179 protein-coding genes, 1 tRNA gene and 3 riboswitches are annotated in these 207321 nt (G+C 49.8%); of the genes, 78 read left to right on the top strand and 102 right to left on the bottom strand.

The features are described 5' to 3' along the window. Positions 1-123: 123 nt before the first annotated feature. Positions 124-200 (top strand) — tRNA-Arg (locus tag JNC77_RS02595). A 152-nt stretch (positions 201-352) separates the two neighbouring features. On the opposite strand, the gene JNC77_RS02590 is transcribed toward JNC77_RS02595, so the two are convergent. The 5 genes from JNC77_RS02590 to JNC77_RS02570 form a co-directional block, all read right to left on the bottom strand. Beyond that, positions 353-1606, bottom strand: a complete 1254-nt coding sequence (locus JNC77_RS02590) for an FAD-dependent oxidoreductase (protein WP_374829143.1) — start codon at positions 1604-1606, stop codon at positions 353-355. A 158-nt stretch (positions 1607-1764) separates the two neighbouring features. Then, positions 1765-3033, bottom strand: coding sequence for an ABC transporter permease (locus JNC77_RS02585; RefSeq protein WP_374829141.1), 1269 nt, complete (start codon positions 3031-3033; stop codon positions 1765-1767). Continuing rightward, positions 3026-3691 carry an ABC transporter ATP-binding protein gene (locus JNC77_RS02580; RefSeq protein WP_374829139.1) on the bottom strand — a complete coding sequence of 222 codons (666 nt, stop codon included), beginning with the start codon at positions 3689-3691 and terminating at the stop codon, positions 3026-3028. Before JNC77_RS02580 ends, JNC77_RS02585 begins: the two co-directional genes overlap by 8 nt. Position 3692: 1 nt before the next feature. Continuing rightward, a complete protein-coding gene (locus JNC77_RS02575; protein ID WP_374829137.1) occupies positions 3693-4166 on the bottom strand; it encodes a hypothetical protein in 474 nt (157 codons plus the stop codon). Positions 4167-4234: 68 nt separating this feature from the next. Further along, positions 4235-6004, bottom strand: coding sequence for an alkaline phosphatase (locus JNC77_RS02570; RefSeq protein ID WP_374829135.1), 1770 nt, complete (start codon positions 6002-6004; stop codon positions 4235-4237). A 385-nt stretch (positions 6005-6389) separates the two neighbouring features. On the opposite strand from JNC77_RS02570, the gene JNC77_RS02565 reads away from it, so the two are divergent. Further along, complete coding sequence (locus JNC77_RS02565) at positions 6390-7655, top strand: Glu/Leu/Phe/Val family dehydrogenase (RefSeq protein WP_374829134.1); 1266 nt, start codon at positions 6390-6392, stop codon at positions 7653-7655. Between the two features lie 93 nt (positions 7656-7748). Here the strand turns inward: JNC77_RS02565 and JNC77_RS02560 are convergent, their stop codons facing one another. Next, positions 7749-8843 (bottom strand): ribonucleotide-diphosphate reductase subunit beta, encoded by a 1095-nt coding sequence (locus tag JNC77_RS02560; protein ID WP_374830453.1) that lies wholly within the window; start codon positions 8841-8843, stop codon positions 7749-7751. Between the two features lie 87 nt (positions 8844-8930). Further along, complete coding sequence (locus JNC77_RS02555; protein WP_374829133.1) at positions 8931-11801, bottom strand: ribonucleoside-diphosphate reductase subunit alpha; 2871 nt, start codon at positions 11799-11801, stop codon at positions 8931-8933. Between the two features lie 113 nt (positions 11802-11914). Beyond that, a riboswitch (cobalamin riboswitch) is annotated at positions 11915-12129 on the bottom strand. 109 nt (positions 12130-12238) lie between these two features. Between JNC77_RS02555 and cueR the strand changes: the two genes are divergently transcribed. After that, on the top strand, positions 12239-12640 hold the full coding sequence (cueR, locus tag JNC77_RS02550; protein WP_374830451.1) for a Cu(I)-responsive transcriptional regulator: 402 nt from the start codon (positions 12239-12241) through the stop codon (positions 12638-12640). A gap of 9 nt (positions 12641-12649) precedes the next feature. Here cueR and JNC77_RS02545 read toward each other — a convergent pair whose 3' ends face one another. Beyond that, on the bottom strand, positions 12650-15289 hold the full coding sequence (locus JNC77_RS02545; RefSeq protein ID WP_445482838.1) for a heavy metal translocating P-type ATPase: 2640 nt from the start codon (positions 15287-15289) through the stop codon (positions 12650-12652). Positions 15290-15477: 188 nt separating this feature from the next. Further along, positions 15478-15578: riboswitch (TPP riboswitch) on the top strand. Between the two features lie 129 nt (positions 15579-15707). Here JNC77_RS02545 and thiD point away from each other — a divergent pair. From thiD to JNC77_RS02490, 11 genes are all read left to right on the top strand, one after another. Further along, positions 15708-16565 (top strand): bifunctional hydroxymethylpyrimidine kinase/phosphomethylpyrimidine kinase, encoded by an 858-nt coding sequence (gene thiD / locus JNC77_RS02540; RefSeq protein WP_374829132.1) that lies wholly within the window; start codon positions 15708-15710, stop codon positions 16563-16565. Further along, positions 16562-17545 carry an FAD-dependent oxidoreductase gene (locus tag JNC77_RS02535; RefSeq protein WP_374829131.1) on the top strand — a complete coding sequence of 328 codons (984 nt, stop codon included), beginning with the start codon at positions 16562-16564 and terminating at the stop codon, positions 17543-17545. Before thiD ends, JNC77_RS02535 begins: the two co-directional genes overlap by 4 nt. A 5-nt stretch (positions 17546-17550) precedes the next feature. Further along, positions 17551-17748, top strand: coding sequence for a sulfur carrier protein ThiS (gene thiS, locus JNC77_RS02530; protein WP_374829130.1), 198 nt, complete (start codon positions 17551-17553; stop codon positions 17746-17748). 1 nt (position 17749) lies between these two features. Next, the gene (locus JNC77_RS02525) at positions 17750-18520 is read left to right on the top strand and encodes a thiazole synthase (protein ID WP_374829129.1); all 771 of its coding nucleotides are present in this window, start codon (positions 17750-17752) and stop codon (positions 18518-18520) included. A gap of 1 nt (position 18521) precedes the next feature. Continuing rightward, complete coding sequence (locus JNC77_RS02520; protein ID WP_374829128.1) at positions 18522-19130, top strand: thiamine phosphate synthase; 609 nt, start codon at positions 18522-18524, stop codon at positions 19128-19130. Beyond that, positions 19127-20137 (top strand): ThiF family adenylyltransferase, encoded by a 1011-nt coding sequence (locus JNC77_RS02515; protein WP_374829127.1) that lies wholly within the window; start codon positions 19127-19129, stop codon positions 20135-20137. Before JNC77_RS02520 ends, JNC77_RS02515 begins: the two co-directional genes overlap by 4 nt. Positions 20138-20149: 12 nt before the next feature. Next, entirely contained in the window at positions 20150-21121 is a 972-nt protein-coding gene (locus JNC77_RS02510; protein WP_374829126.1) for an ABC transporter substrate-binding protein, read from the top strand. After that, positions 21118-21813: a thiaminase II gene (gene tenA, locus JNC77_RS02505; RefSeq protein ID WP_374830447.1), complete on the top strand. Its 696-nt coding sequence runs from the start codon at positions 21118-21120 to the stop codon at positions 21811-21813. The genes JNC77_RS02510 and tenA overlap by 4 nt, the downstream gene beginning before the upstream one ends. A gap of 3 nt (positions 21814-21816) precedes the next feature. Next, positions 21817-22593, top strand: coding sequence for an ABC transporter permease (locus tag JNC77_RS02500; protein WP_374829125.1), 777 nt, complete (start codon positions 21817-21819; stop codon positions 22591-22593). 458 nt (positions 22594-23051) lie between these two features. After that, positions 23052-24863, top strand: coding sequence for an ABC transporter ATP-binding protein (locus tag JNC77_RS02495; RefSeq protein WP_374829124.1), 1812 nt, complete (start codon positions 23052-23054; stop codon positions 24861-24863). 210 nt (positions 24864-25073) lie between these two features. Further along, positions 25074-26990 (top strand): LTA synthase family protein, encoded by a 1917-nt coding sequence (locus JNC77_RS02490; protein WP_374829123.1) that lies wholly within the window; start codon positions 25074-25076, stop codon positions 26988-26990. 46 nt (positions 26991-27036) lie between these two features. Here JNC77_RS02490 and glpD read toward each other — a convergent pair whose 3' ends face one another. From glpD to cysD, 6 genes are all read right to left on the bottom strand, one after another. Then, positions 27037-28536 (bottom strand): glycerol-3-phosphate dehydrogenase, encoded by a 1500-nt coding sequence (gene glpD / locus JNC77_RS02485; protein ID WP_374829122.1) that lies wholly within the window; start codon positions 28534-28536, stop codon positions 27037-27039. Positions 28537-28618: 82 nt separating this feature from the next. Then, on the bottom strand, positions 28619-29398 hold the full coding sequence (locus tag JNC77_RS02480) for a DeoR/GlpR family DNA-binding transcription regulator (RefSeq protein WP_374829121.1): 780 nt from the start codon (positions 29396-29398) through the stop codon (positions 28619-28621). Between the two features lie 82 nt (positions 29399-29480). Further along, positions 29481-30146: an adenosylcobinamide amidohydrolase gene (locus tag JNC77_RS02475; protein WP_374829120.1), complete on the bottom strand. Its 666-nt coding sequence runs from the start codon at positions 30144-30146 to the stop codon at positions 29481-29483. After that, positions 30139-30984, bottom strand: a complete 846-nt coding sequence (gene cysQ, locus JNC77_RS02470) for a 3'(2'),5'-bisphosphate nucleotidase CysQ (protein ID WP_374829119.1) — start codon at positions 30982-30984, stop codon at positions 30139-30141. The genes JNC77_RS02475 and cysQ overlap by 8 nt, the downstream gene beginning before the upstream one ends. A 3-nt stretch (positions 30985-30987) precedes the next feature. Then, positions 30988-32934, bottom strand: coding sequence for a sulfate adenylyltransferase subunit CysN (cysN, locus tag JNC77_RS02465; protein WP_374829118.1), 1947 nt, complete (start codon positions 32932-32934; stop codon positions 30988-30990). After that, positions 32934-33854, bottom strand: a complete 921-nt coding sequence (gene cysD / locus JNC77_RS02460) for a sulfate adenylyltransferase subunit CysD (RefSeq protein ID WP_374829117.1) — start codon at positions 33852-33854, stop codon at positions 32934-32936. The genes cysN and cysD overlap by 1 nt, the downstream gene beginning before the upstream one ends. A 259-nt stretch (positions 33855-34113) precedes the next feature. Here cysD and JNC77_RS02455 point away from each other — a divergent pair, with 259 nt between their 5' ends. Beyond that, a complete protein-coding gene (locus JNC77_RS02455) occupies positions 34114-35043 on the top strand; it encodes an NAD-dependent epimerase/dehydratase family protein (protein ID WP_374829116.1) in 930 nt (309 codons plus the stop codon). Between the two features lie 160 nt (positions 35044-35203). Here JNC77_RS02455 and JNC77_RS02450 read toward each other — a convergent pair whose 3' ends face one another. The 14 genes from JNC77_RS02450 to rph all read right to left on the bottom strand — a co-directional run bounded on the left by JNC77_RS02450 (position 35204) and on the right by rph (position 49750). After that, a complete protein-coding gene (locus tag JNC77_RS02450) occupies positions 35204-35911 on the bottom strand; it encodes an autoinducer binding domain-containing protein (RefSeq protein ID WP_374829115.1) in 708 nt (235 codons plus the stop codon). A 260-nt stretch (positions 35912-36171) separates the two neighbouring features. Beyond that, a complete protein-coding gene (gene metH, locus JNC77_RS02445; protein ID WP_374829114.1) occupies positions 36172-39957 on the bottom strand; it encodes a methionine synthase in 3786 nt (1261 codons plus the stop codon). A gap of 167 nt (positions 39958-40124) precedes the next feature. Beyond that, positions 40125-40370: a hypothetical protein gene (locus JNC77_RS02440; RefSeq protein ID WP_184223333.1), complete on the bottom strand. Its 246-nt coding sequence runs from the start codon at positions 40368-40370 to the stop codon at positions 40125-40127. A gap of 205 nt (positions 40371-40575) precedes the next feature. Further along, positions 40576-40866, bottom strand: coding sequence for a Dabb family protein (locus JNC77_RS02435; protein WP_374829113.1), 291 nt, complete (start codon positions 40864-40866; stop codon positions 40576-40578). An 81-nt stretch (positions 40867-40947) separates the two neighbouring features. Next, positions 40948-41460, bottom strand: a complete 513-nt coding sequence (locus JNC77_RS02430) for a DUF934 domain-containing protein (protein WP_374829112.1) — start codon at positions 41458-41460, stop codon at positions 40948-40950. Beyond that, positions 41457-42212 (bottom strand): phosphoadenylyl-sulfate reductase, encoded by a 756-nt coding sequence (locus JNC77_RS02425; RefSeq protein ID WP_374829111.1) that lies wholly within the window; start codon positions 42210-42212, stop codon positions 41457-41459. The genes JNC77_RS02430 and JNC77_RS02425 overlap by 4 nt, the downstream gene beginning before the upstream one ends. Further along, positions 42202-43872 (bottom strand): nitrite/sulfite reductase, encoded by a 1671-nt coding sequence (locus JNC77_RS02420; RefSeq protein ID WP_374829110.1) that lies wholly within the window; start codon positions 43870-43872, stop codon positions 42202-42204. The genes JNC77_RS02425 and JNC77_RS02420 overlap by 11 nt, the downstream gene beginning before the upstream one ends. A gap of 17 nt (positions 43873-43889) precedes the next feature. Continuing rightward, complete coding sequence (locus tag JNC77_RS02415) at positions 43890-44192, bottom strand: DUF2849 domain-containing protein (RefSeq protein WP_374829109.1); 303 nt, start codon at positions 44190-44192, stop codon at positions 43890-43892. Between the two features lie 23 nt (positions 44193-44215). After that, entirely contained in the window at positions 44216-45658 is a 1443-nt protein-coding gene (gene cysG, locus JNC77_RS02410) for a siroheme synthase CysG (protein ID WP_374829108.1), read from the bottom strand. A 136-nt stretch (positions 45659-45794) separates the two neighbouring features. Further along, positions 45795-46166: a YraN family protein gene (locus JNC77_RS02405; protein ID WP_374829107.1), complete on the bottom strand. Its 372-nt coding sequence runs from the start codon at positions 46164-46166 to the stop codon at positions 45795-45797. Next, on the bottom strand, positions 46163-47065 hold the full coding sequence (gene rsmI / locus JNC77_RS02400; protein ID WP_374829106.1) for a 16S rRNA (cytidine(1402)-2'-O)-methyltransferase: 903 nt from the start codon (positions 47063-47065) through the stop codon (positions 46163-46165). The genes JNC77_RS02405 and rsmI overlap by 4 nt, the downstream gene beginning before the upstream one ends. 41 nt (positions 47066-47106) lie before the next feature. After that, positions 47107-48210, bottom strand: coding sequence for a radical SAM family heme chaperone HemW (gene hemW / locus JNC77_RS02395; protein WP_374830445.1), 1104 nt, complete (start codon positions 48208-48210; stop codon positions 47107-47109). Between the two features lie 139 nt (positions 48211-48349). After that, the gene (rdgB, locus tag JNC77_RS02390; RefSeq protein ID WP_374829105.1) at positions 48350-48994 is read right to left on the bottom strand and encodes an RdgB/HAM1 family non-canonical purine NTP pyrophosphatase; all 645 of its coding nucleotides are present in this window, start codon (positions 48992-48994) and stop codon (positions 48350-48352) included. A gap of 39 nt (positions 48995-49033) precedes the next feature. After that, on the bottom strand, positions 49034-49750 hold the full coding sequence (gene rph, locus JNC77_RS02385; RefSeq protein ID WP_374829104.1) for a ribonuclease PH: 717 nt from the start codon (positions 49748-49750) through the stop codon (positions 49034-49036). A gap of 201 nt (positions 49751-49951) precedes the next feature. On the opposite strand from rph, the gene hrcA reads away from it, so the two are divergent. From hrcA to JNC77_RS02370, 3 genes are all read left to right on the top strand, one after another. After that, positions 49952-51022 (top strand): heat-inducible transcriptional repressor HrcA, encoded by a 1071-nt coding sequence (hrcA, locus tag JNC77_RS02380; RefSeq protein ID WP_374829103.1) that lies wholly within the window; start codon positions 49952-49954, stop codon positions 51020-51022. 131 nt (positions 51023-51153) lie between these two features. Continuing rightward, positions 51154-51819, top strand: coding sequence for a nucleotide exchange factor GrpE (gene grpE, locus JNC77_RS02375; RefSeq protein WP_374829102.1), 666 nt, complete (start codon positions 51154-51156; stop codon positions 51817-51819). 120 nt (positions 51820-51939) lie between these two features. Next, positions 51940-52599: a trimeric intracellular cation channel family protein gene (locus JNC77_RS02370; protein ID WP_374829101.1), complete on the top strand. Its 660-nt coding sequence runs from the start codon at positions 51940-51942 to the stop codon at positions 52597-52599. 73 nt (positions 52600-52672) lie between these two features. Here JNC77_RS02370 and JNC77_RS02365 read toward each other — a convergent pair whose 3' ends face one another. Then, the gene (locus tag JNC77_RS02365) at positions 52673-53665 is read right to left on the bottom strand and encodes an adenosine kinase (RefSeq protein ID WP_374829100.1); all 993 of its coding nucleotides are present in this window, start codon (positions 53663-53665) and stop codon (positions 52673-52675) included. A gap of 211 nt (positions 53666-53876) precedes the next feature. On the opposite strand from JNC77_RS02365, the gene JNC77_RS02360 reads away from it, so the two are divergent. Next, entirely contained in the window at positions 53877-54602 is a 726-nt protein-coding gene (locus tag JNC77_RS02360) for a sulfate transporter family protein (protein ID WP_374829099.1), read from the top strand. Here JNC77_RS02360 and nth read toward each other — a convergent pair. Further along, positions 54580-55338 (bottom strand): endonuclease III, encoded by a 759-nt coding sequence (gene nth, locus JNC77_RS02355; protein WP_374829098.1) that lies wholly within the window; start codon positions 55336-55338, stop codon positions 54580-54582. The two genes, JNC77_RS02360 and nth, sit on opposite strands and share 23 nt — an antisense overlap. A gap of 69 nt (positions 55339-55407) precedes the next feature. Between nth and JNC77_RS02350 the strand changes: the two genes are divergently transcribed. The 3 genes from JNC77_RS02350 (at position 55408) to JNC77_RS02340 (ending at position 56897) form a co-directional block, all read left to right on the top strand. Continuing rightward, complete coding sequence (locus JNC77_RS02350) at positions 55408-55914, top strand: DUF2244 domain-containing protein (protein ID WP_374829097.1); 507 nt, start codon at positions 55408-55410, stop codon at positions 55912-55914. A 147-nt stretch (positions 55915-56061) separates the two neighbouring features. After that, on the top strand, positions 56062-56484 hold the full coding sequence (locus tag JNC77_RS02345) for an Hsp20 family protein (RefSeq protein ID WP_374829096.1): 423 nt from the start codon (positions 56062-56064) through the stop codon (positions 56482-56484). Positions 56485-56645: 161 nt separating this feature from the next. Further along, entirely contained in the window at positions 56646-56897 is a 252-nt protein-coding gene (locus JNC77_RS02340; RefSeq protein ID WP_374829095.1) for a BQ00720 family protein, read from the top strand. Positions 56898-56972: 75 nt separating this feature from the next. Here JNC77_RS02340 and ptsN read toward each other — a convergent pair whose 3' ends face one another. The 5 genes from ptsN to lptC all read right to left on the bottom strand — a co-directional run bounded on the left by ptsN (position 56973) and on the right by lptC (position 61133). After that, positions 56973-57437: a PTS IIA-like nitrogen regulatory protein PtsN gene (gene ptsN, locus JNC77_RS02335; protein WP_343801690.1), complete on the bottom strand. Its 465-nt coding sequence runs from the start codon at positions 57435-57437 to the stop codon at positions 56973-56975. An 89-nt stretch (positions 57438-57526) separates the two neighbouring features. After that, complete coding sequence (gene hpf, locus JNC77_RS02330; protein WP_374829094.1) at positions 57527-58117, bottom strand: ribosome hibernation-promoting factor, HPF/YfiA family; 591 nt, start codon at positions 58115-58117, stop codon at positions 57527-57529. A gap of 534 nt (positions 58118-58651) precedes the next feature. Next, positions 58652-59419, bottom strand: coding sequence for an LPS export ABC transporter ATP-binding protein (lptB, locus tag JNC77_RS02325; RefSeq protein WP_374830443.1), 768 nt, complete (start codon positions 59417-59419; stop codon positions 58652-58654). 81 nt (positions 59420-59500) lie between these two features. Continuing rightward, the gene (locus tag JNC77_RS02320) at positions 59501-60124 is read right to left on the bottom strand and encodes an LptA/OstA family protein (RefSeq protein ID WP_374830441.1); all 624 of its coding nucleotides are present in this window, start codon (positions 60122-60124) and stop codon (positions 59501-59503) included. Between the two features lie 256 nt (positions 60125-60380). Continuing rightward, positions 60381-61133 carry an LPS export ABC transporter periplasmic protein LptC gene (lptC, locus tag JNC77_RS02315; RefSeq protein WP_374829093.1) on the bottom strand — a complete coding sequence of 251 codons (753 nt, stop codon included), beginning with the start codon at positions 61131-61133 and terminating at the stop codon, positions 60381-60383. A gap of 197 nt (positions 61134-61330) precedes the next feature. On the opposite strand from lptC, the gene sppA reads away from it, so the two are divergent. The 7 genes from sppA (at position 61331) to olsB (ending at position 66694) form a co-directional block, all read left to right on the top strand. Then, on the top strand, positions 61331-62305 hold the full coding sequence (gene sppA / locus JNC77_RS02310; protein ID WP_374829092.1) for a signal peptide peptidase SppA: 975 nt from the start codon (positions 61331-61333) through the stop codon (positions 62303-62305). A gap of 62 nt (positions 62306-62367) precedes the next feature. Continuing rightward, complete coding sequence (locus tag JNC77_RS02305; RefSeq protein WP_184223395.1) at positions 62368-62652, top strand: integration host factor subunit beta; 285 nt, start codon at positions 62368-62370, stop codon at positions 62650-62652. Positions 62653-62668: 16 nt separating this feature from the next. After that, entirely contained in the window at positions 62669-62986 is a 318-nt protein-coding gene (locus JNC77_RS02300; RefSeq protein WP_374830439.1) for a lipopolysaccharide assembly protein LapA domain-containing protein, read from the top strand. 119 nt (positions 62987-63105) lie between these two features. After that, entirely contained in the window at positions 63106-64272 is a 1167-nt protein-coding gene (locus JNC77_RS02295) for a class I SAM-dependent methyltransferase (RefSeq protein WP_374829091.1), read from the top strand. Then, complete coding sequence (locus JNC77_RS02290) at positions 64269-65147, top strand: TrmH family RNA methyltransferase (protein ID WP_374829090.1); 879 nt, start codon at positions 64269-64271, stop codon at positions 65145-65147. The genes JNC77_RS02295 and JNC77_RS02290 overlap by 4 nt, the downstream gene beginning before the upstream one ends. Then, a complete protein-coding gene (gene lspA, locus JNC77_RS02285; RefSeq protein ID WP_374829089.1) occupies positions 65147-65635 on the top strand; it encodes a signal peptidase II in 489 nt (162 codons plus the stop codon). Before JNC77_RS02290 ends, lspA begins: the two co-directional genes overlap by 1 nt. A gap of 141 nt (positions 65636-65776) precedes the next feature. After that, positions 65777-66694 carry a l-ornithine N(alpha)-acyltransferase gene (gene olsB, locus JNC77_RS02280; RefSeq protein WP_510186614.1) on the top strand — a complete coding sequence of 306 codons (918 nt, stop codon included), beginning with the start codon at positions 65777-65779 and terminating at the stop codon, positions 66692-66694. Positions 66695-66821: 127 nt separating this feature from the next. Here the strand turns inward: olsB and mutS are convergent, their stop codons facing one another. Then, positions 66822-69479: a DNA mismatch repair protein MutS gene (gene mutS / locus JNC77_RS02275; protein ID WP_374830435.1), complete on the bottom strand. Its 2658-nt coding sequence runs from the start codon at positions 69477-69479 to the stop codon at positions 66822-66824. 274 nt (positions 69480-69753) lie between these two features. Between mutS and JNC77_RS02270 the strand changes: the two genes are divergently transcribed. The 6 genes from JNC77_RS02270 to JNC77_RS02245 all read left to right on the top strand — a co-directional run bounded on the left by JNC77_RS02270 (position 69754) and on the right by JNC77_RS02245 (position 79104). After that, entirely contained in the window at positions 69754-72051 is a 2298-nt protein-coding gene (locus tag JNC77_RS02270) for an NADP-dependent malic enzyme (RefSeq protein ID WP_374829088.1), read from the top strand. Between the two features lie 88 nt (positions 72052-72139). Further along, positions 72140-74911 carry a [protein-PII] uridylyltransferase gene (locus tag JNC77_RS02265; RefSeq protein WP_374829087.1) on the top strand — a complete coding sequence of 924 codons (2772 nt, stop codon included), beginning with the start codon at positions 72140-72142 and terminating at the stop codon, positions 74909-74911. A gap of 14 nt (positions 74912-74925) precedes the next feature. Next, positions 74926-76497: a murein biosynthesis integral membrane protein MurJ gene (gene murJ / locus JNC77_RS02260; RefSeq protein WP_374829086.1), complete on the top strand. Its 1572-nt coding sequence runs from the start codon at positions 74926-74928 to the stop codon at positions 76495-76497. Positions 76498-76678: 181 nt separating this feature from the next. Continuing rightward, positions 76679-77746: a tryptophan--tRNA ligase gene (trpS, locus tag JNC77_RS02255; protein WP_374829085.1), complete on the top strand. Its 1068-nt coding sequence runs from the start codon at positions 76679-76681 to the stop codon at positions 77744-77746. A gap of 83 nt (positions 77747-77829) precedes the next feature. Next, the gene (locus JNC77_RS02250) at positions 77830-78321 is read left to right on the top strand and encodes a universal stress protein (RefSeq protein ID WP_374830433.1); all 492 of its coding nucleotides are present in this window, start codon (positions 77830-77832) and stop codon (positions 78319-78321) included. A 213-nt stretch (positions 78322-78534) separates the two neighbouring features. After that, positions 78535-79104 (top strand): NifU family protein, encoded by a 570-nt coding sequence (locus JNC77_RS02245; protein ID WP_374829084.1) that lies wholly within the window; start codon positions 78535-78537, stop codon positions 79102-79104. Between the two features lie 84 nt (positions 79105-79188). On the opposite strand, the gene JNC77_RS02240 is transcribed toward JNC77_RS02245, so the two are convergent. The 4 genes from JNC77_RS02240 to hrpB all read right to left on the bottom strand — a co-directional run bounded on the left by JNC77_RS02240 (position 79189) and on the right by hrpB (position 84537). Further along, the gene (locus JNC77_RS02240) at positions 79189-79809 is read right to left on the bottom strand and encodes a L,D-transpeptidase (protein ID WP_374829083.1); all 621 of its coding nucleotides are present in this window, start codon (positions 79807-79809) and stop codon (positions 79189-79191) included. Between the two features lie 239 nt (positions 79810-80048). Beyond that, a complete protein-coding gene (locus tag JNC77_RS02235; RefSeq protein WP_374829082.1) occupies positions 80049-80612 on the bottom strand; it encodes an ActR/PrrA/RegA family redox response regulator transcription factor in 564 nt (187 codons plus the stop codon). Between the two features lie 92 nt (positions 80613-80704). After that, positions 80705-82003 (bottom strand): ActS/PrrB/RegB family redox-sensitive histidine kinase, encoded by a 1299-nt coding sequence (locus tag JNC77_RS02230; protein WP_374829081.1) that lies wholly within the window; start codon positions 82001-82003, stop codon positions 80705-80707. A gap of 86 nt (positions 82004-82089) precedes the next feature. Next, positions 82090-84537, bottom strand: coding sequence for an ATP-dependent helicase HrpB (gene hrpB / locus JNC77_RS02225; RefSeq protein WP_374829080.1), 2448 nt, complete (start codon positions 84535-84537; stop codon positions 82090-82092). Positions 84538-84704: 167 nt separating this feature from the next. Here hrpB and JNC77_RS02220 point away from each other — a divergent pair, with 167 nt between their 5' ends. The 5 genes from JNC77_RS02220 (at position 84705) to gyrB (ending at position 90262) form a co-directional block, all read left to right on the top strand. Beyond that, positions 84705-84998, top strand: a complete 294-nt coding sequence (locus tag JNC77_RS02220) for a metal/formaldehyde-sensitive transcriptional repressor (protein WP_374829079.1) — start codon at positions 84705-84707, stop codon at positions 84996-84998. A 29-nt stretch (positions 84999-85027) separates the two neighbouring features. Further along, complete coding sequence (locus JNC77_RS02215) at positions 85028-86140, top strand: S-(hydroxymethyl)glutathione dehydrogenase/class III alcohol dehydrogenase (RefSeq protein ID WP_374829078.1); 1113 nt, start codon at positions 85028-85030, stop codon at positions 86138-86140. After that, complete coding sequence (locus JNC77_RS02210) at positions 86140-86604, top strand: GNAT family N-acetyltransferase (protein ID WP_374829077.1); 465 nt, start codon at positions 86140-86142, stop codon at positions 86602-86604. Before JNC77_RS02215 ends, JNC77_RS02210 begins: the two co-directional genes overlap by 1 nt. 75 nt (positions 86605-86679) lie before the next feature. Continuing rightward, complete coding sequence (gene fghA, locus JNC77_RS02205; RefSeq protein WP_374829076.1) at positions 86680-87516, top strand: S-formylglutathione hydrolase; 837 nt, start codon at positions 86680-86682, stop codon at positions 87514-87516. A gap of 310 nt (positions 87517-87826) precedes the next feature. Continuing rightward, positions 87827-90262, top strand: coding sequence for a DNA topoisomerase (ATP-hydrolyzing) subunit B (gene gyrB, locus JNC77_RS02200; protein ID WP_374829075.1), 2436 nt, complete (start codon positions 87827-87829; stop codon positions 90260-90262). A 265-nt stretch (positions 90263-90527) separates the two neighbouring features. On the opposite strand, the gene JNC77_RS02195 is transcribed toward gyrB, so the two are convergent. Next, positions 90528-92396 carry a DEAD/DEAH box helicase gene (locus JNC77_RS02195; protein WP_374829074.1) on the bottom strand — a complete coding sequence of 623 codons (1869 nt, stop codon included), beginning with the start codon at positions 92394-92396 and terminating at the stop codon, positions 90528-90530. A 127-nt stretch (positions 92397-92523) separates the two neighbouring features. Beyond that, positions 92524-95451 (bottom strand): DNA polymerase I, encoded by a 2928-nt coding sequence (polA, locus tag JNC77_RS02190; protein ID WP_374829073.1) that lies wholly within the window; start codon positions 95449-95451, stop codon positions 92524-92526. A 450-nt stretch (positions 95452-95901) separates the two neighbouring features. Here polA and JNC77_RS02185 point away from each other — a divergent pair, with 450 nt between their 5' ends. From JNC77_RS02185 to JNC77_RS02170, 4 genes are all read left to right on the top strand, one after another. Continuing rightward, positions 95902-97299, top strand: a complete 1398-nt coding sequence (locus JNC77_RS02185) for a M20/M25/M40 family metallo-hydrolase (RefSeq protein WP_374829072.1) — start codon at positions 95902-95904, stop codon at positions 97297-97299. A gap of 23 nt (positions 97300-97322) precedes the next feature. Further along, positions 97323-97940 carry a ribonuclease D gene (locus JNC77_RS02180; RefSeq protein ID WP_374829071.1) on the top strand — a complete coding sequence of 206 codons (618 nt, stop codon included), beginning with the start codon at positions 97323-97325 and terminating at the stop codon, positions 97938-97940. A gap of 279 nt (positions 97941-98219) precedes the next feature. Further along, positions 98220-98912 (top strand): outer membrane protein, encoded by a 693-nt coding sequence (locus JNC77_RS02175; RefSeq protein WP_374829070.1) that lies wholly within the window; start codon positions 98220-98222, stop codon positions 98910-98912. A gap of 189 nt (positions 98913-99101) precedes the next feature. Continuing rightward, positions 99102-101270, top strand: coding sequence for a transglycosylase domain-containing protein (locus JNC77_RS02170; RefSeq protein WP_374829069.1), 2169 nt, complete (start codon positions 99102-99104; stop codon positions 101268-101270). 68 nt (positions 101271-101338) lie between these two features. Here JNC77_RS02170 and glpK read toward each other — a convergent pair whose 3' ends face one another. After that, a complete protein-coding gene (gene glpK / locus JNC77_RS02165) occupies positions 101339-102826 on the bottom strand; it encodes a glycerol kinase GlpK (protein ID WP_374829068.1) in 1488 nt (495 codons plus the stop codon). 109 nt (positions 102827-102935) lie between these two features. Between glpK and JNC77_RS02160 the strand changes: the two genes are divergently transcribed. After that, positions 102936-103682, top strand: coding sequence for an SDR family NAD(P)-dependent oxidoreductase (locus JNC77_RS02160; protein ID WP_374829067.1), 747 nt, complete (start codon positions 102936-102938; stop codon positions 103680-103682). Positions 103683-103706: 24 nt separating this feature from the next. Then, positions 103707-104627 carry a carbohydrate kinase family protein gene (locus JNC77_RS02155; RefSeq protein ID WP_374829066.1) on the top strand — a complete coding sequence of 307 codons (921 nt, stop codon included), beginning with the start codon at positions 103707-103709 and terminating at the stop codon, positions 104625-104627. Between the two features lie 20 nt (positions 104628-104647). Here JNC77_RS02155 and pncB read toward each other — a convergent pair whose 3' ends face one another. The 7 genes from pncB to JNC77_RS02120 form a co-directional block, all read right to left on the bottom strand. After that, positions 104648-105952, bottom strand: a complete 1305-nt coding sequence (pncB, locus tag JNC77_RS02150; RefSeq protein WP_374829065.1) for a nicotinate phosphoribosyltransferase — start codon at positions 105950-105952, stop codon at positions 104648-104650. Positions 105953-106065: 113 nt separating this feature from the next. After that, positions 106066-114663, bottom strand: a complete 8598-nt coding sequence (locus JNC77_RS02145) for a glycoside hydrolase family 94 protein (protein ID WP_374829064.1) — start codon at positions 114661-114663, stop codon at positions 106066-106068. A 388-nt stretch (positions 114664-115051) separates the two neighbouring features. Further along, positions 115052-116089: a sulfate/molybdate ABC transporter ATP-binding protein gene (locus JNC77_RS02140; RefSeq protein ID WP_374829063.1), complete on the bottom strand. Its 1038-nt coding sequence runs from the start codon at positions 116087-116089 to the stop codon at positions 115052-115054. Positions 116090-116102: 13 nt separating this feature from the next. Next, complete coding sequence (cysW, locus tag JNC77_RS02135; protein ID WP_374829062.1) at positions 116103-116981, bottom strand: sulfate ABC transporter permease subunit CysW; 879 nt, start codon at positions 116979-116981, stop codon at positions 116103-116105. Further along, a complete protein-coding gene (gene cysT, locus JNC77_RS02130) occupies positions 116965-117828 on the bottom strand; it encodes a sulfate ABC transporter permease subunit CysT (RefSeq protein WP_374829061.1) in 864 nt (287 codons plus the stop codon). Before cysT ends, cysW begins: the two co-directional genes overlap by 17 nt. A gap of 52 nt (positions 117829-117880) precedes the next feature. Beyond that, entirely contained in the window at positions 117881-118909 is a 1029-nt protein-coding gene (locus JNC77_RS02125) for a sulfate ABC transporter substrate-binding protein (RefSeq protein WP_374829060.1), read from the bottom strand. Positions 118910-119125: 216 nt separating this feature from the next. Then, positions 119126-119521, bottom strand: a complete 396-nt coding sequence (locus JNC77_RS02120; protein ID WP_374829059.1) for a hypothetical protein — start codon at positions 119519-119521, stop codon at positions 119126-119128. 244 nt (positions 119522-119765) lie between these two features. On the opposite strand from JNC77_RS02120, the gene JNC77_RS02115 reads away from it, so the two are divergent. After that, positions 119766-120152, top strand: a complete 387-nt coding sequence (locus JNC77_RS02115) for an MliC family protein (protein WP_374829058.1) — start codon at positions 119766-119768, stop codon at positions 120150-120152. A gap of 61 nt (positions 120153-120213) precedes the next feature. On the opposite strand, the gene JNC77_RS02110 is transcribed toward JNC77_RS02115, so the two are convergent. The 3 genes from JNC77_RS02110 to JNC77_RS02100 all read right to left on the bottom strand — a co-directional run bounded on the left by JNC77_RS02110 (position 120214) and on the right by JNC77_RS02100 (position 123442). Further along, entirely contained in the window at positions 120214-120603 is a 390-nt protein-coding gene (locus JNC77_RS02110; protein ID WP_374829057.1) for a DUF930 domain-containing protein, read from the bottom strand. Between the two features lie 165 nt (positions 120604-120768). Further along, a complete protein-coding gene (locus JNC77_RS02105; RefSeq protein ID WP_374829056.1) occupies positions 120769-121563 on the bottom strand; it encodes a GGDEF domain-containing protein in 795 nt (264 codons plus the stop codon). 616 nt (positions 121564-122179) lie between these two features. Next, entirely contained in the window at positions 122180-123442 is a 1263-nt protein-coding gene (locus JNC77_RS02100; RefSeq protein WP_374829055.1) for a D-amino acid dehydrogenase, read from the bottom strand. A gap of 233 nt (positions 123443-123675) precedes the next feature. Beyond that, positions 123676-123762, bottom strand: a riboswitch (glycine riboswitch). A gap of 137 nt (positions 123763-123899) precedes the next feature. Between JNC77_RS02100 and JNC77_RS02095 the strand changes: the two genes are divergently transcribed. The 3 genes from JNC77_RS02095 (at position 123900) to ilvD (ending at position 127078) form a co-directional block, all read left to right on the top strand. Beyond that, positions 123900-124136 (top strand): Lrp/AsnC ligand binding domain-containing protein, encoded by a 237-nt coding sequence (locus JNC77_RS02095; RefSeq protein ID WP_184222405.1) that lies wholly within the window; start codon positions 123900-123902, stop codon positions 124134-124136. Positions 124137-124305: 169 nt separating this feature from the next. Next, entirely contained in the window at positions 124306-124668 is a 363-nt protein-coding gene (locus tag JNC77_RS02090) for a response regulator (protein WP_374830431.1), read from the top strand. Between the two features lie 574 nt (positions 124669-125242). Further along, positions 125243-127078 (top strand): dihydroxy-acid dehydratase, encoded by a 1836-nt coding sequence (ilvD, locus tag JNC77_RS02085; protein WP_374829054.1) that lies wholly within the window; start codon positions 125243-125245, stop codon positions 127076-127078. A gap of 76 nt (positions 127079-127154) precedes the next feature. On the opposite strand, the gene JNC77_RS02080 is transcribed toward ilvD, so the two are convergent. From JNC77_RS02080 to ccmA, 5 genes are all read right to left on the bottom strand, one after another. Continuing rightward, positions 127155-127760, bottom strand: coding sequence for a DsbE family thiol:disulfide interchange protein (locus JNC77_RS02080; RefSeq protein WP_374829053.1), 606 nt, complete (start codon positions 127758-127760; stop codon positions 127155-127157). Further along, the gene (gene ccmD, locus JNC77_RS02075; protein WP_374829052.1) at positions 127753-127938 is read right to left on the bottom strand and encodes a heme exporter protein CcmD; all 186 of its coding nucleotides are present in this window, start codon (positions 127936-127938) and stop codon (positions 127753-127755) included. Before ccmD ends, JNC77_RS02080 begins: the two co-directional genes overlap by 8 nt. 17 nt (positions 127939-127955) lie before the next feature. Next, positions 127956-128750: a heme ABC transporter permease gene (locus JNC77_RS02070; protein WP_374829051.1), complete on the bottom strand. Its 795-nt coding sequence runs from the start codon at positions 128748-128750 to the stop codon at positions 127956-127958. Between the two features lie 197 nt (positions 128751-128947). Beyond that, on the bottom strand, positions 128948-129613 hold the full coding sequence (gene ccmB / locus JNC77_RS02065; protein WP_374829050.1) for a heme exporter protein CcmB: 666 nt from the start codon (positions 129611-129613) through the stop codon (positions 128948-128950). Then, on the bottom strand, positions 129613-130233 hold the full coding sequence (gene ccmA, locus JNC77_RS02060; protein ID WP_374829049.1) for a heme ABC exporter ATP-binding protein CcmA: 621 nt from the start codon (positions 130231-130233) through the stop codon (positions 129613-129615). Before ccmA ends, ccmB begins: the two co-directional genes overlap by 1 nt. A 312-nt stretch (positions 130234-130545) precedes the next feature. Between ccmA and acnA the strand changes: the two genes are divergently transcribed. Continuing rightward, on the top strand, positions 130546-133233 hold the full coding sequence (gene acnA, locus JNC77_RS02055; protein ID WP_374829048.1) for an aconitate hydratase AcnA: 2688 nt from the start codon (positions 130546-130548) through the stop codon (positions 133231-133233). Between the two features lie 854 nt (positions 133234-134087). On the opposite strand, the gene JNC77_RS02050 is transcribed toward acnA, so the two are convergent. The 4 genes from JNC77_RS02050 to JNC77_RS02035 all read right to left on the bottom strand — a co-directional run bounded on the left by JNC77_RS02050 (position 134088) and on the right by JNC77_RS02035 (position 139116). Continuing rightward, on the bottom strand, positions 134088-134627 hold the full coding sequence (locus JNC77_RS02050; RefSeq protein ID WP_374829047.1) for a GNAT family N-acetyltransferase: 540 nt from the start codon (positions 134625-134627) through the stop codon (positions 134088-134090). A gap of 201 nt (positions 134628-134828) precedes the next feature. Next, a complete protein-coding gene (locus JNC77_RS02045) occupies positions 134829-135605 on the bottom strand; it encodes a Bax inhibitor-1/YccA family protein (protein ID WP_374829046.1) in 777 nt (258 codons plus the stop codon). 245 nt (positions 135606-135850) lie between these two features. Next, positions 135851-138400 carry an ABC transporter permease gene (locus JNC77_RS02040; RefSeq protein WP_374829045.1) on the bottom strand — a complete coding sequence of 850 codons (2550 nt, stop codon included), beginning with the start codon at positions 138398-138400 and terminating at the stop codon, positions 135851-135853. Beyond that, positions 138397-139116, bottom strand: a complete 720-nt coding sequence (locus JNC77_RS02035; protein WP_374829044.1) for an ABC transporter ATP-binding protein — start codon at positions 139114-139116, stop codon at positions 138397-138399. Before JNC77_RS02035 ends, JNC77_RS02040 begins: the two co-directional genes overlap by 4 nt. Positions 139117-139360: 244 nt before the next feature. On the opposite strand from JNC77_RS02035, the gene JNC77_RS02030 reads away from it, so the two are divergent. Further along, the gene (locus JNC77_RS02030; RefSeq protein WP_374829043.1) at positions 139361-140098 is read left to right on the top strand and encodes an arylesterase; all 738 of its coding nucleotides are present in this window, start codon (positions 139361-139363) and stop codon (positions 140096-140098) included. Between the two features lie 214 nt (positions 140099-140312). Then, the gene (thpR, locus tag JNC77_RS02025) at positions 140313-140906 is read left to right on the top strand and encodes an RNA 2',3'-cyclic phosphodiesterase (RefSeq protein ID WP_374829042.1); all 594 of its coding nucleotides are present in this window, start codon (positions 140313-140315) and stop codon (positions 140904-140906) included. Here the strand turns inward: thpR and JNC77_RS02020 are convergent. Beyond that, on the bottom strand, positions 140858-141328 hold the full coding sequence (locus JNC77_RS02020) for a low molecular weight protein-tyrosine-phosphatase (RefSeq protein WP_374829041.1): 471 nt from the start codon (positions 141326-141328) through the stop codon (positions 140858-140860). The two genes, thpR and JNC77_RS02020, sit on opposite strands and share 49 nt — an antisense overlap. A gap of 61 nt (positions 141329-141389) precedes the next feature. On the opposite strand from JNC77_RS02020, the gene JNC77_RS02015 reads away from it, so the two are divergent. The 5 genes from JNC77_RS02015 (at position 141390) to JNC77_RS01995 (ending at position 145007) form a co-directional block, all read left to right on the top strand. Then, entirely contained in the window at positions 141390-141686 is a 297-nt protein-coding gene (locus JNC77_RS02015) for a 4a-hydroxytetrahydrobiopterin dehydratase (RefSeq protein WP_374829040.1), read from the top strand. 128 nt (positions 141687-141814) lie between these two features. Next, a complete protein-coding gene (locus JNC77_RS02010) occupies positions 141815-142207 on the top strand; it encodes a YkvA family protein (RefSeq protein ID WP_374829039.1) in 393 nt (130 codons plus the stop codon). A 297-nt stretch (positions 142208-142504) separates the two neighbouring features. Next, positions 142505-143008, top strand: coding sequence for an invasion associated locus B family protein (locus tag JNC77_RS02005; RefSeq protein ID WP_374829038.1), 504 nt, complete (start codon positions 142505-142507; stop codon positions 143006-143008). A 287-nt stretch (positions 143009-143295) separates the two neighbouring features. After that, a complete protein-coding gene (gene rlmN / locus JNC77_RS02000) occupies positions 143296-144531 on the top strand; it encodes a dual-specificity RNA methyltransferase RlmN (RefSeq protein WP_374829037.1) in 1236 nt (411 codons plus the stop codon). After that, the gene (locus tag JNC77_RS01995) at positions 144528-145007 is read left to right on the top strand and encodes a hypothetical protein (protein WP_374829036.1); all 480 of its coding nucleotides are present in this window, start codon (positions 144528-144530) and stop codon (positions 145005-145007) included. The genes rlmN and JNC77_RS01995 overlap by 4 nt, the downstream gene beginning before the upstream one ends. A 22-nt stretch (positions 145008-145029) precedes the next feature. Here the strand turns inward: JNC77_RS01995 and JNC77_RS01990 are convergent, their stop codons facing one another. Further along, on the bottom strand, positions 145030-145689 hold the full coding sequence (locus tag JNC77_RS01990) for a LysE family translocator (RefSeq protein WP_374829035.1): 660 nt from the start codon (positions 145687-145689) through the stop codon (positions 145030-145032). Between the two features lie 203 nt (positions 145690-145892). On the opposite strand from JNC77_RS01990, the gene JNC77_RS01985 reads away from it, so the two are divergent. Further along, entirely contained in the window at positions 145893-147113 is a 1221-nt protein-coding gene (locus JNC77_RS01985) for an argininosuccinate synthase (RefSeq protein WP_374829034.1), read from the top strand. A gap of 71 nt (positions 147114-147184) precedes the next feature. Here the strand turns inward: JNC77_RS01985 and map are convergent, their stop codons facing one another. The 6 genes from map to JNC77_RS01955 form a co-directional block, all read right to left on the bottom strand. After that, positions 147185-147964, bottom strand: a complete 780-nt coding sequence (gene map, locus JNC77_RS01980) for a type I methionyl aminopeptidase (RefSeq protein ID WP_374829033.1) — start codon at positions 147962-147964, stop codon at positions 147185-147187. Continuing rightward, entirely contained in the window at positions 147961-148173 is a 213-nt protein-coding gene (locus JNC77_RS01975) for a ParD-like family protein (RefSeq protein WP_374829032.1), read from the bottom strand. The genes map and JNC77_RS01975 overlap by 4 nt, the downstream gene beginning before the upstream one ends. A 68-nt stretch (positions 148174-148241) precedes the next feature. After that, positions 148242-148892 (bottom strand): PAQR family membrane homeostasis protein TrhA, encoded by a 651-nt coding sequence (trhA, locus tag JNC77_RS01970; RefSeq protein ID WP_374829031.1) that lies wholly within the window; start codon positions 148890-148892, stop codon positions 148242-148244. Positions 148893-149016: 124 nt separating this feature from the next. Beyond that, positions 149017-149712, bottom strand: coding sequence for a transglycosylase SLT domain-containing protein (locus JNC77_RS01965; RefSeq protein ID WP_374830429.1), 696 nt, complete (start codon positions 149710-149712; stop codon positions 149017-149019). Between the two features lie 82 nt (positions 149713-149794). Further along, a complete protein-coding gene (locus tag JNC77_RS01960; RefSeq protein WP_374829030.1) occupies positions 149795-149983 on the bottom strand; it encodes a hypothetical protein in 189 nt (62 codons plus the stop codon). A gap of 164 nt (positions 149984-150147) precedes the next feature. Next, entirely contained in the window at positions 150148-150840 is a 693-nt protein-coding gene (locus JNC77_RS01955) for a fumarylacetoacetate hydrolase family protein (protein WP_374829029.1), read from the bottom strand. Between the two features lie 288 nt (positions 150841-151128). On the opposite strand from JNC77_RS01955, the gene JNC77_RS01950 reads away from it, so the two are divergent. Further along, positions 151129-152760 carry an alpha-D-glucose phosphate-specific phosphoglucomutase gene (locus JNC77_RS01950; RefSeq protein WP_374830427.1) on the top strand — a complete coding sequence of 544 codons (1632 nt, stop codon included), beginning with the start codon at positions 151129-151131 and terminating at the stop codon, positions 152758-152760. A 38-nt stretch (positions 152761-152798) separates the two neighbouring features. Here the strand turns inward: JNC77_RS01950 and JNC77_RS01945 are convergent, their stop codons facing one another. Next, positions 152799-153971: an Mrp/NBP35 family ATP-binding protein gene (locus tag JNC77_RS01945; protein WP_374829028.1), complete on the bottom strand. Its 1173-nt coding sequence runs from the start codon at positions 153969-153971 to the stop codon at positions 152799-152801. A gap of 177 nt (positions 153972-154148) precedes the next feature. Between JNC77_RS01945 and JNC77_RS01940 the strand changes: the two genes are divergently transcribed. From JNC77_RS01940 to JNC77_RS01915, 6 genes are all read left to right on the top strand, one after another. Next, the gene (locus JNC77_RS01940; protein ID WP_374829027.1) at positions 154149-154544 is read left to right on the top strand and encodes a VOC family protein; all 396 of its coding nucleotides are present in this window, start codon (positions 154149-154151) and stop codon (positions 154542-154544) included. A gap of 73 nt (positions 154545-154617) precedes the next feature. Further along, entirely contained in the window at positions 154618-155019 is a 402-nt protein-coding gene (locus tag JNC77_RS01935) for a hypothetical protein (RefSeq protein ID WP_374829026.1), read from the top strand. An 82-nt stretch (positions 155020-155101) separates the two neighbouring features. Continuing rightward, positions 155102-155635 (top strand): copper chaperone PCu(A)C, encoded by a 534-nt coding sequence (locus JNC77_RS01930; RefSeq protein WP_374829025.1) that lies wholly within the window; start codon positions 155102-155104, stop codon positions 155633-155635. Positions 155636-156061: 426 nt separating this feature from the next. Next, positions 156062-156247 carry a hypothetical protein gene (locus JNC77_RS01925; protein ID WP_374829024.1) on the top strand — a complete coding sequence of 62 codons (186 nt, stop codon included), beginning with the start codon at positions 156062-156064 and terminating at the stop codon, positions 156245-156247. Then, on the top strand, positions 156244-156750 hold the full coding sequence (locus JNC77_RS01920) for a hypothetical protein (RefSeq protein ID WP_374829023.1): 507 nt from the start codon (positions 156244-156246) through the stop codon (positions 156748-156750). Before JNC77_RS01925 ends, JNC77_RS01920 begins: the two co-directional genes overlap by 4 nt. Before the next feature lie 147 nt (positions 156751-156897). Beyond that, the gene (locus JNC77_RS01915; RefSeq protein WP_374829022.1) at positions 156898-157131 is read left to right on the top strand and encodes a hypothetical protein; all 234 of its coding nucleotides are present in this window, start codon (positions 156898-156900) and stop codon (positions 157129-157131) included. Positions 157132-157221: 90 nt separating this feature from the next. Here JNC77_RS01915 and JNC77_RS01910 read toward each other — a convergent pair whose 3' ends face one another. The 9 genes from JNC77_RS01910 to JNC77_RS01870 form a co-directional block, all read right to left on the bottom strand. Further along, positions 157222-157947 carry a L,D-transpeptidase gene (locus JNC77_RS01910; RefSeq protein ID WP_374829021.1) on the bottom strand — a complete coding sequence of 242 codons (726 nt, stop codon included), beginning with the start codon at positions 157945-157947 and terminating at the stop codon, positions 157222-157224. Between the two features lie 129 nt (positions 157948-158076). Then, on the bottom strand, positions 158077-162747 hold the full coding sequence (locus tag JNC77_RS01905; RefSeq protein WP_374829020.1) for a translocation/assembly module TamB domain-containing protein: 4671 nt from the start codon (positions 162745-162747) through the stop codon (positions 158077-158079). After that, positions 162744-164717, bottom strand: coding sequence for an autotransporter assembly complex protein TamA (locus JNC77_RS01900; RefSeq protein ID WP_374829019.1), 1974 nt, complete (start codon positions 164715-164717; stop codon positions 162744-162746). Before JNC77_RS01900 ends, JNC77_RS01905 begins: the two co-directional genes overlap by 4 nt. Positions 164718-165117: 400 nt before the next feature. Next, a complete protein-coding gene (locus JNC77_RS01895) occupies positions 165118-165759 on the bottom strand; it encodes an SH3 domain-containing protein (RefSeq protein WP_374829018.1) in 642 nt (213 codons plus the stop codon). 230 nt (positions 165760-165989) lie between these two features. Next, positions 165990-166367, bottom strand: coding sequence for a cytochrome o ubiquinol oxidase subunit IV (gene cyoD / locus JNC77_RS01890; protein WP_374829017.1), 378 nt, complete (start codon positions 166365-166367; stop codon positions 165990-165992). Continuing rightward, entirely contained in the window at positions 166367-166996 is a 630-nt protein-coding gene (gene cyoC, locus JNC77_RS01885) for a cytochrome o ubiquinol oxidase subunit III (protein WP_374829016.1), read from the bottom strand. Before cyoC ends, cyoD begins: the two co-directional genes overlap by 1 nt. Positions 166997-166998: 2 nt before the next feature. Next, positions 166999-168978 (bottom strand): cytochrome o ubiquinol oxidase subunit I, encoded by a 1980-nt coding sequence (cyoB, locus tag JNC77_RS01880; protein WP_374829015.1) that lies wholly within the window; start codon positions 168976-168978, stop codon positions 166999-167001. Between the two features lie 24 nt (positions 168979-169002). Further along, a complete protein-coding gene (gene cyoA, locus JNC77_RS01875; RefSeq protein WP_374829014.1) occupies positions 169003-170034 on the bottom strand; it encodes a ubiquinol oxidase subunit II in 1032 nt (343 codons plus the stop codon). A 370-nt stretch (positions 170035-170404) separates the two neighbouring features. After that, on the bottom strand, positions 170405-171409 hold the full coding sequence (locus JNC77_RS01870; protein WP_374829013.1) for a 2-hydroxyacid dehydrogenase: 1005 nt from the start codon (positions 171407-171409) through the stop codon (positions 170405-170407). A gap of 259 nt (positions 171410-171668) precedes the next feature. Here JNC77_RS01870 and JNC77_RS01865 point away from each other — a divergent pair, with 259 nt between their 5' ends. Continuing rightward, entirely contained in the window at positions 171669-172229 is a 561-nt protein-coding gene (locus JNC77_RS01865; protein ID WP_374829012.1) for an SH3 domain-containing protein, read from the top strand. Between the two features lie 97 nt (positions 172230-172326). Here JNC77_RS01865 and irrA read toward each other — a convergent pair whose 3' ends face one another. After that, positions 172327-172734: an iron response transcriptional regulator IrrA gene (gene irrA / locus JNC77_RS01860; protein ID WP_374830425.1), complete on the bottom strand. Its 408-nt coding sequence runs from the start codon at positions 172732-172734 to the stop codon at positions 172327-172329. Positions 172735-173013: 279 nt separating this feature from the next. Between irrA and fabA the strand changes: the two genes are divergently transcribed. The 3 genes from fabA to fabI all read left to right on the top strand — a co-directional run bounded on the left by fabA (position 173014) and on the right by fabI (position 175756). Beyond that, entirely contained in the window at positions 173014-173532 is a 519-nt protein-coding gene (gene fabA / locus JNC77_RS01855) for a 3-hydroxyacyl-[acyl-carrier-protein] dehydratase FabA (RefSeq protein ID WP_374829011.1), read from the top strand. Positions 173533-173705: 173 nt separating this feature from the next. Beyond that, positions 173706-174929, top strand: a complete 1224-nt coding sequence (gene fabB, locus JNC77_RS01850) for a beta-ketoacyl-ACP synthase I (protein WP_374829010.1) — start codon at positions 173706-173708, stop codon at positions 174927-174929. 11 nt (positions 174930-174940) lie between these two features. Beyond that, the gene (gene fabI, locus JNC77_RS01845; RefSeq protein WP_374829009.1) at positions 174941-175756 is read left to right on the top strand and encodes an enoyl-ACP reductase FabI; all 816 of its coding nucleotides are present in this window, start codon (positions 174941-174943) and stop codon (positions 175754-175756) included. Positions 175757-175834: 78 nt separating this feature from the next. Here fabI and JNC77_RS01840 read toward each other — a convergent pair whose 3' ends face one another. The 20 genes from JNC77_RS01840 to tsaB form a co-directional block, all read right to left on the bottom strand. Then, a complete protein-coding gene (locus tag JNC77_RS01840) occupies positions 175835-176851 on the bottom strand; it encodes a methyltransferase (protein ID WP_374829008.1) in 1017 nt (338 codons plus the stop codon). A gap of 85 nt (positions 176852-176936) precedes the next feature. Beyond that, positions 176937-179078 (bottom strand): polyribonucleotide nucleotidyltransferase, encoded by a 2142-nt coding sequence (gene pnp, locus JNC77_RS01835; RefSeq protein ID WP_374829007.1) that lies wholly within the window; start codon positions 179076-179078, stop codon positions 176937-176939. A 294-nt stretch (positions 179079-179372) separates the two neighbouring features. Further along, the gene (rpsO, locus tag JNC77_RS01830) at positions 179373-179642 is read right to left on the bottom strand and encodes a 30S ribosomal protein S15 (RefSeq protein WP_184222244.1); all 270 of its coding nucleotides are present in this window, start codon (positions 179640-179642) and stop codon (positions 179373-179375) included. Positions 179643-179913: 271 nt separating this feature from the next. Further along, entirely contained in the window at positions 179914-180894 is a 981-nt protein-coding gene (gene truB, locus JNC77_RS01825; protein WP_374829006.1) for a tRNA pseudouridine(55) synthase TruB, read from the bottom strand. A 2-nt stretch (positions 180895-180896) separates the two neighbouring features. Continuing rightward, the gene (gene rbfA, locus JNC77_RS01820) at positions 180897-181340 is read right to left on the bottom strand and encodes a 30S ribosome-binding factor RbfA (RefSeq protein ID WP_374829005.1); all 444 of its coding nucleotides are present in this window, start codon (positions 181338-181340) and stop codon (positions 180897-180899) included. Positions 181341-181569: 229 nt separating this feature from the next. Then, positions 181570-184497, bottom strand: coding sequence for a translation initiation factor IF-2 (gene infB / locus JNC77_RS01815; RefSeq protein ID WP_374829004.1), 2928 nt, complete (start codon positions 184495-184497; stop codon positions 181570-181572). Beyond that, positions 184494-185135 carry an RNA-binding protein gene (locus JNC77_RS01810; RefSeq protein ID WP_374829003.1) on the bottom strand — a complete coding sequence of 214 codons (642 nt, stop codon included), beginning with the start codon at positions 185133-185135 and terminating at the stop codon, positions 184494-184496. The genes infB and JNC77_RS01810 overlap by 4 nt, the downstream gene beginning before the upstream one ends. Positions 185136-185251: 116 nt before the next feature. Continuing rightward, complete coding sequence (gene nusA / locus JNC77_RS01805; RefSeq protein ID WP_374829002.1) at positions 185252-186856, bottom strand: transcription termination factor NusA; 1605 nt, start codon at positions 186854-186856, stop codon at positions 185252-185254. Positions 186857-186909: 53 nt separating this feature from the next. Further along, positions 186910-187593: a ribosome maturation factor RimP gene (gene rimP, locus JNC77_RS01800; RefSeq protein WP_374829001.1), complete on the bottom strand. Its 684-nt coding sequence runs from the start codon at positions 187591-187593 to the stop codon at positions 186910-186912. Between the two features lie 164 nt (positions 187594-187757). Next, the gene (gene trmB, locus JNC77_RS01795) at positions 187758-188459 is read right to left on the bottom strand and encodes a tRNA (guanosine(46)-N7)-methyltransferase TrmB (RefSeq protein ID WP_374829000.1); all 702 of its coding nucleotides are present in this window, start codon (positions 188457-188459) and stop codon (positions 187758-187760) included. Positions 188460-188489: 30 nt separating this feature from the next. After that, positions 188490-189755, bottom strand: coding sequence for a methionine adenosyltransferase (gene metK, locus JNC77_RS01790; protein WP_374828999.1), 1266 nt, complete (start codon positions 189753-189755; stop codon positions 188490-188492). Between the two features lie 209 nt (positions 189756-189964). Further along, positions 189965-190375 carry a helix-turn-helix domain-containing protein gene (locus tag JNC77_RS01785; RefSeq protein WP_374828998.1) on the bottom strand — a complete coding sequence of 137 codons (411 nt, stop codon included), beginning with the start codon at positions 190373-190375 and terminating at the stop codon, positions 189965-189967. Positions 190376-190535: 160 nt separating this feature from the next. Further along, on the bottom strand, positions 190536-192122 hold the full coding sequence (lnt, locus tag JNC77_RS01780) for an apolipoprotein N-acyltransferase (protein ID WP_374828997.1): 1587 nt from the start codon (positions 192120-192122) through the stop codon (positions 190536-190538). Between the two features lie 79 nt (positions 192123-192201). After that, positions 192202-193284 carry a hemolysin family protein gene (locus tag JNC77_RS01775; RefSeq protein WP_374828996.1) on the bottom strand — a complete coding sequence of 361 codons (1083 nt, stop codon included), beginning with the start codon at positions 193282-193284 and terminating at the stop codon, positions 192202-192204. 2 nt (positions 193285-193286) lie between these two features. Further along, complete coding sequence (ybeY, locus tag JNC77_RS01770) at positions 193287-193805, bottom strand: rRNA maturation RNase YbeY (RefSeq protein ID WP_374830423.1); 519 nt, start codon at positions 193803-193805, stop codon at positions 193287-193289. A 128-nt stretch (positions 193806-193933) separates the two neighbouring features. Continuing rightward, the gene (locus JNC77_RS01765) at positions 193934-194998 is read right to left on the bottom strand and encodes a PhoH family protein (RefSeq protein WP_374828995.1); all 1065 of its coding nucleotides are present in this window, start codon (positions 194996-194998) and stop codon (positions 193934-193936) included. A gap of 60 nt (positions 194999-195058) precedes the next feature. Beyond that, positions 195059-196468 (bottom strand): tRNA (N6-isopentenyl adenosine(37)-C2)-methylthiotransferase MiaB, encoded by a 1410-nt coding sequence (miaB, locus tag JNC77_RS01760; protein ID WP_374828994.1) that lies wholly within the window; start codon positions 196466-196468, stop codon positions 195059-195061. A gap of 59 nt (positions 196469-196527) precedes the next feature. After that, positions 196528-197331, bottom strand: coding sequence for a lyso-ornithine lipid O-acyltransferase (gene olsA, locus JNC77_RS01755; RefSeq protein WP_374828993.1), 804 nt, complete (start codon positions 197329-197331; stop codon positions 196528-196530). After that, entirely contained in the window at positions 197328-197831 is a 504-nt protein-coding gene (locus JNC77_RS01750) for a GNAT family N-acetyltransferase (protein ID WP_374830418.1), read from the bottom strand. Before JNC77_RS01750 ends, olsA begins: the two co-directional genes overlap by 4 nt. Positions 197832-197888: 57 nt before the next feature. Beyond that, positions 197889-198593, bottom strand: a complete 705-nt coding sequence (tsaB, locus tag JNC77_RS01745; RefSeq protein ID WP_374828992.1) for a tRNA (adenosine(37)-N6)-threonylcarbamoyltransferase complex dimerization subunit type 1 TsaB — start codon at positions 198591-198593, stop codon at positions 197889-197891. Positions 198594-198798: 205 nt separating this feature from the next. Between tsaB and dps the strand changes: the two genes are divergently transcribed. Then, positions 198799-199290 (top strand): DNA starvation/stationary phase protection protein Dps, encoded by a 492-nt coding sequence (dps, locus tag JNC77_RS01740; protein WP_374828991.1) that lies wholly within the window; start codon positions 198799-198801, stop codon positions 199288-199290. A gap of 15 nt (positions 199291-199305) precedes the next feature. On the opposite strand, the gene JNC77_RS01735 is transcribed toward dps, so the two are convergent. Next, positions 199306-199671: a septal ring lytic transglycosylase RlpA family protein gene (locus JNC77_RS01735; protein ID WP_374828990.1), complete on the bottom strand. Its 366-nt coding sequence runs from the start codon at positions 199669-199671 to the stop codon at positions 199306-199308. 702 nt (positions 199672-200373) lie between these two features. Between JNC77_RS01735 and JNC77_RS01730 the strand changes: the two genes are divergently transcribed. From JNC77_RS01730 to phoB, 7 genes are all read left to right on the top strand, one after another. After that, on the top strand, positions 200374-200742 hold the full coding sequence (locus JNC77_RS01730) for a YbaN family protein (RefSeq protein WP_374830416.1): 369 nt from the start codon (positions 200374-200376) through the stop codon (positions 200740-200742). Between the two features lie 148 nt (positions 200743-200890). Further along, a complete protein-coding gene (locus JNC77_RS01725; protein WP_374828989.1) occupies positions 200891-201937 on the top strand; it encodes a PstS family phosphate ABC transporter substrate-binding protein in 1047 nt (348 codons plus the stop codon). 136 nt (positions 201938-202073) lie between these two features. Then, positions 202074-203537 (top strand): phosphate ABC transporter permease subunit PstC, encoded by a 1464-nt coding sequence (gene pstC / locus JNC77_RS01720; protein ID WP_374828988.1) that lies wholly within the window; start codon positions 202074-202076, stop codon positions 203535-203537. Continuing rightward, entirely contained in the window at positions 203537-204865 is a 1329-nt protein-coding gene (gene pstA, locus JNC77_RS01715) for a phosphate ABC transporter permease PstA (RefSeq protein WP_374828987.1), read from the top strand. The genes pstC and pstA overlap by 1 nt, the downstream gene beginning before the upstream one ends. 62 nt (positions 204866-204927) lie before the next feature. Continuing rightward, the gene (gene pstB / locus JNC77_RS01710; RefSeq protein ID WP_374830414.1) at positions 204928-205701 is read left to right on the top strand and encodes a phosphate ABC transporter ATP-binding protein PstB; all 774 of its coding nucleotides are present in this window, start codon (positions 204928-204930) and stop codon (positions 205699-205701) included. A 34-nt stretch (positions 205702-205735) separates the two neighbouring features. Continuing rightward, a complete protein-coding gene (gene phoU, locus JNC77_RS01705; protein ID WP_374828986.1) occupies positions 205736-206458 on the top strand; it encodes a phosphate signaling complex protein PhoU in 723 nt (240 codons plus the stop codon). 180 nt (positions 206459-206638) lie between these two features. Continuing rightward, positions 206639-207321 (top strand): phosphate regulon transcriptional regulator PhoB (gene phoB / locus JNC77_RS01700; protein WP_374828985.1); only part of this gene is annotated, 683 nt, incomplete at its 3' end.

Below are 207321 nucleotides of genomic sequence, written 5' to 3'. Positions count from 1 at the left end.
CGCCCGTAGCTCAGCTGGATAGAGCACCAGACTACGAATCTGGGGGTCAGAGGTTCGAATCCTTTCGGGCGCGCCATTCACTTAGAATTATGAAGGTAAGATCATCTTTCCTTTTTAAATGTTGCGCCCGTAGCTCAGCTGGATAGAGCACCAGACTACGAATCTGGGGGTCAGAGGTTCGAATCCTTTCGGGCGCGCCATTTAGCTATCAAAATAACTCCCCCTCATAACTTATTTTTCTTAAGCCATTAGGTTTCACGCATGTGAGAATGAATTGTGTTTGATTAGCAGAATCAATTTAGCATCTGCCCAAATTTCTTCAGACAGATGCACAATCATTCACGTCTTGATTTCAGCGCAGCTTGAAAAGAGAACTACGCAGTTTTTCGCGGCGCACACCCATGCCCACTAACCGACCGGCCAAATGTGCAAGAATCGGCCAGCGGGCTATGCCCTTAACAAAGGCTGGCGGGCCACTGCGTTTGACTTCGCTATTTTGACGTTTCTTGCTGCTTGATTGCATCATCAGCTGGATTTTCTGAATGGCTTTGGTTGGAAATGCACGGCGTTTTTCCACGCGCGCCAGATGCTGATCGGTCAATTTATTATCTCGCAGCGGAACCACCAAAATATTGGCGGCAGCCACCGCATCCTGTATCGCCAGGTTAACTCCGAAACCACCAATCGGCGACATTGCATGGGCCGCATCACCGATGCACAACAGACCGGAGCGCCACCAGCGGTTCAGCCGGTCAATGCGGATGGACAAAAGATGCACATCATCCCATGAGGTGATTTCTTGCACCCGATCAGGCGATAATGGTGAAACCTCAGCCACTGCATGCCGGAACGCTTCCAGCCCTTTTTCTTTCACTTGCGCAAAACTGCCCTTGCGCACCACATAACCGCATTGCCAATAATCGCCACGGTCGACCATGACAAAGCCCTGACGAGGCCCGCCATGCCCCATTGTATAGGGAGGGTCTTCAGGTTTATGCGAAAGTTTGATCCACAACACATCACTTGGCGCACCAAAACTGGTGCTCTCCAATCCGGCTTTTGCCCGCACCAGCGAATTGCGCCCGTCGGCTCCCACCACGAGAGAGGCTTTAATCTCGATGCTGCCTTCATGGTTTTGGGCAAAAAGGCCTTCGATACGGCCGTTATTTTCAATCAGATCAGTCACTTTGGTCGACATCATCAAATGAAAATTGGGCAATTTACGTGCTTCACGCGCCAGAAAACCTAAAAAATCCCATTGCGGCATGAAGGCAATGAAGCGGCATTTAACCGGCAGGCGTGAAAAATCAGCAATAGTGACATTCTGCCCGCCAATTTCGGCATGAAGTTTTGGCGCCTGTGTATGCGGCACTTTCAAAAACTCATCCAAAAGCCCTAGCTTATCGATAATATCAAGCGTTGCAGGATGCACTGTGTCACCACGAAAATCACGCAGAAAATCGGCGTGTTTTTCCAATACAGTCACATCAACACCAGCGCGCGCCAGCAATAGGCCGAGCATCAGACCACCCGGCCCCGAGCCCGCAATCACACATTGGGTGCTGATCGTTTGGGCGGTCTGTTTGGGGGACACTGGTTGCTGCATTTTGCTCTCCTGCCCTGCCGGCGAAAATGCCGGAGTATGAATTAAAGAGTGCCACGCAAGTGACACCCTTTAATACTATACTTTTAATATCAAGTTTTCGATTGTTAAATACAAGAAAACTTTATCAGGTCAGTTAGACATCAATATTCAAGCATCCGTCAACCACGCAAGGCGCTGACCGGTGACTGGCGATAAGCCATCATGGCCGGCAACAATCCAATGACAGACGCACCGACAAGCATGACAATCATACTATTGAGATCCTGCATTTCAAAAGCAACCGGCATGGCGAAGCCGCTGGATTGCGTGACGATGCGGGACAGAATTTTTGACGCGACAAAACCAAGTGCAAAACCACTGAAAATTCCAGCACCCAATAAAATAGCCACTTCAGACCAAACCAGCGTGAAGATTTTGCCTCGCGATGCTCCAAGTGCTCGTAAAGCACCGATTTGACGACGACGTTCGCCGATATGCAAAAGAGCAACAAAAACCAAAGCACAACCAATCAGAATCTGTGTGCCCAGTGCCACGAACATCAGGATTGATTTGGCATTGCCGAGCATGCCGTAAAGATTGGTCAGGACCTCGGCCGGAAAGACTGCCGTTGTACCATTGCCGCGATATTCTTGCCTGAGCTTGTAAGCATCGGCAATCGTTTTAGGCTTCACGATGATAGCCGGAACACCGGCCGCACCATGTTCAAAACTTGTTTGCAGCGCTTCTTCACCGTGTTGATGTTCATGCTCATGTTCATGGTCATGATCGCCGTGAGCTGCATGTTCTTCCGCAGTTTCATCGGCATGGCTATGTTCATGATCATGCTCCATGCCATGCACCGCCCAGACAGCTTCAATCGGCACCAAAATCGCATTGTCCCATGCGCCACCAGTCGGTGCCATACGGCCAACCATTTTATAAGTAATTTCAGTATGATGATGGCCGCCCTCGCCTGCATTGCCGTGCAAAGGCACCATAGAGGTTTCAGCACTCACATCCACATTGGCACCAACGACGGCCTCATGATGTGCGGTAAACATTTTGCCGGATGCCAGTTTCGGGCTTAAAGTTTCAACCAGCTTTGAAGTGGTGCCGATAATCGGATAATTCTTGTAACTATCGCCAAAACCAACAGGCGCAGCCCATGCGACGCGCGGGTCATGGCTTAGTTTTTCCAGTTCATTACCTTCCATCAACGGCAGCAATGACGTTTGTAAAAATACCGATGAAAGTACCAATTGCGTTTCACTGGCAGCAGCACCAATCACCAGATCAAAATGATCGGCAGCGCGCGCACTGCCAAGACGCAATGCACGCTCCTGCAATGTCACGGCAACACTTAAAGCGGTTGCGAAAGCAACCAGTAGCACCAGTGCCAAAGCACCAAGCCAATGGCGTTTTAAATCTGCGGCGATAAATCTAAACATCTGAGGTAATTCTCCCCGCAGCAAGGTTGATAGTGCGCGCCAATCTGGAAATCAGCCGGTCATCATGGGAGGCAATAATCGTCGTGCATTTTTCTTGGGTCGCCAGTTCCAGAATAAGATTGCCAACGGATGCCCCGTTTTCCTTGTCCAGACTGGCGGTTGGTTCATCGGCAATAATAATGGCGGGTTTGCGTTGCAGGGCACGAGCAATCGCCACGCGCTGCATTTCCCCTCGTGACATCAATTGCACTGCCTGGTCAGGCCGTTTCAGCCCGACCCGTTCCAGTAATTCATGCGCACGCGATAAAGCTTCTTTATCCACACCACCAGCCAGACGCAGCGGCAGCAAGATATTTTCCAGCGCCGACAAGCCGTCAAAAAGGTAGAAATCCTGCATAATGAGGCCGATATGTTCGCCCCGCCAACGATCTGCCGCAGTTTCCGACAGCTGATTGATCGGTTGACCGCCCCAGAGAACCAAACCTTTTTGCGGACGGGCAAGACCGCTGATAATATTGATAAATGTACTTTTGCCGGAACCTGATGCGCCGGTGAGACCCACCACTGCACCATCGGGCACTTCCAAATGATCGATTTGCAAGGCGGGTTCTGAAAGTCCGGCAAAGCTGACGCTGATATGATCTAAAACAAGTTGCATATCAGGCAACCTTATAGCGTGCATCACGCAGGCGCAGCAAACTGACAAAGCCGGTTTCGGGATCTGTCCACGATCCGACTTCCAGTTTTCCGGTCACTTCAATCAAGGTTGAGGGTTGCACGAAAGTTTGTTTTTTATCGAGATAGACCACCAGAATATTATCCGGCCAATCAGCATCGGACGAACAAAAAGGGCAGATCGACATCGGGATTTCGGTCAGTACAAAAAAATCGGCTTCCGCTTTCAAAGGTGGTGCCATGAAACCACCCATCACTACCTTCTCGCCATTCAGCGATTTGACTTTTTCTGAAAACTCAAGCCCCAAGACGCTGATCTTACTGTAGAGCTCGGCAAAGCTTAAATTGCCCGTTGCGGCTTTTGCCTGTGGCAATGTTCCGGCTACCGCATAGGCCAAAGGTGCGACACTCATGAGTTTGAGAAAATGACGACGCGGCATTGATGATAGAAATGACATGGTTCCATCCTTAAAAAGTGAAATGCCGGAAATTTCTTTCCGGCATTTTTTATCATCCAAACTCCGGCTTATTTCTTCTCCGCACCGAGCGCGAAAACTTCAGCCAAAATCTTGTAAACGTCGCTCTGTTCCATGTAGCCGCGGAAAAGTTCCGCACCCGCACCGCTCGCCTGCAAGACTACATCATCTACAGAGTGGACGCCGGTATCATCAGAGCGCGGGATATTACCCTCGCGGAATACGGCACCCGGAATATCCTTATAGGCTTCGTTGGCAACATATTCGTTCTTCTCGTTCTGGATCGCCGGAACAAAAGGATTATCCAGCTTCGGACGGAAGGTTTCATAATAGTCAGGGAAATTGTTGGAGAAGATCGCCAGACGCGGGTTTACATCCACGCTGTCCGGATAGCCGTCACCATTGCTGTCAACGTAATTGGTAAAGCCAGCTTTTTCATAAGTGCCGACTTTTTCACGCATTTCATTGCCCGGCTTGTTATCATCGATGGTGCCGATGATGGATACGCCGTGGGTATGGTCACCGGTGACTACAATCATGGTGTCCGGATTGTTTTTAGCAAATTCCTGCGCCAGACCGATCACTTTATCAAATTCGATCGTATCATAAACCGCACGTTCCCAATCCAGTGGATGGGACATCTTGTCGACATTTGCCGCTTCAACCATCAGGAAGAAGCCTTCTTCGTTCTGAGAGAGCTTTTTCAAAGCAATGTCGGCCATTTCAACCAGACCCGGCTGATCAGGGAATTTATCGATTGTACCCTTCTTCAGCATATTGCGGTCCATCGCGGTATCCATGTTACCGGTATGGAACAGGCCGAGCAGTTTGTCGCCTTCAGTGCTTGCTGCTTTTTCAAGTTCTTCCTTGCTGGTTGCCAAAGCATAACCGGCTTGCTGAAACTCTTTGATATAGTCTTTGTCATCTTTACGCTTGGAGCCCGGTACTTCCTTGTTGAGGAAGTAAGCAGAGCCACCGCCCAACAGCACATCAGGCTTTACATCAAACAACATGCCGGTGATTTCGGCTTTATCAGCACGGCGGCGTGTGTGTGAGGCAACTGCAGCAGGCGTTGCATCCTGCAATTCGGATGTGGTGACAATACCAATAGATTTGCCGGTCTGGCGGCGCAATGCTTCACTGATGTTTTCCACGCGCGGATCATCAAGGCTGTCCGGTGTGCGATCAGCATAAACACCCAGTGCATTGATGGCAGTCTTATGACCGGTCATATAGGCCGACATGGTGTTGGCGCTATCGGTTGCAATCGAGTTGGTGGCTGATGTACCGATGAAAGCCATATATTGCAGATCGTCCATATTGAGGCGGCCATTGGCCTTCCCTTCGCTCATGCCTTTCGACATGATGCGCGCACCGGTACGATGAGCAACCGACAGACCATCAGCAACGAGGAAGATCACGTTTTTGGCTTTTGGCGCATCGGATGTGCCGTAAACATCCCAGGTAACGCTTTTCTTGTCGTTACCGGCCTGCACTTCAATCGTGTAAGCACCAGCCTTTGGCAAAGCCAATGAACGCAGAATAACCGCCGAGCCCAGATCTTTGTCGGATGCGTCTTTTTCAGCAGCGATAAATTCAACATCTTTGCCGAAAACAGCTTTGTAATCTTCGCCGTTGACTGTGATTTTGACATCATCCGCTTTAACAACATTGTCAAACTCGACCTTAAAATCAAAAGGCGAACCGGCTAGAATCGTTGCACGGTCAAGCGGGTAAACGGTTGCAGCTTGCGATGCTGTTGCAAAAAGTGCAGCCGACAGAACTGTAGTGGCAGAGAGTAACTTAACAAGTTGACGCATGGTTTTATCAAACCCCTTTAGCGGTAATTCTTCCTGCAACCGATCAGAACCTCTTCCGGTTCTGCCCCTTTCGTGCTGGAAAAATGCCGGTTGTAATCTTCGGAAAGACCGTGAGCGGACAATGAGTACGGGGGAAGTGTTAGCCAGCCATTGTGACAGTGCTTTATATGAAACATGACAGATTGATTAAATCTGAGTGTGATGCACCGTCTTTTCCACTGATGCGAAAATCACACAATATTTCAGGAAAATGTAAAAAATGACGATTGCAAATAAATATAGGACAACAGTACTGTCCTTTTTTCTTTTCTTTTGTTGCGCGAAAGTGCATACATGAATTCTAAAAATATCTTTTCATAACGCCATACGCAAGAAAGGTGATTTCGTGTCACAGGACAATCTTCTTGAGAATGCATTAGTGCGGCTGGATGAGGCTGCAAGCCATATTAATATCGACGCTGATGTGATCGAAAAATTGAAATTCGCACGCGAGACAATGAAAGTGCGCCTGATGATCCGTATGGACGACGGTTCACGAAAATCTTTTCTTGCATGGCGCTGCCGTTATGATGATACCCGCGGACCAACCAAGGGCGGCATCCGTTACCATCCGGATGCAACCGCAGAAGAAGTTGAGACGCTTGCTTTCTGGATGACCTTTAAATGTGCGGTCATGAACCTGCCTTATGGTGGCGGTAAAGGTGCCATTCAGGTTGATCCGCGCAAATTGTCGAAAGCCGAGTTGGAGCGATTGTCCCGCGCCTATATTCAGGCTTTTGCCGGCATTTTGGGTCCAGACCGCGATATTCCCGCACCCGATGTTTACACCAACTCGATGATCATGGGCTGGATGGCAGACGAATATTCACAAATCGTCGATCAACATTCACCAGCTGTCATCACCGGCAAGCCTTTGGCATTGGGCGGCTCGCTTGGTCGTGATGATGCAACGGCACGCGGTGGTTATTATCTCGTTCGTCATCTGTCTGATGATTTGGGTCTTGCCGGTAGTTTGCGCGTTGCCATTCAAGGCTTTGGTAATGCCGGCCAGCATATGGCACGGTTGTTTTGTGCCGACGGCCATAAAATCACTGCTGTTTCCGATTCGGAAGGCGCAGTACAATGTGATGAAGGCTTGAATTTGGCGAGCCTTTTTGCAGCCAAAGCGGACGGCAAATCAGTGGTCTCAACCATCGGTCAAAATGGTCACAAAGCCATGACACCAGATGAACTGGTGGCAGCCAATTGTGATATTCTGGTGCCGTCAGCCATGGAAAACATGATCCACGAGGGCAATGCCGACAGTATCAATGCCAAGCTGATTGTGGAACTCGCCAATGGCCCGCTGACTGCTGAAGCTGACGAAATTCTGGCGAAAAAAGGCGTGATCGTTCTGCCTGACATTCTGGCCAATGCCGGTGGTGTTACAGTTTCATATTTTGAATGGGTACAGAACAAGCAAGGCTATTACTGGACTTTGGAAGAAATCCATCAGCGCCTCCAGAGCATCATGGAACGCGAAGGCCGTGCGATTTGGGAACTCTCAAAGGAAAAGAAATTCTCGCTTCGCACCGGTGCTTATGTCCACGCACTCTTACGCTTGGCACAGGCCATTGAAGCACATGGCACCCAGAGCGACTTCATTGCTTAAATTTCCTCCCCAAGACTAAAATGACTGACCAAAAAGCCCCGCCGATCATCTGACCGGCGGGGCTTTTCTTTATTCAAATCAGAACGATAAATATCAATCCCAGCTCAAGGCGCCGCCATTTTGATATTCGATCACGCGGGTCTCAAAGAAGTTTTTCTCTTTCTTCAAATCCATCGTTTCCGACATCCAAGGAAACGGGTTATCCGTTTCCGGGAATACGGATTCCAATCCAAGCTGTGCACAGCGACGATTGGCGATGAAATGCATATATTGTTCACACAGGGCAGCATTCAGACCCAGCAAACCGTTCGGCATGGTATCGCGGCCATAGGCTGCTTCCAGTTCTGCCGCATCACGCAACATGTTGCGCACTTCTTCCTGAAACTCTTTTGTCCAAAGATGCGGGTTCTCATGCTTGATCTGATTGATGACGTCGATACCAAAATTCATATGGATCGATTCATCACGCAGGATGTACTGATATTGTTCGGCAATACCCACCATCTTGTTACGACGACCAAGGGAAAGAAGCTGGGCAAAACCGGTATAGAACCACATGCCTTCAAACACGACATAGAACGCAATCAGATCACGCAGGAAGTCGCGGTCAGCTTCCGGTGTCCCGGTTTTAAACTCGGCATTATCCAGATTACGGGTGTAATTGAGCGCCCATGCAGCCTTATCGGTGATGGATGGTACCTCACGGTACATGTTGAACAATTCACCCTCATCAAGACCCAGACTTTCCACGATATATTGGAATGTATGGGTATGAACGGCTTCTTCAAACGCCTGACGCAGCAAATATTGACGGCATTCAGGATTGGTCAGATGACGATAAATCGCCAGCACGATATTGTTGGCAACCAGACTTTCCGAGGCTGCGAAGAAGCCTAAATTACGCTTGAGCATCAAGCGTTCATCATCGGTCAAACCGTCTTTGGATTTCCACAGTGCGATATCTGCCTGCATGGAAACTTCGGTCGGCATCCAGTGATTGTTACAACCAGCCAGATATTTTTCCCATGCCCATTTATATTTTAACGGCAACAGCTGATTAACGTCGGCGCGCGCATTGATCATGCGCTTTTCATCAACAGTCACACGGGCAGCATTACGCTCAATCGAGCCCAGACCCGTGGCATCGGCAGTCTCATCAGCACCTAAAGGCGCAGATGCACTGTTCATTTCGGTCTCTGACCAATCGAGATTAGACATTATAAAACCCTTTCAAATAGGCATGAAACAAAAGGAAGCGTCCATAATCGGCCAATTTTACTGACAGGCTTCACAAGTTGGATCATCAATAGAACAGGCACGCACATCAGAGGCCGGAAGACTCTGCACCGGTGCGACAGACACTGCATTGAGCTTGCCGTCTGTGCCCTTCAATGTGGATTTTTCCACATGGCTGGCGGAGCGGGATCGCAGGTAATATGTGGTTTTCAAACCACGATACCAGCTCAGGCGATACAATTCGTCAAGCTTCTTACCGCTTGGATTGGCGATATAGAGATTGAGCGACTGACCCTGATCAATCCACTTTTGACGGCGGCTTGCAGCTTCGATCAGCCACGCGGTGTCGATTTCAAAAGCCGTTGCATAAAGCGCTTTCAGATCATCGGGAATACGGTCGATCTGCCCGATGCTGCCGTCGAAATATTTCAGATCAGAAATCATCACTTCGTCCCAAAGACCACGTGCTTTCAGATCGTGAATAAGACCGGCATTAACTACGGTAAAGTCGCCCGACATGTTCGATTTAACGAACAGGTTTTGATAGGCTGGTTCGATTGACTGCGATACACCGCAAATATTGGAAATAGTGGCCGTTGGAGCAATCGCCATGCAGTTGGAATTGCGCATACCGACGGTCTTGACGCGTTCACGCAAGGTTTTCCAGTCAAGTGTCTCATCATAGTTCAAATCCATGCTCGCCAAATTATTGTGAGCACGCGCATCCGAAAGCATACGCAGTGAATCAATCGGCAAAATGCCTTTTGACCAGAGCGAGCCTTCGTAGCTTTGATAGCTGCCGCGTTCAGCTGCCAGATCTACAGAGGCAGAAATAGCATGATAGGAAATGGCTTCCATGCTCTGATCTGCAAATTTAATCGCTTCGTCGGAGGCATATGGCAGGCGCAAAATCTGCAACGCATCCTGAAAGCCCATCAGACCCAGACCAACCGGACGGTGGCGCAGGTTCGAGCGGCGCGCTTCCGGAATGGTGTAGAAATTGATGTCCACCACATTGTCGAGCATACGCATAGCGGTTGCTACAGTGCGCGCCAAACGTTCCTGATCAATGCCTTCCGCTGTTGTGTGTGCTGCCAGATTGACTGAACCCAGATTACAAACAGCCACTTCATCATTCGATGTATTGAGCGTAATTTCCGTGCAGAGGTTGGATGAATGCACCACACCGGCATGCTGCTGTGGCGAACGGATATTGCACGGATCTTTGAAGGTGATCCAAGGATGGCCGGTTTCAAACAGCATCGTCAACATACGACGCCACAAGTCTTTTGCCTTTACAGTGCGGTAGACTTTGATGCCGCCTTTAGCAGCTTTTTGCTCATAGGCTTCATAAGCATATTTAAAGGCCGCCCCATAAAGATCGTGCAAATCAGGAGTTTCATCCGGCGAAAACAATGTCCAGTCACCGTCTTTTTCCACACGTTCCATAAACAGATCCGGCACCCAGTTGGCCGTGTTCATGTCATGGGTACGGCGACGGTCATCACCGGTGTTTTTACGAAGATCCAAAAACTCTTCGATGTCGATATGCCATGTTTCTAAGTAAGCACACACCGCACCCTTGCGCTTACCGCCCTGATTAACCGCAATCGCAGTATCATTGGCAACTTTTAAGAAAGGTACAACACCCTGACTTTCGCCATTGGTGCCTTTAATACGCGCTCCAAGACCACGGACACGGCTCCAGTCATTACCCAGACCGCCGGAATATTTAGCAAGCAAAGCATTGTCTTTAACGCTTTTGAAAATACCGTCGAGATCATCCGGAACAGTGGTCAGGAAACAGGAAGAAAGCTGCGGGCGGCGCGTTCCGGCATTAAACAAAGTTGGCGTTGAAGCCATGAAATCAAAGCTTGAAAGCAGATTATAGAACTCAATTGCTTTGGTTTCGCGCTCTTCTTCACGTAAGGACAGCCCCATGGCAACGCGCATGAAGAAAGCTTGCGGCAATTCAAAACGCTTGTTTTGAACGTGCAGGAAATAGCGGTCATAAAGGGTTTGCAAGCCCAAATAATCAAATTGCAGATCGCGCTCTGGTTTGATGGCAGCGGCCATACGGTCGAGATCGAACAATGCCAATTCCGGATCAAGCTGATCGGCATCAATACCCACACGGATATAGGATTTCAAATAGTTCGGATAAAGCTCGCACATCTGCTTGTGTGTTGCTTCACGCGGAGAACCTTCAACAAAGGTCAGTACTTCACGGCGCAATTTATCCAGCAATAAACGAGCGCTAACTTTGGAATAATCCGGCTCGGTTTCAATCAAGGTGCGCGCAGCCAAGATAGGCGCCAGCGCTAATTCATCCTGTGTGATGCCGCTATAAAGATTGCGTTTGGTTTCGGTCAAAATGGCTTCTGCTGAGACAGAGGCCAAACCAGAACAAGCTTCTTCAACCACATGTTTCAAACGTGCTTCATCAAGCGGCACCAATTGACCGCTCGCGCTTTTCATCTGCAATTGCGGCTTTGCTTGCGGATTATTGGCGGCCTGTTCAGCACGTTCACGGGCACGCTCTTCACGGTACAGCACATAAGCACGTGCCACTTTGTGATGGCCGCCACGCATCAATGCCAGCTCGACCTGATCCTGAACATCTTCAATATGGAAGGTACGACCTTCTGTTGCATGGCGGGTAAGACCTCCAATGATAACTTCAGACAGTTCTGCAACAACATCATGAACGCGGCGCGACGAGGCAGCACTTGTGCCTTCAACAGCCAGAAATGCTTTTTGCAACGCAACAGCAATTTTATCACCATCAAATGGTGTGACTGATCCATTACGACGGATGACCTGAAACCCAAGCTCGGAATTATTTGCAGCTGTGTTTGCGGCAGAAAAAGCGTCGCCGTCGGCAGGCTCACGCACAAGAGAAATCGACATTGGCTTACCCCAATTTTTGTTGGGGGCAAGGTCAGACGGATGCATGCATGAAAAAGAGCGACGCCATACGTCTGCTCTGTTGCCAGCACACCACCGGGACACCCCGCCCAGGGAGAACATTTCGTGTCGCGGCAGGTCTCCTGGCTGGCGGGTCTGGGCTTTTGTCCGTCTTCCCAAGAATAACCTCAGTGACGTAAATAGACAAAAGCTCGCCGCTTTACAGTTGCGGGGGCAGCTCCGGTTTAAACGGTGAAAAGCACCAGCCTTTCCGGATTCCCTATTATCTCTCTATCTTGCGATTCGAGAGACCGTGACCACTAGATATAGACAATTAATGCGAGCAGACGTCAACATATAGTTTGGCGCTGTCCAATGAATTATTTTGTAAGCTGTCAGGAGATGGCCTATATATAGCACAACCACGGAGCTTTAACATGATGAATATTGGCGAAGCAGCAACTGCGTCGGGTATAAGTGCCAAAATGATACGCCATTATGAGACGGTCGGGCTGATTGAAAAAGCAGGGCGCACCGAGGCTGGATACCGCGTTTATTCCAAACGCGATGTAGAAACATTGCGCTTCATACGGCGCGGGCGCGATTTAGGTTTTTCACTGGATCAAATCAAAGATTTACTGACCCTTTGGCAGGACCACAGCCGTGCTTCATCTGATGTGAAGCAAATAGCCCTCACCCATGTGGCGGAGCTGGAAGCCAAGATGGAACAATTGCGCGAAATGGCGGATACATTGCGCCATCTGGCACAGAACTGTCAGGGCAATAACCGCCCTGACTGTCCGATTTTGCATGATCTGGCCAGCAATGCAGCCAGATCTTAATCTTATCAGTTAAACCTGCAATGCAGGTTTAACCTTACGCAGACGCAGCGCATTGGAAAGCACGAAGATGCTGGAAAGCGCCATCGCACCTGCCGCCAGCATTGGCGACAATAATGTGCCCCACAATGGATAAAGCACACCAGCAGCCACCGGAATAAGCGCAATATTATAAGCAAATGCCCAGAACAGGTTTTCACGAATATTGCGGATGGTAGCACGAGATACCGCCAACGCATTGATAACACCACGCAAATCACCCGACATCAGCACAATATCGGCGCTTTCCATCGCCACATCGGTGCCGGTGCCCAAAGCAATACCCACATCAGCCGCAGCTAGTGCCGGTGCATCATTGATGCCATCGCCGACAAATACCAGCACCTCACCTTTCGTCGACATACGCTTTAAAGCATCCACTTTGCCGCCCGGCAGCACTTCGGCTTCCACATGGTCAATCGACAGCGAACGGGCAATGGCTTCTGCCGTTGCACGACCGTCACCGGTGATCATCGCTACTTTCAAGCCCATCTGATGTAGCGCATCAATCGCTTCTTTCGTTGATGGTTTGAGCGGATCGGCAATCGACAGGATTGCAGCCAATTGACCATCAACGGCCACGTAAATGGACGAGCGTCCTTGCGCGGCCAGTTGATCGGCCACTTTTTCCAAAGCTGTAATATCAATATTGAATGCTGCCATATGACGGCCAGCACCCACGGCCACTTGTTGACCATCAACATCTGCAACCAGCCCCATGCCAGCAATAGCGTTGAAGTTCTGCACATCCTTTAAGGTCAAGCCTTTTTCTTCTGCCGCCTGCACAACGGCGGCGGCAATCGGATGTTCGGAGCGTGCCTCAACACTCGCAGCAAGGGTCAGAATTTTCGCCTCATCCTGTCCGGCAACAGTTTCAAAATGTGCCAGAACCGGCTTGCCCAAGGTCAGTGTTCCGGTTTTGTCAAAAGCAATGACAGATGCTTCACGTAAACGTTGCAATGCATCGCCACGACGGAACAACACGCCCATTTCTGCCGCACGTCCGGTGCCAACCATAATTGACGTTGGCGTGGCAAGCCCCATCGCACAAGGGCAAGCGATAATCAGCACCGCAATGGCATTCACAAGCGCAAAGCCTAATGACGGCGACTGACCGAATATCAACCAGATGACAAAGGTGACAACTGCGGCTGCCATCACTGCGGGCACAAACCAGCGCGTTACTTTATCCACCATCGCCTGAATGGGCAGCTTGTCGGCCTGCGCATCTTCCACCATACGGATGATCTGGGCGATCACCATATCACTGCCAACCTTGGTCGCCTGATAGGTGAAAAAACCGGATTTATTGATGGTGCCGCCGACCACTTCGGCGCCAATTTCCTTGGCAACGGGCACTGGTTCACCGGTAATCATCGATTCATCAATATAAGAAGAGCCCTCGATGAGCACGCCATCGACCGGTACTTTTTCACCTGGTCTGACCTGCACATGGTCGCCCACGCGCACATCTTCCAACGGCACATCAACCGCCTTGCCATCGCGCAAAACGCGTGCAGTTTTCGCCTGCAAATCAACCAAACGGCTGATGGCAGCACTGGTTCTGCCCTTGGCGCGCGCTTCCAGATAACGGCCAAGCAGGATCAGCGCCACGATAACGGCTGCGGCTTCAAAATAAACATTCACCGTGCCTTCAGGCAAAACGGACGGCATGAAAGTGGCGATCGTTGAAAAGCCCCAAGCGGCCAATGTACCGACCGCTACCAGCGAATTCATATCCGGTGCGGCTTTTAAAAGTGCCGGAATGCCCAGCTTGAAAAAGCGCAATCCCGGCCCGAAAAGCACCAGCGTTGTCAGCACAAATTGCAAATACCAACTATTTTGCATACCAATTGTGCGGTCAATCAGCATATGCATGCCAGGGATTAAGTGCGACCCCATTTCAAGTACAAAAACCGGCAAGGTCAGCACGACTGCCAGCAAAGTTTGACGCTGTAAGGTTTGTGCTTCTTTTTCACGTTTTTGCGCGCGCATTTCACCGGTAGATTGCTTGGCGGCGACATCAATTTTACGCGCCTGATAGCCAGCTTTTGCCACCGCACCAATCAGCTTATCTATATTGACCCGCGTACCATCCACCACGATCTGCGCCCGTTCAGTGGCCAGATTAACGCTGGCTGATGTAACGCCGTCAACCGCGAGTAAAGCACGCTCGACAGTGCCGACACAAGATGCACAGGTCATGCCTTCAATGTTCAAATCAAATTTTTGCGGCGCGGATGATGATGGCACAACAGCAGCCAGTTTGGCTTCCGATTGACATGTTTCTACGCTTTCAGCTTTTTTTGAACCGCAACCGCAACCAGAGCTTTTAAGTGCTTCCACCGGCTTTTGCTCATCAATCAGCTCAGCTTTATAACCTGCTCCGCCGATGATTTTCACCAAATCATCAGCCGTGATATTGCTGTCACTCACTTCCACATGGGCGCGCTCTGTCATCAGGTTGACACTGGCTTTAACCACACCATCAGTACCTGTCAGTGCGCGCTCCACCCGCCCCACACAAGAGGCACAACTCATGCCTTCCACATTGAAATTATACTTAGTTAACAAGATGTTGCTTGTTAACTCGCTGTCATTTTTCTGGCTCATAGGTTATCCCCTGCCACATCGCTGCTCTTAAACAGACACTTCATCATGGCGCTTAAACTAAGGCTTCCCATCATGGGAAGGTCAAGAGCTTTTTTAAAGAAAAATCCCGACTGTAATTCCAATCGATTTCAGATGCTTTTGACGCGGGCTTGACCAATCTGATTTTAAATTCTACTCATAGAGGCAGCAAATATTCGTTGGGGTGTCGAAAGACTGAGAGGCGCAAAAGCGCTAACCCATTGAACCTGATCCGGGTAATACCTGCGTAGGGAACGGAATTTGGCGCGTCACGAACGGGCGTAATGGGAATTGGTCTTGCTTGGTAATTTGGGCAACAGGCGAATTTTCCAACCAGAAGCAAAACAAAAGCTTCAGCCAGTCATGATGTTTCACTTTCTGTTCAGAGAAGAGAAACGACATGACGAGACGGTTAGACACATCTTCCACCCTCAGTTCAGTTCCGATCTGCGTAACCATTGCTGGCTCTGACAGCAGCGGCGGTGCCGGTATTCAGGCCGATTTAAAAGCTTTTTCTGCGCTTAAAACCTATGGTGCGAGCGTCATCACCGCCATCACCGCACAAAACACCCGCGGCGTCACTGACGTAATGGATATGACACCGGCGATCATTCGCGGGCAGATGGAGGCGGTGTTCAGCGATCTTAATGTTGCTGCCGTTAAAATCGGCATGCTCTCACAACCTGAAACCATCGAAACGGTGATGGACGGTTTGAGCCACTTCCAAGGGCCGATCGTGCTTGATCCGGTGATGGTAGCTAAATCCGGCAATCGCCTGCTTAGCGAAACCGCGATTGATGTATTGCGCCAAAAACTGATCCCTTTAGCAACCTTGATCACCCCGAACCGTCCCGAAGCTGCCTGTCTGCTGGATATGGATGAAGCAAAAAGCGATGAGGAAGCCGAAGCACAAGGCCGCGCCTTGCTTCGCTTAGGTGCCAAAGCCGTTTTGATGAAGGGCGGCCATGCGGAAGGTGAAATTTGCACTGATCTCTTGATCACCGCAGACGCCCCGACATTTGCCATTTCTGCGCCCCGCATCCACACCAAAAACACCCACGGCACCGGCTGCACTCTGTCGGCAGCTCTGGCGACAAAGCTTGGACATGGGTTAGATTTAAAACAAGCTTTTGAAGAAGCCCACGACTATCTGCATCAGGCAATTTTGGCCGCCGATCAACTAACCATCGGCAGCGGTCACGGTCCCGTCCACCATTTTTATGAACTATGGACCAATCCTTCACAGGTAGCCCCATGAAAATTACCATTATCGGTGCCGGTGTCGCTGGCTTAACCTGTGCCACGGAACTGAATGCCCAAGGCCATAATGTTGAAGTGATCGCGCTCAGTGAGCGCATTGGCGAAGATGCTTGTTCATGGTTTGCCGGAGGTATGCTTGCACCTTGGTGCGAGGGCGAAAGCGCACCGGAGCAAGTCGTGCGCCTTGGCCAGCAAGCGCTCGATTGGTGGGAAAACCATGTCAGCGGTGTGGAGCGACGCGGCACATTGGTGCTTTCCCACACCCGCGATGCCAGTGAATTGCGCCGCTTTTCACGCCGCACCAGCCAGCACGAGTTGATTGATGCAACCCGCATTGAAGAACTGGAGCCTGATCTTGGCAATCGCTTCAATCAAGGCTTGTTCTTTGAGCATGAAGGCCATCTCAACCCGCGCCGTGCCTTGCCGGAACTGGCTGAAAATCTGCGCCGGAAGGCTGTGCGCTTTCAGCTTGGCACCAATGCCGATAAGGCCACAATCAACAGTGATCTGACCATTGATTGCCGTGGACTTCGGGCGCGGGACGATTTAAGCGATCTGCGCGGTGTCAAAGGTGAAATGCTGATGATCCGCTCACGCGACATCAACCTCACCCGCCCTGTGCGCCTGCTGCATCCGCGTATTCCGCTTTATATCGTGCCACGCGGGGATGGTGTGCATATGGTGGGCGCAACAATGCTGGAAGCCGAAGCCAGCCCGCATATCAGTGTGCGTTCCACCTTGGAGCTTTTGGGCGCGGCCTATGCGCTGCATCCCGCATTCGCCGAAAGTGAAGTGCTGGAAACCGGCGTCGATGCCCGCCCTGCATTTAACGACAATCTGCCCAAAATACGCCGCCAAGGCACGAAACTTTATGTCAACGGCTTTTACCGGCACGGATTTTTGATGTCTCCCGCACTTGCTAAAATGGTGCGTGAAGCGGTGGAAAATCCGCAAAACATACCAGAGCTTATGGAGTGAATTTGATGAATATTTCTCTCAACGGCCAAATCCACCAAACCACAGCCCACAATATGAGCGAATTGCTTGCCGAGATTGATTTGAGCGATGCGGTGGTGGCAACAGCTCTCAATGGCGAATTTGTCAGTGCGGATATGCGTGAAGAAACAACACTTTCCGCTGGAGACCAGATTGAAGTTCTGGCACCCATGCAAGGGGGCTGACATGCTAAAACTCTATGACAAAACAGTCACCAGCCGTTTGCTGTTGGGCACAGCCCTTTACCCCTCACCGGCAATTTTGGAAGAAGCGGTGAAAGCATCAGGCACCGAAATCGTCACCGTTTCACTTCGCCGTGAAAGCGGATTTGAGCGTGCGGGGCAAAGTTTCTGGTCACTGATCAAAGAGCTGGGTGTCCATGTTTTGCCCAACACAGCCGGATGCCACACAGCGCGTGAAGCGGTGACCACCGCAAAAATGGCGCGCGAGATTTTTGGCACATCATGGATCAAGCTGGAAGTGATCGGCGAGCAGGACACATTCCAGCCCGACCCTTTCGGACTGGTGGAAGCGGCACGCATTCTGGTCAATGAGGGTTTTGAAGTTTTCCCTTATATGAATGACGATCTGGTGGTCGCCGAAAAGCTGGTGCAAGCCGGATGCAAAGTGCTGATGCCGTGGGGCGCGCCAATTGGTTCGGGGCGCGGCCTTAACAACCCCTATGCACTCAAAACCTTGCGCGCGCATTTCCCAGATATTTCGCTGATTGTTGATGCGGGGATTGGCGTTCCCTCCCATGCCGCACAGGCAATGGAACTAGGCTATGACGCAGTGCTTCTCAACACCGCCGTGGCCAAGGCCGGTGATCCGGTTCGCATGGCCAAAAGCTTTGCTCTTGCCGTGGAAGCCGGACATCTGGCGGTTGAGGCCGATCCGATTGAACCGCGCGACATGGCAGCTCCTTCCACACCTTTGATGGGAAAGGCATTTTTCTAAAATGGCACTTCATCCTTTTTATCCGATTTTCGACAGCGCTGAATGGCTGGAGCGCTTAGTTCCGCTTGGCATCAAACTGGTGCAACTGCGCGTTAAAGATAAAACTACAACTGAATTGCGTGCTGAAATCCGTGCTGCCAAAACAATTTGTGACGCACATCAATGTCAGTTGATCGTTAATGATTATTGGCAACTCGCCATTGATGAAGGTTGCGATTACATCCATCTCGGTCAGGAAGATCTGGATGAGGCGGACATTACCGTTATTCGTAAGGCTCAACTCAAACTTGGCGTCAGCACCCATAATGAAGAAGAGCTGGAACGCGCATTAGCGCTTAAGCCTGATTATGTCGCGCTTGGCCCCGTCTATCCAACCATTTTGAAAAAGATGATCTGGGAGCCACAAGGGCTGGAACGTGTGCGTATCTGGAAAGATAAGTTAAGCGACATGCCGCTTGTCGGCATTGGCGGCATCAGCCTTGATCGCGCAACTGGTGTTTTTGAACATGGCGCAGATATTGTGGCCGCGGTGACCGACATCACCCTTCATGCAAGCCCTGAACAGCGCGTGCAGGAATGGCTGAAGCTGACGGAAGCTTATGTAAAATGAGCCGTTACGCCAGACAGATCATTGTGGAAGAGATGGGCATCGAGCGCCAAAAGCGCTTGGAGAATGCACATATTCTCATCATCGGTGCGGGTGGCCTTGGCTGTCCGGCGCTCAATTATCTGGTGGGTGCAGGTGTAGGACATATCACACTTGTTGATGATGATAGTATCGAGCGCAGCAATCTGCATCGCCAGCCGCTTTATGGTGAAAAGGACCTAGGCCGCAAGAAAGCCGAAGCCGCACGCGACCGTCTGAATGATCTTAATCCGGATGTTATAGTCACGCCTCTGACGGTACGCCTGACACCTGCCAACGTGGATGCGCTGTTGAAAGACGCCGATATCGCTCTCGATTGTGCCGATAGTTATGCCGTGACTTATATTCTGTCTGATGCCTGTAAAGCACTTGGAAAGCCGCTGATTTCGGCTTCGGCCTTGGGATTAAACGGTTATGTCGGTGGCTATTGCGGCAATGCTGAAAATGGGGCGCCATCGGTGCGGGCACTCTTTCCTGATCTGCCCAAAAACCTTGCCACTTGCGCCAGTGCCGGTGTGCTGGGGCCATTGGTCGGAACACTCGGCACTATTCAGGCGCAAATGGCCATTGCAGCCCTGACCGATATGTCGCCATCACCTTTAGGGCAGATGGTGACGGTCAATTTGAGCCAATATGGTTTCCGCAGTTTCCGCTTTGATAAAGCACCGGAGCCAAAAACCGTTCCCTTTGCATTTATCGCACCGGAACAGCTTTTGATCGATGATGTATTGATTGAATTGCGCGACACAACCGAAGCACCGCAAAGTCTGCGTGAAGATGCTTTGCGCTATTCAACACAGGATTTCTTAGAAAACCGCGTTGATCTTGCCACTGATAAACGTGTTGCTTTGTGCTGCCGCTCCGGCCTTCGGGCATGGCGTGCAGCCAGTGCCTTACGACAAGTCTTTTCCGGCCACATCGTTCTTGTTGCTGCCGGAGATAGTTCACCTCCATCCCCTTCAGTTTACTAACGGAGAGATAGAATGTTCCGCAAATTTAGCTTTGCTGCGCTTTTGAGCGCCACGGTTTTGCACGCCCCTATGATGGTTTCAACAGCTTTGGCAAATGATAGATTATCCCTCATCCTAGACTGGTATGTGAACCCCGATCACGGCCCAATTATTGTCGCTGACAAGCTTGGTTTCTTCAAAGAAAACGGTCTTGATGTGGAAATCATTGCGCCAGCTGATGCTTCTACGCCATCCAAACAAGTAGCTGCCGGACAAGCTGATCTCGCTGTCTCTTATCAGCAGCAATTGCATTTGGATGTGCATGAAGGCTTGCCACTCATTCGTGTTGGCACACTGGTTGACACACCACTTAATTGCCTGGCTGTTCGCGATGATGGTTCGGTCAATGAAATGACTGACCTCAAAGGCAAGAAGATCGGATTCTCGGTAGCAGGCGTCGAAGAAGCGGTGATGACGACCATTTTAAGCCATCATGGCATGACCAAAGATGATGTGGAAATGATCAATGTCAATTTCTCGCTCTCACCTGCTTTGATGTCCGGCCAAGTCGATGCGGTGATTGGCGCCTATCGCAATGTCGAGCTGAACCAGATGGATATTGAAGGCGTGAAAGGCAAATGTTTCTTCGTCGAAGAACAGGGCGTACCTGCCTATGACGAGCTGATTTATGTCGCCAATGCTAAAGGCTATGATGCCGATAAAATCAGCCGCTTTTTGGCTGCCACAGAAAAAGCTGCCAATTACATCATCAATCATCCCGAGCAAGCTTATGAGACATATGTTTCTTATAGCCCAGAGCTCAAAGACGAATTGAATAAGCGCGCCTGGAAAGACACTTACCCGCGCTTTGCCCGCACTCCTGCGGCCTTTGATTATGGCCGTTATCAGCGTCAGGAAGCTTTTCTTTTTGAACATAAACTCGTGCCGGAAATCTTTAGCGTCGAGAAATTTGCTGTCGATGTGAATGTGGAAAGGAACAAATAATGTTACCAAAACCGGATTATTCATCCAAAACCTTCAGCGCTTTGCGTGAGGCGGCAAGCCAAGAGTGGAATGACTATATCGACCATGCTTTTGTGCGCGGTATGGCGGATGGCACTTTGCCAAAAGCCTCTTTTCTGCATTATCTCGTGCAGGATTATGTTTTCCTGCGCCATTTTTCCCGCGCATGGGCGCTGGGTGTGGTGAAGTCCACCAGTTTGCAGGAAATGAAACACGCGGCCGCCACCGTCAATGGCCTCATCCATGTGGAAATGCCGCTGCATATCAAGATTTGTGCCCGCGAAGGGATCAGCGAAGAAGAGCTTTTCAACGCGGAAGAAGAAGCGGCTAATCTTGCCTATACCCGCTTTGTGCTGGATGCCGGACAATCAGGTGATTTTCTTGATCTGTTGGTGGCACTGCTGCCATGCGTGTTAGGCTATGGCGAAATTGGCCTGAGATTGGCTGCCACGCAGGCTGACAACACGCCTTATCAGGAATGGATCGACACTTATGCAGGCGAAGAGTTTCAAGCCCTTTGCCAGCTTGGTGGTGAATTACTCGAACATGCGGTTGCCAACCGTATTGGCGACAATTTTGAAGCCAGCCCGCGCTGGCCGCAGCTTTGCCGCATCTTTGCGACTGCCACCAAGCTGGAAGCAGGATTTTGGCTGATGGGTCTGCAAGGTAAATAACAAATGAGCAATCGGCCTGTGCACGTCAAAACGTCACGCAAATTTCTGCCCGATGGTGTTATTTCTGCCCTCACAGCGCTGATGCTGTGGCAGGGGGTGATCTGGTTTTTTGCAATACCGCGTTTTATTTTGCCCGGGCCGGTTGATGTTATAGTTGCCTTTTATGACAATATTGAACTGCTGATACCGAACGCTCTCATCACATTTGGCGAGATTTTATCCGGCCTGTTTTTAGGAAGTCTCATCGGCGTTGTTGCAGCGATCGGCCTGATGATGTCACCACTTGCACAACGCATAGTTTTGCCGATGCTGATTTTCAGTCAGGCAATTCCAATCTTTGCGCTGGCACCAATTATGACCCTTTGGCTTGGCTATGGTGCAGGCTCAAAAGTCGCCGTCTCGGTGCTGATGATTTTCTTTCCCGTTGTTTCCACTTTTTTAGATGGTTTACGGCGCACTGATCAAAGCTTACTGGATGCGGCGGCAATTTTAGGTTCAAGCCAGTTCTCAACATTATTTAGGGTGCGTATTCCGGCCGCATTCCCGTCCCTTGCCTCCGGTTTAAGTCTGGCTGCCGTTTATGCGCCCATTGGTGCTGTTATCGGCGAATGGGTGGGCGCATCGAAAGGACTGGGCTATCTCATGCTGCTTGCTAATGGCCGTGCCAAAACTGATCTGATGTTTGCAGCTTTGTTTATTTTGGCAATTTTTACTTTGATTTTGCATAAAGTAATCTCGCATTTTGCCAAAAAGCTTACCGTCTGGCCGCAGAAACCATAAAAACAAATGTGATATATTTAGCACATTTGTATAGTTGAAGTGCCATTTTTAAAACTAGCCTCTTGGCGAGCATTACGAATTCTATTACGGTTCAAAGATTATTCACGCGCACAGGAGGTATAAAAAATGTTTATTGCACGTTTTTCTTCGCTACCTCGTGAACCTCGCGGCGCGCGTTCAGTGGTTTCCGCTTTTAATTATTAACACATTAAAAGCCTTTACACCGCGCCGGAAGTCTCGAGTTGCAGAGCACTCTTCCGGCTCATTTTCCTAAAATACGCTCAAACTTATAAAAACAGACGCCCGAAATACGGCCCGACCCGTTTGCCGCTATTGCCACTCAAGTCGTTTGTTTCGCTTAAAACCTAAATCACCTCGTGCAAGGCAGTCCGTCAGGCTGTCATTGCATCTCATTCATAAGGTTCGCGCATGAGGATAAGTCATGTGCGAAAAGTCTCATGTCACGATTACGTCTTGATTTTCGAGGGCCGGCCTTCCGCAATGTCCTCAAATACACCTTCCGGCAATGGAAAAACCAACCGGTCAGAATTGCACTGATGCTTGTCGGAATGATGCTGGCAACAGTGGCTGACGTTTTGACACCGCTTTATTCAGGCAAGCTCGTTGATGCACTCGCCAACGATGTTTTGACGAAAAATGATGCGTGGAGCGCTGCCATTTCCGCGCTCATCATCCTGCTTTGCCTTGGCGGTGTAGCCTTGGTTATGCGTCAGCTCACTTTTTATGTCATCACTGATTTTACCTTGAAAATCATGAGCGACATGGCGCAGAGCGCTTTCTATCGTTTGCAGCGTTTTTCCACTGACTGGCACGCCAATTCTTTTGCCGGTTCCACCGTGCGTAAAGTAACGCGCGCGATGTGGGCAGTGGATTTGCTCAATGACACCTTGCTGGTGGCATTGTTTCCGTCCTTTGTGATGCTGGTTGGTTCTACCGCATTGCTGGCTTGGTATTGGCCGATGATGGGTGTGATCGTTGCCATTGGTTCGATCCTGTTCATCATCTGCACCGTGGTTATTTCATTGGGTATTGTGGCACCCGCTGCAACGCTTGCCAATGCCTGGGACACCCGCATGGGTGGTGCTTTGGCCGATGCGATTTCCTGCAATTCGGTGGTAAAAGCCTTTGGTGCAGAAGCACGTGAAGATGCACTTTTGACCAAAGTGGTTACCAAGTGGCGCGGGCGTACGCGCCGCACATGGTTGCGCGGTACGCTCAACGGATTCATCCAAGGCTTGAACTTGCTTGTCATGCGTGGTCTGGTGATTTTCTTTGCGCTTTACTTATGGAGCCAAGGAAAAGCCACCGCCGGTGATATCACTTTCGTGCTGACCGCCTTCTTCATTCTGCAAGGTTACTTGCGCGATGTGGGTATGCATATCCGCAACCTGCAACGCTCGGTCAATGATATGGAAGAGCTGGTTGATATTGAAGCGCGCCCCTTTGGCATTGCTGATAAAGCGGGTGCGCCAGCTATTGATATTTCTAAAGGCCAGATTGATTTTGACCATGTCACCTTCCATTACGGCGATCATAAAAACCCGCTTTACAAAGACTTCAGCGTCAATATCAAAGCCGGTGAACGTGTCGGTCTGGTGGGGCATTCGGGCTCCGGTAAAACCACTTTCGTGAAGCTGATCCAGCGGCTTTATGATGTCAGTGGCGGCGCCATCCTGATTGACGGGCAGAATATTGCCGATGTCACGCAATCATCGCTGCGTTCGCAGATTGCCATCGTGCAACAGGAACCGATCTTGTTCCACCGCACATTGGCTGAAAACATTGCCTATGCAAGACCAAGTGCAAGTCTGGCCGAAATCGAGCAAGCGGCAAAACTCGCCAGCGCCCATGATTTCATCATGCGCCTGCCGAAAGGCTACGCCACATTGGTTGGTGAGCGCGGTATCAAGCTTTCCGGTGGCGAGCGCCAGCGTGTGGCCATTGCCCGTGCCTTTTTGGCGGATGCGCCCGTGCTAATTTTGGACGAGGCAACATCAAGCCTTGATTCAGAATCCGAAGTGCTCATCCAGCAGGCAATGGAACGCTTAATGGTGGGGCGCACAACTTTGGTGATTGCGCATCGCCTTTCAACCGTGCGTTCGCTTGATCGCTTATTGGTTTTCGACCGCGGCGAAATCATCGAAGAAGGTGATCATGACGAACTGATCCGTTTGAACGGTGGTATTTACCGCCGTCTGTTTGAGCGTCAGGCACTGGAACTGACCAAAGGATTGGAAGACGTTTTCTAAAGAAACGCCAGTTCTTATCCAATTAATAAAGCGGCGGAGATCATCCGCTGCTTTATTTATTTCAAAGCCTTCACCATCTGTGACTGCTTATCAACACTTGCAACGCAGTTTTGATTTGCAAAAACCCAGCCGATCACGCACAGAGCTCACCGACTTGACATTTCCATGACAGAAATGTGACAGGTGAAGCTTCGCAATAAGGGATCGTCTGTGAGCCAGCTTTTTGACAATGTGAAGGCGGAACATCCGGCTGCGCAAAACAGTCTAATTTATCCGTCGCAATTATCAGCCAATATCAAACATATTGCAGGCGTTGCACTATTCTCGCTGGTGATTTCTACTCTGTTGGTATTTTGCATTGAATGGCTGGCACGCGGTTCTTTGTCCAATACAATCCAGTTTTTTACAAACCGGCAGAAGCCATCATGGACAACTGTACTGTTGTTTGCCTTCACCATCACGGCTTGTGATGCCTTGCTGGGGCGCCGTTTTTTCAGTGCTGTTTTTATCGGCATCGCCGGTTTGATCAGCGGAGCTGTTGCCTATCAAAAGAGCCTTTATTTGGGTGATCCACTTTATCCGAGCGACTTTCTCTATGCCCGACAGATTGTGGATTTGTTGCCGCTCTTGGTGCGTGATCGCCCGTTCAGCGCCATTTTGATTGCCATTTGTCTTGTGGTGCTCGCAATCGCCTTGGTCGTAGCGGTTTTTTATGGCCGCACCAAGTTCAAACCTTTAAGCATGAATGCCCGCGTTTGGCGGCTTGTCATTGCGTTGCCTGCACTGTGCTGGTTTGGTTATATATCAGATTTTGCCACCTATTCATGGTCGCGCGACAGACTAAAAATCGCGCCGATGATGTGGGATCAAACCGCCAATTATCAGCATAACGGCTTTGCGATTGCCTTCATTTTAAACATTCCGATGGCAAAGGTTTTTGCGCCTGAAAGCTATTCAGCCGGTGCAATTGAAAATATTGAAGTCAACCGCATCAGTGGTGCGGCACTCAACAATCGCCAGCAGCCTGATATTATCGTGGTGATGAGCGAATCCTTCTGGGATCCGACCCGTCTGCCAGGGGTAAATTTCAATACAGACCCAATCCCGACCGTGCGCCAATTCCAATCCGGCCATATATTTTCACCGGAATTTGGCGGCATGACTGCCAATGTGGAATTTGAAGCACTGACCGGTTTCTCGAAGGCTTTTTTGCCAACCGGCAGCATTCCTTACCAGCAATATATCCGTGGCTCGGTGCCCTCCCTTGCGTCATTCTTCAAAGAGCAAGGCTATGCCACCCGCGCTGTGCATCCGTTCCGCGCATTTTTCTGGAACCGCGGCAATGTCTATCAGCATTTAGGCTTTGATGGCTTCATGTCCGAAGAAACGCTACCAGAACTTGAAAAAAGCGGCACGCTTGCCTCCGATGATGCCATGGTCAGTGAAATGATCAAAGAAGCAGAAAACATCGATCAGCCGTTTTTCTTCTTTGCTGTTTCCTTGCAAGGTCATGGCCCTTATGCCGCCAGCCGCTATCCGGACAGCAAGCTGGAAGTAACAGGCCACGCCCCTGAACATGCACGCGAAGCCATTAAAGCTTTTGCGCAAGGGGCCAGCGAAGCCGATGCCAGTCTGTTGCGTTTGATGGAATGGGCAAAAAGTCGTGAGCGTGAAACCATACTGGTATTCTTTGGCGATCATCTGCCACCATTAGGCCCTGCTTATGTCGATACAGGCTTCATGACCGCACGTGTTGCAAGCCGCACGGCACCAGCTGCACAAATGGCGCGTGAACATGAAACGCCACTGGTTTTATGGTCGAGCAAAAGCGGCATTCAACGCGAGACCGGCACGATCAGCCCTGCTTTCCTACCGTTGCATATACTCAATATGGCCGGTGTCAGCCATCCGTTTTACACCGATTTTCTCGGCGCCCTGCATGATAAATATGCGGTGATTGATAATCACGTGCTTTTTGCCAGTGACAGAACCACACAGGAAAACTGGCAGCGAGAGGCGGAATGGCCAAAGCTGGTGCGCGATTATCAGCTTATCCAATATGACCAGATGTTTGGTCAGGATTATGCAGGCGAACGGTTCTTCCGCAAATCCACACCGCAATCCTGATCTCCAAATCATAAGAAAAAAGCCCCGTTTAAACGGGGCTTTTTAATTATTTCGCCAGATATGCTTGCAACTTGGCAAACTCATCGGCCGTGAAACGCAGCCCAAGTTTGGTGCGCCGCCAAAGAATATCTTCTGCCGTTTGCGCCCATTCATGGTTCAGCAAATATTTGACCTCAGCCTCATAAAGATCTGCCCCAAAATGCTCGCCCAGATCACGCAATGATTTGGCCTCGCCTAACAGAACATGCGCTTTCAAACCGTAAAGGCGAAATAGTCTTGCGGCATGTTGTGGCGTTAAAAAACCATAGGATTTTTGTAGCTTTGCCAATTCCGCATCATAATCAGCAATGGCAAATTCACCGCCCGTAAGAGCCGCTTTATCTGTCCAAGCCAAGCCTTTTTTACCAATCAGGCTTTCGATCTTTTCCAGCATATGTTCGGCCAGACGGCGCGATGTGGTGAGCTTGCCGCCAAAAACATTGACGAGTGGCGCCAAGCCGCCGCTAACGTCTTCTTTCAAAACATAATCGCGGGTTGCTTCCTGTGCTTGGGAAGCGCCATCATCATAAAGCGGGCGCACACCGGAATAAGCCCAGACCATATCAGCCTCTGTCACTGGCTCACGGAAATATTCGCTCGCCGCTGCACAAAGATAATTCGTTTCACTTTGGGTGATTGCCACTTTGGCCGGATCACCCTGATAATCCTGATCGGTCGTACCAATCAGGGTGAAATCCTGCTCATAAGGAATGGCAAAAATGATGCGGCCATCATTATTCTGGAAGAAATAAGCGCGGCTGTCGTTAAACTTCTTACGGATAACAATATGGCTGCCCTGCACAAGGCGCACATTATGCGCGTTTTTTTCACCCTCGACACCTTCCAGCACTTTATCTGCCCAAGGGCCTGCCGCATTGACCAGCAAACGGGCGCGGATTTGTCGGGTTTCACCTGCGTGGACATCCTGCAAAGTGATGAGCCAGCCGGTCTTATCACGCGAAGCTTTGACCACTTTGGAACGGGTGTAAATTTGTGCGCCACGATCGGCAGCATCACGCGCATTGAGCACCACAAAACGCGCATCATCCACCCAGCAATCAGAATATTCAAAAGCTTTGGTAAAAAGCGGCTTCAAAGGTTTTGCTGCCGGATCGCGCTTCATATCAAGCGTGCGGGTGGCGGCCAATTTTTTGCGCCCGCCCAGATGGTCGTAAAGAAAAAGACCTAGGCGCAGCAGCCATGCAGGGCGCGTGCCACCTTTATGATAGGGTAAAATAAAACGCATCGGTGCGATAATATGCGGCGCATTCGCCCATAAAATCTCACGCTCCATCAGTGCTTCGCGCACCAGACGAAACTCGTAATATTCCAGATAACGCAAACCGCCATGGATGAGCTTGGTGGCACGCGAAGAGGTGCCGCTTGCCAGATCATTCATCTCTGCCAGCGCCACCGAATAGCCGCGCCCGATCGCATCACGCGCAATCGAACAGCCATTAATGCCGCCACCGATGACAAAAATATCGAATGCAGGAATTTCAGCCATAATATGGCTCCATTTGCTTTCAGAAAACTATAAACAGAATATAAATCAGTTTCATGTGAAAGCAATATGAAAATAAATGAAACTATTCGACTATTTTTTCGCTTTCCGTTTCAATCAGCTTCACATCATGGGCAACGCACAGGTCGCGCAGTTTCGGCTCGCTGCAAAAATCGGTAATAAAAGTGCCGATTTGCGACAAATGACCGATGCGAACCGGTGCGGTTCGTTCCATTTTTGAGGAATCAGCCACCAGAATAACATGGCGTGCATTGGCCATAATCGCCTGTGCCACTTTCACTTCACGGTAATCGAAATCCAATAAAGCGCCATCCTGATCGATGGCAGACGCGCCGATAATCGCGAAATCCACCTTGAACTGGCGGATGAAATCGACAGCCGCCTCTCCGACAATACCGCCATCGGAGCCGCGCACAACGCCGCCTGCAATGACCACTTCAATGGATGGAAAAATGCGTAAACTATTTGCGACATTGATATTATTGGTTATCACCATCAAGCGGCTATGCTCGCTCAATGCCTGACTGACTGCCTCAGTGGTGGTGCCAATATTGATGAAAAGCGAGGCACCATCAGGAATAATCGAGGCGGCAGCATTACCGATGATACCTTTTTCACGCGCACAAAGCTGACGACGTGCCTCATATTCCATATTTTCAATGCCGGATGGATAAAGTGCGCCACCATGAATGCGTCGCAGCAAACGCGCTTTGCAAAGATCATTCAGGTCTTTGCGCACAGTTTGCGGTGTCACATCAAATTCCAATGCCAGATCATCTACCATGACCTGACCATGTAATTTGGCGCGTTCCAGAATGGCACTATGACGTGGCGTTAATTGCATGCTGCTTTCCCATTTTTCCAGAATGGCACAATAGTGAAAAAAAGCGAAAAGTGAAATGCGCATAGAAGCGCAGGCCGGATGCCTATTTCAAGTGGTTTTTCTTCCAGACATCAAGCGCCTCATACATAGCGCTCAACACAGCAGCACCCGCAGCTTCTGCAATAGCTGTATGAAGACCAGCATGGAAGCAATGCGACGATAAATTTCCCAACGGGCTGGCAATGGCCACGCAATCCGTGCCTGTTCCGGTAGCTTTTAATTGTTGATTGCCGATTTTAATATCAGTTTCCAACACCGCTAATGTCCGCGCCTGCACCACCACCGACATTAGCTCGATCATCGCCGCTTCTGATAATGTGCTGGAGGTTTTAACTAAAATATTGATAGTGCCAAAACGGCTTTGTGGCCCGTGCCGCGTACCGACGCGCTCGGCATTGGACAAGCCTGCCGTCACCAAACACGACACTATTTCACTCTCTACACACGCTTCCGCATAATGATGAAAATCGATATTGCGCGATGTGAGAAAGGCCACAGCATTCTTGTTGCCGGTTCGCTGCAATTCCTGCAACAACCATTGATGGGCATCAAGCTCCGGCGTTAAATCGCTATTACGCACCTCACGCCAGACAATCCGATCTGTTTCAACAAAGCCCGGTGCATTCAGCGTCCAGCTCAAAACTTGATGCGAGTGGCCTAAATCAACTGTAAGCCAAGGGCGCTCGCAATTGATTTTCATATCAATCATTTGGCTGTTGCGTTTTATCAAGGCTGGAACAACCACGCGCAATGAAGAAACCATTGGCAAAGTCGCAATCATACACCTGCCCGCGTTTGCCATATAACATCGGCTTGCCATCCAATGTGGTGCTTAAACCACCGGCAGCGCGCAAAACAGCATCACCTGCGGCGGTGTCCCATTCCATCGTGCGGCTATAGCGCGGGTATAAATCCGCCTGGCCTTCCGCCACCAAACAAAACTTCAATGAAGAGCCAACCGACACACATGTTTCAATACCATAATTTTGCAGGCAAATATCGGTTTCTGGTGTGTTATGCGAGCGGCTGGCAACAGCTGTGATCTGCTCAGGCGCTTGGCGCACATGGATTGCTGTGCGCGAAAGCTCTTGGCCCGCATCATCAACCAGTACCTTCACCGCACCATTAGAGCCACCAATATATAATTGGCCGCCCACAGGCGCATAAACGACACCTAAAACCGGCACACCATTTTCAATCAATGCAATATTGACGGTAAAGTCGCCATTGCGCTTGACAAATTCTTTGGTACCATCAAGCGGATCGACCAGAAAAAAGCGTGCGCCCAACTCTTGTGGCGAAAGACCTGCCGCCATTTCTTCTTCGGCCACAATCGGAATATCCGGTGCAAACACGCGTAATCTTTTTAAGATCAGTTTTTCAGCCAGTTGATCAGCTTCTGTCACCGGCGACTGGTCAGCTTTTTCCGAAACATCACAACCCGCCGCATAAATCCGCATAATCTCACGCCCTGCCTCAAGAGCTGCAAGCTCCAGCTCTTGCAGCAGCAAAACTTCATTTAATAGAGCGGATGTCATTTCATTCATTGTTTAAATCGACCAAGAATCAGTACCATAGCTGCCGATTATACCGCGCTTCGTCAGATAATGCTCAATCTCGCCCAATAATTCTTCCACACTGCGCCCTTTGGTTTTCAGGTGCAAATCTGGTGCAACGGGGCGCTGATAAGGTGCATCAATACCGGTGAAATCCTTTATCTCTCCGGCCAAAGCTTTAGCATAAAGCCCTTTTGGATCACGCTCGATACAGATTTCCAGTGATGTATCAACAAAAATTTCAATCAATTCATCATCGTTAAAACGGGTGCGCAAACGGTCTCTGTCCGCCTGTAATGGTGTAATCAGTGCTGCCAGCACGATCAATCCTGCATCCAGCATCAAATGCGACACTTCACCAATGCGGCGGATATTTTCGCTGCGATCTTTTTCGCTAAAGCCTAAATCGTGGTTCAAACCATGACGCAGATTATCGCCATCAAGCAGATAAGTATGCTTGCCCAAACTATGCAGGCGTTTTTCCAGCAAGCCCGCCAAAGTCGATTTTCCAGAGCCGGAAAGGCCGGTAAACCACAAAACAACCGGCTTTTGAAATTTTTGCTCGGCACGCGCTTTGGCATCAAGCACCAATGCTTGCCAATGGATATTGCTGGTTTTATGACCGTTTTCGCGAATCATACCGGCGGCAATGGTTTTGTTGGTGACGCGGTCAATCAGCACAAAAGCGCCGGTGGAGCGCTGCTTTTGATAAAGATCAAAAACCAGCGGTAAATTTAGCTGTAAATGACAAAGGCCGATTTCATTAAGCGCCAATTCGTGAGCATCGGAAGGGATAAAGGTTTCGATATCAATACGATGTTGAAGTTTTGTGATGGTCGCGCTGACCTGATCCGTTTCGGTGCGCAACCAATAGCTTTGTCCAGCACGCAATGGCGCATCGTCAAAATTGATCATTTGCGCCACCAGCTGATCGCTTAAAATTGGCCGGTCGTTCAAACCACTCAGCATTGAGCCGCGCGATAATTCCAGCTCATCTTCCAACAGCAATGTGACCGCCTGCCCCTCGAAAGCTTCCTGCAAATCACCTTGCGGGCTGATGATGCGACGTAATTTTGTTTGTTTGCCGGTATTAGCCACCACGACCGTTTCACCCACCCGCACATGGCCGGAACTAAGTGTACCGGAAAATCCGCGAAAATCAGCATTGGGGCGGCTGACATATTGCACCGGAAAACGAAACACATCCGCGTCCGCCGTTTTTCCCAATGGCACCGTTTCTAAGTGTTCCAGCAATGTCGGCCCCTGATACCAAGGTGTATGGGCTGAACGCACACTGACATTATCGCCAAAACGGGCAGAAATCGGGATAGTTTCAATGCTGGCAAAGCCGAAATCCTTGGTCATCTCCAGATAATCTGCTGCAATTGCCTCAAAAATCTCTTTAGAAAAATCGATCAGATCAATTTTGTTTACCGCCAGAATGATATGGCGCACACCCAACAAGCTCGCGATAAAACTATGGCGCCGCGTTTGCGTAATCAACCCTTCGCGTGCATCGACCAGCACAATCGCCAGATCAGCGGTTGACGCACCAGTTGCCATATTGCGGGTATATTCGGCATGGCCTGGTGTATCGGCCACAATGAATTTTCGTCTTTTTGTCGAGAAAAACCGATAAGCCACATCAATGGTAATGCCTTGCTCGCGCTCGGCTTCCAATCCATCCATGAGAAGCGCAAAATCAATATCATCACCGGTGGTGCCAAACTTCCGGCTGTCATTTTTCAAATGCGCCAGCTGGTCTTCAAAAATGCCTTTCGCATCATAAAGCAAACGTCCGATCAAAGTGGATTTGCCATCATCGACAGAACCGCAGGCTAAAAAGCGCAACAGGGTTTTGTTTTCCTGCTCCTGCAAATAATCGGCAATGCGGCTTTCCACATCAGCAGAACCAGCCTGAGGCTCGTGCAACAAGACCATCAAAAATATCCCTCACGCTTTTTCTTTTCCATTGAACCGCTTTCATCGCGGTCAATCATCCGGCCTTCACGCTCGGAGGTTTTAGAAATCAACATTTCTTCAATAATACCTGCAAGACTATCAGCTTCCGACGGAATAGCGCCCGTCAACGGATAGCAACCAAGGGTGCGAAACCGCACTTTGCGGGTGAGAATTTTTTCACCCTCGCGCAACACCAACCGATCATCATCTGCCATAATCAGCATGCCGTCACGCTCGACAACCGGGCGCGGTTTTGCGAAATAAAGCGGCACCAGCGGAATATTTTCCCGCATAATATATTGCCAGATATCAAGTTCTGTCCAATTGGAAAGTGGAAACACCCTGATCGATTCACCGGTTGAGATACGGGTATTATAAATCTTCCACATTTCGGGGCGCTGATGTTTCGGATCCCAACCATGCTGGCGGTTGCGGAAAGAAAAGATCCGCTCTTTCGCGCGCGATTTTTCTTCATCGCGGCGCGCACCCCCAAAGGCTGCATCAAAACCGTATTTTTCCAAAGCCTGCCGCAACGCCACTGTTTTGAATAAATGGGTGTGCACATTGGAACCATGTGAAAACGGGCCAATATTTTGCTCGACCGCATCTTGATTGATATGCACCAACATTTCGAAACCATCCTCGCGCGCCCGCTGATCACGAAAGGCAATCATTTCCTTAAATTTCCATGTCGTATCGACATGTAAAAGCGGAAAAGGCAGTTTAGCCGGATAAAAAGCTTTACGCGCCAGATGTAATAAAACGGATGAATCTTTACCCACCGAATAAAGCATCACCGGCTTGGAAAAGCTTGCCGCCACCTCGCGGAAAATATGGATGGCTTCAGCCTCTAACCTATCCAGATGGGTTAATGTTTTTACCGAAGCCACCAGCTGCATATTATTCCCCGCGATTGACGTGATAGCAGACGCAAGGTTTAAATGCCCATATCGTCACTGCCGTGGCGTTTATTATCGGGCGGAGAAGCGCGGATTTAAAAGGATGGTTTAACGAAGATTCAAAAGTGCAGATAAATTCTTACTCGCATTCCCGTGCTAGCCAGTAATATAATACCCGAAGCACTTCGAGCGGGATTATAACACATTGATAATTCTACTAATTTAGTAGTATTTAAGAGTTCTCTTCAGGATTTAAGTCTTGCGTGATCAAAAACAAAAATCGCCGCTCGTTCTTGTCACCGGTGCAACGGGTTTTATCGGCCGTGCACTGGTGCCTTTTTTGCAAAACGAAGGCTATCAGGTCAGGTCAGCATCACGCACCCCACAGCCGGATATGGCACTGCTGCCCGAACCTGATGCAGGTATCCAAGCCTTTGAACAATTGGTTGAAGGGTGCGACCATGTCATTCATCTGGCTGCCATTGCGCATGTGATGCATGAATTGCCAGCTGAAACCTATGACAAAGCCAATCGCTTACTCTCTGAAAAACTTGCACAAGCGGCAAAGACCAAAATAACCGGCAAATTTGTCTTTATCTCGTCTGTCGGCGTTCAGACCGGATCGGTACGCGAAGGCATTTTAACGGAAACTGATCCAACCCTGCCGGAGCGTGCCTATGGCCGCGCCAAGTTACTGGCCGAGGAAGCCATCCATGCCGTTTACGGGCAGAATAAACGCTTTACAATTTTACGCCCCGTTTTGGTTTATGGCAAAGGTGCCGGCGGCAATCTTGCACGATTAATAAAACTTGCTCGTCTCCCCATTCCCCTACCCTTTGCCAATCAAACGCAAAAGCGCAGCCTGCTTGACAGAGATGCACTTTACGATGCGATTATCCATGTTTTAAAAACTCCGGTGACAGATGGAGAAACCTATCTGGTTGCCGATCAGTCAGCGGTGACCATTGCCGATATTCTAGCAGCTCTTCGTCAAGGCATGGGACGCAAGCCTAAGCTCGTTCCGTTCCCGCATAAAATACTGGAATTAGCGGCATGTTTGGCTGGCCAGCAAAAAGCGTTTCAAGCTTTGACAGGGCCCTTGATGGTGAGTTCGCAAAAGCTTGCACAAACAGGTTGGCATGCACCAACAGATACAAAAACCCGCTTGCAAAAAATGACAAGTGGCTGAGCAGAGTTTGCAGATTGTAAAAGGTGATTTTAAAAATTGCGGTCTTCGATGACACTTTGGTCAGAGACTTGAGGGACGAAAATCTGTCCTGCGCATAATCATGTGAGATAGAGAAATTCAAAAATACCTACAGACCAAACCGCTATAGGCAATCATGCAATTAGAGTAGTCCGAGAGTGCGGGCTTTCATCACCGCCTGCACTTTATTGACCGCCATTAGTTTAGCCAAAACATTGCTGATATGGAAATTAACCGTGCGGGTGGAAATACTGAGGATCGCGCCAATAATTTCAGCGGTCTTGCCCTCGCTCGTCCAGAGCAAAATTTCCCGTTCGCGCGCGGTTAGCGTCACATCCTGCATACCGGTGTTTTTTTCCACCTCCAATAGCTGATACATCGACAAATGAATAAGACTGCCGATCACCTGCATTTTGGTGGAAAGCACCTGCAATTCTTCATCACTGATGGCTTTTTCACGCCGGATGAAGCTCAGCATGCCAAACACACCATGCGCTGACCAGCACGGCACTGAAATGCCGATATTGAGCCCTGATTGTCGCGCTTTTTGCCAAAGCGGCGCGGCATCTGCAAAAACCGCCTCCGACCAGATGATAGGTTGATTGCTTTTCATACCCTTACGGATGACCGGATCATTTTCATGAGCATTAGTGGCGCGATATTCCTCCCCCCATGATGGCGGACAATTATCAAAAAGAAAAAACTTCGATTTCGAGTTCAATGCAGGAATACTGATACTATAGGTGCAATAATCAAAACCGCATTGAACAGCAAAATCCGCAATCACCTTCAAAAGGCATGCAGCATCATCCACCGACTTTACGTCGTTGTAAATTCTTTCCCATAACATATTTTAAACCCCGTGTTATTTTCAACTTCCGAATTTATACCGGAATATCAATATTTATATTCAATCAAGCTTAATTAATTTAAATAAATATAGGTAATGCTATACAGTTTGACAGTAACACAAGTTAAATAAACAGGCTATCATTCGTAGTTGTATAGTTTTTATCTTATTTCAAAAAACAAAGATAATTATGGTCAAAAACAAACAAGACCTGAGAATAATGACAATTCTCAGGCCTTGTTTTTAATAAAAATGGCAAATTAAGCAGCTGATTCCTTAGATTGTCCGGCCTGCTTCGGCATATAATTGAGGATAGGTCCAAGCCAGCGCTCGACCTCCTCAATGCTCATGCCTTTACGTTTTGCATAATCTTCCACCTGATCACGCTCCACTTTGGCTACACCAAAATAATAACTATCCGGATGGCCGATATAGAGACCGGACACAGAAGAACCCGGCCACATGGCATAGCTTTCGGTCAGTTCCACACCGGTCGTGTTGGTGGCTTCCAGCAGACGGAACAAGGTCGTTTTTTCGGTGTGATCAGGCTGTGCCGGATAACCGGGTGCCGGACGAATGCCCTGATAGGCTTCCGACACCAATTCTTCATTGCTTAAGCTTTCTTCCGGTGAATAACCCCAATATTCTTTGCGCACACGCTCATGCATCATTTCGGCAAAAGCTTCTGCAAAACGGTCGGCCAGAGCTTTGACCAAAATTGCCGAATAATCATCATTGGAGCGCTCGAAACGCTCGGAAATCGCCACTTCTTCAATACCGGCAGTGACGACGAAACCACCGATATAATCGGCTTTGCCGCTGTCTTTCGGTGCGACAAAATCTGATAGCGCGACATTCGGGCGATCACCACGTTTCGACAATTGCTGACGAAGTGTGAAGAACGTATCGGAATGTTCCTTGCGGCTTTCATCCGTATAAAGCTCGATATCATCGCCAACCGCATTGGCTGGCCAGAAACCGATCACTGCACGTGGCACAAACCATTTTTCATCAATGATTTTTTTCAGCATGCTTTGCGCGTCATCATAGAGCTGACGTGCGGCTTCGCCTTGTTTTTCATCTTCCAAAATCGCCGGAAAACGTCCCTTTAGTTCCCATGTCTGGAAAAAAGGTGTCCAGTCAATATAGCTCGACAAGGTTTCCAGATCGATATCATCAATCACCTTGGTGCCAAGGAAACTTGGACGCGGCGGCTGATAGTTGCTCCAATCAATTTTAAACGGATTGGCGCGCGCACTTGCCAATGGCAGGCGCTGCTTTTCGGCTTCATTGCGCGCATGGGCTGCGGCTACTTTGGCATATTCATCTCTGATCGATTGAACATAACCAGCCTTGGCATCCGGCGACAAAAGTTGCGAAACCACACCAACCGCACGGCTGGCATCCACCACATAAACGGTTTGTCCACGCTCATATTTCGGGTGGATTTTCACCGCTGTATGCACGCGACTGGTGGTGGCACCACCAATCAGCAATGGCAGATCAAGCCCTTCACGCTCCATTTCGGATGCCACATGCACCATCTCATCCAGCGACGGCGTAATCAGGCCGGAAAGGCCGATAATGTCGACATTTTCCTCACGCGCGACCTGCAGGATTTTAGCGGCCGGAACCATCACGCCAAGGTCAATGATTTCATAATTGTTACAGGCCAACACCACGCCGACGATATTTTTACCAATATCGTGCACATCACCCTTAACGGTTGCCATCAACACCTTACCGGCAGTTTGGCGCTCGCCGTCACCACCATTCAAGCGTTTTTCTTCTTCCATAAAGGGTAAAAGAACAGCCACAGCCTGTTTCATCACACGGGCAGATTTAACCACCTGCGGCAGGAACATTTTACCCGAACCGAAAAGATCGCCTACCACATTCATGCCGGCCATCAACGGGCCTTCAATCACATGCAGCGGACGCTCAGCCTGTTGGCGGGCTTCTTCAGTGTCGGCCTCAATGAATTCAGTGATACCATTGACCAGCGCATGGGAAATACGCTCCGCAACGCTTAATTCGCGCCAGCTCAAATCCTTAGCTTTGGCTTCTTTGCCAGCCGTGCCGCGATAACGCTCGGCCAATTCAAGCAAACGTTCGGTCGCATCAGAGCGACGGTTCAACACCACATCTTCGCAAGCCTCACGCAATTCCGGATCAATGGATTCGTAAACTGCCAGCTGACCCGCATTCACAATCCCCATATCCATACCAACCTGAATGGCATGATAGAGGAAAACCGCATGCATGGCTTCACGCACAGGCTCATTACCGCGGAAGGAGAAAGACAGGTTGGAAATACCACCCGACACATGCACATGCGGCAGGGTATCAATAATGATCTTGGTCGCATCAATAAAATCATTACCGTAATTATTATGTTCTTCAATACCGGTCGCCACCGCAAAGACATTCGGATCAAAGACAATATCTTCCGGTGGCAGGCCAACTGTTTCGGTCAAAATTTTATAAGCACGGGTACAAATCTCGACCTTACGCTCAAGCGTATCCGCCTGACCGGTTTCGTCAAAAGCCATCACCACCACAGCCGCACCATAAGCGCGAACCAGCTTGGCATGATGGATGAAAGCTTCCTCACCTTCTTTCAACGAAATGGAGTTAACCAGCGGCTTGCCCTGCACACATTTAAGACCGGCTTCAATGACTTCCCATTTGGAACTGTCGATCATCACCGGCACGCGGGCAATATCAGGTTCTGATGCCACTAAATTCAGATATTCAACCATGACCTTCTGGCTGTCGATCAGCCCTTCGTCCATGTTGATGTCAATAATCTGCGCACCATTATTCACCTGATCGCGCGCGACATCCAAAGCGGTGGCAAAATCACCTTCTTTGATGAGTTTGCGGAAACGGGCAGAACCGGTGATATTGGTACGTTCGCCGACATTGACGAAAGGAATATCTTTGGTGAGTGTAAATGGCTCAAGGCCGGACAAACGCATCAGTGGCTCAAGCTTGACCGGTTTACGTGGGCTGTATTTTTTAGCCACTTCTGCAAGCGCCGCAATATGTTCCGGCGTCGAACCACAGCAGCCGCCCATAATATTGACGAGACCATCGCGGGCAAAATTTTCCATTTGCGCCGCCATCACTTCCGGCGTTTCGTCATAGCGGCCAAATTCATTTGGCAGACCGGCATTTGGATAAGCACAAACAAACGTGTCAGCAACGCTTGAAATTTCGGCCAGATGCGCGCGCATGGCATTAGCACCAAGCGCACAGTTAAGCCCGATGGAAAACGGCTTGGCATGACGTAAAGAATACCAGAAGGCAGTTGGGGTCTGGCCGGAAAGTGTACGGCCAGATAAGTCGGTGATCGTGCCGGAAATCATCAAAGGCAGACGGATCTGCTTTTCTTCAAACACCTGTTCACAGGCAAAAATTGCAGCCTTGGCATTCAGCGTATCAAAGATGGTTTCAATCAGAATAATATCTGCACCACCATCAATCAGGCCGTGGATTTGCTCGGCATAGGCAATGCGCAGATCATCAAAGGTCACGGCGCGATAGCCCGGATTGTTCACATCCGGCGAAAGCGAGGCGGTGCGGTTTGTCGGGCCCAAGGCACCAGCGACAAAACGGCGGCGGCCATCTTGGCTCTCTGCTCGTAAAGCGGCGCGACGCGCCAGACGTGCGCCATCGCGGTTCAGCTCATAAACCACATGCTCCATGCCATAATCGGCCTGTGCGATGGAGGTGGAGGAGAATGTATTAGTTTCCAGAATATCGGCACCAGCCATGGCATAAGCATAATGAATATCTTCAATCGCCTTTGGCTGGGTTAGCGTCAACAGATCGTTATTGCCCTGCAAATGGCATTCACAGCCCACGAACCGTGACCCACGGAAATGTTCTTCGTGAAAGCCCAAGCCCTGAATCTGGGTTCCCATCGCACCGTCAAGGATCATGATACGTTCACTGGCAGCTTTTTTTAAGCCTGTGAAAATTTCAGAACCATCGGTACGCGGTGCAACAGCACCAAAAAGATCGTCAAGAGAAGACGTCATAAGAATCACCAGACCTTATCAAGGGTATCATTTTTTGATTTAATGACATAAACATATCTTTATGTCAAATTCATCACTGTTGTTTTTATACGGCGGCCTTAAACGCAATAACCCCGGCTGAACCAGGGTTATTGCTGATAAACCAAATGAAAACCGTCCCTATAGGCTCAAGTGACATAAGCGGTGATCGAAGCTCCAACTAATGCGATGGCCGCTGCAATCATCACGCCATAAAGGCGCGGTTTATCAAAAATAACTGCAAAAGCTGAGAACCAAGCCACAACGGCAGCACCTAACGCGAACAAAAAGCCCGGCTTGTCATGCGCGACGATATTAACAGCCATCAAACCACCAATGATCAGAGCGCCGAATACGATCATCAGACCTGTGGCATATTTTTCATAATCGTCCATTTGAATTTCCTGATTGATTGACCTGACAAGAGGCCGGAAGATTTATTGTTCATACGCCGAATGCGAAAAGTTTAATCAACCCAGCGCTTACACAATCACTATTCTTGTCATTCTTCAACATTTCTGTTGGCAGTCAGCACAGAAACAGTGTGGTTTTCGCGATAAAATCAGCAAATCCACAGTAAATTAAGCACCAGCATTGTGTTTAAAGCTTGGTTTCCACATCCGCAGAAAAGCGCATTTCGCGCATCGGGCGAACATATTCTGTTGTCGAAGTGTAGATCGGATCAGATTTAAATGCAAACAAAGCGGCTTCGTCTTTAAACTCGCCGTAGACAACCAGATCAATCCGGTCGCACATCGGGTCAACTTTGCTATTGGGTAAAATCTCGAATAAATCCGAATGCGGAATGGCTTTCAAACGTTCCAGCCCTTCACGCACGACATCAATGTCCTGTCCCTCTTTGACGCTAAAAAACACGATATGACGGATCATTTTCACCACTTCCCTTAAATGATATAAAGGCTTCTTAGCCCATATAAGCAAAAACGAAAATGCTTTAATGTCCGAATATGTTTATTCCCTGAAACGGCGCCAGCTAAATTCACCTTTTATAGGTACAGAACCCGAGCCCGGTTGATAATAATGCGGCGTATCGACCAGTGCGCCTTCCTGCAAACGTTTAACTGTTACAAGATGGTGCACTTCCAGCGTGTCAAAACCTGCACGCAGCATCAATGCGGCCTGATCGATCAGCACATCACCTACAGCACGCAGTTCGCCTTTAAAACCTTGTGCCCGCAAAAGCTCTGCTTTGGAATAAGAGCGACCGTCATTAAAAGCCGGAAAATCCAGTGCAATCAGCGACAACCGATGGAGAGATTGAAACAGAAGAGTAACATCTTCACCTGAGCCGACACGCACACCCAGTTTACGGTTGGTTTGAGCAAGCAATATTTCGCTCTTTTCCACCCAGACATGAAACGGCAATAGCACAGCTTCGGCATCTGTTACGTCTGATAAATCATCTAAGGCTTGATAAGCATCCGGCTTGAAACCATCTGCCGTCCACAAATAAGCCGCGCTCATTTTGACACTCCTTTTTGCTCCAGCTGCTCGCTCAAATCGCTCAAATGAATGCCGCATTCAACCTTATCCGAGCCAGCCCAACGCCCTGCGCGCTGATCTTCGCCCTCCTCAACAGGGCGCGTGCAAGGCATACAGCCGATGGAACGATAATTTTGCAGAGTCAGCGGATGCACGGTCAAATCATGATGCCGCATATAGGCTAACAAATCATCGCTGTTCCAATGTGCCAGAGGGTTGATACGAATACGCACCCCCACCGCTTCAAAAACCGGTAGTTGCTGACGGGTTGCTGCCTGAAACTGTTTGCGCCCTGTCATCCATGCTTGATAAGGCGCAACAGCGCGCGTCATCGGTTCAACTTTGCGCAAAAAACAGCAGCGATCTTTGTCGGTCATCGATAAAGCGCCATAGGGATCATCACGCTTCAAATTTTCTTGAAGCGGCGTGATATCCTGCACATTCTGCAAGCCCAGATTTGTCGTCAATTGTTTACGGTATTCCAGCGTCGCGGTAAAATGTTTGCCGGTATCCAGAAACAGAACCGGAATGCTCTGATCAACTGACGCCACCATATGCAAAAGCACGGCCGATTCCGCCCCGAAAGACGAAACCAGCGCCAAGCCATTATTTGCAAAAGTCTGATAACTCTGCTCGATAATTGCCTGCGGCTCACGCGCACCATGACTTAGCTCCAGCAGCCTCGCTTGTGCTGCCACCCGCGTCTCATGGTTCAGGTACAGTTCAACCGGCATAAGCAGGCTCGCCATAAAGTGCTTGTTTGAAAGGTTCTGCCCCCAAACGGCGATAAGTGGTCAGGAAGTTTTCACTCCGGTCTAGCCGCACGTCGAGATAAGCATCCACCAGCTTTTCAATCGCATCGACAATATCTTCAGAGGAAAAACCACGCCCGACAATATCGCCGATACTGGTATGAGCATCAGCCGAACCGCCCAAAGTGATTTGGTAAAGTTCCTCGCCTTTTTTCTCAACGCCCAAAATGCCGATATGGCCGACATGATGATGGCCGCAAGCATTGATGCAGCCCGAAATTTTAATTTTAAGAGCGCCGATATCAAGCTGGCGCTGATGGTCGCCAAAACGTTTGCTGATACGCTGAGCCACCGGAATAGCGCGGGCATTGGCGAGCGAGCAATAATCAAGACCGGGGCAAGCGATGATATCGGTAATCAGCCCTGCATTGGCTGTCACCAATTGCTGATCTTTAAAAGCATCATAAACTGCCTTCAAATCTGCCAAAGCCACATGCGGCAGTACCAGATTTTGCTCATGGCTGACACGAATTTCATCAACCGAATATTTCTCGGCAATATCGGCAATCAGTTCCATTTGTTCGGCACTGGCATCCCCTGGAATACCGCCAATGGGTTTTAGCGAAATTGTCACGACGCCATAATCGGGATGTTTATGGGGCGTTACATTTTGCGCTACCCACGCACTGAAATTTTCATCCAGCTTTTGTGCTTGCGCCAATAACGCCCAGCCTTCTGCCCGTTCCGGCAAATCCGGCATTTGGAAATAATGCTGAATGGCATCAATATCACCTTGCGGCAGCTTCAAATTCGTGTGGCGAATGTCTTGCCATTGCGCTTCAATTTCGCGCGTCAATTCTTCAATGCCGGTTTCGTGCACCAGAATTTTAATACGCGCTTTATATTTATTATCGCGCCGCCCATGCAGATTATAAACCCGCACAATTGCCGTGATATAAGTCAGCATATCTTCAACGGGCAAAAATTCGCGGATTTTACGCGCCACCATCGGCGTGCGTCCTTGTCCGCCACCAATATAGACACTCAAGCCCAATGCGCCTTTTTCGTCTCTCTTCAGTTGCAAGCCGATATCATGCACCTGAATGGCAGCACGATCATTGTCAGCACCAACAATCGCAATTTTAAATTTGCGCGGCAGATAGGAAAATTCCGGATGAAGCGACGACCATTGCCGCAAAATTTCGGCAAATGGTCGAGGATCTGCTACCTCATCGGCAGCTGCACCGGCAAAATGGTCGGCCGTCACATTGCGGATGCAGTTACCCGAGGTTTGGATCGCATGCATCTCCACTTCTGCCAATTCATCCAATATGGCAGGCACATCTTTCAAGGCTGGCCAGTTGAACTGGATATTTTGTCTGGTGGTGAAATGGCCGTAGCCACGATCATAGCGCCGCGCAATCGAACCAAGCTTGCGCATTTGGCGTGATGACAAAGTGCCATAAGGAATAGCCACCCGCAGCATATAGGCATGCAATTGCAGATAGAGACCATTCATCAACCGCAATGGTTTAAACTGGTCTTCGCTCATTTCACCTGAGAGGCGACGCTCCACCTGATCTTTAAACTGGGCAACACGCGCTTTAACAAAATCGCGGTCAAACTCGTCATAACGATACATAGTCTGGCCTTTTAAATTTAATAGGAAGCGGCAACTTTAGCCGTGCCAAAATGGATAATGGTCGGGCCGCTCAATCTGATGCGTTCACGCAGACGTAAAGGGCTTAAGCCTTCGTCATTGTCTTCAACATCGATCAGGTTGACATCCACCACTTCATCAAAAAGCGAGGCGGCGCGACCTGCCGCTTCCAATGCTTCCACGGCCTGCGCATGGCGGGCGACTAATGCGCCTTTGAGAGAATTTTGCCATTTGCCGTCTGCGCCAAGCCATACAACCACACCATCCAGCAAACGATTGGCAGTCAGAACTTTTACAACCATGTTTTTCGCTCCTGTTGAATGTTTCAAGCCGCAGCAAATTGCTGACGCAGGCTTAGAGGTTCTGTATTTTGCAAGGATGCACCGGCTACCGCCTCGCCGATAATCACCATCACCGGCCCGCTCAAATCATCACGTAAACTCAAGCCGGATAAATCCTTCAATGTGCCATGAAACAAGCGTTTGTCCTGACGGCTGGCATTTTCGATGGCCGCAACACTCGTATCAGCAGGCAAACCAGCACTCATCAAACGAGAAGCCACATCACCGGCAACACTGCGCCCCATATAAATGGCGATAGTAGCGCCTGAAACGGCAAGTCGCGCCCAATCCGGCAAGGTCTCACCATGCATATCGTGACCGGTGGTGAAAATCAGTGATGAGGCAACGCCGCGCAATGTCAGCGGCAATTCCATATCGGCAGCAGCCGCAAAAGCAGAGGTGATGCCGGGCACAACTTCAAACGGAATGTTTGCGGCTCTCAGCGCTGCCATTTCTTCGCCCGCACGACCATAAATCAATGGATCGCCAGATTTCAACCGCACCACCTGTTTACCAAGACGCGCCTGTTCAATCAGTAACTGATTGATCTGATCCTGACTTTTAGAATGGCAGCCTTTGCGCTTGCCCACCAAAACCCGCTCGGCATCACGCCTGCCCATCGCAACAATAGCTTCCGGCACCAGCGCATCATAAATAATAATATCGGCATCCATCAGTGCACGTTGAGCGCGTAAAGTCAGCAAATCTTCGGCACCAGCGCCTGCCCCCACCAAGCGCACAAAGCCAGTTTGTTTTTGTGCCCCTGCTTCATGCAACAAAGCGCTGGCTGCACGATGCGCGGCCTTCTCATCGCCTTGTTCAATGGCTTTTGCGACCGTACCTTCAAAAAACCCGCGCCAAAACCCGCGTCTTGCCGCGCCTTTTTCAATGAGCCGTTCGGCTTGATCACGAAATCCAACCGCCAGTCTCGCCAATGCACCCAATTGCGGCGCTAACATCGCCTCAATCCGCGCACGGATTATTTGCGTCAAAACAGGCCCTGCCCCTTCCGATCCAATCGCAATGGTCACAGGTGCACGATTAACAATAGCGGGAGTGAGAAAATCGCAAAGATGCGGGCGATCAACGACATTGACCGGAATACGATGCGCTTTAACGCGCATTGCTAGTGCGCGATCTGTTGCTTCATCTTCGGTTGCAATAAAAACCAGTTTGGCATCCAGAAAATCCGTGTCTTTCAAATCGCGCGATAAATGCTCAAGGGCGGCATCACGTAAAAAATCAGCCAGAACAGGTTCAGGCTTATCAGCAACCACACGGATATGTGCCTTCGTCTGATGCAATAGTCTGATTTTATTCAGCGCTTCTTCACCATTGCCAATCACCAGCACCGGCTTGTCAGCCACGCGGAAAAAAACCGGAAAATCAGCCAGAAGAAAAACAGATCGAGACCCAGACCGAGACATTGCACCGCCCTTTCAAAAGATAGCAATAGTATCTCTTGAAGGCACTCACTTGATAAGAAATGCGCTTGCGCGACGGGCTGGCAAATAGCAATTGCTTTTCTGCGCTTGCACAAGCTTGAGGTTTTTAATTCCCGAATTATCGACTGATGAAAAAGGCTGGATAATGCCGTGGCACACGCCATGGGCGCACGATGATCAAATCAAACCGCAAGGAAAGCTGCGCATAATCAGGCTGTCGTGCCAGCCATAAATCGGCCGCGGCTTCTATGCGGCGCATGGATTGCATATCCACCGCATCCATCGCCGATGCAGTTTCTGCCCGCGCCTTCACCTCAACAATCAGCACCAGATTGCCGCGGCGTGCAATCAGGTCAATCTCGCCAAGTTTGGTGCGATAACGACGCTCGACAATGGCATAGCCTTTGAGCATCAGGATAAGACTTGCCAGAAATTCGGCACGGTGACCTAAGGAAAATGCTTTTCTGCGCTTTTCCTTGAGTTTATTCATTCGCCGCTCTTAAGCGCAATCAGCCGCTGATAAAGATCAGATTTTTTCGCCCCCGTCATACGGGCAGCTTCCGCAGCAGCTTTGGAGGCAGGCATTTCTTGCGCCAAAGACAACAGCAATTTGTCCATATCTTCGGCACTGGTCACCACAGCCTGTTCTTCGGGTGGCGCCACCAGTAAAACCACCTCGCCGCGAATACGGTCTTCACCGTCATAGGTTTCAGACAATTCACGCAAAGGAGCCGTGACAACCGTTTCATAGGCTTTGGTCAGCTCACGGCACAAAGCGCCTTCGCGGGTTTCACCAAACACATGCACCATATCGCTCAAAGCGGCTGCGGCACGGTTAGGTGATTCAAAGAAAATCAGCGTGGTATCAATGGCTTTCAGTGCCTCTAACCGCGCACGTCGCTGGCCTTGTTTCGGCGGTAAAAACCCGCAAAACATGAATGTGTCGGTCGGCAGGCCTGTGGCGGTCAAAGCTGCCAGAACAGCGGAAGCACCCGGCACTGGAACCACTTTAATACCTGCGCTACGCGCTTCACCCACCAAGCGAAAGCCTGGATCAGAGACCAGCGGTGTACCGGCATCAGAGACAAGTGCAACACTTTTGCCCTCTAAAAGAGCCGCAATCAGCTTTGGCCCAGCTTCACTAGCATTATGTTCATGATAAGGTATGGGGCGGCGGGTAACACCAAAACGATCAAGCAGCACGCGTGTAACACGGGTATCTTCGCAAGCCAGAATATCGGCACCGGCAATGGTTTCCACCCCACGCAGGGTCATGTCACCTAAATTGCCGATGGGGGTCGAGACAATATAAAGCGCAGGCTCCAATGGGCGTGCCCGTTGCGGAACACCACCAATGACATAATCGCGCGATTTAACTTCGTCTTGCACCAGAAAAAACCTTAAAAAATCCACCAATTATGTGGATAGCATTATAAAGACAGATCAGCCACCACTGCATCCAGCAATAATGATCCGGCAGGCGTGGCACGAATGAAATCATCATTCATGCGTTCAAGTGCTCCCTGCTCGATCAAGCGGTTCAAGCGATCTGCATTAATGGCATGTCCGCTCAAACGCTGATAGCGGCGCAAATCAATGCCTTCACGCAGACGCAAGCCCATCATCAGAAACTCGTCGCCTTGCTGATTACCGTTGAGATGTTCCTGCTCGACAATACCGTGGCCGGTCTTCTCAACGCGCTCCAGCCAAGTTTCCGGATGTTTTTCCGTGATCGTCACCGTACGCGTACCATTTTCAATGAAGCGACCATGCGCCCCCGGTCCCACACCGACATATTGGCCATAGCGCCAATAAACCAGATTATGCTGCGACTCACGCCCCGGCACTGCATGGTTGGAAACTTCATAAGCAGGCAAACCATGCTCCGCAGTCACCCGTTGCGTTTCTTCATAAAGGGCTGCGGCATGATCCGGCTCCGGTGTCACCAGTTTGCCAGCCTTCCAAAGATTATAAAACTGCGTGCCTTCTTCAATTGTCAGCTGATAAAGCGACAAATGATCGGCAGCGAGCGCAATCGCTTGCTTCAATTCTTCGCGCCACTCTTCAATGGTCTGGTCAGGGCGGGCATAGATCAGATCGAATGAGAGACGCGGGAAAATCTCGCGCGCCAGACCGATGGCCACTTTTGCTTCATCGACCGAGTGCAAACGACCAAGACGGCGCAGATCACGATCATTGAGTGCCTGCACACCGAGCGACACACGATTGACACCGGCCGCACGATAGCCGCGAAAACGATCGGCTTCCACACTGGTCGGATTGGCTTCCAAGCTCACTTCAATATTATCGGCAACCGACCAGCGCTTGGCGATACCATCCAATAGCGAGGCAACTGTTGCTGGCTGCATCAAAGACGGTGTGCCGCCGCCCAAAAAGATGCTGGTAACCCTGCGCGGCCCTGTGCGCTCACGCAGAGTTTCCATTTCACGATTAAAGGCAGCTGCAAAACGTTCCTGATCCACCGGCTGATGCCGCACATGACTGTTAAAGTCACAATATGGGCATTTGGCCATGCAAAACGGCCAATGCAGATAAATGCCGAAAGCATTTTCCCCATCAATGGTTGCAATCGGGTGCTGTGAAGCCAGCGCGGTGTTCAGTTCCAAATTCTTAAACGCCTATTCTTAATTATCTCAATCAATGCCCGGCAAGTCAAATATCTAACACATCTTTGGCAAAGAGCTGGAAGGCACGGGCGCGATGTGAAAGCGCATGTTTATCACCCGGTTTCCAGCCATGTTTTTCCTGTGCGGTCATTTCGCCAAAGGTCTTGTCATAACCATCCGGCAAAAAGACAGGATCAAAACCGAAGCCCAGTTCACCACGCGGCGGCCAAACCAGCTGACCTTCCACTTCGCCGCGATAATATTCAGCCGAGCCATCAGGCTTTGCCAGACAAATCACCGACACGAAACGACCTTTACGCTCATGCGGTTCGGTAGCGCCCTTGGCCTGTAAAGCATCTTCAACCTTGCCCATCGCCATGGCAAAATCACGGCTGCCATCCGGCAATTCTGCCCAATTGGCGGTGTAAACGCCCGGGTTTCCATCAAGTGCATCAACAACAAGGCCTGAATCATCAGATAAAGCCGGCAATCCTGTGACGCTGGCCGCAGCATAGGCTTTGATATAGGCGTTTTCTTCAAATGTGGTGCCGGTTTCATCAGGCTCCGGCAAGCCAAGCTGACCGGCAGACTGTGTTTCAAAACCGAACGGCCCCAACAGGTCATCAAATTCGCGCAGCTTTCCTGCATTATGCGAGGCGACAATCAGTTTGGTTTCTTCAAGTTTCTTCATAATTTCAGCACCACATTCAAATTTTTATGGATCAGAAGATCAGGCAACGGCCATTTTCTGTAAGCTAACCAGACGGTTTACACCGGTTTTGGCCAAAGCCATCAGCTTGGCAAACTCTTCTTCAGAGAATGGCACACCTTCGGCGGTGCCCTGAATTTCAACAATGCCGCCAGTGCCGGTCATAACAAAATTGGCATCGGTCTGAGCGGCTGAATCTTCCGGATAATCCAGATCGAGAACCGGAGTACCTTCGTAAATGCCGCAGGAAATAGCTGCAACATGGTCTTTCAGCACCTTGTCGAGCTTGACCATCTGACGGCTTTCCATCCAGCGCAGGCAATCATGCAGCGCAACCCAACCACCGGTAATGGCAGCGGTACGGGTGCCGCCATCAGCCTGAATGACATCGCAGTCAACAGTGATCTGAAACTCGCCCAAAGCCTGCATATCGACAACCGCACGCAATGAGCGGCCGATCAAACGCTGGATTTCTTGCGTACGGCCACCCTGCTTGCCGGCTGCTGCCTCGCGGCGCATACGGTCGCCGGTGGAGCGCGGCAGCATGCCATATTCGGCAGTGACCCAACCTTTACCGGTATTGCGCATCCAGCCCGGCACTTTTTCTTCCAAGCTTGCCGTGCACAGCACATGCGTATCGCCAAATTTGACGAGGCAAGAGCCTTCAGCATGTTTGGAAATAGCACGCTCGAAAGAAACAGCCCGCATTTCATCGGCTGCACGTTTGGATGGACGCATAAGATTTAACCCCGATTCATATAAGAAGGTTTTGCTTTTAAGCCGCAATCACACAAATAGAAAGGTATTTCGCTGTTGCTTTGATATGATAGCACTTTACACAACTGTTTTAACAGTTTCACTCAAAGTCTTTGACCTTGGCACTTGCCACCTTATATTTAAGGGGCAACATCATATGAAACACAAGGTTTAGGCGGGGCGATGATCCAGTCACCAGCACATGACGTTCTCAGTTCGCTTGACCAGCGTTCGCGCGATATTTTTCGCCGGATTGTTGAAAGCTATCTGAATGATGGTGATCCGGTGGGTTCCCGCAATCTGGCGCGCATTCTGCCGCAGGCCTTATCGCCCGCCACCATCCGCAATGTGATGAGCGATCTGGAACATCTGGGGCTGATTTATTCGCCCCATATTTCGGCAGGCCGTATGCCCACACAAATCGGCTTGCGTTTCTTTGTCGATGCGTTTTTGGAAATCGGCGACCTGCCCCCTGATGAACGCTCCAGCATTGAAGCGCAGGTGCGTGCTGCCGGACAAACCCATTCGGTAGAAAATATTCTGACAGAGGCCAGCCAAGTGCTTTCCGGCCTTTCAAGAGGTGCCGGATTGGTGCTTGCCACCAAGGCCGAAGGTGCGCTCAAACATATTGAATTTGTGCGCCTTGAACCAACACGCGCTTTGGCCGTGCTTGTCATGAAAAATGGTGATGTGGAAAATCGCGTGCTGGAACTGCCACCCGGTGTCAGCACGTCTCAACTCATTGAAGCCTCTAATTTTCTCAACGCGCATATTCATGGCCGCACACTTTCTGAAGCGCGCACGGAATTGGAAAAGCTTAAAAACGAAACCCGCGAAGCGCTCGACAGCCTGTCGCAAAGTCTTGTCGCGCAAGGTCTTGCCATCTGGGGCGGCAGCGGCTCAGATCAGCCAGCCCGTCTCATTGTGCGCGGGCGCTCCAACCTGCTCGAAAATATCAGCGCACAGGAAGACATCGAACGGCTGCGCCATCTCTTTGACGACCTTGAAACCAAAGACGGCATGATCCAATTGCTTGATCTGGCCGAAGCCGGATCAGGGGTACGGATTTTCATCGGTTCGGAAAATAAACTTTTTTCGCTCTCCGGTTCATCACTGGTTGTCGCGCCTTATCGTGACGCAGAACAGCGCGTGGTCGGCGCGCTTGGCGTCATTGGCCCGACACGGCTTAATTATGCCCGTATCGTGCCAATGGTGGATTATACCGCGCAAATTGTCTCAAGATTGCTGCGATAACCATAGCGATAACCATCTGGGCATTGCAATTATAACTGTCAGAATGCACAAGGTATGCACATTAAGCCTTGATTTTCCTGCGCTGACACTCGATATCCGCCACAAACACTTATTCAAGACGGAAGAACATCATGACTGAAGAAAAGAAAAACCCTGAAACAGCCGATCTTGACAAGCGCGACCTGAATAATCCCCGTGACCGGGATGCGCTGAAAAAAGCGGCTGATGATTTTTTGAAGTCCCGCAAGGCGGAAGCAATGGAAGAAGTTGCCGAAGAAGAGGAAAGCAATCCTTTCGCGCATCTGGTTGACGAAAATGCCGCGCTGAAAGATCAGTTGCTGCGTCTGGCAGCCGATATGGAAAATCTGCGCAAGCGCACTTTACGTGATGTGGCCGATGCCAAAACCTATGCGGTTACCAATTTTGCCCGCGATATGCTAAGCGTATCCGACAATCTTCGCCGTGCGCTTGATGCCATTCCGGCAGAATCGCTGGTTGAAGACAGCGGCCTGAAGGGCTTGGCCGACGGCGTTGACCTCACCGAACGCTCCATGTTGCAGGCGCTTGAACGCCATGGTGTCACCAAGCTTGATCCGGAAGGCCAGAAATTCGATCCGAATTTCCATCAGGCAATGTTTGAAGTGCCAAACCCGGATGTGCCAAACAACACCGTGGTGCAGGTGGTTCAGACCGGTTACGCCATTGGCGACCGTGTGCTGCGTCCGGCTCTCGTTGGCGTTTCCAAAGGTGGCGCAGCACGCGCACCGGAAGCAGACGACCAAACCAAAGACGCTTAAATCTTATAAAATTCCACATTTTAATCACAATATTACAAGTAAGGGCGCAAAAATCATTTGCGCCCTTACGCAGTCTCAATAACACTCCCTGATAAGAGGGGCGTTGCGGGGAGCGTCGTTGTGACGATACTGACTTTCTTAAATTATGCCGGCGTTTTCGTATTTGCGGCGACCGGCGCTTTAGCTGCATCCAGACGTCAATTGGATATTGTCGGCTTTATTTTTCTTGCCAATGTCACCGGTATCGGTGGGGGTACCATCCGCGATCTTATCCTTGGCGATGATCCGGTTTTCTGGGTAAGAGAGCCGCTTTATCTGGTCACCGGCACAGCCGCAGCAATTCTCGTTTATTTTACCGCGCATTTGGTGGAATCGCGTTATCGCGTGTTGTTATGGCTCGATGCTTTGGGGCTGGCTTTTTATAGTGCCATGGGTGCTGCTAAAGGGCTTGATCTCGGCTCCGATCCGTTGGTGGCAATTGTAACCGGTATTTTTACCGCAACCCTTGGCGGTGTTTTGCGTGATATTATCGCCGGTGAACCATCGGTTCTGCTCAAACGCGAGATTTATGTGACAGCTGCTCTGGCAGGCGCATGTGTTTATGTGGCAATGCATCTGGCACAGATCGATACAATGATTGCTGTTATATGCGGCAGTCTTGCAGCTTTTATTGTGCGTGGCGGCGCTTTGATATGGGGCTGGAAATTGCCGGTCTACAAGCCGCAACCAGGGCGCACCGAAGCCGAGCTCAAACGTGATGGCTTTATCCGCAAAGATTAAGTAACATAAGATACATAAAAAAACGGCTGATGTTACTAAATAAACATCAGCCGTTTTTTGCATTCAAGAAATGTTAAAGCAATCCGGCATTTTTGGCAGCGCCCGAAAGGCTCCCCTGTGCACGTGGCCCAACCTGCTGCACAATAATACCGGCAGCAAGAGCGCCAAGCCGCGCACTTTCTTCCAGTGAACGGCCATTGGTGTAACCAAAAAGGAATCCGGCTGCAAACAGATCACCGGCACCGGTTGAATCCACCAATTCGGAAATCTCGATTGCCGGAACGACAATCCGCTCGTCCTTTTTGACCACGACCGCACCTTTTTCGGAGCGTGTGACAATGCCAAGTTTGCAATCATTGGAAAGCGCCAGCAAAGCTGTGTCGAAACTATCGGTCTGATAAAGTGATTTTGCCTCTTCTTCATTGGCAAAAACAATATCCACCGTGCCTGTGCGCATCAGTTCCAGAAACTCATCACGATAGCGGTCAACGCAGAACGGATCAGACAAAGTCATCGCCATTTCGTGGCCGTGATCATGCGCCACTTTTGCAGCCAGTCGAATGGCTTCTTTGGCACGTGGAGGATCCCACAAATAACCTTCAAAATAAGTGACTTTTGCATCAGCCACTTTGGAGGCCTCAATATCTTCAGGCCCCAATTCCACGCAGGCGCCCAGATAAGTGTTCATCGAACGCTCGCCATCCGGTGTCACAAAAATCATGCAACGCGCGGTCGGGATTTTGTTTTCTAACGGACGTGTGTCAAAGGCCACGCCTTGGGAACGGATATCATGAGCAAAGACGCTGCCCAGACTATCATTGGCCACTTTGCCGAAATAAGCGGCCCTACCGCCCAGATTGGCGATACCGGCGGCGGTATTGCCGGCGCTACCGCCGGACATTTCCACAGCTGGCCCCATACGGTCATATAAAAGTTCCGCACGTGAACCATCAATGAGGTTCATCGCGCCTTTGATAATGCCATTGGTAACCAGAAACTCATCATCAGAACGCGCAATAATATCAACGATTGCGTTACCGATACAAAGAACGTCATATGTAGCCATGAGATAAACCAAGAGGCTCCCGTTGTTATGTATCAAGCAGTTTCCTGCGGTGATTTTATGCGATGATTTAGCCTTTTGGCTCGATAATAGCTACCCTGCAAAGATCAATCACCTGAATTATCTGTGAGCAGTGCCCTATAAATCGTCTCTTGTAGGACTAAAGTAGCGCACCTATCTAAAAGCCGCACCATACCGCGATTCAGGAGTTTACATGGTTCTGCAAGCTGCATACACCGCATTACAAAGGCTGTTCAGTGCAGAATATCGCTCTGTTTTCTGGAAAGTTTTAGGCCTGACAATTTTACTATTGATGGGCGCGTGGGCAGCAATCAGGCAGATATTTTTCTCATTAGCATGGCCATGGCTTGAAACTCTGCTGCCTGGCCTGCCTGAATGGACAGGTTGGCTGGGGCTGGTAACAGCAATCATTGCAGGCATGGGGCTGGCACTGGTGCTGGCACTTCTTATTGCTCCGGTCACAGCCTTGATTGCCGGTCTTTTTCTCGATGACGTGGCCGAAATCGTTGAACGTGAAGATTATCCCGATGAACCTGTCGGCACCGAACTGCCGATCAGGCGCGCCATCATCGTGTCGCTCAAATTTCTGTGCATCGTCATTGCGGGCAACATTCTGGCATTGCTGTTATTACTGGTGCCGGGCGTCAATATCATTGCCTTTTTCATCATCAACGGCTATTTGCTCGGGCGTGAATTTTTCGAATTTGCCGCCATGCGCTATCATCCAGAGCAAGAAGCCAAAGCTTTGCGTGCTCGTTATGGCGGCACCATATTTTTAGCCGGCCTCATCATTGCAGGCTTTCTGGCCATACCGCTTTTAAGCCTGCTGACACCGCTTTTTGCCGCCACCATGATGGTGCATCTGCACAAAACGATCATGAAACAGGAAAAAAAACTTATCCCAGCTTTTCAGGGATAGTTGTCAATGGTGCGGGTATCGAATTGGTTTTCGAAGCCGATTTGCAGATATCCGCAATCACACATAACCCGCATTCGGGTTTACGTGCCTTGCAGGTATAGCGCCCGAACAAGATCAGCCAATGATGGGCATGCTGCATAAATTCCGCCGGAATGATGCGTACCAAAATTGCTTCCACCGCATCCGGTGTTTTAGCCGGTGCCAGTCCGATACGATTGCCGATGCGCAAAATATGCGTATCCACCGCCATGGTCGGCTGGCCAAAAGACATATTCAGCACCACATTGGCAGTTTTACGCCCCACCCCCGGAAGCTTCACCAAATCATCACGATTATCCGGCACTTCGCCGCCATAATCGCGGATCAAAGCTTCACAAAGCAAAATGACATTCTTGGCCTTGTTGCGCCACAGACCGATGGTTTTGATATATTCACCCACCGTTTCTTCACCAAGTGCCAGCATTTTTTGTGGGCTATCGGCAATGGCAAACAAAGCACGCGTTGCTTTATTGACGCCAGCATCGGTTGCCTGCGCCGATAAAACCACCGCCACCAGCAATGTAAACACATTCACATGTTCCAATTCACCCTTTGGTTCGGGGCGCTGAATGCTGAAACGACGAAAAATTTCGTATATTTCATCACGCGTATAGAGCGACCCCGCCAAACGGCGCGGTTTGTGCTTTGGCGCAGTTGTGACATCTGTAGCGGATAATTTTACTTTAGTCTGTTCCATATCCACTCTATAATCTTTAACATGGTGACATAACAGTCGTAAGCTTGCCGCAGCCCGAAACAGGTTATCATGGTTGATTATCATCCCGACGGTGCCCAGCCTGACCATTATGACAGGCCGATTTTCCAAGCGCTTCTCCAGCCTTATCGCTCGCTTGGGCGCAAAGGGTTTATCATTTTGATGTCTGCACTGATTGCCTGCTGGCTTTTAGTGAGCTTTATCTTTTTCTCGCTTGGCGCGTGGCCGATCTTTGGTTTTTTCGGCCTTGATATTGCGCTGATTTACTGGGCATTTCGCGTCAATTATCGCGCGGCACAAGCACGTGAGGAAATTTCCGTTTCTAAATCGGAACTCCATATCCGCCAGATAGCTGCATCAGGCCACATTCAAAACCACAGTTTCAATCCGTTCTGGACAAAATTTCATGTCGACCGCCGCCCCGATATCGGCATCACTGCCATGAATATTGAGAGCCGTGGCCGGATTTTAAAAATCGGCAGTTTTCTGAATGCCGATGACCGGGAAAGTTTTGCCAATGCTTTTTCATCGGCGTTGCGTGAAGCAAAAAGCAACTGATTATTAGTTTAATTATAATTTCAAACAAACAGCTGTTTGCCCGCCTCTTGAAGTCAGCACAAGCAAAAGCCATATTATAAAACATGATGAAGATGCCGGATTCGGGTCTTTACAATACACTACGGTCGCTTTGATAAGGACTGACACATGACACGGTTAACACCATTTTCGAGCCCTTTGCTGCTCGGTTTCGACACGATGGAAAAAACGCTAGAACGTTTGACCAAATCCGGTGAAGGCTATCCGCCTTATAATATCGAGCGTTTACGCCATGAAAGCGGCTCCGAGCGTTTGCGTATTTCATTAGCGGTTGCCGGTTTCTCTTGCGAAGATCTGGAAGTCACCACAGAGGACAACCAATTGGTTATTCGTGGCCGCCAGACGGATGATACAGAGCGTGAATTTTTACATCGCGGCATCGCAGCCCGCCAGTTCCAGCGCATGTTTGTGCTGGCAGACGGAATGCGGGTGATCGGCTGCGAATTGAAAAATGGCTTATTGTCTATTGATCTCGACAGACCCGAGCCTGAGCGCCTGATCAAACGCATCAGTATTGACGTCAAGGAATAAGAGACTAGAGCGTGTAGCGTTTAATTGTAGCCACTGCGCTTGCTCTCAATTCTTTTAATTATCGCATGTTCGCGGAAGCTCAAATGAATCCATTTGAACGCGACATGCTCTAGGTTCAATGGCGGGGCTTATAAAAAGTCCGCTAGCTGGAGGTAATGAGTATGAACCATCCAAAACCAATTTTAACCGAGACAGAATTTGCTAATCTTGGCGCCGGTGAAATCGGCTATGTGCGTAAAATGCGCTCGGATGATCTGAGCCGCAATTTCCCGTCTCTGCCCCCGCTTGCACCCAATATGGAGTTTTGGGCTTTGTTTGGCGCCAGCGGTGAGCCGATCATTCTGTCCGATATACGCGCCAATGCACTCGCAGGCGCATGGGATCACGAACTGCGCACAGTTATGTTGCAATAGTCAGACGATACAAAGATAGCCAATTTAAAAAGGCTGCGTCGCCAAACACGACGCAGCCTTTGTTATTTCAATAATTTAAGCAGCATTCGACGCCGGATGCGTCGTTAAAAATGAATATAAAATCTGCACATCATGGGTGCCACGCAGTTTTGCAACCACATCGGCATCACGCAGCAATCTTGCAATACGCGAGAGTGCTTTGAGATGATCTGCACCGGCATTTTCCGGTGCGAGCAGCAAAAAGACGAGATCAACGGGCTGATCGTCCAATGCTTCAAAATCAACCGGTGTTTCGAGACGGGCAAATACGCCGGCAATTTTTGAAATACCTGTCAGCTTTCCATGTGGAATGGCAATACCATTACCCACACCGGTAGAGCCAAGGCGCTCACGCTGCAGAATCGTTTCAAAAATTTCTCTCTCGGGGAGACCGGTCAGTTCAGCAGCCTTTTCAGACAAAATCTGCAAAAGCTGTTTTTTGGAGCTGGCCTTCAACGCAGGGATAATTGCCCCCGGCTGAATCAGATCGCTGAGATCCATTCTCTCCATTCCTTCTTCAAGCGGGCTTCCTGGCCCAGAAGAGATACGTACAGCCTTTAAAACAGGCTGCACGCAACTCCACGATTGAATCAGGCTTCCGGCATAGTCTGGCGGGTAACCGTTGACGGATCAACCCAGCCGATATTGCCGTCAGCCCGACGGTAAACAATGTTAACTTCGTCATTGCCCGCATTGCGGAAAACCAGCACCGGATGTTCGGTGAGATCCAGCTCCACAACTGCAGAGGCAACACTCATAGTCCTCAAGGTAACCGAAGATTCCGCGACAATTGTCGGTGCGTAATCTTCGGGCAGCTCTTCTTCTTCCTCAAGAAGCGGAGCCATAACACGATAAGCGATATCAGCATAGCCTGTGTTTGTAGCAGTCTGCCGTGATTTAAGACGTCGCTTATAGCGTCTTAAACGTGTTTCTATTTTTTCCGCCGCAATATCAAAAGCCAGTTGCGGATCTTGCGCTTCCCCCGTGCTTTGCAAAGTTGCACCACTATCCAGATGCAGCATGCAATCAGCAGCATAACGCGAGCCGGACTTCGTTACAGTAACTTGCCCTGCAAAACCATGTTCAAAATATTTACTGACGGTTTCTGTTACCCGATCATTAATGCGGGTCCGGAACGCATCGCCTACGTCCATGTGTTTACCCGATACACGCAGAGTCATATAGCAATACCTCATATGTGTTCATCTTACGACTCAATCTAATCACATGGAATGCAAAGCGCCAAGCGATCAGATGTTAAACTTTACACAAATATGAACTATTTGATCCTGTTCGTTGATTTGAGCTCACAAAAACAAAAACGCGACTTAAATACTCTGACCGGACAAAGCAATTATTTCATAATAAAACTGCTTACAAAATCCGTCTTTTACAAAACAATCAACAATGTTTCACTAAAGCAGAACTATTGGATGATTGTTTTTACTTAACCATGAATCAATATCCTATGATGCCGTTAACGACTTTATTTTTCAACTGGTTTATTCTTGCGACATTCCAGTTGCAGCCAAGCGGGTTATTTATGAATGCTGGGCGCACATGTCAACCTGCATCATTTCATCTCAGACTACAATGTAATAATTATTGAACGAAAATAATTGCCGAACGTCTCTGAAAAGGGATGCGAAGGGTCTGATTTTACAACAAAAACGGGCCGGACATAGCCGACCCGATCAAAATTCGAACAAATCACTTTAAAGAGTAAACTGGTCACCCAGATAAAGACGGCGCACATCGGGATTAGACACAATCTCATCCGGCTTGCCATGGGTCAGCACCTGACCGGCATGGATAATATAAGCCCGATCAATCAGCCCGAGCGTTTCCCGCACATTATGATCCGTGATCAGCACACCAATGCCGCGGCTGGTCAAATGACGTACCAATTGCTGAATGTCGGCAACAGCAATCGGGTCAACTCCGGCAAAAGGCTCGTCGAGCAGCATGAAGTTGGGTCGTGATGCAAGTGCGCGTGCAATTTCAAGGCGTCTGCGCTCACCACCCGACAATGCAATAGCCGGCGCTTTGCGCAAATGCGAAATATGAAACTCTTCCAGCAAAGCATCCAGCTCAAAGGCTCGTTTTTTACGGTCTTTTTCAACCACTTCCAAAACGGCTTTGATGTTGTTTTCCACAGAAAGTCCACGGAAAATCGAGGCCTCCTGCGGCAGATAACCAATGCCAAGGCGCGAACGACGGTACATCGGCATGGATGTCACATCAAAACCATTGATCTCGATCGTGCCATTATCCACCGGCACCAGCCCTGTCACCATATAAAAACAGGTGGTTTTACCGGCGCCATTCGGGCCTAAAATACCAACTGCCTCACCGGCACGTACACCAAAAGAAACGCCGTTTACAACCTGACGGCCATTATAGCTTTTGGTCAGCCCACGCGCGACAAGCGTATTGTTCAGATCACCGCGCCGTTCATTCAACGAAAAATCGTCGTGCTCCATATGGTCACGCGCGCTATCGTCGGTTGATGCAGATTTCTGTTTTTGCTCAGGTGAAAAAAATGCCACGTAAACCCCTGTAGCTTAGCGTCTGTTAGCGGGCGCACCGCCATCTTCGGATTTAGGCGACATAATAATGGAAACACGTCCCTTTTTTGCGCCCTGACATGCTTCCAAAAACGCTTTGCCGGTATCCATATGGGCAATCATCTTGCAGCCGGTAGCGACATTGTCACCGTCAGTCAGCACAACTTTTTTGCCTTCCAAAACCATCTGCTGGGTTTTGGCATTATAAACACCGCTATCGCCGGTCGCGACCTGCGGGCCGGATTTCAGATAAACTTTCTCGCTCACTTCCAGACGATCAATACCGGAAGAAGAAAGACCGGCGGCACCTTGCTGGGCACCAGCCTCGGACTTATCACCATCTTTATTATAATGAACGGTCATTTTGCCGGCGCGCAATGTAGTTTCACCCTGAACAACAGAAACATTGCCAATAAAAATGGCGATGCCTTCTTTATCACGCATTTCAAGGCGGTCGGCATCAATTTTAACCGGCTCTTTGCCATTGGAAAGATTAAGACTGCCGAAAGGCACCTGCTCGGTTTGTGCAGAAACACTCAACGGTGACATACTCAAAGCCAAGCCCAGGCCTAAGGCGGCAAATGTCTTGCTGCGCGCGAAGCGAACTGCGCTTTGTTTCATTTCAACGCATTTTGCGCGCATAATCTGATCCCCTGAATCGTACAACCGTAAAGCGTATAATGAATAAATTCATAACAAACATTAAAGTTTTAATATAGACTAAAGCTACACACATCAATGCGAAGCATAAAATCGCAGCCATAATGCAAGCGGTATGAGAACACACTGTGGCTTGATGCCACTTTCTTTGAGGATTTGATACAGTCCGTTGAGAAAACGCGCTCTGAAAGAGCAGAGAATCAACCGTCAAAAAATCTTAATCGACACTTTCAGGCGCAACGATGGTCAGATGCACCTCATCTTCAAAAACCACCACATCACCGCTGGACTGCACCTGCATTTTATTGGCCTGAATATGGGTTGTACCACTTTGAATATCGACCGGATTGTCGGTCATGATCTGCCCCGTGGCAATGTTCACATCCGCTGAACGCATTTTAGCAGTCAGGCCATCGGTAGTGGTCACCACAAAGTCGCCAATCAGTTTCATACGACCATTCACGTTATCGTAAACGCCGTTTTTAGCATTGATCGTGGCTTGACTTTGCGCACCTACAGGTAATTTGGCACTAATACCTTCCAAAGTGATGATGCCTTCATTTTTAACATCCTGTATCGCTTTGGTTGCCGTTAAATTATAGGGACGGTTTTCTTTGGTAAACCCATTGAGATTGGGATTGGCCATCACCAGTTTTCCGTCTTCCAGACCATCACCCAAATTGACTTTAACGGTAGATGCGGGCGTTGCCAAAAATGTAAACCAGCTAAAAACAGCGCCAACAAGCACAGCTGCAATCGGCAAGCCGATTTTCAAAATTTTAACACGGGTGGAGTGACGCTGTGCTGCCTGAAACACCGAAACAGCTTTCTCGCTCGCGCCAAAACGCATGCCGCGCCGCGCATTCGCGTCAGCAACATGATCAGCATATAGAACACCGCTATTTTCGTTTACAGACAAAAGACTATTCCAACACTCATAAATCCGGCCAAAGTCAACCGTCCGACGCATATACTTGCCGGACTGCTTGCCGAATTCTCATAATATTCATTTCAATGTGGTTTATTTGGGGTACAAACCGGCCTATCACAAGGTCACATACAACTATAAAGATAAATTCCCGTAAAAAAGATAGATTAAAACGCAACGACGCGATAATCTGCCGCAAGATTTTAAAGCAGGAATGTTGAAAACATAAAAAGGTTCACATGACTCAGACCGCCGATGCCATGATCGACAGACGTCGTATCAGACGCAAACTCACCTTCTGGCGTGGTGCATTTTTAATTGTTCTTGCACTGGCTTTGATTGCAATTGCAACCACACAATCCAGTAATTTTATCGGCCTCAACACGCCGCATATTGCCAAAGTGCGCATTGAAGGTACGATCACCCAAAATGAAGAACTGCTGAAGCGGCTGGAGCTGATCGCAAAAAATGACGCGGTCAAAGGTCTGATCGTCATTGTTGATTCACCAGGCGGCACCACGGTCGGCGGCGAAACTATTTTCAATGCCATCCGCAAAATTGCCGAGAAAAAACCCGTCGTTACCAGTGTCGGCAATCTGGCCGCCTCTGCCGGCTATATGATTGCAGTGGCATCGGATCATATTGTCGCGCACCAATCTTCCATCGTCGGCTCCATAGGCGTGCTGTTCCAATATCCTGACATTTCCGAGCTGATGAACAAGATCGGCGTAAAAATGGAAGCGGTTAAATCTTCCCCGATGAAAGCAGAGCCGAATTTCTTCAATCCTGCCAGCGAAGAAACTAAAGCCATGATCCGCAATATGATTATGGATTCTTATGATTGGTTTGTCGGTCTTGTTGAAACACGCCGCTCCTTTACCCGCGAAGAAACGCTGGCTCTGGCTGACGGTTCTATTTTCACCGGTCGTCAGGCTTTAGAGAAAAAATTGATCGACGGTTTGGGCGGCGAAGAAGCCGCACGTGAATGGTTATTGAAAAAAGGCCTGTCACCTGATCTGTCGGTGATTGAGTGGAAACCGGAAAAGGATGAAACGCTCTTATCGATGAAAGACCTGCTGGTGCGCGGTGCTGTTCGCATGTTTGGCCTGCCCGATGACAGCCATCATTTCATTCGTGATACGATCAGTGAACGTATCTTCCTTGACGGCCTGCTTTCTGTCATGCAAGTTACTGATACTGTTGGACATAAATAAAGTGAAACCATAATCGGTTTTTTAACAAAATCCGATGCGCAGCAAAAAGAGGGATGAATAGCTTGATCAAATCCGAACTCGTTCAGATCATTGCCAGCCGAAACCCGCATCTTTTCCAGCGCGACGTTGAAAACATCGTCGGTGCGGTTTTTGATGAAATCACGAATGCCCTTGCAGAAGGCAATCGTGTGGAGCTGCGCGGCTTTGGTGCTTTTTCCGTCAAAAACAGACCAGCCAGAAGCGGTCGAAACCCACGCACCGGTGAATCTGTCAGTGTTGAAGAAAAATGGGTGCCATTTTTTAAAACCGGCAAAGAACTGCGTGACCGGTTAAACGACATCGACTGAGATTTTTATGAAAAAAATTCCGACACGCCGCTTGGTAACCCTCATTATTCTGGTGCCGCTGGCTGTTATTCTGATCGCTTTATCTGTTGCCAATCGTATGAGCGTAACAGTGACATTCGATCCGTTTAATCCTGGCAATCCGGCATTATCTTACACTGCTCCGCTTTTCATCTGGTTGTTCGCAACTTTGCTGGTGGGACTGGTGATCGGTGGTGCGGTTACCTGGCTGGCGCAAGGAAAACACCGTAAACAAGTGAGAATCCAAAAACTGGAACTCGCCAATCTAAAGCAACATAATCAAAAAAACCTGTTGGGAAATGATGGATATTTGTAAAATATCCTCCTCATTTCTCACATTTATGGTGCGAACCGAGCCTTGATTGGAGTTTTTCTCTTTCACCTGCCGGCACTTTATCCTACGAGACAATAAAAGAGCTTTATGGAGTTAGTCCGGTGAAGGCAGCCAAACCAAAAAACAAACGTCCGGCCGGACAGAAACCGCGCGGCAAAAATGAACGGGCAGATCATTTTGCCCCGAATGCTGAACGCGGCCCCAAAACAGGTGGCTTTAAAAAGCCGCGCCCGCAATTTGCCAAGACGACTGACAAAGCTTCTAACCGGCCTGCTGAGGCACCGGAAAACATCCGCGCTAAAGAACGTCCCCAAGACAAGCTTGATCAGCCAACCCGCATTTTAAGCCCGCAGACAGGCAAAAAGCCCATTGAGCGCAGCGCTGTTATCTTAGAAACATTGCCAACGGATGATTATGCCCTGCTCGACAGCGGCAATGGTTTGAAGCTTGAGCAATATGGCTCTTACCGCATCATCCGCCCTGAAGGTCAGGCGATCTGGTTACCGGCATGGGATAAGGCCGAATGGGACAAAGCGGATGCCGTTTTCACCGGCAATACCGATGAAGAAGGCATGGGGCGCTGGGCTTTTCCTAAAAAGCCGCTTGGCGAAACATGGCCGATGAAACATGACGGCATCAAATTTCATGGCCGTTTCACCTCTTTTCGCCATGTCGGCGTGTTTCCTGAACAGGCAGCGCACTGGTCTTATATGGCCGAGCTTATTCGCCGCGAAGTCGCTAAAGGCAAAACTGTTCGCGTGCTCAACCTCTTTGGTTATACCGGCGTTGCATCACTGATTGCAGCACAAGCAGGTGCGGAAGTCACCCATGTGGACGCTTCCAAGAAAGCAATCAACTGGGCAAAAGAAAATCAGGAAATAGCCGGTCTTGAGACCAAACCTATTCGCTGGATTTGCGATGATGCAATGAAATTTGTCGCGCGTGAAGAACGTCGCGGCAGCCATTACGATATCATCCTGCTTGACCCGCCAGCCTATGGTCGCGGCCCCAATGGCGAGGTTTGGCAGCTATTTGATCATTTGCCTGCCATGGTTGATCTGTGCCGCTCGATCACCACCAAAGATGCGCTGGCAGTTATTTTGACCGCCTATTCAATCCGCGCCTCATTCTTTGCTATTCACGCGCTCATGTGTGACCGCTTTACCGGCCTTGGCGGTGTGGTGGAATCAGGCGAATTAATTTTGCGTGAGCGCTCAGCCAATCGTGCGCTTTCCACTTCTCTCTTCAGCAGATGGGTTCAACAATGAGCCAAAATCACGACTTTTCCGCTTCCAACCGTTCTTCGACACCACGCAATGGACAGGTGAAAGAAGTCACCAGTCTGGCCAATCCGATTGTGAAGGATCTGCGCGCGCTGGCGATGAAAAAATTCCGCGACCAGCAAGGCGTGTTTATGGCCGAGGGCTTGAAGCTCGTCATTGATGCGCTGGATCTCAACTGGAAAATCAAAGTGCTGGTTTTCGCCAAATCCGGCAAAGGCAACAAGCTGGCCGAACAGACAGCAGCGCGCACCGTTGCCTCCGGCGGCTTGGTTTTGGAAGTCAGCGAAAAAGTAATGGCCGGCATTACACGCCGCGATAATCCGCAAATGGTTGTCGGCGTTTTCGAGCAGCAATATCAATCGCTCAAAAATTTAAAACCATCCGGCAATGATACTTATATCGCGCTTGATCGTGTGCGCGATCCGGGCAATCTGGGCACTGTTATCCGGACTGCCGATGCAGTGGGCGCCAAGGGTGTGATCCTGATTGGCGACACCACCGATCCTTATTCACTTGAAACCGTGCGCGCCACCATGGGGTCGGTTTTTGCATTGCCGCTTTACCGTGCAACCGAAGCTGATTTCTTACAATGGCGCAAGGGCTTTTCCGGCATGATCGTCGGTACGCATTTAAAAGGGTCGGTTGATTACCGAACTATTGATTATGCCAAAAAACCGGTCATCTTGATGATGGGTAACGAGCAGCAAGGCTTGCCCGATCCATTGGCGGAAACTTGCGACAAGCTTGCCCGTATTCCGCAAGCCGGCCGCGCCGATTCGCTTAATCTCGCCATTGCCACCGCTGTGATGCTTTATGAAGTTCGCCGCGAAGCGCTCATTTTAGACGAAAGACCTGCCTGATGAGCAAACTCAGAGCTTCTTTACCGACTATTTTAGTGATTGTTGCTGCGATTTTTATCGATCAGATGGTGAAGTTGCGCGTTGAAGATACGATGGCATATGGCGAGCAAATCGACATTCTGCCGTTTCTGGCGCTTTATCGCACCCATAATACCGGCATTGCTTTTTCGCTTTTATCCGGCCTTCATGACAAAGCGCTTGTGGCTTTCACCTTGGTAATTGTCGGTTTTGTGATTTATTTATGGTGGACAACAGCCCAGACCCGCGTCTTTGCCCGTGTTGGCTTTGCCCTCATTATCGGTGGTGCACTCGGCAATCTGATTGACCGCTCGATGCTTGGCTATGTGGTTGATTATGTTCTATTTCATCTGCCTAACTGGTCATTTGCCATTTTCAATCTGGCAGATGTTTTCATCACGATCGGTGCAGGATTAATCCTGCTGCAAGAGTATCTGAACTGGAAACAAGAAAAAACCGCAAAGAAATGACATTCAATTGTCACCATTATCGCCTAATAAAATGATCGTTACCTTGCCCATAAATGTGGTAATGCTGGATGAGTTTTGAAACAGCCGAACCGCTTTGAAATACTCGGAAAAAGTGAACAAACACATCGGGAGCAAAGCAGGATGGCTCTACAGCTTGGAAAGACTACGCAAATAGTCGATAATGATGCCATGATAAAACAAAATACATCAGGTGTGACAAACGACGCCACGGAAAACTCCAATGGGAACGCCACTGGCAATTCCGCGTTGCTCGGACGTATGGGTGCATTGGAAGTTCGGCTGGCCACGACAACAGAAGAGATCGAAGCCGCACAAGAGCTGCGCTTCCGTGTTTTCTATGATGAAATGGGCGCGAAAAAAGACGCGCTGCAAGCTATTGAACAACGTGATGCGGATCGTTTTGATCCGGTTTGCGATCATTTGCTGGTTTATGACACAGCGCTTCCGGGCCCGCAGCATAAACAAATTGTCGGCACCTATCGCCTGATGCGTACCGATCAGGCCAATAAAACCCATGGGTTTTATTCTGCCAGTGAATATGATGTGCAGCGCCTGACACTCTCGAAACCGGAATTGAATTTTCTCGAACTTGGCCGATCTTGCGTCAAGCCGGAATACCGCTCCAAGCGCACTGTCGAGCTTTTGTGGCAAGGCATTTGGGCTTATTGCCGTCGTCATTCCATTGATGTGATGATGGGCTGTGCGTCTTTCCAGGGTGCTGTACCTATGGCACATGCCTTGTGCCTGTCCTTCCTGCATCAAAATGCCCGTGCCGACAGTGAATGGGATGTGCGCGCCTTGCCGGAACATTATCATGCCATGGATTTGATGCCTGCCGAAGGTGTCAACATGAAGCTTGCGCTGTTCTCCATGCCGCCACTGATTAAAGGTTACTTACGCCTTGGCGGTATGATTGGTGATGGTGCGGTGGCGGATGAATCTTTCGGCACCACAGATGTATTTATCATCCTGCCGGTTTCCCGCATTTCCAGCCGTTATATTAGTTATTATGGTGCTGAAGCTGACCGCTTTATTTGAATGATAAAAGCGTAAAGCAGGGCTGCAAAAGGCGATTTTCGCCTCAGTTCGACGCTTTTAAACGTCCCATCAAACAAAAAAAGGCTGCCTGATTACTCAGGCAGCCTTTTTTCTGTGCTTTGGAAATTCAAGCTTTAGCCAGTGAGATTTCCTTCAAGCGATAAAGCGCTTCCAGTGCTTCACGCGGGCTCAAATCATCCGGACGAATGGCATCCAATGCGTGTTGCAATTCATTGGCCTGAACTTGTGTTTTTGGTGTTTCTTGTTTCAACACTACTGAAAAGAGCGGCAGATCATCAATCAGCTTATTGGCTTTGCCTGAAGTTTCACCTTCTTCCAGCTGCTTCAGCACATCGCGCGCACGATTAACCACCGCTTCCGGCAAGCCCGCCAGACGTGCCACCTGCACACCATAAGAGCGATCCGCTGCACCCTGTGCCACCTCATGCAGGAACACGACATCATTGTCCCATTCCTTCACCCGCATAGTGACATTAGACAAGCGGTTAAGCTTTTCCGACAATGCCGTCATTTCATGGAAGTGGGTCGCAAAAAGCGAACGGCAACGGTTTTTCTCATGCAGATATTCAACCGCAGCCCATGCAATCGAAAGCCCGTCAAAAGTCGCGGTACCGCGACCGATTTCGTCCAAGATCACCAGCGCGCGTTCGCCCGCCTGATTGAGAATGGCGGCAGTTTCCACCATTTCCACCATGAAAGTGGAACGCCCGCGCGCCAGATCATCAGATGCACCAACGCGTGAGAACAAGCGGTCAACAATACCGATATGTGCCGAACCGGCCGGCACAAACGACCCCATCTGCGCCATCATCGCAATCAAGGCATTTTGGCGTAAGAAGGTCGATTTACCGCCCATATTAGGGCCGGTCAGCAGCCAGATCGCACCGTGTTTGTCATTGTTTTGCGGTGACAAATTACAATCATTGGCAACAAAAGGGTTGGCGGCTTGGCGTCGCAATGCCTGCTCCACCACCGGATGACGCCCGCCGACAATGTTGAAAGCCAAGCTGTCATCAACAATCGGGCGACAATAGCCCTGCTCATCAGCCAGCACCGCCAAAGCCACCGACACATCATATACAGAAAGAGCTGCTGCTGCTGCGCGGATCAAATCGGCAAAAAGCACGATCTCGGCGGTCAAATTATCAAAAATTGCGCTTTCGATGGACAATGCACGATCCGCGGCATTGGCAATTTTCGTTTCCAGTTCCGCCAATTCGGTGGTGGTAAAGCGCATGGCATTGGCCATGGTCTGGCGATGGATAAAACGTGCCTTTGCCTCGTCGCTGTCGGTCATCACACCGGCATTGTTGGCAGTGACTTCGATGAAATAACCCAGCACATTATTATGTTTGATTTTGAGCGTTTTAATGCCGGTTTCATCAATATAATTCTGCTGCAATCCGGCAATCACGCGGCGCGACTGATCACGCAGCGCCCGCATTTCATCCAGTTCAGCATGATATCCCTGCCGGACAAAGCCACCATCGCGCTTTAAAAGCGGTAGTTCATCCGCCAAAGCCTTGTCGAGATGATCACACAGCGTTTCAGGTATGCTTTCAAGTGCATGCAATGCAGCTTTAAGTTCTGACGGCAGATCTTTGTTGCTTAGCAAACCAACAATACTGCGTGCTGCTTCAAAGCCTTGCTGCAAAGCGCCCATATCACGCGGACCACCACGACCAACGGCCAGCCTTGAAAGACCGCGTGGCATATCAGGCACACCCTTCAACTCTAGGCGCAAAGCATCGCTTAAAACCGGTTCATTAAGAAAATAAGACACCGCATCAAGCCGCGCATGAATGGCCTGTGGCGAGGTCAAAGGTGCCGTCAAACGCTCAGCCAGCAAGCGGCTGCCGCCGCCTGTTACAGTGCGGTCAATCGCTTTGAGTAAACTGCCGTCACGATGACCTGCAAGGGTGCGTACCATTTCAAGATTGGCGCGCGTTGCCGGATCAATGAAAAGCGTCGAGCCTTCCTGCTCACGCTCTGGACGCATCAATGGCGGACGCTCGGAAATCTGCGTTTTCTCGATATAGGCAATCGCACCGGAAATGGCCGACAATTCGGAGCGCGAAAACTGACCGAAACCATCCAAGGTCGCCACATCATAATAACGCTGGATGCGCGATTGCGCGGCCGCACTATCAAACAAAATGGCTGGCTGCGGAATGACCGAGCGGCCAATCAGATCAAAGACAGGGCGTAGCTCCGCATCATGAAATACCGGCTCCGCCACGATCAACTCGCGCGGATCAACCCGCATAACATCGGCAAACAACCGCTCCGGCGAGCTTTCGGTTACACGGAATGTGCCGGTAGAAATATCAATCCACGCCAGTGCCAATACATTTTCGGCCTCACCTTTGACGCGGCCTAAAGTCATCAGAAAATTAGCTTCTGACGGATCAAGCAGTTTTTCTTCGGTTAGAGTGCCCGGTGTTACGAGGCGCACCACATCGCGTTTGACTACCGATTTAGAGCCGCGCTTTTTCGCCTCTGCCGGATCTTCTACCTGCTCGCACACGGCAACGCGGTAACCTTTGGCAATCAGCTTTTGCAGATAATCATCAGCGGCATGAAACGGCACACCACACATCGGAATTTCATCGCCCAGATGCTTGCCACGTTTGGTGAGTGTTATGCCAAGCGCTTTGGAGGCTTCAACCGCATCTTGGAAAAACAGTTCGTAAAAATCGCCCATCCGATAAAAAAGCAGCGAATCAACATTCGCCGCTTTAATCTCGATATATTGCTCCATCATCGGAGTGAGTCGGGTTGGCGCATCATTAAGAGCTGCTGATCGAGCTTCAGTTTCGGTGGAAGACGCGGAAATATCGTTGATAATCTCTGGTTGGTTCGTCAATCTTCAGCTCCGCCTTCCATAAAACACAATTTTGTTACGCATAAACCACTCAAAACCATTGAATCTTGCGTAAAGTGTAAAATTCATCACAATATCTATTCCCGAAATGATATTTACGCACCACCCAACAGAGATTACCTAGAATTCTCCACAGATGATAACCGGAGTTGACATGTCAGCCTCAGAAAAAAACAATAACAAAACCCCCACTGCCGCACAGGCTGCCAGTGATAAAGAAGCGCTCGATTTCCATTCGATGGGGCGCCCCGGTAAGTTAGAGATCGTTCCGACCAAGCCTATGACAACCCAACGTGATTTGTCACTGGCCTATTCTCCGGGCGTTGCTGTTCCGGTGAGAGCAATCGCTGAAAATCCGGCCAGTGCTTATGATTACACTGCCAAAGGCAATCTTGTTGCCGTTATTTCCAATGGTACCGCTATTTTAGGACTTGGCAACCTTGGCGCGCTGGCTTCCAAGCCAGTGATGGAAGGTAAATCCGTCCTGTTCAAACGTTTTGCCGATGTGGATTCCATCGATCTGGAAGTTGATACCACCGATATTGACGCTTTCATCAATTCAGTGCGCTATTTGGGCCCGTCTTTCGGCGGCATCAATCTGGAAGATATCAAAGCTCCCGACTGCTTCATTATTGAACAGCGCTTGCGCGAAATGATGGACATTCCGGTGTTCCACGATGACCAGCACGGCACCGCAATTATTTCTGCCGCCGGTCTCATCAATGCGCTGCATCTGACCGGCCGCGATATGAAGACAACCAAGCTGGTCTGTAATGGTGCAGGCTCTGCCGGTATTGCTTGTATCGAACTGATCAAAGCGATGGGCTTTGCCTCTGAAAACGTCATTCTTTGCGACACCAAGGGTGTTGTTTATCAAGGACGTGAAGAGGGCATGAACCAGTGGAAATCCGCGCATGCTGTCAAAACCAACAAGCGCACACTGGCACAGGCAATAGAAGGCGCCGATGTCTTCTTCGGTCTTTCCGCCAAGGGTGCCTTGACCGATGAAATGGTCGCCTCAATGGCACCTAATCCGATCATTTTTGCGATGGCAAATCCTGATCCGGAAGTAACACCTGAAGATGTCGCGAAAATTCGTGATGATGCGATTGTTGCAACCGGCCGTTCCGACTATCCCAATCAGGTCAACAATGTTCTGGGCTTCCCTTATATCTTCCGTGGTGCGCTCGATGTGCGTGCAACCACCATCAATGAAGAGATGAAAATTGCCGCAGCCAATGCACTGGCACTGCTGGCGCGTGAAGATGTGCCTGATGATGTTGTGGCAGCCTATCAGGGCAACCGCCCGCGCTTTGGTCGCAATTACATCATTCCGGTGCCGTTTGACCCGCGTCTGCTCGCCTCTGTTTCAGTAGCGGTTGCCAAAGCTGCAATGGAGACAGGTGTTGCCGGTCGTGCCATCACCGATCTTGATGCTTATTCCCGCGAATTGTCGGCGCGTCGTGATCCGATAGCTTCAACGCTTCGCGGTATTTATGAGCGCGTACGCAGCAAGCCAAAACGCATCGTCTTTGCCGAAGGTGAAGAAGAGCAAGTGATGCGTGCCGCAGTTTCCTTCGTTAATCAGGAACTTGGAACCGCCATTCTGGTTGGTCGTGAAGACCGTATTCGTTCCACCGCAGAAGCCGCCGGTGTTGATCTGACCAAGCCGAATATTGAAATCATCAATGCACGTCTTTCCAGCCGCAACACGGCTTATGCTGATTATCTTTATCAAAAATTGCAGCGTCAGGGCTTTTTGTTCCGTGATTGCCACCGCCTGATCAACAATGACCGCAACCATTTTGCGGCCTGCATGGTTGCCCTTGGCGATGCGGATGGCATGGTCACCGGTATCACCCGCAATTACGCCACCGGCCTTGAAGATGTGCGCCGCGTCATCGACAGCAAGCCGGGTCACCGCGTTGTCGGCGTTTCAATTGCCATCTGCCGTGACCGCACTGTCTTTATTGCCGACACTGCCGTACATGAATCACCATCTGCTGAAGAGCTGGCTGATATTGCTGTGGAAGCTGCGGGCATGGCACGCCGCATGGGCTACACACCACGTGTTGCCCTCACCGCTTATTCCACCTTCGGCCATATGGGCGGCGAACGTTCGGCAACCATTCAGGAAGCTGTCCGCATACTGACAAAGCGTCATGTGGACTTCGAATTTGATGGTGAAATGAGTGCGGAAGTAGCGCTCAACGGCAAGCTGATGACACAATATCCGTTCATCCGGCTTTCCGGCCCTGCCAATGTGCTGATCACACCGGATCACCACTCGGCCACCATTGCAGCCGATATGCTGCAAGAACTGGGTGGTGCTACAGTGATTGGCCCACTCTTGGTTGGCCTTGATAAGCCTGCCCAGATTGTAAGCCTCGGTGCCAAAGATACCGACATCGTCAACATGGCGGCAATCACTGCCTATAATGCTTCCAACTAAGCATAGCTTCGATTAGATTAAACGCCGGCCTCACACTGTGGAGCCGACGTTTAAGATACTTTATTGGTAAGCAATATGAGGCAGTCTCTTGAAAATACTCCAGACGATTGATGAAGAAGCCTTTATTGCCAAGCTCAACCTGTTAGCGGACACCTATTGCGACCATCAGGAGCTACGCCGTCATATCCTCAGTCTTCTGAAGGAAACCCATCAACAAGGTTTGGCAAAATCAGAAGAATTGCTGAACAAAGATGGTGGCGGCACTTTATGCGCCAGACGCATCTCGCATCTGATGGATGTGATAATCTGCGCCCTCTATCATATAATCACCACCCGTATTTATCCGGTCAATAATCCATCCATGGCAGAAACTATGGCGATTGTTGCCGTTGGCGGCTATGGCCGCGGTGGTTTGGCACCCGGTTCCGACATCGATCTGTTGTTTTTACTGCCATATAAACAAACACCGTGGGGCGAGCAGGTGGTGGAATATATCCTCTATATGCTTTGGGATATGAAGCTGAAAGTGGGACACGCCACCCGTACGATTGATGATACTATCCGGCTTTCGCGGGAAGATATGACAATCCGCACAGCGGTGCTGGAAAAGCGCTTGCTGATTGGCAATCATGCGCTGTTTGAAGAACTGGAAACCCGCTTTGAAAGCGAAGTTGTTTCCGGAACAGGGTCTGAATTTATTGCCGCCAAACTGCATGAACGCGATCTGCGCCATCAAAAATCCGGTGTCACGCGCTATCTCGTCGAACCGAATGTCAAAGAGAGCAAAGGCGGCCAGCGCGACCTGCAAACCCTCTTCTGGATCGCCCGTTATTTCTATGGCATCCGCAGCAGTGAAGGTCTGGTGAAGCTAGGCGTTTTATCACGTGCCGAGCATCGGCTGTTCAACAAGGCCAAAGATTTTCTCTGGGCAGTGCGCTGCCATATGCATTTTTTGACCAATCGCGCCACCGAGCGTTTATCTTTCGAGTTGCAGCCCGACATTGCCGATCGGCTTGGCTATACCGCACATCCGGGTCAAAATGCGGTCGAACGCTTCATGAAACACTATTTTCTGGTGGCCAAAGATGTCGGTGATTTAACCCGTATCATCTGTGCGGCTTTGGAAGAGCAGCAAGTCAAGCATGTGCCCGGCTATAACCAGATTTTCATCAGCAGCGAGCCTCATAAACGTAAACTGAGCCGCGGCAATGATTTCGTCGATGAAAACCACCGCATCAATATTGCCCGCGACACGGTTTTCCAAGAAAATCCGGTCAATATCATTCGCCTGTTTCATCTGGCAGATAAACATGGGCTTGCGCTGCATCCAGCCGCCATGCAGCAGGTTTCACGCTCGTTAAAGCTCATCAAAGCAGAATTACGTGAAAATCCGGAAGCCAACAAAATGTTTCTGGAAATTGTCACCTCACCACGTGATCCGGCACTGATCTTGCGCCGCATGAATGAAACTGGCGTGCTTGGCAAATTCATCCCCGATTTTGGCCGCATCGTTGCGATGATGCAATTCAACATGTATCATCATTACACGGTAGATGAGCATTTATTGCGCTCAATCAAAGTGTTGTCGGAGATTGAACATGGCACTCTGGAGGAAGAACACCCGCTTTCCAACGAGCTGATGGCATCGCTTAAAACAGCGCGCAATATTCTTTATGTCGCGCTTTTTCTGCATGATATTGCCAAAGGCCGCCCTGAAGCCCACTCGGTGGCGGGCGCACGTATTGCCCGCAAACTCTGTCCGCGTTTTGGCCTCACAGCATCTGAAACAGACACGGTTGCATGGCTGATCGAACAGCACCTGACCATGAGCAAAATTGCCCAATCGCGAGATCTCAATGATCGCAAAACCATTCAGGATTTTGCAGATATTGTGCAAACCAAGGACCGGCTGAAACTGCTGCTCATTCTTACTGTTTGCGACATCAAAGCTGTTGGCCCCGGTGTATGGAATGGCTGGAAAGGCCAGTTGTTACGCACACTTTATTATGAAACCGAACTGGTTTTAACCGGTGGTTTTTCTGAACAATCACGCACCGAACGCAGCGAAGAAGCCCGAAAAATACTGGCAGAGAATTTAAGCCATTGGCCGCAAGAAGCGGTAAGCGCTTATATACCATTGCTTTATACCAATTATCTTTTGAGTGTTTCTTTAGAAGACCAGATCAGGCATGCAGAATTTATTCACAAAAGTGATCTGCAACAGCGCAGTGTCGCCACTTTAGCGCAGCCGCATCGTTTTGAAGCGGTCACCGAAATCACGGTTCTGGCACCCGATTCACCACGCCTTCTCACCATCATCACCGGTGCCTGCGCGGCAGCAGGCGCCAATATTGTCGACGCGCAAATTTTCACCACCCGGGACGGACGCGCTTTAGACACGATTTTGATCAGCCGCGCTTTTGAACTCGATGAAGATGAGCGTCGCCGCGCCGAACGTGTCGGCCAGTTGATTGAAGACGCACTGGCCGGCATCGCCCATTTGCCGGATGTGATGGCTAAAAAAGCCAAGCCAAAACGTGCTCCTAAAACCTTCCGTATTGAACCACGCGTGGTGATCAATAACAGTCTTTCCAATAAATTTACTGTTTTGGAAGTAAAAGGACTCGACCGCCCCGGCCTGTTGTGGGAACTAACCGGGGTGATTTCCGATCTTTCGCTCAATATTGCTTCCGCCCACATTACCACCTTTGGTGAAAAGGCTGTTGATACATTTTATGTGACAGATTTAAGCGGCGAAAAAATCGCTTCGACCACAAAACAAAATAATATTAAACGCAAACTTCTCAGCCTTTTTAATGATGAGATAGTGGCCAAAGCAGCCGCGCAAACGAGCAACTGACAGGCATTAATCCTATGAGCTTGGTTAAAAAATTCGCAACCGTTGCATCAGGCACATTGATGAGCCGCATTTTCGGCTTCACCCGTGAAATGATGATGGCGGCAGCGCTCGGTACCGGCCCTGTTGCGGATGCATTTAATGCGGCCTTTCGTTTTCCTAACACTTTCCGTCGTCTTTTTGCCGAAGGTGCGCTCAACACCGCTTTTGTGCCGCTCTTTTCCAAAGAGATCGAGAAAAACGGCATGGAAGGCGCCGCCAAGTTTTCTGAAGAAGTTTTCGGTGTGCTGTTCACCATTTTGCTGGTGCTGACTATCGTCATGGAGCTTTCCATGCCGTTTTTGGTACGCACCATTATCGCACCGGGCTTTGTTGATGATCCGGTCAAATATGATCACACCGTGCGCTTGGCCGTCATCATGTTTCCGTATCTTGCCTGTATGTCGCTGGCGGCAATGATGGGCGGGATGCTCAACACCTTGCATCGCTTTTTTGCAGCCGCCATTGCTCCGGTTTTCCTCAACATCATCCTCATCGCCGTGCTGGTCTGGGCATGGTGGCAAGGTTATGATGCCCTTGATATCGGCCTTAGCCTTTCATGGGGCGTAATGGCGGCAGGTTTGGTGCAGCTTGCAATCGTTTGGGGAGCAGTACGTCATGCAGGTATTAAAATCGGTTTCCGATTTCCCAAACTCACCCCCAATGTGCGCCGATTACTGGTGCTGGCATTGCCTGCCGCCATTACCGGCGGCATCACCCAGATCAATCTGCTGATCAATACCAATATCGCCTCATCACAAGATGGCGCGGTTTCGTCCTTGGTTTATGCCGATCGTATTTCGCAATTGCCGCTTGGCGTAGTCGGTATTGCCGTTGCCACCGTTTTGCTGCCCGAATTATCGCGCGCCCTTCAAAGCGGAAATGAAAAGGAAGCCGGTAATTTACAAAACCGCTCGGTTGAATTCACATTGTTTTTAACCCTGCCTGCGGCTGCGGCTTTGCTGGTTTTTTCCGAGCCAATCGTGCGTCTATTGTTCGAACGCGGCAAATTTGGCACAGAGTCGACAGCAATTGTTTCTCATATTCTGGCCATTTACGGTATTGGCTTGCCAGCTTTTGTCTTAATCAAAGCCTTTTTGCCTGGCTTTTTTGCCCGTGAAGACACGCGCACGCCAATGATTTTTGCCGGTATTGCAGTGGTCATTAATGTATGCCTCGCCCTTACATTATTCCCGATCTGGGGTGTTCGGGGCATTGCCACCGCAGAAGTGGTTGCTGGCTGGGCAAATGCAATTCTGCTTTTGAGCCTGCTGATTTATCGCGGCCATTGGGGTTATGATGCGCAGCTTATCAGCCGCATTCCGCGTCTGATTTTGTCAGCAGCCATCATGGCCGCCATGCTTTATTTTGGCGCACATTATCTGTCTGATTATTTACAGAAAAGTGCGGGCTTTGTAATACAGGCTTTAACCGTTGGTCTGCTGGTTATCTGTGCAATGATTGTCTATTTTGGCGCAGCTTTTGCCAGTGGTGGTGCAAGTTTTGCCATGTTGCGCAACAGTATACGCAGAAAATCAAAAGCCGCCTGAATCTAAAAAGAGCTTGCTTGCACACTTGCACTCTGGCACGAGTGCTCCTGTTAAAGAGCGTCCGCATGCGTCCAAACCACATACGTCGCTCTTGATATAACCAAGTCAGAGTATGTCAGATCATTAAAGACATGAAAACGATACTCGCCCGGCTTTCCAACAGCTTGAGGAAATACCCATTATGAGTGGCTTTAAAGAACGAATTTTTTCCGGTGCCCAGCCAACCGGTAATCTCCATCTTGGTAACTATCTTGGCGCCATCAAACGCTGGGTTGAATTGCAGGATGACCATGAGTGCATCTATTGCGTTGTGGACATGCACGCACTCACCATTTCGCCGGATCCGGCAGAACTGGCACAGGCCACCCGCGAATTGACCGCAGCCTATCTGGCCGCCGGAATTGATCCGAAAAAGAACATGGTTTTCAACCAGAGCCGCGTCATCCAACACGCTGAACTGGCATGGGTATTTAACTGTATTGCACGTATCGGCTGGATGAGCCGCATGACGCAATTTAAAGATAAAGCCGGTAAAGACCGCGAAAATGCGTCGCTCGGTCTCTTCGCTTATCCAAGCCTGATGGCTGCTGACATTCTGCTTTACCGCGCCACTCATGTGCCGGTTGGCGACGATCAAAAACAGCATCTGGAACTGACCCGCGACATCGCACAGAAATTCAACAATGACTATTGTGCCCGTATTGCCGATCTCGGCATTGGTGTAGAAATGCCCGTTGGCGATGAAATTGTCACCGGTTATTTTCCGCTCACCGAGCCGATGATTTCAGGCCCTGCCATGCGCATCATGTCGCTGCGTGACGGCACCAAGAAAATGTCGAAATCTGATCCGTCTGATTTGTCGCGCATCAATCTGATTGATGATGCAGAAACCATCACCAGGAAGATCCGCAAAGCCAAAACCGATGCGGATGCGATCCCTTCAGAACTGACAGGTCTGACAGGTCGCCCTGAGGCTGACAATCTGATCGGCATTTATGCAGCTCTTTCAGGTGTTTCCAAAGAAGACGTTTTGCGTGATTTCGGTGGCAAACAATTCTCCGAATTCAAGGCATCGCTTGCCGATCTGGCAGTTGCGCAAATGTCGCCGATTACACAGGAAATGCGTAAACTGATCGCAGACCCTGCTTATATCGACAGTGTGCTGAAAGATGGTGGCGAACGCGCCGGTGTGATTGCAGAGCAGACCATGAAAGATGTCCGCAATATTATCGGCTGGTTGCAGAACTAAGCTTATTCAATAATCGACAAGCGCCATGCTGATTTCTCATTATGGCGCTTGCAGCAAGCGTAATGAAATGGCAAATTGCGCAAATGGTTTCAAAACGACTGAGCCGGGAAGCCGGACACCGCCGCAAATTTCTGGTTATTATTGATGATACGCCTGAATGCGGGCGTGCTGTCGCTTATGCATCAAAGCGCGCTAAAAACACCGGCGGCGCGCTCGTCTTACTGTTTGTCATTGATACATCCGATTTCCAGCATTTTTTAGGCGTCGGTGAGATCATGCGCTCCGAAGCTGAAGAACGCGCCCGATTGGCACTGGAAAAACTTTCGGCACAGGTGCGTGAAAAGCAAGGACTTGAGCCTGAGCTGATCGTGCGAGCCGGTGAAACCACGGAAGAGTTGCAAAGCCTTGTCGAAGAAGATCAGGATATTGCCATTCTGGTGCTGGCCGCTGCGTCGGGCAAAGATGGCCCCGGCCCCCTTATCCAGATGCTGGCCGGAAAAAGTGCATCTTTCCCTATTCCCGTCACGGTAATCCCTGCCAATTTAAGTGACGAAGATATTGATGCCGTCGCCTGAACACACTATATTGATAAGAATTCTCATGTTTAATCCGCTATTCTGATATTGATGATGACATGATCAGGCTTGCCTCCTAGCTCATCTGGGTATATTAGAATAGTTCCAAGGTGTGATATATCCGACAGCGGTTGGAATATTCCGATCATCTCTATCGGCAGACATTAGCAGCGTGAAAAACCGCTTCAGAGCTGCCCAACGCGGGAGAACGACGTGTTCATCCAGACTGAAACAACGCCAAATCCGGCGACATTGAAATTTCTCCCCGGCAAAGTTGTTTTGCCTGAGGGCACAGCTGATTTCCGCAGTGCGGAAACTGCGGCAGACGCTTCTCCGCTTGCGGCTAAATTGTTCTCCGTACCCGGCATTACCGGCGTCTTTTTCGGCTATGATTTTATCACAGTCACCAAAGAAGACGCTGAATGGCAGCATTTGAAGCCTGCGGTTCTCGGTACCATTATGGAGCATTTCATGTCCGGCGCGCCTGTGATGGCTGGTGCCCGCGCACCGGCTGCGACCGATCATACGGCTGATGAATTTTTTGATTCGGGCGACCGCGAAATTGTCGACACCATCAAAGAATTGCTGGAAACCCGTGTGCGCCCTGCCGTTGCACAAGACGGCGGCGATATTACCTTCCGCGGTTTTGAAAACGGCGTTGTTTACTTGCATATGAAGGGCGCTTGCGCCGGTTGCCCATCTTCAACGGCAACTCTGAAACACGGCATCCAGAACCTTCTCAAGCACTTTGTGCCGGAAGTTTTGCAGGTCGAAGCGATCTGATCTGATTACCTCACATCATATTAAAAAAGCCGTATGAAACTCTGTCTCATGCGGCTTTTTTGATTTTAAATTGCAATAATGAATTTAAAGCACGGTAACCTGCGCATCTTTATCGACACGGTCGTAAAGATCCATAATGTCTTGGTTCATCAGGCGGATACAACCCGAAGACATCGACTTGCCGATTGTCCACCATTCCGGTGTGCCATGCAGACGATAGCCGGTATCGCCGTTTTTATTGTGCAGATAAAGTGCACGGGCACCCAGCGGATTTTTCAAACCCGGCCCCATGCCATTACGATATTTTGCCAATTCAGGCTGACGCTTGATCATCGGTGCTGGTGGTGTCCATGTCGGCCACTCACGCTTGGCAGCAACGCGTGCCGTGCCTGACCAGCCAAAGCCTTCACGCCCGACACCAATGCCATAACGCACGGCTTTATTATCTGGCAGCACATAATAGAGATGCTTGTCCTTGGTATCGACCACAATCGAACCAGGCTTTTGCGTGGTTTTATAAGTGACAGTCTGACGACGATATTGCTCAGGTATCTTCTCTTTGGGAATCGCTGGCAATGTATAGCCTGCATCTGTGACTGCCGGATAAGACGCCGTTGCCTGAAACGGCGAACCGGTTGTTGAGCAAGCAGCCAAAAGGCCGGTCAGAGTAATCGCGACGGGTATTTGCAATGATTTGAATTTCATAAATTCCCCCGAATATACAAGCCGCTTCCGCACTCGAACCGACTGATCTCTGCCCAATGTGCAATAGATATAGTTAAACTTCTATTAACTATACTTATTAACTTTTAAATGGGGGATTCTTTTAAATATAACAACGCTTTTTACTGCTGATTATCAAATCCATAAAACTACACTAGATAAGCAAGGGCAGAATCAGTCTTACAGATTGATTCTGCCCAATCGTATAGAGCCTTTAGAAATCAGCGCGGAGCGCGTTTGGCAAGAATACGCTGCAAGGTGCGGCGATGCATGTTCAAACGACGTGCCGTTTCTGAAACATTGCGTTCGCACATTTCATAAACACGCTGAATATGCTCCCAGCGGACACGATCAGCCGACATTGGATTTTCCGGTGGAATCACTTTTTCACCCGGTCTGCGGGTAAGTGCCGCAAAAACCTCGTCTGCATCGGCCGGCTTGGACAGATAATCAACCGCACCCAGTTTGACCGCATTGACTGCGGTGGCAATATTACCGTAGCCGGTGAGAATAATGGCACGTGTATCGGCACGTTTGGCACGGATTGCCTCAATGATATCGAGACCATTTCCGTCACCCAAACGCATATCCACAACGGCATAAGCCGGTGCGCCAGCCTTTACGGCGGCAAGACCCTCTTCAACCGATTCTGCTGCGATCACGTTAAAACCACGGCTTTCCATAGCACGTGCCAGACGTTGCAAAAACGGCTTGTCGTCATCGACCAGAAGAAGAGAAGGATCGGTGCCGATTGCTTCACTGTCGTCCTGAATCAAGTCGTCCATCAGGTTTTCCTACTCGGTTTTTTTATTTCCTTATTGTAGCCCTGCGGCAAAAAGTCAAATGAGCAATTTGAAAAAATGCTTGCGAACCGTATTTATTTCACATTTCCGGCTAAAATATCACGGGACCAGACCACTCGGATTTCCGCGCCCTGCCCCGGATTGCTTCTATTATGGAAGCTTATATGGGCGCCCGAACGTTCCAGTAACGTTTTCGCGATGAAGAGGCCCAATCCCAAGCCGCCGCCATTATGGCCGTTCTCACGACTGGTTGTGTAAGGCTCACCGATTCGCTCCAGAATTTCCGGTTTGAAGCCCTGCCCGTCATCCTGAATGATGACGCGCACTTCCGTTTCGCTCCAGCTCCATGAAACTGTTGCTTTTTCACGGGCAAAATCCACCGCATTTTCAATCAGATTTCCAAGCCCGTATAATAGCCCCGGATTGCGCCGCACCACCGGCTCAGGTTTTGAGCCTTCCTGGCGTACCACTTCCAGATCAATGCCGAAATTACGGTGCGGTGCGACCACCTCCTCGATCAATGAAGAAAGCGGCATACGTGACATATGTTCTTCATTTTCGGATGAAAGGCTAGTGAGACGCTGCAAAATCTCGCGGCAACGCTGCGTTTGTGATTGCAACAGGCTGATATCGTCGGCTAGCCCCTCGTCTTTGGCGTGGGAACGCTGCATCTCCTTAACCACCAAAGCGATAGTGGCCAAAGGTGTGCCAAGCTCATGCGCAGCAGCAGCCGCCAATCCGTCCAAAGCCGTCAAATGATGTTCGCGCTGCAAAATCAGTTCGGTTGCCGTCAACGCGTCACCGAGCTGGCGCGCTTCTTCAGCAATCCGGTAAGCATAAACACCGGTAAAGCCAAGCGTTGAAATGACCGCGCTCCATATGCCCGCCACCAGCAAAAACGGCAGTTCCAGCACCGTATCCGGATACCACGGCAGATTGAGATGATAAAAAGTGAGATATGTGGTGCAGATTGTCACCAACAACCCAAGTACAATCGTATGGCGTTTGGGCAATGAGGTTGCTGAAATAATCACCGGCACAATCATCAAGATCGTAAACGGATTTTGCAAACCACCGGTCAGATATAACAGCCCTGCCAATTGCAACACATCAAAGCCCAGCACAAAGCTGGCGGCCGTCGGATTTAAGCGATGGCTGACCGGATAACGAAAGCTCAAAAGCAGATTAAGCCATGCGGAGAGTGCAATCAGTGCAAAACAAATACCGACAGGAAACGGAAAGCGCAGATAAAGCGCCACAAACATCACCGCGGCCGTTTGTCCGGCAATCGCCAGCCAGCGAATACGCACCAGCGTAGTCAGGCGCGGACGCCGCGACTGGCTTGAAGCGCGGCTGTGAAAATCTGTCTGCATGACCACTCCGTACCATTTTTTTGTTGACCATATAAGGCAAGTTTTAAATCAAGGTAAGTCCTGCCAGTTCGTTTTCCGCGTCCGCCTCATTGCCCGCGTGGCTTGGCGCGGCCTGTCGGTGGCGCATTGGCCGGGTCTTCCGGCCAGACATGTTTGGGATAACGACCGCGCATATCGGCGCGCACATCCGCCCATGAGCCCGCCCAAAAACGCGGCAAATCCCGCGTGATCTGGATCGGCTTATGTGCCGGCGACAATAGTTCCAGCACCAGCGGCACTTTGCCATCGGCGATGGAAGGATGAGTAGTCAGGCCAAACAATTCCTGCACCCTTACAGCAATGACGGGCTGATCGGCATCATAACGGATGGTGATATTGGAGCCTGTCGGCACTTCAAAACTCACCGGCGCCAGTGCATCAATTTTGCGCTGCAAATCATAAGGCACCAGCAAACGCAGACCATTGCTGATCGTTGCAAACGGAATTTTATCGAGCCGCGCTTCACCTGTTAAAAACGGTAACAACCAATCTTCAAGCCTGTCGATCAGCGTTTTATCATCCATTGCAGGCCACGGCTCGCCTAATCCCTGGTAAAGCCAGCTTAAGCGGCAACGCAGGGTTTCAGCCTCTTTGCCCCAAGGCAAAATCTGCAATCCATATTGGCGCACTGTATCAATGACGCCTAAATCCGCTTCTTCACCCGAAGGAGCAGCCATTTGTTTTTCCTGCAAAGCAAACTGACCAATACGCGTTGCTTCACGGGCACGCAGACTGTTTTTCTCTGCGTCATAGAGAACTTGACGACCGGTTTTGATCTTGTGTCCCAAAACAAACCTGATCTCTGCTTCACTCACCTCGGCTGCGGCCAGAATGCGGCTGCGATCAGCGCGCCCTGTCAGTTCCGCCACCACCAACCACGACGCTTTGGATAAAGATGATGCAGCGTCTATCTCGCCGCCGCGACCATTGGCCAGTACAAATTGCCCCGCGGCACCGCGCGGCTTGGCCAGACGATCAGGATAGGCATCGAGCAACAAGCGCCCGATGCTAGAGGTCTCACCATCGGAATTGCCGCCTATACGCTTGGCTAATTGCTTGGCACGTTGCGCTCGGTCGGAGCGATCTTGTTTAAATTTGCGGAAACGCTCTTCCAGATCGATATCGGAGCCGCCTAGACCACGCTCGGTTAATAAAAGCGCCAGTTCAGCAGCATAGAGCCCTTCACCACGCGGCTTGGCTTTTGCCACCATATGGGCAAGGCGCGCAGGCAAAGCCAGTTCACGCATTGCTTGGCCGTCAGGGGTCAATCGACCATCGCCGTCCAATGCACCCAGTTCCATCAGCAAATTGCGTGCTTCATTCAATGCTGGCCGTGGTGGCTCATCTAAAAACTGCAATTCTGACGGATCATTTACCCCCCAAGCCGCACAATCCAACAATAAGCCGGATAAATCCGCTTCCAGAATTTCCGGTGTACTGAACGGCGGCAACGAAGCCGTCTGCCCCTGATGCCAAAGCCGGATGGCAATGCCTGCTTCAGTTCGCCCTGCGCGCCCTGCCCGCTGATCGACCGCCGCACGTGAGGCACGAACCGTTTCAAGGCGTGTCAGACCGGTTGCCGGTTCATAATGCGGCACACGGCTCAAACCGCTATCAATCACCACCCGCACACCATCAATGGTCAGCGAGGTTTCGGCAATCGATGTAGCAAGCACGACTTTGCGCTTACCCTCAGGTGAAGGTTTGATTGCTGCATCCTGATCGCGCCCTTCCATCGCCCCATAAAGAGGGCAAAGCATGATATTTGCGCCCAAAGACGGCTCCAGCAAACGGGCAACCCGATCGATCTCGCCTTGGCCGGGTAAAAACGCCAGAATACTACCCGTTTCATCAAAAAGCGCATCGCGAATGGCCTGCGCCATTGCATCCTCAACCCGCTCCTGTGGTTTGCGCTCGCGGTAGCGGATATCGATAGGGTAACTGCGGCCTTCGCTTTTGATCACCTGTGCATCATCGCCCAAAAGTGCTGCCACCCGCGCACCGTCAAGCGTTGCCGACATCACCAAAATTTTTAAATCAGGACGTAATGCGGCCTGCACATCCAGCACTAAAGCAAGGCCGAAATCCGCGTCTAAACTGCGCTCATGAAATTCATCGAACAGAACAGCCTTGACGTCTTTAAGCTCAGGGTCCTCCAAGATCATACGGGCGAAAACACCTTCAGTCACCACCAGCACGCGAGTGGAGGCACTTGTCTTGTTTTCAAGCCGCATCCGGTAGCCGACCGTTTGCCCGACCTCCTCCCCCAGCAATTGCGCCATGCGCTTGGCGCTCGCACGCGCCGCAATACGGCGCGGCTCAAGCACAATGATCTTATCCGCACCTGACCAGTCCTGATGCAAAAAATGCAATGGCACCAGCGTTGTTTTACCGGCACCGGGAGGTGCTACCAGTACATGTTTATTGCCATGCTCCATAGCTTGATCCAGCTGCGGCAATATATAGGTGACAGGTAGATCAGGTAAGCTTCGCAATAAAAATGCCCATCTCAATTTGCACTTGCCAGTGAAGACGTCAAATAAAAGCTCTGCACCAGTTTGACGGAGTTTGTCCAGTATAAACGCGTGCCAAAATCCACCATTGACATACTCCCCCATAGTATATAGTTTTTTAGTATCAAGCTTTAAAGGGCTTTCACATCATGCCGCACACACCGGAAGAGAAAAAACGCGTCATCACCCGCCTGCGCCGCATCAAAGGTCAGGCGGAAGCGCTGGAACGTGCGGTTGATACAGGCACGGAATGCGGTGCATTATTGCAGCAGCTTGCAGCCTTGCGCGGTGCAGCCACCGGATTAATGGCGGAAGTGCTGGAAAGCCACTTACGTGAAACTTTTGGCGCAGCCAGTGCTGATGCAGGCAAAGCAGTGCCGCTTGAAAAAGCCGAAGCCGAAATTGACCAGATCATGCGGATCATCCGCAGCTATTTAAAATAAAAATCAATAATCCGCGAGGAGAAACAAAAATGAAATCACGCGCAGCTGTGGCATGGGAAGCAAATAAGCCGCTAACCATCGAAACTATTGAAATCGGCGGCCCGAAGCCGGGTGAAGTGCTGGTGGAAATTATGGCAACCGGTGTTTGTCATACCGATGCCTACACCCTTTCCGGCCTTGACTCGGAAGGTAAATTTCCGGCCATTCTCGGCCATGAAGGTGCGGGTATTGTCCGCGAAGTTGGTGCAGGTGTGACCACTTTGAGACCGGGCGACCATGTCATTCCGCTTTACACACCGGAATGCCGCTCTTGCAAAACCTGCCTGTCGCAGCGTTCCAATCTTTGCACCTCCATCCGAGCCACCCAAGGCCAAGGGCTGATGCCGGATCGCACCAGCCGTTTTTCCTGCGACGGTGGCGAGATCTTCCATTATATGGGTTGCTCGACCTTCTCCAACTTCACTGTTTTGCCGGAAATCGCATTGGCAAAAGTGCGTGAAGACGCACCTTTCGACAAAATCTGCTATATCGGCTGTGGTGTTACCACCGGTATCGGCGCTGTGATTTACACCGCAAAAGTACGTCCGGGCTCCAATGTGGTGGTGTTCGGCCTTGGTGGCATTGGCCTTAATGTTATTCAAGGTGCGCGCATGGTAGGTGCCGACAAGATTATTGGTGTCGACATCAATCCGGCAAAAGTGGAAATGGCGAAGAAATTCGGCATGACCGACTTCATCAACCCGCGCGAAATCGGTAATGACAAAGTGGTACAGGCCATTCAGGATTTAACCGACGGCGGCGCGGATTATTCATTTGATGCCACAGGTAATACCGATGTGATGCGTCAGGCGCTCGAGTGCTGCCATCGTGGCTGGGGTGAATCAATCATCATCGGCGTGGCGGAAGCCGGCAAAGAAATTTCTACCCGTCCGTTCCAGCTTGTCACCGGCCGCGTCTGGAAAGGCACAGCATTTGGTGGCGCGCGTGGCCGCACCGATGTGCCGAAAATCGTTGACTGGTACATGGAAGGAAAGATCAATATTGATGATCTCATCACCCATAAAATGCCTTTGGAAGAGATCAACACCGCTTTTGATCTGATGCATGAAGGCAAGTCCATTCGTTCGGTGATTACATTCTGATGACGCAAAAGCACTTCACCTCTCATTGGGGCGAGCTCGACGATCTGACCCCGCGCGCAGTTTATACCATGCTGAAGCTGCGCGTGGATGTTTTCGTGGTCGAACAGAATTGCCCCTATCCGGAAATTGACGGCAAAGACTATGATGCCTTCCATTTGCGCCTGTTGGATGGTGACGAACTTGCAGCCTATTTGCGGGTTCTACCACCGGAAAGCGAAGGCAAACCGGTCAAAATCGGGCGCGTTGTGGTGGCAGAAGGTTATCGCGGTCACAAACTCGGGCACCGCCTGATGCAAGAAGCAATAGAATTTATACAAAAGCGCTTCCCTCATCAAATGACAGAACTTGGCGCACAAAGTCATTTGCAGAATTTTTACGGCTCATTTGGCTTTATTCCGATATCGGATGAATATCTCGAGGATAATATTCCGCATATCGACATGCGCCTAGCCCCACATATCTGATGACAATCAAGCAGCGCCATTTTTTAACTTGAATGGCGCTCTTGTTCATACAGTTTTTGCTTTGGAGGAATATCTATGGAAACCATTTCAACAGCCAAAGCCTTTGGCGGCAAACAAGGCGTCTATCGTCATAAAAGCGAAGCCTGCCAATGCGATATGACATTTGCAATTTTTTTGCCACCACAGGCCGAACAAGGACCTGTACCGGTTTTATGGTATCTTTCCGGCCTCACCTGTACCCATCAAAATGTGATGGATAAAGGCGAATATCGCCGCATGGCTGCAGAACTGGGCATCGCTATTATCTGCCCCGATACCTCACCACGGGGCGAGAATGTTCCGGATGAAAAAGACAACTGGCAGTTTGGCCAGGGTGCCGGTTTTTATCTTAATGCCACCCAAGCCCCATATGATAAAAACTATCAGATGGAGCGCTATATTAGCCAAGAACTACCCGCACTGATCGCGCAGAACTTTCCGGTTGATTTCACACGTCAAAGCATTTTCGGCCATTCGATGGGTGGGCATGGCGCCATTATCATCGCGCTTAAAAATGATGGATTGTTCAAATCGGTTTCAGCTTTTGCGCCAATTGCCCAGCCCTCCACCGCCGGATGGTCAAAGCCTGCCTTTGAGAAATATTTAGGCTCCGACCAATCACAATGGCGCTCTTACGACAGCACACTTCTGATTGAAGATGGCCACCGTGTACCGGAACTGCTGATTGATCAAGGAACGGCTGATGGTTTTCTTGATGATGGTTTGCGCCCTTGGATATTGGAAGAAGTTTGTAGAAAAGCCAACATTCCGCTGACGCTCAATATGCGCGAAGGTTATGATCATTCTTATTATTTTATTTCCACATTCATGGATGATCATTTGCGCTGGCATGCGGCAAGACTATTTGCGTAAACTACAATTTCAAAATTCTCAAAGCCCCTCAACATGGTTGTTCAGGGGCTTTTTTCATGCGTAAAAATTATCCGGCTCTGACGTTTTTACCGGTACAACAGTGCTTTTGTTGAAAAGAAGCATAAATCCTCAAAAAACACGCTAAAAGTGATGAGAAATCCACTTAAATCGTGGCTATAAATTTGGAGAAAACGGCGCGAGAGCCTATATTGAATTCATATATGTCGTATGATTCGACAAGGTAATTTGGTGCGGCTTTTTCAAAGATGTACCGGAAACCATTATCGTAACAGATAATCGAAAGTTTTTCATGACCGAGACACCAGAGATGACCCCTGAAGCAACTCCGGATTATGGCGCTGACTCTATCCGGGTGCTCAAAGGCCTCGATGCCGTGCGTAAACGTCCTGGCATGTACATTGGCGACACAGATGACGGCTCCGGCCTGCACCATATGGTGTACGAAGTCGTTGATAATGCTATCGACGAAACACTTGCCGGCCATGCAACACTGGTCACAGTAACACTCAACGCCGACGGTTCCTGCACCGTCACCGATAATGGTCGTGGCATCCCGACCGACATCCACAAAGAAGAAGGCGTTTCTGCTGCCGAAGTTATCATGACCCAGCTTCACGCGGGCGGTAAGTTCGACCAGAACTCCTATAAAGTTTCCGGCGGTCTGCATGGTGTGGGTGTTTCTGTTGTGAACGCCTTGTCGGAGTGGCTGCGCCTGAAAATCCGCCGTGGCGGCAAAATCCATGAAATGAGCTTTACACACGGCGTAGCCGATGCACCGCTTATCGTGACCGGCGATGCAGGCGATGAAAAAGGCACCGAAGTATCCTTCATGCCATCGACCGACACATTTACCATGGTCGAGTTTGACTATGAAACTTTAGAGCGGCGCCTGCGTGAATTGGCGTTTTTAAACTCCGGTGTGCGCATTCTTCTCACCGACAAACGCCCTGCCGATCATCGCATGGAAGAGCTCCATTATGACGGCGGTTTGCAGGCTTTTGTGCGCTATCTGGATCAGAGCAAAAAACCGATCATTGAAGAGCCGATTTATATCCACAGCGAGAAAGACGGCATGACCGTTGAAGTTGCAATGTGGTGGAATGATACCTATCACGAGCGGGTTTTGTGTTTTACAAACAATATTCCGCAACGTGACGGCGGTACACATTTGGCTGGCTTCCGCGGTGCGCTGACCCGTCAGCTGACCGGCTATGCGGAAAGCTCCGGTATTGCCAAAAAAGAAAAAGTCACGATGACCGCCGATGATTGTCGTGAAGGTTTGACCGCGGTTCTTTCCGTCAAAGTGCCTGATCCGAAATTCTCGTCACAGACCAAGGACAAGCTGGTTTCGTCAGAAGTGCGCCCTGTTGTGGAAAGCCTCGTCAATGAAGCGCTTTCAATCTGGCTGGAAGAACATCCGACCGAAGCCAAATTGTTGATGAGCAAAATTGTCGAAGCAGCAGCAGCGCGTGAAGCAGCACGCAAAGCGCGTGATCTGACCCGCCGTAAAGGCGCGCTGGACATCACCTCGCTGCCAGGCAAACTTGCCGACTGTCAGGAACGTGATCCGGCTAAATCAGAAATCTTCATCGTTGAGGGTGATTCTGCCGGTGGTTCCGCCAAGGGTGGCCGTTCGCGTCAAAATCAGGCGATTTTGCCGCTACGCGGTAAAATCCTCAATGTGGAACGTGCCCGTTTTGACCGTATGCTTGGCTCCGATCAGGTCGGAACGTTGATTACAGCGCTCGGCACCTCGATTGGTAAGGACGAGTTCAATCCGGACAAATTGCGCTATCACAAAATCATCATCATGACTGACGCGGACGTCGATGGTGCACATATCCGAACCCTGCTTTTGACCTTCTTCTTCCGTCAGATGCCGGAACTGATCGAACGTGGTCATATTTATATCGCCCAGCCTCCGCTTTACAAAGTAACGCGCGGCAAGAGCTCGCAATATATCAAGAACGAAGCAGCCTTTGAGGATTTCCTCATTGAAACCGGCCTTGAAGAAGCATCCCTTGAATTGAAGGGCGGCGAAGTGCGTGCAGGTCACGATCTTAAAAATGTGATCGAAGATGCGCGCATGTTGCGCCAGCTTTTGCAAGGTTTGCACACACGTTATGATAAGCGCGTTGTGGAACAGGCAGCCATTGCCGGTGTTCTCAACCCTGAATCGGTTGCCAATGACGAGAGGACGCAGGCCTCTGCCGATGCAGTGGCCAAGCGTTTGGATTTGATTGCAGAAGAAACCGAACTTGGCTGGACTGGCCATATCCATGAAGATGGCGGTTATCGTTTTGAACGCACATTGCGTGGCGTAAAAGATATTCTCGTGCTTGATATGAGCCTGATTGGCTCTGCTGATGCGCGCCAGATCGACCGCCTCACCGAGCGTTTGAAGGAAGTTTATGCCGAACCACCGATCTTGCGTCGCAAAGACAAGAGTGAGGAAGTTTCCGGCCCGATGTCACTTCTGGATGCAGTTTTTGCCACCGGCCGCAAGGGCTTGAGTTTGCAGCGCTATAAAGGTCTTGGCGAAATGAACGCCGAGCAGCTGTGGGAAACAACTCTTGATCCAAATGCACGTTCGCTGTTGCAGGTGAAAGTCACAGATGCCACCGACGCGGACAGCCTCTTCAGCCGTCTGATGGGTGACGAAGTGGAACCACGCCGCGAATTCATTCAGACCAATGCGCTGAATGTGGCCAATCTGGACGTTTAAGCTTGGCTGAAATACCTATTAAAATAAAACCGGAGCCAACATAGCTCCGGTTTTTTTTATGCTCTTAAGTGCCAATTTTAATGACAATAAAAAAGCCCACCCGAAATGTTTCGGGCGGGCTTTTCATTATTCTAAATGTCGAAGTTAAGCCTCAGAGATTTTTAGAGCGTTTCGCACTTAATCGCACTCAATGTGTTCGCTCTAAAACTTTCTTTTAAGCATGTCTTCATCCCAAAACCGGCGCCCACTTTTGGGAGACATGCTCTTAATCCTCGCGGCGCGGTTTCTTTTTGAAAGAACCTTCACCGTCTCTTTTGCCACCCTTTGGCTTGTCCCAGCCACCGCGCTTAGGACCATCAAAAGATGGTTTGCCACCGAAACGGTCGCCCTTAGGCTTAAAACCGCGTGGTTTGAAATCGCCGTCATCACGACGTGGTGCAGCAACGCCACCATCATTGGCCTGACGAATGACCAGACCTTTTTCACCGGTTCCGTGCTCTTGCACATTTTGGAAAAACTCACCGGATTTTTCGGTCAGAATTTCAAAACGGGTTTCATTATCCAGAATGCGGATAGAGCCAACTTCACGCTTGGTAATACCGCCCGCTTTACAAATCAAAGGCAGCAACCAACGCGGATCAGCGCGGTGTTTACGACCAGCTGAAAGCGAGTACCAAACACCATCAAAACGTGGACCACGTTCCTGACGCTCGCCACCAAAGCGGTCGCCACGTTCGCCACGGCCACCACGATCGCCGCGATCATTACGGTCATTACGTTCGAAACGGTCATTACCGCGGCGGTTTTCCAATGGACGGATCTGTGCATCGGACAATTCTTCCGGCACAGGACGCAGAGACAATTCGCGAGCCAGATATGCACTGGCGATCTGTTCCGGCGTGTAACGTTCCTGCAAGGTTTTCAGAAGATCGTGATGCTCTTCATCCAAAGCCTCGACCTGCTCAACTTCGTTAAGGATACGCTCGTTGTTCTTGGCCTGAACCGCGGCAATACCTGGTGCCGGCATTGTTTCGGCGCTCAGTTTTGCCATTTGCAACAAACGCTCAGCCGAACGGCGGCGAGAGAAAGGCACAACAAGAACACAAGTTCCTTTACGACCCGCACGACCGGTACGGCCGGAGCGGTGCAGCAAAGTTTCAGGGTTGGTCGGCAATTCAGCGTGGATCACCAAATCCAGATTTGGCAAATCAATACCGCGAGCAGCAACGTCAGTTGCAACGCAAACGCGGGCACGGCCATCACGCATGGATTGCAGCGCATTGTTACGCTCGGCCTGACTCAACTCACCGGAAAGGGCTACAACCGCAAAACCACGGTTAGACAAACGGCTTGCCAAATGCTTGACTGCTTCACGGGTGGCGCAGAAAATAATTGTATTTTGTGCATCATAATAAAGCAGCGTATTGACGATGGCGAGGTCGCGCTCATGTGGCGGCACAACCATGGCTTTATATTCAATATCCACATGCTGGCCAGCTTCACCGGCAGCAGTGATGCGCAATGCATCACGCTGAAAGCGCTTGGCAAGCAATGCGATTTGTTTTGGTACTGTGGCCGAGAACATCAATGTGCGGCGGTCTTCCGGCGCTTCACCCAGAATGAATTCCAGATCATCACGGAAACCAAGATCAAGCATTTCGTCGGCTTCGTCAAGCACAACAGCTTGCAGCGTCGACATATCAAGTGCATTGCGGGTGATATGGTCGCGAAGACGACCGGGTGTGCCGACCACAATATGGGCACCCTGTTCCAGCGCGCGGCGCTCAGAACGGATATCCATACCGCCAACACAAGAGGCAATACGTGCACCGGTCTGGGCATAGAGCCATTCCAGTTCACGACGCACCTGCAAAGCAAGCTCACGGGTTGGTGCAATAATCATTGCCAAAGGGGTGCGCGCCGCACCAAAACGTTCTTTACCGTCCAAAAGCTTGGCAGCAATAGCAATACCAAATGCAACGGTTTTACCGGAGCCCGTCTGGGCAGAGACTAAAAGGTCAGTATCGGCCGCTTCGGGTGCCAATACTGCCGTTTGAACGGCAGTAAGCGAGGCATAACCACGAGCGGCAAGAGCGCCGGACAGAGCCGGAGCGATTGTTTCAGGCAGGGACATGAATGACTTTCGAAAAAAGAATTCCACATCCGGGACGCAAAGATCGCCTTGGCACGACGGATACAGAAAACAAATTGGTTACGTTCTCCCTAAAGGGTACAGCGCCCGTGGTCAACCTTGCTCATGCTTAGTGTGCCTCATCCCAGTTATGCGCTGCACGCGCATCTACCTGTAACGGAACCGAAAGAGACACTGCCGGCATGGCAGCATTTTCCATAATATCGCGGATCACCGGTATGGTTTTTTCTACCTCTTCTTCAGGGGTTTCAAAGATTAATTCGTCGTGCACCTGCAAAAGCATCCGTGCCGACAGACCCACCGCATCAAGAGCATCTTCCATGCGCACCATCGCACGGCGGATAATATCAGCAGCAGAGCCCTGAATTGGCGCATTAATGGCAGCGCGCTCGTTAAAAGCACGGATTTGCGCATTAGACGCTTTAATTTCAGGGTAATGCGCGCGTCGGCCGAAAATGGTTTCGACATAGCCATGTTCACGCGCAAATTCCTTGGTCGCATCCATATAATCACGAATTCCAGGAAAACGCACGAAATAAGTTTTAATATATTGGCTCGCCTCTTCACGCGAAATCGACAATTGATTGGCAAGGCCAAAAGCCGAGATACCATAAATGATGCCGAAATTGATCGCTTTGGCGCGGCGGCGCACTTCAGACGGCATGCCTTCCACCGGCACACCAAACATTTCAGAAGCCGTCATGGCATGAATATCAATACCATCGGCAAAGGCCTGTTTGAGTTGTGCAATATCCGCCACATGGGCAAGCACGCGCAATTCAATCTGGCTATAGTCGGCAGAAATCAGCTTATTGCCTTGCTCAGCCACAAAAGCGGTTCTGATTTTGCGGCCTTCACTGGTGCGCACCGGAATATTCTGCAAATTCGGATCCGATGACGACAAGCGCCCTGTGGTGGTTGCAGCCATCGAATAAGATGTATGCACGCGCTTGGTTTGCGGATTAATAAAGCCCGGCAGCGCATCCGTATAGGTAGATTTTAATTTGGTAAGCTGACGCCAATCAACGATTTTGCGCGGCAACTCATGGCCTTCTGCGGCCAAATCTTCCAATACTTGCGCCGAGGTTGACCATTGGCCGGTTTTGGTTTTTGCGCCACCCGGCAGGTTGAGCTTACCAAACAGTATATCACCAAGCTGTTTTGGTGATGCAATATTGAGCTTTTCACCGGCCAGTTCGTAAATTTCTTCCTCATATCCGGCGGCTGCTTGTGCCAATTCACCTGAAAGACGCGACAATATCTGGCGATCAACGGAAATGCCGCGCTCTTCCATCCGCGCCAGAACAGCAACCAGCGGACGTTCCAGACGTTCATAAACGGAAGTCAGTCCATCAGCAATGAGGCGTGGCTTCAACACCTGCCACAGACGTAAAGTAACATCAGCATCTTCGCCGGCATAGGCGGTGGCTTTTTCCAGATTGACCATATCAAAGGTGACGGCATTTTTGCCAGTGCCGGCAACATCTTTATAGACAATGGTTTTATGACCCAACCAGCGCTCGGCCAGTGCATCCATGCCATGCGCATTGGCACCCGCATCAAGCACATAAGACAGCAACATCGTATCATCAAAAGACACGATATTGACGCCGTAGCGGCGCATGATCAGCCAGTCATATTTCATGTTCTGCGCAATTTTCAGCACAGATTTATCTTCCAAAACCACCTTCAGCGCTTGAATGGCAGCATCGAACGGGATTTGGTTTTCAACCAATCCGCCGCCCAGCAAATCATCCTGACCGGACTTATGTTGCAACGGCACATAACCTACTTTGCCGCTTTCAAGAGCGATAGAAAAACCAATCAGATCAGCCTGCATCGGATCAAGCGAATTGGTTTCGGTGTCAAAGGACATCACGCCTTTTTCAAGCGCTTCATCGAGCCAGCTTTCCAACAATTTTAGATCACGGATACAGGTATAGGATGATGTATCAATCTTTTTCGTCAGTGCTTGACCTATGCGCGACGCCACCAGATCGGACGGCATACCGCCTGCGACCGCTGCGGCAGACCCGGCATTATCTGCATCAGCTGCTGTCACTGCCGTGCCCAAATCCAGATCAGGTCCACGGGCATCCGCGCCCCATTCGGTTTCCACATGACATGGTTCGACCACAGACGCATCCGTATCAGTTGCATCCGCCACACGGCGAACCAATGAGGTAAATTCCATCGCCTTCAGGAAGCTGATCAATTTGGGCCCGTTTTGCGGCTCAAGTACAAAAGCATCCAGATCAACATCCACCGGCACATCGGTGCGTAATGTCACCAGTTCACGCGCAATTTTGGTCTGCTCGGCATAAGCGATAATATTCTCACGGCGCTTATTTTGCTTGATCTCGCCAGCACGCGCCAGCAATGTATCAAGATCGCCATATTCTTCCAAAAGAAGAGCGGCGGTTTTGGGTCCGATTCCCGGAATGCCCGGAATATTATCGGTGCTGTCACCGGTCAATGATTGCAGATCAATCATTTTTTCCGGCGGAACGCCCCATTTTTCAATCACTTCCGGAATAGCAATCTGCTTGTCTTTCATCCCGTCATACATCCACACTTGTGGCGAAACGAGCTGCATCAAATCTTTATCCGACGAAACAATCGTTACATCACCGCCAGCTTGCGTTGCATGGCGGGCATAAGTGGCAATCAGATCATCCGCCTCAAAGCCTTCTTTTTCGATGCAGGGCAGATCGAAAGCGCGCGTTGCCTGACGGATAAGCCCGAATTGCGGGATCAAATCTTCCGGCGGCGCGGTACGATTAGCTTTATATTCCGGATAAATTTCATTGCGGAAGGTTTTCGACGAATAGTCAAAAATCACTGCAAAATGCGTCGGCACCACGCCCAAATCCGTGTCGCGGGCATCTTTTAAAAGCTTCCACAACATGTTGCAGAAACCCGACACCGCGCCAACCGGCAAACCATCAGATTTGCGCGTCAGCGGTGGTAATGCATGGTAAGCCCGGAAAATATAACCCGAACCGTCGATGAGAAATAAATGATCGCCTTTTTTCATGGCTCAAAGTCTTAAAGCAATCTGCCGCGAAAAGAAATAAAACCTTGATAATCTCCATGCCCCATCCACGCATATGATTATTATTTTCAAAAAACACGCAAAAACGACGCTGAAATTTCGTAATTTTGCCCTTGAAAGGACATGATTCCATGGTCAATTCATTTTCATCAACGCACTGTTGATCGTCAGCTTTTCCCCCAACTAAAGCTGACCAAAGCCGTTTCCCCCACCCCTTTCGGGAAATGTGCAACTTGAGAGTATGACCGTTGTGGCCTTCCCCCTCGCCACGACGGTCAGTACATTTACCCATTCCCTTAAAGTCTTAAGACCCGACACGCGCTTTCATCCTTGCAGCACAATGATACGATGCTGTAGTGTGCCTTTACTTCATTTCGCGTCCAAATCTGGTTTAATGTCCAAACCGGATTTTACACCAAGTCAGGCTTAGCAATGTCCACAATCGCTCTCGATCCCGTTTTGTCGCATATTGATACCAGTTTTGACGCCAGCGTCGAACATTTGTTCGATTTGTTGCGCATCAAATCCATTTCCACCGATCCGGCTTTCAAAGCCGATTGCCGCCAAGCCGCCGAGTGGCTGGTCAAAGACCTGCAATCCATCGGCTTTGAGGCAAGTGTTCGTGATACACCGGGGCATCCGATGGTTGTTGCCCATCATGAAGGCCCCTCAAGCGATGCACCACATGTGCTTTTCTACGGCCATTATGATGTGCAGCCTGTTGATCCGCTCAATCTTTGGGAAAATGATCCGTTTGCACCTGCCGTCAAAGATTTGGGCAATGGCCGCAAAATCATGACCGGTCGCGGCACCTCGGACGATAAAGGCCAATTGATGACCTTTGTTGAAGCTTGCCGCGCTTATAAAGCCGTCCATGGCAAATTGCCTGTTAAAGTCACCCTTCTGTTTGAAGGCGAAGAAGAATCCGGTTCACCATCATTGAAGCCGTTTTTGGAGCAAAACAAACAAGAACTGAAAGCCGATTGCGCGCTCGTTTGCGACACCTCGATGTGGGATATCAACACACCGGCTATTTCGGTAGGCTTACGCGGTCTTGTAGGCACGGAAGTTACCATTTTTGCAGCTGACCGCGACCTTCATTCCGGCTTTTTCGGTGGCGCTGCGGCCAACCCTATCCATATTTTGAGCAAGATCATTGCCGATATTCATGATGAAAACGGCCATATCACTATTCCTGGCTTTTATGACGGCGTTGAAGAAACTCCATCACAAATCCTGCAATCATGGGACAATCTCGGTCGCACAGCTGAAAATTTCTTAGGTCCTATTGGTCTTTCCCAGCCAAGTGGCGAAAAAGGCCGCAGTATTCTGGAGCTGACATGGGCGCGCCCGACTGCCGAAGTCAACGGCATCACCGGCGGCTACACAGGCGACGGCTTCAAAACCGTTATTGCTGCTCAAGCTTCTGCCAAAATCTCATTCCGCCTTGTACATAAACAAGATCCGGAAAAAATCCGCGCCGCTTTCCATCAGTTTGTTCTCGACAGATTGCCAACCGATTGCCGCGCAGAATTTTCCGATCACGGCGGCTCACCTGCCATTCAACTGCCTTACGATTCCTCCCTCGTCAACAAAGCTAAAGACGCATTGTCCGACGAATGGCCAAATCCGGCAGCTCTCATCGCTATGGGCGGCTCCATTCCAATCGTTGGCGATTTCAACACTTATCTGGGCATGGAATCGCTGCTCGTCGGCTTCGGCCTTGAAGACGACCGTATCCACTCACCAAACGAAAAATACGAAATCACTTCCTTCCATAAGGGGCAGCGCTCATGGGCTCGCATTCTAAACGCCCTGGCACAAAAATAATCCCCGCAAAGAAACGGCATGCAATGACTATTCGCTTTCACAAAAACGATCTGCCTGATTTAAGCAATTATCAGGTGGATTCCGTTGCCATCGACACCGAAACACTGGGACTTAATCCACTGCGCGACCGCCTATGCGTGGTGCAGATTTCGCCCGGTGACGGTACTGCCGACATCATCCAGATTGAAAAGGGGCAAAAACAGGCACCGAACCTGATGAAACTTTTGAGCGATGACAACATCACCAAAATTTTCCACTTCGGCCGTTTTGATATTGCTGTTCTTTATCACACATTCGGCGTGATGCCGCTGCCGGTTTTCTGCACCAAAATTGCTTCAAAACTGACCCGCACCTATACAGACCGCCACGGCCTGAAGGAAATTTGCGGCGAGCTGCTGGATGTTTCGATTTCCAAGCAACAGCAGTCATCGGATTGGGCGGCAGAAACCCTGTCGCAAGCTCAGTTGGAATATGCAGCCTCGGATGTGCTTTATCTGCACCGCCTCAAAACCATTCTTGAGCAGAGACTGGAACGCGATGGCCGTAAAAACCAAGCCGCAGAATGCTTCAAATTTCTGCCGACCCGCGCAGAACTTGATCTGATGGGCTGGGATGAGCAGGATATTTTCTCGCACGCCTGATTTATCTGCATCTCAATTCAAATAGAATCAGCAAAAGGTGACAGTGCGAAAGCTTTGTCGCCTTTTTCATTTTAATATTTTATTCCATCAAACCTATATTTCCAATAATACTTATTTTATTAAAAATAAACAAATATTCATTCATATAAATCAAATATAATAATATATTAAAAGCAACAATCCATGATGTGTTACTTTAATACTACATACATATACAGGTTATCATGAGACGATGTCTTCATTATCTACCCTATACATTATTTCACAATTGAGGTTTTCATGAAAAAATTACTTATAGCATCTACACTTGCATTAACCACTGCCAATTATGCTCAGGCAGCCGATGCCATTATGCATCACGAAATCGTGCCCGTTATTGACTACGGACACTCTTGGACAGGCGCTTATTTAGGCTTCCAGACTGGTTATCAGAATGGCAGCTTCAAAGAACGCTTTGACGGTCAGCATCACACGCGCAACAGTTCCGACGGAGTGTTAGGTGGAATTTATGGCGGTTATAACTTTGAATTCTGGAATAATATGATTCTCGGTATTGATGCAGATTTAACCTACAATAGCGCGCGCCAAAACCTGATCTATACTGCGGTTATCGATTCCACTACATCACAAGATTTCAATCATGAAAGCAAGCTGGAATGGTCAGGTGCTGTACGCGCACGTCTTGGCTTTGCGATGGATCGCTGGATGCCCTACCTCGCCGGTGGTATTGCCTTCGCTCAAGTAAAAAATTCGCTTTATGACACAAACTTCAATTATCAAGACGCTAACTCCACCATGACCGGTTGGACAGCTGGTGTAGGTGTTGATTACGCACTTGCCAGCAATACAGCACTGCGCCTTGAATATCGCCACACAGATTATGGCCGCAAAACCTTTGCCATTGATAATTTTGAATACAAAACCAAGCTTAAAACCGACGAGGTTCGCATCGGGGTTGCCTATCGCTTCTAAGGCGTGATCATATTCACGTTCCTTGAAGTCTGCTCTGACCAATGCCTCCATGGTCAGGGCAGGTTTCACTCATTACCAATCAAGCGGGGCAAACAATAAATCCGGTTACAATCTTTACCCCCCTTTAAACCGCCGCATTTATCATACAGAGCAGACAAAAATTATTAGCCGGACAGAATCTGATCACGTATGTCGTCACGCAAAAATAACAACAATCGCATTGAGCCGAGCTTTGGTGGTTCAAAACAAAAAAATGGCCATGATGATTTTCGTGCTGACGAAAGTGATCGCACATCTGGCAGACGCACGCCGCAACCGAAACAAAAAGGCAAACGCTCAAAGAAAAAGCCTGCCGGCTTTTGGGGCAGATTGCGCCGGTTGATTTACTGGTTAATGGTTCTTGGCCTTTGGGGCGCCATCGGTTTTGCCGGTGTACTGGTTTATTTTGCCGCTAAAATGCCACCGACAACTGATTGGGAAATTCCTGACCGTCCACCAAATGTCAAAATTCTCGATGCCAACGGCAATCTGATCGCCAATCGCGGTACAACGGGTGGTGAATCTGTAGGCTTACATGAAATGTCGCCTTATATTCCGCAAGCCGTTGTCGCCATTGAGGACAGACGTTTTTACTCCCATTTCGGTATTGATCCGATTGGCCTTGCTCGTGCAGTGGTAACCAACATCACCAAGGGGCGCGCAGCACAGGGCGGCTCCACCCTGACCCAGCAGTTGGCTAAAAACCTGTTTCTTTCACCTGAGCGCACCATCGAGCGTAAGGTGCAGGAAGTCATGCTCGCTTTATGGCTTGAGCATAAATATACCAAAGACCAGATTTTGGAGATGTATCTCAACCGCGTTTATCTGGGTTCCGGTGCTTTTGGTGTCGATGCCGCTTCAAGGCGTTATTTCGACAAATCCGCCCGTGATGTCACGCTTATTGAAGCAGCTACTCTGGCTGGCCTTTTAAAAGCCCCTTCCCGTCTCTCGCCTGCACGTGACCCGCAAGCTGCCTCCGACCGTGCCAAACTGGTGCTGGCCGCCATGCGTGAACAAGGCATGATCAACGATACCGATAAAGCCATTGCTGAAAGCGAGCCGCCAACACGCGCCGCCAGCTATTGGCAAGGTTCGGAAAACTATGCCGCAGACCGTATTGTCGGTTCATTGAAAAGTCTGATCGGCGATGTGCATGACGACATCACGGTTCAAACCACCATCGACATGAACCTGCAACATACGGGCGAGGAAATCATTCGTGATCTGATTTCGCAAAACAAAGACAAAATGCAGGTTTCACAAGGCGCACTTGTCTCCATTGATGCAACAGGCGCTGTGCGCGCCTGGATTGGTGGCTATGATTACGCTGCCAGCCAGTTTGACCGCGCAAGTGACGCCCGTCGTCAGCCCGCTTCTGCATTTAAACCTTTTGTCTATCTGACCGCTCTTGAACAAGGACGCACACCGGATTCCGTTCGCAATGATGCACCGATCCGCATCGGTAAATGGACACCGGGCAATGACAGCGGTAAATATATGGGTGAAGTGACACTTGCCACCGCCCTTTCCCATTCGCTCAACTCCGTTTCGGCGCAATTGGTGATGGAAGTCGGCCCGCAAGCGGTCATTGATACAGCCCATCGTCTCGGCATCCAATCGAAGCTTGCCGACAATGCTTCGCTGGCACTTGGCACCTCCGAAGTATCCTTGGTGGAACTCACCGATGCTTATGTGCCATTTGCCAATGGCGGCTATAGTGCGCCTCCCTTTATGATTGAAAAAGTTACAACCAATGACGGCACCGTGCTTTATCAACGTGACAATATTTTAGGCCCACGCGTTATTGATGAACGCAATATCGGCATGATGAACGCGATGCTCAGCCGTACCGTTGAAGACGGTACCGCCAAGCGCGCGCAATTCGGTTGGCCTGCTGCGGGTAAAACCGGTACCGGACAAAACTTCCGCGATGCATGGTTTGTCGGCTATACTTCAAACCTTACCACCGGTGTTTGGTTTGGCAATGATGACGGTAAATCGATGAAGCGTGTTTTCGGCTCCACTTTGCCGGTGACCGCATGGAAAAGCTTCATGACCGCCGCGCATAAAGGCGTGCCGATTACACCGCTTCCCGGCTCCTATCATATCGAAAATATCGTACCGGGCGGAAGCGATAATATGCCCGATATTGATGCGCCATTCGGCAGTTATGACGGCCAGAATGTGCCACAGGATGATGATGGCTATTGGCCACCAGCACCTGAAACCACACAGCCAAATGCCGCTATTGATGACAACGCACCGGCACAACCGGCAAATAAACCAACCACATTGCTCGATATCATTATGGGCAATTAAAATAGCAACCTATAAAAAAAACAAAGACTGCGCCCATCAGGACGCAGCCTTTTTTATGCGCTGAACAATTAGCGGGACAAAGTGCGCGACAACGCATCTTTCCAGCCCGAAATCTTACGCGTCCGCTCCATCTGATCCATTTTAGGCTCAAAACGACGCTCAAGCGCCCATGTTTGGGAAAACTCATCAGCACCGGCCCAAAGACCAGCCTTGGAACCGGCAAGCCATGCCGCACCCAATGCTGTTGTTTCCAGAATTTCAGGGCGATCCACCTCGACATTGAGAATATCGGCCAGACGCTGCATGGTCCAATTCGAAGCCACCATGCCGCCATCGACACGAAGCACGGTTTGCGAAGCATTTTGCCAGTCTTTTTGCATCGCCTGCAATAAATCAGCGGTTTGATAGGCAACCGATTCCAGTGCAGCGCGGCAAAATTCGGCGGGGCCTGTATTGCGTGTCAAACCATATATCGCACCACGCGCATCCGCATCCCAATGCGGCGCACCAAGGCCAACAAAAGCCGGAACCAGATAAACATCCTGATGCGGATCAGCATCATCTGCAAGCTTGCCCGACTGATCGGCGCTTTCAATAATTCTCAAACCATCGCGTAACCATTGCACTGCCGCACCGGCAATAAAAATTGACCCTTCCAGTGCATAAGCGACTTTGCCGTTCAAACGATAAGCAATCGTGGTCAAAAGCCGGTTCTTTGAGCGCACAATATCTTCGCCGGTATTAATCAGTGCAAAACAACCAGTGCCATAGGTTGATTTAACCATACCTGGTTGAAAACAAGCTTGCCCCATCAAAGCGGCATGCTGATCGCCCGCAACACCAAGGATTGGGATTTCCGCTCCTAAAATTTCGGCGCTTGTGACGCCAAAATTATCAGCGCAATCTTTTACCTCCGGCAGCATTGCCTGCGGAATATCAAATAGCTTTAACAGCTCGTCATCCCAAGTCTGCTCAGCAATATTGAACAGCTGCGTGCGCGAGGCATTGGTGGCGTCGGTCGCATGAACTTGCCCCCCCGTCAGTCGCCAGATTAAAAAACAATCAATAGTGCCAAATAGTAATTCGCCTTTTTCGGCGCGCACTCTGGCATTGCGGACATTATCTAAAATCCAGCGGATTTTGCTTGCCGAAAAATATGGATCAAGCAACAAACCCGTTTTGGAAACCACCATCTCCTCGTGGTCGCTATCGCGCAATTGCGAGCAAAACAAAGCAGTTCGCCTGTCTTGCCAGACAATCGCATTATAAAGTGGGCGACCGGTATGTTTGTCCCAAACAACCACAGTTTCGCGCTGATTGGTTATGCCGATGGCAGCAACTTGACCGGCCTCTATATGCGCGTTGCGGATGGCTTGACGGCTTGTTTCCACAACGGTGCGCCAGATATCCTCCGGATCGTGCTCGACCCAGCCGGATTGTGGAAAATGCTGTTCAAATTCTTCCTGTCCCACACCAACAACGCGCCGCCTTTGATTGAACACAATACTGCGTGTTGATGTTGTTCCCTGATCAATTGCCAATATAAATTTTTGCATATGGCCTCCATAAAGAATGCCAAACTACGGATTAACGGTGAGATGATCAATAAGTCTACTCGAATTCCTTTAATCAATAGGTTATTCAAGGTTGAACAGTGAGGCAATTATGAGTGAATCAGAGCGTAAAACTCTTGTATTGACCGGCGCCAGCCGAGGTATCGGCCATGCTACCGTCAAACGTTTTTCCAAAGCCGGATGGCGGGTTATCACCTGCTCGCGGCAGGATTTTTCCGAAAATTGCCCGTGGCCTGCGGGGCCTGAAGACCATATCAAAATTGATCTGGCCGATGCAGAAGATATCGGGCGCGGAATTGGCGAAATTCGTCGACGCCTTGAGGCGCAAGGAAGCCGGTTGCATGCACTCGTCAACAATGCCGGTATATCGCCCAAAGCCGAAGGCGGGCGCCGTCTCAACTCGCTGGAAACCCCGATGCAGATTTGGCGTGATGTCTTTCAGGTCAATTTCATGGCTCCGATCATGTTGGGACGCGGCCTTTTTAAAGAATTGGAAGCGGCACAAGGTTCCATCGTCAACGTAACCTCTATTGCCGGAAGCCGTGTGCATCCTTTTGCCGGCACCGCCTATTCCACCTCCAAAGCAGCGCTTGCAGCCCTCACCCGCGAGATGGCTTCGGATTTCGGTCCGCACGGCATTCGTGTTAATGCAATTGCACCGGGTGAAATTGAAACATCCATTCTCTCGCCCGGTACCGAAAAGCTGGTAGACCAGCTGCCATTACGCCGTTTGGGCCAGACCTCGGAAGTTGCCGAAACAATTTATTATTTGTGCTCCGAAGCCTCGTCTTATGTCACCGGCTCTGAAATCCACATTAACGGCGGACAACACGTCTGATTATTTATAAAACAGGGGGACAACATGATCCTGTGCTGCGGCGAAGCTTTGATTGACATGATTGTGGAGATTAATGAAGCTGGCGAACCCGTTTTCAAGCCTCATGCGGGTGGTGCAATTTTCAATAGCGCCGTTGCCATTGGCCGCCTTGGTGCGCCTTCCGGCTTGCTCACCGGCCTCTCATCCGATTTTTTCGGTGACGTGTTGCGTGGCACCATGGCCGCATCCAATGTCAGTGACAAATACGCTATTCCATCCGACCGCCCGACAACACTTGCCTTCGTCCGCCTTGTCAATGGTCAGGCATCCTATGCTTTTTATGATGAAAATACCGCAACCCGCCTGCTGCATATCGATGATATTCCAGCTTTGGATGACGCTGTGTCGGCCTTGCTTTTTGGCGGCATCAGCCTGATTTCCGAACCATGCGGCAGCACTTTTGAAGCGCTGATGATGCGGGAAAAAACCAAACGGGTCATTATGCTTGACCCCAATATCCGCGCCAATTTCGTTCAAGACCGCGACGCCTACCTGTCGCGTCTCAACCGTATGATCAAACATGCCGACATCATCAAATTATCGGATGAAGATTTAGGCTGGTTTGCCAGCGAAGACAATCAAGATGCCAAGATTGATGAATGGCTTGCCCAAGGCGTGAGACTTATTATCATTACCCGCGGCGCCAATGGTGCGGATGCTTATACACCGCATGGCAAATTATGCGTGGCTGCGCAAAAAGTGAATGTCGTTGATACAGTCGGTGCCGGTGACACCGTCAATGCCGGTATTTTAGCAAGCCTCCACAGCCAGCAGCTTTTAAACAAGCAAGCTGTTGCGAAACTCTCCGACATGGCCATTTTGCAAGCTCTGCGCCTTGGTATTAATGCGGCATCAGTGACGATTTCCCGTGCAGGAGCCAATCCACCTTGGGCGCATGAGCTTTAACAATCAGCTGTGCGGGATCATTAAACCCGCACCAGATGGTCGCTGCGCTCTTCGTTGCCGAAGAATTTAATATAGCGCTCCACTTCTGCCGGATCGCCGGTGGCCTTCTGGATATTGTCCGACAATTTTACTGCCGGACGGCCATTGGCATCAATCACTTTGCAAACCAGCGAAATGGCTTTCAAACCATCAATGCTGTTTGGCGCGCATCCGGCAAAATCATTGGTTAGGTTCGTGCCCCAACCAAAGCTCATCCGCACGCGATCTTTAAAATGGTGGTAGGTTTCTTCAATCGTATCCACATCCAAAGCATCGGAAAAAATCAACATTTTCTCACGCGGGTCTTTGCCGTGTTCTTTCCACCATTGAATAATACGCTCACCACCTTCAATCGGCGGAGCGCTGTCAGGACGGAAACCTGTCCAATCCGCCACCCAATCAGGTGCATCGTGCAAAAATGCAGCCGTACCGAATGCATCCGGCAGCACAATTAAAAGATTGCCGCCATAATAGCGGTTCCAGTCCTGTAAGACGCGGTAAGGAGCGGTACGTAGTTCTTCATCCGTATTAGCAAGGGCTGCAAGCACCATCGGCAATTCATGCGCGTTGGTGCCAAGCGCTTCCAGATCGGTATCCATCGCCAGCAACACATTGCTGGTGCCGGTGAAAGAATCGCCGATACCTTCTTTCAAAGCTTCCACACACCAGCGCTGCCACAGGAAAGAATGGCGGCGGCGGGTACCGAAATCCGATACTTTCAGGTCCGGCAATTCACGTAACCGCTCGACCTTGCTCCACATTTTAGCTTTCGCACGGGCATAAAGCACATCAAGTGCGAAAGGCCCTAAATTCTTCATCGCGGCGCGCGAGCGCATTTCATTGATGATGGCAAGGGCCGGAATTTCCCACATGGTGGTGTGTGACCAAGGCCCGTGGAAATTGAGCTCATACTGACCATCACGGCGGATCAGCTCATATTCCGGCAGTTGGAAATCCTGCAGCCAATGCAGAAATTCCGGCTGGAAAATCTGCTTGCGGCCATAAAATGTATTACCGGCCAGCCAGATCATTTCCTTCTTTGAAATGCGCAACGTGCGGGCATGGTCTAGCTGAGCGCGTAATTCGCCTTCATCAATCTCGTCAGCCAAACGCACGGTTTTGGTACGGTTGATCAGCGAAAAAGTTGCATCAACTTTCGGATAGAGCCCCCAGATCATTTGCAGCATAAGCAGTTTATAAAAATCCGTATCCAGCAGACTGCGGACGATCGGATCCAGCTTCCATGCATGGTTATAAACACGCCGGGCAATATCTGTTCTGGCCATAACGGCTCCCATTCCACTTAACAATTTGGCTAAGCATTACGCTTAGCCAATAAACGAAAACCTGCAATAAAAAAGGCGGGATACTACCCGCCTTTTCAATCATTTCAGCTTAATTACAGAAGCTCAAGCAAAATTTCATGGTTGCCATCTTCAGCAATCGTGATGCTTTCCATGGATTGGGCTAGTTTTTTACCGTCAACCATTACTGTTCGCGCCTTGGCACCGCGTTTCACCACCACATGATAATGCGCTTTGCCAAAGTGCAGATCGGCTTCAAAACCATCCCATTCCGGTGGCAAACAAGGCTCGATAAAGAGCTGATCACCACGGCGTTTAAGCCCCAAAATGCCTTCTGTAGCAACACGGAAGAACCAACCGGCGGAGCCTGTATACCATGTCCAGCCGCCCTGTCCGCGTCGCGGCTCCACCGAGTAAATATCAGCGGCAATCACATAAGGCTCGACGCGGTAGATCTCAGGTTCTGCCCCGTGATTGACCGGATTGATCATCGAGAACAGCTGATAGGCTTCTTTAGCCTTACCCATTTTGGTCAGTGCCAGAATGGCCCATGTCGCACCATGGGTATATTGGCCGCCATTTTCACGCACACCCGGCGGATAGCCTTTAATATAACCCGGCTGTTGCTCGGTCTTGTTAAATGGCGGCGTAAAGAGACGTAGCAACCCGCCCTCATCATCCAACAGGTGCTCATGCAGCGATTGCATTGCCTGTTCTGCACGTTCATCAGAAGCCGTGCCCGACAAAACGCCCCATGATTGCGCGATCGCATCAATTGAGCATTCGTCACTCTCTTTCGAGCCAAGCAAAGCGCCATTGTCGTAGAAGCCACGGCGATACCATGCACCGTCCCAGCCATCACGCTCCAAGGCTTGTGAGAGGCTTTCCAGATGTGCACCCCACTCTTTCACACGAATTTGGTCGTTACGGCTTTGGGCAATCGGCAGCATTTGTTTGAGTGTATAGCTCAAGAACCAGCCAAGCCAGACGCTTTCGCCACGCCCTTCAACGCCAACAAGGTTCATGCCGTCATTCCAGTCGCCCCCCAACATCAATGGCAAACCATGCTGGCCGGTGCGTTTGATGGCAAGATCAAGCGCCAAGGCACAATGCTCATAGACACTCACCGTGTGCTCGGTGATTTCCGGCTGATAGAAGGCATCATGCTGGCCTTCTTCAAGCACCGCCCCTTTTAAGAAAGGTATCTGTTCATCCAACACAGCCGTATCGCCGGTGGTTTCCACATAAAGCGACGCTGCATAACCTAGCCAGACGACATCATCGGAAATCAATGTTCTGACGCCTGCACCCGTTTCCGGTAGCCACCAATGCTGCACGTCACCTTCTTCAAATTGACGCGATGCAACATTGATCAACTGCGTACGTGCCAAGCTTGGGTCAAGCAGCAACAGCGACAGGCTATCTTGCAACTGATCACGGAAACCATAGGCACCACTGGCCTGATAGAAAGCAGCACGTGCCCAGATACGGCAGGCTAGGCTTTGATATGGCAGCCAACCATTGACCATCACGTCAAAGGACTGATCAGGCGTTTTGACCTGTACCGGTTTAAAGAATTCTTTCCATTGGTTGCGGCAAGCTTGCAATGCGGCGTCAAAATCAACGCCTCTGATATCTTCAAGCAATGCGCTTGCCGATGCCTCATCTTTCTCGTCACCAAGATAGAAGATGATTTCTTTGGTCTCGCCGGCTTTCAATTCAAAATTAAAAGCTAAAGCGGCACAAGGATCGCGCCCGGCTTCAACAATATTGGAAAGTGCCTGCGCTTTCATCACGGCATCCGGCATTTCCACCGAACCGGTATGGCCGATAAATTCGGAACGGTCGGAGGTGACGGATTGCGGCTTTTGCGACATGGCGAAAAACGCAACCTGCTTTGAGCGGTCAGTGTGATAAGGATTGCGTGCCAGAAGAGCATGCAAATCTGGCCGGTAAGACGGCACAATAAATGGCGCATTTTTGGCGCGTTTATTGCCAAGAACCCATTCGGCATAGGCATAATTGCGTAAACGACGCGTGGTTTTGCCCTTATTCGTAACAGTCAGACGTGATAAGCGCACCGGTCTTTCCGGATCAACAATATGGGTCAGTTCCAGCGCCACATCGCCGTGGTTTGCCGAGAATGTGCTGAAACCATGCCCGTGACGCGCCTGATAAGTGACTGCCGCATCACGCACCACACCAGCCGTTGGCGCAAAGCTTTTGCCGCTCTCCAGATCAACCAGATAGATTGCCTCTCCACTGCGGTTAGTAACGGGATCATTCGCCCAAGGGGTCAGCTGATAATCGCGGCTGTTGCCAGCCCAAGTAAAGCCTGCCCCTTCCACTGAGACATGGAAACCAAAATCCGGATTGGCGATGACGTTAATCCACGGATGCGGTGTCACCATATGACCGTTGAGACGCACGACATAAGCGCCCTCACTGTCAAAGCCGCCATAGCCGTTCCAGAAGGATAGATCACTTCCATCCGGTGCCGGATAGGTCTGGCGCGGTGCAGGAATTGGCAGTGCGGGAGCTTTTTTGCTGCTATCTTTATCGGCGGCCGCTTCTTCTTTTTCACCATAACCGATGACTGCCAGTCCGGCTGTCTCGGACACTTTTAACGGCTTAGCGTCACGTAAAGCAGCCAAATCGCCCGACAATTCATCACTACGGCGCAATTGCTCCGCCAGCGAACCATTTTGCGCGTGCATCACAATGCGAGCCGATGCCAGCAAAGTATTGTATGTTTCCGCACTCATCTGATCGCGGCGAACCGAGAAAATATGTGCCCGCATTTCATGGCTGCGCGCGCGGAAACCTTCCAAAATCCAGTCAATCGCGCGCTGGGTATCCTGAGCGTAAGAGAAGGCACGCTCATTGACTACCACCACATCAACAATCAAGCCTTTGCTTAGCCAATATTCGTGCGCTTTCAATAGACCACGCAGCACATCGAGATCAGCTTCATTGTCAATTCTGAGCGCAAAAATCGGGTAGTCACCAGAAATCGATGCCGGCCACAAGTCTGATTGTTTGCCAAGGCCCGAAGCGATAGTTTCCGGCGGCTGACGTAAAGTACGATCCGGATAGGTCAGATAAGATGCAATCTTTTGGCACTCGACGGCTTCTGCAGATTTCATGCCGATATGATAGAGCTGTACCTGCGAACGTGTCCATGAGAGCGAATATTCACGCACAAAGCTTTCGGAGAAATTGTGCTGTGCGACAGCTTCTTCCAGAGAGGCACGTGTTTCGGCAGCCAATGTCCAGAAGACAAGGCTGACTTTTTTATGCGCCGGTACACGCACCCTCGTGCGCACCGATGCGATCGGATCAAGCACACAGCCCTGCGAACCTGTCAGATGCGAGCCCACATCAAAAGCTGCCGGATTGCGTAAATTACGGCCACGGCCAATAAAGGCGCGACGGTCGGTTTCAGCTTCCACTTCACGCGCCGCACCCGACATATCGGTGACGAAATGCGCCACATGCATATCCGGATCGGATGGTGCACGTTTGCGACGGCTCGCATAAATGGTCGTGCCGTTACCGGCGATTTCCGTCTCCACGAACATTTTTGCAAAAGCCGGATGCGCCGTATCATTATCTTCATTGTTCAGCACCAATTCCGCATAAGATGTCACATCCAGCACACGGTCTCGCGAGCTGGTATTGATGATATCAATGCGGCGGCCTTCACCGTCAGTTTCAGAGGTGACAATCACTTCCACAACGGTTTTGATATCACCGGCCGTTTTATAAAACTCGGCCTTGTCCTCGGTAAAGACCGTCTTGGCGAGCTCATGGGTCGAGCGTGTCGGCTCACCGGTGGCAGACCACCATGCACCACTTTCCACATCTTTAAGGAAAATGAATGTGCCCTGCATATCTTCCGATGCATCCGGCTGGAAACGCGTCACCATCAGATTATGCCAACGGCTATAGCCCGAACCATTGGCGGTGAGCATCAGCGAATATTGACCATTGGACATCAGGTGTGTGCTGCGCGGAGCTTTGAGTGGTTTTTCAATAATCCGCATCGGCGCATCATCAAAACCACCGGCATCCACACGCATCGGGTTTTCTGTCTTGGCATAAACCATCGGAATTTCGCGCGGGGCTTTTTCCTGCAACAGCAATTCGGCCGCTTCAATCACCGGATCACTATGAAAACGCTCGCGCATACGACCTTCAAAAATCACATTATTGACCGCGATAATCGCCATGCCGTGATGGTGGGCATAGTAGTTCTGCACTACAGCATATTCCTGCCCCTCACGTACCCGTGACGGGGTAAAGTCAACGGAATCATAGAAACCATAGCGGCCAAGCGCACCAAGTTTGTCCAAACGCTTGAGATTTTGCACCGCAGCTGCAGGCTGATATTGCGAAGCCAATAAGCTAGCATAAGGGGCAATCACCGCATTGCGCGACAGGCCGCGTTGTAAGCCCAGTGTCGGCACACCAAAGTTTGAATATTGATAATTCATATGCGCATCACGGGCATTGAAGGCTGCCTCCGAGATACCCCAAGGAAGTCCGCGCGAGGTGGCATATTCAATCTGGCGCTGCACTACCAGCTTGTTGGTTTGATCAAGCATCGAGCCGAGCGGTTCTGACATCACCAAAGGCGGCATCAGATATTCAAACATCGAGCCCGACCAGGAAAGCAAGGCGCCTTTCCAGCCGACTGGCACCAGCAGACGGCCTAAGCGGAACCAATGCTCCACCGGAACATCGCCCTTGGCAATGGCAAAGAGACTGGCAAGACGCGCTTCGGATGCAAGCAGATCGTAGCAGCTTTCATCCAGCTCGTTTTCCTGCACGCGGAAACCAATCGACAGCAAGCGGCGTTCTTTACGCTCAAGGAAACCGAACTGCATATCAAAGGCAAGCTGGCGCGAACGGGTGGAAAGATCACTCAATATTTGACGTAAACTATCGGTATTATGTTCACCGATCGCATCATCAGTGTGCGCCTTACAGGTTTTGATTAAAACCTGTGCCCAATATTTGGCCTCAGCGCTCTGCAGTGTTTCCACCTCCGTATCAAGCTCTGTCATCAGACGATGAATATCATTGGCAAAAAGCGACAGATTGATGGTACGGAAAGAAGCGGTTTCCGGTTCTTTCTTGATCGTCTGCACTGCACGGCGGAAATTGGCAATGCGCTCTTCCAAACGTCGGCGCAATGGGCGCAATATACGTCTGTCATCAGGAATTTTGACAATTTCCTGCTCCAGCACGTCGTTGACGTCCAGAAGACCATTAAGATCGGCCTGCAAATAGACCGAAGGTGCTTCTGACCATTCTTCCAAAGCGGATGAAAGGGTGACCAGATGACCGGCGAGATTGCCGCTATCCACTGCCGACACATAAAGTGGCTGCAATGGATTAAGCGTATCGGTCTCATACCAGTTATAAAGATGGCCTTGATATTTCTCCATTTTTTCCAAAGTATCGACGGTTGCAGACAAACGTCTGATCGTCTCGTCAAAGCCGATCCAGCCGAAATCACGCGCCGCCACGACGGACAACACATAAACACCGATATTGGTTGGCGATGTACGTTGTGCCACCAAAGGCGCCGGATCTTCCTGAAAATTATCCGGTGGCAGATGATTGTTATCTGCATTGGCAAATTCATCAAAGAAGCGCCAAGTCCGACGGGCAAAGCGGCGTAAATCCCCTTTATCCGAGGAACGCACTTCCAATGTATCTTGCGGTTTGGCCGAACGGCTGACCAGCCATGCAATCAGCGGCGAAGCAAACCAAACCACAAAAAATGGCAACGCAATAAGCACGGATTTCGTGCCCACCGATAAAGGAGCGAGCAGAGCCACAACAGCAATCGCCATAGCCGGCCACATCAGCCATGCATAATAAGACAATGTATCAGGTGAAGATTTCGCCTGAGCGGCGGTGTGCCATTCCAGCAAATCACGTTTTGACACAAACAAACGATAAAGCGTGCGGATAATCGCATCAGCCATCAAGAATGCCGAATGAGCAAGGAAGGATGTGCGCAATGCTACATCCGCAGTACCTAGGCCGATGTCGGTCAGAATGGATTGCGCATGGCCTTTCAAAGAATAATCCATACTGACCGGAATGAGATTGGTAACGATGGAAAAAGTCGGTGCGATAAAAATCGACAACAGCAGAAAGAACTGCCAAACAGCAGCAGCGCCGACCGGCAGAACGACCCAACCCGAGACGGAAGCCAGAAGCCACAAGACCGGATTGAGCGAACGACGTAAATTATCCACCATCTTCCAGCGGGTGATCGCATTGATACCGCTTTTCATTGAGAAGAGATAAGGCAGCAACTGCCAGTCACCACGCGCCCAGCGATGGTGGCGCGACACGTCAACATTATAGCCGGTCGGGTAATCTTCCACCACTTCCACATCGCTGACCAGCGCTGCACGGGCATAACCGCCTTCGAGTAGATCATGGCTGAGAATAGTGTTTTCTTTTATCCGGTCTTTCATCACCGCTTCAAAAGCGTCGATGTCATAAAGGCCTTTACCGGTAAAGGTGCCCTCACCCAGCAAATCCTGATAAGTGTCGGAGACCGCAAACACATAAGGATCAATACCACGATTGGCAGAGAAAACGCGCTGCAGGAAAGAGGCATCGTCACCGGTGGTCAGGGATGGTGTCACGCGCGGTTGCATAATGCCGTAACCGCGCACCACACGACGTGTTTCCGGATCAATGACCGGACAATTGAGCGGATGGCTCATTTTACCGGCAAGATAGGTCACCGCTTCCGGTGTCAGACGCGTATCAGCATCCAATGTCATTACAAAGCGAATACCGGCCGGCAGTTTTTCATCCGGCGGGAAGAAGCTCGTATCGCGATCACCGCGCAAGAGCAGATTGAGCTCATGCAGTTTGCCGCGCTTGCGCTCCCATCCCATCCAGCAACCTTGCTTGTTATTATATAAACGACGGCGATGTAAAACAAAGAAGCGCGGTGCATCAATTGCACCATATTGCACGTTCAAACGGGCAATTTCTTGCTGCGCATAGTCATAAATTTCCATATCCGCAGGTGTAACTTCAACCTCTGCATCCAGCCAATCACTGACCAGTGCAAAATATACCTCACCGCGCGGATTGGTCAGATAATGCACTTCCAAATTACGGATCTGCTCATCAACAGTATCGCGTGAATTGATCAGCGTCGGAACAGCCACCAAAGTGCGCGCTTCTTCCGGCAAGCCATCTTTATATTCATAACCGATCAAGCGTGTTGGCTGTAAAAACCACGGAACCAAAGAGTTAACCAGCGAATAACTCGCTTCCATCGCCGGAAACAATGCCAATATGACAAACAAAAACTGCAACTCGCCCGGCAACCCCAGACGGCTCATGCAATATTCCACCAGCCATAAAAGCAACCCGGTGAGAATTGCTGTCGGCAGGAACAAGCCCCAAAGACCGAGACCACGATAAAACCGTTCAAAACGCACAGAAAAAGGAATATTATAGCTGCAGATTTCCTCCAGCTTTTTTCGTCCGTCACCAGCTAAATAATAGGCGATCGCACCTGTACCTTTGGCAGCATCATGACCGGCAGCCTCTGCCGCTTCACCATCTTCCGCCAATCTCAATGCAGCATGGGTGATTTCCACCTCGCTCATTTTAGAGCGACGTGCCAACTTTTCAATGGTCACACGATAAGCATTGCGTGAGCGGAAATCCAATCGCTCGAAATCGCATTTCTCACGCAAAATCGCATCAACAACACTGACTGTTTCAAACCATGACGGCCAATCAATATCGTCAATCGCTTTGAGGCTGCGAATAAGATTACCCATCGTTACGCCACCGCTGGACTGACGGGCATGTTCTTCGACAATGGCATCTTCGCTATCGGTACCAACACGCTTCAATTCGGCTTCAAGCCATGACGTGGAGGGCCCCGTATCGGTTGGTGCACTGCGCAAGCGATACAGCAAATGAGTGGTGAAGGTGCTGTCGGCTACCACCGGCTGAATATGTGCCAATACAGCGTTCAGTTCATCATCATTTTTAACGACAATGATTTCATCAGCTGCACGGTTGGCAAGATTGCGCATATTGCGTGCGCGCTCGACACGCAGCGCAAGCCGGCGTGCATTTTCAATCAGCACATAACGGATGGCGGAAGGAAGCGCCCAAAGCTCCCCGATACGCAACGGCTCTACAGTTTGAAAACCCTGCACCAGCGCAGTCAGTGTTTTCAGTGAAAAGTTACTGTCGATATGGCCGACATAAAGCCAGGCAAGTGCAAAAATACGCGGCATCGTCTGCACAGACGGATAGACCGGCAACTGCCGCATAAAGCGCGGCGGTAAATCACGGCGCACCTGCTGGATATTTTTATCGATCAAATAATGGTTATCAAGTAGCCACTGTGCGGCAGGTGTAATGGTTTCACCCGCACGTGCTGCCGCATCTGACGAGCGATAGGCATGCAGAATAAATTTTGCGTTTTCTGATAATCTTTTGTCAAAAGCGAACTGCTCATAACCCGATAAAGCCAGCGCTTCGCCGCGTGCCACAGAGGCTGCGATCTGCTGCAATTCTTCCGGTGTTTTATAATTTAACCGCACCGGTGCGGGCTGTTCAGGGGGCAGGATCATCTGATCGTTGGAAGAAAACATCGAAGACAGCGAAGAAGACAATTTGGGCATATGCCTTGGCAGCCTTTCAGGTAGAAATCATCAGATGCATATTGAGAAAAGCTTGGAAGGATTTTTCAAAATCAATATGCGGTGGATCTAAAAGTTGAGAGAGTTACACGTCACAAGCGGTACCGATGCAGCTGCATGTCCGAAAACCAAAAGCATCCTTAATCAATACCAGACAGAGAATTGAAACCCCTCTTAATTGGAAGATAACGAAGTAAAACACGAATAGTTCCGTGTCTGCGAACAAGATTAGGCCAAATTGCGTCAGAGCTTATTGCTGTGACGCAATTTGGCCAATTCTCAATGCACTTTTCGTTCCGGTTTTTAATCTTGTGTTATAAAAAGCGCTTAAAATACAAATAATTCGAGCAAAGCTGCCCAAGAGCACGACTTAGCCTAAAAACAACGACCAATGATGCGGGCGGAATTTCAAACTTGCCCCTTCAGGCTCAGGCAAATTGGCCGGCACTTCAATTTCTACCGGTGCATTGCCTTCATCAATATTCAGCTCCACACGACGCCTGCTACCAGAACGGCGACTGCTTAAAATCACACCGTCAATGCCATCTTCATCAGCACCTACCAACACAACATCATGCGGTCGGAAATAAAGCAACCCTTGGCGCTCAGGAAAGCCGTCCGCCTTCAAACCGCTTGGAGCATTTTGAATAAAAATTTCACCATCCCTGACTTCGACAGTCAGATGATTGGATTCACCGACAAAACCATAAGTGAAAGGTGAATTCGGGTGATCATAAACCTCATCAGGTGTACCAACCTGTTCAATCTTGCCTTGGCTCATCACCACCACGCGATCGGCCAGTTCCAGCGCTTCATCCTGATCATGGGTGACAAAAACTGTCGTATGGCCGGTCTTTTCGTGAATTTCGCGCAGCCATTTGCGCAATTCTTTACGCACCTGCGCATCCAATGCACCGAATGGCTCATCCAGCAACAAGAGTTTTGGTTCAATCGCCATAGCGCGGGCAAGCGCTACCCGCTGACGCTGACCACCGGAAAGCTGCGACGGATAGCGATCTTCAAGCCCTTTCAGCTGGACAAAATCCAAAAGCTGCAAAGCACGGCGGCGAATTTCCGCATTTGTTTCACGCGACCCCCGCGGGCGCACTTTAAGACCAAAACCAATATTATCAGCCACAGTCATATGCCGGAACAGTGCATAATGCTGAAACACAAAGCCGACATTACGCTCCTGCACGGTTTTGGCAGAGGCATCTTCATCGCCAAAGAAAATGGCGCCTTCAGAGGGAGTTTCAAGCCCTGCAATCAGCCGCAACAAAGTGGTTTTCCCCGAGCCTGAAGGCCCAAGCAAAGCGATTAACTCGCCTGAATTGATATCCAATGAAACATTATGCAAAGCCGGAAACTGGCCAAACTGCTTCTTCACATCAACAACGCGAACATCCATTAAATACGACCCCTCAATGCCTGCCGCCATTGCTTGCAAGTTCTGCGCTATAGCGCATTTCCAAAAGCGCTTTCAGCGCCAGCGTTAAAAGCGCCAGCAAGGTCAGCAGCGATGCCACCGCAAAAGCGCCGACAAAATTATATTCATTATAGAGAATTTCCACATGCAGCGGCATGGTGTTGGTCAACCCGCGAATATGGCCGGAGACAACAGAAACTGCCCCGAACTCGCCCATTGCACGCGCATTGCACAGCAAAACACCGTAGAGCAGCCCCCATTTGATATTCGGTAAAGTCACATACCAGAAGGTCTGCCAGCCGCTGGCACCAAGCGACAAGGCCGCTTCTTCATCACCTGTGCCCTGTTCTTGCATCAAAGGTATCAACTCACGTGCAACAAAGGGGAAAGTGACAAACAAAGTTGCCAGTACGATACCGGGAACCGCAAAAAGAATGTCGATATTATAGGATTTCAGCCACGGCCCCAACAGACTTTGGCTGGAAAACAACAACACAAAAACCAGACCTGAAATCACCGGAGACACCGAAAAAGGCAGATCGATCAAAGTGGTCAAAAAAGCTTTGCCCTTGAACTCGAATTTAGCAATCGCCCATGCGCCAGCCACACCAAAAAACAGATTAACCGGCACGGAAATAGCCGCCACAAGCAAAGTCAGGCGGATGGCCGCAATTGCATCGGGCTCTATAAAAGCATCAAAATAATGCGTTACACCTTTGCGGAATGCTTCGATGAAGACCGTCAGTACCGGTAAAATCAGCACCAAGCTCAAGAACAACATTGCAATCGCAATCAGACTAAAGCGTACCCAGCCTTGTTCGCTCACCGCATGATCATCGGCAGGCAGAGTGCGCTGATCAATTTTGATAGCCATATTTCCTCCTGCTCCAGCTTTGCAAAAGATTGATGATAAACAACATCAAAAATGACAAGAACAGCATGATGGTGCCGATAGCTGCTGCGCCGCGATAATCAAACTCTTCCAGCTTGATAACGATCAGCAAAGGTGCAATTTCCGACACATAAGGCGTATTGCCGGCAATAAAAATCACCGATCCATATTCACCGACACCACGGGCGAAAGCGAGCGCGAAACCGGTCAGAATTGCTGGTTGCAACCCCGGCAGCAACACCCGCCAAATGGTTTGGAAACGACTGGCACCAAGAGTTGCCGCCGCTTCCTCAACCTCGCGGCTGATCTCTTCCATAATCGGCTGAACGGTGCGCACAATAAAAGGCAGACCGATGAAAACCAGCGCAATCACAATACCGGCTTTGGTGAAAGCCACCCGCGTGTTGAATTGCATCAAGATACTGCCGATCCAGCCATTGGGCGCATAAATAGCAGTCAATGCTATCCCTGCCACTGCTGTCGGCAATGCAAAGGGCAAATCAACAATTGCATCCACGAGACGTCGTCCCGGAAAGCGGTAACGCACCAAAACCCATGCCACCAACACGCCGAACACCACATTGATGAGCGCGGCCACAAAAGCCGTGCCAAAGCTTGTTTGCAGCGCATAAAGAGTGCGCTGATCCATAGCGATACGCCAAAACCCGGCCCACCCCAAGCCACTGGCATAAAGAACCAATACAGCCAGCGGAATGAGAATCAACAGGGTCAGATAGGTAACACTCAAACCAAATGTGAGCCTGAAACCAGGCAACACACTCGGTTGACGAAAGTTAAAACCACCCGGTCGCGTGAGCCCTGATGACATCAATCACACCCTTTGGTTTTGAGAGCAGTTATGTTCACGAAACCAAACAAGATCATCTGCCCGGCTTGTAAATCTGGTCAAAAGTACCGCCATCACCAAAATGATAAGGCTGTGCTTTTTTCCAACCACCGAAAATCGGATCGTCAATTGTCAGCAATTTCACATCCGGTAACGGCTTCAACTGACCTTCAGGTACCAGCTCCGGCAAAGACGGACGATAATAATGCTTGGAAGCTATCGCTTGACCCTCAGGTGAATACAGATACTGCAAGTAGCTTTCCGCTAATTTACGAGTACCCTTGCTATCCACATTTTTATCCACCACAGCAACTGGCGGTTCTGCCAGAATGGAAACCTCCGGCACAACAATATCAAAGGCATCGTCGCCAAATTCGGCCACCGACAAATAGGCTTCATTTTCCCATGCCAGCAGCACATCACCTAATTGGCGCTGCACGAAAGTGGTGGTCGAGCCGCGCGCTCCCGTATCCAATACCGGTACATGGCGGAAAAGTTCAGAGAGATAGCCTTTGATCTTCTCTTCATCGCCATTAAATTGCTGATGTGCCCATCCCCATGCAGCCAGATAATTCCAGCGCGCACCACCCGATGTTTTCGGGTTGGGCGTAATCACCTCGACACCGTCTTTGGTCAGATCTGCCCAGCTTGTAATATTTTTAGGATTGCCCTTACGGGTCAAAAACACGATTGTAGATGTATAGGGGGCTGAATTTTTCGGCAATTTTGTCCGCCAATCTTCAGCAATTTTGCCCGTTCGTTCAACAATAGCATCAATATCGCTTTGTAACGCCAGCGTTACCACATCGGCATCAATACCATCAATGACAGAACGCGCCTGTGCGCCCGATCCGCCATGCGATGTGCGGATTGTGATCGTTTCACCGGTTTCTGCTTTCCAATGTTTTGCAAATGCTGCGTTATAATCCTTATACAGCTCGCGCGTCGGATCATAAGACACATTCAGCAGCACTTGCTGTGCGGCCACTACCCCTGTTGCTGCTCCCATCGCAGCACTCGCCAGAAAAGCACCCGCCAACACTCTCACAAAAGTCTTGTTCATGCATGCCTCCATCTGGTTAACAATGTTCAGCCTAGCAAAATGTGAAGCAAAGAAAACTTATGAACACCACCTGAAATAGCGTGATCGCAGAAAATATAACCTCTACCCGCACTTCACGGAAAATAGATTTCCAAGACGCTTGCTCAACCTGCTTAATGTAGCAGGCCTGCTGCCCTGCATCTATACAAAAAAAACACCCCCCGTTTTTACACTGGCTTAAAAACCACGATTGCGCCGTGTCACAGCGAAGCCGCAAATATAGCGCACTTCATAATAAGGATCGACGATCATTGTAACGTCACGGCTCTCGCAACGCCGGTTGGATGAATTCAAATAAGCTTCGGCTGCATCACGCACCACCACCGGTGAAACCGGATCTATGCCACTTCCCAGCGCCAAACCTTTCACAAACCCACGGGATGCAGAAGGATCGATCGAAGGGCCAATCAGAATTTTCTTCTGTTCGCGATTTTCAACAATGCGATAGTTGCGGCCATCATCGGTTTTATAGTCGATGGCTGGTAAACCGGCATAGTTTTTCTGCGTATAATCAACGCCTGCACAACCGGAAACCAGAACTAACACAAGGCTAAAACCTGCTAATTTCGACATTTTTTCTCTGTATTTAAAAATGATACCAGACAGAATAATCGTTTATGACCTTACCCACGTTACTGCCATTCAACAGCTATGCATCATAAAAGATCACTTTTTCGTGTGCTCTTTTAACGCTTATTCGCGGCATAAAAAAGTCAGAGCCTGCAGTCGCTCATGCAGATTATTATTTATGTTTTCATCTTTCCTAATTCATGCCATCAATCTATCATAAAATAAGATGGTTATGAACGGAGTTTAGATGATGAAATCAATTGCCTTGTTGACGATGGGCGCCGGCCTGATCTTACAAGCTGGTGTCACAATGGCACAACCTGCCGGCGGCGATACGATCCAAAAAGTTGACTATTATTGTGAACGCAACATCGTCATTCCCGTCACCTATATCAACACAGCCGCAGGAACATCTTTTGCAGTTCTCAATGTTGACGGCAAGCAAGTTTCCATGACCAATGCACCAAGCGGAAGCGGCGCGCTTTATATAGCAATCGACGAACAGGACAGCTATCGCTGGCATGAAAAAGCCGGCGAAGCCGTGCTATCATTCCTTGAAGCAGACCATACCGCTGAAGAACAAATTCTGCTGAAAGAATGCCGTGCCGATGATATGAGCGAAGACGAAAATTAATCCATCACCTCCAAATGAAAAAGCCGCCTGAAATATGCATTCCAGGCGGCTTTTTTAATTTTCATGGCACCAGATAATGGGCGTCCCATTGATCATGAGGGACGATGTCACCCAATTTATATTTGAACGACAAAATCGTCATCCGATCAGTATCGGTTTCACAAGTGTAAGAGAGACGGTACCATTGATTACGACTGCGCAAAGCAGCCCCTTTCGCCACAATGGATTGCGGCTTAATGCTGGGTTCAGCAAAAGCATAGGCCAGCACTTTATCAGGGCTGAAGCCGGGTTCTGAACGACCAACCGCCTCCATTGCTTCCACATCACAGCGTTGCTCAAGGCGTGTCGCAGGATCCAGTTTTTTTAACTGGGCAATTTCCAGCGCTGTCATGGCATTTGCCGGCATTGCAAAAAACACAGTGCCAACAATTATAAATTCATGCAGTTTCATCAGGCTCTTTTCAGTCAAAATCCGTAAAATATATTAATGATCCGGCCTGTCAGAAGAACGGAAAAGGAGCGAATAGGCATTAAAAGCAATTTAATGCCCATAGTGCAAGACATTGCAAAATGAATTTAATGCTTGCAAACAGGAAAGCGCAAATTAAGGCTTTTTTTAAGCAGAATAGTTAAAAGGAACTTTCGCATCTTCAGCATAAGTTCTATTGCGACCGCCATTTTTGGCCTTATATAAATTCTTGTCGGCACGTTCGATCACCGCCCAGATATCTTCATGATGATACAATTTAGCAATACCGAAACTACAGGTCAGAATATGCGTATCCTCAAGCCCATCGAAGAAAGTCTCTTCGATTTCATTGCGTAATCTTTCAATCAAAATATAAGCTTGCTCGACGCTTTTTTGATGCAAAATCAGCACAAATTCCTCACCACCCAGACGAATAGCCAAATCGCGCGTACCTATGGAGCCTGACAGAATAGATGCGAATTGCTTGAGTACTTTGTCACCGGTTGCATGACCGTAAGTGTCATTAATATTTTTAAAATGATCAATATCGCACATAATGATGCTATCGGCGCGGATACGTTTTTCTTCCGAAATTGCGCTCAAACGATTCATCAAGCCACGACGGTTCAAAAGACCCGTCAACACATCCGTATCGCGGTCACGGGTCAAAAGCGCGATAACCTCCATCCCGACCGAGAGAATGATAATTACACCGAATACCAGCCCCAGAATGGCCGACCAAAAGGAGGTCATATCCCAATAAGAACTATCTAAATATGCATCCACCTGCATAACCTTATGAACGGTATCATCCGTCATTAATACTTTCGGGAAGAAATGCAGCCCCACCAAAAGCAAGCAACCAAGCAAGATACGGTCTGCGTTGGTGCCCCACACCAGTTTGCGCAACCGGAAAACCGAAATCAAAAAGAATGCAGCCATACCAAAATTAACCAAGTAAATTCTCGCAAATAAATTGTTATCAAAATAATAAAAATAGATAATTCCGCAGATTATTATCATAAGTATCAAAACATAAACGAAAAGATTAATCGTTTTTCCAGAGCGGTAAAGCACGCCGCCCGTCATAAGCTGACTTCCCAAAATATAACAGAAAGCGCTTGTGACAGAAGTCCCGCCTTTAAACGGGATAATTTCAACCGTTTGAATGCAGGCAGCAAGAGAAATTAAAAGGAAACCTGCGGCACAAATCAGAAGATATTTACGCTCACGCGAATAGAACCAGACGCTGCATAAAAAGAGTGAAACAAGCAATAAAACTGCAGGCAATGCAAATTTCATAACGTAGTTCGCCCTCCCCATTAGCGGCTCTGCCTTTCAAACAGCTGCGAGCTTATTATTGAAATCGGCAGAGATGAAACAGGCCGGAAAAACTGTTATATTTAAATATTCCCTGCGCTTTCTCTCTTCTAAAGTCATAAGAGAAAGCACAGAAATTATATCTCAACGCGTCTGGTTTGTAACCAGTTTATTTCTTATCTTAAAAGATAATCCTTATCTCAAGATAATACCGTAATATTATGAAATATTGCTGGCGTTATGCGGCTTGCTTTTCTTTTTCGCCTGCCGGAAATGCTCCACAAATTTGCTGTGTAATCATTTCAGCAGTAACGGCCGACAAAGTCCAACCCAGATGTCCGTGACCGGTATTATAGAAAACACGCGGCTTGCTGCCCGCACCGACGCGGGGCATCATATCCGGCATCATCGGACGCAATCCCGCCCACGGCACCACGCTGGATGTGCTCATTTCAGGGAAGAAGCTGCGGCTCCATTCCACCAATGGCCGAATGCGATCATGACGGATATCGCGATTATCACCGTTATATTCGGCCGTACCTGCCACGCGCAAGCGTGTCAGCCCCAAACGGCTGGTGACGATTTTTGCATCATCATCAAGCAGGCTCACCCAAGGTGCCGCCTGCTGGCAATGTTCAGTATCGAGATTAATGGTGATTGAATAACCTTTAACCGGATAAATATTGACCCGATCACCCAGCATCGAGGCAAAACGACGGCTGCCAATGCCCGCACAGATTACAACCGCATCAAATTGGGCTTTTTGCAGATCAGATTTTTCAGGGCAGGAATTGCTGCGCCAGCTGATTTCAATACCATTGCCGGTATGAGACAGGTTCTCAACATCGGCATCACCAATAAATTTCAGACCTTTGCGCATTGCCGCATCTGCAAGGCCGCGCGTAAATTTATGAATATCACCGGTCGCATCGGACGGGGTGAAAAAGCCGCCATATAAAGAGCCAGTCAGTGCCGGTTCGATTTGCTTTGCTTCTTCCGGAGAGACCGCTCTGCGATCAAGGCCGGCCTGAGTCAGCAATTGATTGACCTTTTCCGCATGGCGATAACCTGCTTCGTTCCGGTAAACATGGAGGATACCGCGTTTTTCCAGATCAAAATTGATGTTTTCTTCTTCGGCGATACGGTAAAGATGCTGACGCGCTTCAATTGCAAGCTTCGCCGTTGCAACGGTATTGCTCTGATATTTCGGAATATTGAGCATAAATTCCGTCAACCATGAATATTTATGCCATGAAGGTTTAGGGCTCATCAATAAAGGCGCATCTTTGCGCAAAATCCATTTGATACCTTTAAGAACTGTGCCCCAATTGTTCCAAACTTCCGCATTGGATGCAGAAAGCTGACCGCCATTGGCAAAAGATGTTTCCATGGCGGCATAACGGTTACGATCAAAAACCGTCACCTCATGCCCTTGTTTCAAAAGTGCATAAGCCGTCGTAATACCGGTAATACCGGCGCCAATAATTGCGATATGTGACATGTTAATCCCACAAACAGATGTTCCACCCGATCCTCTGAACCTGTAAAAGCCAGAAGACATGAAACCCCATCTGTCATGGAACCTGAGAGTTTGGCCTTTCCACGTGGCCGGATGTTAATTCATCCGTGCTCAGCGTTTCTGCCCTGATTTGACAACAAGGCGAAAAGACTTTCTCCTTCGGTGGGCTTAGCGGTTTTCAACCCTCGAAACCTTCAGCCGCTCTCCAGATGCTCTTTAACTAATTGGTCCTTTTGCCTGAGAGTTTCCGGGGTGGTTGCTCCGTCGGCGTCGGGTTTCCCGATCTCTTCCAGATAGTCATAATCGAGCGGGCTATGTATAAACTAATCTTTTAACGATAACAAGCAACATCAATAAAGGCTGAAATAACATTGTAATCCGATGACTTTACAGTAAAAGATGGGATTACCTCTCAACCGCCAACGAACGGAGCCCCAATATGAAACCCGTTTTTTTACAACTGCAATGCACCCCAGGCAAGACCTATCAGGTTGCAGAAGAACTGTTTCGCCGTGAAATAGCTTCCGAGCTTTATTCTACCAGCGGCGAGTTCGACCTGCTGATCAAAATCTACATCAAAGAAGAAGATGATATCGGTAAGTTTATCAATGATAATGTGCTCAATATTCCGGATATTGTCAGATCTTTGACAACACTGACATTTACCGCTTTTTAAATAACTTGTTCATAATATTATTATATTGTAATATTATTGCATCTTAATAAAAAATACACCTAAACTGCCTTTAAATGCACAAATTGACAGTCGTTAAATGCTTTTAAAGGCATATTATACAGCCTACGTCGGAAAAGGATTAACCGGTTTTCAATCAGGCAGGCTAAATATGCCAGTTACGCTTCAGGACTTGAACATTCTTATTGTTGAAGATGAGTTGATAACCGCCATGGATGTTGCGGCAACTGTGGAAGAAGCGCATGGCACAGTCTTGGGGCCTTGCAGTTCGGTGCAACATGCGCTGGATATTATTGAACACCACACTATCCATGCGGCGATATTAGACATGAATTTAAGTGACGGCAATGTTACGCCGGTACTGGAAAGACTTCTTGGCCACGGTATCTTTGTCATCATTTATAGCAGTGCCAGCCTGCCAAAAGAAATGACCAAGCGGCATCCAAGCCTTTCTTTCTTTCAAAAACCAATGCCACATGCCGTTTTGACTCGCGCTTTGATGAATGCTTTTTAAATTCCTGTCGCCAAAAGGCCAGTTGAACATACTACACAAAGCTTTAAAGTGAGTGTCGCTGCTGAGATGTGTCAGACCACTTTAAATTTTAAATTTTATATGGTAACAATATTTAGTCAGCGCATATTTGAAGCGCGACATCTTTCTCTTCCGATGACCGCATAAGCCCGCATCCTTCCTATGCATTGACTTATCCTTGGTCACACCACCGGATCAGAAAGTTGCATGCACAGCATGACCACTTCTGGAATGACTGCAATTTTAGTTTAAACATCTGGTCACACCAGAGCCTTTTTCGGACATGTCCGTTTTAAGGCCAAATGAAGCACCCCATACTAAACTTGCTTCATTTAGTCATGATTGTGAACATTAACGAACCTCTCGCTGGGGCAATTTGTCCTTTGCCCCTTGCGGGCGGTTCTGTAATAAAAATAACAAGATTATTGCACTCTTTTTACCCCGTGCTCTTGCAGTCGGGGGTGAAGAATTGCAATAAGCACCTTATATTATAACCAATGTCGCATTATTTTTGAAATAATATGACAATTTAACTTGAATTCGTGAAGGACTTAGAATGCCTCCTTATCGTTCGCGCACTACCACCCACGGCCGTAATATGGCTGGTGCTCGCGGCCTTTGGCGCGCCACCGGCATGAAAGATGAGGATTTCGGCAAGCCAATTATCGCAGTGGTCAACTCCTTTACCCAGTTCGTGCCCGGTCACGTCCATTTGAAAGATATGGGACAGCTCGTGGCACGCGAGATTGAACGCGCCGGTGGTGTGGCTAAAGAATTCAACACCATTGCGGTTGATGACGGTATCGCCATGGGGCACGACGGCATGCTTTATTCGCTGCCATCACGTGAAATCATCGCGGACTCGGTTGAATATATGGTCAATGCCCATTGCGCCGATGCAATGGTGTGCATTTCCAATTGTGACAAGATCACCCCCGGCATGCTGATGGCCTCCTTGCGCCTCAATATCCCTGTTGTTTTCGTTTCCGGCGGCCCGATGGAAGCGGGTAAAGTTGTCTGGGATGACGTCGAAAAAAGCCTCGATCTGGTTGACGCCATGGTGGCCGCGGCTGACGACAGTTACACCGACGAACAAGTTGCCACTATCGAGCGTTCCGCTTGCCCGACCTGCGGCTCCTGCTCCGGTATGTTTACCGCCAATTCGATGAACTGCCTGACTGAAGCACTTGGCCTCTCGCTGCCGGGCAATGGCTCCACGCTTGCAACACACGCTGACCGTGAACGTCTGTTTCTTGAAGCTGGCCGTCTCGTGGTTGATCTGGCACGCCGCTATTATGAACAGGATGACCATTCCGTTCTGCCGCGCCAGATTGCCAATTTTGAAGCCTTCAAAAACGCCATGACCCTTGATGTGGCGATGGGTGGCTCGACCAACACCGTCCTGCACTTGCTGGCAGCCGCGCACGAAGCAGAGCTTGATTTCAATATGAGCCATATTGACCAGCTTTCGCGCCATGTGCCGGTCTTGTGTAAAGTTGCGCCTGCTGTGCCTGATGTCCACATGGAAGACGTGCATCGCGCCGGTGGCATCATGGGCATTTTGGGCGAATTGGATCGCGCTGGCCTTCTCAACACCTCGGTTGGTTCCGTCCATGCCAAATCTTTGAAAGATGCGCTTGATAAATGGGACATCAAACGCACCAATGACGAACGCGTGCATGATTTCTTCCGTGCAGCACCAGGCGGCGTACCGACACAGGTGGCCTTCAGCCAGTCGCGCCGCTTTGACAGCGTTGACAGCGACCGCGACAAGGGCGTGATCCGCAACAAAGCCCACGCCTTCTCACAAGATGGTGGCTTGGCTGTGCTTTACGGTAACTTGGCAGAAGACGGTTGCATTGTTAAAACTGCCGGTGTTGACGACAGCATTTTGACTTTCTCCGGCCCTGCCCGCATTTTTGAAAGTCAGGACAGTGCAGTTCTTGGCATTCTCAATGGCAAGATCAAAGAAGGCGACATCGTCCTCATCCGTTATGAAGGCCCGCGTGGTGGTCCGGGTATGCAGGAAATGCTCTATCCAACCAGCTATCTGAAGTCGAAAGGTCTGGGCAAGGCTTGTGCGCTCGTTACTGACGGTCGCTTCTCAGGTGGCTCTTCCGGTCTTTCTATCGGTCACGTTTCACCGGAAGCGGCTGAAGGCGGCACCATTGGTCTGGTGGAAGAAGGCGATATCATCAATATCGACATTCCAAACCGTATCATCCATCTGGATGTGGCCGATGCCATTTTGGCAGAACGTCGCGCAGCGATGGAAGCAAAAGGCTGGAAACCGGTTGAGCAACGCAAACGTAAAGTCAGTGCGGCGCTGCGTGCCTATGCTGCCATGACCACAAGTGCCGCTAAAGGTGCTGTGCGTGTTGTTCCTGAATAACAACAAGCCGATATAATCAAAAAAAGCGCAGTCCGTTTTGGCACTGCGCTTTTTTTATAAGTAAAAATAAAAAATTTTAAGAGGCTGCGTATTTATCAACCAATGGCAGGATTTCTTCCACCACTGCTTTTGGCGTCACCGGCCCGACATGCTTATAGAGAATAGCGCCATCAGGACCGATCAGAAATGTTTCCGGAACGCCATAAACGCCCCAGTTAATGGTTGAACGTCCGGCCTGATCTGTTCCGACAGCCACATAAGGGTTGCCCAGATCACCCAAAAAGCGGCGGGCATTTTCCGGCTGGTCTTTATAGTTCAATCCGACGATCTTGATGCGCTTGTCTTTAGCCAGCTCCATGAACACCGGATGCTCCTGACGGCATGGTGCACACCATGATGCCCAAACATTGAGTAATGTCAGCTGACCTTTGAAATCGGCACTGGTTATGCCTGCCAGTTGCACACCATCGCGTGTCAGACCTTCCAAAGGCGGCAGTTCGGTGTCCGGTGCCTGTTTCCCGATCAAAGCAGACGGAATGGTGGACGCATCTTTGCCGGACAATAATTGATAGGCAAACACGCCCGCCAGACTTGCAAAGATGATCAGTGGCAACAAAGCCATAATGACGCGCTTGGAGCTGACAGACTGCGCTTGCGTTTCAGGCTGTTTCTGCTCAGTCATTGCTATTTCCTGCGCCATTTTCTTGCGTGCGACGCGAACGGCGGCGCACACCTTGCGCTTCCAGACGCTGCAATTCACTGCGCTGTGCGCGCTGATCCAACAAAATCCATGTAATCATGCCGGTCAGAACCAAAGCGGAGATCACATAAGATGCAACAACATAAGTGATATGAGTCATTGTTTTATGTCTCCTTTTCACACATCTGCGACTTGTGGCGCAGCTGGCGATCTTGCAGGTCTTGCATCGGCATGACGTGCCGCCATTTTGCGCATGGCAGCCACACGGCGGCGCCAGATTTCATTACGCATCGCCATCAAATGCAGCGTGAAAAACAACATGGTAAAACCGGCAGCCATCACCAGCAAAGGATAAAGCATCGACGGATCAATGGTCGAGCCGCCCATGCGGATGACTGATGCCGGCTGATGGAGCGTATTCCACCAATCAACCGAGAATTTGATAATCGGAATATTGATAAAGCCGATCAGAATGAGCACAGCCGCAGCACGCGCTGATTTTGACGGATCATCAATGGCGCGGCTTAAAGCAATCACGCCGAGATACATCAAAAACAGCACAAATACAGAGGTCAGGCGTGCATCCCACACCCACCAAGTGCCCCACATCGGCTTGCCCCATAAGGAGCCGGTCAAAAGCGCAAGCGCTGTGAATGCCGCACCAATCGGAGCGGCTGCACGGGCAGATACATCAGCCAGCGGATGACGCCACACAAGTGTGCCCAGCGCCGACATCGCCATCACAGTATAACACATCATCGAGAGCCATGCGAAAGGCACGTGGATATACATAATCCAAACGGTAATACCCTGCTGATAATCTTCAGGTGAAAAGTAGACCATGTAAAGGCCGACAATCAGCAACACAGCAGAAATGACAGCCATCCAAGGCAGCAATAAGCCCGCCAGCCACAAAAACCGTGTCGGATTAGCCAGATCAATCCAGCGGGAAAGAAAGAATTTATTGCTCATTAAACCTACATAGCCTCGCCGGTCAAACTTTCAACACCTGCATGCAAATGCGCCATACTGACCGCCTTAGGTGTTTGTTACATGCTCCGTTGCTCATATACGTGCAGTATACTGCTGTCGGGCACACGAAAATCACCATTTTCGCCGCAGCCTGTCGCTTTTTAGTCAGACACCTTCAATTTATCCGGTATATTTCATTAATCAGTTGCATTTTTGAGCGCGGACGCTGCCGCTATAGGGCCGATGACAGCAAAAAATAGCGTAATTGCGATCAGGATCAGGAAAGGTGCCAGAAATGGTGAGCCTTCAACCGTTGCGCCATAAGAAGCTGAAACTCCGAAAATAAGCACAGGGATAGTTAAAGGCAACACAATCACCGATACAAGTAGCCCCCCGCGCGGAAGTGCCACTGCCAAGGCCGCACCAACTGCGCCGACAAAGGTGATCGCCGGCGTACCGACCAGCAAGGTCAAAGCCGTTGCACCGATTGATATTTCATCCATATTCATAAAAAGCCCAAGCAGTGGACTTGCCACCACCAGCGGCAACACACTGCCTGTCCAATGTGCCAGACTTTTGGTAAACACAATCAGCGGCAGCATATGGGTATTGGATGCCATGATCATCAGATCAATCGAGCCATCCTCCCGATCCACCTGAAACAAACGGTCAAGTCCGAGCAAAACCGCAAGCAATGCACCGATCCACAACATGGCAGGGCCGATGCGCGCCAGCAGATTAAGATCAGGACCGACGCCAAAAGGCATCACCGCAATGACAGCCAGAAAAAATAGAATTCCGATCAAAGCCCCGCCGCCTGCGCGCAGGCTCAAGCGAATATCACGGATAAAGAGTGCGAGCATTAATCCGCGCTTTCCGTTTGATAAGCACCAAGATCAATTCTTTGTGCACCTTCAAGGCCAAGCGGAATATGGGTTGCGGCAATAATCATGCCGCCCTCGGCCAAATGTGTTTTCATCAAATTGGCAAAGCGTTTTTCCGAAGCCTCGTCAAGGCCGGCGGTCGGCTCATCCACCACCCAGATCGGGCGGTAGCTGACCAAAAGCTTGGCAATGGAAACACGGCGCTTTTGCCCTGTCGACAAATATCCAAACGGCAAATGATCAATGCCGATCAGACCAACCTGCTCCAGTGCATCGTCAATTCCAATATGTGGATTACCATTGAATGTGCGCCAATATTGCAAATTCTCACGCACTGTCAGGCTAGGCTTCATCGCATTTTGATGGCCGAGATAATGCAATGAGGATTGTAGATCCAACAACCCGTCGCTGCTTTCCAAGCGGATAAAGCCACGTACCGGCTCCAACAGACCACAAATGATTCGCAGCAATGTGGATTTGCCGGAACCGTTTTCGCCGGTAATCACCAAAGCGTTACCTTGCTCCAGACTGAAAAATAGGCCGCTAAAAACATGCTGACCGCCGCGTTCCGCGGCTAAATCCGTCACAACAACCCGCATTTCACCTCCGAAAACCCTGCATCTGCGATTACAAACCGATTAAATATAGTGCATCGCAACATTTCGCCGCAACCAGCCAATATTCTCAATATCTATCTAGAATCGTTTTAAAAAACTCTCTATATAGCAGCTACCATGCCAGCGGTCGGTGTGGAAACGAATTTTGGCCGATCTCAAAAGCTTGATGCTAAAACAGCACAGGTCGGGACGGACAGCGGAAATGACTGCACCCGCACCTTGAGCAGCGTCCTTGAAACGCAAGCCTTGGCGTTCGTCCTGGTTTTCCGGCCAGTAGCATGAAGGACGAACATCGTGTCGCAAATCGACAGTTTTAAATGCCGCAAAACCTTGCAAGCAGGGGGCAAGGACTATGTCTATTACAGCCTGACCGAAGCTGAAAAGAACGGACTGACTGGAATTTCCAAGCTGCCTTTCTCCATGAAAGTCTTGCTTGAAAACCTCCTTCGTTTTGAAGACGGCCGCTCTGTCAAAAAAACAGACATTGAAAATGTTGCCAAATGGCTGACCGACCGCGGTACCGCAGGTGCCGAAATTGCATATCGTCCAGCCCGCGTTTTGATGCAGGATTTTACCGGCGTTCCGGCCGTTGTTGATCTGGCTGCAATGCGCGATGCAATGGTTTCGCTCGGCGGCGACCCTGAAAAAATCAACCCGCTCGTGCCGGTTGACCTCGTAATTGACCACTCCGTCATCGTTGACGAATTCGGCAATGCAAACGCTTTCAAACGCAACGTTGATCTGGAATATGAACGCAACGGCGAACGCTACCGCTTCCTCAAATGGGGTCAGCAGGCATTCCAGAACTTCCGCGTTGTGCCTCCTGGCACCGGTATCTGCCATCAGGTCAACCTTGAATATCTGGCGCAGACCGTATGGACCAAAGAAGAAGACGGCGTCACCGTTGCTTATCCTGATACATGCGTTGGTACCGACAGTCACACCACCATGGTCAATGGCCTCGGCGTGCTGGGCTGGGGTGTTGGCGGTATTGAAGCTGAAGCTGCCATGCTCGGCCAGCCTGTTTCCATGCTGTTGCCGGAAGTTATCGGCTTCAAGCTGACCGGTAAGGTTAAAGAAGGCGTCACCGCAACTGACTTGGTGCTGACCGTTACGCAGATGCTGCGTAAAAAAGGCGTTGTCGGTAAGTTCGTTGAATTCTTCGGCCCTGGTCTCGACAATATGACCCTCGCCGATCGCGCCACCATTGCCAATATGGGCCCTGAATATGGTGCGACCTGTGGTTTCTTCCCTGTGGACAAAGAAACCCTCAACTATATGAACACCACCGGCCGTACAGAAGAACGTATGGCACTGGTTGAAGCTTATTCGCGCGCACAAGGCATGTGGCGTGAAGCAGGTTCGGAAGATCCTGTATTCACCGACATTCTCGAGCTGGACATGAGCGATGTTGTGCCTTCTATGGCTGGACCAAAACGCCCTGAAGGCCGTATTCCGCTTGAAGGTATTGCCTCCGGCTTTGCCACGGCATTGGAAACAGAATACAAAAAAACAACCGGTCAGGATGCACGCTACGCTGTAGAAGGTGAAGATTATGATCTCGGTCATGGTGATGTTGCTATTGCTGCAATTACCTCCTGCACCAACACATCCAACCCAAGTGTTCTTATTGCTGCCGGTCTTCTCGCACGCAATGCAGTCGCCAAAGGCTTGAAAACCAAGCCTTGGGTTAAAACCTCGCTGGCTCCGGGTTCTCAGGTTGTTGCAGCCTATCTCGAAAGCGCCGGCCTGCAAAAAGACCTCGACGCATTGGGCTTCAACCTTGTCGGCTTTGGTTGCACCACCTGTATCGGTAACTCCGGTCCACTGCCTGCTGCCATTTCCAAGACCATCAATGAAAAGGGTCTGATTGCGGCGGCTGTTCTCTCCGGTAACCGTAACTTTGAAGGTCGCGTATCACCGGACGTACAGGCAAACTATCTGGCTTCCCCGCCATTGGTTGTGGCCCACGCGCTGGCCGGTACTGTCACCAAAGACCTCACATCTGAGCCTTTGGGCGAAGACCAGAACGGCAATCCGGTTTATCTTCGTGATATCTGGCCTTCATCGGCCGAGATTCAGGAATTCATCGCCAAGAACGTAACCCGCAAAATCTTCTCTGAAAAATATGCGGACGTATTTAAAGGCGACGAAAACTGGCAGGCCGTTCAGGTGCCGGATGGCCAGACCTATGCCTGGGATGACAAGTCCACTTATGTGCAGAACCCGCCATATTTTGTCGGCATGGGCAAATCTGCCGGCAAGATCAATGATGTTAAGGGCGCACGTGTTCTCGGTCTCTTCGGCGACAAGATCACCACCGACCACATCTCCCCTGCCGGTTCGATCAAGGCACAGTCGCCTGCCGGTAAATATCTGCTCGATAACGGCGTGGCTGTTGCAGACTTCAACCAGTACGGTACACGTCGTGGTAATCACGAAGTGATGATGCGCGGTACATTTGCCAATATCCGTATCCGCAACCACATGCTGGGTGAAAACGGCCGTGAAGGCGGTTACACCATCCACTACCCATCCAAGGAAGAAACTTCAATTTATGATGCAGCAATGCAGTATAAAGATGAAGGCGTTCCATTGGTTGTGTTTGCCGGTGTGGAATATGGTAACGGATCATCGCGTGACTGGGCTGCAAAGGGCACCAATCTGCTCGGCGTCAAAGCCGTGATTGCGCAGTCTTTTGAACGTATTCACCGCTCCAACCTCGTTGGTATGGGTATCGTACCATTCGTGTTTGAAGACGGCACCAGCTGGCAGTCCCTCGGCATCAAAGGTGACGAAATGGTCACCATTGAAGGTCTGGAAAATGTACGTCCGCGTCAGGTTATCAACTCCACCATCACCTTTGCTGATGGCAGCGTGAAGCAAGTTCCACTGATCTGCCGCATCGATACACTTGATGAAATCGACTACATGAAGAACGGCGGCATTTTGCAGACGGTCTTACGTGATCTGGCTTCTTAATCTGTAAGCCGGATATAAAATCACAAATGCCGCCGGAGCGATCCGGCGGCATTTTTTATGCCGCGCAAAAGCGAATCAGAGAGCCTCTCACCACGCACAGATCACGTTATTAAGCACTTCCTGAACTAAGCTTAATTTCATTGAAAATTATGTCAGCGCTTTCTGATGCAATCAGCAGATCAAGTAAAGCAACGGGATTCCAAACAGCGCCAAATAAAGCTATATATAGAGGCACATAATCATTCAGACCGAAGTCCAATTAAGCGTAAAAATTTGTCTTTTATTAAAAAGTTTTTTCAAATGACGGAGCTATATAATGTCAATCTCAAGAGCAGGCATGCTTATTTATTACATCATACTCGCAAAACTGGCGGGTTAGAGCACCACAGCAGCAATGCACTTTATGAGCAGAGATATATGTGCGCTTTCAATGAGAACGCATTGCGGCCGTCTCTGCACACGAAAAAATAATCGCTCGTAAATGCATGCTGCGTTTTGCGTGAAGCGCTTTTGCAATACCCTTATCTTAAACCGAAGGAGGTGAAGCGACATCTTTGCACTATGCTGTGCTTGACGATGAGCGGCTCTAACCGGCGCAGAAACGCTGTGTTAGTAAGCATAAATAAACGCGTGGAGCTCACTCCGCGCGTGTGGCAGCACCATGTACTGCCACCACTTATCACGACGCTGTCGGCTTTTTATCAAAAGCGACAGGTCGCTATTGGTGTTGCATCTAAAGCATGTCTCCCAAAAGTGGGCACCGGTTTTAGGATAAAGACATGCGTAAAAACAAAACGCTAGAGCGAGCACGGTGGATACGATTAAGTGCGATACGCTCTAGAATACTTAAAAAATCAGGCAAAAGGCGGCTTGTTTGCTGGCACTTTATCACCTTCATTCAGTTCAAACTGCATCAACAAAGTATCAAGCCAACGTTCATGTTTGAAGCCGGAACCTTTAATGCGGCCACACTCGATAAAGCCCAAACTTTCATGCAAACGTACCGAGCCGAAATTGCCCTCGGCATCACCAATCACCGACACCATCTGGCGGAAACCCAAAGCAGTGCATTGCTTGATCAACTCGCTTAAAAGCAATTTGCCAATGCCCTGCCCGCGCGCCTCTTCAGCAATGTAAATTGAATCTTCCACCATCCAGCGATAAGCAGGCCGCGTGCGGAAATAGCTGCCATAGGCATAGCCCAGCACCTGATCGCCTTCCACCGCCACAATCAGCGGAAAGCCTTGTGCAATCAGCATGGTCAGTCGGCCGCGCATATCCGTCATCGTCGGCGGCTCGGTTTCATAGCTACCAGTGCCTTTTTCTACTGCATCTGAATAAATAGCATAGACATCGGCGAAATCCGAAAACTGAAACTTGCGAAGACTAACCATGATTTATTCCTGTATCCTCCCGGCATCACATGTCGGGAACGCGTAGCTGCATAAAAGCAGGCGGAGACATAATCATGAGTGCTATTGCATAGTTTAAATGAAAGGCACAAGACCTAATTAAAAAAGAGGGGGTTTTTAAAAAAAAACCAATAAAAAAGGCGGCCATTCAGCCGCCTTTTTCAATTCATTCACATTCAGTGATTAGTCCCGGTTGCCCATGAACTGAAGCAGGAACATGAACATATTGATGAAGTCGAGATACAGACGCAGCGCGCCCATAACAACTTTACGACCCTGCGTTTCGGAACCATCACCTTCGTAATACATTTCCTTGATCGACTGGGTGTCATAAGCGGTCAAACCAGCAAAGATCAATACGCCGATAACCGAGATTGCAAACTGCAACGCGGTAGAGCCGAGGAAAATATTAACAACAGATGCAATGATCAGGCCGAAGAGACCCATCATCAGGAACGAGCCCATCGCCGACAGGTCACGCTTGGTGGTGTAACCATAAAGCGACAGCGCGCCGAATGAAGCAGCCGTTACGAAGAATGTACGAACGATGCTTTCGCCGGTGAAGACCAGGAAAACCGATGAAAGCGAAATACCTACCAGCGCCGCATAGCCCCAGAACACAGCATTTGCTGTTGCAACTGAAAGACGTTCAATGCGGAAGCTCAGGAAGAAGACTGCAGCCAATGGTGCAAGCATTACAACCCAGCGCAATGGCGAGGTGTAAAGAGTTGCGCCAAATGAGGTGAGCATTTTACCGTTGCTCATCTGCGCGACGGCCAATGATGCATCTGTGGTGGTTGCCAATGCAGCCATTGCGAAAGCCGCAATACCTGTGACAGCCAAACCAATAGCCATCATATTATAGACGCCGAGCATGTAACTGCGCAGGCCCTGATCGATGCCTGCTTCTGCGCGGGCTCCAACCGGACCACGCGCCTGAATGTTGCGATAGTCAGCCATGACTTAAAATCCTTTTGCGTTGTCCCGTCCGGTGTCGGTGCGCTCAGCATTCACGAAACATACGTGACCACCAAAACACTCCAGGCGCCGCTGGCGGGACCCCAGCATGCCTGAACATATTATGGGGATTATCAAGCCCCGACACAAGACAATGTTTAAAAAAACCAGCGATTCCGCCACGATTCGGGTCGTTTTTTTATATATCGACCAGTACCTTAACATAAAATCCGATAAAATTGCTCCTGTTATAACTCCCGCAATATACTGGCCGGCTTTTGTCCAAGCACCCGCCATGTTCCGGCAAGCCCGAATCCTATCGTCAAAATCAATGCGATGAAAACGGTCATACCTGCTACATCGGGTAAGAATTCTGCTTTCAGCCGCATGATTTGCGCAATCACATACCAGCCAGCCAAACCGCCGGCCAAAAGCGCAAAAACAGCTGTTGCCAGTCCCAGCAGCATATATTCGAGCACATAGGCTTTAATCAGCGTGCCACGCGTAGCGCCCAAAGTTTTTAACACCACAGCATCATAAATCCGCGCCCGATTGCCCGCAGCCAATGCCCCGCCCAACACCAGAACAGATGCCGCCAACGCAATCGAAGCGGCTGCACGAATGGCTGTGGAAAGCTGTGATATCAATGTGTTGGCTACTTCCACCGCATCTTTGACACCAACGGATGTAATGGTCGGATAGGTTTGAGTCACCTGTCGCAACACATCGGCGGTCAGATTTTTATCGCCATTATCCAAAGTGAGGGTCGAAAGCCACGTCACCGGCGCACCGGCAAAGGTATTAGGCGAAAACACCATGACAAAATTCATCGCCAATGTTTCCCATTGCACCTGCCGGACATTGGCAATTTTAGCGGTAATATTGCGCCCCAGCACATTAACCGTAATCGTATCGCCGATTTTCAAGCCCAAATCTTGCGCTTCTTGAGCGGCGAAAGAGACGAGCGGTTCGCCGCTATAGTCGGTTGGCCACCACTCCCCTTCATTGAGCGTCGCATTATCAGGCATATTTGCAGAAAAAGTGATGCCGCGATCGCCGCGCAGCACCCATCCGCCTGCTGCCGGAATATCCATTTTTCGCACATTGGTGCCATTGAGCTCAATCACACGACCGCGCAACATGGGTGCGGCAGTGAGTTTACCGTTAGGAGCAATGCCGCCGACCAATTTCTGGAAGCCATCGATTTCCGCATTTTGTATATCAACGAAGAAAAAATCAGGTGCTTGCGCTGGAATATTGGAGGCCACTTGCTGACGCAAATTGCCATCCACCAGCGCCAAAGCCACCATTAATGTCAGCCCCAAACCAAGCGATAAAACGACCGAAGAGGTCAGTGCATTCGGCCGGTAAATATTGCCGATAGCCAAACGTAATGCTGTGGAGCGGGTGCGAGGTGCTTTTCTAGCGATATATTGAATGAGGTGTGCCACCAGCCGCAAAATGATAAAGGCTGCAATCGTTGCTGTGATAAACACCACTGCAATGCGCCGGTCATAAGCCACGTAAAGCGCCAATCCGGCCAACAGTGCCATCAAAGCAAAAGCAAGGATAAAATAAATCCAAGGCGCGCGGCCATGATGTGCCACACCGTTTTCGCGCAGCAATTCTGTTGGTGCGACAGAGCGTGCCCGCCCCAGCGGGATGCTGGCAAAAGCCCAAACTGTGATGAGGCCAAAAACAGCGGCCAAAAACAGCGACCAAGGATAAACACCGCTCATACCTGTCACCGGCAGATAGCCATCCAATGCCGCCATTGCGGCAAAAGGAATAAGCATTGCAAGTCCTAAGCCAATCACAATACCGATCAAAGCAATCAGTGTGATCTGGATGAGATAGACAAGAACTGCAAAACGCGCAGGCGCCCCCAGTGATTTAAACATCGCAATCACGGCACGTTTGCTGTCAAGATAAGCACGCACCGCATTGGCCACGCCAACACCACCAACGATCAGTGCTGTTAAACCAACAAGAGTTAAAAACTGCGAGAAACGTTCAATATTCGCCGTTAAAGATGGTGCCGCATTGTTGCGGCTGCGGATATTCCAGCCTGCATCGGGAAAGTCTTTAGCGGCGTCGGCGCGAATTTGCGTCAACGCACTATCGCCTGCATCATCAGGCAATGCGATCTTATAAATATGAGTGACCAAACTTCCGGGTTGAATAAGACCGGCACCGGATAAAGCATCGAGCGATATCATAAAACGGGGCGCAAAACTAAAGCCGTCCGATAATAAATCCGGCTCTTCGTCGATCACAGCCCGCAATTGAAAACGTGCAGTGCCGAGTAGAATATCGTCGCCGATATTCATGCCCATCCGGTCAAGAAAAAGCTGCGAAACCAACGCTCCATAGATACCATCTTGTGGCGCAAAACGCGCATCTTGCGCGAGATCAGGCGTGGTTTTTAAATCACCATAAAGCGGATAGCTCTGATCGACAGCCTTAACTTCAACCAAGGACTGGTCACTGCCATCGGCTTTTCTGGCCATCGAGCGCATGGTGGCGCTTTCGGATAATTGACCTTGCTTGTCTAAAAAATGTTTTTCTGCTTGCGTGACCTGGCGCTGCTGCAACGCAAAGCTCATGTCGCCCGCCAGGATGCTGCGCCCTTGTGCAGCAATGCCATCGCCCACCGATTGCGCCACCGAATTAACGCCGCCGATTGCAGCCACGCCTAAGGCAATACAGGCAATGAACACATAAAAACCGCTCAAACCACCGCGCATTTCACGCAGAGCATAGCGTAGCGCCAGCGCCACAGATTTAATCACGCTCATGCAGATACCGCCTGCCTTGAGGCGTTCATCTTTTCGCTTTCGATCAAGCCGGACCGTACCGGAATTTCCAGATCACAACGCGCCGCCAGTGAAGGATCATGGGTGACAAGCACCATCGTCAAGCCAGTTTCACGCTGCTTGGTAAAAAGGAGATCAGTAATTTGCTGGCCTGTGACCGTGTCCAGATTACCGGTTGGCTCATCGGCGATCAGAATTTTCGGCGATGGCGCAAGTGCGCGGGCAATGGCCACACGCTGCTGTTCGCCACCCGATAATTGGGAAGGGTAATGATTAAGGCGTTCTCCAAGGCCAACAGCGCGCAATTCTTTTTCAGCCACCTCAAAAGCATCTTTGCGCCCAGCCAGTTCCAGCGGCACCGCCACATTTTCGAGTGCTGTCATGTTGGGAATCAGATGAAAAGATTGAAAAACAATACCGATATTCTGACCGCGGAATGCAGCTGCCTGATCTTCATTCATCAAATCAAGGCGCTCGCCATGAATGGTGACACTGCCGCTATCAACTTTTTCCAAACCAGCCAGCACCATCAAAAGCGTTGATTTACCGGAGCCCGAAGGCCCGACGATGCCGAAAGAATGCCCTTGTTGCAATGACAGGCTAATGCCTTTCAATACATGAACGGAAGAAACTCCGTGTCCTAAAGTTAGCTCAATATTGTCGAGCACGATTGCCTGTTCAACAGTTTGATGTGACACGTATTTTTCTTCCCTTATCCATGATCTTGCCTCATATTTCACGCAATCTTGGTCTAGTTGTGGCTTGGTCTAGTTATGAGCAATAACAAAATATTTACGATGAAACCGAGTATTATCATTGGTGATGCAGATTGTTTTACCCAAGTATGATCTAACTTAAACAAGCAAAGCGGTTCTCGCCGCTTTAAAATTGCAAATGCTGGCCTCCCACATTTGCATACTCCGGCAATATGGGTTTTTCTGAATGCGTTTCAAACCTCTTGCAGCTTTTCTTCACATTATCCTCATCATCGCCATTATGGGGCTGTTTGCACTTGCCGCCCGTGCGCAAGGAACGGTGCAAAATCCGGAGCCGGATATGGAAGAATCATCAGGACTGGAAGAGGTTTTGCCCGAAGACCAACTATCATCATTTAAAATTATCGGCTTCGGCGACAGCCTGATGGCTGGCTATCTGCTGCCGGCAGGTGATGCTTTTCCCCAGCAGCTGGAAGATGCACTTCTTAAAAACGGGTTTGATGTTTCAGTCGAAAATGCCGGTGTTTCAGGAGACACCACCACCGGCGGCTTGGAACGCCTCAATTGGTCGGTGCCTGATGATGCCGATCTGGTGATTTTAGAACTTGGCGCCAATGATGCTTTACGCGGCATTGCGCCGGAAATTACCGCGCAAAACCTCGATCAAATGCTGGAGCGTTTGCAGGCACGCAAAATTCCGGCTGTTTTGGCTGGTATGATAGCACCACCGAATATGGGCGCGGATTACGCGGCGCAGTTCAATCCGATTTATCAAAAGCTTGCCGATAAATATCAAGTGCCGCTTTATCCGTTCTTTCTTGAAGGCGTGATGACCAATCAATCTTTGCAGCTCGAAGACGGTATGCATCCGAATGCAGAAGGCGTGGCTGTGATGGTTGCAAACTTCTCCCCCTTTATTCAAAAAACCATCACAGAGCTGCAAAATCAGGGGAAAGCCCAATAAAACATTGGTTCAAACAGTTAAATTGACTTGCCCCAAAGCACTTTCAATGTTTGGCTGACATATCGCCTTGCATTGAGCAGGCGATGAAAAGCAGAAATTAAGCACTCAAATGCCTGAAACTGCTGAAAAATTACAGCAGCTTCACGCAAGTGCCCCAAGCACAGCCGTTTAAGGCTTTTACAGTTTAGGGCACGACAGTTCGGGGAGTTGCCAGATGCCACGTCTTTTCACCGCTCTCGAAATCCCACGCGATGCTACACTTTCCCTCTCGCTGCTACGCGGCGGTTTGCCCGGTGCACGCTGGATTGATGTTGAAAACTATCACCTGACATTGCGCTTTATCGGCGATATTGAAGGCCATATTGCTGATGAAATCGTATCTGAATTCGACCGTATCGAACGGCAGCAATTTTCTTTGACCCTTTCGGGTGTCGGGGCTTTCGGCTCCAAAAAACCACATAGTATTTATGCAGGCGTTGCCCCTTCACCGGAACTGAATGCGCTGCAGGCCGAGATCGAACGCATCTGCCAGCGCCTAAGCGTACCGGCTGATCCGCGCAAATTTGTGCCCCATGTCACCCTTGCACGGTTGAAAAACCCGCGTGACGGCGATGTGGCGCATTATCTTTCATCACGAGGTAACTTTGCCACCCAACCCTTTACCGTCTCGCGCTTTGTGCTGATGTCATCGCGCGATTCTATCGGCGGCGGTCCTTATATTATTGAAGAAACGTGGCCTTTGAACCGCCCGTCTTCACTTCAAAAGCGCTCGGCAAGCGCTTTTGAAGATGAAAGCACCATGCGATAAACCTCTTCAAAACCAGACATATCACCAAAATAAGGATCGGGGATTTCCATATCCCCGATCCCTGAAATATCGGTAAAAAGCGCAATATGTGCGGTGGCGTCGTCTGGTTTTCTTTGCGCAAGTGTGGCCATATTGACCTGATCCATACCCAAAATCAGATCAAAATTATAAAAATCATCGCGGGTGAGCTGGCGGCAGCGCTGTGCCGCAATATCAATGCCATGCAACCTTGCCACTTCAATCGAACGGGGATCGGGTGCTTCGCCGGTGTGATAACCATTGGTGCCGGCAGAATCGAAATGAATGATCTCGTCACGCCCGGAATTTTCCCAGACGTGGCGCATCACGCCTTCTGCCAAAGGCGAGCGGCAAATATTGCCAAGACAGATAAATAGAATGGAACGCGGCGTATTTTTGAGCATAATCCCATCACCCATATGCGTTTATTTAACAACATACCTATCTAAACCGGAGCATGAGTGAATGTCACGCACACTTCTGACCCCACAAGAACTTGCCGATGCTCTCATCGCTTTGCCTGACTGGGAAATGGTCAATAGCGGCAAAGCTATCCGACGCCTGTTCACTTTCCAAAATTTCAATGCCGCATTCGGTTTTATGACCCGTATTGCGATGCATGCAGAAAAGCTCAACCATCATCCGGAGTGGTCCAATGTTTATAATAAAGTGGAAGTTACACTCACCACCCATTCCAGCCACGGTATTACCAAACTGGATATTCAAATGGCTGAAATTATGGATCGGCTTGGCAGCAGTTAAAAACCGGATAATATCCTTCAATAACTTGCACGAAGATGAAAGCCTCCCCATTTATAGCTCATTGTGGCTCGTGCCGCCCCAAAACGCACATGAACTATTCTGCTTATTAAAGTCCCGGAGGGATGTTGATGGATGATGTGAAAATAGGAGAAATTCTGGAACCTGGTGATGACAACACCTACCAGCAGCGTAAAGACAAAGTGAAAAACGGCTTTTGGAAAACCGTGCGGCGCGCCGGCCGCCATATTCCGTTTATGGATGAAGTGGTTGCCGCTTATTTTTGCGCACTGGATCCGCAAACACCGCGCCGTGTCCGCATGACTCTGATGGCGGCACTGGCTTATTTTGTCCTGCCGTTTGATTTTATTCCGGACATGCTGATAGGCATTGGTTTTACCGATGATATCGCTGTGCTCATGGCCGCACTGGCAGCAATCCGCACCCATATTACCCCTGCCCATCGTGCAGCGGCCAAAACTGCTCTGCAGGAAGCCGACGGCACAGCAAACAAACATGCATAAACAAAGTTGATTATTACACTCAAATTCAACCTTTACACAAACAAAAACAAACTTATTATCAGTAGTCGCGAATATGACAAAATCTCGCCACCTTCTTTTGGCTGATGTCTGAGCAATCAGAGACGAGATGACGACCATTTTCCACAAGGCGAAAAAACTTGGACATTTTCGCTAAATCTTCACCGTTTAGTAACCTAAATTAAGTCAAATTAAGGGTAATTGAACGGGACGGCCTGTGAACGGCGGTTATCCCGATCTACCATTTTGAAGCAAACGAAAGAGAACCGGTAAAAAACAATGCTTGGAAAATCGATCGTCGCGGCTTCGGTGTTTACAATTGCAATGGCGGGTTCGGCACTCGCACAGACACCGACCCAGATTAAACAGTTCGACGTCTGGGGTGCCTATAGCTATAAGTCAGGTAACGGCAAGGTTTGCTATGTGCTGTCGGTTCCGACCCAGATGCAGCCATCATCCGTTAATCATGGCGACAATTTCTTTCTGGTCACCCAGAAGCCTGGTCAGAACGTGTCTTTCGAACCACAGTTCATGGCTGGTTATGACCTGAAAGCTAATTCTAAAGTAACCGTCACCATCGGTTCACGTTCATTCAATATGTTTGTGAACGGAAAATCGGGCTGGATGGAAAATGCAGCAGAAGAACCGCAGCTGATCGCAGCAATGCGCGGTGGTGCGGATATGGTTGTAAAAGCGCAATCCCAGCGTGGTACAAACACAAGCTACACCTATTCGCTGAAAGGCATTACCGCAGCATTGAACGCCATTCAAAACTGCAAGTAATTTCTTGATCTATGAAATCTGATTTTTTGAAACTTTAGTTTTCGATTTCAGATTGATTTTTCAAAGCCGGGCTTTAAGTCCGGCTTTTTTGTTCTATATAGAAAAAAGCCCCAATTGCCTGTTACCCAATTGCTTGTTAAATGACGCAATAGAACATGTGTGATGACGGCTGCGCTTTTTCATGTTATGAGCGCGCCTAACAAAGCCTTTGAAGAGGCTACAGGCATATGATGTGCCTTGATCATACCCACATTTAATTCGAACCAACACAGAAGAACTGTAAAACGATGTCCATTTCTTTCGACCTGACACAGGATGATACACGTGACCGTCTGGCGCAGCATATTCGCGCCAACAGGCCGCTGAAACCATCTTTGATCGGTCTTTCCCGCGAAGAAATGGCAGAAGCATTGGTCAATGTCGGCGTTCCGCCACGTCAGACAAAAATGCGCATCGCCCAGCTCTGGCATTGGCTCTATGTGCGCGGCGTATCCGAGTTTGATGATATGCTGAATATTTCCAAGGATTTGCGTCATACGTTGACGGAAAATTTCAGTATTCAACGGCCGGAAATGGTTGAAGAACAGATCTCCAATGACGGAACCCGCAAATGGTTGTTCCGTTTTCCGCCACGCGGTGCCGGTCGTCCGGTGGAAATTGAAACCGTTTATATTCCTGAAGAAGGTCGCGGCACTTTGTGCATCTCCTCGCAGGTTGGTTGCACACTCACTTGCTCTTTTTGCCATACCGGTACCCAGAAAATGGTGCGTAACCTGACCGCCGAAGAAATTCTGGCGCAGCTTCTCGTGGCGCGTGATCGCTTGGGCGATTTCCCTGAAAAAGGCACACCAGATGGTGCAATTGTGCCGGCAGAAGGCCGCAAGGTTACCAATATCGTCATGATGGGTATGGGTGAGCCGCTTTATAATTTTGAAGAAGTGAAAAAGGCGCTGTTGATTGCCTCTGATGGTGATGGCTTGGCGCTTTCCAAGCGCCGTATTACGCTCTCCACATCCGGTGTTGTGCCTGAAATATACCGCACCGGCGAAGAAATTGGCGTGATGCTGGCGATTTCGCTTCATGCTGTGCGTGATGAATTGCGCGACATGCTGGTGCCGATCAATAAGAAATATCCGCTGGACGAATTGATGAAAGCCTGCCGTGATTATCCGGGGCTTTCCAATGCCAAGCGCATTACCTTTGAATATGTAATGCTTAAGGATGTGAATGACAGTTTGGAAGATGCCAAAGCACTGGTGAAACTGCTGCGTGGCATTCCTGCAAAGATCAACCTTATCCCGTTCAACCCTTGGCCTGGCACCAATTACCAATGCTCGGATTGGGAGCAGATCGAGCGTTTTGCTGATTATGTCAATGCGGCTGGTTATGCGTCTCCAATCCGCACCCCGCGTGGGCGCGATATTTTCGCAGCCTGCGGCCAGTTAAAATCCGAATCTGAAATCATGCGCAAGAGTGAACGTCTTCAACTTGAAGCCATGATAGCAGAGGAAAATGCTGTTTGAAGCAATCCTCCGGCATTTTAATTTTAAAAATTCTGGCCGGCTATGTTTTGACCACACTGGTTGCCCTCATATGCTTGTTTTTTGTGTCCGCTCCTCAAAGTTTTCTGTTTCCTGAAGGCATAGAAGACCCAGTTGAATTTATTCATGGCATTGGTGCGGTTTTGCTGATCGGCTGGGTTTTAACTGCCTTTATCATGGCTGTGCCTTGCACAATTTTTATTCTGATTACGGAAATTTTTGCCCTTAAAAACCGTCTGACCTACATGATTTTCGGAGCAATGCTAGGCATTGCCATCATTTATTATAATTGGTTTGAAAATCTTATCTCAGGACGACTGATGCCCTTTGAAGACAGCTTGTTTAAATTAGGCGGCCTTATTATCAGTGGTGCCATTTGCGGATTGATTTATTGGAAGATCGCCGGTCGCAATGCCGGTACAATCAGACAAAGAATTTGCAATAAAAACGGGGTTTAAATCCCCGTTTTCTTATTCATTATTATTTGGTTTGAGCGGTCAGAATTTTCAGGGCAAAGGCCGAGAATACACCAGCAAACAACCAATCAATAATACGAGTAACTTTCGGGTTTTTCTTCAAAAGACCAGCAAACTTATCGGCTACCAGCACCATAGGAATGGTGAAAGGCAGCGCCATCGGAATAAAGATCAGCCCCAAAAACAACAATTTTCCCGTCACATGCGGATCATGTGCCGACACAAATTGCGGTAAAAACGTCATGTTGAACAAAATCACTTTCGGGTTGAGCAAATTGATGCCTAAACCAGTAAGCCAGTTTTGCCAGAATGTGTGTTTCTTCGTAACGTTCTTTTCCAGTGAAAAAGCCGAGCCTTTGGTGATCGCCTGAAATGCCAGCCAGACAAGATACATAGCTCCCACCACCTTCAACACCCAAAAGGCTGTTGGTGAAGCAATGATGAGTGCTGATAAACCCAGCGCCACCATGCTGCTATGAATAACAATGCCGGTGCAGGCGCCTGCCATACAGGCAAAACCGGCAGCCTTACCTTCCGACAAAGAACGCCCGACAAATAGTGTCATATCAGGTCCGGGGGTGAGAGACAGGATCGCAGTTGCGATAAAAAACTGCACAATCACCGGCCATTCAGGAATAAATGTGAGCGCCGCCAAAAATGACATCCGAACCTCATGTAAGATGAATTTTCGGCAAGCTAACGCGAATAGAGGCGATTATCTATCATTTTTTTTGACAGAAACAACGCCTCTTGCACCATCATACTTGCACAGTCTTATCCAGCTGATAAAAGACCAAGTAACAAATATATTTCTCTGACCCTTTCTGGCCGTCAACCGGCTGATTTTGCATCGAACGGAAGTGAATTATGAGCAAGTTGAAAGACGTTAAAAAAGTCGTTCTCGCCTATTCGGGCGGCCTCGATACATCCATCATTCTGAAATGGCTGCAAACCGAACTGAATGCAGAAGTTGTGACCTTTACTGCTGATCTGGGTCAGGGCGAAGAACTTGAACCTGCGCGCAAAAAAGCAGAAATGCTCGGCATCAAAGAAATCTATGTTGAAGATGTCCGTGAAGAATTTGTTCGTGATTTCGTCTTTCCGATGTTCCGCGCCAATGCGGTTTATGAAGGCGTCTACCTGCTCGGTACTTCCATTGCACGTCCGCTCATTTCCAAGCGTTTGATCGAAATCGCTGAAGAAACCGGTGCGGATGCCATTGCACACGGCGCAACCGGTAAAGGCAACGATCAGGTTCGTTTCGAGCTTTCCGCTTACGCGCTCAATCCGGACATCAAGATCATTGCACCTTGGCGCGACTGGGCATTCAAGAGCCGTACAGACCTGCTCAACTTTGCTGAACAGCACCAGATCCCTGTTGCAAAAGACAAGCTCGGCGAAGCACCATTCTCCGTTGATGCCAACCTGCTGCATTCTTCATCCGAAGGTAAAGTTCTGGAAGATCCAGCAGTTGAAGCCCCTGAATATGTACATATGCGCACCATTTCGCCGGAAGCCGCACCAGACAAGCCAACCATCATCAAGATCGGCTTTGAAAAAGGTGATGCGGTTTCCATCAACGGCATCCGCATGTCACCAGCAACGATTCTCGCCAAGTTGAACGATTATGGCCGTGACAATGGTATTGGTCGTCTTGACCTTGTAGAAAACCGTTTTGTCGGCATGAAGTCACGCGGCGTTTACGAAACACCAGGCGGCACCATCTTGTTGGCAGCGCATCGCGCAATGGAATCCATCACTCTTGACCGAGGTGCGGCTCACCTTAAAGATGAACTGATGCCACGTTATGCAGAGTTGATCTATTACGGCTTCTGGTTCTCGCCTGAGCGTGAAATGTTGCAGGCCGCAATCGACCTCAGCCAGCAGCATGTTGAAGGTGAAGTAACCCTGAAACTCTACAAGGGCAATGTTATCGTCACCGGTCGTGAAAGCGATAAGTCGCTTTATTCCGATGCGCTTGTTACCTTTGAAGACGATCACGGCGCCTATGACCAGAAAGATGCAGCAGGCTTCATCAAGCTCAATGCATTGCGTCTGCGTACATTGGCGGCACGTAATCGTCGCTAATTTTATCCGCATAAAAAATGAAAAAGCCCTTTCGCAATGCGGAAGGGCTTTTTTTACATCAAAATTTGCTTTTATTTCAGCAAATCCAGCATTTTTTCTTCATCGGGGCGCAGTGTCAAAACCCTGACTCCATCGGCTGTCACTTGCACAGTATGCTCGAACTGGGCGGACAGTTTTCCGTCCTTTGTGACCACCGTCCAGCCGTCTTTTTTGGTTTTGACCCGCGCGGTTCCCTGATTGAGCATTGGCTCGATGGTAAAGGTCATGCCTTCATGCAACACCACGCCGGTGCCTGCTTTGCCCACATGAATAATATCCGGTGCTTCATGCATTTCGCGCCCTATACCATGGCCGCAATATTCGCTCACCACGCCATAGCCATATCCCTTGGCAAAGCGCTCGATCGCATGGCCGATATCGCCAACAGTCGCGCCGGGACGCACGACCGCAATCCCCTTCCACAAGGCTTCATAAGTGCTGCGCACCAACTTTTCCGCATAAGGCGCTACACTGCCGATCATATAAGTCTTACTGGAATCAGCGATAAAGCCGTCTTTCTCAAGCGTGATGTCAAAATTGATGATCTGACCAGTGGCAATCACATCCTTTTCCGACGGCATTCCATGGCAGACCACCTCATTGCGTGAGCAGTTCAGCACATAGGGATAATCATATTGCCCTTTGCTGGCAGGGCGTGATTTCAACGTGTTGACGATATAATCTTCCACCTGATCATTCACCTGCATGGTGGTCATGCCCACCAACGGCAGCTGATCAATGAAGACAAAAACATCAGCCAGCAAGCGGCCGGATACAGCCATTTTTTCCAGTTCTTCAGCACTTTTTATCATGAATGAGCCTGCACAATTTGCCCCAGATCCACCTTGGCGCTGCGTAACTGCATCTGCACAATGTCATTAAATGTCATGTCGGGATGCGCTTGCGCCAACATGCCGATTTTCATCCAATATTCTGCCTGTGCGTTGATAGAGCGGCACATCACATCGCTGGCTTTACGCAACTCTTCATGCAGCTCGTCATTAATTTTTACAATACCCATAGCTCAACCAATATATGATTCATATACGAAACATATACTGATCAATTACCATAAAATCAAACTGAAATTCATGTCAAAGAGCTGGCAAAAAACACGGCACAATAATGTAGCGCCGCCCCTGACACGACAAACCCATGCCAGATGGCATTTTGAAAGCGTAACCGCTCCCAAACATGGAAAATGACACCTAGCGAGTAAACCACGCCTCCGGCAGCGATCAGCCAGAGTGTAGTGGGTGAAAGCACTTGAAAAAGTGTGTCATAAACCAGAATCCCGCTCCAGCCTAACGCCAGATAAAGCACAATCGACAATCGCTCAAAACGTGCCGGCCACATAAGCTTCAGGCTTACTCCTAATAGTGCTACACCCCACACAAAGCTCAATAAATATGGTGCTTGTCCACCAGTCTGGATAAGAAAAGGCGTATAGGTTCCGGCGATCAGAACGTAAATCGCCGCATGATCAAAACGACGCAAAAACCACTTTACCCGTGATACCGGCCAGATATTGTAAAGTGCCGACATTGTTAAAACCAGCACCAGCGACAATGCATAAATTGCAATTGCCATAGACTTGGAAACAGGCAAAACCGGCAGTGTGTAAATGAGCAATGCGACTGCACCGATCAAACCAAGTATCACGCCCAACACATGGATAACCCCATCCGCCCATAATTCGGCACGGTTATAATTCCATGAGGGATTGGTCTTAGTCGTCATAGCGGTGCTTTCTGCTTACTCGTTCCAGGCGCAAACATTCTGCATATATAGGCTGTCGTTTGCGCGACTTGAAGATGTCGCGCAATTATGACATGGCTATGACTTTAAAAGAGAAGACAGATTGCTATTTGCGAGCTGGACGCAAACCGGTTTCTTCCAGCAGACCTTTACGCTTGGCATCATAATAATAGCCGCGCGCATAGAATCTAACCGCCTGACTTTCGTCACCATCGGCCACTTTATAAGCACCAGCGAGATACTTAACCGCATATTTGAGGTTGGTTTCAGCATCCAGCAAACCGCTGGCCACACCGCGATACCCCATACCGCGCGCCGTCGGATGGCTGATCTGCATCAATCCCCAATAAGGCCCGTTACGTGCTGCCGGATTAAAACGGCTTTCACGATGCACCACGCGACGCACCAGCCGTTCGGGCACTTCATAGGTGGAAGCATATTTCTGGATGAGTTCATCAAGGCCGGTTGGTGCATTCGGCGGTGTCTCAAAGGCTAAATTGGCAGCCAGCGAACCCGGCGATGAATCCGCCGGTGTTCCGGCATAAGCCATGGCCGGTATAGCTGCTTCACGTGATAACGGCAAAGGGGCGGACTGCTGCAAACCGGCAATTTGCATGGCAGCTGCGGCTTCTGACTCGGCATCGACAGGTGTATCAGCATTTGCAACAGCAACCGCATTGTTGCCATCAGCCGCTTGACCTGTTTCAGCATCGGTTGACACCGAAGATAGTAAAGCCGTTTGTGATGAAGAGCCCTCACCTGTCGTATTGCAACCGGATAAAACCAGTCCAATCGCTGACATGGCAAGTCCGACACAAAAAATACGTGTCCGCGCCAGAACAGATGTCTGGTTGTAACCGTTGAGAGCCGTAATCATTAAACTTTTACGCTTCAAAATCTGTAGTCAGGCGTTTTTCAAGCTCGACCAAATCTTCAGGAAGCGGCAGACCACTGGCTTTCAATGTATTGAGTTTTTCATGCAAGGCTTCACGAATTTCATGCGCATCTTCCGGCTGGTTCACCATCTGCTCAAACAAGAGCGCCAGTTCTGCCTTGATATCCTCAAATGCCATGACCAATCCTTTTGCAATGTAAATTCCAAACGCCGGAATCTCTTCCCACACCTGAACTAAGCCTAAAGCTACCACGTATTGGAGTACTTAAGAAAGAGCAAAGCGTGTAACATCTGATAAAATCAATATTACACGCTGTTAGAATAGTGTTTAAGTATTTATTATTACACCACTTTACAGCGCACACTGCCAAGCTTGTCAATGCCGCCTTCGATGCTGTCTCCGCGCTGAATAGCACCAACACCTGCCGGTGTGCCGGTGAAAATCAAGTCACCTGCTTTTAACTCAAACAGTGATGAAAGATAAGCGATGCTCTCGCCTACTTTCCAGATCATCTGATTGAGATCACCGCTCTGGCGCGTTTCACCATTCACTTTCAACCAGATAGCACCCGATGAAAGATGACCGCATTCTTCAACGTGCACCAGATCACCGCAAGGTGCAGAATGATCAAACGACTTGGCGGTCTCCCATGGCCGGCCGGCTTTTTTAGCGACAGCCTGCAAATCACGACGTGTCATATCAATGCCAACCGCATAGGCATAGACATGATCCAGCGCGCTTTCCGCCGCAATATCCGCACCATCTTTACCGATTGCTACGACCAGTTCAATCTCGTGATGCACATCATTGGTCTGCGACGGATAAGGAAAATCAGCATTTCCTTCCACCAGACAATCAGGGCTTTTCTGGAAGAAAAACGGGAAAGAACGGTTTGGATCACCACCCATTTCTACCACATGGTCAGCATAATTTTGACCAACGCAATAGATCCGATGCACCGGAAAGTGCTGATCAATCCCTTTAACAGGCAAGCTTGCCTGTGGTTGCGGTGCGAAAACATAAGTCTGTGACATGGAATATCCTGTCTTTAGCAAGCTGTTTTTTATGTGCCACGATTTAGACGTATAAGAGCTGTGCGCACAAGCCTGAAAGATTAAACTTTAGCTAAGGCTTAGACAGGATTGAATAGATCCCTATACGAAATACAATTTGCTTTTGTGCAACTAAAGCGGCAGACACAGAATATTATCAAGTCCGCGCAATATTGATATCCTAACATCATCTGAATGCGCTAAACAGCATTGAAGATCATTAAAAAAGCAAAGAAGAACCGAAACGCCATGACAAAGATGAGTGATGATATAGTGATCAAAACTGTAGCAACGGAGCCTTATCTGGATCAATTACCCGGCACATCGGGTTTGCGTAAAAAAGTACCGGTCTTTCAGCAGGAAAATTATGCCGAAAATTTCATTCAGTCGATTTTTGACGTGATCGGCAATCTGCAAGGGCAAAAGCTTATCATTGGTGGTGATGGTCGTTTTTATAATGATCAGGTGATTCAGAAGGCGATACGTCTGGCTGTTGCCAATGGGTTTGGCCATGTGATGATCGGTCAAAACGGTATTTTATCAACACCTGCCGTTTCCAATCTGATCCGAAAATATCAAGCACTCGGCGGCTTGGTGCTTTCTGCCAGCCATAATCCGGGCGGTCCGAAACAAGATTTCGGCATCAAATACAATATCAGCAATGGTGGTCCGGCGCCTGAAAAAATCACCAATGCAGTTTTCGAGCGCACAAAACATATTGATCAATATTTCAGCGTTGAAACCCCAGACATTGATCTAAGCCACATTGGCAAACATCAGATTGGCGCAACCACCATCGAGATCATCGACAGTGTTGCTGATTATGCCGAAATGATGGAAGAAATCTTTGATTTCGATGCCATTCGCGCTTTGATAAAAGCCGGCTTTACGCTGCAATTTGATGCAATGCATGCCGTCACCGGCCCTTATGCCAAAGAGATTTTTGAAAAGCGCTTGGGTGCGTTGGAAGGCAGTGTCATCAATGCTGTGCCACTACCGGATTTTGGCGGCCAGCACCCAGACCCCAACCTGATCTATGCCAAAGGGCTTTATGATCTGCTGATGTCGGACAATGCACCGGATTTTGGTGCAGCCTCTGACGGCGACGGCGACCGCAATATGATTGTCGGACGCGGCATGTTTGTGGCACCATCTGATTCCCTCGCGGTGCTTGCCGCCAATGCGCATCTGGTTCCGGCTTATTCATCTGGATTGAAAGGCATTGCCCGCTCAATGCCGACAAGCTGTGCCGCTGATCGTGTGGCCGAAAAACTGAAAATCGGCATGTATGAAGTGCCGACCGGCTGGAAGTTCTTCGGCAATCTGCTCGACCATCAAATGGCAACCATCTGTGGCGAGGAAAGTGCAGGCACAAGCTCTGATCATGTGCGCGAAAAAGACGGTCTTTGGGCGGTCTTGTTATGGCTCAATATTCTGGCTGTGCGTCGCCAAAGTGTGGCCGATATTGTCAATGAGCATTGGCGCATTTTTGGCCGCAACTATTATTCACGCCATGATTATGAAGGGGTGGACACTGATATTGCCAACAAGGTCATGCAACGTCTGCGTGATGAGCTCGCTTCTCTGTCCGGCACCACCATTGATGGTCAATCAATCGAAAAAACCGATGACTTTGCCTATCATGATCCGGTGGATCAGTCAGTCAGCGCCCATCAAGGCATTCGGATTTTATTTAATAATGGTTCGCGCATTGTTGTGCGTTTGTCAGGCACCGGCACTACAGGTGCTACCATCCGCATTTATATTGAACGCTATGAAGCAAATGAAGATAAGCTGGCACTCGACACCCAAGAAGCACTGGCAGAGCTTATTGAGATTGCAGAAAAGATCACACAGGTAAAAGCCATTACCGGCTTTGCTATGCCCACCGCCATCACCTGAGGCATTAAAAAAGGCCGGTTAACCGGCCTTTTTTAATATCAATCGAAAACAATATTAGGTGCCTGACGGCCGCTGCCACCTTCGCCCGCATTGATATTGTCCCAAACCTTTTTCGCCATATCGCGATAGATCTGCGCATGCACACTTTCAGGCTCTATGGCGGTAATGGGTGTGCCTGCATCGGAATAAGCACGCACATCCATATGCAGCGGCACTTCGCCCAAGAAAGGCACGCCAATGCGCTCGGCTTCTGCCTTAGCACCGCCATGACCGAAAATGTCATAACGTGCGCCCGTATCAGGGGCGAGAAAATAGCTCATATTTTCCACCACGCCCAGCAAAGGGATTTCCACTTTGCGGAACATGTTCAAACCTTTACGCGCATCAATCAGCGCCAGATCCTGCGGCGTCGAAACAATGACGGCACCGGAAAGCGGCACTTTCTGTGCCATAGTCAATTGCACGTCGCCAGTGCCTGGAGGCATATCCACCACCATCACGTCGAGATTGCCCCAATTGACCTCACGCAGCATTTGCGTAAGTGCTGAAACCACCATCGGGCCGCGCCAGATCATAGGCGCATCTTCATCAACCATAAAGCCCATCGACATCACTTTGATGCCATAGCGCTCCATCGGCTCGATGCGTTTGTCACGGGTCTGTTCCGGCTGACCGGAAATACCCAGCAGACGCGGCATAGAGGGGCCATAAATATCGGCATCCAAAATGCCGACTTTCAAGCCATTGGCATGAAGTCCGAGCGCCAGATTGACCGTGGTGGTGGATTTCCCCACCCCGCCTTTGCCGGAAGCAACTGCGATAATATGTTTGACACCCGGAACCCCAGCTTTTGGAGGCAATGTCGGTGCGCCTTGCGGGCGGGTCGCCTGTGGTTGTGGTTGAGCCGGACGTGCAGGCTGCGGACGTGGTGGCGGTGCATCATCACTGGTACGGCCACCGATTTTTTCAGCCGTCAATGTCACGAGTGTACTTTTTACACCAGGAATGCCAGAGACTACTTTTTCAGCCATGCTGCGCAACGGCTCCAGTGCCTCGGCCCGGTCTGAGGGAACCGTAATGGAAAAGAACACTTTACCATCGGCAATAAATATATCTGAAACCAATCCGAGCGAAACAATATCGCCTTTAAAATCCGGCCCCGTCACCTGCCGGAGTTGGTTGAGAACCTGTTCGCGCGTTACACCTGACATTGAGCCTTCATCCCGCATCATCATTTTGATACATATAGGGATAAAGCAGTTTGCAAGAAAAGGCCAACCCTTCAAGAGCGCTTCTATGCAGATTTTAAGCGCAACATTCCTCTGCTCTCTTCATTGTCATTTCACATGAGACTGATAAAAAGAGCCAAACTTTATAAGGAGCGTTTAATGGCTAAAGCTATTCACAGTATGATCCGGGTGCTTGACGAACAAAAATCCGTTGATTTTTATGCCGGCGCATTCAGTTTGAAAATTGCCGAACGTATTGAATTTGAAGCATTTACTCTCGTCTATCTTCGCAATGAAGAAAATGATTTTGAGTTAGAACTCACCATCAATAAAGGACGCGAAATTCCTTATGATCTGGGTGACGGTTATGGCCATTTAGCCTTCGTGGTCGATGATCTCAACGCTGAACACAAACGCATGACAGCTCTAGGTTTTGCGTCACGTGATATAGTCGAGTTTAAAAATGGCGACACACTTGTTGCCCGTTTCTTCTTCATCAGTGACCCTGACGGCTACAAGATCGAAGTGATCCAGCGTGGCGGCCGCTATATTTAAGCCTTGGCAAGATTGATGCTTCCACGCTAAATACAAGCTAAGATTATAAAACTCTTAATCCGGCAGACGGTGAATGGTGCAAAACACAACAAAAAAAACAGCACTTCTGATACGCTTTCTAAGCGTATTGGCTCTATTTTTTGTCGCTTTTGCCCATAAGCCGATCGAACTACGCGCGACAGAAGCTTCCGATTTTTTACGCTCCGAATTCAGACTGCCGGACGGGACATTTCCGGTCATCTGCCTCGACAGCAGTCGCGATATTAACGGCAAACCCGGCGAAACACGCCATCTGCATGTGGCTGATTGCGATGCCTGCCGGCTGACCGCCAAATTCGTCTGCCCTGCCCCTAACGCCTCATCCGGCCCTGTACTCCATCCAGCTTTAGCGCACGGGGAGATTTTATCCGAAACAATTATCAGCCGGATAATCTACCCGCCAGCGGCACCGCCACGCGCACCTCCTGTTGCCTGATCTTTTTAAATCTCAACGAAATTGCGCCGTAAACTCACAATTATTGCGCATCGATAATGATTAAAAATTCAGGATTATTTCAATGATGTTACGTTTTTTTGCTGCAACTTCTGCGGCACTTCTCATCAGCCTTTCCGCGGCACACGCCCATTCGCCTTCAAAGCCAGCCCCCCATGAATCCCACGGCCATGCAGACCATGCAGACGCAATTAAACTGGGGGACCTGTCACTTGCTGCACCAACAGTGCGCGCAAGCGTGCCCGGTGCCAGCGTGGCTGGTGGGTATATCCTTATTACCAATAACGGCAAAGAAGCCGATCGCCTTGTGGCGGCTTCAACTCCAACCGCCGATCATGTTGAAATCCATGAAATGAGTATGGAAAATGACGTGATGAAAATGCGTCAGCTCAAAAATGGTCTGGAAATTCCGGCCGGTGAAACTGTGGAGCTGAAATCGGGTGGTTATCACCTTATGTTGATGAAGCCTGCCAAGCCTTATGTTGAAGGGACAACAGTTCCGGTTACACTGGAATTTGAAAAGGCAGGTAAAGTGGATGTGGAATTTAACGTCACATCCGCTAAAGGCAAAGCGGCTTCAGAACATAGCCACCACTAAGCGAGCCTTTTGCGTCTACGGGGGCACTGCTTAAACTTCTGCCGGACAAGGCCAACTGATTTTGTCCGGCATTTTTATTGCTTCAATCATTTTTCAAAAAACCTTCATCCAATCGCCATGCTGTGACCTTGGTTAGCTTTTATCCACTGTTTACGCGCAATTTGTCACAGCTAAATTAAATGTCATGATCGCCCTTTGCAGCTTAAAAAATATTTGCTATTGAAAGTGCAGTAAACATGACTATTTTAGTCTAGAATAATTCTAAACTATTGAAATATAACGAAAATACTTAAATTTCATTTGACAGATTAGAGAATCCACGGTTCTATGTCTGCAAATGAAACTGGCAAAGATAGCTCTGCTGCCTTACCAGCTTCGTTCAACCTTTAATGTCTGGGCCTTGAACCCGTTCGATTGGAGGACCTTATGTTTGGTCTCAAAAAAGACCGTTACGCTGCGGATGACAGATTGCAGGTGCAATTTTTCTCCGCAACCAATGGTCAACGCATTATTGCCTCTGCCTCTGCTTTTGCCCCAATGGCAGCAGCACCTTATTTATATCACCCAGTTGCCAGCACAGCTTGCGAAGCTGCACCGCGGAGGTTCTCATGAACCCACGTATTGCCGAATTAAACGGCAGCAACACATGCTATTTTGACCGCCTGCCGGAACGGCTGGTGCTTGAAGGTTATCGTCGCTGGATTGCCGGCTTTGAAACCGGAACCGTTTTGCCATGGGAAATGACCTGGGCACTTTATAGTGATGCGGTTGGCATTGATGCCAGCAAAGCACTCATTGCGGAGCTTTCGCAATTTGTACGCGTGCTGCGCCACTGCGCCTTATGCCCTTTGCATAGTTTCCCCTTCGATTCCCATCAGGTCTGTCAGGCTGAATGCCTGACCTTAGGGCTAATTTCCGCTATGCAGAACGGCGATCAAGCGACAATCGATGCCTGTCTTGGCTCCATAGCTTGCAAAAGCCGCTGTCTGGAAGTGGAAAAGGCAGCGCAGGATTTTGCTGATGGCTTGATGGCGGCTGATCAGATTTTACTGCCGATTCCTACGAATGCATTGATGAGCGCACTTAGCCGTACCTCGGCGGTGACCGTTCACTAGAGATCAGTCTGAACATGAGGCGGTGCGGTCTTAATCAGTTTGCCCTAATCCTCCCGACTGACACTTAAGATACGCATCGCCGGACCAACAGTTAACTCTTGCATTTGAGCCCAGTCTTCTCAAATGCCCCACACAACGGAGAGTGTTATGCTTGCCAGTACTGAAAAACGCCTCGGAATTATTGCGGCTTCAGCTTTGACAGCAGCTTCACTGCTTATGATGAGCCAGCAACATCCGCTGACCACTTACAAAGTGGCCGAAATCGTTTCGCCTATGCCTGTGGTACAAACACTGGCTGATGTAACAAGTACGGATATCCAAAAGCTCGTTGTTGACTTTTCCGACAAACAGCACAGCGCCCAGCGTTTAGCCATGCGTTGATGCTGCTGCACTTTATCACCCAAACTTGTTAAAGTGCACCGGATGAGACTTCTCCTGACCTCAGTCTCATCCGGATTTTTATCTGCCTGCTCAGGCTCGAACCACGATCGGCGCCTTGCCCTCAGTTCGGTTATAAAGGTCAATAATATCCTGATTCATCAAACGGATGCAGCCGGACGACATAGATTGTCCGATTGACCACCATTCCGGTGACCCGTGAATACGGTAACCTGTATCCTGCCCGTTTTGGAAAATATAAAGCGCGCGCGCGCCCAGCGGATTTTGCGGGCCCGGCTCCATACCATTACGATATTTTTCCAATTCCGGCTGACGTTTGATCATTTCCGGCGGCGGAGTCCAACGCGGCCATTGCCTTTTATACTGCACATTGGCGCGTCCCGACCACTCAAAACCAGCTTTGCCAATGCCGACACCATAACGCAAAGCATCACCGCCCGGCTGTACCAGATAGAGAAAATGATTGGCCGTATCGACAACGATCGTGCCGGGTACTTCACCGGTTGGATCGGGTACAATCTGGCGGCGGAATTCTTTCGACACTTTTTGATACGGAATAGCAGGGAGACTATACTCCCCCTCATGCACCGCCGCATACATCACATCCGGTGTGGTAATGGCTTTATCAACACTGATCTGCGGCCGCATCGGTGAAATGCCGCCGGTGCTCATTGGGTCAACATTCATCTGCAAAGCCGACATATCCATCGACTGGCAACCAGCCACTGCTGTAAAAGCTACCGAGCCAGCGCCCAGCAAAAATGTACGACGGTTAAATTGCGCGTCAAACTTCGCCATAAACGTATTCCGGTCATGATTAATATCAAAAATGACCTTGCGCTTTTATGGTTTAGGAAGCGTTAATCCGACAGCTTCATCCGTTCAAATAAATGAGCTGCCGGATCATAAAATAAAACGCTTTATGTTTTAGTAATCGCGTTCGTAGAACACACCCGCACTGGAATTACCGTCTGAACCAACAGATGCTTTGGCCTTCAGGCTGCGGGTAATATCCATATTCACGGTACCTTTGGTTGTTCCGGCAGAACCAGCCTCAACGCCCAGATAAATATTGTCACGGATATATGTGCCTGCGCGAACAGCAGTATTGCCCTGCTGGTCGGTAACAACGTCCAAATCATCCAAACCGATACCTTGACGGATACTTCCCATCAATGAGGTATTGGAGCCGCCTGCCAGTTCTGCCGCGGCTGCGGCCAGCTGTGCAATCTGGAAAGGTGACAATTCGCTGATCGAACGATTGAAGAGTAAGCGCGCCAAAACTTCATCCTGTGGCAGTTCCGGCTGTGAGCTGAACGAAATGTCGAGATCGTCAACAGTACCTTTAACCGTAACAAGCACAACAATATCATTGCCTTCAGTACGCGCGACAAAATTGACCTGCGGATTGAGATCGCCAATCAGTGTCACCTGTCCTTCATCAAAGGTAATACGCTGACCCATAATGCTGATACGGCCACGCAACAAATCAAAGCCGCCAACAGGCTGGATATTGGTCACAGGTCCTGTCAAGCGCAAACGACCGCCCAGCTCCGTATCAAGACCACGACCACGCACGAAAATCTTGTTTGGTGCATTGACCAGAATATCCAGCTTGGCGACACTTGGACGTGCGGAAGGTGTTGGAATTGGCCCTTTTCGCGTTTCAACCTTCGCCCGTGTCAGCGTACGCATCACGGCAAGCGGTGTATTAATATGGTTCACATTAATGCTTGCAGCACTGCCGCCCATGCTTTCAGGCACAGAGATTTCAGCGCGTTCCACATCAATACGGCCACCAATCAGAGGATCACGTAACAACGGCCCTGTAATCGACAGACCGCCATTAACGGTTGCAACCACCAGCGCACCATCGGCATAACGCGCACGATTAAACTTGATCTCAATATTGGCAGGCATTGCAGCTGCCATATTGGTGGAAATCGTTCCGCTTGCGCTTAGCGAACCACCGCTGCCCAGATCCGCATTAATCTGACGCAGCGAAATCGTTTCGCCGTCAAGACTACCCATCACATTGATATTATTGAGACGGACATTGGTTTCCGGATCAATAAACTGTGCGCCATTGGTTGAGAACATACCGCGCAATTGCGGGTGATCAAATCCACCGGACACAGAAGCTGTCAACGACAGAGTACCGCTGGCTTGCGAACCGCGATCTGCTAAAAAACGATTGGCAAGCGCCAAAGGCACATTACCGGTTACATTAACGCCCAAACCTTGACCTGAAAACGGCACTTTACCATCAGCACGAACATTGAGACCTTTAGGGCCATCAACTGTAAGGCTGGAGAAATTGACCGCTTCTCCGGCATAATCACCGGCCGCATTCAAGGTTAGAGGTGCAAGACCGTTTTCACGTAAGAAAGTTGTGGCAAGCTCGCTGCCCTTCAGCGAGAACTTTGCATTCGGGTTTTGCAAAGTACCGGTCACACGAGCAAAACCGGTAACGACCCCGCGCAAATCCTGCCCCTTCACCGCACCGTTTAAAACGGCCAGTGGCAATTGGGTAAGGTTCACATCAAGCGCCAATTCGCCTTTGTCTAAAGGCACACCGCCATTAGCACGTATATCAATGCCGCCACCACCGAATATGCGGGCCTCAACATTGAGACGATTGTTAGCAGATGTTCCTTTTGCATCAGCATCAAGTGCAGCAATACCCTGTTTTTTCAATTCAGCAGCTGTTACACCGCGTGCCTGCAAATCAAAACGCACATCCGGCGCATCAGCCGTGCCGGTAATATGCGCTGTACCATTGACGATACCGCCAAGGCCAAGTGCCGGCTGCACCGCATTGGCAAGCGCCAGGGGCAAATCAGAAATGGCGACAGATAAATCAAATTTATCTGCCAAACCGCCTTTTACCTTCACCTGACCACTATTGCCGCCATTGCTGGCATTAATGATAACATCACCAAAGGAAATACGACCATCTCGCACGGCTATATCAGCAGGGGACGCAAGAATTGCATTCAACTGCGCCTGCTTCACTTCCGCCTTCATCAAGCTTAACAGGAAGCCACCATCTTTCGGCTCCAATGAACCGGCAGCCGTCACAGCGGTACCAATAGAAAGCTTCGTATTGGCATTAAACTGTGTTTTCGAGCCTTGTGCATTGGCTTGTGCATCAAGCGTATCAATGCCGAAATCACCCACTTTGATATTACGTGCTGTTGCATGACCATCAACAACCGGAACGCCCAAGAGATCCTGCGCTTTCATCGCAATATCGGCAGTATCGATGTGGTTGCCGTTAGCTTTCAGGTTTTTCACATTCGCATTGATAACGGCATTTTGGTTTTCGCCATTATGATCAAGGCCGATTTCGGCTTTAACGGCACCCGTTGCTTCAACCAGGAACAAGGCTGCAGCAGTGGAGACATCAGGTGCATCGACCTGTAGCTGGCCGTCAAACAAACCTTTGGCGGTTTGTGTGACATTGCCGCGAACTTCTGCCCCACCTGCTTTGAAAAACAGGTTGCTCAAACGTTTTTCGTCATCAATCAGATCAACCAATGTCGACAAATCAACACGCTCACCATTAAGAAACGCATGGCCTGCCAACTGACCATTCAAAACGGTGCCGGTTTTCGAATTACCATCCATCAAGGCGTTAAAATCAAATGCGCCGTTACTTAGCTTCTGACCGGCAAGTGTGCCCTCTGGCGCTGCCACACGCATTGCCACGGCGAACACACCGTCATTGCCACGCGCACTGCCTTTGACAGTCAACTTGCCCGATGTCTGAGCCGACACATAAGCCATATCTGAAAGCGAAGCGGAAAAGTTAAAATCTGCATCCTTGCTGGCAAAAACCCCGTTGGCGGTCAGTTCGGTCTGCTCGTTAACAACACGGAAATCACGCGCTGCAAAGCCCTCCGGCCCGCGAGCAATGCCGCCTGTCAGACGGGTCTGACCGGCCAGTACTTTGTCAGCCGCTTCAATACCGGTGCGCATACCATCGGCACTGCCATCCAGATCAAGATCGAAGGCTCCTGTTAATGGATCGATTTTACCTTTGGCAGCCAGATGCAGTGCACCGCCAAGATCGCGTCCGGCAAGCGCACCAAATGGCGACAAACTTTCAATTGCCGCATTGATATCCCCGTTAAAACGGTTTTCTTCAATAATACCCTTCAGGCTCAGCTTGGTATCTTGCGCGATAATATCCGCACGGTTCAAATCAACCGGACGACCGGCTGTCCAGTTACCATTAATCAAAAGGTCTATTTTTTCGCCAAGCGCCTGCGCCAATTCCGCATTGGGCGAATCAAGACCGCCGACATTCCCCTTCACATCAAAACTAATATGGCGTGCATCCGGCTGATCGAGATTTTCTGCCAAGCCACCCATATCGAAACTGATATGGTCACTGGTAAGATTAGCCGTTTTTAACTTTGCAATATCAAGACGTCCAACCCAGTCATTGGTCGGTCGGTCACCAAAAGCAACCTGCAAACGCGCATTGGCAACAGAGGTTTCACCTCCTGAAACCGGCAGCAAGACGCGCCCTTTTTCAGCATCAGCCAGTGTTAGATCAACACGAAGACGGTTCAAAAAGCCGTCTTTGCCGCTCTCAGCAGAAGCGGCAAGCTTCAATGCCGCACTATCAACTGCCAGATCATCGAGGCGCATACCGCCTTGATCCTTAATCAGCCCAAGTGCGGAAAGCTTGGTGTCAGCACCAAAGAAGTCACGAAATTCCTGCGGAACCAAAGCTGCAATCGGACCATTGAGGCGCACATTAAACGCACGTCCCTGATCTTGGCCCTGATCTTGGCCCTGATCTTGGCCCTGATCTATGCGATCCACTGTCAAAGCACCGGTCAAAATGCGCTTGCCGTCGGCATCAAGAGCCAGATCAATATTCAAATCATCTAGAACGCCTGCACCTTGCACATCGAGTTTGACCGGCGGACGACCATCAATGTTCAACAGATTGGCGATAATTCCATTGGCCGGTTCCTCAGCCTGCAAATTCAGATCAAGCTTCTGTGTGCTATTGGTAAAATCTGCTTTCAGATCAAATTTGCCACCCGGTCCGTCAAGACGGTTGATCGCAAATTCGGATTGCAGCGAGCCATCAGCCAGCGCCAATTTACCTTTGGCAGATACATCCGATTCAAGGCCAAAAACCTCTTTGCCAAAATGAATACGCGCAATATCAAGTTGATCAAGATGCACTGATAATGGCAATTCAGGTACGCTGAAGCTTGACGATTCAGGTGATGGAACATTGCTGTCCGGCAAAGGTGTACGCAAAAAATCCACACGCTCGGCCGATAGGTTCTGAATGCTTAAATTACCGCGCAACAGCGCCAGACGGCTCCAGTTCAGCGTTGCGTTTTCAATACGCAGCCATACACCTTCACGGTCAGCGATAGTGATTGCACCAACTTTAGCTTCGGAAGATAAAACACCGTTCAGACCAGAGAAAGAAATTCTGCGGTTTGGTGCGGATAATTGATTTTCAATGAAGGACAGAAAATACGATTTCTCTTCCTCCGCCTGATCCTGTGCGAAAACCGGCAGAGCAAACAAAAGAACAAAAACAAGTGTCAGTAATCGTGTCAAAACGACTGTCCTATACCCACATAGAAAGAAAATTTCGGATCACCGGATCCACGGTCAAGCGGCACGGCTGCATCAAGGCGGATTGGGCCAAGTCCGGTATGATAACGCAAACCACCACCAACGCCGACGCGCAATTTTTCGGAGAAATCCGGATAGGATTTCTCGCCCACATAGCCTGCATCGGCAAAAGCCACCACACCGATCGATTCTGTTACTTTCGCACGAACCTCACCCGATGCCTCGACCAAAGAGCGCCCACCAATGATTTCGCCAGTTGATGTTTCCACACCAACATTGCGATAAGCATAACCACGGATGGAACCACCGCCACCGGCAAAGAACAATTTATCCGGCGGCAATTCGCTAATGCCCGCACCAACAATAGAGCCAACTTTTGCCCGACCCGCCAATGTTACGCGGTCACCCTTACCGAAGCTGTAATAAGCGCGCCCTTCAGCGGTAAATTTATTGATGAAGTTGCCATATGTAGCTTCATAAAACGGCTCAAGATACAACTCACCGTAGAGCCCGTGTTTAGCATCATTTTTATCATCACGACCATCATAAAGCAGATTGCCTTGCAGACCTATCGTGGTGAATTCACGCTTGCCAAAATAATCATCATTAAAATGCGAACGACCAACATTGGCATATGCGCTGCCTGATAACTGATCAGAGAAGATATGCGTAAAACCGCCTTTGAGGTTCACGGAGGTTTCCGTATAGGCGTCAATGACTTCACGGCGTGCATTCAGTCCGGTGACAAAATCCGTATCCGGCGTAAAGACACCCGGTTTGGTAAAACTTGTTCCCAGCAAATAGGTATAGTTCTTCGGATTGAAAGAATCCTTTTGCGAACCACCAATACCGCTGATCTTACCTTCAACGCGTAAACGCTCGCCTTTGCCCAACAAATTGCGGTGCATCCAATAAGATTCTGCACCAAAACCATCTAATGTGGAATAACTGCCACCAATACCAAAACGGCGCGGTTTGCGTTCCTGCACATTCAAGGTCATCGGCAATGTGCCGTCCGGATTGATTTTTTCAGCTTCCTGAAAGCTCATCGCCCGGAAAACTTCCATACGCGCCAAACGTTTTTTGGCACGCTCCAAATCGGCCGGATCGAAATCCTCACCCTCTTTCAGGCCGGTCATCCAAGCCACAAAAGCCGGATCCATCCGGTCGGTACCCTCAACGGCGATGGGGCCATATTGCGCATGCATGCCAGGATCTATCGTAATTACGGCCGCAATTGTATTGCCCTTATGATCAGCAGTGACCTCTTCGTCACTCATACGGGCTTTGGCATAACCTTGCTGACGCCATGCTTCAACGGCCAATCGTTCGGCACGTAAAATCGTGCCGGATTTAGCCACTTCACCATCGGCGAAACCGGATTCTGCCGGTGTTTTCACCTGATCACGACGCGGCTTCGCCCGTGGCGGTGCCATATTGACAATACTGGCGCGCGAAAACAGAAATTGCGGTCCCGGATCAATATTCATCACAATATTGACATGATCAGGCATATCCGCATCCGGCGGAATGTCGCTGGCTTCACGTCCGTTGACTAAAATTGAAATCGTGCCGCCATAACGCCCTTCATTGTAAAGAGCGGCCAGAATACGGCGATAATCACCACGTGCTTTGGCCAGCAGACCAGCCGATCCTGAAGCAGGCTTGTCCTGATCTGAAAATAATCCGGATGCACCTTCAATAATTGCCTTGCTATCGTCCGCCTTACCATCAGTATTGATCTGCTTGCCGCTGATAACCACTTCAACATCATAGTTTTTAGGTTCAGCGATCACTGCATCAGGATCAACTGTTGATTTCTTCTCGCCCCACAAATGAATACCGAACAATTCAAATGCCTGTGCGGGAGATACAAGGAATGGTGAAAGCTGGGCAGCCATCAGCAATGCCAATACGCTTGCTTTATATATGGGCTTTGCCTTCAGTCTCATATGCTTGTGCATTCCTATACTAAACTCATACGAACAGACTGAATTGGATAAATTTCCAGATGAAATTCTATCCGTTCAGTCCGTATTTGTCGATTGCCACAGCTTGCTTTTTTGCTGTGCAACGTCGTTTCCCGGCATCATGGCAAGTTTAAAATTATCATCATCCGAGATATACAGTGAATAGCATAGGCATGGTTAACGGCTAAACAAGATAAGCCGCAATTCAACTTTTAGGTAAATGAAATATTAATGCGTGAGACCGAGTTGTCCGGCCACCCATACAGGCCGGACAAACCATTATAAAATATAAGTAATTTCTGAAGTAATAATTTCCTTCACTCTGCTTAAGCCTGACTGAACTTACTAAATTCCCGGCTTCGATGATCCGACGGTCATAATTTTAGCGGCCTGCCGGCACGATATTTTTAATTTTACCGGAACCAAATGGAATCATCTGCGCTCCCTTGCCCGCAGGGCGCACACCTTCGCCAATCGGCACATTGCGCATTGGCGGATAAACAGGGCCGGGACCAACAGTTGGTGATGGACCATAAGGATCATAATGTGGCACATAAGGCACCGGTGGTTGCGGTCTTGGACGATATGGCGGGCGATAGTGATGGCGATGAGGACGATAATCCCAGCCATTTCTGCCCCAGCTGTTCCAGCCCCAATATGGCTGACGCCTATAAACCGGACCGCTTTGAATAATAATGCCTGGCTGGCGAACATAATAAGTTGAAGGCTGCACTATCTGCGGGGCATAATTATTAAAGCTTAAGTATCGGGCAGATGCCCAACCATAAATGCGGCCTACTCGCACATGACACCAGCCTGCCTGACACGGCCCTGCCTCAACCTGCCAGCCCGGACGTAATGTTCCGATTTTCTTATAACGCGCCGCAGCACCTTCACGCACATTAACATTACCGGTGACAATAGCCGGTGCCGCATATCCCACCGTTGGTACGCCAACCAACAGGCCAAGCACGGCCAGTCTGACGACATGTTTTGGATTGCCAATCTTTTCAAGTAACAACATTAGCATACTCCGTTACAACCGAAGCAAGACATCAGGCTTATCCCGACTCCTTCCGGTCAGAGAAATGCCTTTTATCATTTTAGCAATCATTAATACAACCATAGATTGATTTTTAAAAATAATACCCGCAAAATAAAAAAGCGCTCCGGATCAAAAAATCCGGAGCGCCCGATGCGGCTTTTGCGGGGGGAGAGGAGAGAAAAGCCGCTGAAAACAGTGTATTCGTTTATTTAAGGCAGGTTGCGGGCCGCCTCCGGAGTCATCGGCATCGGCATCATATTAGTATCCAGATGATGCATGATCCAGACCGAGCCGATGAGAACAATCGCCAGAATAATGATCGTGAACAACAGTGCCATCATATTCCAGCCGCCTTCCGATTTTGGGCTCATATGCAGGAAATAAATCAGATGGACGACCATCTGTACCGCACCAATACCCAAAATAATCGCAGCCGTGACCGCGGGCGTAAATGTACCAACCATAACGAGGCCGAAAGGCACTGCTGTCAAAATAACAGCCAGTACAAATCCGGTCAGGTAAGTTTTCAGATCACCGTGATCCGCACCATGATCAGTTGTTGCATGTGTATCTTTCACAGCACTCATCACAATACTCCCATCAGATAGACCAGTGTGAAGACACCAATCCAGACAATATCCAGAAAGTGCCAGAACAAGCTGAGGCACATCACGCGAGCCTGATTGCTCTTGGTCAGACCGGTGCGCTTGATCTGTGCCACCAGAACCACAATCCAGATCAGACCTGTAGTAATGTGGAAACCGTGTGTTCCGACAAGCGTAAAGAAGGCAGACAGGAACGCACTGCGGTCAGGGCCTGCACCTTCTGCAATCATGTGATGGAATTCATAGATTTCCATCGCAAGGAATGTGGCGCCTAACAGGAATGTCACAGCAAGCCAGCGGATAAGTCCGGCCTGATTGCCTTTGAACATTGCCAATGTGGCCAGACCATAGGTCAAGCTTGATACCAGCAACAATGCGGTTTCAACGGCAACAAATTGCAGATCGAACAATTCACGACCCGTCGGGCCACCAGCAAACTGGTGAGACAAAACTGCATAGGTTGCGAAGAGCCCCGAGAACAACACACAGTCACTCATCAGGTAAATCCAGAAACCTACCAGCGTGGTAGAGCCTGCATCATGATGATCTTCGTGTGCCGCTTCCACATCAGTGGAAGCGCCGTGGCTATCTAAAACAGCTGAGGAACTCATTATCAGGCCTCCTGTGCTTTGAGTTGTGCGGTGCGGATATCTTCAACGGCCTGCACTTCATCAGCAGAGACATAATAATCTCTGTCCAGCGAGAAGGAGTGACCGATACCGACAGCCAGCATGGCAAGAGCCGAGACAATCGCCAACCACCAAATATGCCAGACCATAGCGAAACCAAAGATGATGCTGATCATGGCAATGATGAAACCTGCACCCGTGTTTTTCGGCATATGAATACGCGCGAATTTTTCGGTACGACGCGGCACACCACGTTGTTTCATATCCCACCAGGCATCGACATCTTTGACCACAGGGGTTTCGGCGAAGTTATAAAATGGTGGCGGTGAAGAGATCGACCATTCAAGTGTCCGGCCTGTGCCCCATGTATCACCATTGAGATCGCGCAGTTTTTCACGGTTACGAATGGAAACGAGAATCTGAAGCACCTGGAAGACAATACCAACCAAGATGATCGCTGCACCGACAGCCGCAATAATCAGATAAATCTGCCAGGCAGGATTTTCCGTATGGTTGAGGCGGCGGGTCATACCCATCAGGCCAAGCACATAAAGCGGTGCGAAAGCGAGGATGAAACCGGTCAACCAGCACCAGAATGCATAACGGCCAAGACGTTCATTGAGCTTGAAGCCGAAAGCTTTCGGGAACCAGTAAACCACACCGGCAAAGCAACCGAACAGCACACCTGAAATGATCACATTATGGAAGTGGGCAATCAGGAATACCGAATTGTGCAGCACAAAGTCTGCCGGCGGAACCGCCAGAAGCACACCGGTCATACCACCGATAACAAAGGTACACATGAAACCGATAGTCCACAGAACCGGTGTTTCGAAACGGACGCGACCTTTATACATAGTGAACAGCCAGTTGAACACTTTCGCACCCGTCGGGATGGAAATGATCATGGTTGCCACACCAAAGAACGAGTTCACGCTTGCGCCACCACCCATGGTGAAGAAGTGGTGCGCCCAGACCAGAAACGACAAGACAGTAATAGCAACGGTTGCATAAACCATCGACGTATATCCGAACAGGCGCTTGCCGGTATAAGTTGCGATTACTTCAGAGAAGACACCAAAGCACGGCAGAACCAGAATATAGACTTCCGGATGACCCCAGATCCAGATGAGGTTGATATACATCATCGCATTGCCACCAAGATCATTGGTGAAGAAATGGAAGTCAAGATAACGGTCAAGAGTTAGCATCGACAGGGTTACTGTCAGGATCGGGAAAGCTGCCACAATCAAAATGTTGGAGCAAAGTGCTGTCCATGTGAAAACCGGCACTTTCATCATATCCATGCCGGGAGCACGCATTTTAATGATGGTAGTGATAAGGTTCACACCCGATAAAAGCGTCCCCATACCCGAAATCTGTAAAGCCCAGATATAATAATCCACGCCGACATCAGGGCTGTATTGCATGCCCGAAAGCGGCGGATAAGCCAGCCAACCGGTTTTGGCAAATTCACCCACGCCCAACGAAATATTGAGAAGGATCGCACCTGCCGCGGTCAGCCAGAAACTCAAGCTGTTCAGATAAGGGAAAGCAACGTCGCGTGCACCGATCTGCAAAGGCACTGCAAAGTTCATCAAACCAACGATGAAAGGCATTGCAACGAAGAAGATCATGATCACGCCATGCGCCGTGAAAATCTGGTCATAGTGATGCGGCGGCAAGAAACCTTCTTCTGCACCGCTGGCGATAGCCTGCTGGGCGCGCATCATCACAGCATCGGAGAAGCCGCGGAACAGCATCACCAGCGCCAGAATAATATACATGATACCGACGCGTTTATGGTCAACCGACGTCAGCCAGTCGTGCCACAACACGCCCCATTTGCGATAATAAGTAATCGCTGCAAAAAGTGCCAAACCACCACCAAACACGGCCGCCAGGGTAACCATGACGATCGGCTCATGAAATGGAATCGCATCAAGCGTTAATTTTCCGAACATTTTAAAGCTTCACTTGAATTTTTGTCAGCCGCGCGGGGGACGTGGCGACGAAGTTTTCATTGAATCCGCATCAGTCAGATTGACCGGAGTAGTCAGGCAGATCACATCATCTGCCCAAAGACTCATGTCGATAGGCGAAGATTTACGTAAATTGGCACGTGCTTCCCGGGCCATCTGCACACGATGCATTTCATCATCCATGCAAACAGTTTTGCCATCCACACAACGATTGATGATGTCATGGAACAAGGTCGGATCATTGTAAGTGAAATACTGAACCGGATGTTTTTCACTCGGCTGTTCAACCGACATGTAACGGGCGCGGTCAAGCGGCTCACCTTTAGCTTTCACCTCGGCTACCCATTTATCAAAACCGGCCTGATCAAAGCTGTGCGCCTTAAAACGCATCTGGGCAAAGCCGGCACCGCTATAATTTGCCGACATACCATCAAACACACCTTCATAATTGGCGATGAGATGAAGCTGTGTCTGCATGCCAGCCATCGTATAAACCTGACTGCCCAAAGCCGGAATGAAGAACGAATTCATCACCGTACCCGATGTCAGTTTGAAATTGACCGGAACATCCACAGGCATCGCCATCTCGTTGACGGTCGCAATGCCGTATTGCGGATAAAAGAACATCCACTTCCAATCAAGAGCTGTCACTTCCACTTCCAATGGAGGCACATCTGAATCCAGCGGGCGGTAAGGGTCGAGCTTATGCGTGGAAATCCATGTCACTGTGCCAAGCACAATGATGATTGCACACGGGATAAGCCAGACGGCCAATTCGATTTTGGTCGAATGGTGCCAATCCGGCTGATAATCTGCCTTCTCGTTGGAGGCACGATATTTCCATGCAAAAAACAGGGTCATAATGATGACCGGAACAACGACGAGCAACATAAGACCTGTTGCAAAATAGATAAGGTCGCGTTGCTGCATCCCTATCTCACCCTTGGGATCCAGCAGCACCTGCTGACAGCCACTCATAAAAAGGGTCAGGACTGCGAGGCTCAAAAGGCCAAGCACGCGTGATGATCCAATTTTCATTTACGCTTCCGTTTCATGCACTGCCCTATATGGGGGAAGGCAATGCACGCCTCAATTTCTCAATTTACGGTAATTACTGAAAGTTTGATAGGTACAGTTATACCTATTAACTCTGATTGTCACGCGTCTTCTAAAATAATTCTTGATCAATTAGAAGACACTAAAAATGGCTCGTGCAAAAAAATATTTTATCTGAGACAGATCAAAGCTTATAAAATATCAATATGAGTAATATAAAATATAATATTATGCAAATTTGTCGCACCCAGATAGATTATTATTGGTTTTCAAGACCATACATCAAGTTAATACCAAAAAGGCTGCCCTTCTTATGAGCAGCCCTACGATATAGCCATCACTTTAATAAAGCTTACACCTTGTTGGGCAAGACACGATCCGGCGGGCGGTGGCCGTCGACAAAGGCGCGAATATTGATGATCACCTTATCACCCATATCAATGCGCCCTTCCAAAGTGGCCGAGCCCATATGCGGAAGAATCACAACTTTGCCTTTTTTGGCCAAGTCCAGAAGCCGCGGATTAACCGCAGGCTCGTGTTCAAAAACATCAAGCCCAGCACCTGCAAGCTTGCCCTGTTCGATCTGTTCGATCAGCGCCATTTCATCAATAATCTGGCCGCGCGCTGTGTTTACCACATAGGCATGCGGCTGCATCAAGGCTATGCGCCGTGCAGACAATAAATGGAATGTCGCTGGTGTTGACGGACAATTGACCGAGATAATATCCATCCGCGCCAGCATCTGATCAAGGCTGTCCCAATAAGTAGCCTCCAGCTCTTCCTCGATCTTGGGACTGACATTCTTACGGTTATGATAATGGATCGACATACCAAACGCTTTGGCGCGTCTTGCCACAGCCGTTCCAATACGCCCCATGCCGATAATACCAATGCGCTTGCCCCAGATGCGCCGCCCCAGCATCCATGTCGGCGACCAACCCGGCCATTGGCCGGAATTTTCATGCAGGGAATTAGCACCTTCCACCAAACGGCGTGGAACAGACAGCAATAAAGCCAATGTCATATCGGCGGTGTCTTCTGTCAGCACATTGGGCGTATTGGTGACAGTAATGCCGCGTTTGGCAGCGGCTGCAACATCAATATTGTCGACACCATTACCGAAATTAGCAATCAGCTTCAGATCGGGTCCTGCCTGCTCGATCATCGACGCATCAATAATATCGTTAATCGTCGGCACGAATACATCCGCATCTTTTAATGCCGCAACGATTTCCGCCTGCGTCATGCGGTGATCATCAATATTCAGCCGCGCGTCAAACAGTTCCCGCATCCGCGTTTCAACCGAATCGGGTAATTTGCGGGCAAGAACAACCAGCGGCTTCTTCCTGACGGACATATTCACCTCTTTTTTGGTCGAATTCACACCGAATTAATCTGCGTTGAGACCTCCTTAACCAAGAAGGTGCAAAATCACAAAAAACTTCATGCGCTTCTTATCTATCAAGGCACATGGACAAAGACAAAGGAAAACAGGTCATGATGCAGCAATTTCACATCATCATGCAAACCTGTGCCAGAAATAACCGGCTGAAAACAGCAATGAACTGTTGCGGCCGTTGTAAATGACGCGAATATAAGGGTCAAAGCGAGGATACGTGTACCGAGTTTTTCTTGCGAAACTATTGAAATTCATCTCTGTGGCAACTGCTGTGGCACTGCTAAGCCTCAGTCTGAACATGCCTGCTTATGCACAAACTGTAGAAAAAATCGCCACACCGGTTGGTAAAAGCGGCCTGCCTTTGCCGCGCTTTGTCAGTTTAAAACCCGCGCGTGCCAATATACGCGTGGGGCCCGGGCGCGAATATGCGGTTTCATGGCTTTTTGTTAAAGCCGGATTGCCGGTGGAAATTATTCAGGAATATGATAACTGGCGCCGCATCCGTGATGCAGATGGCACAGAAGGCTGGATTTACCAATCGCTTTTATCAGGCAAACGCACAGCCGTCACAGCACCTTGGGACAAGTCCGGCCGTTTGCTGGAATTGCGTACATCCCCGGAACCAACGGCCAAAATCGTGGCACAAGTGGAAGGCGGCGTGATCGCCAATATCCGTGAATGCAATGGCGAATGGTGCAGACTGGAAGTCAATAAAGTGCGCGGCTGGTTACCCCAGCGCGAATTATGGGGTGCTTATCCAGGCGAGGTCTTTGACTAGGCAAGCTCGCAATCAAATAAATAATGAACCGGAAAAATTAAAAAAGCTCATGAAACGCTGTTCACGAGCTTTTTCAATCGGGAATCAACAGCTGCGTTTAGCTTTTGCGGCGCAACCGGACGATGATATCAACATTCACGATTTCCATTCCCTCAGGTGCTTCAGGCATATTTGCCACGGTCGGCTGGCCTTTGGTGCTGTGCGGAATATCAAACACCACATTTTCTCCTTCAAGGAAGAAATGCTGATGATCGGAAATATTAGTATCAAAGTAGCTCTTGGCGCCTTCAATAGCGATGATGCGCAGCAAGCCCGCTTCAGTAAACTGATGCAGTGTATTATAAACGGTGGCCAGAGACACCGGCACATCGGCAATAACAGCCTCTTCATGCAGCTCTTCAGCTGACAAGTGGCGGTCGCCGCGGGCGAAGATAAGACTAGCAAGAGCGACTCGTTGTCGTGTAGGCCGCAAACCTGCGTCACGTAAACGGTGTTCCATCAACATCGAATCTGCATGCAAAACAGGTATATTCACGTTTTATCCGTTACAGCTCGTACCAAATTTGCCAAAAATGCAACGAAGTGTTGCTCATTGGCATTCTCCATTGATATATGCAGTCACAATAATACTATCAATAGCCTTCTTCATAGCATTGATTGCAGGAAAAAGCTATCAGGATGGTTTTACTGTTGGAAACAGTCTGTGCTAAGACTATTTTAACATAAACGACATCATTCATGACCGGCCATGCCGGTCACACAGAGAATTTGATTTGGAGGCGTAATGGCAGAACAAAAATCGAGCTACGGGTATGAGGAGCTCCTTTCCTGCGCTCGCGGTGAAATGTTTGGTCCGGGCAATGCCCAGCTGCCGCTGCCACCGATGCTGATGGTGCACCGCATCACCGAAATTTCGGAAACCGGTGGTGAACACGGCAAAGGCTTCATTCGTGCTGAGTATGATGTAAAACCTGATGATTGGTATTTCCCGTGCCATTTTCAGGGCAATCCGATCATGCCGGGCTGCCTTGGCCTAGACGGCATGTGGCAGCTGACCGGTTTTTTCCTCGGCTGGCTCGGCGAGCCAGGTCGCGGCATGGCGCTTTCAACCGGTGAAGTGAAGTTCAAAGGCATGGTGCGTCCGCATACCAAGCTCATTCAGTATGGCATTGATTTCAAACGCGTTATGCGTGGTCGCCTTGTTCTGGGTACAGCTGATGGCTGGCTAAAGGCAGACGGCGAAACAATTTATACGGCGAGCGATTTACGCGTTGGTTTATCGAAAGACAGTTCAGCTGAATAAGTCAGCTTTATAAAAATATTGATTGCTCATTGATCAAAGATTGGGCAAATTTTCATGAGCGCGGCGTTCAGAAAAGTGATTTTCTTTAACGCCGCGCTCAAAACATGTGAAGAACACACCTATCTGTTCTGATAGCAACTTTAAGAACAGCACAGGTGTCAAAGGAGAGCGCTATGCGGCGTGTAGTCGTCACCGGAATGGGGATCGTATCCTCAATTGGAAACAATACCGACGAGGTGACAGCCTCGCTTCGTGAGGCGAAATCCGGCATCAGCCGGGCGCAGGAATACGCCGATCTGGGCTTCAGATGTCAGGTTCATGGTGAGCCGAAAATTGATATTGAAGCACTGGTTGATCGTCGCCATATGCGTTTTCATGGCCGCGGAACAGCATGGAATCACATCGCGATGGATCAGGCGATTGCTGATGCGGGATTAAGCGAAGAACAAGTTTCAAACGAGCGAACCGGTATTATTATGGGTTCCGGCGGCCCGTCCACACGCACGATTGTCGAATCAGCCGACATCACCCGTGAAAAAGGCCCAAAACGCGTTGGTCCTTTCGCTGTGCCGAAAGCCATGAGCTCGACAGCCTCCGCCACTTTGGCGACCTTCTTCAAAATCAAAGGCATCAATTATTCGATTTCTTCTGCCTGCGCGACTTCCAACCATTGCATCGGCAATGCGGTTGAGATGATCCAGTACGGCAAGCAGGATCGTATGTTTGCCGGTGGCTGTGAAGACCTCGACTGGACCTTGTCGGTGTTGTTTGATGCCATGGGTGCAATGTCTTCGAAATATAACGACACCCCTTCCACAGCATCCCGCGCCTATGACAAAAACCGCGACGGTTTTGTGATTGCCGGCGGTGCCGGTGTGCTCGTGCTGGAAGACCTCGAAACCGCCCTTGCCCGCGGCGCCAAAATTTACGGCGAAGTGGTTGGCTATGGTGCAACATCCGATGGTTTCGACATGGTTGCCCCGTCCGGCGAAGGCGCACTGCGCTGCATGCAGATGGCGCTTTCCACTGTTGAGGGTAAGATCGACTATATCAATCCGCATGCGACCTCGACCCCTGCCGGCGACGCACCGGAAATTGAATCGATCCGCAAGATTTTTGGCTCCGGCGATAGCTGCCCGCCGATTGCTGCAACCAAATCCCTGACCGGTCACTCACTGGGTGCAACCGGCGTTCAGGAAGCCATTTATTCGCTGTTGATGATGCAAAATAACTTCATCTGCGAAAGTGCACATATTGAAGAAATCGATCCGGCTTTTGCCGATATGCCGATTGTGCGTAAACGTATTGATAATGCTGAAATAAATACAGTCCTGTCCAACTCGTTCGGGTTTGGGGGCACGAATGCGACGCTGGTTTTCCAGCGCTATAAGGACTGACGGAGAAAAATATGGAAGGTCTTATGAAAGGCAAACGCGGCCTGATTATGGGGGTCGCGAATAACCACTCAATCGCTTGGGGGATTGCAAAAAATCTAGCTGATCAAGGTGCAGAACTTGCTTATACCTATCAGGGCGATGCATTGGGCAAGCGCGTGATGCCATTGGCTGAACAGACTGGCTCAAAACTGGTGCTGCCTTGCGATGTGGAAGATATTGCCTCCGTCGACAAAGTTTTCGAAACCATTGAAAAAGAATGGGGCGGTCTGGACTTTGTCGTCCATGCCATTGGTTTTTCCGACAAAAACGAGTTGAAAGGCCGCTATGCGGATGTCACAACCCGTGAAAACTTCAGCCGTACCATGGTCATTTCCGCTTATTCCTTCACCGAAGTGGCGCAGCGCGCTGCAAAGCTGATGAAAAACGGCAGCTCCATGCTGACGCTGACCTATGGCGGCTCAACCCGCGTGATCCCGAACTATAACGTGATGGGCGTAGCGAAAGCTGCTCTTGAAGCTATGGTTCGTTATCTGGCTTCCGATTACGGCCCGCAGGGCATCCGCGTCAATGCGATTTCGGCAGGCCCTGTGCGCACACTGGCTGGCGCTGGCATTGGTGATGCACGCGAGATTTTCACCTATCAGCGCCGCAATGCGCCGCTGCGTCGTACTGTTGATATTGATGAAGTGGGTAAAGCAGCGCTTTACATGCTGTCTGATCTCTCCAGCGGTGTGACCGGTGAAATCCACTTTGTTGATTCAGGCTATAATATTGTTTCGATGCCATCGATTGATGAGCTGAAAAAAGTGCCTGACAGCAACGACTAAAAAACTGAATGCACAAAAAAACGCCGCCTTAAAAATAAGGCGGCGTTTTTGTATCTGAAGCCCATTAAAAAGCCCGTATTATTTACGTGCTTCGATCACCTTGAAACCGCGCTCGTCTTTCAACAGATTGACGACGCGGAAAGACCCTTTCAGCACCGCTTCATATGGCAGTTGACGATTAGCCACCATCAACAAACGCCCGCCGGTTTTCAAGCGTTTGGCCGCAGCTGTGATAAAACTTTGCCCCAAAGAAACATCTGTCGCGCGCCCTTCATGGAAAGGCGGGTTCATGATCACTGTATCATAAATACCAGTGACTGCTTCTTTGGTCAGGTCGAACCAATGAAAAGCGACAGGCTTTTCGACGTGACTTAAATTTTTACGCGCCGCCTGAAGCGATTCATAATCCGCCTCATAAAGATCAAGGCGCTCAAGCTTTGGTGCGAGGTTAAGCGCCTGAGCGCTTAAATAGCCCCATCCGGCACCATAATCAGCAACATTGCCAAAGACAATATCCTTCAGATAAGGCACCAACAACGCTGAGCCGCGATCAATCGCCTGATGCGAGAACATACCTGCTTCAGTATAATAAAGCCCGTCCACGAGGTTGTGTGTCGGTTTTAAGACTGTAATCTGCTCATCGGTGACATCAGCCGGTCGTCTGAACCAAAAAGCAACAGCATGGTTTTTCGACATCCGGTCTTCGATTTCCGCAATGCCCCCCGCTATTTTGCGGAAACTATCAATACCAAGTTTTTTATCACCCGACACAATGATAGTGCCGCCCGGTTTTACCCGTGTCAAAATTTGCGCCAACCATGCTTCATTGCGCCCGCGATGCTTACCAAGCAGCAATAACCCGCCATCAAAGCTTAAGTCCTCTTCCAAACGCGGCACGGCTTTAAAGTCTTCACGTTCCAGCGCCAAGAAATCAGGCCGCTGTGGTTGCAGGCAGGTCAACACTTCTTTCCATGCAGCATCCAATGTCCGGTCAGCACGAATACCGCAGGCAAGAAAGCGCGAGCCCTCTTCCGGCATATCAAAAATCTCATGTTCAAAAGGCAAAAATAGTGTCTGTTGCGCGCCTGAAATCATTTTTGCATCACCTGCATCAAATTATGATGAATAAAAAAGCGCACCTTTTGGGTGCGCTTTCTTGAAATACAAAGCCAATCACTGATTACTCAGCGTCTGCTTCAGCTTTCTTTTCGGCAACGACTTCTTTGCCGGTTTCCTGATCGACAACTTTCATCGACAAGCGAACTTTACCGCGCTCATCAAAGCCCATCAGTTTAACCCAAACTTTTTGACCTTCCTTCACCACGTCAGTGGTTTTGGCAACGCGGTCAGAAGCCAGCTGCGAAATGTGTACCAAACCATCGCGTGGGCCGAAGAAGTTAACGAATGCACCGAAGTCAGCAGTTTTAACAACTGTACCTTCGTAGATTTCACCAACTTCAGGCTCGGCAACAATTGAATGAATCCACTTTTTAGCAGCTTCGATTTCTTTAGCCGAAGAAGAAGCAATTTTGACAGTGCCGTCATCTTCAATGTTGATTTTAGCGCCGGTCTTTTCAACAATTTCACGGATAACCTTACCGCCTGAACCAATCACATCACGGATCTTGTCGGTCGGGATATTCATAACTTCGATGCGCGGAGCAAATTCGCCCAGCTCTTCGCGCGAACCGCTGATGGCATTTGCCATTTCGCTGAGGATATGGACGCGACCGCCCTTAGCCTGTTCCAATGCGATCTGCATGATTTCCTGCGTGATGCCATCAATTTTGATGTCCATCTGCAAAGCGGTAATACCGTTTTCTGTACCGGCTACCTTAAAGTCCATATCGCCGAGATGATCTTCATCACCCAAGATATCGGACAGAACCGCGTAACGGTCGCCTTCCTTGATCAAACCCATCGCAATACCTGCGACCGGACGCTGAAGAGGAACACCGGCATCCATCAGAGCAAGCGATGCACCGCAAACACTTGCCATCGACGAAGAACCGTTTGATTCAGTAATTTCTGACACAACGCGGATGGTGTACGGGAACTGCTCTTTGGCAGGCAGCATCGGATGGATAGCGCGCCATGCGAGCTTGCCGTGACCAATTTCACGACGACCAGGCGAACCCATACGGCCGGTTTCACCAACAGAATATGGAGGGAAGTTGTAATGCAGAAGGAATGATTCTTTGTACATGCCGGTCAGAGAATCGATAAACTGTTCATCTTCACCGGTGCCGAGTGTGGCGACAACGAAAGCCTGTGTTTCACCGCGGGTAAACAGCGACGAACCGTGGGTACGCGGAAGCAAGCGAACCTGTGAATCAATTGCACGAACGGTGCTCAGATCACGGCCATCAATACGGCTGCCGGTGTCAAGAATGTTCCAACGAACAATCTTGGCCTGCAAGCTCTTGAATACGGTATCAACCTGTTCTTTGGAAAACTCGGTTGTTTCAGCATCTTCCGGTAGAAAGTGTGCTTTAACTTTTGCCTTGGCAGCGTCAACAGCGGCATAACGAGCCTGCTTGTCGATGATCTTGTAAGCTGCACGCAAATCGTCTTCAACGATTGCAAGCATTTTGCCTTCGAGGTCGGAAAGGTCTTCAGCCTGAAACTCGCGTGGCTCTTTAGCTGCAACTTCAGCCAGTTTGATGATAGCATCAATCACAGGCTGGAATGCTTTGTGACCGAACATCACAGCACCGAGCATCAGCTCTTCGGTAAGTTCCTGCGCTTCAGATTCAACCATCAGAACAGCTTCTGAAGTACCGGCAACAACCAGATCAAGGTTAGATTCCGGCAAAACGTCAATGCTTGGATTGAGCACATATTCGCCGTTGATCAGACCAACGCGCGATGCACCGATCGGCCCCATGAAAGGAACACCAGAAAGGGTCAGAGCTGCAGAAGCTGCAATCATCGACAGGATATCCGGATTGTTTTCCAGATCGTGCTGGATAACAGTCAAAACAACCTGTGTGTCGTTCTTATAGCCATCAGCAAAAAGCGGACGGATAGGACGGTCGATCAGGCGGGAAACGAGGGTTTCGTTTTCGCTCGGACGGCCTTCACGCTTGAAATAGCCACCGGGGATTTTACCGGCAGCATAGGTCTTTTCCTGATAGTTTACGGTCAGCGGAAAGAAATCCTGACCCGGCTTTGGTTCCTTAGCAGAAACGACAGTTGCGAGAACCATGGTTTCGCCGTAAGTGGCAAGAACCGCACCATCAGCCTGACGGGCAATTTTACCTGTTTCGAGAATGAGCGGACGACCGCCCCATTCGATTTCCACTTTGTGGGTATTGAACATCATATGTCCTTCAATTGGAGATGCCGCGCATGATTGCAGCAAGCATCCCACTGGTTGGCTTAATGGCCATGGGCAAGACAACAAGTAGTTTTAACTCCAGAGCGTAGCGTAACTTATCGCAGCCATTCGCTCTATTTTTTACGTATGTCTTTATCCCAAAACCGATACTGAATTTTGGGAGACATAGTTTTAAAACCACCGGCAATCCTGCCCCATGACGATCATTTCAAGGCTTTTTCATAAAAGCCCATAGAGTAACGGGCGACGTTTAAAAAACATCGCCCGTAATTTATTTTAGCGACGCAGGCCAAGACGGCTGATGAGCGCCTGATAACGAGCATGGTCAACGCCCTTTACGTAGTCGAGAAGACGACGGCGCTGGGAAACCAGCTTCAAGAGACCGCGACGTGAATGGTTGTCATTCTTGTGGCCTTTGAAGTGCTCGGTCAAGTTTGCAATGCGCTCGGAAAGAACAGCAACCTGTACTTCAGGTGAACCGGTGTCACCTTCTTTGGTTGCGTATTCTTTGATCAAAGCTGCTTTACGTTCTGCTGTAATCGACATCATAATACCTTTCTAAAGAGAGGGAGTGGGATGCCCGAGCCGGGATGTCGTCCAGCTAAGGCCGTTAAAATGAGTCTGAATTTTTAAAAATACAGAACCAATGCAGTGCATATAATCGAAATAAGGCAATATTACTAGAGCGCGTCGCGTATAATTGGTTTTCAGCCTTTGCAACGCCCCGCTTCCATTGCCTGTTTCAGGCAAAATGCTTATTTCAACTGTGTCACGATAAACTCTGACGGCATGAATGACACCCCGCCAGAATAACTAATCAAAGCGAAGTGAAAACCCGTTTCGGCTTGAACTGGCCTTGTTCGATCAGCCCGATCGCCAGCAATTTTCCTTTGGTCGTGACGCATGCCTCACCTGCTTCCATAGGTGCATCACGGCCACGCAAAATCACCGGATTGCCAAGGCGCACACGGTGAGCCTGATCATCAGACAACGGCACCTGCGGCAGACATTCAAGAGCTGCCAAAGTGTCGATCACAAAAGCATCAAGAGCTGAAAAATCACGCACGATAAACGGGCGGTCTTCAACCTCTTCACCCTCTTCCGGCTTGGGCGGCAATGGCGGCCAAGCCTGCTCCAACTCGCTTAATGTGACGAAATCTTCATCGGTGAAAGGCGAGACTTCGATGCGGCGCAATTCGGCAATATAGCCATAGCAGCCCAGATCCAGCCCCATATCACGCGCCAAAGAGCGCACATAGGTGCCTTTAGAGCAAACAACTTCGAACTCAGCAAAATGCTCATCCGGCATTTCCATTAGATCAAGGCTGTCGATTTCCACTTCACGGGAGGGAATTTCAACCGCCTCGCCGCCACGTGCCAGATCATAAGCACGTTCGCCATCAATTTTAATGGCAGAAAACTGCGGTGGTACTTGTTGGATAATGCCGACATATTTTGCGGCTGCCGCCAAAATCTCGTCACGCGACGGGCGTTTGTCGGAAGAATGCGTTATAACGCCTTCCATATCATCGGTCGAGCGCTGCTCTCCCCAACCAACGCGGAAACGATAAACTTTGGTACCGTCCATCACATAAGGAACGGTCTTGGTGGCCTCGCCCAAGGCAATCGGCAACATGCCGGAGGCCAGCGGATCAAGCGTGCCGGCGTGTCCTGCTTTTTCCGCATTAAAAAGCCATTTTATCTTTGAAACAGCTTCCGTCGAGCCCATGCCTTTAGGCTTGTCAAAGATAACCCAGCCGGAAACCGGACGACCTTTTTTCTTACCACGTCTTGCCATGCTTATTCTGCTCCGCGCTCACTCTTGCGATCATCCAAATCATCGGCCTCATCCACAGAATGATCCAGATCTCGGGCGACTTCAGGAGAACGCAACAGAGCGTCAATTTTCGAGAAATTATCGAAGCTTGTATCAATGCGGAAACGGAATTCCGGCATATATTTCATCTGGCTCAAGTAAGGCGCCATTTTACCACGCAAAAACTTAGCGTGTTTTGCCAAGGCTTTGACCACCGCCTGACCATCCACATCGCCCAATGGAGTGATGAAGCATGTAGCAATTTTCAAATCCGGCGACATACGTACTTCGGAAATCGAAATAACAGTTTGTTCCAGTAATTCATCGTGAATTTGTTCGCGTTGCAGCACTTGTGCAATTGCATGGCGCACTTGCTCGCCCACACGAAGCTGGCGCTGCGAAGGGCCGTTGCCTTGATGACGTGACATTGTTTTTTAATCCCGGTTTTTATTATTAAAGCACCATACTTCGCGGGGATCAAACCCGCCAGTAAATCCACTCCGGCTTATTACATCTTATGTTTAAAGCGGATTATAGCAGATGCATGCAATCTTATCGAAAATTGAACAAGCAGATTGATCCTGCCTATAGAAGAAGAAAGGACGTGCGCAGCTTTAACGCCACGCACGCCCTTAATATTTGGAAACCGCCGTCCAATTAGAGCGTACGGGTAATATGCTCAACGCGGAAGGCTTCGATGATGTCGCCAGCGCGCATATCATCGTAGTTTTCAAAGGCCATACCACATTCCTGACCGACAGGAACTTCAGATACCTCGTCCTTGAAGCGCTTGAGAGTCTTGAGCTTGCCTTCGTGAATAACAACGTTATCACGGATAAGGCGCACACCTGCACCACGCTCAACCTTACCTTCGGTGACGCGGCAACCAGCCACTTTACCGACCTTGGTAATGTTGAAGACTTCAAGAATTTCTGCGTTACCGATGAAGGTTTCACGACGCTCTGGTGACAACAGACCCGACATTGCCGCTTTCACGTCATCCAACAGATCGTAGATGATGTTGTAGTAGCGGATTTCGATGCCCTGCTGTTCAGAAGCAGCGCGCGCCTGCTGGTTGGCACGAACGTTAAAGCCGATGATCGCGGCGTTTGAAGCTTCTGCCAGCGCAATATCGCTTTCGGTAATACCACCGGCACCCGAATGAACGATACGTGCACGAACTTCGTCGGTACCAAGCTTGTCGAGAGACGCGATAATCGCTTCCACCGAACCCTGCACGTCACCTTTGATGACAAGCGGGAATTCTTTCAAGCCGGTATCCTGCAAGTTCGACATCATCTGCTCAAGCGAGCCACGCATACCGGTCTGACGGGCAACTGCCTTGTCACGTGCCAGACGCTGACGATATTCAGAAATTTCACGTGCCTTGGCTTCGTTGGCAACAACAGCGAAACGGTCACCGGCCTGCGGTGTACCAGAGAGGCCGAGGATCTCAACCGGCATTGCAGGACCAGCTTCTTTCACGTGATCGCCGTGGTCGTTGACCAGAGCGCGTACACGACCCCATTCGCTGCCGGCCACGATGATTTCACCCGGACGCAATGTACCTTTTTGAACCAGAACGGTTGCGACAGAACCGCGACCACGATCCAGCTGCGCTTCAATGACAACACCTTCAGCCGTACGCTCAGGATCAGCTTTGAGATCCAGAATTTCAGCCTGCAAAAGCACGGCTTCAAGCAGCTTGTCGAGGTTCATGCGCTGCTTGGCAGACACTTCCACATCGAGCACTTCACCGCCCATGGTTTCAACAAAAACATCGTGCTGCAACAGTGCAGTGCGAACTTTTTGCGGATCAGCAGTCGGTTTATCAATCTTGTTGATGGCAACAATGATCGGAACGCCGGCAGCTTTGGCATGATTGATGGATTCAATTGTCTGCGGCATCACGCTATCATCAGCAGCGACCACCAGAATGGCGATATCGGTTGCCTGCGCACCACGAGCACGCATCTGTGTAAAGGCAGCGTGACCAGGGGTATCGATAAAGGTGATCTTCTGGCCGTTCTGTTCAACCTGATAAGCACCGATATGCTGGGTAATACCACCGGCTTCACCCGATACGACATTCGCTTTACGGATCGCATCGAGAAGAGAAGTTTTTCCGTGGTCAACGTGACCCATAATGGTCACAACAGGCGCACGCGGCAACATCGCTGCTGTATCATCTTCTACGTTGAAGATACCTTCTTCGACGTCAGATTCAGCAACACGTTTAACGGTATGACCAAATTCTTCCGCAATGAGCTGAGCCAGATCGGAATCGATCACATCGCCCGGCTTCATCATCTGCCCCTGTTTCATCAGATATTTGATGATATCAACTGAGCGTTCAGTCATACGCTGCGCCAGCTCCTGAATGGTGATGGTTTCAGGTACAGTCACTTCACGAGAAATCTTCTCGCGCACTTCCTGCATCTGGGAGCGTTTGAATTTTTCCTGACGGCGACGCATCGCTGACAATGAACGCCCACGTGCACTATCTTCTTCCAAGTTACTGGTCAGGGTCAGTTTGCCGCGACGGCGATCATCTTCACCCTTCACAACCTTTGGTGCGCGCACTTCAGGTTTCGCAGGTGTAGCACTGCCGCCACGACGGGCACCCGGACCACGACGATCATCATCGTCATTATTATTATTTTTGCTACGTGACAACACGCCGGATGTGTTCGGCTTCAGCGGCACCTGATCTATCGGTGTTGCCGCAACTGGGGCAGGTCGTGAACCACCGCGCTGATTGTCAGAACGTGGCTGTGCATTGCGCACTGGCGCGGCAGCAGCAGGTGCGTTTTTCGCAGCTTCTTTTTCCTGAGCCTGACGGGTTTCCGCCTCGGCTTTCAGACGTGCATCTTCAATTGCCTGCAAGCGGGCAGCTTCTTCACGCTCTTTTGCAAGGCGCGCATCTTCTGCAGCCTGACGGACAGCTTCTTCAGCGGCACGTTTTTTCTCTTCTGCATCACGCACCATTGCATCTTCCAATGCACGGCGGCGGGCATCCATTTCATTGCGTGACAAAGTATTGAGCACTGCACCACCGCGTTCATTGGAGCGCGAACGGTTCTGCTGGCCATCACGTTGTGGACGGCCTCCATTTTGCTGGCGCTGTCCTTGTCCCTGACGCTGCTGACCACCGCGTGGTTGTTGTGCCTGAGCTTGCGACTGTGCGGGTTTTGGTGCCGCAGGCTTTGTAACTGGAGCTTCAACAGGCTTCACCACAGCTGGCTTAACTTCTGCCGCCGGTGCAGTATCTGCCGGAGCAACGGGTGCCGGTGCTGAAACTGGCGCAGCAACAGGAGCAGCCGGAGCTGGTGCCGCCGGTGCCGCAGCTTGTGGCGCAACCGGGGCTGGTGCAACCGGCTTGGCCGCTACAGGTTCTACCGCTGCCGGCTTGTCGTCTGGTCGCGCAAATTTGCGTTTTTTCGTTTCCACGACGACAGATTTCGTGCGTCCGTGGCTAAAATTTTGGCGCACGGTGCTCTGTTCAACGCTTGACCGTTTAAGGGTCAACGTTTTTTTGTTATCGACGCCCAGCGTCTTGTCGTCGTTAGATTTGCTGTCGCTCATTCCGTTTCCGTTTCCCTGACGGCATCCGCCGTTTCACTTTCCGAATTCGTGGCGATTTGCCCGCGATAATTTCGCAACATGTGCGCCCGCTTAACGAACCCGTTCGCCGCCATTCCTTGGAGCACGGCAGCATGTATCACATTTCCACCCCCGAATGCCAAATCCATTTCCTCTCCAGTAAAAAGAGAAAAAGCGGGGATGTCACGCCCCAGCGTATGGATCACGGCACGGCGGGCCTGATCAAGTTTTCTCACGCCATCCGGCGAAGCTTCCAAAGCATGCAATACCATAATTGCATTGCCTGAACGTATATCCGCATCAACCTTGGCGGAGCCTGTAACAACAACGCCAGATTTACGGGCAAGAGCCAAACTGCCAATTGCGGATTTTGTCAGCAGCTGATCCACCAGCGCGCCAAGATCCGGTTGGACTGTTACACCCATTTTAAGGCCGCGCGCAAATAAATTACGCTTGACGGCCTCATCCACTTTCCCGCGCTCGGCTGTAACCCAACATCCGCGCCCGGGCAAATTCGCTTTCAGATCCGGCACAACCGAACCATCCGGCCCTGCGACAAACCTTATCATGTTTTCGACAGAACCGCTCTCACGCGTAACGATGCAACTTCTGTCATTCATGCCAATTTCTGTCACTCTTGTGGGCCTCACTCAAGAACCCTTGCCTATGGCAGGCAAGAACCCCCGCCTTATGGCAGGTTGGCGCGCAAACGCCAACCCCTTAACATCAAGAAACCTTAAACGGTTTCTTCTGCTATTTCGTCGCCATCATCTGTTTCGGTGACAACAGCTTCATCTTCAGTAATCCAGCCGCACTTCAAACGTGCCTGCAAGATCATCTGTTCAGCCTCAACACGTGAAAGCTCGAAGTTCGACAAAATACCGGAATGGTTGATTGTCTCACCTTCTTTACGTTCACGCCAGCCAACCAGATCATCAACAGCATAACCGGCAAAATCTTCAACGGTTTTCACGCCATCTTCACCAACCGCGACCATGATGCCTGTGGTCATGCCCGACAATTCACGAAGCTCGTCTTCAACACCCAGTTCAAGACGACGGGCATCTTGTTCGTTTTCAAGACGATCGAGATATTCACGGGCACGATCCTGAATTTCACCTGCAGTTTCATCACCGAAACCATCAATCGACGAAATTTCTTCCGCTTCCACATAAGCCAGCTCTTCAACGGAAGCAAAACCTTCCGATGCCAGTACCTGACCTACCATCTCGTCAACATTGAGCGCTTCCATGAATAAAGCGGAACGCTCAGCAAATTCTTTCTGACGACGCTCAGACTCTTCATTTTCGGTCATGATGTCGATATCCCAGCCGGTCAGCTGCGAAGCCAGACGAACGTTCTGACCGCGACGACCGATCGCCAATGATAATTGGTCATCAGGAACCACAACTTCAATACGCTCTGCATCTTCATCCAGAACAACCTTGGCAACTTCAGCAGGTTGCAAGGCATTTACGATGAAGGAAGCAGCATCTGGCGACCATGGAATAATATCCACTTTTTCGCCCTGCAATTCTGCCACAACTGCCTGCACACGGGAACCGCGCATACCAACGCAGGCACCGACAGGATCAATGGAAGAATCACGTGATACAACAGCGATCTTGGCGCGCGAACCCGGATCACGGGCAACCGACTTGATTTCGATGATGCCGTCGTAGATTTCCGGCACTTCCATGGTGAACAATTTCGCCATGAACTGCGGATGAGTACGCGACAGGAAAACCTGCGGGCCACGCTGTTCACGACGAACATCGTAAACATAGGCACGAATGCGATCACCATAACGGAATGCTTCACGCGGGATCAGTTCGTCACGGCGCACAATCGCTTCACCACGACCCAGATCAACAATCACATTGCCATATTCAACGCGCTTGACGGTACCATTGATGATTTCACCAACGCGGTCATGGAATTCATCATACTGACGATCACGCTCGGCTTCACGCACTTTCTGCACGATAACCTGCTTGGCGGACTGGGCTGCGATACGGCCAAAATCCATCGGCGGCAGCTGGTCGGCCAGGAAGTCACCGATCTGCGCATCAGGATTACGCTCGCGGGCTGTTTCCAGTGCAATTTGCGTATTGTAATCTTCAACCAGTTCAACAACTTCCAGCAAACGCTGCAATTTGATTTCACCAGATTTCGCATTGATATCAGCACGAATATTGGTTTCCTGACCATAGCGCGAACGCGCAGCTTTCTGGATGGCATCGGCCATCGCCGCGATTACGATTTCGCGGTCGATAGACTTCTCACGGGCGACCGCATCGGCGATCTGCAGAAGTTCCAGCCTGTTTGCACTGACTGCCATAAGTCTCTCCTTGGTGCCGCGCCCGCCCTTTCCTCTTGGACGGGTGCTCAATCTTAATCTTTTTCGCCAACGTCGCTTGTGTCAGCGTCATCTGAAGCAGTACCGGTGACATCACCCAGCTCATCGTTTAATTCGCCGCCAGGAATACGTCCCTCACGAAGATCTTTATCTTTACGCAGAGCGTCACGAATCAAATCATCCGTCAAAACCAGTCGCGCATCAGAAATTACATCATATGGAATAGTTACGACCTGTTCATGACCATAACCAACCTGATCATTTTCAATCGTCACGCCTTCATCGTCATGAGCCGTGATTTTACCACGAAACTTCTTGCGGCCATTAATAATCATGGATGTTTCAATCCGCGCCATATGACCCGACCAATCAGCAAAATCGGATACGCGAACCAATGGGCGATCAATACCAGGAGAAGAAACTTCCAGATGATATTTACCGCTGATCGGATCATCCACATCAAGTGCGGGCGATACGTTGCGGCTGATCAGCTCGCAATCTTCCACCGTCATAGTACCGTCAAAGCGTTCAGCCATAATCTGCAACGTAGCGCCGTTCAAGCCGGACAGGCGAACACGCACCAGCCGAAAACCAAGCACCTGCAAAACAGGCTGGACAATAGCCGCTACCTTCGCATCAACACCGGTTTCACGAATGATGCGTGTATCAGCCACGGTTTCAGCAGCGTTTGTTTGTGCAGTGTCTAATTGTTCGGACAACCCAGTTTATTCCCTTTAATTTGTATCATCAAACAAAAAAGAGCGGGACCGACCGGACCCACCCTTGTTCAATCGACCAAGAATTTGAAATGAATATACCGACTTTTCCTGTTCTTTTCAAGTACGCAGTTCAGATACAGCAATATTCATAGGCTGTGACATTATCACTTGCAGATAAATGTCAGATAAGCCCCCTTACGCCCCTCGCGGAAAGCCTTGGCTTCATAGCGTGTGCCCGGCCAACCTTCATATGGTGTGTTCCAATCCGCCGAAGACGATGCCTGCCACTCAAAAGCTTGATGGGAATCGCAATGTTGCAATGTCCAATTCACATATGATTCAATATCGGAAGCGAATCGGAAACGTCCGCCGGATTTCAAAACCCGTGCAAAACGATCCAGATTTTTCTGACTGACAAAGCGACGCTTCCAATGACGTTTTTTATGCCACGGATCAGGATAGAAAAGATCAATGCCCGCCAATGAATTGTCAGGAAGCCAATCCAGCACTTCCGTTGCGTCATCATCATAAAGACGAATATTTTGCAGCGGTGTTTCGTGCAGTGTGCCCAGCATTTTCGCCATACCATTGACGAAAGGCTCGACACCAATAAAGCCGCTTTGTGGTGTGCGCCCTGCTTCATGCATCAAATGCTCGCCGCCGCCAAAGCCGATTTCCATCCGGACATTTTCAACGGGAGCCGCAAAAAGACTGCACAAATCCTGCGGCGCACGTTCGTTCAGATCAATCAGCAATTCAGGCAGCAAGCCTTCACGCAGCATCTTTTGATGCGGGCGCAATGGCTTACCATGACGGCGACCGAAGAATGCCTCGGTCGCACGTGATTTTTTCATCTCATCCGACATAAATATTTCCGTCAGGCTGCCATGTTTTCATCAAGCAACAAGCGCACTTTTAAGCGCTGTGGCCAGATCCGTTTTTTCCCACGAGAACGAGCCGTCACGACCAGGCTTGCGGCCAAAATGGCCATAAGCAGCAGTCTTGGCATAGATCGGCTTGTTCAGATCCAAATGTTTGCGGATACCGGTTGGCGACAGATCGACAACTTTACGCAAAGCGCTTTCAAGTGCTGCCTCGTCTACCTTACCGGTGCCATGCAAATCGACATAGACAGACAAAGGCTGTGCTACACCGATGGCATATGACAACTGAATAGTGCAGCGATCGGCAAAACCGGCAGCAACCACATTTTTCGCCAGATAGCGGGCAGCATAAGCGGCGGAACGATCCACTTTGGTGGTATCCTTGCCCGAAAACGCACCGCCGCCATGCGGCGCCGCACCACCATAAGTGTCGACAATGATTTTACGGCCGGTGAGGCCTGCATCACCATCGGGACCGCCGATGACAAATTTGCCGGTCGGGTTGATGTACCAAACGCAATCATCGGCGATTGGCAAACCATCCAGCGCTTGCAAAATATAAGGCTCAACCACCGTGCGAACCTTGGCTGAATCCCAGCTTGCATCCAGATGCTGTGTGGAAAGAACAATCTGCGTCACTTCCGCAGGCTTGCCGTTCACATAACGCACAGTTACCTGACTTTTAGCATCAGGCCCAAGCTTGCCTGCTTCGCCTTCACCGCTATGACGGGCAGCAGCAAGAAGCTCAAGAATTTTATGTGAGTAGTAAATTGGTGCCGGCATCAGTTCAGGCGTTTCACGGCAAGCATAGCCAAACATGATACCCTGATCGCCAGCACCTTCTTCGCCTTGACGGTCGGCCGCATTATCAACGCCCTGCGCAATATCCGCTGATTGCGAATGCAGCAATACGTCGATTTTGACGGTCTTCCAATGGAAACCATCCTGCTCATAACCGATCTCGCGAATGGCTTTACGGGCGGCGGAGCGGAAACGAGCCGGATTGATGACCGGATTTCCATTGTCATCTATGATGACATTACCGTCCTTATCCTTTTTCAGGAAAGTTTCAGGCACGCGCACTTCACCGGCGATCACCACGCGGTTTGTCGTCGCCAATGTTTCACAAGCGATACGCACTGTCCAAGGATCAACACCGGAACGGCGTGCCTCCTTGTAAATCATATCTACAATTTCGTCGGAAATACGATCACATACCTTATCGGGGTGGCCCTCAGATACGGATTCGCTGGTAAAAAGATAAGAACTGCGCGACACGGGAAACCCCTCTAGAAAATCTTGCGGAGCCAGATCTCCGCTTCAGACAGACAGCACAGTAAAGGTGATTTTTCGGATGTAAACACAAGAAATGCGCTTACCCGAAACAATCACCTTAACTTTTTATGTCTTTGCCAACATAGTTCTTTAGCGTCAACAGCAATTGTGCCGATAACACTCTTCTCATCACGAATTGTTGAGGGAAAAGATTATTCCGCGTCAGGATCCAGCGTCTTGACCAGATCAATAATCTTGCGGCGAATTTTCGGATCGGTAATTTTGGTAAAAGCGCGTGTCAGTTGAACACCTTCATTGGAATTCATGAAATCGACGATATAGGTTGAGTCATTCTCTTCGGCAAAACCCGTGGTTTGCGTTTCGGAACCCGGTGCATCTTCAAAGAAAAAAGAAACAGGGACATTGAGAATGGAAGAAATAGCCTGCAAGCGGCTGGCTCCGACGCGATTGGTGCCTTTTTCATATTTCTGAATCTGCTGGAATGTAATGCCGAGGCTTTCACCCAGTTTTTCCTGACTAAAGCCCAACATATTCCGACGCAGACGAATACGACTACCTACATGGATATCAATCGGGTTGGGCTTCTTTTTATTCTGTACCATTCAAATGCTCCTCGCGATTTGCGAGCTTCCCTGTACGTGCTTCACTCGACCGCAAAACACCATACGATTTCAAATTACGTGATATTTCAAAGACTGCGCTGCTATGTGATTTCAAAATGTCAGCATGATGAAACTATAACAACCGATGAAAATTGCGATGTCAATCGCGCTGTGATTTTCTTTTATACACAATTGCTAATAAACCACAAAGTAGTAGCAAGATCATCGCCCACGTTTGGCGCGAAGCCCATCCCTTGTCATCAACGTCTAACCGCAGCGGCGGTAAAACCGCATCCACCACACCAACCTCATTGAGGTTAAGAGACGCAATGATTCGGCCATAACTGTCGGTGACCGCCGATATACCGTTATTGGCAGCACGCAACAGCGGCATCCCTTGCTCCACTGCACGCAGTTGCGCCTGCCGAAAATGTTGGTAAGGCCCCGGTGTATTGCCATACCATGCATCATTGGTGACATTGACAATCGCGCCAGCACGCTCGCCCTGATAATCAAGTTCATTGCCAAAAATCGCCTCGTAGCAAATTAAAGGCAAGATAGCCAGCTTCTCTCCGATTTTCAGTGAATGACGGCTTTTTCCGGCTTTAAAACCTCCCGGCATTTCCACAACTTCTTGCAAGCCAAGCGCACGCAAAACGCCTTCCAACGGCAAATACTCGCCAAAAGGTACCAAATGCACTTTGTCAAAAGAGCTGATGATAAAGCCCTGATCGTTAATCACGGTGATTGAATTATAATAATTCAATCCTTGCGGTGTCTCTTCCTCACGCACCGCACCTACCATCAGCAATTGACCATCCTGCAACACGTCAGCAATACGCGCCAAGGCATCAGGGGTTTGGGTCAAAATGTAAGGAACGGATGTTTCCGGCCAGATGATGATATCGGGGCGCAGCGCACCATCTTGTGGCGCTTGCGCGGTGAGGCTCAAGTGACGCTCGAAAATACTGCGCCGCTCGGCATTATCCCATTTGAGATCCTGCGCAATCGATGGTTGAACAATACGGATATGCGGATTGGTTGCCGCCACTTCTACCGGCTGGTGAAGCTGCCATGCGCCATAGCCCAAATGAGCAACCACAAGCAGCAGGCCAAACACCATACCACCCAACCTGTGGCGCTTGCCGATCAATAAAGCAGGCATGGCAAAAACCATGACTGCCAGCGCATTCATGCCAGTCAGTCCGACAATCTTGGCCGATTGCATCAATAATGGTGTCGGCATTGCCGTGTAGCCGATGGAATTCCACGGGAAACCGGTCAGAATAAAGCTGCGCAGATATTCGGCAACACCAAAACCAAAGGCGAGTGCGAAAATGCGCCCCAATCCATGAGACCAAAAGAGCCGCGCCAAGTAAGCAGCAAAGCCATAAAACAGGGCTAAAAAGGCAGGCAAACCCACAACCGCAAGCGGCAGCGCCCATGCAAATTGCTCGGCGTCAACCAGAAGGGCCGCGCCAATCCACCATAGGCCACCGACAAAATAGCCAAAGCCAAACCACCAGCCAGTGGCAAAGGCTGGCAATGCATCGCGCAACATTTTTTTTCCGACGTGTTTTACCGGGCGATCAAGCAGCCAGACCAGAGTTGGAAAAGCAATGAACCCAACGGGCAGAAAATCATATGGAGGAAGCGCCAGCGTCAAAAGCAGACCGGCAAACAGGCTTAAAAAGCGATGTGGCCATTTCCCTGACAGGGTTATTTTTTGAGCCAATTGCGCAAACATGAAAATCCCGATCAGTACAATTCCAATTCAAACACAGGCGAAAAGCGTATTTTAACAGCACTTTTCGCCTGTTTGTTTTTTAATGTTCGGTAACGTGTTCTTCGCCGGATTTTGTCGTCACACCAGCGCGCGCCTGACGACGGCGATCAGCAGCTGACAGCGGAATAATCCGCACCCGGCGAATACGGCGCGGATCAACTTCCAGCACGTGGAATTCATAGCCCGGAATAGCCTGCACCACTTCGCCGCGTGACGGAATACGGCCCAGCACCGAGAAGATCAGACCGCCAACCGTATCCACATCTTCGCCATGTTCACCCACAGCAAAAGACGGGCCGATTTTCTCCGTCAGCTCGTCCAGATCTGCACGGGCATCCACAACAAAAATGCCGTCAGCTTCCTGCAAGATCATGATTTCTTCGTCATCATGCTCGTCTTCAATATCACCGACGACCATTTCAACAATATCTTCCAGCGACACCAGACCATCAGTGCCGCCATATTCGTCAATGACCAGCGCCATTTGAATATGACTTGCCTGCATGCGCGCCATCAGGCCGCTTGCCAGCATGGATGGCGGTACAAACAACACTTTACGCATCAAATTCAGTTCACCGATGGTCTTGGTCAGATCAATGCGGCCAATGTCAAATTTGGTTGGTGTTGTGCCCGCCGTTTTCGTAGCGGCACCATTGCGGCGGCTCGATTTTTGGCGTGACTGGCGGGTGATAAAATTCAAAACATCGCGGATATGGATCATACCGCGCGGATCATCGAGGGTTTCGGCATAGACCGGCATGCGTGAATGGCCGGACTTTTCAAACTGTTCCAGCACTTCGCCGAGTGGTGTTGAAATTTCCACCGCTTCCACATCGGCGCGCGGAATCATCACATCTTCAACGCGGATTTCACGCAGGCGCAAAATATTATTGAGCATCGCCCGTTCTTCAGGCGAGAAAACCGTATTGCTACTGTCTTGTTCCGACAGCGCGTCAGCCAAATCTTCACGCAGGGAAGATGTTTGGCGACTGCGTAAAAACGGCAATAAATTGCTTAAGAATGAGCGCTTCTCCGTTGGAGAGGCTCTGTGCGTACTCTGCCCCTCCGGATCAGTATTTTGCGGGACATCGCCCGAGGGGGGAACACTAGTTTGATCAGACATGGTCAACCGGCTTTGTTAGGTGAAAGGGTTTGTGAATATGGATCGGGAATAGCAAGGGCGGCCAAAATATCGCGCTCCCATTGTTCCATGATTTCAGCGTCAAGGTCATCTTCATGGTCATAGCCTAAAAGATGCAGGAAACCGTGCACAATCATATGGTTCAAATGATGCTCAAAAGGTTTATCTTCTTGCTGCGCTTCGCGCATCACTGTTTCGCGCGCGATGACAATATCGCCGAGCATCGGCCCGGGTTTTGCACCCGCTTTAACCGGAAAGGCCGGAAAAGACAAAACATTGGTTGCCTTATCCTTGTTGCGCCACTGCGCATTCAGCTCCTGAATAGAAGCATCATCGGTAAAAACGAGACTTAACTCACTTTGCCCGTCATCGGTAAAAAGGCTTTTCCATGCGGTATCAACCGCTTTTTGCGCCACTTGGAGTAAGGCGTCCTCTTCGGGCCAGCCTTCCGCCTCTATCAATATATCGATGTCGATCACTTTTAAAACGGCAGTTGCGGCTATCAAGAAGCCGGCTGACGCATAGTCCTTTCTCTTACAAACTCTAAAGTCGTTTTAAATAGCATATAAACATGGATAGATCATAGCGCTCACCGCAAAATACAAGGCTCGCACCTTATTTTTGTGCCAGTTCAGCCAGCCGATCTTCCATCATTGTCATAGGCTTCAACAATAGCCGCCACCAGCGCATGGCGCACCACGTCTTTTTGAGTGAAGCGGACGGTCACAACACCATCGACATTGTCCAGAATACGCAAGGCTTCGACAAGGCCGGATTTCTGACCGGGCGGCAAGTCAATCTGGCTTGGATCACCGGTCACAATCATGCGTGATCCCTCACCCAAACGCGTGAGAAACATCTTCATCTGCATAGAGGTCGTATTTTGCGCCTCATCCAGAATAACCGCAGCATGAGCAAGGGTACGTCCGCGCATGAAGGCAAGCGGCGCAATTTCAATCACACCCGCAGTTAAAGCGCGCTCCACTTTATCGGCAGGCATCATATCATAAAGCGCATCATAAAGCGGTCGCAGATAAGGATCGACCTTCTCTTTCATGTCACCCGGCAAAAAGCCCAAGCGTTCGCCTGCTTCCACCGCCGGGCGCGACAAAATAATGCGCTCGACCAGTCCGCGCTCCAACAGCATCGCAGCATGAGCAACCGCCAGATAGGTTTTACCGGTTCCGGCAGGGCCGACACCAAAAACCAGTTCGGAGCGGTCAAGAGCGCGCATATAGGCATCTTGCGTCGGCGTGCGGGCAAAAATAGTTTTCTTGCGGGTGGAAATTTGCGCAGAGGCTAATTTGCCTTTGTTTTCCATCGTAGGAAGCGGCAACTGCCCCTCCGCAGTCGTGGTTATATTTCCGGCCATACGCAAAGCACCATCAACATCGGAAAGCGTGATCTCACGTCCTTTTTGTAAAAAGCCGTAAAGCTCATCCAATGCGCGACGCGCCTGTTCGGTCGCTGAAGGCGTGCCGCGAATCGTCAGCTCATTGCCTTTGGAGCGGACATCAACGCCGAGCTTCTGCTCGATGCGCGCCAGATTTTCATCAAACTGCCCGTAAAGCGCAATGGCGTGACGATTATTGTCAAAAGTCAGCACAATATGCGCCATATCCGAAGCGCCATTAGATAATTTGTTCTGTGTTTCAGTCTTACTCTTATCGGTCTTCAGCTGTTCTGTAGCGCTCAACCGGCCCCCCCCATCGAATGAAAAACACCCGCGAAACTATATGATGCTCTTATCATGCCTTTAAGACAGTTTTTTCGCAACCAAACTATTGGTTCCTGTGGAAATGATTTCAACATTGATAATATCACCGATCTGGTCGTGATTATTATCAAGAATAACCGGCAGCAACCACGGTGATCGACCAACCATTTGCTGTTCCTCACGTCCCGGCTTTTCAATCAGCACGCTGGTTTTTTTACCAACCAGACTATCCTGAAACGCATATTGCTGCTCATTAAGCAAAGCCTGCAAGCGCTGCAAACGTTCGTCTTTGACCGCTTCATCCACATGATCGGGCAAATCTGCGCCCGGCGTTCCCGGGCGACTGGAATATTTGAAAGAATAGGCCTGCGCATAATTTACATCACGCACCAGCTGCATTGTATCTTCAAAATCCTGATCTGTTTCACCAGGGAAGCCGACAATAAAGTCACCTGACAGCGCCATATCAGGGCGTGCTTCACGGATACGTTCGATCAGGCGGCGATAATCATCGCCCTTATGTTTGCGGTTCATCGCTTTCAAAATACGATCCGAGCCTGCCTGCACCGGCAGATGCAGATAAGGCATCAAAATATCAAGATCACGATGTGCATTGATCAATGCATCATCCATATCGCGCGGATGGCTGGTGGTATAACGAAGACGCTTAAGCTCCGGCACATCGGCCAAACGGTAAAGCAGTTCGCCAAAGCCCCATTCACGGCCATCATCGCCAAGCCCGTGCCATGCGTTCACATTCTGGCCAAGCAGGGTAATTTCGCGCACACCACCAGCCACAAGCCTTTCAGCCTCGGCCAAAATTTGCGCAACCGAACGCGATACTTCCGAACCGCGCGTATAAGGCACCACGCAGAATGTGCAGAATTTATCACAACCTTCCTGAACGGTCAGGAAAGCGGAGACACCGCGTTTGCGCACCACTTCGCGCTGTGGTGCTGGCAGATGTTCAAATTTGTCTTCCAGTGCATATTCGGTTTCGACAACCTTTTCGCCACCGCGCACTTTAGCCAGTGCCTGCGGTAAACGGTGATAGGTCTGCGGCCCGATCACCAGATCAACGGATGGTGCACGGCGCAGGATTTCCTGTCCTTCGGCCTGCGCCACACAACCGGCAACACCGATGGTCAGTTCTTTGCCATTGGCCGCATTTTTATCTTTAAGTTTACGCAAACGACCAAGCGCTGAATAAAGCTTTTCGGAAGCGCGCTCACGAATGTGACACGTATTGAGCAGCACCAGATCCGCATCTTCCGGCGTATCGGTTGAAATATAACCCTCCGCCGCCAGACTGTCGGCCATACGCTGACTGTCATAGACATTCATCTGGCAGCCATAGGTTTTCACAAAAACCTTGCGCGTATTGGCAGGTGTTTTTGCGTCATTATCTGGGGTCGGATTCAAAGAAGGGATCGTTTCAAGAGTGCTCATAGGCTGGCTTCTAAACCTTTTATCGCCGTTTGAGAATAGTTAGGCCGACGATATTTCCATCAACCCGGTTTAATTTCGCGCCCTAAGAGCGAGGATTGCAGTTGCGAGCGAACCCTCTCCTCCATCACACGGGCTAAAAGCTTGCGGTCGGTTTTGGCGTCAATCACCATCGGTTCACCGAAACTGATTTCCACATCAATAGCACCTTCTTTCAAGATACCTTTCAGATGTGGCATCAATTCGACATCCCCCGGCCATGACGCAATCGGACGATGATAGCGCCCCATCGCCATACCATGCACACCTGTATAAGCAATTGAAACTGGTTGAACTGTCACATGTTCAGCACCACCCTCGCGGATGGCTGCATGAGCCGCGCCAAAAAGTGCAGTTTTAAACGGCAATAACCGATTACCGTCCGACGTTGTGCCTTCCGGAAACAGTACCATCACATCGCCTGCCGCAAGCCTTGTAGCAATTTCCGATGCCTGTTCGCCGGTTTTTCCGCGCTTTGCCCGCTCGACAAAAACCGAGCGCTGCAAATATGCCAAATGACCGAAAACCGGCCATGACCGCACTTCGGATTTAGCGATAAAAGACACCTCTGCGACCGTAGAAAGAACGATAATATCGCTCCATGAAATGTGATTCGACACTAAAAGCAGCGGCCGGTCTTCGCTCATTGTACCGATGGTTTTGACGCGAAAACCAAACAACCTTGCCACCAAACGATGGAAAAATCGCGGCAAACGGCGCTGGAACACATGATTGAGCTTCATGAAAATATACTGAAACGGCACCAGCGACAGGGTCAGCAGAATGAAAGCAACCAGCACAAAAAGGATTCTGACAGCACCAATCATTTGGCAACCACCAGATCACGGCGCAAAATCAGCGCAGAAGCATAAGTGCCATCAGCATGCTGATAATAACTGGGGCGATCACCCACTTTGATAAAACCAAGTCGGTTATAAAGCGCTTGCGCCGCCACATTGCTTTTATCGACTTCCAGAAACAGACTTGCCGCACGCTCATGGTGCAAATGACGCAAAACTGCATCCATCAGCCCGTGTCCGGCGCCCAGTTTACGTGAAGCGATATCAACGGCAATGGTCAAAATTTCTGCTTCATCCACCACCAGACGCGCCAGCACAAATCCGGCCAGTTTGTTGGGCTCTCCTTCCCGGCGCGCCAAAAAACCAAACACTGTAGGCTCACTCAAAAGTCCGCGAAAATCTTCTGTCGTCCACCCCTGATGGAAAGAGGCCATATGTACATCTTCCAACGCGGCGCTATCATCCGGCCTCAATGGTGCAATTGAAAAGCCTTTTTTATTAAAGTGCTCCATCAAGCGCCCCATCAAGTTTTTCGCTGATAACTTGCTGCCCGAGCTGAACATTGTTTGTTTTTCGCCCCACCCCTATGACGCCTGCTCTTCTGATTTGACCTCTGACTTACGAGGTAAAGCAAAGCCAACCTGCGGTTTGGCGTCTGGCCCGCGCAAATAAAGCGGCTTTGGTGCTTCACCCATTGGTTTTGTCGCAGCAATGCGCGCATAAACAGCAATATCGGCGGTTGGTTCGGTTTGCGCAATCACATGTGTCTCCCCAAGTGCTTGCGTGACCGCAGGTGCAGCCGATCCGGTCAGCACATGATCGGGTTTTTCGGCACATAATTGCACCGCTTCTTGTAATGTCAGCGCCAAGGCTTCCGTTTCCGGCTCGCCATTGCCGTCAAAGCTTTGCGCAAAAATTTCACCGCGATGCGCATCAAGCAGCACCAATACCGGACGCTTAGCATAGCTCTCATGAGCTTGAGCGCAAAGCGCTTCAAAAGCAGTCACACCAATGGCGGTACTATTTAAAGCCAAAGCAAAGCCACGTGCCGAAGAAACTGCAATACGAACGCCGGTGAAAGAGCCTGGCCCGACATTGACCGCCACGCGATCAATCTGATGAAAATCCAGTCTTGCCTCTTCCAGCACGTCTTGCACATAGGCCATCAGCACTTCGGCATGGCCTTTTCCGATATTTTCACGGCGCTGTGCCAGCACTAAAGCTTTTTCACTGTCATAAAGGGCGGCGGCACAAAAAGAAGCCGCAGTATCAAGAGCAAGTATTTTCATGATCTATCAGGTAAAACAGATATTGTGTTCCGGCAAGCTTCTGCATCTTTTTTCTGCGTTTAAAAACACTATATTATATATAAACCTGTTATGGAGAGGGAACCAACTGTCATTAACAGCGTTTAGTTTAAGAGATGTGGCTCTGGCGGGCTCCCAAAGGCATGAGTCATTGACAATGATAATTTGTAAAGCAAGCGAGGATATAATGGCTAAAACCCATAACACACGTAACGATCTGCCATCCAATGCCAAAGCAACGGTTATTTCTCTGCTTAATCAAAATCTGGCGGCAACGCTGGATCTGTCACTGGCAACCAAGCAGGCACACTGGAATCTTAAAGGTCTGCAATTTATCGCTGTGCATGAAATGCTGGATGGTTTCCGCGATAGTCTGGATGAGCATACCGACACTATCGCCGAGCGTGTTGTGCAATTAGGCGGCACCGCGATGGGAACTGTGCAGACCGTTGGCAACGACACTAACCTCAAGCCATATCCGACCGATATTTATAATATTCATGATCACCTGAATGCGCTGATCGACCGCTACGCTGCAGTCGCCAATCTGGTGCGTCAGTCAATCAAAGAGGCCGATGAGGCAGGTGATGAAACTTCAGCCGATGTTCTCACCGCTGCGTCGCGTGATCTCGACAAATCCCTGTGGTTCCTCGAAGCGCACCTGCAGGAAAAAAACTAAAGCTTTAAAAAGCTATTAGCCCTTTTTCGCGGCAACCGGTGTAATGCACACTTTTGTATGACCGGCATTGATAAAGCCCAAACGGCTTGCCGCACCTTTAGATAAATCCAACACGCGGCCTTTGATGAAAGGGCCGCGATCGTTTATCCGCACTATCAGTGACTTGCCGTTGGCCTGATTGGTTACCTTCACTTTCGTACCCAGTGGCAATGTTCGATGTGCCGCAGTCATACCGGCCGGATTCATCCGCTCGCCAGATGCTGTCTTGGATGTCAGCGCATACCATGAAGCACCGCCGCATTGTCCGGCTGATGCCAAAGCCGCATTGGCTGAAAATGCAAAAGCCATTCCAACAGTCAATAAAGCCACATATTTTTTCATTGTTTCAAGCATCCACAATTGCACATTAATATTTTCAACGCCGCACTTTTTAAAGAAATAAAAGGCAGACTTTAAAAACAATGTCCGATTGGCGGGTAAATGTGGCACTCAAGTGGACGAAATAAAGATGATTTAAGGCATTTTGAATCTATAGTTAAAAGGAAAATCATCCCATTGATCGGATAATTACTTTTTATATCTCAGTATAAATTTGAAATAACTTGATTATATTCACATGAATCAATCATAAAATATGTTATTCGTATGTTTACCATCAGAATAATTCGTTAACATCGGCTTCTTGAAAGTGCTCTGCGGATTTTTCATTGCATAAAGTAAAAGCGGCTTCACGATGCAAATGTTTTTTATTGACGAGCCAAGTTATCAGCCGTTTCACCGCAGTTAAGATTTGTGTCTTTTTTGCGGCAAATTTCAAGGCTTCAGCGCTGTAAATAACACAGTGAAATAGTTTGTGATCGCGTAAAGTTTACTTATTGACACTAGTTTTCAACATCCCGGTGTTTTGCCTACTGGCGATTCCATGCATAAACAGCTATCAAATCATGACCCTTGAAGGCATCTGAAAGATAAGCAGTGAGCAAACCGCACCCCGAAAACGTGAAAGACCAACAAACAGCTCATGATCAGGCAGAACCTGTAGATAGCGTCGCACAGGAACAACAAAAACCTGACGACAATGTTTTGTCTAAAGCGCAGCGCATCATTTATCTACTGCTCGGGTTTCTGATGCTGGCGCTTGGTATTATCGGTGCCTTTTTGCCCGTCATGCCGACTACAATCTTTATTATTCTGGCAGCATGGTTTTTCAGTCGCTCTTCTCCGGCATTGGAAGCCAAGCTTTTGGCAAATCCGCAATTCGGACCCATGCTGATTAAATGGCGTGATAAAGGTGCAGTGCCGGTCAAAGCCAAATTTTTTGCCTGTGGCGGCATGGCTGCGGGCTATGCCATCTTTTGGTGGGGTGCTCGCCCCGGCCTGTGGCTGGGATTAGGTGTTGCAATTTTCATGCTGGCAAGCGCCATTTATGTTGTCAGCCGTCCAAACGGCTGAAGCTAATCCTTAAAAAATTACCCGATATTTTTTGATAAAGTTCATATGACATGAAGCTGTAATATTACTGTCATATGACTGTAATAAACAGCGCCTAGACGGTTAGTGACATTAAACGTCATTGTCTTTACCAACTGGAGCTACTCCTATGAACACGTTGATTTCCACAACCGCTGCACTTGCTATTGCGGCTGTCATGTCGGTTTCCGCAGCATCCGCTCGCGACCAGCTTCAGGTCGCTGGTTCTTCAACCGTTCTGCCATATGCAAAAATCGTCGCTGAAACTTTCGGCGAAACATATCCTGACTTCAAAACTCCGGTGATTGAATCCGGCGGTTCGGGTGCAGGTATTAAAGAATTCTGTAAAGGTGTTGGTGAAAACACAATCGATATCGCCAATGCATCGCGTGGATTGAAGGACTCCGAACTGAAATCCTGCATCGATGCAGGTGTTAAAGATGTTCAGGAAGTTCAATTCGGTTATGACGGCATTGTCTTTGCTACCGATGCAAAAGGCCCTGAATGGAAGTTGAAGCCGGTTGATCTTTATCAGGCACTTGCTGCCAAAGTGATTGTAGACGGCAAGCTTGTAGACAATCCAAACACCAAATGGAATCAGGTTAACTCCGCTCTGCCGGATTGGGACATTGCGGCTTATATCCCTGGTGAAAAGCACGGTACCCGTGAAGTTTTCGAAGAAAAAGTTCTGACCGAAGGTTGTAAAGAATCCGGTGCTCTTGAGGCCATCAAAGCAACCGGCCTTGATGACAAAGCAGCAGCTTCCGCTTGTATTGCAGTTCGTAAAGACGGCAAAGCTGTTGATATCGACGGTGACTACAGCGAAACTCTTGCCCGCATCGACAGCAATAAAACAGGCGTTGGCGTTTTCGGCCTCTATTTCTACGAAAACAATGCTGACAAGCTGCGCGTAGCAACTGTCAACGATGTTGTGCCTTCAGCAGAAACTGTTGCTTCAGGCGACTATCCAGTATCCCGCCCGCTGTTCTTCTACGTGAAGAAAGCACACCTCGGCGTGATCCCCGGCTTGAAAGAATATGTAGATTTCTTCTTGTCCGAACAGATGGTTGGCCCGGACAGCCCGCTGGCTGAATATGGTCTGGTTCCTGCTCCGGAAGCAGAACGTGAAGCACAGCGCGCCGACTTTGCCGCTGGCAAGGTTATGGCTGCCAAATAAGACAAAAACAATTGAATGCGACAGGCAAATGCCTGTCGCATTCATTCCATGAAAGCTTTGCGGTTTTTCCACCGCATAAGCACAATCGCCTAAGCATTTTCACTAAAGTTTATGTAGCGCGCTTTAAGGAAATTGAATGTCCGCCTTACTGGTTTTATTCACAGTCATACTGATTGGTCTGGCTGGATTTTTTATGGGGCGTCAGAAAGCGCTTTCACAATATAAATCCGTGCCCCAAAACGAAAAAATGCACTCACGGCCTCATTATCACGGCTGGTGGGTGTTTTTGGTTTCCGCCCTGCCAGCAACTTTGTTTCTGATCGTATGGATGATCGGTTCCTCGGTTTATATCGAGCATAATGCGACGTCGCAGCTTTCAGAAGTTTCCACCACCAACAATAATCTCAATTTGAGCATGGTACGCGGCCTTGCCAAAGGTATCGAGCGCCTTCCCCTTCAGGAAAGAGACGCTCTGCCGACAAATTATCAGATGGCGCGTGAATATATGAGCAATAAGGGTATTGCGCTTGCCACTGAAGGTCAGGATTTCATGGTGCCGATCGCCCAATATTGGACAAAGGCATCTTCGCTGGCACAAAAAACCGGCACCGCCATCAGCATTGTGCTGGCCCTTGCCGGTGTGATTTTTGGCCTGTCTTCTATCAAAGTGCGCACACGTGCGCGCAATAATGTTGAAAGAATCGTGCTTTGGGGACTGATCGCTGCATCGGGTATCGCGATCCTCACCACTATCGGCATTATTTTCTCGATGCTGTTCCAGACAATCACTTTCTTCCAGTCTGTTTCTTTCTCCAACTTCTTCTTCGGCACCGTATGGGATCCGCGCTTTGCAGCTGCCGGTTCTGATGGTGCGGTTGGTCAGTTCGGCCTTATCCCGCTTTTGGCCGGCACACTTTATATCGCCTTTGTTGCCATGCTGTTTGCTGTACCTGTAGGCCTGTTCTCCGCTGTTTATATGGCGGAATATGCCTCGCCAAAGCTACGCAGTGTCGTCAAACCGGTGCTGGAGCTTCTTGCCGGTATCCCGACCATTGTTTACGGCTTTTTTGCCATGGTAACCGTTGGCCCGTTCCTGCGCGATCTCAGCATCGCCATTGCAGGCGGCCAAGGCTTTATCATGGCGCAGAGCGTGTTGACCGCTGGTCTGGTGATGGGCGTCATGCTGATCCCGTTTGTGTCTTCGCTCTCCGACGACATCATTACGGCAGTGCCCAATGCGATGCGTGACGGTTCGCTCGGGCTTGGTGCGACCCAATCGGAAACCATTAAAAAAGTGGTGCTTCCTGCTGCCCTACCGGGCATTGTCGGTGCGCTGCTTCTCACCGCTTCGCGTGCAATTGGTGAAACAATGATTGTGGTGCTGGCTGCCGGTGTTGCCGCCAATCTGACGCTCAACCCGTTTGAAGCCATGACCACCATTACCGTTAAAATCGTCAATCAGCTGACCGGTGACCTTGAGTTCAACTCACCGCAGACCTTGGTAGCCTTTGCCCTCGGCATCACCTTGTTCTTCCTGACGCTGATCATGAATATTTTTGCGCTCTATATCGTTCGCAAATATCGGGAGCAGTACGACTGATGAGTGATATGAGCCTTTCTTCAAATTCAACAGGTGCCCCGATGAATGCAAAACCAGCGCGCCGTGATATCGGCATCAAGCGCCGCTATGCTGCTGAACGCCGCTTCCGCCTTTATGGTATATTGGCAATCTGCGTCGGTGTGTTTTTTCTCTGCGCCTTGCTATTTACGGTTTTTTCCAAAGGCTACACCGCTTTTTGGCAAACCACGGTCAGCATTCCGGTGCTGCTCGAAGAAAAAGTAATCGACCCAAGCCATAAACGCGCTGAAGATCCGAATGTGCTGATCACAGCAAATTACCCGTTGCTGGTGCGTAATGCTTTGGCTCATCATTTGCAGGTGCAGACAGATGACAAAGCGACTATGCGTGAATTGGGTAAGTTTTATTCCGATGGTGTTCGCATTCAGCTGCGCCAAATGGTGATGGATAATCCGTCGCTTATCGGCACCACACAGAATATCAATTTCCTTGCCAGCGCCGATATTGATTCAGCCTTCAAAGGCCAGATTGATTTGAACGTACCGGAAGCAAACCGCAAAGTTACTGACCGTCAAGTTGACTGGATGCACAAGCTTTCAAAAGAAGGCGTGATGGGACAGAGCTTCAACACTGGCCTCTTTACCTATGGTGCTTCAAGCCGCCCTGAAACATCCGGTCTTGGTGTCGCTTTTGTAGGTTCGCTTTATATGATGTTGATCGTGCTTGGCATTGCATTGCCGGTCGGCGTTGCTGCTTCTATTTATCTGGAAGAGTTTGCAAAAAAAAATCGCTTCACCGATCTGATCGAAGTCAACATCAATAATCTGGCGGCTGTTCCCTCCATTGTATTTGGTCTGTTGGGGCTGGCGGTTTTCATCAATCTTTTCGGCCTGCCGCGTTCCGCCTCACTGGTCGGGGGCTTGGTGCTCTCGCTGATGACACTGCCAACCATCATTATTGCCACCCGTGCAGCACTGCGCGCCGTGCCGCCTTCCATCCGCGATGCGGCATTGGGGCTGGGCGCTTCTAAAACCCAAATGGTGTTCCACCATGTGCTGCCGCTTGCAGCACCGGGCATCCTCACTGGCACCATTATCGGTCTGGCGCAGGCTTTGGGTGAAACTGCACCGCTGCTTCTTATCGGAATGGTTGCTTTCGTTGCAAATGTTCCAACCACACCGCTTGAACCTGCCACAGCTCTGCCGGTTCAAATCTTCATGTGGGCAAATGAAGCCGAGCGTGCTTTCGTGGAACGTACATCCGGTGCCATCATTGTACTTCTGGCATTCTTGGCCATTATGAACATTGCTGCCATCATCCTGCGCCGTCGCTTCGAGCGCCGTTGGTAAGCGGAGCATTAACGATGAATACTGTAGCAGACTATCCTCAGGACAACCTACCGGGAGTTAAAATGAACCTCAGCGCCCAACCAACCAAAATGCGCGGTGAAAAAGTCAGCGTATTTTATGGCGCCAAACAAGCGCTGTTTGAAGTTGATCTCGATATTCCTGAAAAGATGGTGACCGCCCTGATCGGCCCTTCAGGTTGTGGCAAGTCCACCTTCCTGCGCTCGCTCAACCGTATGAATGATACGATTGAAGGCTGCCGCGTCGAGGGCAAAATCACCCTTGATAACGAGGATATTTATGATCCGAAAATCGACGTGGTGGAACTGCGCGCCCGTGTCGGCATGGTATTTCAGAAGCCAAACCCGTTTCCGAAATCCATCTTCGACAATGTGGCTTACGGCCCGCGTATCCACGGCCTTGCCAAAGACCGCACTGACTTGGAAGAAACCGTTATTACCAGCCTGAAAAAGGCCAGCCTTTATGAAGAGGTGAAAGACCGTCTTCATGATGCAGGCACTGGTCTTTCCGGTGGTCAGCAGCAGCGCCTTTGCATCGCGCGTGCCATTGCAGTGAGCCCTGAAGTTATCCTGATGGACGAACCATGCTCGGCGCTTGATCCGATTGCTACGGCCAAGATCGAAGAGCTGATTGACGAATTACGCCAGAATTACACCATTGCAATCGTCACGCACTCCATGCAGCAAGCCGCGCGTGTTTCGCAAAAAACTGCCTTCTTCCACCTAGGCAATATTGTCGAGGAAGGTGAAACCGAAGCGATCTTCACCGCACCAAAAGAAAAACGGACACAGGACTACATCACCGGCCGCTTCGGCTGATTGTGGTTACCGATATTTTTTAAGAGGTTTTTTCATGCCTATAAAACACACTGTCCGCTCTTATGATGAAGAACTGAAGTTCTTGGCCCATAAGATTGCCGAAATGGGCGGCCATGCCGAGCGTATGGTCGAGCAATCCATTGCCGCAATCGTCAATGCCGACAATGAGCTGGCACAACGCGTGATTGCCGATGATCTGTTTCTTGATGCAGCAGAACGCGAGATCGACGACAAGGCCATCACCATCATTGCCAAGCGCCAGCCCATGGCGATTGACTTGCGTGAAATTATCGGCGCCATCCGTATTTCTGCCGATCTGGAACGCGTGGGCGACCTGGGAAAAAACATTGCCAAGCGCGTTGCGGCTGTTTCCGACACCCGCCAATCCGTCAAGCTTTATCGCGGCCTTGAAACCCTGGCCGAGCTGGCACTCACCCAGCTGAAAGAAGTGCTTGATGCCTATGCCACCCGCTCGGTGGCACAGATCAATATTGTGCGTGACCGCGACGATGAAATCGACGCCATGTACACCTCGATTTTCCGTGAGCTTCTCACCTATATGATGGAAGATCCGCGCAATATTTCCTCCTGCACCCATTTGCTTTTCAGTGCGAAAAACATTGAACGCATCGGCGATCACGCCACCAATATTGCCGAGACGGTTTACTACATCGTTACCGGCCAGCAAATGCCGGCTGAACGGCCGAAAGAAGACCTCAGCCACGATATCATCGTGGCTGAAGCCCGCAAACCTTAAATGACCGGAAAGGCGGACAAAATTTTGATAAAAACTTATGTCCGCCAACGGTTTAATATGCAGCTTTCAAGAGCGGCGCTCCCGCTCTGCACCCTTGTTTTGTCGCAATTTCAGGCATGCATAATATTTTTTTCACCGCCTCTCCTGACTTTTGCGCCAATTGACTGAAGGAACCTTGTGATGTCACATGCCCCCAAAATTGCCGTCGTGGAAGATGAAGAAGCGCTGAGTGTATTGCTGCGCTATAATCTCGAAGCTGAAGGCTATCAGGTCACAACCATCATGCGCGGTGATGAAGCAGAAATTGCTTTACGCGAAGATGTACCCGACATGTTGATTTTGGACTGGATGCTGCCGGGTGTCTCCGGCATTGAACTGTGCCGTCGTTTACGCCAGCGCGCCGAGACCGAACGTCTGCCGATTATCATGCTGACTGCGCGTGGCGAGGAAAGCGAGCGCGTGCGCGGCTTGGCGGTTGGTGCCGATGACTATGTCGTAAAACCTTTCTCCACACCGGAACTGATTGCCCGTGTCAAAGCCATGCTGCGCCGTGCCAATCCAAGCTTGCTCTCGCATGTGCTAAAAGTCGGTGATCTCATTCTCGACCGTCAGCAGCACCGCGTCTATCGCAAAGACAAGGAAGTGCATCTGGGCCCGACCGAATATCGTCTGCTTGAATATTTCATGATGGCACCGGGACGCGTATTCTCCCGCAGCCAATTGCTGGATGGTGTCTGGGGCGCAGACATTTACGTTGATGACCGCACCGTGGATGTACATATCGGACGCCTGCGAAAAGCCATCAATCCGAATGGTTCAACCGACCCTATCCGCACTGTGCGCGGTGCAGGCTATTCATTCGG

The sequence above is a fragment of the Paenochrobactrum pullorum genome (assembly GCF_041929845.1).
In the GTDB taxonomy this organism is placed as follows: Bacteria; Pseudomonadota; Alphaproteobacteria; order Rhizobiales; family Rhizobiaceae; genus Paenochrobactrum; species Paenochrobactrum pullorum.
Note: the sequence above shows the minus strand (reverse complement) of the source record. Positions and strands in the feature narration are given on the sequence as shown.

Excerpts from the sequence above, each read along its gene's own strand:
- JNC77_RS02590 (WP_374829143.1), bottom strand. The coding sequence starts at position 1,606 with ATGCAGCAACCAGTGTCCCCCAAACAGACCGCCCAAACGATCAGCACC.
- JNC77_RS02585 (WP_374829141.1), bottom strand. The coding sequence starts at position 3,033 with ATGTTTAGATTTATCGCCGCAGATTTAAAACGCCATTGGCTTGGTGCT.
- JNC77_RS02580 (WP_374829139.1), bottom strand. The coding sequence starts at position 3,691 with ATGCAACTTGTTTTAGATCATATCAGCGTCAGCTTTGCCGGACTTTCA.
- JNC77_RS02575 (WP_374829137.1), bottom strand. The coding sequence starts at position 4,166 with ATGTCATTTCTATCATCAATGCCGCGTCGTCATTTTCTCAAACTCATG.
- JNC77_RS02570 (WP_374829135.1), bottom strand. The coding sequence starts at position 6,004 with ATGCGTCAACTTGTTAAGTTACTCTCTGCCACTACAGTTCTGTCGGCT.
- JNC77_RS02560 (WP_374830453.1), bottom strand. The coding sequence starts at position 8,843 with ATGAACAGTGCATCTGCGCCTTTAGGTGCTGATGAGACTGCCGATGCC.
- JNC77_RS02555 (WP_374829133.1), bottom strand. The coding sequence starts at position 11,801 with ATGTCGATTTCTCTTGTGCGTGAGCCTGCCGACGGCGACGCTTTTTCT.
- cueR (WP_374830451.1), top strand. The coding sequence starts at position 12,239 with ATGAATATTGGCGAAGCAGCAACTGCGTCGGGTATAAGTGCCAAAATG.
- JNC77_RS02545 (WP_445482838.1), bottom strand. The coding sequence starts at position 15,289 with ATGAGCCAGAAAAATGACAGCGAGTTAACAAGCAACATCTTGTTAACT.
- thiD (WP_374829132.1), top strand. The coding sequence starts at position 15,708 with ATGACGAGACGGTTAGACACATCTTCCACCCTCAGTTCAGTTCCGATC.
- JNC77_RS02535 (WP_374829131.1), top strand. The coding sequence starts at position 16,562 with ATGAAAATTACCATTATCGGTGCCGGTGTCGCTGGCTTAACCTGTGCC.
- thiS (WP_374829130.1), top strand. The coding sequence starts at position 17,551 with ATGAATATTTCTCTCAACGGCCAAATCCACCAAACCACAGCCCACAAT.
- JNC77_RS02525 (WP_374829129.1), top strand. The coding sequence starts at position 17,750 with ATGCTAAAACTCTATGACAAAACAGTCACCAGCCGTTTGCTGTTGGGC.
- JNC77_RS02520 (WP_374829128.1), top strand. The coding sequence starts at position 18,522 with ATGGCACTTCATCCTTTTTATCCGATTTTCGACAGCGCTGAATGGCTG.
- JNC77_RS02515 (WP_374829127.1), top strand. The coding sequence starts at position 19,127 with ATGAGCCGTTACGCCAGACAGATCATTGTGGAAGAGATGGGCATCGAG.
- JNC77_RS02510 (WP_374829126.1), top strand. The coding sequence starts at position 20,150 with ATGTTCCGCAAATTTAGCTTTGCTGCGCTTTTGAGCGCCACGGTTTTG.
- JNC77_RS02500 (WP_374829125.1), top strand. The coding sequence starts at position 21,817 with ATGAGCAATCGGCCTGTGCACGTCAAAACGTCACGCAAATTTCTGCCC.
- JNC77_RS02495 (WP_374829124.1), top strand. The coding sequence starts at position 23,052 with ATGTCACGATTACGTCTTGATTTTCGAGGGCCGGCCTTCCGCAATGTC.
- glpD (WP_374829122.1), bottom strand. The coding sequence starts at position 28,536 with ATGGCTGAAATTCCTGCATTCGATATTTTTGTCATCGGTGGCGGCATT.
- JNC77_RS02480 (WP_374829121.1), bottom strand. The coding sequence starts at position 29,398 with ATGCAATTAACGCCACGTCATAGTGCCATTCTGGAACGCGCCAAATTA.
- JNC77_RS02475 (WP_374829120.1), bottom strand. The coding sequence starts at position 30,146 with ATGATTGATATGAAAATCAATTGCGAGCGCCCTTGGCTTACAGTTGAT.
- cysQ (WP_374829119.1), bottom strand. The coding sequence starts at position 30,984 with ATGAATGAAATGACATCCGCTCTATTAAATGAAGTTTTGCTGCTGCAA.
- cysN (WP_374829118.1), bottom strand. The coding sequence starts at position 32,934 with ATGGTCTTGTTGCACGAGCCTCAGGCTGGTTCTGCTGATGTGGAAAGC.
- cysD (WP_374829117.1), bottom strand. The coding sequence starts at position 33,854 with ATGCAGCTGGTGGCTTCGGTAAAAACATTAACCCATCTGGATAGGTTA.
- JNC77_RS02450 (WP_374829115.1), bottom strand. The coding sequence starts at position 35,911 with ATGTTATGGGAAAGAATTTACAACGACGTAAAGTCGGTGGATGATGCT.
- metH (WP_374829114.1), bottom strand. The coding sequence starts at position 39,957 with ATGACGTCTTCTCTTGACGATCTTTTTGGTGCTGTTGCACCGCGTACC.
- JNC77_RS02440 (WP_184223333.1), bottom strand. The coding sequence starts at position 40,370 with ATGGACGATTATGAAAAATATGCCACAGGTCTGATGATCGTATTCGGC.
- JNC77_RS02435 (WP_374829113.1), bottom strand. The coding sequence starts at position 40,866 with ATGATCCGTCATATCGTGTTTTTTAGCGTCAAAGAGGGACAGGACATT.
- JNC77_RS02430 (WP_374829112.1), bottom strand. The coding sequence starts at position 41,460 with ATGAGCGCGGCTTATTTGTGGACGGCAGATGGTTTCAAGCCGGATGCT.
- JNC77_RS02425 (WP_374829111.1), bottom strand. The coding sequence starts at position 42,212 with ATGCCGGTTGAACTGTACCTGAACCATGAGACGCGGGTGGCAGCACAA.
- JNC77_RS02420 (WP_374829110.1), bottom strand. The coding sequence starts at position 43,872 with ATGTATCGTTATGACGAGTTTGACCGCGATTTTGTTAAAGCGCGTGTT.
- JNC77_RS02415 (WP_374829109.1), bottom strand. The coding sequence starts at position 44,192 with ATGGTTGTAAAAGTTCTGACTGCCAATCGTTTGCTGGATGGTGTGGTT.
- cysG (WP_374829108.1), bottom strand. The coding sequence starts at position 45,658 with ATGTCTCGGTCTGGGTCTCGATCTGTTTTTCTTCTGGCTGATTTTCCG.
- JNC77_RS02405 (WP_374829107.1), bottom strand. The coding sequence starts at position 46,166 with ATGAATAAACTCAAGGAAAAGCGCAGAAAAGCATTTTCCTTAGGTCAC.
- hemW (WP_374830445.1), bottom strand. The coding sequence starts at position 48,210 with ATGGCCAAATGCCCATATTGTGACTTTAACAGTCATGTGCGGCATCAG.
- rdgB (WP_374829105.1), bottom strand. The coding sequence starts at position 48,994 with ATGAAGAAACTTGAAGAAACCAAACTGATTGTCGCCTCGCATAATGCA.
- rph (WP_374829104.1), bottom strand. The coding sequence starts at position 49,750 with ATGCGTCCATCCAAACGTGCAGCCGATGAAATGCGGGCTGTTTCTTTC.
- hrcA (WP_374829103.1), top strand. The coding sequence starts at position 49,952 with ATGATCCAGTCACCAGCACATGACGTTCTCAGTTCGCTTGACCAGCGT.
- grpE (WP_374829102.1), top strand. The coding sequence starts at position 51,154 with ATGACTGAAGAAAAGAAAAACCCTGAAACAGCCGATCTTGACAAGCGC.
- JNC77_RS02365 (WP_374829100.1), bottom strand. The coding sequence starts at position 53,665 with ATGGCTACATATGACGTTCTTTGTATCGGTAACGCAATCGTTGATATT.
- JNC77_RS02360 (WP_374829099.1), top strand. The coding sequence starts at position 53,877 with ATGGTTCTGCAAGCTGCATACACCGCATTACAAAGGCTGTTCAGTGCA.
- nth (WP_374829098.1), bottom strand. The coding sequence starts at position 55,338 with ATGGAACAGACTAAAGTAAAATTATCCGCTACAGATGTCACAACTGCG.
- JNC77_RS02350 (WP_374829097.1), top strand. The coding sequence starts at position 55,408 with ATGGTTGATTATCATCCCGACGGTGCCCAGCCTGACCATTATGACAGG.
- JNC77_RS02345 (WP_374829096.1), top strand. The coding sequence starts at position 56,062 with ATGACACGGTTAACACCATTTTCGAGCCCTTTGCTGCTCGGTTTCGAC.
- JNC77_RS02340 (WP_374829095.1), top strand. The coding sequence starts at position 56,646 with ATGAACCATCCAAAACCAATTTTAACCGAGACAGAATTTGCTAATCTT.
- ptsN (WP_343801690.1), bottom strand. The coding sequence starts at position 57,437 with ATGGATCTCAGCGATCTGATTCAGCCGGGGGCAATTATCCCTGCGTTG.
- hpf (WP_374829094.1), bottom strand. The coding sequence starts at position 58,117 with ATGACTCTGCGTGTATCGGGTAAACACATGGACGTAGGCGATGCGTTC.
- lptB (WP_374830443.1), bottom strand. The coding sequence starts at position 59,419 with ATGGAGCACGACGATTTTTCGTTGAATGAACGGCGCGGTGATCTGAAC.
- JNC77_RS02320 (WP_374830441.1), bottom strand. The coding sequence starts at position 60,124 with ATGAAACAAAGCGCAGTTCGCTTCGCGCGCAGCAAGACATTTGCCGCC.
- lptC (WP_374829093.1), bottom strand. The coding sequence starts at position 61,133 with ATGCGTCGGACGGTTGACTTTGGCCGGATTTATGAGTGTTGGAATAGT.
- sppA (WP_374829092.1), top strand. The coding sequence starts at position 61,331 with ATGACTCAGACCGCCGATGCCATGATCGACAGACGTCGTATCAGACGC.
- JNC77_RS02290 (WP_374829090.1), top strand. The coding sequence starts at position 64,269 with ATGAGCCAAAATCACGACTTTTCCGCTTCCAACCGTTCTTCGACACCA.
- lspA (WP_374829089.1), top strand. The coding sequence starts at position 65,147 with ATGAGCAAACTCAGAGCTTCTTTACCGACTATTTTAGTGATTGTTGCT.
- olsB (WP_510186614.1), top strand. The coding sequence starts at position 65,777 with ATGGCTCTACAGCTTGGAAAGACTACGCAAATAGTCGATAATGATGCC.
- mutS (WP_374830435.1), bottom strand. The coding sequence starts at position 69,479 with ATGATGGAGCAATATATCGAGATTAAAGCGGCGAATGTTGATTCGCTG.
- JNC77_RS02270 (WP_374829088.1), top strand. The coding sequence starts at position 69,754 with ATGTCAGCCTCAGAAAAAAACAATAACAAAACCCCCACTGCCGCACAG.
- murJ (WP_374829086.1), top strand. The coding sequence starts at position 74,926 with ATGAGCTTGGTTAAAAAATTCGCAACCGTTGCATCAGGCACATTGATG.
- trpS (WP_374829085.1), top strand. The coding sequence starts at position 76,679 with ATGAGTGGCTTTAAAGAACGAATTTTTTCCGGTGCCCAGCCAACCGGT.
- JNC77_RS02250 (WP_374830433.1), top strand. The coding sequence starts at position 77,830 with ATGGTTTCAAAACGACTGAGCCGGGAAGCCGGACACCGCCGCAAATTT.
- JNC77_RS02240 (WP_374829083.1), bottom strand. The coding sequence starts at position 79,809 with ATGAAATTCAAATCATTGCAAATACCCGTCGCGATTACTCTGACCGGC.
- JNC77_RS02235 (WP_374829082.1), bottom strand. The coding sequence starts at position 80,612 with ATGGACGACTTGATTCAGGACGACAGTGAAGCAATCGGCACCGATCCT.
- JNC77_RS02230 (WP_374829081.1), bottom strand. The coding sequence starts at position 82,003 with ATGCAGACAGATTTTCACAGCCGCGCTTCAAGCCAGTCGCGGCGTCCG.
- JNC77_RS02220 (WP_374829079.1), top strand. The coding sequence starts at position 84,705 with ATGCCGCACACACCGGAAGAGAAAAAACGCGTCATCACCCGCCTGCGC.
- JNC77_RS02215 (WP_374829078.1), top strand. The coding sequence starts at position 85,028 with ATGAAATCACGCGCAGCTGTGGCATGGGAAGCAAATAAGCCGCTAACC.
- JNC77_RS02210 (WP_374829077.1), top strand. The coding sequence starts at position 86,140 with ATGACGCAAAAGCACTTCACCTCTCATTGGGGCGAGCTCGACGATCTG.
- fghA (WP_374829076.1), top strand. The coding sequence starts at position 86,680 with ATGGAAACCATTTCAACAGCCAAAGCCTTTGGCGGCAAACAAGGCGTC.
- gyrB (WP_374829075.1), top strand. The coding sequence starts at position 87,827 with ATGACCGAGACACCAGAGATGACCCCTGAAGCAACTCCGGATTATGGC.
- JNC77_RS02195 (WP_374829074.1), bottom strand. The coding sequence starts at position 92,396 with ATGTCCCTGCCTGAAACAATCGCTCCGGCTCTGTCCGGCGCTCTTGCC.
- polA (WP_374829073.1), bottom strand. The coding sequence starts at position 95,451 with ATGAAAAAAGGCGATCATTTATTTCTCATCGACGGTTCGGGTTATATT.
- JNC77_RS02185 (WP_374829072.1), top strand. The coding sequence starts at position 95,902 with ATGTCCACAATCGCTCTCGATCCCGTTTTGTCGCATATTGATACCAGT.
- JNC77_RS02180 (WP_374829071.1), top strand. The coding sequence starts at position 97,323 with ATGACTATTCGCTTTCACAAAAACGATCTGCCTGATTTAAGCAATTAT.
- JNC77_RS02175 (WP_374829070.1), top strand. The coding sequence starts at position 98,220 with ATGAAAAAATTACTTATAGCATCTACACTTGCATTAACCACTGCCAAT.
- JNC77_RS02170 (WP_374829069.1), top strand. The coding sequence starts at position 99,102 with ATGTCGTCACGCAAAAATAACAACAATCGCATTGAGCCGAGCTTTGGT.
- glpK (WP_374829068.1), bottom strand. The coding sequence starts at position 102,826 with ATGCAAAAATTTATATTGGCAATTGATCAGGGAACAACATCAACACGC.
- JNC77_RS02160 (WP_374829067.1), top strand. The coding sequence starts at position 102,936 with ATGAGTGAATCAGAGCGTAAAACTCTTGTATTGACCGGCGCCAGCCGA.
- JNC77_RS02155 (WP_374829066.1), top strand. The coding sequence starts at position 103,707 with ATGATCCTGTGCTGCGGCGAAGCTTTGATTGACATGATTGTGGAGATT.
- pncB (WP_374829065.1), bottom strand. The coding sequence starts at position 105,952 with ATGGCCAGAACAGATATTGCCCGGCGTGTTTATAACCATGCATGGAAG.
- JNC77_RS02145 (WP_374829064.1), bottom strand. The coding sequence starts at position 114,663 with ATGCCCAAATTGTCTTCTTCGCTGTCTTCGATGTTTTCTTCCAACGAT.
- JNC77_RS02140 (WP_374829063.1), bottom strand. The coding sequence starts at position 116,089 with ATGGATGTTCGCGTTGTTGATGTGAAGAAGCAGTTTGGCCAGTTTCCG.
- cysW (WP_374829062.1), bottom strand. The coding sequence starts at position 116,981 with ATGGCTATCAAAATTGATCAGCGCACTCTGCCTGCCGATGATCATGCG.
- cysT (WP_374829061.1), bottom strand. The coding sequence starts at position 117,828 with ATGTCATCAGGGCTCACGCGACCGGGTGGTTTTAACTTTCGTCAACCG.
- JNC77_RS02125 (WP_374829060.1), bottom strand. The coding sequence starts at position 118,909 with ATGAACAAGACTTTTGTGAGAGTGTTGGCGGGTGCTTTTCTGGCGAGT.
- JNC77_RS02120 (WP_374829059.1), bottom strand. The coding sequence starts at position 119,521 with ATGTCGAAATTAGCAGGTTTTAGCCTTGTGTTAGTTCTGGTTTCCGGT.
- JNC77_RS02115 (WP_374829058.1), top strand. The coding sequence starts at position 119,766 with ATGATGAAATCAATTGCCTTGTTGACGATGGGCGCCGGCCTGATCTTA.
- JNC77_RS02110 (WP_374829057.1), bottom strand. The coding sequence starts at position 120,603 with ATGAAACTGCATGAATTTATAATTGTTGGCACTGTGTTTTTTGCAATG.
- JNC77_RS02105 (WP_374829056.1), bottom strand. The coding sequence starts at position 121,563 with ATGGCTGCATTCTTTTTGATTTCGGTTTTCCGGTTGCGCAAACTGGTG.
- JNC77_RS02100 (WP_374829055.1), bottom strand. The coding sequence starts at position 123,442 with ATGTCACATATCGCAATTATTGGCGCCGGTATTACCGGTATTACGACG.
- JNC77_RS02095 (WP_184222405.1), top strand. The coding sequence starts at position 123,900 with ATGAAACCCGTTTTTTTACAACTGCAATGCACCCCAGGCAAGACCTAT.
- JNC77_RS02090 (WP_374830431.1), top strand. The coding sequence starts at position 124,306 with ATGCCAGTTACGCTTCAGGACTTGAACATTCTTATTGTTGAAGATGAG.
- ilvD (WP_374829054.1), top strand. The coding sequence starts at position 125,243 with ATGCCTCCTTATCGTTCGCGCACTACCACCCACGGCCGTAATATGGCT.
- JNC77_RS02080 (WP_374829053.1), bottom strand. The coding sequence starts at position 127,760 with ATGACTGAGCAGAAACAGCCTGAAACGCAAGCGCAGTCTGTCAGCTCC.
- ccmD (WP_374829052.1), bottom strand. The coding sequence starts at position 127,938 with ATGACTCATATCACTTATGTTGTTGCATCTTATGTGATCTCCGCTTTG.
- JNC77_RS02070 (WP_374829051.1), bottom strand. The coding sequence starts at position 128,750 with ATGAGCAATAAATTCTTTCTTTCCCGCTGGATTGATCTGGCTAATCCG.
- ccmB (WP_374829050.1), bottom strand. The coding sequence starts at position 129,613 with ATGCTCGCACTCTTTATCCGTGATATTCGCTTGAGCCTGCGCGCAGGC.
- ccmA (WP_374829049.1), bottom strand. The coding sequence starts at position 130,233 with ATGCGGGTTGTTGTGACGGATTTAGCCGCGGAACGCGGCGGTCAGCAT.
- JNC77_RS02050 (WP_374829047.1), bottom strand. The coding sequence starts at position 134,627 with ATGGTTAGTCTTCGCAAGTTTCAGTTTTCGGATTTCGCCGATGTCTAT.
- JNC77_RS02045 (WP_374829046.1), bottom strand. The coding sequence starts at position 135,605 with ATGGCTGACTATCGCAACATTCAGGCGCGTGGTCCGGTTGGAGCCCGC.
- JNC77_RS02040 (WP_374829045.1), bottom strand. The coding sequence starts at position 138,400 with ATGAGCGTGATTAAATCTGTGGCGCTGGCGCTACGCTATGCTCTGCGT.
- JNC77_RS02030 (WP_374829043.1), top strand. The coding sequence starts at position 139,361 with ATGCGTTTCAAACCTCTTGCAGCTTTTCTTCACATTATCCTCATCATC.
- thpR (WP_374829042.1), top strand. The coding sequence starts at position 140,313 with ATGCCACGTCTTTTCACCGCTCTCGAAATCCCACGCGATGCTACACTT.
- JNC77_RS02020 (WP_374829041.1), bottom strand. The coding sequence starts at position 141,328 with ATGCTCAAAAATACGCCGCGTTCCATTCTATTTATCTGTCTTGGCAAT.
- JNC77_RS02015 (WP_374829040.1), top strand. The coding sequence starts at position 141,390 with ATGTCACGCACACTTCTGACCCCACAAGAACTTGCCGATGCTCTCATC.
- JNC77_RS02010 (WP_374829039.1), top strand. The coding sequence starts at position 141,815 with ATGGATGATGTGAAAATAGGAGAAATTCTGGAACCTGGTGATGACAAC.
- JNC77_RS02005 (WP_374829038.1), top strand. The coding sequence starts at position 142,505 with ATGCTTGGAAAATCGATCGTCGCGGCTTCGGTGTTTACAATTGCAATG.
- rlmN (WP_374829037.1), top strand. The coding sequence starts at position 143,296 with ATGTCCATTTCTTTCGACCTGACACAGGATGATACACGTGACCGTCTG.
- JNC77_RS01990 (WP_374829035.1), bottom strand. The coding sequence starts at position 145,689 with ATGTCATTTTTGGCGGCGCTCACATTTATTCCTGAATGGCCGGTGATT.
- JNC77_RS01985 (WP_374829034.1), top strand. The coding sequence starts at position 145,893 with ATGAGCAAGTTGAAAGACGTTAAAAAAGTCGTTCTCGCCTATTCGGGC.
- map (WP_374829033.1), bottom strand. The coding sequence starts at position 147,964 with ATGATAAAAAGTGCTGAAGAACTGGAAAAAATGGCTGTATCCGGCCGC.
- JNC77_RS01975 (WP_374829032.1), bottom strand. The coding sequence starts at position 148,173 with ATGGGTATTGTAAAAATTAATGACGAGCTGCATGAAGAGTTGCGTAAA.
- trhA (WP_374829031.1), bottom strand. The coding sequence starts at position 148,892 with ATGACGACTAAGACCAATCCCTCATGGAATTATAACCGTGCCGAATTA.
- JNC77_RS01965 (WP_374830429.1), bottom strand. The coding sequence starts at position 149,712 with ATGTCAGCGATTGGACTGGTTTTATCCGGTTGCAATACGACAGGTGAG.
- JNC77_RS01960 (WP_374829030.1), bottom strand. The coding sequence starts at position 149,983 with ATGGCATTTGAGGATATCAAGGCAGAACTGGCGCTCTTGTTTGAGCAG.
- JNC77_RS01955 (WP_374829029.1), bottom strand. The coding sequence starts at position 150,840 with ATGTCACAGACTTATGTTTTCGCACCGCAACCACAGGCAAGCTTGCCT.
- JNC77_RS01945 (WP_374829028.1), bottom strand. The coding sequence starts at position 153,971 with ATGTCAGGTGTAACGCGCGAACAGGTTCTCAACCAACTCCGGCAGGTG.
- JNC77_RS01940 (WP_374829027.1), top strand. The coding sequence starts at position 154,149 with ATGGCTAAAGCTATTCACAGTATGATCCGGGTGCTTGACGAACAAAAA.
- JNC77_RS01935 (WP_374829026.1), top strand. The coding sequence starts at position 154,618 with ATGGTGCAAAACACAACAAAAAAAACAGCACTTCTGATACGCTTTCTA.
- JNC77_RS01930 (WP_374829025.1), top strand. The coding sequence starts at position 155,102 with ATGATGTTACGTTTTTTTGCTGCAACTTCTGCGGCACTTCTCATCAGC.
- JNC77_RS01925 (WP_374829024.1), top strand. The coding sequence starts at position 156,062 with ATGTTTGGTCTCAAAAAAGACCGTTACGCTGCGGATGACAGATTGCAG.
- JNC77_RS01920 (WP_374829023.1), top strand. The coding sequence starts at position 156,244 with ATGAACCCACGTATTGCCGAATTAAACGGCAGCAACACATGCTATTTT.
- JNC77_RS01915 (WP_374829022.1), top strand. The coding sequence starts at position 156,898 with ATGCTTGCCAGTACTGAAAAACGCCTCGGAATTATTGCGGCTTCAGCT.
- JNC77_RS01910 (WP_374829021.1), bottom strand. The coding sequence starts at position 157,947 with ATGGCGAAGTTTGACGCGCAATTTAACCGTCGTACATTTTTGCTGGGC.
- JNC77_RS01900 (WP_374829019.1), bottom strand. The coding sequence starts at position 164,717 with ATGAGACTGAAGGCAAAGCCCATATATAAAGCAAGCGTATTGGCATTG.
- JNC77_RS01895 (WP_374829018.1), bottom strand. The coding sequence starts at position 165,759 with ATGTTGTTACTTGAAAAGATTGGCAATCCAAAACATGTCGTCAGACTG.
- cyoD (WP_374829017.1), bottom strand. The coding sequence starts at position 166,367 with ATGAGTGCTGTGAAAGATACACATGCAACAACTGATCATGGTGCGGAT.
- cyoC (WP_374829016.1), bottom strand. The coding sequence starts at position 166,996 with ATGAGTTCCTCAGCTGTTTTAGATAGCCACGGCGCTTCCACTGATGTG.
- cyoB (WP_374829015.1), bottom strand. The coding sequence starts at position 168,978 with ATGTTCGGAAAATTAACGCTTGATGCGATTCCATTTCATGAGCCGATC.
- cyoA (WP_374829014.1), bottom strand. The coding sequence starts at position 170,034 with ATGAAAATTGGATCATCACGCGTGCTTGGCCTTTTGAGCCTCGCAGTC.
- JNC77_RS01870 (WP_374829013.1), bottom strand. The coding sequence starts at position 171,409 with ATGTCCGTCAGGAAGAAGCCGCTGGTTGTTCTTGCCCGCAAATTACCC.
- irrA (WP_374830425.1), bottom strand. The coding sequence starts at position 172,734 with ATGTTGATGGAACACCGTTTACGTGACGCAGGTTTGCGGCCTACACGA.
- fabA (WP_374829011.1), top strand. The coding sequence starts at position 173,014 with ATGGCAGAACAAAAATCGAGCTACGGGTATGAGGAGCTCCTTTCCTGC.
- fabB (WP_374829010.1), top strand. The coding sequence starts at position 173,706 with ATGCGGCGTGTAGTCGTCACCGGAATGGGGATCGTATCCTCAATTGGA.
- fabI (WP_374829009.1), top strand. The coding sequence starts at position 174,941 with ATGGAAGGTCTTATGAAAGGCAAACGCGGCCTGATTATGGGGGTCGCG.
- JNC77_RS01840 (WP_374829008.1), bottom strand. The coding sequence starts at position 176,851 with ATGATTTCAGGCGCGCAACAGACACTATTTTTGCCTTTTGAACATGAG.
- pnp (WP_374829007.1), bottom strand. The coding sequence starts at position 179,078 with ATGTTCAATACCCACAAAGTGGAAATCGAATGGGGCGGTCGTCCGCTC.
- rpsO (WP_184222244.1), bottom strand. The coding sequence starts at position 179,642 with ATGTCGATTACAGCAGAACGTAAAGCAGCTTTGATCAAAGAATACGCA.
- truB (WP_374829006.1), bottom strand. The coding sequence starts at position 180,894 with ATGGCAAGACGTGGTAAGAAAAAAGGTCGTCCGGTTTCCGGCTGGGTT.
- rbfA (WP_374829005.1), bottom strand. The coding sequence starts at position 181,340 with ATGTCACGTCATCAAGGCAACGGCCCTTCGCAGCGCCAGCTTCGTGTG.
- infB (WP_374829004.1), bottom strand. The coding sequence starts at position 184,497 with ATGAGCGACAGCAAATCTAACGACGACAAGACGCTGGGCGTCGATAAC.
- JNC77_RS01810 (WP_374829003.1), bottom strand. The coding sequence starts at position 185,135 with ATGAATGACAGAAGTTGCATCGTTACGCGTGAGAGCGGTTCTGTCGAA.
- nusA (WP_374829002.1), bottom strand. The coding sequence starts at position 186,856 with ATGGCAGTCAGTGCAAACAGGCTGGAACTTCTGCAGATCGCCGATGCG.
- trmB (WP_374829000.1), bottom strand. The coding sequence starts at position 188,459 with ATGTCGGATGAGATGAAAAAATCACGTGCGACCGAGGCATTCTTCGGT.
- JNC77_RS01785 (WP_374828998.1), bottom strand. The coding sequence starts at position 190,375 with ATGGTACAGAATAAAAAGAAGCCCAACCCGATTGATATCCATGTAGGT.
- lnt (WP_374828997.1), bottom strand. The coding sequence starts at position 192,122 with ATGTTTGCGCAATTGGCTCAAAAAATAACCCTGTCAGGGAAATGGCCA.
- JNC77_RS01775 (WP_374828996.1), bottom strand. The coding sequence starts at position 193,284 with ATGTCTGATCAAACTAGTGTTCCCCCCTCGGGCGATGTCCCGCAAAAT.
- miaB (WP_374828994.1), bottom strand. The coding sequence starts at position 196,468 with ATGAGCACTCTTGAAACGATCCCTTCTTTGAATCCGACCCCAGATAAT.
- olsA (WP_374828993.1), bottom strand. The coding sequence starts at position 197,331 with ATGATTGGTGCTGTCAGAATCCTTTTTGTGCTGGTTGCTTTCATTCTG.
- tsaB (WP_374828992.1), bottom strand. The coding sequence starts at position 198,593 with ATGAAAATACTTGCTCTTGATACTGCGGCTTCTTTTTGTGCCGCCGCC.
- dps (WP_374828991.1), top strand. The coding sequence starts at position 198,799 with ATGGCTAAAACCCATAACACACGTAACGATCTGCCATCCAATGCCAAA.
- JNC77_RS01735 (WP_374828990.1), bottom strand. The coding sequence starts at position 199,671 with ATGAAAAAATATGTGGCTTTATTGACTGTTGGAATGGCTTTTGCATTT.
- JNC77_RS01725 (WP_374828989.1), top strand. The coding sequence starts at position 200,891 with ATGAACACGTTGATTTCCACAACCGCTGCACTTGCTATTGCGGCTGTC.
- pstC (WP_374828988.1), top strand. The coding sequence starts at position 202,074 with ATGTCCGCCTTACTGGTTTTATTCACAGTCATACTGATTGGTCTGGCT.
- pstA (WP_374828987.1), top strand. The coding sequence starts at position 203,537 with ATGAGTGATATGAGCCTTTCTTCAAATTCAACAGGTGCCCCGATGAAT.
- pstB (WP_374830414.1), top strand. The coding sequence starts at position 204,928 with ATGAACCTCAGCGCCCAACCAACCAAAATGCGCGGTGAAAAAGTCAGC.
- phoU (WP_374828986.1), top strand. The coding sequence starts at position 205,736 with ATGCCTATAAAACACACTGTCCGCTCTTATGATGAAGAACTGAAGTTC.